We start from the raw sequence: 228,433 nt of genomic DNA, 5'->3' as shown, positions 1-228,433 counted from the left end.
CGTGAAGCACAACTTCCTCGTCAAGGATCCGAAGGATCTGGCAATGACGATGAAGAAGGCCTTCCACATCGCACGCACCGGCCGACCGGGCCCGGTGGTGGTGGACGTGCCGAAAGACGTCTCCTTCAAGAAGGTGGCCTACACCGGCTATCCCGAGAAGGTCGAGATGCGTTCGTACAACCCCGTGCGCAAGGGCCACGGCGGCCAGATCCGCAAGGCGCTGCAACTGCTGCTCAACGCCAAGCGCCCGTACATCTACACGGGCGGCGGCGTGTTGCTGGGCAACGCCACCAACGAACTGCGCACGCTGGTCGACATGCTCGGCTACCCGGTCACCAACACGCTGATGGGCCTGGGCGCCTATCCGGCGAGCGACCGCAAGTTCCTCGGCATGCTCGGCATGCACGGCACCATCGAAGCCAACAACGCGATGCAGAACTGCGACGTGCTGCTGGCCGTGGGTGCGCGCTTCGACGACCGCGTGATCGGCAACCCGAAGCACTTCGCGCAGAACGAACGCAAGATCATCCACATCGACATCGACCCGTCGAGCATCTCCAAGCGCGTGAAGGTCGACATTCCGATCGTCGGCGACGTGAAGGACGTGCTGACCGAGCTGATCTCGATGATCCGCGAAAGCAGCACCAGGCCGGATGCCGGCGCCCTGTCCGAATGGTGGAAGACCATCGAAGCCTGGCGCGCCAAGGACTGCCTCAAGTACGACCGCGGCAACAAGGACGTGATCAAGCCGCAGTTCGTGGTCGAGACCCTCTGGAACATGACCAAGGACGCAGATGCCTACATCACGTCCGATGTCGGCCAGCACCAGATGTGGGCCGCGCAGTACTACCGCTTCGACGAGCCGCGCCGCTGGATCAACTCGGGCGGGCTGGGCACCATGGGCGTGGGCATTCCATACGCCATGGGCATCAAGCTCGCGAAGCCCGATTCGGAAGTGTTCACGATCACGGGCGAAGGCTCGGTGCAGATGTGCATCCAGGAACTCTCCACCTGCCTGCAATACAACACGCCGATCAAGATCTGCTCGCTCAACAACCGCTACCTGGGCATGGTGCGCCAGTGGCAGGAGATCGAATACTCCGGCCGCTACAGCCACAGCTACATGGACGCGCTGCCCAATTTCGTGAAGCTGGCCGAGGCCTACGGCCACGTCGGCATGCTGATCGAACGCCCGCAGGACGTGGAGCCGGCACTGCGCGAGGCGCGCAAGCTCAAGGACCGCACCGTGTTCATGGACTTTCGCACCGACCCCACCGAGAACGTGTTCCCGATGGTCAAGGCGGGTGCCGGCATCACCGAAATGCTGTTGGGTTCCGAAGACCTCTAAACAGAAGATAAGCCGGCTCGCTGCGCGACCGGCCACTTGTTCAACCTAATTCAGACGAATCTATTGCCCGCCGAGCCCGCGCATTACCGTGCGCGGGGGAGGGCGGCGAAAAGAGGAGTCTTTCGCCTATGAAACACATCATTGCCGTGTTGCTCGAAAACGAGCCCGGCGCACTCTCCCGCGTGGTGGGCCTGTTCTCGGCCCGTGGCTACAACATCGAATCGCTCACGGTCGCGCCGACCGAAGACGCGAGCCTGTCGCGCATGACCATCGTCACGGCCGGCTCGGACGAAGTCATCGAGCAGATCACCAAGCACCTGAACCGCCTGATCGAAGTCGTGAAGGTGGTCGACCTGACCGAAGGCGCCTACACCGAGCGCGAGCTCATGATGGTGAAGGTGCGCGCGGTCGGCAAGGAGCGCGAAGAAATGATGCGCATGGCCGAGATCTTCCGCGGCCGCATCATCGACGTGACTGACAAGAGCTACACCATCGAGCTCACCGGCGACCACGGCAAGAACGACGCCTTCCTCGAAGCCATCGAGCGCAGCGCCATCCTCGAAACCGTGCGAACCGGCGCCAGCGGCATCGGCCGCGGCGAGCGGGTTCTCCGCGTCTGATTATTTTTAACACCCCCGAACGAATTACCGAAGGAGCTATGACATGAAGGTTTATTACGACAAGGACGCGGATCTGAGCCTGATCAAGGGCAAGACGGTCGCCATCATCGGCTACGGCTCGCAAGGCCATGCCCACGCACAGAACCTGAACGACAGCGGCGTCAAGGTCGTGGTGGGCCTGCGCAAGGGCGGGGCTTCGTGGCCCAAGGTCGAGAAGGCGGGCCTCAAGGTCGCCGAAGTGGCGGACGCCGTGAAGGCGGCCGACGTGGTCATGATCCTGCTGCCCGACGAGCAGATCGCCAACGTCTACAAGAATGACGTGGCCCCGAACATCAAGGAAGGCGCCTCGCTCGTCTTCGCGCACGGTTTCAACGTGCATTACGGCTTCGTGCAGCCGCGCGCCGACCTCGACGTCTGGATGGTCGCGCCGAAGGCCCCGGGCCACACGGTTCGCAGCACCTACACGCAAGGCGGCGGCGTGCCCCACCTCGTGGCCGTGCACCAGGACAAGACCGGCAAGGCGCGTGACCTCGCGCTGAGCTACGCCACCGCCAACGGCGGCGGCAAGGCCGGCATCATCGAGACCAACTTCCGCGAAGAGACCGAAACCGACCTGTTCGGCGAACAAGCGGTTCTGTGCGGCGGTACCGTCGAGTTGATCAAGGCCGGTTTCGAAACGCTGGTGGAAGCCGGCTACGCGCCCGAAATGGCGTACTTCGAATGCCTGCACGAGCTCAAGCTGATCGTCGACCTGATCTATGAAGGCGGCATCGCCAACATGAACTACTCGATCTCGAACAACGCCGAATACGGCGAGTACGTGACCGGCCCGCGCATCGTGACCGAAGAAACCAAGAAGGTCATGAAGCAGGTGCTGAAGGACATCCAGACCGGCGAATACGCCAAGAGCTTCGTGCTGGAAAACGCCGGTGGCGCGCCGACGCTGATCAGCCGCCGCCGTCTGAACGCCGAGCATCAGATCGAAGTCGTCGGCGAAAAGCTGCGCGCGATGATGCCGTGGATCAAGAAGAACAAGCTGGTCGACCAGACCCGTAACTGATCTTCTGGCTACCGAGTCGAGGCCACCCGTGCGGGTGGCCTTTTTCTTTCCGGGCGCGCAGGGCGCCTGAACTACACTGCCGACGATGCGAACACCACTCCGTTTTGCTATGAATTTGATAGCTGCCTGCGTTTATTCCGCGGGCGCTGGAGGCATATTTCATGCATGACGACATGCTGCCCGACGAAGTCGCGCCACGCAAGCGCCGCAAGGGCATCTACATCCTGCCCAACCTGTTCACGCTGGCAGCGCTGTTCGGCGGCTTCTATTCGGTCGTGATGGCGATGAACGCGCGCTTCGACCTGGCGGCGCTCGGCGTGTTCGCTGCGATGATCCTTGACAGCCTCGATGGCCGCGTCGCCCGCATGACCAACACGCAGAGCGCGTTCGGCGAGCAGATGGATTCGCTGTCGGACATGGTGTCGTTCGGCGCTGCGCCGGCACTGATCGCCTACGAGTGGTCGCTCAAAGGGCTTGGGCGCTGGGGCTGGATCGCGGCGTTCGTGTACTGCGCCTGCGCTGCGCTGCGGCTCGCGCGCTTCAACGTCAATACCGGGGTGGTCGACAAGCGCTGGTTCCAGGGGCTGCCGTCGCCTGCCGCGGCGGCACTGGTGGCGGGCTTCATCTGGCTCATGACGGAGTGGGGCAAGCGCGGCGGCGAAGTGCTGTACCTGTCGTGGAACCAGATCACCTGGATCACGTTTGCCTTCACGCTGTATGCGGGCCTGTCGATGGTGACCAACGCGCCGTTCTACAGCTTCAAGGACATCCAGATGAAAAAGAGCGTGCCGTTCGTCGTGATCGTGCTGATCGCGCTGGGCATTGCCGTGATCAACATCCATCCGCCGACCGTGCTGTTCGGCGTGTTCGTGGCCTATGGCCTCAGTGGCTATGTCGTCTACGCCTGGCGCAAGGCCAAGGGTCAGCAGGCGAGCGTGATCAGTGTGTCCACCGAAGAGCCCGACGAACGCGGGCTGCACAACTGAGCGATTTTTCGTCTACACTCTGCCTTCTCATGCAAAAGATTTCGCTGGCCCTACTACTCATCCCCTTCGGGCGGAGACGGTAGCGCACGCGCAAACCTTTTCACACGGCCCGTTCGCACCAGCAACGGGCCGTTTTGTTTGGGGTTGCTGGTTCACCTCCCAACCTCACCGAGAAATCACATGTTGAAGCAACCGCAAGCCAAGTACCGTGCCTTTGCACCCATCGGCCTCAAGGATCGCACCTGGCCCGACGCCGTGCTGACGAAGGCGCCGATCTGGCTGTCGACGGATCTGCGCGACGGTAATCAGGCACTGGTCGAGCCGATGGACATCGCACGCAAGATGCGCATGTTCGAGACGCTCGTGGCCATCGGTTTCAAGGAAATCGAAGTCGGCTTCCCTTCGGCCTCGCAGACCGAGTTCGACTTCGTGCGCAAGCTCATCGAGGAAGACCGCATCCCCGACGATGTGACGATCCAGGTGCTGACGCAGGCGCGCGACCACCTCATCACGCGCACGTTCGAGGCGCTGCAGGGCGCGCCGCGCGCGATCGTGCATCTGTACAACGCGGTTGCCCCGGTCATGCGCCGCGTGGTGCTCGGCATGGACGAAGACCAGATCGTCGAACTCGCCACCACGCACGCGGCGATGTTCAAGGACTGCGCCGCGCAGCAACCGGCCACGCAGTGGACGTTCCAGTATTCGCCCGAAATGTTCTCGGGCACCGACCTCGCGTTCTCGAAGCGTGTGGTGGATGCGGTGACCGCGGTCTGGGCGCCCACGCCGCAGCACAAGTGCATCGTCAACCTGCCGTCCACCGTCGAGCATTCGACGCCGAACATCTTCGCCGACATGATCGAGTGGATGCACCGCAATCTGGCGCGGCGCGACTCGATCGTGCTGTCGGTGCATCCGCACAACGATCGCGGCACCGGCACCGCCGCAGGTGAGTTCGCACTGATGGCCGGCGCGGATCGCATCGAGGGTTGCCTGTTCGGCAACGGCGAGCGCACCGGCAACCTCGACCTCGTCAACGTTGCGCTCAATCTGTACACGCAGGGCGTCTCGCCTGAACTCGATTTCTCGCACATCGACGACATCCGCGCCACGGTCGAGCATTGCAACCAGATTCCCGTGCATCCCCGCCATCCCTATGTGGGCGATCTGGTCTACACCTCGTTCTCGGGCTCGCATCAGGACGCGATCAAGAAGGCCTTCTCGGCGCGCAAGGACGGCGATATCTGGGACATGCCGTACTTGCCGATCGACCCCAAGGACGTGGGCCGCAGCTACGAGGCCGTGATTCGCGTCAACAGCCAGTCTGGCAAGGGTGGCATGGCCTACCTGCTCGAAAGCGAGTACGGGCTCGAGATGCCGCGCCGCCTGCAGATGGAGTTCATGCAGACCGTCCAGCGCGTGATGGACGTGGCCGGCAAGGAATTGAGCGCGGCCGACCTCTACGCCCTGTTCGAGCGCGAGTACGGATTGAAGGCCGTCCATGCCCTGCAGCACCGCATGCTCGAAGAGCAGGGGGAGGGCGCCAGCGCCTCGGTGCTCTTGCGCGGCGACCTGCCGTGGGACGGCGGGATTCGGCCGATCGAAGGGCGCGGCAACGGCCCGATCGATGCTTTCATCCATGCACTGACCGACGCGACCGGCCATACCGTGCGCGTGATCGACTACCACCAGCATGCGATCGGCGCGGGCGCCGACGCGCAGGCGGTGGCCTATCTCGAACTGCGGGTCGACGAGTCGCAGACGCTGTTCGGCGTCGGCATTGACGCCGACATCATTTCGGCTTCGCTCAAGGCCATCGTTTCGGGCCTGGAGCGCGCGCGGGGACAAGGCGCCCGCAGCGCACAATCGATGGCTGAGCCGGCCTGACGCGCAGACCGCAACGCCACAAAGACGGAGATCCACGATGACCGACCAACTGATCATTTTCGACACGACCCTGCGCGACGGCGAGCAATCGCCCGGCGCTTCGATGACCCGCGACGAGAAGCTGCGCATCGCCAAGCAACTGGAACGGCTCAAGGTCGATGTGATCGAGGCCGGTTTCCCGGCAAGCTCCAATGGCGACTTCGAAGCGGTGAAGGCGATCGCCAACGCGATCAAGGATTCGACCGTGTGCGGCCTCTCGCGCGCCAACGACCGCGACATTTCGCGCGCGGCCGAGGCGCTCAAGGGTGCTGCGCGTGGGCGCATCCACACCTTCATTGCAACCTCGCCGCTGCACATGGAGAAGAAGCTGCGCATGAGCCCGGACGAGGTGTTCGAACAGGCCAAGCTGGCGGTGCGCTTCGCGCGCAACCAGATCGGCGATGTCGAATTCAGCCCCGAAGACGGCTACCGCAGCGACATGGACTTTTTGTGCCGCGTGCTCGAGGCCGTGATCGCCGAGGGCGCCACCACCATCAACGTGCCCGACACCGTGGGTTATGCGATCCCCGAGCTCTATGGCACCTTCATCAAGACGCTGCGCGAACGCATTCCGAACAGCGACAAGGCGATCTGGTCGGTGCATTGCCACAACGACCTCGGCATGGCGGTGGCCAACTCGCTGGCCGGCGTGAAGATCGGCGGCGCGCGCCAGGTCGAGTGCACGATCAACGGCCTCGGCGAGCGCGCGGGCAACTGTTCGCTCGAAGAGATCGTGATGGCCGTGAAGACCCGCAAGGACTACTTCGGCCTGACGATGAACATCGATACCCAGCACATCCTTGCGGCCAGCCGCATGGTGAGCCAGACAACCGGCTTCGTGGTGCAGCCGAACAAGGCCGTGGTCGGTGCCAATGCCTTTGCGCATGCCTCGGGCATTCACCAGGATGGCGTGCTCAAGGCGCGCGACACCTACGAAATCATGCGGGCCGAAGACGTGGGCTGGAGCCACAACAAGATCGTGCTCGGCAAGCTCAGCGGCCGCAACGCCTTCAAGCAGCGCCTGCAGGATCTGGGTGTGAGCATGGAGAGCGAGACCGACGTCAACACGGCCTTCGCGCGGTTCAAGGAACTGGCCGACCGCAAGAGTGAGATTTTCGACGAAGACATCCTCGCGCTTGTCAGCGACGAAGACGGCTCCCACGTTGGTGAGCAGTTTGCATTTGTGTCCCTGTCCCAGCACAGCGAAACCGGCGAGCGCCCCCATGCGCGGGTGGTGTTCCTGGCGCACGGGACGGAAGTCACGGGCGAGTCCGATGGCAATGGTCCGGTTGATGCTTCACTCAAGGCGATCGAGTCGCACGTGAAAAGCGGGGCAGAAATGGTGCTTTATTCCGTGAATGCGATCAGCGGATCGACAGAAAGTCAAGGCGAAGTGACGGTACGGTTGCAAAATGCAGGACGAGTGGTCAACGGCGTCGGCGCCGACCCCGATATCGTGGTTGCGTCGGCCAAAGCATATCTGAGTGCTCTCAACAAGTTACAGAGCCAAGCTGAGAGAATCGCGGCCCAAGGCTAGGTTTTCATGCGTTCTTTTGTTTTAGATTGAAGAAGAGGACGCAAGTAACTGATATTGCGTGTTTTTTTGTATTTCGATAAACTACAGTTCTCATTCGTCGCCGCTGGAGAGTTTTTAATGCCCGAAGCCCGTCTTCATCGAGTTTCCCGCCAGCGGCTCCTACCCGCGTTTCGTCTGATCGCCGTCGCGCTGTGCGCCACGGCGTTTTTCTTGCCGGCAGCGCAAGCCGCCAAGAAGCAGGCACCGGCCGCCAAGAAATCCCAGGCCGCCGCACCCGTCAAGCAGAAAGCCGGCGCCGGCAAGAGCGCGGCAACCAGCAAGGCCGCGAGTGGCGCTGCCAGTGCCCGCATGGCCAAGGCAGACCGCGGCGACAAGGCCGACAGGTCGGTGCGCGGTGGCCGCAACGTGGTGGCCACGATCCGCACGCGCAACGGCAAGACGGTCGTTGCGGTGCAACGTCATTCGGTGGTGCGTGTGGTCGAAGCCGCTCCGCCGCGGTTGTCGTATGGCCAGATCGCCGGCCTGCACGGCGCCGACGACGCGCTGGATCTCAAGTCCAGCGTGGCCCTCGTGATCGACCAGGACACCCGCGAAGTGTTGTTCAGTAAGAACGACCACGCCGTGCTGCCGATCGCCTCCATCACCAAGCTCATGACCGGCCTGCTCGTCAGCGAAGCCCGTTTGCCGATGGACGAGCCCATCACCATCACCCAGGACGACGTCGACACCGAAAAGGGCAGCCGTTCGCGCCTGCGGGTCGGCACCACGCTGTCACGCGGCGAGCTGCTGCACCTGGCGCTGATGTCGAGCGAGAACCGCGCGGCCCATGCACTCGGCCGCACCTATCCGGGCGGGCTCGTCACCTTCGTGAGCATGATGAATGCCAAGGCCAAGCTGATCGGCATGAAGGACACCCGCTACGTCGAGCCGACCGGCTTGTCGAGCCTCAACCAGTCGAGTGCGCAGGATCTGGCGCTGCTGGTCAATGTCGCATCGAGCGACGCCACGGTGCGCCAGCTGTCGACCTCGCCTGACTACCAGGTCGAAGTCGGCAACCGCATGCTGCAGTTCAACACCACCAACCGGCTGGTGAAGAGCCCTGACTGGGAAATCGGCCTGCAAAAGACGGGCTACATCTCCGAGGCGGGCCAGTGCCTTGTGATGCAGACCAAGATCGCCGGGCGCAAGCTCATCATGGTGTTCCTCGATTCGGCCGGCAAGCTGAGCCGCATCGGCGATGCCGAGCGCGTGCGCCGCTGGGTCGAAGCAACCCAGGTGATGTCCCCGGCTGCAGCCCATCACCCGCAGAGCGTGACGGTCGGCGTTGCCGGCTGATATCGAAACAGTCTCTGGCGCGGGCTAGGCTACTAGCTAGGTCAGGGCGGCCAGGCCGTCAGGCTGGCGCGTTGGTGTGGTGGCCGAGCGCGCCTGAAATCTCGTTGGCCGTGGCCTGAAGCTTCGGCAGCCAGCCATCGTCCAGCCGGTCTGCTGGCGCCGAAATCGACAACCCTGCAATCAGCTTGCCCTGGTCGTCGTAAATGCCGGCGGCCATGCAGCGCACGCCCAGTTCCAGTTCTTCGTTGTCGCGTGCGATGCCGTACTGGCGCGCCTTGGACAACTCGCGCTCCAGTGCCGGCAACTGCGTGATACTGTTGCGCGTATGGCCGGCCAGCCCGGTGCGCGTGGCATAGCTGCGCACGCGCTGCGGGTCGTCGGCCGCGAGGAAAAGCTTGCCGGTGGAGGTGAGGTGCAGCGGTGCCCGCCCGCCGATGGCCCGTACCACCTGCATGCCGGAGCGCTCGCTGTAGGCGCGCTCGATGTAGACGATTTCGTCGCCTTGCCGCATGCTGAGGTTGACCGGCTGCTGCGTGAGCTTGTGCAGCTCGCGCATCGGCGTGAGCGCCGCGTCGCGCACGTTCAGCCGGCCCTTGACCAGATTGCCCAGTTCGAGCAGCCGCATGCCAAGCCGGTAGCTGCCGGCCTCGGGGCGGTCGACGAAACGGCCAACGGCCAGATCGTTCAGGATGCGGTGCGTGGTCGACGGGTGCAACCCCGTCTTCTCGCTGATTTCCTTGAGCGAAATCGCCTCCTCGCGCGAGGCCAGCACGTCGATCAGCGAAAACATGCGTTCGATCACCTGGATGACAGGCGTCGCAGGAACGTCGGATTGGGGTTTTCTCATGGACGGCAGGCGAGTTGAGCACCTGCCATTTTACGTTGTGAAATCGTTGTGCGCTTGCCAGCGCCCGTCGACGAGTACTTCATGCGGCGTGTAACGCGCCTTGTAGTTCATCTTGGCGCTGCCTTTGATCCAGTAGCCAAGGTAGACATGCGGCAGCCCCAGCGTGCGCGCCTGCGCGATCTGCCACAGCACGCCATAGTTGCCATAGCCGGCGCCTGCATCGGGTTCGTAGAACGTGTAGACGGCCGACAGCCCGTCGTTCAGCACATCCAGGATCGACACCATCTTGAGCGCACCCGGACTGCCGTCCGGCAGCGTCTCGCGAAACTCGACGAGGCGCGAATTGACCCGGCTTTGCAGCAGGAACTGCGTGTACTGGTCGATGCTGTCGTGATCCATCCCGCCGCCTGCGTGCCGGCCGTTCTGGTAGCGCAGATAGAGCTGGTAATGCTCGGGCACGAAGCACAGCTTGAGCACGCGCGCCTGCAGGTTGCCATGTTTGGCCATCGCCCGGCGCTGGCTTCGCGTCGGCACGAACTCGTCGACCCGCACCCGCAGCGGCACGCAGGCGTGGCAGCCGTCGCAGTAGGGGCGGTAGGTGAACATGCCGCTGCGCCGGAAGCCGGCCAGCACCAGGTCGGAGTACGCGTCGTTGTGAATCAGGTGGCTCGGCGTCGCGACCTGGGAGCGCGCCTGCCGATCCGGCAGGTAGCTGCACGGGTAGGGCGCCGTTGCATAGAACTGCAGCGTGTGGAGCGGGAGATCCTTGAGGTGCGTCACGTCGGTTCGGAGGTTCGCGCGGACAGGAGTTCGGCCCAGTATACGGGCGCGAATTGCCATGCGGGGCCGGGTTGTGCGCGGGCGCGTGTCACGTGCGCCACGAAGTCCGCGCGCCGCATTTCCTGCGCGCCGAGGCTGGCCAGATGGGCGGTGTTCTGCTGGCAGTCGATCATCGGCATCCCGTGGTGCCGGCAGAAGCTCACCAGCCCGGCCAGCGCGATCTTGGACGCGTCGGGCCGCCGCGTGAACATCGATTCGCCAAACACTGCGCGGCCGATCGAGACGCAGTACAAACCGCCCGCCATCTTGCCGTCGATCCAGGTCTCGACGCTGTGCGCATGGCCGGCTTGGTGCAGCGCGATGTAGGCATCGACCATTTCCGGCACGATCCAGGTGCCCGACTGGCCGGCGCGCGGTGCCGCGGCACAGGCCCGGATCACGGCTTCGAAGTCGTGGTCGAAGCGCAGCTCGCAGCCGGCGGCCTGGCGGAAATGCTCGAGCGTCTTGCGCAGCGAGCGGTGCAGCCGAAAGCGCGCCACGTCGAGCACCATGCGTGGGTCGGGGCTCCACCAGAGAATCGGCTGGTTGTCGCTGAACCAGGGAAAGATCGCGTTGCCATAGGCTTCCAGCAAGCGCTCGACGCTGAGTTCGCCGCCCGCCGCCAGCAGGCCGGGCACCGGCGCATCGGGCCCCCAGGCGGAGGCTGCGTCAGGAAGGGGTTCGCCAGCGGCGAGCCAGGGGATTTGCATGCTGCAGGTATACACGCGTTTGCGTCTGCACTGCTGCGCCCGGCATCGGCGGGCGGCCCTGTTCAGAACGATTCGAGCGGCAGCCCAACGTAGTTCTCGGCCAGCGAAGTGGAAGCGGCGCGCGAGTTCACAAGGTAGTCGAGCTCGGCTTCCTGAATCTTCTGGCCAAACTCGCCGTTGTCCGGAAAGCGGTGCATCAGCGAAGTGAACCACCACGAGAAGCGCTCGGCCTTCCACACCCGGCGCAGGCACAGCTCCGAATAGCGGTCGAGCGCCGACGCGCTGTGCTCGCGGTAGAAGATTTCGAGTGCCCGCGACAGGTAGCCGACGTCGGCCGTTGCCAGGTTGAGCCCCTTGGCACCGGTCGGCGGCACGATGTGGGCGGCGTCGCCGGCCAGCAGCAAGCTGCCGAAGCGCATCGGCTCGGCCACGAAGCTGCGCAGCGGCGCGATGCTTTTCTCGAGCGAAGGGCCGGTGACGAGATGCTCGCGCGCTTCGGGGTCGAGGCGGTTGCGCAATTCGTTCCAGAACGCGTCGTCACTCCAGTTCTCGACACGCTCTTCGGTTCCCACCTGGACGTAGTAGCGGCTGCGCGTTGCGCTGCGCATGCTGCACAGGGCAAAGCCACGCGGCGTGTTGGCATAAATGAGTTCGTGCGACAGCGGCGGCACATCGGCCAGCACGCCGAGCCAGCCGAACGGGTAGACCTTTTCATAGAGGTGCAGCGCATCGGCCGGCACGCTCGCGCGGCTGATGCCGTGGTAGCCGTCGCAGCCGGCGATGAAGTCGCAGGCGATCTCGTGGGTGGCGCCGTCCTTCTGGTAGCGCACGCGCGGGCTTGCCGTGTCGAAATCGTGCAGGCTGACCGGCGCGGCGTTGTAGATGGTCGTGAGGCCGGCCGCCGCGCGTGCGTCCATCAGGTCGTGCGTCACCTCGGTCTGGCCGTAGACGGTCACCTGCTTGCCGCCGGTGAGTCCGTTCAGGTCGATGCGATGGCGCGCGCCCTTGAACAGCAGCTCGATGCCGTCGTGCGGCAGCCCTTCGGCCCGGGCACGCTTGTCGACGCCGGCCTGCTTGAGCAGATCCATCGTTACCTGCTCGAGCACGCCGGCGCGGATGCGGCCCAGCACATAGTCGCCGCTCTGGCGTTCGACGACGATGTTTTCGATGCCTGCGCAGTGCAGCAACTGGCCGAGCAGCAGGCCGGAAGGGCCCCCGCCGACGATGACGACTTGTGTTCTCACGGATGTCTCCTGGTGAGCCACGAGCGTAGGCGGCCTGCCTGCAGCATGGAAGGTGCACAGTCGCGGCATTGTGCGATCATGGAAGCACTTGCGCGATGATCGCGCAGCATGTCTGCCTCAGCATTCCCATGACCATCGCCAAACCCGACTTCATCGAAGGCATCGCCAAAGGCATGGCCGTGCTCGAAAGCTTCGACACCGAGCGCCAGCGCCTCAATGCAACGCTGGCGGCGGAGCGCGCCGGCCTCACGCGCGCAGCCGCGCGCCGGCACCTGCTCACGCTCGCGCACCTGGGCTACCTGGAGACCGACGGCAGCTATTTCTGGATGGCGCCGAAGGTGCTGCGCTTCTCGGGCAGCTACCTCGCATCGTCGCGCCTGCCGCGTGCATTGCAGCCCACGCTGAACCGCCTGGCCGCACAGACGCAGGAGTCGTTCTCCGCCGTGGTGCTCGACGGCGAGGAGGTGGTGATCATTGCGCGCAGCGGAAGCTACGGCGCGCCCACGCGTGTGCTGGCCTACGGCCTACACCTCGGCGCGCGCCTGCCCGCGCACGCCACGTCGACCGGCCGCGTGCTGCTCGCCGCGCTGAGCGCGGCCGAACTCAATACATGGCTCAAGGGGCGCTTGTTGCCGCGACTCACGCCGCACACCCTCACGCAGGCGAAGGCCCTGCGCCAACGCATCGCGCAGGTTCGGGCCGACGACTACTGCATCGCCACCGAAGAACACGAGCTCGGCGTGCAGGCACTGGCTGTGCCGCTGCGCAACATGCAGGGCCGGACGGTGGCCGCACTCAACGTCGTGCTGTCAGGCGGGCCGCGGCCGGTGCAGCAACTGGAGCGCGATCTGCTGCCGCTGCTGTTCGAGGCCGCACGCGAAGTTCGCGCGTTGTTGTGAGGGCTGGAACGGGCGCCAAAAACCACGCTATAATTTGAGGCTTCACATATTCCTCGATAGCTCAGTTGGTAGAGCGCCGGACTGTTAATCCGTAGGTCCCTGGTTCGAGCCCAGGTCGAGGAGCCAGACATGGCCCACAAAGCCAAAAGAAAAGCCTGCTACTTCATCGGTAGCAGGCTTTTTCTTTTGGCATTCGCGACCAGCTCGTCCATGCGATTGCTGGGATGCGGTGGCAGCCTCTCGAGGACGTCCTGGAGGTAGCCGCATGGGTCTGGCCGTGCAACTTGTCAGAGTGCGCCAAGCTCATGACGAGGGCAGCGCGCCGGGAATCTCATGATTGCGTGGCGCGACACCGGAGGCGCTACCGATCAGAATTTCTTGAAGCATGACACCCCAGCAACAGCCTTCAGGACTTTGCAGCTCAGTAGTTTCGTCGACCCGCGCGAGTCGTTGTTGATCTGAACGGCAAACGATTCGCCAGTGCGAGGGCCATGAACGACATACATAGGCGCTTTGCATTCATCGTGTCTTTCAGCACCCGCTGTAGTTCTTCCGCCCGCTCGCGGTGATTGTGTATGTGCCTCCTCGAGGGCCGGTGTAACAAATCTGCCCACCATTGGAGCGCGGTGTTGGCTTTGTAGCCTGATATGCGGAGAGCGCTTGAGAGGTCGTCCGATCCATAGCCTGTTGAGGGGGCGTGCCTGCATGCCCTGCAGTGGGCTCACGCCGCGCGCCGGAGGCAGCCTTGAGGCATTCCAGGCGTCTGCTGGCTGGCTCCATCGCGTTGCATGCCTCAAGAAGCACTGCAGGAGTCTGGGCATGGCAGAGAACAGTGAGCACAAGGCAACTTGCCCCTCCAGCTACTCGCGCGAATGCCCGCCCCTGGAACCCGCCGGAACTTGTGTCGGTCGTCATGTACTTTCCTTCCAATGAGGCGCCCCGCCTGAAACGTGGCCCTGCCGATGCCCCTCCCGGTTGGTTCAGTTGCAGACGTATTGCCCGTTTCGGTTGGTGCCACAGCGTTGCTGAGGCGCCTGGTAGCTGGGTTGCCGGTATGGATCAACGGTGCCAACGTGGCCGGTGTACGGGTTGACGTTGCCCTGCGAGCTGTAGTTGTCCGTCTTTGTGTTGTTCGGATTGGTCGCATGGCTCGGCGCAACGTAGGTGCCGTTTTTGTTGACGTAGCCATTGCGATAGTGGTCTTGCGCGAATGTCGATGCACTCAGCAGTGCAAGTGCTATGAAAACGATCTTCTTCATGTTTTTCTCCTCGCCCATATCGGGCCGAGCCAGTTTCAGAGGGCGCCGCCCCGTCGAGCTAGGGGTATCCACCCGTCCGCTGCCAACTAGTGCCGGTTCAGCGTACTGAATGTGACTAAATGTCACCAGACCCTCTAAACTGAGCAGATGAAAGCCTTGCTGATCATCTTGTTGGCCCTGGTGGCGGGTGCCGCCCATGCCGGGACGATCTACCTATGCAAGGCCTACAACGGCTCGACTTTTTGGGCGAGCGCTCATTGCTCCAAGCACAACGCTTTGATCGATCGGATGGAAAGTGTTGCGGACGGCATCCCTTGGGATCAGCAGGTACAGCAGGCAGAGCGGGGCAGGGCAGCCCGAGCACAGGTCGCTCAAGCCCCAAACGTCGGAGAGGTTCAGCGTGTGCAACGTTGCGGGCAACTCAACGCGGAGCGTCATCAGATCGAGAGCCGCTACACCAACTGGCAGTGGCAGCCGCCAGAGGTGATCAATCCGGACCAGCAGCGGATGCGAGGTCTTCGGGCCGAGCTTTCACAGAATCGCTGCGCCTCTCAGTAGAGACTTCCACATGAAGCAGGTCATCATCATCGCGATAGTCGCCGTGTTGGCGTGGCAGGGCTACTCGCGCTATCAAGAGCGCGCTGCGAGCACCTCGAAGACTCCACGGAAGGCGTGGAGCCCCTCCGCGCAACCGAACACAGCTACAGCAGAGACATTCCGCTGCGACGGGCGCACGCACTGCTCACAGATGACATCCTGCGCAGAGGCGACTTACTTCTTAAAGAACTGCCCAGGAACGAAGATGGACGGCAACAACGACGGCGTTCCTTGTGAGCAGCAGTGGTGCCGTTAGGTACTGGCCCAGACGGGTGAGCAGAATGAGCGGTTAGCGCTGCGCCACACCACTTAACACCTATCTCAAAACTTGAGAAATATGAATCGCAAGAAGATCACAACAATCGCGGCGGGAATCTTTGTTTTCGTTGTTGGGCTTTGGCTTGCATGGCTGCTCTGGATTGCGAACCCCGTCGCAAGAATCGTGGCCTCCAAGAACGCCCCCGACACCGCAGGCACGGTATCGATTTCGAGTGAGGTGCTGGGCCAAGCTGGCGACATGTTCGGCGGCCTGAACACTCTCTTCGCCGGGTTGGCGTTTGCATTCGTCGCGCTAGCCGCTTATATCCAACGCCTCACCTTAGACTCCCAAAATGCGCAACTGAAGGCGGCGCGTGAACAACAAAAGCTTGCTGAGTTTGAGCCATTGTTCTTTCAGTTGTTGGCACTTTTTCGATCGCTTCATTCTGAAGCCAGGCTCGAATATGTTGGCGTCAGCAGCAAGTTCGGTTTGGATCACCCCAACTTCAGACTGTGTCTCGAAGAAATTGCGACGGTGGCGATAGATGGATCAGGCGTTAAGCCGGATGCCTCCAAACGCTTAACGGCCGATATGTATGGGAGTCGCGGAGCGCCAAAAGATGCGCTATGCCAACATTGCACGCGGCTTGTTGAGTGCAGACTTTCTGCTGCTGCTGCTGCTGCTGCTGCTGCTGCTGATGATCAACTGCGTCTCAAAGCCCGGGCTTGGATTTGCGCCATATGTTGAGTACTTCGGCCTCCTTAAACACGTTCGTGTGGGGACTGAGGACAACGTTGACGAGATGCTGGCCAAATTCTTTCAGCCGTTCGCCCGCATGGATCATCAGTCTAGGTTAGCGGCGTGGAATGGCAATCCACCTACGCTGCCCGCCTGACCATGGGTTGGTCATTGGTGCGTCACGCGCAAGAAGCGCAAAGGTTTGCACGGTCTATCGTCTTCGGCACCTCGGCTCCCTGATGAGACCAGGTGATACTTTTTACATGCGTGGACATGACGGCATGCTGCTGTTCGAACGTGACCGGCACCTCGACATGCGAGCCTCGCTCTTTCATGTCGAGCCGGGTGAAGCGGGGGCGTGGACTTGAACTTTCGAGGGCTCAAGTCCAAGGGCGAGGCCTACCAGCAGTCTTGGTGGTGCGTGTCGGTGACCAAGGTGGTTGTATCTGCTCCTGTGACAGACGTTGAGAACACGCGCCCTCCGTGATTTTGTTCACTACCGCTGGCCACATTGCGCCTTCGATCGGCCGAGTAAGTCGCGGCCACTTCGACAACGATCGAGGCACTATTCCCCTATTCGCGACACACCCGAAAAAGACTTCGTGGGGGGCGTATACATCTTGTGACAATGGGCCAAGTCGAAGTTCCTAGTCAGTCTCGTCTACCTTCGTCGGCAAAGCGACTCAGACCAAGCTGCGCCACAACAACAACAACGATTGGACAAACGATGCAGACGAATTTCGGTCTCAAGTTTCTGCGCTACGCAAAAAGCGTTGCGCTTGCCGGGCTCTTCTCTCTAAGTGCCTGCGGAGGAGGTGGGGGCGGTGGCATCCCCGCGGTCTTCCCCAGTCTGCCTGCTGCTCCGACCTTGCGCTCTGTGGAGGTCAGCCCGGCCAACTCGACTATCGCATCAGGCACTTCGGTTCAACTTGCGGCCACTGCGATCTATAGCGACAACACGCACGCCGATGTCACGTCGCATGTCACCTGGACTTCAGCCACTCCAACGGTGGCGACGGTAGACCAGGCCACTGCAGCAGCGCGCGGCGTCGCGCCAGGCACCGCCTTAATAAAGGCCAGTCTTGACGGCCAAAGTGGCAGCGCGAACGTGAAAGTGATCGCGGCCACAGTCGTCAGCATTTCGATCACGCCCGCCACATCCGACATCGTCGTAGGCACCACTGCAGCGTTCATCGCAACCGCGACGTTCACCGACAATTCCACGCAGAACATCACCAACGACATCGTCTGGACCTCCTCCAGTCCTGTGGTTGCAGCGCTAAGTGCATCCGGAATTGCGTCAGGCATTGCGCCCGGCAAAGTCACCGTGACGGCGACCTGTGCTGCGGTAAGTCTGTGTCCGGCGGCGCAAACCGCCACCGCGACGCTGAACGTGAGCGCAGCAACCCTGCTGTCGATCGCGCTGACCCCTGCGACTCCCAGCATCGCGCTTGGCACCACACAACAGTTTTCAGCCGTTGGCATGTACAACAACCAGACGACACAGGATCTCACGACGCAAGTGGGCTGGATGTCCGGCACCCCTTCGGTCGCAAGCGTCGATATCCTTGGCGTGGCGACTTCAGTTAGCGCAGGTTCGACGAATATCACTGCCAGCTTTGGCTCGGTGACATCCACTGCAGTTGCATTGAACGTCACCCCGGCGACGCTGGTTTCCATGGTTGTCACGCCGGCTACGGCCACAGTCTTGAGCGGTAGTACTCGGCAATTCACTGTCACCGGGACGTACACGGACGGGTCAACGCAAGACATCACCTTGACCGCGACTTGGGCGTCTGCCCAGCCCGCTGTGGCGACCATAAGCAATGCTTCGGGCACAAACGGCCTGGCCATGGGCGTTGCAGCAATCGGCAGCACGACAATCACCGCCAGTGTCGGAACCGTGAGCGCGGATGCGACGCTGCAGATTCAGCAGCAGGCGGTTTTCAGTGTTGCAGGCGCTACTACTTGGACGGTTCCTGCCGGAGTCACGTCCGTGCGTATCGAGGCAACCGGCGCTGGCGGTGGTGGTGGCACCTTCGCAGGGGGCAATGGAGGGCGGGTGACAACAACTCTCATCGTCAACAGCGGCGACCTGTTGAACCTGTTTGTTGGCGGCGGCGGTGCTGGCGGCACGTACACGGGCGGCGGCGGTGGGGCAACTAGTGTCAACGCAGGTGCAGTGAACCAGATCATCGCGGGTGCCGGCGGCGGATCTGGCTACGGCATCGGTGGGGACGGCACCGGTGGCGACGGCGGAGGCAATGGCACCGCCGCTGGCTCAAAGGGCGGTCACACATCTGGTGGACTTGGGGGAAATGGCGGTACAGGCGGAGCCGGAGGCACCACCAGGAGCGGAGCGCCCGGCACTGCAGGCGGCAATGGCAACGGCGGTGCCGGTGGCGCTGGTGGCCAACGCGATGTCGGCGGTATTGGATCAGGTACAGGCAATGGCGGCGCGGGCGGCACTTCCGCGGCGGGCGGCGGTGGCGGGGGTGGCTACGGGGGCGGCGGCGGCGGGGGCAGTGGCTCGTCCGATGACGGCGGTGGCGGCGGCGGCGGCAGCGTTGGTCCGACCGGTGCGGTGTATTCGGTGGCAGCCAACAAAGGCGCATCTCGGACCGCAGGGGGCGGCGGCTCGATCACGATCGACTATTGATCTGCTCCACCTGATGGGCACGCCTCGGACAGACACGAAACGCGGACAGAGTCGTTCCGAGGAGATCCTGGGGCGATTCGCGAGAGCAGTGCGAACGCCGTTGCCAGGACCTTTTGTCGGTTTTGTCAGTGCACCAGAGGCGTCCTTTTTGTTTTCCGTCCTGCTGGATGCTTCGCAGTGACTCGCTTCACCGCCGGCATGGAGCCACGGCGGACGAATGGAACACGGGCTTGCTCCAACATCCAGGCCTCGATCCGCTCGTGGTGCACGCGCAGCAGATCGAGCGGCCTTACCGTGCAGTGCTTCTCCGCCGTGGCTGATGGCTTGTGGCCCATGATCTGAGCCACCACGCCCGCAGGTGTCTCAAGCCCCACTCTGTGAGGCTCTTGAAAGACCTCCGCAGGCCATGAAGGGTCAGCCCGTCAGTCTTCGCCGAAGCGTTCGCTGTCTCCAGGCTTCCGGAAGGGTCTGCAAGATGCGCTTTCTTGCCTTCGATGTGCGATGCAAACACGTAGTCATTGACCCGGGGTAGGGTGCTCATCAGGTGCCACACGTAGGGCGTCAAAGGAAAGGTGCGCCCGCCTTCCACCTTGTCCCGGATCGTTATGCCGCACCAATTCAGATCGAGATCCGACCACTTGAGCGCAAGCAACTCGTCACGGCGCGACCCGATCAACAGGAGGCATTGCAGGTAGGCTGAAATCGTCGGGCTCGGTAACGCCTCGAGCCCAGGTCGCGGGCCAGACATGGCCCACAAGGCCAAAAGAAAAGCCTGCTACTTCATCTGTAGCAGGCTTTTTCATTTGGCCGCAGAGGCCTGGTGCAGCTACCAGGCGAGCGCCTTCAGTTCTTCTGCCGCCGCAGCGTGATCGCATCGATCGGCCGCTCCACGACAACCTCGTTTGACGGATCCAGGTTTTGCCAGCCGGTGTCGCCCAGCCGGTGGGCCTTGACGAAATCGAAGTCGTCGATGCCGTCGTCGTCCTGGATCTCGGCGGCAAGCCGGTGGAAGGCGCCCTCGCTCAATCCGAGCGCAGCGGCTTTGATGACGATGATTCCACCGGGGGGAACGTTCCAGAGCAGGTTATCGAGAGCTTTCATGATGTTGGCGAGTAGTAATGGGGTTGACTGGCTTGCATCGACAAAAAATGTCAGATGAACTACTTACCGCAATCTTTGTTCCAGGTTGTTGCCAGCCCGGATTTGTCAGTACTTGGGCGCTGAAACAACTCAGCCGCGGCGCTGCGGATCGGGATAGACCAGCGCGCCGAGCCCCTTGCGGTTGAACGGCTTCCAGGCGCCTTCGGGCTGCGCCAGTCGGTCGGCCACGGCGTAGAGCACCGAAGGGTTGGCGCCCAGGCCGATGTGGCTTGCAAAAACCTCGATGTTCTCGCTGGTCGGGCCCGGCTTCTCGACGCTGCCGCGCCAAGCCACGATGCCGTCTGTGCGGCTGAAGATCGAAGTGGTCGGCACGGGTGGGGTGGGGCGGATATGCCGCATGCGCGCAGAGTCGTTTGCGCTCTGGCCGCTCACGCCTTCATAGACGCGCCAGGCGTTGGTCGAGCGCGGGTTGCCGGCGAACGGGCTGCCGAGCGTGATCACGCTGCGCACGAGCTCGGGCCGCTTCGAGGCGAGCAGCCGTGCATAGGCGCCGCCGAGGCTCCAGCCGATCAGGCTGACCTTGCGGCCTTCTTTTGCATGCAGGGTTTCGAGCAGCTTGAACATGCCCGCCTCGACGCCCTCGCGCGGCCCGAAGTTGCGGCCCAACCCCCAGCCATGGGTGTCGTAGCCGCGTCCGCGCAGGTAGCGGCGCAGCAATTGCGTCGAGAGGTCGCTGGCCACCAGGCCGGGCAACACCACCACCGGGTGGCCGTCGCCGCGTGGCGCCAGCTTGAGCAGCGGCCAGAGTGAAAGGGTGGCGCCCAGTTCCCAGCCGGCGCGCAGTTCGGCAAGTTGCAGAAGGCGCGATGGGGCTTCGATCGGGGCGTGCGAGGCGGTGGTTGTCATGGAAAGCGTGTCTCTGTTATGGGTGAGGTGGTTGTGACAGCGAAAGAATCGGAGCGTTTGCAACGGCTACGGCTGCACGTACTTGGCGCGCAGGTAGTCAAGATAGGCCCGCGACGGCGGATCCACGTAGGGCGCGAGCAGTGTCAGCGTGTAGTACGCCGCGAGCCCCGTGTCGGTGCGACGCGATGCGGCGTCCTGCGCCACCAGCCGCTCGAACGAGAGCCAGCAAGTGGTGGTGAACACGATCTGCAGCGCCAGCATTTCGGCTTCGTCGGCGCTGGCCCTGATCACGCCCTGGGCCGCGAGGCTTTCGCACAAGGCGCGGGCGTTCAGGAGGTTGCGCGCCATCAGCGCGCGCGACTTGGCAGCAGTTTCGGGGTATTCGCTCTCGAGGTGGGCCATGTCGCGGTAGACAAAACGGTACTCGTTGACCGCTTCGAAGCCCAGGTGCAGGGCAACCCACAGGTCGTCGATCGCGCGGACGCTGCCGGCGGCTTCGCTGAGCGTCGAGAGTTTTTCCTCGAAACGCCGGAACAGCCACTCGACGATCAGTCGCTTGGCCTTGAAATGGTAGTGGAGGTTCCCGGTGCTGATGCCCATCTCTGCCGCAATGCGATGCGTCGATACCGATGGCAGCCCTTGCGCGTTGAACAGCGCGAGACTCGTTTGCAGGATCCGCTCACGGGTGTTGGAACTGGCCACAGGCAAAGGCGTGGAGGGCGGGTCGCAGGCGCTTCAGCGCTTGCGGCGGGTCGTCGGCGGGGCCGCAGCCTTGTCGCGTTCTTCGAGCAGCGTACGGACTTGTTCGCGCAGCGCGGCAAATTCTTCGGCAGAAGGGGTGCCGAGCCGTCCCAGCGCAGCGGCAATGCGCTGGTCGAAAACGTCTTCGAGCTTGCGAAAGCCGAGCGAATCGCCCAGTGAGTCGAGCGCGGTTTTCGGCGCGCCCGGCTTGGAGGGGATCGCGCTGCCGGGCGGAATGCCCAGCAGCGTTTCGACCACGCGGGTCTGGCGCTGCACCACACCGTCCCGCACCTCGCCAAGCGCTTTGAGCCCGGCGCGCAGAAGGGCCTCGCCCTTGTTGCCTTTCGGGGCAGCGACCGGTTCGGCTGCCGCCCCGGTGCGGCGCACAGCCGGAGCCTTGGCGGCCTTGGGCTTCACCGCCTTCTTGGCGGCTGCGGTTTTGGCGGGTGAGACGGCCATGCTGTCAGGCGATCAGGCCTTGCGGACGGCGCGACGGGCCGGCTTGGCCACCACGACGGCGGTTTCGGCGGCTTCTTCGCTCACGCTGCCGATGCGGGTTTCGACCGCCTTGGCACCCTGGGCGATCTTGTCGGCGAGTTGTGCGGCGAGCGTGGCGGCCGGCATGTTCAGGGTGCGGACGGTTTCGAGCGCGGTCGAGTCGAATGCGGTTTCAACGCGGGTGGCGGTGCTGGCGAGGGCCTGGATGCCGCTGGTGGCACGCGTGCTCACGCTGTCGATGGCGAGCGCGGCGCGGTCGGAACCAGCGTGCACGCCCTTCAGCAGGAAACCGGCCAGCACTTGCTGCGCATTGATCAGGTCCGACTTGACCTGTTCGTTCACCAGCGGGATCGAACGGTTTTGCAGGAAGCTGGCGTAGCGGGCGTTGGCGCCGCCGACCAGGCGTTCGACGCCGGTACGGTAGGCCTTGGTGAGATGCTTGCCGGCGCTGCTGTACTGGTCGACAACGTGGATGGCAACGGCGCTGAGGGTTTGGCTGGACATGGTGAATTTCCTGAAGAAGTGGTTGGGATGGCCGCAATGGTCGCCGCAAAGCACTGGTCGGAAAAAGCTAGATCTGTACGAAAGTTAGGCCAAGTGCCCCAGAAACCGGGGCAGGTGATCCAGGCCCGAATCGTACGGCCTGCGCGGGCGGCTTCCCTGTGCGGGCTTACCCGCTAGCCCAAGGTATCAATTCTTCGCACCATTCGACCCCATGTCCAGCCACAACCCGCTCCATCCCATTCCCCACCCCCCCAAGAAGCCCTTCGTCGGCAACCTGCTGTCGATCGGCTCCGACTCTCCCGTGCTCGACATGTGGAAGATCGCGCAGGAGCTGGGTGGCATCTACTGGCTCGACATGCCGGGCATGCCGGTGATCGTGGTGTCGTCGCCCGAACTGGTGGACGAACTCTGCGACGAAAAGCGCTTCGACAAGAGCACGCGCGGCGCGCTGCGCCGGCTGCGGGCGGCGTCGCACGGCCTGTTCACGTCGGACACCGACGAGCCCACCTGGTCCAAGCCGCACAACATCCTGCTGGCCAACTTCAGCCAGCGCGCGATGCAGGCCTATCACCCGATGATGCTGGACATCGCCGAGCAGCTGGTCACCAAATGGGAGCGCCTCAACTTCGACGACGAGGTGGACGTGACGCGCGACATGACGGCGCTCACGCTCGACACCATCGGCCTGTGCGGCTTTGGCTACCGCTTCAACTCGTTCTACCGCGAGGGCTTTCATCCCTTCGTCGATGCGATGGTGCGCACGCTCGAGACCGTGCAGGATCGCCGCGGCCTGCCGCTGGAAGAGCTCATGATGAAGAAGCAGCTGTCGCAGCAGCGCAAGGACATCCGCTTCATGCACCGGATGGTGGAAGACATCATCCGCGAACGGCGCCAGAGCGGTGCCGACATCGCGGCCAAGCCCGACCTGCTGAGCTACATGATCGCGGGCGTCGACAAGAAGAGCGGGGAAAAGCTCGACGACAAGATGATCCGCGACGAGTGCATCGAGTTCCTGATCGCGGGGCATGAAACCACCAGCGGCCTGCTGTCCTTTGCCACCTACTTTCTGATCAAGAACCCGCATGTGCTGGCCGAGGCGCGCGCCGAGGTCGACAGCGTGCTCGGCACCGATTTGTCGGCGCGGCCGACCTATGCGCAGGTCAACCGCCTGCAGTACATCCAGCAGGTGCTCAAGGAGGCGCTGCGCCTGTACCCGACCGCGCCGGCCATTGCCAAGCGCGCACTGGAAGATACGGTGATCGGCGGCCAGTACACGATCAAGAAGAAGAACATGATCATCATGCACGCGCTAGCGCTGCACCGTGACAAGCGTGTCTGGGGCGAGGACGCCAACGAATTCAACCCCGAGCATTTCAGCCGCGAGGCCGAGCGCGCCCTGCCGCCGAATGCCTTCAAGCCCTTCGGCAACGGCCAGCGCGCCTGCATCGGCCGGCAGTTCGCGATGCAGGAGGCGGTGCTCACGCTGGCCATGGTGCTGCAGCGCTTCGACCTGGTCGACCACGCCAACTACCAGCTCAAGGTCAAGGAGGCGCTGACGATCAAGCCCGAGGGCTTCAAGATCAGGGTCAAGCCGCGCGACGTCAGGCATCGCGCACCGGCCGCCGGCCAGGCCGGCGCGGCGGCAGCCACCGCGGCTGCGCAACCCGCTGCGGCGGTGGCCTCGGCGTCGAAGCACGGCACGCCGCTGCTGGTGCTGCACGGCTCCAATCTCGGCACCGCCGAAGACCTGGCGCGCCAGATTGCGGAAGAGGGCGAAACCCGCGGCTTTGCGGTCGAGCTGGCGTCGCTAGACGACTTCACGGCCAACCTGCCGGCCAATGGGGCGGTGGTGGTGGTCAGTGCGTCGTACAACGGCGTGGCGCCTGACAACGCGGCCGGCTTCTGGAGTTGGGTCAAGTCCACCGACGCCTCGATGGCCGGCGTCAAGTTCAGCGTGTTCGGCTGCGGCAACCGCGACTGGGCCTCGACCTACCAGGTGGTGCCACGCAGCATCGACGAACGGCTCGACGCGCTTGGCGGCCAGCGCGTGCATCCCCGCGGCGAGGGCGATGCGCGCGAAGACATGGACGGCGCCTTCCAGGGCTGGTCAACGGCCCTGTGGCCGGCGCTCGCAGGCGCGTTGAAGCTCAAGCTCGACGCCGATGGCCCGCGCACCGAGCCGCTGCTGGCATTCGACTTGGTGCCGCCGGCCGGCGTGCCTTCGCCCGCCGTGGCGCAGGGCTTCACCAAGCTGGAGGTGGCGGCCAACGAGGAACTGCAGAACGAGGTCGAAGGCCTGTCCGACACGCGCTCGACGCGCCATGTCGAGTTCCTGCTGCCCGAGGGCGTGAGCTACCGCGCCGGCGACCATCTGAGCGTGGCGCCGCGCAACAGCGCCGCGCTGGTCGAGCGCGTGATGCAGCGCTTCGGCTTCGCCAAGGATGCCTACATCAGCCTGCGCACCACGGCCGGCCGCAAGACCTTCCTGCCGCTCGACCAGCCGATCTCGGTGATCCGCCTGCTGGGCGAGTTCGTCGAGTTGCAGGACGTGGCGAGCCGCAAGCACATCGCCACGCTGGCCGAGCACACGCAATGCCCGTTCACCAAGCCCAAGCTGCTCGCGCTGACCGGCACCGACGAGGCCGCCTCGGCGCTCTACAAGGCCGAGGTGCTGCAGAAACGCAAGTCGGTGTTCGATCTGCTCGACGAGTTTCCGGCCGCGCAGCCGCCGTTCGAGGTGGTGCTCGAGATGCTGGCGCCACTGGCGCCGCGCTACTACTCGATCTCGTCCTCGCCCGAAGTCGACCCGCAGCGCTGCAGCCTCACCGTGGGTGTGGTGCAGGGCGCCGCGCGCTCGGGGCAGGGACACTATGAAGGTGTCTGCTCCAACCACGTGCTGCGGCTCAGGCCCGGGGAAACGGTGCATGCGCTGGTCAAGGAGCCCACGGTCAATTTCCGCCTGCCATCGGATGCCAAGCGTCCCGTGATCATGATCGGCCCGGGCACCGGCCTGGCGCCATTCCGCGGCTTCCTGCAGGAGCGCGCCGCTTTGCGCCAGCGCGGCACAGAGCTTGGAGATGCGATGCTGTTTTTCGGCTGCCGCCATCCAGCGCAGGACTTCATCTATGCCGACCAGCTCAAGGGCTGGGCCGACGGTGGCGTGGTCGACCTGCATGTGGCCTTCTCGCGCGACGGCGACCGCAAGACCTATGTGCAGGATCTCGTGCGCGAGCAGGGCGCGAAGGTCTGGAAGCTGATCGAAGGCGGCGCCGTGATCTACGTGTGCGGCGACGGCTCGCGCATGGAGCCCGATGTGCGGCGCACCCTCACCGAGATCGCTCGCACCATCGGCCGCGACGGCCAGTCCGACGAATGGATCGAGCGCATGACGAGCGAACAGCGCTACGTGACCGACGTCTGGACGGGCAGCTGAGCTTCTACTTCTTCGGTTCGGTCAGCGCCGCGTCGAGGTAGCTCGCCGACCGGCGCGTCCAGTCGGAGCGCAAGTGGCCGGAATCCTTGTAGATCGGCGTGCCGTCGGGCATGGCGCGAGTGCACTGGTCGTTCTTGTCGCACAAGGCCGGCACCGGATCGATGACGGTCGCGCCGGCCCGTTCGGCCAGTTCGCGCATGCGCTGATGCAGCGCCTTCTGTTCAGGTGGCCACGCCGCGGTGGGTGACATCCGGTCCACGCGCAGGTTGCCCAGACGGCTTCCCTTGATGAGGTATTCGGGGCCGAAATTGTCACCCACCGGATTGTCCAGAACGAGGTAGACCTTCTTGTGCGTTGCCAGATTCTTCATCGTGAATTCGAGCATCCGCAGCGCATAGTCGACGCCGTCGCCTCCGAAGAACCGGTGCTCGGTCTTGCCGTCGACGTAGTAGAAGCGGTCAGCCCCTTCGTTCGGAACGCCGGGTGAAACCGGCGCAGTGATGAAAATGCAGTTCCAGCAGGCGCCGAACACCACGGTATCGACTTCGTTGCTCAGCGCAAACTTCATGATCTCGTCGCGCCGCTTTGCGCACACGCTGTTCTGCCCGTCGATCACATTCGGTATGGGCGGGCAGGAACCCCACGTGGCGAAATAGATGTCCTGCAGCCGGTCGGGCGCTGTCTTGCTGAGTTCAAGCGCGCGCGGGCTGTATTGCTCGATGTGGCTGTCGCCGAACATCAGCACTTTGCGCCGGCCTTCTTCCCCGAGCCGATACACCAGCTCGCCGTAGACATTGCGGTAGTCCAGTCCTTCGGGATAGCTCCAGTCGCGCGCGGCGGCGGCCGTCTTGTCGAAATACGGGTCGCTGTGGCGGCCCTTCAGATGCCCGGTGAAAGCGAGCAGGCCCAGCAGCACGAAGGCCACCAGCGACGCCGCCAGCCCGACCATCACCGGCCGGCGCGTGGTCTGGCGCGTGTAGCGTTCCACGAAGCGCCAGGTCAACCAGGCCAGCACGATGGCCGCAACCATGGCCGCGGCCCGCACCGCGTCCGACGGGGTCTTGCCCTCGAAGATGCGCGCAAACGCGAGCAGCGGCCAGTGCCAGAGATACAGCGGGTAGCTGATCAGCCCGACCCACACCAGCGGCTTCGAGCCCAGCACATGCCGGTTGAGCCAGGCCTGCGGCCCGGCCGAGATGCAATAGAAGGTGCCGAGCACCGGCAGCAGCGCCCACCAGCCGGGAAAGGCCTTGCTGGAACGCAGCAGCACCAGCCCCAGCGCGAGCAGCACGAAGCCGGCGATGGCCTGGACGTTGCGGTGCTTCACCAGCATGTGCGGCTTGTGCAGCCGCATGTACGCCAGCATCCCGCCCGCCATCAGCTCCCAGAAGCGCGACAGCGGCGAGTAGAACGCTGCGGTGCGGTGGCTGTGAATGGTGCCGACGTTGAGCAGGAACGACGCCGCCACCACGCCGCCGACCACGGCCAGCACCCGCCACTTGCGCCTCCACGCAAGGCCCAGCAGCAGCGGCCAGAAAATGTAGAACTGCTCCTCGATGGCCAGCGACCAGAGGTGTAGCAGCGGCTTGGTTTCGGCCGCGTTGTCGAAGTAGCCGGCCTCGCCCCAGAACGCGAAGTTGGAGACGAAGCCCGCGCCCGCGGCCATGTGCTTGCCGAGTTGCTTCCATTCGTTCGGCAGCAGCGTGTACCAGCCGAACGCGAAGGTCGCGCCCATCACCAGCCAGAGGGCCGGAAAAATGCGCTTGATGCGGCGCGCATAGAACTCGCCGTAGCTGAAGCCTTTGCCCTCCAGGCTGGCGAAGATGATGGTGCTGATCAGGAAGCCGGAGATGACAAAGAAGATGTCGACGCCGATGAAGCCACCCTTGACCCATTGCGGAAAGGCGTGGAAGCCGAGTACCGACAGCACGGCAACGGCGCGGAGGCCGTCGATGTCCGGGCGGTACTTGGGGTGGATCAGGTGTTGTTGATCGGCGGCGGGCGCCATCGGAGTCGTCATCGTTCTGGTCGTCGCTTCCTGCGACTTGTGCTTGATGCCTTCGATTGTCCCCGCAAATCTGCGGGTATCCGGCGACGCTACTGCGGCCGGATGAGCGCCACGTCCAGCCAGTTGCCGAACCTGCGCATGTACCCGGCGCGCAGATGATCCGAATCCTTGTAGATCGGGGTGCCGTCGGGCAGCGTGCGGATGCACTGGTCGGCGCGGCACAGGTTGGGCAGCGGATCGATCACCGAGGCCCCCGCGCGTGTCGCCAGCGCCCGCAGCCGCTCGTTCAGCGCCACCTGCGCCGCCGGGAGCGGTGCCGTCGGCGACATGCGACCCACACTCATCTGGCCCATGCGGCTGCCGCTCAGCAGCTTTTCGGGCCCGAAGTCGGGGCCGACCGGGTTGTCGAGCAGCAGGTAGACCTTCTTCTGGACCGACAACAGCCGAAGCAGCGCTTCGAGCGATGCCAGGGATCGCTCGACGCCATCGCCGCCGCGAAACCTGTGCTTCACCTGTCCGTCCTGGTAGTAGTAGCCCTCGTCCTCGCGCAGCGCCGCGTTGGGCTGCGCCTGCGCGATGAAGTAGCAGTTCCAGCAGCCGCCGACCACCACCGCATCGATCTCGCTGCCGAGTGCGTACTGGATCATCGCGTTGCGGCGCGCGTCGCAGCGCACGTTGCGATCCTCGAAAACGCCGGGTATCGGCGGACAGCCGCCCCAGGTTGCGAAGTGCAGCGTGTTGAGCTGTTTCGGCACCGTGCGCCCGAGTTCGACCGCGCGCGGGCCGTACTGCTCGATGTGGCTGTCGCCGAACAGCAGCACCTGGCCACCGCCGGTGCCGATGCGCCAGGTTCTCTCGCCGCGCACCGTCTCGGAGGTGAGCCCGTCGGGATAGCCCCAGTCGCGCACCGCGGCGGCCACCTGGCTGATGTACGGGTCGCTGTGGCGTGCCGGCAGACGGGCCGTGGCCGCCAGCACGCCCAGCAGCGCTAGCACCACCATGGCGCCGGCCAGCAGCGGCACCACGCTGCGCCGCTCGCTGTGGCGCGCATGGCGCTCGACGAAGCGGTAGGTGAGCCAGGCCAGCAGCGTCGCGATCAGCAGCGCCAGCGCGCGGATGCGCCGGTTCGGTGTGCCGTCCTCGAGGATGCGCGCGTAGGTCAGCAGCGGCCAGTGCCACAGGTAGAGCGGGTAGCTGATCAGGCCGAACCACACCATCGGGCGCGAGCCGAGCACGTGCCGGTTCAGCCAGGCCTGCGGCCCGGCCGCGATGCACAGCACGGCGCCCACCGTCGGCAACAGCGCCCAGCCGCCGGGGAACGCGTGGTGGCTGCGCACCAGCAGCAAGCCGAGCAGGATCAGTCCGAGCCCGGCACCGGCCTGCAGATCGCGGTGGCGGCTGAATGCGTGCGCCTGGCGCAGCCGCAGCCAGGCCAGCCCGGCGCCGAGCAGCAACTCCCAGGCGCGCGAGGCCGGCGAGTAGAAGGCGGCGCTCGGATGGTTGTGCACGGTCGCCAGGTTGACGGCCAGCGACAGCAGTGCGACCACGCCGATCACCAGCGCGATACGCCAGCGCCGCCGCCATGCAAACCCGAGCAGCAACGGCCACACGATGTAGAACTGCTCCTCGATGGCCAGCGACCACAGGTGCAGCAGCGGCTTGGTTTCGGCCGCGCTGTCGAAGTAGCCGGCCTCGTTCCAGAACGCGAAGTTCGAGACGAAGCCCGCGCCGGCCGCCACATGCTTGCCAAGCTGCTGCCATTCGTGCGGCAGCAGGGCATACCAGCCGAACGCCAGCGTGGCCGCGATCACCAGCAGCAGGGCCGGGAAGATGCGCCGGATGCGGCGAGCATAGAACTCGCGGTAGCTGAAGCCTTCGCCGTGCAGGCTGGCGAAGATGATCGTGCTGATCAGGTAGCCCGAGATGACGAAGAAGATGTCGACGCCGATGAAGCCGCCGGGCACCCAGTTCGGAAAGCCGTGGAAGCCCAGCACCGAGAGCACGGCCACCGCGCGCAATCCATCGATGTCGCTGCGGTACTTGGGGTGGGCGAGGTGAGGGTGGGCGGCGGCGGGCGTCGTCATGCGGGCCCCGATTCTCCCTGCAAACACGGAACGCTCAGAGCGACGCGGTCAGCCCCACCCGCAAGGTGCGCGGCGCGCCCGGGAACAGGTAGACATGGCCGAACTGGTAGGGCGATTCCTTCCAGTAGCGCCGGTCGGTCAGGTTCTCGACGGCGACCGTCCAGGCGAGCCGGGTGCCGTTCCACTGCGTCTCGTAGCGCAGCGCGGCATCGAGGCGCGTCCACGACGGCAGGGTGATCGAGCCGTCGGCCAGCACATTGCGCCGGCCTTCGTGCGAGAGCTGGCCCTGCACCTCGAGGCCCGGCACCGCTGCGATGCGGTAAGCCGCCTGCGCGCGCAGCACCTGCTTGGGCACGTTGGTCGGGTGCTGGCCGTTGGTGGCGGGCTCGAGCTGGCTGCCTTCACGCTTGGCGTCGACGAATGTCACGCCGCCGGCCAGGCGCCAGGGCCCCTGGCGCCACTGGGCGCTGGCCTCCAGGCCGCGATGGCGCGCGCTGCCGTCGTAGGCGCCTTCGCACGGCTCGATACCGAGTCGGTTGCAGGCATCGAGATTGGTCATGGGGCGACGGATGTCGAAGTACGCCACCTGCCAGCTCAACGCTTCGCGGCCACCCTTGAGGCCGATCTCCCACTGGCGCGACGCCAGCGCGGGCAGCGCGACGCCGGCGTTGCTGTACTGGTCGCTCTTGTTCGGCACGATCTGCGACTCGACCCCCTTGCCCCAGCTCGCGTAGGCCATCAGGTCTGGCTCGATTGCGTAGCTCGCGGCCACCCATGGCGTGGTGATGCCGTCCTTGTAGCCGGTCGGGCGCGAGCCGTCGGTGCGGACGCTGTCGCGATCCAGCCGCGTGTGCCGCACGCCGAGCCAGGTGGTGAACCTGTCGTTCCAGCGGATCGCGTCCTGCACCGACAGTTCGGTGCTGCGTTCATCGCGGTTGGTGTTGAAGTCGGTGAGCGTCGGGTCGGCCGGCACCACGGCCGTGCCCCATACGTTGCCGGTGCCGACATAGTTGTAGGCCTGATCCTGGAAGCGGTTGCGCACGCGGCTTTCGGTGAGGCCGAAGCCGAGGTCGTGCCGCACGCTGCCGGTGTCGAGCCGGCCCTTCACGCCGAGGTTGCCGGCGGTGAGGCGGCGGCGCTCGTTCTCGCTGCGGAAGTCGTAGAAATCGAAGGTGCCGTCGGAGCAGTAGCGGTCGTAGTTGCCTTCGGCGCCGCAGCCGAAAGCGTAGGCCAGGCGGTCGTCGGTCTTCAGGCGTTGCTGGCCGAGTTGCGCGCTCCAGCGCCAGTCGGCATTGAGTGCCTGGGTGAAGCGCACGGTGCCGGTGAACGCGTTGAACACCGAGGGCTGCGACCAGGGCTGGTTGTTGAGGTTGATGCGCGGGTTCACCGGTGCCGGCAGCACGTTGCCGAGCAGGCTGTAGCCGTTCTGGCTCGGCTGGGTCTTGTGGCTGGTCTCGAACTCGGCCTCGAGCAGCGAGTCGCGCGTGATGCGCCAGTCGGCCGCAAGCGACAGCAGGTTGCGGTTGCCGTCGAGGTTGTGGGTCAGCGGCTTGAGGTTTTCCTGCACCGCGTTCAGGCGGTAGCCGAACTGGCGCTCGGCGCCGAAGCGCCCGCCCAGATCGATCGCGCCCAGCGTGCTGCCGCGGCTCGTGGTCTCCAGGCGGATCTGGCGCAAGTCCTGCTCGGTCGGGCGCTTGACGACGTAGTTGACGAGGCCGCCGGGTGCACTGGTGCCGGCCTGGATGCCGCTGGTGCCGCGCAGGATCTCGACGCGCTCCTTGTTGTCGAGCGGGATCGAGGTCTCGGCGCTGATCGGCAGTCCCTCGCGCCGGTAGTTGAAGCGGTTGTCCAGCACGAAGCCGCGCACCGTCAGGTAGTCCCAGTAGCCGGCCGAGTTGTAGGCGTCGGTGACCGAGGCATCGAACTGCACCAGGTCGGCCAGCCGCCGCGCGCCGCTGGCCTGGATCTGTTCGCTGGTGATCACGGTGGCCGACAGCGGCACCGTGCGCAGCGGCATGTCGCCAAAGCCGCTGACGTCGGCCTGCGGTGGCGCACTGCGTGCGTCAACGTTGATGGCCGGCAGGGTGGTGTCCTGCGCCTGCGCGGCGGCGCCGGCGAGCACAAGGAGTGCGGCAACGGCCAGGTTCGGCCGGAAGCGTGGGATGGTGTTGTGAAGCGTCACTGGGTTCTTTCTGAGGTTGCGCTTTTTTTCAGCGCGCCATGGCCTGCTGGAAGCGCGCGACCTCGGCTTCGGGAGAGGCGGCTGCCACCAGCGCGCGCACCACGGCCACCGAGCCGACGCCGCTACGCAGCACCTCGGGCAGCTTCTCCAGGTCGATGCCGCCGATGGCGACCAGCGGGTAGTCGCGCAGCAGGCGCGCATAGGCCTGAAGCCGCGCGGTTCCCTGCGGCGCCGTCGCCATGCGCTTGAGCGTGGTCGGAAACACTGCGCCCATCGCGATGTAGCTCGGGCTCAGTGCATCGGCGCGCAGCATTTCGGCGTAGCCGTGCGTACTGAGGCCGAGGCGCAGGCCCGCGCTGCGGATCGCGCCGAGGTCGGCCGCGTCGATGTCTTCCTGGCCGAGGTGCACGCCATAGGCACCGGCATCGATCGCGGCTTGCCAGTGGTCGTTGATGAACAGCAGCGCGGGTGTACCGGCCACCGCCCGGGCGGCGGCGCGCACCTCGCGCGTGACCGCCGCTGCGTCGTCGGACTTGAAACGCAGCTGCAATGTCTGCACGCCCGCGCGCGCCATGCGGCCGACCCAGGTGGCGTCGGGCAGCACGGCATAGAGGCCGAGCGCCTGGGGGCAGGGCGCAAACGCACCCTCGCGCGGCCACGGGCGCAGGCCGAAGTCGGCCGGATCATCGGGCCAGGCGGTGGCGTCGAAGCCGAGCCGCTGGCTGCGCGCTGCCCAGGCCTGGGCAAGGCATTCGGCATCGATTCCGATGAAGCCGAGGCGCAGGCAGGCGGCCTTGGCGGCGCGGTAGACCGCATCGTCGCGCGTGTAGGCCGTGTCGGTCGGCGCATCTACGGATGCAACGCCGAAGCGCGCGGTGTGTGCATCGAAGATGGCTTGTTCGGAAACTGAGGTCATGACTGGTGCCAGAAAGGTGTGCCGAGCACGGGCGTGCTCGGTTGGGCCGATTCCTGCGCGGCCATCGCGCCTGCGCGGTGCGCTGCGCGGCCGGCCTGCACGGCATCGGCAAAGGCACCGGCCATGGCCACCGGGTCTTGCGCGAGCGCCACGGCGGTGTTGAGCAGCACGCCGTCGTAGCCCCACTCCATCACCTGGCAGGCGTGCGAGGGACGGCCCAGGCCGGCGTCGACCAGCATCGGCACGTCGAGCCGTTCGCGCAGCAACTGCAGCGCGTAGGGGTTGACCGGGCCACGCCCGGTGCCGATCGGGGCGGCCCAGGGCATCACCGCCTGGCAACCGACGTCGACCAGCCGCTGGCAGAGCACCAGGTCTTCGGTGCAATACGGCAGCACCTGGAAGCCGTCGCGGATCAGTTGTGCGGCGGCGTCGACCAGGTTCAGCGTGTCGGGCTGCAGCGTGTAGTCGTCGCCGATCAGTTCGAGCTTGATCCAGGGCGTGTCGAACAGCTCGCGCGCCATCTGCGCGGTGGCGATCACCTCCTGCACGCTGTGGCAGCCGGCGGTGTTGGGCAGCACCGGCACGTCGAGGCGGCGCAGCAGTTCCCAGAAGCCGTTGTCGCCGGCGCCGGTGCCGCCGGTCGCGGTCTGGCGCCGCAGCGAGGCGGTGAGCATGGCGGGGCGGGCACGCACGACTGCGGCTTCGAGCAGATCGGGCGAGGGGTAGCGCGCGGTGCCGAGCAGCAGCCGGCTCGTGAAGCTCTGGCCATAGAGCACCAGCGGATCGTCGTTGTTGGTCATGTCTGTCTCTTTCTGGTTCAGCCGCCGGTGACGGGGCGGATCACTTCGACGAGGTCGCCGGGTTGCAGCGCATGGGCCGCATAGGCGGAGCGCGGCACGAAGCTGCGGTTGACCGCGGCCGCGTAGGGCGGCACGGGTGCGAGGGCGGCGATGGCATCGGCCAGCGTTGCGCCCCCGGGCAGCTCGTACGGGGTGTCGTTGATGAGGATGTTCATGGTCGTTCGTGCGCCAGTCGGGCCATCGCGTCGTCCAGCAGTGCCGGCGCGATCAGGAAGCCGTGCCGGTACAGGCCGTTGACCTGCAGCACGCGCGGCTGCAGCCAGCGGATCGCCGGCAGGTTGTCGGGCAGCGTGGGCCGGCATTGCGTGGCGATCTCGAGGATGCGCGCCTCGGCGAATCCGCTGTGCACCGAATAGGCCGCGCTCAGCAGCTCCAGCGTCGAGCGCACGCTCGCGGGCGACATGTCGTCCGACTCGATCTCGGTCGCGCCGATCACGAACACGCCGTCGGGCTTGGGCGCGATGTAGAGCGGATAGCGCGGATGCACCAGCCGGGTCGGCCGCTGGAGCGTCACCTCGGGTGCATGCACCCGGATCACCTCGCCGCGCACGCCGCGCAACGCCGCCCACTGCGGCCTGGCGCCGAGCCCGCGGCAGTCGATCACGCGCTCTGACGCGCCTGGCGCAAAGTCTGCGGGTGCGCGCGGGCTGTGCCAGTGCAACTGCACGTTCGGCAGCGCCTGCAGCGTCGCCAGCAGCGCGGCGAGCAGCGCGCGGTTGTCGAGCTGCCCTTCACCGGGCAGCCACAGGCCCTGGGCGAAACGCCCGCTGAGCGCGGGCTCCAGCGCCGCGATGCCGGCCGCGTCGATCCTTTGCATCGCAGGCAGTTCCGGCACTTGCTGCGCGCTGCGCGCCAGCACGCCGGCAAAGCGCGCGGCCTCGGGTGCGTCCTGCCGGTGCCAGAGCACCAGCGTGCCCTCGCGCTGGAAGAACACCGGTGCAGCCAGCGTGGCCAGCAACTCGGGCCAGCGCGTGAGGCCGTACTGGCCCATGCGCACCACCGATGCTGGCGCCACGGCCGATTCGGCCAGCGGAGCCAGCATCGCCGCCGCCACGCGCGCGGCCGCGCCATCGGCCTCCGGCCCGGCGGCGTCGTACAGCGCCACCCGGCAGCCACGCTGCGCCAGCGCGAGTGCCATCAGCCGGCCCATGAGGCCGGCACCGAGCACCGTTGCATCGTCGAAGGGCAGGGGCGCGTGCATCGTCGTCATGCGCGTGGTCGATAATTTTGCGGATGACCAACGCTTCCCTGCGCTACGCGCGCGTGCTTTCCATCGCCGGCTCCGACAGCGGCGGCGGCGCCGGCATCCAGGCCGACCTCAAGACCTTCGCGGCGCTCGGCTGCTACGGCATGACGGCCATCACGGCGCTGACTGCGCAGAACACGCTGGGCGTGAACGGCATCCACGCGGTGCCGCCGGAATTCCTCAAGGCGCAGATCCAGGCCGTGGTGGAAGACATCGGTGTCGACTCGGTCAAGCTCGGCATGCTGCACGCGCCCGAGGTGGTTGAGGTGGTGGCCTGGGCGATTGACCGCTACAAGTTGCCCAACGTGGTGCTCGACCCGGTGATGGTCGCCACCAGCGGCGACCGGCTGATCCAGAGCGACACGGTGCAGCGCCTGGTGGGCGAACTGTTTCCCCGCGCGCTGGTGATCACGCCGAACCTCGACGAGGCGGCGCTGCTGATCGGCCGCTCGATCGACGGTGTCGACGGGCTCGACCGCGCGGCCAGCGACCTGCTCGCGCTCGGCGCGCGCGCGGTGCTGCTCAAGGGCGGGCACCTGAAGGGCGAGGAAGTGGTCGATGTGCTGGCCGAGGCCGGCCTTGCGCCGCAGCGCTTTGCCTCGGCCCGCATCGCGAGCCGCAACCTGCACGGCACCGGCTGCACGCTGTCGTCGGCCATTGCCGCCTGCCTGGCGCTCGGCCACACACTGGCCGATGCGGTGCCGCTGGCGCGCGCCTATGTGCTCGGCGCGATGACGGCGGGTGCCGGCGTGCAGGTCGGTGCAGGCCATGGCCCGCTCAACCACGGTTTTGCGCCAGTGCCGACGCACCGGCTGCCGGCGACGGCCGGCTGAACCAGGCCACCACGAACGTTGCAGCCAGCGTCGGCAGCGCCGAGCCGAACTGCGGCGCCCACTTGGCGCAGGCGTGGTAGAGCGCGATGCCGGCGATCCAGATCAGCGCAGCGCCCAGGTCGACCCGGCGCGCGGCCGTGCCCGCCGGCGCCGCACCGGTTCCGAGGCGCCCCAGGATCACGCCGTAGAGCGGCACGAACACCGAGCTCAGCAGCAGCAGGAACGGCTCCAGCGCATGCATCGGCAGCACCAGTGCGAACGCGATGCACAGCACCGCCAGCAGCAGGCCCCAGCGCTTCACGCTCCAGCGCGGCAGCAGGCTGTGCGTGGAGACCGAGCCCGAGTAGACATCGCCGTAGGCGTTGTCGAGTTCGTCGATGAGGATCAGGCCCAGCGCCAGCAGACCGCCTTGCGCGAGCAGCAGTGCCGTGACCAGGCTTGCGCCCGGCGCCGCGGCGCTCACCACCATCACGCCCAGCGCGTAGCACCAGATGTTGGCCAGTGCATAGCCGACCCAGGTGCCGCTGAACGCGCTGCCGAGGCCACCGCCGGCATTGCGCCGGCCGTGCCGGGCGTAGTCCGCCACCAGCGGCAGCCACGACACCGGCATCGCGATCACCAGATCGAGTGCGCTGAACATGCCCATGCTGCCGTCGCCCGGGCGCGACCAGAACGCCTCGAAGCCCTTCGCATGCAACTGCGTGCCGAACTGCCAGGTGAGCCACAGCAGCGACAGCACCACCAGCGGCAGCCCGAAGCGGCTCACGAAGCGCCGCACCAGCTTGACCATCGAGCCGGCCAGCAACGCGAGCAGCACGGCGCCCCAGAGCAGGGTGGTGAGCGCGGTACCGAGCGGGCCACCCAACTCGACGCCGAAGGCCTGCTGGCCGATGGCCTGCGTGCCCTCGCGCATGATCACCAGCTCGAAGGTCGTCCAGCCGATCAGCTGCACGATGTTGAGCAGCACCGGCAGCCGGGCGAACGCACTGCCGTAGGTGGCATGCATCAGGCCCGCGCTCGCAAGGCCGCTCTCGCAGCCGAGCCGGGCCGTCCAGGCCAGCAGGCCGGCGCCGATGCAGGAGCCGAGCACGATCGCGATGACCGCGTCGCGCGTGCCCACGGCAGGCACCAGATAGGCGCCGATCTGCATCACGAGCAGGCCGACGCCGAGGCTGAACCACAACGACGCGTGGTCGTGCCAGCGGAACGCGCGTGCCGCGTCGGGCAGGGCCGTCAGCGCCTCGTTGGGCGACGATGAAAAGTCAGAAGGCTGTGCCATCCATTTGCTCCAGTGCAAAGTGATTGGCAGGTTGCGGCCCGATGGCGACAGGTGTGCACGCGAGAAACGTGAAAGCCACCGAACCAGCTTCCCTGCGCGAGGATTACCTCAATCAGGTTCAAAGGGACTCTCTCAGCCGACTGTCCTGGCGGACGGGCGGCACCCCTAGCGAATGGCTATTTTAGGCTCGATGAGGCTGGCCCCGGACGTTCCATCCCTTCGCATCGTGATCGCATGGAAAGGGCAGGTCACGGCGCAATCGCTGCAGCCCGTGCACCGGTCCGCGTCGTGCAGCGCAGCAGACTTCTTCCATTGCACCGATTCGAGGCTGAGCAGGTGGAGGTCGCAAGCGGCGACGCACCAGCCGCAGCCCGTGCAGCGCGCCACGTCGACGCGGGGCAGCCAACCGGGTCGCTCCGGGCGTGCTGGCTGGTGCAGCAGTCCGGCGGCGTCTTCGGTGGGCTTGCTGGTCATGGGCCGAGCGTAGCGTATGCGACTGAAGGGAAGGACATGTCGCGACCGTCCACAAACCCCGCATATATGTGCGTCATCGCACAGACTGTTCGTCCCCGAACCGCAGACCATGGTGCAGTACGCCTTCGAAGCAAAAGCGGGCGGCATTCATTGGATGAACAGGCGAAAGCCGTCGGGCCCCGGACTATGCACAACTTTCTCACCAACAACCGGGAGGAGTTGATTTTGCGATGCAAGTCGAAGGTCGCACAGAGACCCCGGCGCGCTGCAACTGAACAACAGCTGGCGAACGGCATACCGCTGTTCCTCGGCCAGCTGATAAGAACCCTCGCGGCGGAAGAAGCCGACAAACCGGCGGAGGGCATCAGAATTTCGGGGCCAGCCGGCGGGGATCTGCCGGCCTTGTCGGAAATGGGGGTGAGTGCCACTGCCCATGGCAAGGAACTGCTGAAGCTGGGCTACACGGTGGATCAGGTCGTTCACGACTACGGCGACCTGTGCCAGGCGATCACGGACCTGGCCTTCGAACGCGACGCACCCTTTGCTGTGGCGGAGTTCCGGACGCTGAATCGGTGCCTGGACAACGCCATTGCGGACGCTGTCACCGAGTTCAGCTTCCAGCGGGATACACAAATCGCCCGTCAGCAGAGCCACGACGCGAACGAGCGTTTCGGATTCCTGGTCCACGAGCTGCGCAATTCCCTGGGTACGGCAACGCTTGCGATCCATGCCCTCGAGCTCGGCGGCATGACAGTGGGCGGCGCCACCGGGGCTGTGCTGAAGCGCAGCCTGTCCGCGATGGGCAACTTGATCAGTCGGGCAGTGGCCGAGGTGCGCAGCGGCTTGCCGGAACAGCGACAGACATTTTCCGTCAATTCGTTCATTCACGAGGCTGAAACCGCGGCCCAGCTCGTTGCGAGCGCAGCAGGTTGCGTCTTCGAGGTGCCGCCTGTCGATGCGCTCCTGGCCATCCGTGGAAATCGCGAAATGCTGCTGGCCGCGTTGGCAAACCTGCTGCAGAACGCGTTCAAGTTCACGCATCCCGACACCGAGGTCGTCTTGAAGGCCTATCTGCTTGACGAGCACGTACTGATCGACGTCGAGGACCATTGCGGAGGGCTGCCGCCCGGCAGCGCCGCCAGGATGTTCTCGCCCTTCAACCAGCGCAGCCATGACAAGTCCGGTCTCGGCCTGGGTCTTTCCATCGCCCGCCAGAGCATCGAGGCCGACTTCGGCACCCTGGCTGTTCGGGATGTGCCGGGCACGGGTTGCGTTTTCACGATTCGCCTGCCGCGCCACGCGCTCCCTTGACGGTTGTCAAACCGGTCACGCGGCGTCGGGCAAGGCCCCGCTTTCCGGCATCGCGGCGGCGCCGGCTGCCGGTGGCGCACGCCGCGTGCTTGCCCTCAGCGTTCTCATCAACATTCCCGTCAAGGCGGTGACGTATTCCGTCGAGCCCAAGGCGCCGCGCGCAACAGCCTCCTGGTCATGCTCGGGACGCTGATCCGCAGAAAAGATGACGAACGGGATCGGGTTGCCGGCCTTGCGCAAGGCGTCCAGCAAGGTGTAGCCGGCACGGCGGTCGGGTGGTCGGCCCATGTCCGAGATGACCAGCTCATAGCCTTTGCCACCGAGCATTTCCAGCGCTTGCTCCGTCGATACCGCTGTCTCGATCTGGATGCCGCGACGCTCCAGATCCTTGCGCTCCCTCTCATTGTTCTGGGGCTGGTCGTCGACCCAAAGAACCAGCGGACGCCGCGGCGGCTGGCGAAGCCTCAGCCGCACCGCATCGACAACGGTGCGCCCCAATGCTTCGATGAGCATGCAATAGGCCTGCGGGCCGACCGCCCAGGAATGCTGCGGTTGCCCGTCGGGCGAGTGGCTGGAAAGCTCCCCGATCTGCATCGCATCATCTTGCAAGGCCAGCGTGCTCTGAACCAGTTCGAGGTGAGACTTCGGGACGGTGTAGCGCATGGCGATCAGGGTTCCGGTCTGCAGGCCCTCGGCCCGCTCGAAGAGCCGGGTGCTGAGATCTTTCCAGAATGTCACGAAGCGCTCGAGATAGCTGGCGTAGTCGCTGCAGCGGGCAAATTCACAAAGACCCTGACTGCCGAAATACTCGTAGAAGCTGCTGCAGTAGCGCGTGACCCGATGGTCAGTCGAGACGCGCTGCAGCCGGGGCAGCAGATCGGCCGCCAGTTCCAGGGCCTCGGCGGAGGGCGGGCTTTCGGCGTCGCGCCATCCGGGATCGGTCTCCATTTGCTGCCAGATCCCCCTGTGCAGGTCGATGTAGCGCTCGAGGCGTGAACCGCCGATCGCTTCCAGCAAACCCGGGTCTCCTGCCTCGATCCGGTCGAAGATGGTCAGAAGCCACGCGCTTTCCCGTGCAAGACCGCGTGATGACCGTTTGGGCGACTCGATCTCCGCCTGCCAGCTGTCCATGTGTTTTTTGAACATCTCGGCATCGGCCTCGGGCGAGCCACCGAGAACCGGGTCTTCGCCGGTGATCAATACCTCGCTGACGGGCCCCGCAAAAACCCATTCGGTCATGAACATCAGGTGATTCAGCATGGCGCGTGGTTCGCCTGTCTCGACACCCAGAAATGCACCCAGAGCCTGCCGGTCGAGTGATTGCGTGGCCGTCGCCAGTTGCCGCACGTGAAAAGCCAGCGCCATGGACTGCAGCACCGACAAGGCGGCCTCCAGCCACAGGCCCTCCGGCTCGGCGGAGATGTCCGGGCCCGGTTCGGGCACCTTTGTCGCGAGCCCGGCTGGATCAATGCGCAGCAGCTGGACTTCGTCGCCGTAGCCGACGCACAGTTCCTCGAACGCGTCATCGAGCGGCATCGAAGAGAAAGCAAGGGAAACCCAGCTGTCGGAGTTCGGCGGGCCCGCGCGCCATGCCGCGACCTGGCTGAGCGACGGTGGCAGATCGGCTGAACAACGCCAAAGCCGGACGTCGCCGTCCACCATGCCGCAGGCCAGGTAGCTTCCGTCTCTCGACCATGCGAGCGATTCCACGACATGCGGCAGGTCATGCAGCCCTTCGGTGCGGGCACTGACGTCGACGAGCATCAGCTGCGTGTCGCGACCGAATGCCAGCACTTTGCCGTCCGGGCGCCATGCCAGCGATGGATTCCCCGATTCGAGCGGGTGCGAAGTTGTGTACGCATCCTCGAGCAGGCGCGCATCCTGAATGCTGGCTGGCCCGTCCAGCCACGCCAGCGCGAAGTGGACTCCGGTGGGATCCCATGCGAATGCCGGACTTCCGCTGCCTTCGAAGGACGCCGGGTCGTCGGGCCGGCCGGGGGTTTCAGTCCAGCACACCCTGCCGTTGCCCGTGACTGCAATCGCGTCGCCGGCAGCGTTCACGTGCAGGGTTTCAGCGCGCACTCCCAGGTCCGACGGCACCACGCCGTGTGGCGTCGGACTTCCCTCGACGACGAGTTGCCGGGTTTCGGCATTCAATGCCAGAAATCGCGGGTTGGGGTTGGCAGAGGTCGACGGCAACCACGCCATGCCTGCGGTGGCGCCGTCGAAGGGCATCTCGGGAAGCCATCGCGAGGCGTTCTGCCGGATTGCGAGCACCAGCCTGGCTGCGACGAATGGCGCGTTGCCTCGAACGCTGCGAACCGTTTCTTGGGGAAGCGTCCTGAGCGACCAATCATCCACACCATCTGGCTCCGAGCCGGTATGGGTCGCTTCGAACATGAAAACCGGTGTGGCCTGATCGTCGTCGAGCTCGCGTCGAAGCGTGCGCAACCACGACGAGCTGCGAAAACTCTCGTCGCCGAGCAGACAGACGATCGACGAAGTGTGGCGGATGAGACGGGCGACCGAACGGATCTCCGCGGCGGAGCTGCGTTCGCCGGGGAGCGGGCGGACGCAGCTGTGGAAGCGCGCCTCCCACTCGCCGCTGAAGTGACTTGCCAGCAGCGCGCGGGTGCTGCTGATGACCCGCTCCTGCAGCAGCTCATCGACCCCCCAGCCCTTGATGAACAGGATGTCGGCACTGCGCGCCAGCGTCACGCGCTCGCGCGCAGGCCGTTCCGACAGCGAGGCGGTTCGCGCCACCGAAAAGAAGGTCACGCCCGACAGGCTGCGCACCGCCAGCCGAACGCCGTCCGGCGCGTAGGAGACGGCCATGACGAACTCTTCCATGGCCAGTCTTGCGCGGATCGTGACCCCCGGCGCGACCCCTTCTTCTGCGATGCGTCGGCGGCCTTCGTCGCCCGGGTCGGGGGAAAAGAGCCAGTCCAGGCGCCTGCTGATTTCGGCGAACGGTTGGGCCCAATCGGGCAACGGCGTGTCCCCTTCGGCATCACCCACCAGTGCGGAGAAGCTGACGGCCATCCCCACCCGTTCGGAGATATAGGCAGTCACCGCGGCCCTGACACGTTCCACGTCGCCCCTGAGCAGGGATCGCTGGAGCAGTTCCCTGACGCCATCCGGAAACTCGAAATGGACGTCGTCGCGTGCGGCAGACCCGGCGACGTTGCTCCGGTTCAGCAGGCCGCTGAGCAGCAGCAAAGGCAGATCCTCACTCGGGGCATGCGGCAACATGATGCGCTGGATCAGCCGGACGACCGGCAAGGTCAATGGCGCGGCCGCGGAGAGATAGACCGCTGCCTGCAGCACGCGGGGCCCTGCCATGCTGCGCAGGCGTGACACCAGTTGCTCCGGCGTGGCGTTGCGGGATTGCAGGGTGGGGTCCGATGGCTGCCCTTCGTCAACAGCCGCAACCCAGACCATTCCCGCGGGGCTGCGGGCATCTGCGCGACCCGAGAGCATGCGTGCCCAGCGCGCGACCGGCTGCGGTCGCAGCCCGATCGTCGGCACCAGCACGCCAGGCGGCTCGTCTGCCATCCAGGCTGGCTGCACGCTGCGCAGATCCTTGTTGACCGCGCCCATCGATGGCGATGACACGAGCCAGTCCGCGCTCCCCAGCGCCGTGTTGCCCCACAGCCGCTCCGGAAGCAGTTGAACGAGTGCGACCGATGCGTCCGCACCCAGCGCTGCGAATGTGCTGGCCATCGTGCCATCGCGCCACGCCGCGGACGTGCCGTCGCTCACCAGCAGCGCCAGCGGCTTGTCGCCTTCGAGCAGTCGCTTCGGAGGGGCTGCCCGCACGGATCGCCCCCGCGCAACCAGCCCTTCGGGCGAAGCAGACAGTTCGAAACGACGGAACGAACGCAAACCGATGCGGCGCGACAGAAGAACCGCCAGTTCGTCAACCACGCTGCTCCACAACGGCAGCGTCGGCGTTTGTTCGACCAGGAACAGGACATCGAAAACCGGCTCGCGCCGCGGCACGTAGCAAGGCACGAGGGCGCCCGTTTCCGCAAAACGTTCGACAGTAAGGTCCTCATCGAGCCGGCTCGATCGCCGGGACGGGAGTCGCCGGCCGAGCGGGCGCAGGGCGCGGGCCAGGCCCAACGCGTCACGCAGGGCCGGGACGCCCGCCACCCGGACGGCGCTTGCACGCCCGCTGCCGCTGCCTCCGCCGGCAGCGTAGAGGCCGCCGGATGGCTGAGTGGGGGTTCGGCCGGGCAAGACGACCTCCTCCAAGTCGCCCGGAGGGGGAGGCGGTGGCTCGCCAGACACCAACCCATCCGGCGCGAACCGGGCCATCGCTGGAGCCTTCAGTTCCGGTTGCAGTGTGGCGCGGTCGGGGATGGAATCCGGGTCGACTGGTGTCAGATGCTGAACCAGCCAAAGCGCGTCCATCAGGTGGTCGACGTCATCGGCCAGGGACGCCGCCCGCAGAGCCTTGATGACCTCGCGCATGACTGGATCCCCACAGGGCTTTAGGCCAGCGAGCGGGTGATGGAACGCATCAGGGCGTTCTTCTCTTCTTCAGGCACGCCGTGTTTCCCGACGATGAGGAAGATGGCGTTCAGCAGTTGGTCGGTCGCAAGCGATTCCTTCTGGGCGCGTTCCACGAACTCGCGGATGCGATCCTTCACCGCAGCAAGGGTAGGGGGTGCGAAGAACTCCGACATGTGCGCTTCCACGATGCTGGTGAGACGTTCTTCGCTGCCGCATGGATCCGGCATGTCGAGCCGCAGGCACCGGCGCAGGAACGCCTGCGGAAACTCCCGCTCGCCGTTGCTGGTGAAGACCATGAACGGAAACTGCTTGGTGCGCACGATGCCGCCGACAACCGGATAGGTATCGCCCGGGTGCCCTCGGTGAGTGCGCACCTCGACGACCTCCGAGCCGGACTCGGCGCTAAGGCGCGCCAGTTCCGGAATCTCGAACTCGCCTTCCTCCAGAATGTTCAGGAGGTCGTTCGGAAGGTCGAGATCGGCCTTGTCGAGCTCGTCGACCAGAAGGGCGCGGGGCCGGTCGGTTGGCAGCAGCGCAGTGCCCAGAGGGCCGAGCCGGAGGAAGTTCGTGATCGGAAGATCCCGGTTCGCAGCAGCAGCGGCTGCCGGGGTCGCGGGAGCCACCTTGTCGCGCCGCTGCTGCTCCTGCAGCCGGCCGACCGCATCGTAGACGTAGAGGGCATCGCGCAGCACGCTGCGCGAAGTCACGGCCCAGCGAAGCGGCTCTCCCAGATTCAGTTCATAGGCGACTGCATCGATCAGGGACGACTTTCCGCTCCCGGGCTTCCCCGTCACCAGCAGCGGCCGGCGCAGGTAGAGCGCCGCGTTCACGATTTCCAGGATCTCGGGCGTCGACTGGAACGTTCTGCCGCGCTGCTGCATCGAGGGGGGCAGGCTGCGCGCCAGCGGTATGTCGCGCTCGCGCACTGGCTCGTTCACCCGGAAGGGCCGCCATGCGGGTGGTGCAGGGAGCTTGTCGATGCGATGGTGTGGCTTGCGAGTGCCAAGGAAGATTTTCCAGTCGTCTACCTTCGTCATGGTGCAGCCCCCTTCGCGCCGAGTTGTTGCGCATACGGATCGTGTGATGGGTCATCCCACAGAATGGAAAGGCCTGCGGAAGGATGTTTCGCGCCCTGCGTCCGCTTCAATGTGAAGACTTTTTCCAGGGCCGCGTCGTCGGCGCAATTTGCCATGTCTGCCTCCCATGTTTGCCTGTCGATTTCTGTCCAGGGGGCGCGGGGCCAGCACGCGAACGGAACTGCGCCACCCATGAGGCTTTGGCGTGCACTCTCGGTCAGGGTTCCGTCCACCACCGCCATGGCCAATCCGACGCAGGATCCCGTGGGGTTGTTCTCGAAGTTCAACGCCAGATCACCGCGGTGAAGATGCTCAGGCTCCATCCACACCAACCGAAGGCCGTGAACGCTGAAGCGCTGCTTCAGAAATTCGGCGGCGCGTTTCCATGCATCGAGGGCTGGCAGAAACTTCCGGCCCTGGCGGCTCTGCGCCCGCTGCAAGGCACGCATCCGATCCGCAATCCGCCTGACGACCGCGTAGCGCTGCCCGACCGGAACGCGGCTCATGCCATCGTCGAAAAGCTGCGTTTCGACATCCTCGTCGATCCGTGCCAGCGGCAGGGCGAACTCGAGAATGAAGAACGGCCGCGCGATCCCGGCGCTGTTGGCGTGCGAGATCGCGAGCCCGATCAGCGAGCCCAGCGCCTCGGCCCGGGTCGCTTCGGTTTGCGCATCTGGCTCTTCGTCGTCGTCCACCAGGAAGATCGGCACGGAGCTCTTGCCGATGAACAACCATCCCTGCAGCGTCGAGGCGCCTTCGCCCGCGGCTGGGGCGCACTCGTCGACCAGCAGGAAGCAGATGCTCGAGCGTGGCGCTGCGAGTTCGTTGCGGCGCCGATCGAGTTCGCTCTGGATGATGTCTGCGCCAAGGCTTCGGCCGAGCCATGTGACCACTCCCGCGCGGATCGGTTCGGACTTCGTTCGTGCAGCGACTTCCAACGCGAAACGCTCGAGCGCGTCGGGTTGCCCGGGCAGGTGCGCCGTCTCGCCCAACAGTTCAATCATTTCAGCCAGCCCGTTCCGCAGCGCCCACTCGTGCGTCTCGGCAAGGGTGCTGACCTGCAACGCCGCAGAAAAACACGCCCGAAGCGTCGTGATGTCGACTTGAAGCTTGTTGATTTCCCGCGCAAGTTGCGTCGTCCGTGTTCTGGTCAGCACGATGCCATCGTCGTCGGTCAGGTCGTCCGGTGAGCCGATGGCAAAGCTCACTGGCATCTGCTCGTCGCCGAAGAAGGATTTCCGGGTCGCACTGAACGCTGCCTGGAAGTTCGGCCAGGGCTTTTGGGCTGCCGCGCCGGTCAACTGGTCGAGCAGGCGGTTCATGCACTTGGACCCGGCTGTCTCGGTCGCGCCGGGTTTCGCGGCCTCCGTGTACGCGGTCTCGCCGGGCGATGCAGCCATCAGCGCCAATTGCAGGATGTTCACGTCCGGATTGTTCCTGCGGCCAAAGTTGGTCGACGGCCCCAATGACTGCCCGCCGAACTGGCTGCCTGAGTACGTAGCGCAGGCGTCGACCACCAGAATCTGCTGGCGGAAGCCGGCGAAGTCACGCTCCTTGAGCAGTTGCATCAGGGAAGTGACGTCGCAGTGGATCGGCACGCGGGCTGCGGAATCCTCATAGAACAGCAGGCGGGAGCGCCGCTCGGCGCGTTGGTCGATCAGTCCGTGGCCGGACCAGGCGACCAGCAGCAGCCCATCGCCGTCCTTTGGAACAAACTTGGGCAGCTCTTTCGCGAAGAAGTCCCTGATGGCCACCTCCGTCGCGGCAGCGCGGATTGCCTTGGGGTGGTGCGCGTCCCAGTCGGCGAGCAGATTTTCGCTGCCGGACTTGGCAGAGACGAACAAGCGGATGCGGGACGGGTCCACGCCACATTTGACGGCCCACTCGAAGACCCGGATGGCGTCCGCGACCGGCCCCAGAAGCGGGTCCGACGGCAGGATGCCGCTCTTCTCCACCGCAACGATGACGGCGAACGCGCGCTTGGGATCGCTGACCGGGGTCATGCCATGAAGGCCTTGATCTCGCGCCAGAGTTTCTGGTCGGACCAGTAGGAGCTGTGCGACTGCGGAAACGGCTGACGGCTGCTGAGCTCGACGTCGCGGATGCGCTTGGGAAAGATGCCCGAGCCGACATAGCTGAGCATGTCGTTGAGGTCGTAGAAGTTGAGCCAGGGTGGAAAGCTGTCGGGAAGCTTGGCGCCTTGGCGCAGCGTTGCCAATGCATCCATCTCGTAGAGAAAGGGCGCCTGCGATCCGGCCGTGATCAGTCCGGCGACGCGCGTCTCGCTGCCTTCGGCCAGCAGTTCGAACGAGGCAATTCCGCCCAGGCTGTGAGCCAGGATGTAGACCGGCGGCGCCAGGTGCGTCAGCCGGGCCGCAATGAAGTCGCGCAGCCGCTTTCCGCGGACCTGGTACAGCAGGACGTCAGCCGCTGCCGGAAAGGTCGCATCGGTGAGAACCGTACGCTTGCGGCGTGCGATCGGCGTTGCAACCCATGATGCAAGCCCGAGGAACATGTCGCCCAGTGCGTCCGAGATCGCCTTGGGCGCGCCGCCGAGCTCGATCACGACTTCGGCATACAGCTCGTCGCGCAGTTCGCCCGAGATGACGGGAAGTTCCGAGTTGGTTGCTGCATGCATCCATGCCGCCACGAAGGCGCGGCCGACCGCAGGGCGCCAGACGGCCGGGGCGGACATGGCGCGTGCCGCCAGCGCGTCCTCGAAGACCGGGGCGTCGAGCAGCCGCACCGCCCTGTCGATCTGGACGGCCGGGTCATGTTTTGTGCGAGCAAGCTCTTGCTGGACGCGATCCGACAATTGAAGGTTGCGCAGTTGCTTGAGAACCCCTTTCGGCGACGGTGCAGCAGCGGCAGCGGCTTCCCCGGTCTGGTCGGCTTCTTCGGCCGATCGCAGCGCAGCCATGGAGCGCAGCTCATAGAGCGGATCCCGATAGAGCAGCCCCCAGCGCACATCTTCGCGCTCGCGCACCTCTCGTTCGCCCGCGCCGGGGTCGGGCAGGTTCGCGTCGTAGGTGGGGACGGACAACCCGTCATTTGCAAGGGTGGCGCCCAGGCTGTCACCCCAGAGGCATGGCGCGAGCGTGACGCCGGGCAGGTGCTTTTTGACCTGTTCCGCCATCGCCTGGAAGCAGAGATCGTAGGTATCGCCCCGGACGCCCGTCCCGTGCACGAAAAGCAAAGTTGCCATGGCGAACTCCCCGTTCCGTCGACCTGATCGCTGCCCCCTGCTTCGGGCGTGAATGTTAGCTCGCGCCCCTTGCCTTGGCGATTGCGCTGCCTCCCCCTTTTGGGGGAGCCGCGAGCCGGCGATTGACATACAGCCGTTCGGAGGATGGACGCTCGCGCCGCACGCGCCTACTGTGGCAGTCCCCACGAAAGGAGCTTCCCATGACATTGGAAGAAGTTGCCTCAGGTACCCAAGCGATGCCCATTCCAGCCATTGGTGCAGACGTGGCGCTGACGTTGCAGCTCCAGAACCGGCTCAGTGAGTTCGGTCTTCTGGATCCCCCTGCGGATGGGAGCTTCGGCCCGGTTTCAGCATGGGCGCTCGGGGCTTTCCTCGAGCGCACGACGGGCGTCAGCGCGGGAACGTCGTTCGGGGCAAGAGAGGCCCGGGCAATCCTGGAACCGCCACAGCCTTCGCCGTACCCATTGAAGCCCGGCGATGACTTTGCGGGCCGGGTGGTACGCGCGGCGACGGCGCGCGGCGACTGGGTCTGCCGCCATCCGGGCTGCATCAACATCGTGTACGTCGATGGAACCGATGCCGATGGCACGCCCAACGCCAACATGCACAACAAGTTCGAGGATGTCCGGCTGGCGATCCGCGTTCGCGCGGACGGCATCCCGAGTGTCGAGGCAGCCTGGGAGGCCACGACAGAACCGGGAACGTTCTATGTGCGAACCAAGAAGCTCCACGCCGAAGGCGCCGCGCACATCGTCGCGGGCCAGTACAAGTCATGGTCGATCGGCATCCACAAGGCCGGCAGCCCGAGCGCGCACGAGGCACTGGTGCAGACGCTGCCCATCAAGATCACGCGCGACGGCAATGAGGATTTTGATCCGGTCGGCGACAAGACCTTTACGGGCATGTTCGGCATCAACCAACACTGGGGCTTCGATTTCAGCCGCGAGGACGTGCGCACCGCCAGCGCGGGCTGCCTGGTAGGACGCACGCGAAACGGGCACCGCCAGTTCATGGCGCTGTGCAAGTCGGACCCGCGCTACCTGGTCAATCACAGCTACCGGTTCATGACCTCGGTGTTGCCCGCGGAATCCATGCGATGACATGCGGGGCGCCTGGGCCGCTGCGGGATTCCACCAAGGTTTGCCACCCGCCGGTGCGGCGCATACTGGTGGCAGAGCCGCTCGCCGGCCCCTCCGGGGTTCCGGGCGACTGTCAGGAGACACGCATTGCAGCGAACCGACATTGCCAACCCGGCCTATTTCCACAAGGTCGTCGATTGCCAGTACGCCTGCCCGGCGCACACGCCCGTCCCTGAATACATCCGCATGATCGCGCAGCGCCGCTACAGCGACGCCTACATGATCAACTGGGTCTCCAACGTCTTTCCAGGCATTCTCGGGCGCACCTGCGACCGGCCGTGCGAGCCGGCCTGCCGGCGCGGGCGGGTGGAGGAAAGCAACGCCCAGCATCCTGAACCCGTGGCGATCTGCCGGCTCAAGCGCGTGGCGGCCGACATGAAGGACGACGTGCGCGCACGCATGCCGAAGCTCGCGCCGAAGAACGGCAAGCGTGTGGCCTGCGTCGGCGCGGGGCCGGCCTCGCTCACCGTCGCGCGCGACCTGGCGCCGCTGGGCTACGAAGTGACGGTGTTCGACGGCGAAGCCAAGGCCGGCGGTTTCATCCGCACGCAGATACCGCGCTTTCGCCTGCCGGAATCGGTGATCGACGAGGAGACCGGCTACATCCTGGATCTGGGCGTCGAATTCCGCAGCGGCGAGCGCATCGGCTCGATGAAGGCGTTGATGGCCGAGGGGTGGGACGCGATCTTCGTCGGCTGCGGCGCGCCGCGCGGACGTGACCTCGATGCGCCCGGCCGCAAGGAAGCGGCGGCCCACATCCACATCGGCATCGACTGGCTCAATTCCGTTTCCTTCGGCCACGTCAGCAGCATCGGCCAGCGCGTGATCGTGCTGGGCGGCGGCAACACGGCAATGGACTGCTGCCGATCGGCCCGCCGTCTGGGCGGCACTGACGTGAAGGTGATCGTGCGCAGCGGCTTCGAGGAAATGAAGGCCTCGCCCTGGGAGAAGGAGGACGCCCAGCACGAAGGCATTCCGATCATCAACTTCCACGTGCCCAAGGCCTTCGTCCACGAGCAGGGCAAGCTGCTGGGCATGCGCTTCGAGATCGTCCGGGCCGAGTACGACGAGCACGGCCGCCGCACGCTGGTGTCCACGGGCGAGCCGGACGCGTACTTCGAATGCGACGACGTGTTGGTCGCGGTGGGACAGGAAAACGCCTTCCCCTGGATCGAGCGCGACTGCGGCCTCGGCTTCGACAAGGGGGGGCTGCCGACGCTCGACAAGAACACCTTCCAGTCGACGGTGCCCAACGTGTTCTTCGGCGGCGATGCGGCCTTCGGCCCCAAGAACATCATCACGGCCGTGGCCCATGGTCATGAGGCTGCGGTCTCCATCGACAAGCTGCTGCGTGCCGAGCCGGTCTACGTTCGCCCGGCGCCCATGACCAACCTGGTGTCGCAGAAGATGGGCATCCACGAGTGGAGCTACGACAACGACACCTCGAACGACCTGCGCTACAAGGTGCCCTGGGCCAAGGCCGAGACGGCGCTGGCCAGCATCCGCGTCGAGGTGGAACTGGGCTTCGACGCCGCAACCGCCTTCAAGGAGGCCGAGCGTTGCCTGAACTGCGACGTGCAGACCGTGTTCGTCGAGGCCGCCTGCATCGAATGCGATGCCTGCGTGGACATCTGCCCGATGGACTGCATCAGCTTCACCGCCAACGGCGAAGAGGCTGAATTACGCAGTCGCCTCAAGGCGCCGGCGCTGAATCTGGCGCAGGACCTGTATGTGTCCGGCGGGCTCAAGACGGGCCGGGTGATGGTCAAGGACGAAGACGTCTGCCTGCACTGCGGCCTGTGCGCCGAGCGCTGCCCCACGGGCGCCTGGGACATGCAGAAATTCCTGCTGAAGATGACGCCGGCGGGGCAGGGGGTGGCGCAATGAGCGCCGCGCCGGGCCGCCCCAAGCAAGCTCGCTCCCGCTTGGCGGGAAGGCGCGTAGCGCCAAGGGTGCACCAATGAGCGCGGTGCGGCCGCCCGAAGGCGCGAAGGCTCTCTCGGCGGGCAACGAAACACACGAAATGGCGAGCATGGGCGCCATCCCGCAGATCGAGGCGGTGAACGATTTCGTCATCAAGTTCGCCAACGTCAACGGCTCGGGTTCGGCCTCGGCCAACGAGCTGTTCGCCAAGGCCATCCTGCGCATGGGCGTGCCGGTGAGTCCGCGGAACATCTTCCCGAGCAACATCCAGGGCCTGCCCACCTGGTACGAGGTGCGCGTGACTGAGGCGGGCCACCTCGGCCGGCGCGGCGGCACCGACATGATGGTGGCAATGAACCCGCAGACCTGGGATGCCGACCTGGCCGAACTGGTGCCGGGCGGCTATCTCTTCTACGACAGCACGCGGCCGTTGCCGCCCTCGAAATTCCGCACCGACATCCGCGTGATCGGCATGCCGCTGACGGAGATCTGCAACGCCGTCTACCACGACCCGCGCCAGCGCCAGCTGTTCAAGAACATCGTCTACGTGGGTGCCCTGGCCATCCTGCTTGGCATCGAGCCGAAGGTGGTCGAGCAGCTGTTCGGTGAGCAGTACAAGGGCAAGGAGAAGCTGCTGGCCTCCAACGTGCAGGCACTGCACCTGGGCTGTGACTTCGCGCGGGAGAACCTGCGCGAACCCCTGGGGCTCCGGGTGCGGCGCGCCGATCGGGTGGGCAACCGGATCTTCGTGGATGGCAACAGCGCCGCTGCGCTGGGCTGTGTGTATGGCGGCGCGACGGTCGCGGCCTGGTATCCGATCACGCCGTCGTCCTCGGTGGCCGAGGCCTTCCAGAAATACTGCACCAAACTGCGCGTGGACCCGGCCACCGGCCAGCATCGCTTTGCCATCGTGCAGGCAGAAGACGAGCTTGCGTCGATCGGCGTGGTGGTCGGCGCCGGATGGAATGGCGCGCGGGCCTTCACGGCCACCTCGGGGCCAGGCATTTCGCTGATGGCCGAGTTCATCGGCCTGGCCTACTTTGCCGAGATCCCGGTCACCCTGATCAACGTGCAGCGCGGTGGCCCGTCCACCGGCATGCCGACGCGCACCCAGCAGGCCGACATCCTGTGCTGCGCCTATGCCTCGCACGGCGACACCAAGCATGTGCTGCTGTTTCCCGAGGATCCACACGAGTGCTTCGAGCACGCGGTGGCGGCGCTGGACCTGGCCGACCGGCTGCAGACGCCGGTGTTCCTGATGACGGACCTGGACATCGGCATGAACCAGCGCCTGTGCGAGCCCTTTGCCTGGGATGACAGCAAGGCCTACGACCGCGGCAAGGTCATGAGCGCCGAAGAACTCGAGGCGGGCCGCGACTTCGGCCGCTACAAGGATGTGGACGGCGACGGCATTCCCTGGCGCACGCTGCCGGGCACGCATCCGACCAAGGGCAGCTACTTCACGCGCGGCACCACGCGCGACGCCTACGCCCGGTACTCGGAGCGCGGACCGGACTACATCTACAACATGGAGCGCCTGCTGAAGAAGTTCGCGACCGCAGCCACCCTGGTGCCGCAGCCCGTGCTGCGCCCGGCTGCCGGGAAGACCGACCTGGGCGTGATCTATTTCGGTTCGACCAGCCCGTCCATGCACGAGGCGCTGGAAACGCTGGAAGAACGCGGCGTCCACCTGGACGCGCTGAGGCTGCGCGCCTTTCCCTTTCCCGAGAGCGTGGTGCAGTTCCTGGCGCAGCACACGCAGGTGTTCGTGGTCGAGCAGAACCGCGACGCCCAGATGCGCAGCCTGCTGGTCAACGAGCTGGACGCCGATCCGGCCCGGCTGGTCCGGGTGCTGCATTTCGATGGCACGCCCATCACGGCGCGCTTCATCGTCGAGGCCATCAGCGCGCATCTGCAGACGCAAGTGGCCGGCGTACCCGCCACGAAGGAGCGTGCATGACCTACCTCGCCAAGCCCCGGCTGCGCCATCCGACGCTGGCCACCAACAAGGTCGGCTACACGCGGCGCGACTACGAGGGCAAGATCTCCACGCTGTGCGCCGGCTGCGGCCACGATTCGATCTCCGCCGCCATCATCGAGGCCTGCTGGGAGCTGGACATCGAACCGCATCGCGTGGCCAAGCTCTCGGGCATCGGCTGCAGTTCCAAGACGCCGGATTATTTTCTGGGGGCGTCGCACGGCTTCAACACGGTGCACGGCCGCATGCCCAGCGTGCTGACCGGCGCCAACCTGGCCAACCGCGACCTGCTGTACCTCGGCATTTCGGGCGACGGGGATTCGGCTTCCATCGGCCTGGGCCAGTTCGCCCACGCCATGCGGCGCGGCGTGCGGATGGCGTACATCGTGGAAAACAACGGGGTCTACGGCCTGACCAAGGGCCAGTTCTCGGCCACGGCCGACCAGGGCTCCAAAAGCAAGAAGGGCGTCGTCAACACCGACAGCCCGGTCGATCTGGTCGCCATGGCGCTGCAGTTGGGCGCCAGCTACGTGGGGCGGGGGTTTTCGGGTAACAAGGCGCAACTTGTGCCGCTGATCAAGGGCGCCATCAGCCACGGTGGGGCCGCCTTCATCGACGTCATCAGCCCCTGCGTCGCGTTCAACAACCACCCCGGCAGCACCAAGAGCTACGACTACGTCCGCGAGCACAACGAGGCGGTGAGCCGCATCGACTTCATCGGCGGGCGCGACGAAATCACCATCGACATGGGGCCGGGCGAGGTGATGGACGTGCGCCAGCATGACGGCACATTGCTGCGGCTGCGCAGCCTGCACCCCGACTACAACCCCGGCGACCGCTTCGCCGCCATGGCCTACATGCAGCGGCACCACGAGATGGGGGAGGTGGTGACCGGGCTGCTCTACGTCGATCCGCTGGCCACCGACCTGCACACGGCGCTCAACACCACCGACCGGCCGCTCAACGCGTTGGGGCCGGCCGAGCTGTGCCCCGGCGCCCGGGCGCTGGAACGACTCAACGACGCCTTGCGCTGAGCGCAGGCCCGCGGCACCATTGGCACCACTTTCCGGAGGCGCACCATGGCCGAGCGCACCGTTTTTCAATCCATCTCCCGCAAGCACGTGATCAGCCTGGGCCCGCAGGCCAGCGTGCGGGATGCCGCCTGCGTGATGACGCGCGCCAATTGCGGCAGCGTGCTCGTCATGGAGTTGCCCGACACCCTGCTGGGCATCCTGACCGAGCGCGATTTGATGACCCGGGTGCTGGCCCGGGGACTCGACCCTGATCGCACGGCGGTGCGCGAGGTCATGACGCCCAACCCGATCTGCGTGCCGCCCGAGACGCTGGTATCCGACGCGGTGGTGCTCATGCTGGAGCGCGGTTTCCGCCATCTGCCGCTTGTGGCGGGGGCCAAGATCCTCGGCGTGTTCTCGGTGCGCGATGCGCTGCCGCGCGAAATCGGCACGGCTCTGAGCCAGACCGAATTCAACGAGCAGGTGAACGACGTCCTGGGCTGAGGTTTCAGCCCACGCCGAGCAGCGTGTGCAGCCGCGTGCTGGTGGTCGTGTACTGCAAGGGGATCGCCTTGCCCGGGAACACGATGGCCGTGGCGGCCCAGGCGGCCAGCGTGGCTTCGTGGAAGCCGCAGACGATGAGCTTGCGCTTGCCCGGATAGGTGTTGATGTCGCCCACCGCGAACACGCCGCGTTCGCGAGTTTCGAACTTCTCGGTGTCGACCGGCACCTGCTTGCGCTCGAGTTCGAGGCCCCAGTCGGCGATCGGCCCGAGCCGGGGCGAGATGCCGAGGCAGGCGACCAGCGCATCGACGGGTAGTTCAAGGGTCTGCGCGTCGGGCGTGGACACCTGCAGGCGGGTGCCATCGAAGGCGGCCGGCTGGCCCACGACGAAGCGCATGCGGCCTTCGGCCACCGCGGCGCGCATGCGTGCCACCACCGCCTCGTCGGCCTGGAAGCCGTCGCGCCGGTGCAGCAGGGTGACCTGCTTCGCGATGGCGGAGATCGACAGCGCCGTTTCCAGCGCGATGTCGTCGCCGCCGTTCACCACCACCGTCTGGCCTGCGAAGCCGTCGAGCGATTCGGGGTGATGGAACAGGCGCGTGCCCTCGAAGCGCGCGATGCCGTCGAGGGCGATGTGCTTCGGCACGAACGCGCCAACCCCTGCGGCGATGAAGACGGTCTTGGCCAGGAAGGTCTTGCCGCCGGAGGTCGTGAGCCGCAGACGGTCGTCCGGCTCGCGCGCCAGCGTGGCGACCTGCTCGCCGAAATGGAACTGGGGCTTGAAGGGCGCGATCTGCGTCAGCAGCGCCTCGGCCAGGCCGCGGCCGCTGGTGTGCGGCGTGCCGGGAATGTCGTAGATGGGCTTGTCGCCATAGAGCTTCACGCACTGGCCGCCTGCCGCGGGCAGGGCGTCGACGATGTGGCAGGAGATTTCGAGCAGGCCGAGCTGGAAGGCCTGGAACAGCCCGACCGGGCCGGCACCGACGATCAGCGCGTCGGTTTCAATCGGTGCGGGGGTTGCGCTCAGCGCACCAACTCCCCGATCTTGTCAGTCTTGTCTTTCCAGTCGTCGGCATCGGGCAGCGCTGGCTTGCGCTTGGTGATGCTCTTCCAGCCGTCAGCCAGCGCCAGCTCGGCGTTGAGCTTGATGAAGGCCAGCTGGTCCGCCGGCAGGTCTTCCTCGGCATAGATCGCGTTGACCGGGCATTCGGGGATGCAGACTGCGCAGTCGATGCACTCGTCCGGGTCGATCACCAGCATGTTGGGGCCTTCGCGGAAGCAGTCCACAGGGCACACGTCGACGCAATCGGTGTATTTGCAGCGGATGCAGGATTCGGAGACGACGTGGGTCATGGTCTTGGCAGCAGGCGGAAGGTGATCGGGGAAACCCGTAATTTTAGGCGTTTGCGGCGGCGGCCTGTACCAGCACGGCTGCCGCGGTCTTATGCGAGGCCGTGTCGACCAGAACCAGCGAGCCCAATGCGCGCGATTGCGCGAACGGCAGGACGGCCAGCGGCTGCTGCAGTGCCAGCACCACGTCGCCGATGGAATTGGCCTCGAGTTGCGATGTCGGCTCGGATTCGAGCGTCGTGATGTTCACGCGATCGATGATGCGCGCTACCTTGGCCTTGACCCAGCGATGACCCTGCAGCGCCCAGTAGACACGGCCGGCGACGAGCGGCTCGTCGTCGAGCCAGGCAATGGTGGCGGTGATCTCGCGCACCGGCTCGAAGGCCTCGGGCTCCAGCAACCAGTCGCCGCGCGACACGTCGAGTTCGCGGTCGAGCACGATGCCGGCGCTGTGGCCCGCGTGCACGGTCTGCGGCTGGCGAACATGGTTCAGCACCTGCGCCACCGTGGCCGTCTGCTTGCTCGGCAGCACCGTCACGCGCTGGCCGGGCGCCACATGGCCGCTGGCAACGCGGCCCCAGAACACGCGGCGGCCCTGCGAGGTATCGGCCGAGGCCGAGAACTTCTCGATCCACTGCACCGGAAAAGCGAAAGGCACGGCTTCGTCCTGCGCCGTGACGGGCAGGGCTTCGAGCAGTTCGAGCAGGCTGGGGCCCGCGTAGCCGGCCCAGTCGGCCTGCGCGGTGCAGCGCGAGGCGACGTTCCAGCCCTTGAGCGCCGAGATCGGCACGATGGCCGCCACCTGCACGCCGGCCGCTTCGGCAAAGGCTTCGAGCGCCGTCGAGATGCGCTCGAAGGCCACTTCGGCATCGTCCATCGCGTCGAGCTTGTTGACCGCGAACACGATCGACTGCACGCGCAGCAGGTTGCACAGCAGGGTGTGGCGACGGGTTTGCGGCAACAGGTCCTGCTTGACGACTTCGCCGTCAGCCACTTCGCCGGCCCAGGGCAGCTTGGTCGCGTCGACCAGCACCACCGCCGCGTCGGCGGCCGAGGCGGCGGTCACCATGTTGCGGGTGTACTGCTCGTGGCCCGGGGCGTCGCCGATGATGAACTTGCGCTTGGCGGTCGAGAAGTAGCGGTACGCCACGTCGATCGTGATGCCTTGCTCGCGCTCGGCCGAGAGGCCGTCGGTGAGCAGCGCCAGGTCGGTTTCGCCGCCGCGCTGCACGCCGGCCAGCTGGTCCTGCAGCACGGTCTTGCTGTCGACCAGCAGGCGGCCGATCAGCGTGCTCTTGCCGTCGTCGACGCTGCCGCAGGTGATGAAGCGCAGGGCGGTGCCAGTGTCGGCTGCGATGGCGGGTGAGAGAGTGGTGGCAGTCATCAGAAGTACCCGTCTTTCTTGCGCTTCTCCATCGAAGCCTCGGAAGTCATGTCGTCCATGCGTGTGGCGCCGCGTTCGCTCACGTCGACCTTCAGCGTTTCGACCACCACGTCACCGGCATCGGCGGCCAGGCTTTCGACCGGGCAGGTGGTCGTGATGTCGCCCACGGTGCGAAAACGCACGTCGCGCACCTGCACCGTTTCGCCGTCGCGCGGCGGTGTCAGTTCGGTCACCGGCACCAGCAGGCCACGGCGTTCGACCACTTCGCGCTTGTGCGTGTAGTAGATCGACGGCAGGCCGACATGCTCGCGCTCGATGTACTGCCACACGTCGAGCTCCGTCCAGTTGGAGATCGGGAACACGCGGAAGTGTTCGCCGGGTGCCAGGCGCGTGTTGAACAGCGTCCAGAGTTCGGGGCGCTGGTCCTTCGGTTGCCACTGGCCGAACGAATCGCGGTGCGAAAAGATGCGCTCCTTGGCGCGCGCTTTTTCTTCATCACGGCGGGCGCCGCCGATCAGTGCGTCGAAGCGGAATTCTTCAATGGCCTCGAGCAGCGTGACCGACTGGTGTGCGTTGCGCGATTCGCCCGGATGGGCCAGCCGCACGGTGCCGCGGGCCATCGAATCCTCGACGCTGCGCACGATCAGCTCGGCGCCGAGTTCCTGCGCGCGCTGGTCGCGATAGGCCGTCACTTCAGGGAAGTTGTGGCCGGTGTCGATCATCAGCAGCGGGTAGGGGATGCGGCCGCTGCCGAAAGCCTTCTCCGCGCACTTCAGGAGCACCAGCGAATCCTTGCCGCCGGAGAACAGCAGCGTGGGGCGCTCGAATGCGGCGGCCACTTCGCGCAGGATGAAGATCGTTTCTTCCTCGAGCGCATCGAGATGGGTGTTGGAAAGGCGCGCAGGGGAATGCATCGGTTGCAGCAGTTCGGTGTCGGTACGGGCGTTCATCGGATGGGTGGAGGTCGGGTGCGGCGTTGGCCGTCAGTGCGCGAGATGCAATCCGCACTCGCGGTTGTCTTCGCCTTTTGTCGGGTCCACGTAGTCGAAGTTGTTCGGAAGGCCGTGCGCCTCGCAGTACTCGTACAACTCCTTGGACGACCAGTGCAGCAGCGGCGCGACCTTGACCAAGCCATCCGGGTTGAGGCTGACCGGGTCCATCTGGGCGCGCACGGCCGTGTCGGTAGCCCGCAGCGCCGTGAACCAGACCTTCGGGGCCGTCTCGCGCAGCGCGCGGGCAAAGGGCTCCAGCTTCACTTCTTCCGTGAAAGCGGCATGGCGTGGATCGTCGAGCCCGGGCGTCGAACCCTCCACCGCTTCGCGATGCGCACGCGAGCGCCGCGGCAGATAGATGTGCAGATTCAGACCCAGCAACTTCGTCACCTCGTCGGCAAAGCGGTAGGTGGCCTCGGTGTTGTAGCCGTTGTCCATCCAGACCACGGGCACGTCAGGCTTCGCGCGCGTGACCATGTGCAGGATCACGGCTTCGAAAGGGCGGAAGTTGGTGGTGACGATCGCGGGCTGGCCCAGGCCAATGGCCCAGTCCACGAGGCCCTGCGGATTGCGGCCAAGTTCGGCGTTGGCGTGTGCGAGGTCGATACTCATGTGGCGAAGAATTCGGTAAACAAACGATCTTTTGGATCGCGCTTTATGCGGACAGGCGCAGCGCGGCTAGGCGTTGCTGGCCGCGAAGTGCGGCGCAGTTTCGACGGCGTCGCCCTGGTAGAAACGCGGAAAGCGGTCGAACTGGCGTTGCGCATCGGAGGCGTCCACGCCTTCCTTCAGCACGGCGCTCGAAAAACCGGTGCGTTCCATCTGCACCAGCTGGTCGATCAGCACGTCGCCGGTGGCGCGGATGTCGCCCTTGAAGCCGAGGCGGCGGCGCAGCAGGAAGGCCTGGCTGTAGGCGCGGCCGTCGGTGAACTTCGGAAAGTTCAGGTCGATGCGCTCGATGTCGGCCAGGCAGACTTCGATCGCCTGCGGATCGGCGTCGTTGGCGAGCTGCAGCACCTTCGGGTCGCCGTCGTCGATGTGGTCTTCGGCCGCCACCAGCTTGAGTGTCTTGTTCATTCGGAAACCTCCGCGCTACGCGCTGCGTTATTCGCCTTGGGAGCGGCGCGGCGGCTCATGCCGTGGCCTCCACCTTGATGCGCGCACCGTTGGCCGAGGCCTTGAACGGGTCGTGGCCGACACGGCGCAGCGTGTCGATGAAGGTCTCGCCGGCATTGCGGGTGTCGCGGTAGGTGCCGAGCACGGCCTCGATCACATCCGGCACTTCGGCCGCCGAGAACGAGGGACCGACCGCCTTGCCGGCCTGCGGCGTGCCGCTGAGCGCGGAGCCGTCGGAGCCGCCGAGCGAGACCTGATACCACTCCTTGCCGTCCTTGTCGACGCCGAGGATGCCGATATGGCCGCTGTGGTGGTGGCCGCAGGAGTTGATGCAGCCGCTGATGTGCAGGTCGATCTCGCCGAGGTCGTCGAGCTCGTCCAGATCCTGGTAGCGCTCGGTGATGGCCTCGGCGATCGGGATCGAGCGCGCATTGGCCAGCGAGCAGAAGTCGCCGCCGGGGCAGGCGATCATGTCGGTCAGCAGGTGCACGTTGGCGCTGGCGAAGCCGGCCTCGCGCGCCGCATACCAGAGCGCATGCAGGTCTTCGGCATGCACCCAGGGCAGCACCACGTTCTGGTCGTGTGTCACGCGAGCTTCGCCGGCCGAGAAGCGGTCGGCCAGCTGCGCGATGGTGTCGAGCTGGTTGGCATCGGCGTCGCCCGGTGCCTGGTGCAGGCGCTTGAACGACAGCGTCACGGCGCGCAGGGCCGGGTTCTTGTGCGGCGCCACGTTGCGCGCCAGCCAGCGCGCGAAGCGCACGTCGTCGGCCGCGTACTTGCGCAGGTCGGCATCGGTCTGCTCGGCGCTTTGCAGCACGCGGGTGGCGAGCTGCGGCGGCACGAAGGAGGCGGCCACGCGGTCGTATTCGGCCTGCGTGATGGTGTGCGGCGCGCCGTCGTGCTCGAGGATCTGCTTGTACTCGGCCTCGACATCGTCGATGTAGCGCTGGCCTTCGGCCTTCACCAGGATCTTGATGCGCGCCTTGTAGATGTTGTCGCGCCGGCCGTAGCGGTTGTAGACCCGGATTACCGCTTCGAGGTAATTCATGATCTGCTGCCAGGGCAGGAACTCGCGCAGCACGGTGCCGATGATCGGCGTGCGGCCCATGCCGCCGCCGACCTGCACGCGAAAGCCGATGTCCCCCGCCTCGTTCTTCACCACGTGCAGACCCACGTCGTGCCAGCCGGTGGCGGCACGGTCCTCTGTGGCGCCGGTGATCGCGATCTTGAACTTGCGCGGCAGGAACGCGAACTCGGGGTGCAGCGTGCTCCATTGCCGCATGATCTCGGCAAAGGGGCGTGGGTCGGCGATCTCGTCGACCGCGATGCCGGCACGCTCGTCGCTCGTGATGTTGCGGATGCAGTTGCCGCTGGTCTGGATGCCGTGCATGTCGACCGAGGCCAGCAGGTCCATCACGTCGGCCGACTTGGCCAGCGGAATCCAGTTGTACTGGACGTTCTGGCGCGTCGAGAAGTGCGCATAGTGCGTCGGCAGCTTCTGCGTGCCGAGCTTGCCCTGGGTCTTGAGGGCGTTTCTGTAGACCTCGGCTTCGGGCTCGTCGTACTCGCGGGCGATCTTCGCCAGCACGCGGATCTGCTTGCTCGACAACTCGCCATACGGCACTGCGACGCGCAGCATCGGCGCATAGCGCTGCACATACCAGCCGTTTTGCAGCCGCAGCGGACGGAACTCGTCTTCGTGCAGCTTGCCGGATTGCCAGCGTTCGAGTTGGTCCCGGAATTGCGCCGCGCGCTGGTGCACGAACTGGCGGTCGAAATCTGTGTATTGGTACATCGTGATAAAGGTTCTGGGGGCGGCGCGTCCGTAGCCAGCCAGGGAGCCGAACTGTAAAAGCGCGCCTTATGGAAGCAAACTATTTTTTGGTTCGCGCCTTATGCGGATAAGCTTATTCACCAGCATCCATGCGGGTTGCGGGGCGGTTGGATGCATATTCTGGATAAGGGGAGAACCCTTGCATCGTGTGCGGATCAGGTGGCCAGCGCCTTGTCGACGATCGCCTGGGCCTCGGTCACGATGCGCTGCAGGTGGTCTTCGCCCTTGAAGCTTTCCACGTAGATCTTGTAGATGCTCTCGGTGCCGGAAGGCCGAGCCGCGAACCAGCCGTTGGCGGCCACCACCTTGATGCCGCCGATCGCTGCGCCGTTGGCCGGCGCGTTCGTCAGCACCTGCTCGATCTTCTCGCCGGCCAGTTCGGTGCTGGTCACCTGCTGCGGCGTGAGCTTCGACAGCCTGGCCTTCTGTTCCGGCGTGGCCGGCGCCTCGACGCGGTCGTAGGCCGGGTTGCCGAAAGCCTGGGTCAACTCCTTGTACAGCTCGCCCGGGTCGCGGTCCATCACCGCGGTGATCTCGGCCGACAGCAGCGCCGGCGCCAGCCCGTCCTTGTCGGTGGTCCACACGGTGCCGTCGCGCCGCAGGAACGACGCCCCCGCGCTTTCCTCGCCGACGAAGCCGAGGCTGCCGTCCATGAGGCCGTTGACGAACCACTTGAAACCGACCGGCACTTCCTGCAGCGGGCGCCCGAGCCGCGCCGCCACCCGGTCGATCATCGAGCTGCTCACCAGCGTCTTGCCGATCGCGGCCTGTGCGCTCCAGTTCGGCCGATGGCGGAACAGGTAGTCGATCATCACGGCGAGATAGTGGTTGGGCTGCATCAGCCCGCCGCTGCGGGTGACGATGCCGTGCCGGTCGTGGTCGGTGTCGCAGCCGAAGGCCACGTCGAAGCGATCCTTCAGGCCGATCAGGTTGCGCATCGCATGGCCCGACGAGGGGTCCATGCGGATGCGGCCGTCCCAGTCGAGCGGCATGAACTGGAAGGTGGCGTCGACCTCTTCGTTGACGACGGTGAGGTTCAGCTTGTACTGCTCGGCGATGCGGGCCCAGTAGTGCACGCCGGCACCGCCGAGCGGATCGGCGCCCATGCGCACGCCGGCCGCGCGGATCGCGTCCATGTCGACCATGCTGGCGAGGTCGGCCACGTAGTGCGTGAGGTAGTCGTGCCGATGCGTGGTGGGAGCGCGCAGCGCCTGCGAATACGGCATGCGCTTCACGCCCTGCAGGCCGGCCTTGATGAGCTCGTTGGCGCGGTTCTCGATCCACTTGGTGACATCGGTGTCGGCCGGCCCGCCGTTCGGCGGGTTGTACTTGAAGCCACCGTCTTCGGGCGGGTTGTGCGAGGGTGTGATCACGATGCCGTCGGCCAGCCCCGCGGTGCGCCCCCGGTTGTAGACCAGGATCGCATGCGAGATGGCGGGCGTGGGCGTGTACTCGTCGCCCGCGGCCAGCATCAGCTCGACGCCGTTGGCGGCCAGCACCTCGATCGCGCTCGCCGCCGCCGGCTCCGACAGCGCGTGCGTGTCGATGCCGAGGAACAGCGGCCCGTCGATGCCCTGCTGCGCGCGGTACTGCGCGATCGCCTGCGAGATCGCCAGCACATGCCATTCGTTGAAGGCGGCGTTGAATGCCGAGCCGCGGTGGCCCGAAGTGCCGAAGGCCACGCGCTGCGCAGCGGCCTCGGGATCCGGCACCTGCGCGTAGTAGGCGGTGACGAGGCGAGGCAGGTTTGCCCGCATCGATGCGGGTGCGGGCTGGCCGGCGAGGGGGCTGTCTGCCATGGTGGGGTCTCCCTGGGTGGAATGGTTCAGGCTGCGGCCCGCAGCGACGCCAGGTCGTGGCGGGCCAGATCGCCGATGGCCTCGATTGTCACGTCGGCCGGCGGCAACGACTGGACGACCTGCGCATCGAATGCGTAGTGGCCCTGGCGCACGAACACGGTGGTGAGTCGGCTGCCGAGCACCGCCTTCATGGCGGTCAGGATGCGCAGCTTGTCGTCGACCATCACATAGTGCTGCGCGGGGTGGCAGCGCTGCAGGTCGTCGAGCATCAGTTCTTTGTGGATATAGATCAGCACGCGGCCCTCGACCACGTGCCAGAGACCCGAGCGCTGCACCTTGCGCGGCTGGAACACCACGTCGCCATCGGACAGGATCACGGTCGGGCCCGATTGCCGCGCATGCGCGAGCGCCTGCAGCGCGCCGGGGTACACACGGTCGGCGAACGGGTAGTCGATCAGGAAGGCCGACATCAGCAGCAGCCGCGGGTCGTTCAACGCATCGAGCCGGTAACGCTGCAGCGCGCCGAGGTAGTCGACATAGCCGAGCTCGACGCGCAGCTCCTCGAGGATCGCCCAGTAGCGGTCGGCGGCGGCCGGCCCGAACGCGCTGGCCAGGTGTGCCGCGAGGTCGGCGCGCACGCCGTCGTTGTCGAGCAGCGTGTTGTCGACATCGAACAGGAAGACGGTCTCGGGGATGGCTGCCATGGCCAGAGGTTAACGGGGCTCCGTTGGAAGCCCGCCAGCATAGGCGCCTGCCGTGAACCTTGCTGGCGGATCAGTCCGCCGGCCACCAGCTGCGCGCGGTGACGCTCAGCACGCGTGCGGCTTGCAGCGCGATCGATTCACTCGCGGCATCGCGCGGCGAGAGCTGGAAAGGGCGGACACCGCTGTTCGCCACGCTTTGGCGAAGGGGAAAGGGAATCACCAGCGAGCGCGCCGGCACCGGGGTGGAAAGCTGCATGACAGGCGCCTCGTGTTCTTTTTGGAAGGCAGCCAATGGTACCTGTATATCCATACAGTTATCGGCAAAATTTCTGCGGGCTTCCATGACGCCAAAGTAGCGAGCAAGTGGCGTGCCCGCCATCGCGCTTTGGGCGTATTCAGGACGAAATGCGTCGCACCTGCACCGTCGCGACCATGCCCTCGTAGGCCTCGGCATCCCCGAACCAACTGCCGGAGATCGGCGCCGCCTGCGACGGGTCGCGCGCCACGCCGACGCGGATCAACTGACTGCCGCCCATGATGTTGTTGGTCGGGTCATAGGCCACCCAGCCGGCGCCTGGCAGGTAGGCGTGCAGCCAGGCGTGGGTAGAGCCGGCGCCGACCGTCGCCGCACCTGCGTCCTTGACATCCTTCGCGGCCTTCGGCCGGGCCGTGGTGTCGAGCGCGGCGTCATACAGGTAGCCGGAGACGAAGCGCGTTGCGACGCCGAGGCGCCGCGCCGCTTCCATCATCAGCAATGCGTAGTCGCGGCAGCTGCCGCTGCCGAGGTTCAGCGTTTCGAGCGGGCTCTGCGTGCCTTCCTCGTCGCGCGCCTGGTACTTCAGGCTCTTGCCGATGTGCGCATTCATGCGCGCAAGCACCTCCCGGGTGCTGTTGGGCTCGTCGCTGTACAGAAACTGGTGCGCCCAGCGGATCAGCGTGCCGTCCGGGTCGGGGTGGTGCGGACGCAGATAGTGTTCGAGGTCGAGCCGATCCTGGATCGAATAGGCAAACGGCAAAAATTCGGCGGCGGGGTCGATCTCGAGCAGCAGGTCTTCCGACGGCGGCACCTGTTCGATGGTGAAGGAGCACACCACCTTGAGCTCGGTCGCCTTGCCCATCGGCTGCACCAGTGCGACCGAGTTGGAATGCGGATCCTGGATCAGCCGCACGTTCGCGGTCGGGCTCACCTGCAGGTCGGTTGCCAGCACGCGCAGGTCGTGGCTGTCGCGCGGGCGAAACATGACGCGGTGCAGCCCGAAGCTCACGGGCCGCTTGTAGCGGTAGACGGTGGTGTGTTTGATGTCGTAGCGGATGGCCATGGCGGATTCTCCCCGTTCCCTGCGTCAGAGACGGCGCGTGTCGAGCGACCTGGCGAGCGCAGCCGGCAGCGGCAGCGGTTCGCCATGCCAGTGCGCCGCCAGCAATTCGGCGCAGAGCGCAGCAAACGTCAGGCCGCGCGAGCCGAGCGCGGTGCAGACCCAGAGGCCGGGCTGATTCGGCGCCGGCCCCACCAGCGGCCGGCGGTCGCCGGAGGCGCATCGGACGCCGACCCATGGCGCGGCGGCATCGAACGCGGCGGCCAGCAGTGCGGCCGCGTCCGGATGCAGGCGCGCGAGTCGTTCGCGGTTGGCGGCGGTATCGGCGGCTCGCGGCGTGGTGTCGATGCTGTCGCGGTCGAAGGTGGCGCCGCTGAGCCATAGCGCGCCGTCGCTATCAGGCACTTGCGCGACGAGGTGGCCGTCGCCGTTGACGGGCGCCTGCGGCAACGCGGAATTCGATGCCACACGGCCCCATTCGACCTGCCCGCGGACAGGCTGCAGCGGCAGCGACGCAGCAAAGCGGCCGCTTTCGAAGCCGGCAGCAACCACGACGCGATCCGCATCGCCCAGCAGTGTGTCGTCGGCCCCGAACAGCTGCCAGCCTGCACCGGAAGGCACGATCCGGGCGACCTCGCAGCCCGCCTGCAGCCGGATACCTGGTTGCGCCAGCCACGCGTCGACCAGTGCGCGCGGTCGCACCCAGCCCGCACGCCGGTGCCATATCGCTGCGGTGTCGGCAGGCAATTGCGCCGACGCAAGCTGTCCGGCATCGGCTGGCCATGACAGGTTCGGCCCTTCCGAAGTCCAGGCTGGCGGCAGACGCAGGTCGCCATCGGGCCGGCGTTCGATCACACCGCTCGCGCGCCAGTCGCGGCCTTCGGCCAGCAACACCGCGAGTTGCTGCCAGGTCGCGCGGATGCCGGCGCGCGTCAGGCGCGAGAGCAGGGCGTCGTCCGGCGAAACATGCGGGGCCAGCACGCCGACCGGCAGGCCGGAAGCCCCTGCGGCCGGCCGGTCGGCGCGATCGAACACATCGACCTGCCAGCCGCGCCGCGCCAGGCTCGCCGCCACGGCCGCACCGGCCAGGCCGGCACCGATCACCGCGCAGCGCCCCGGCGCGATGCGTTCAGCTGCCGGAGCGCGGCGCCGCGGCGTCCACGCGGGGTCGAACACGCCGCGCAGGCAATCGCGCTTGGGCGGCAGGCCGGGCGCCTTGCGCACCTGGAAGCCGCATTGCGTCAAGGCATCGCGCACGGCCCGCGCGATGGTCCAGGTAGCAATGCCGGTACCGCGCCGCGCAAAGCGCGAGACGCTCTTGAGCGTGTCCGGCGACCACATCACAGGGTTGCGATCGGGGCTGAAGCCGTCCAGAAAAATGCTGTCCGCCTCGAAGCGCTGGGCGCGCAGCATGGCCTGCACGTCGCCCACGCACAGCGTCAGCAGCACGCGGCCATCGTCGAAGCAGAAGCGGTGAAAGCCGGGTAGCAGCTCGAGCCATTGCTCCGCCAGCAGCTCGGCCAGCTCGCGCAGCTCCGGGTAAGCCGCCGCGGCGCGCAGCAGGTCGTCAAGCGCGACCGGATGCGCCTCGATCGAAACAAAGTGCAGCATCCATGGCCGCGCCGGATCGGCCCGCCAGGCCTGCCAGGTTGTCAGAAAATTGAGGCCAAAACCGAATCCGGTTTCGAGAATCAGCCATTGCGGCTGTCCGGCCCACGCCTCGCGCAGGTTGCACCCGCCCAGGAACACGTGCCGCGACTGCGCCAGCGCGCCGGTTTCGGTGTGGTAGATGTCGCCGAAGCGGGCACTGCGCGGCACGCCATCGGCGCGCCAATCCACTGGCTCAACCATGGGATGGACCTGCTTCGTGAAACACCGCGGAACCGGCTTTGCCGGGCCGCCGGTGTTGCCCCCGGCGAGGGGGTTGGCGAAGCGACACGAAGTGCGCGAAGACTGGGGGTGAGCCTAGTTGGTTGGGGGAACGTAGCCCTGGGCCACGTCGGCGCCGTCGCCGAAGAAATGCTTTTCCATCTGGCGCTTGAGGTATTCGCGGGCGCGCTGGTCGGCCAGGTTCAGGCGGTTCTCGTTCACCAGCATGGTCTGCTGCTTGAGCCAGGCGGCCCAGGCTTCCTTGCTCACGTTCTCCCACAAGCGCTTGCCGAGCTCGCCGGGATAGGGGGGGAAATCGAGGCCTTCGGCTTCTTTGCCGAGCTTCACGCACTGAACCATTCGCGTCATCTGGGGTTGCCTTTAGTTAGTTTGGCTATTTAGAACTTAGAAAACGGTAGTTCCAGTTATTGAGAGGGGCTTCCAGAATCCACAGCTTCTTACTGCAGATTGCTTTTCGAAAGACCCCCATGAGCCTTCGCCGCGACTTTATCAAGCTTTCCCTCGGTGCCACCCTGGGTGCCGGCATGGCCCTGACAGCACTGCCGTCGTTCGCACAGACCATCAACCTGCTGAACGTGTCGTACGACCCGACGCGGGAGCTTTACGTCGACTACAACAAGGCCTTCGCGGCCTACTGGAAGGGCAAGACCGGCCAGGACGTGGTGATCCGGCAGTCGCATGGCGGCTCGGGCAAGCAGGCCCGCTCGATCATCGACGGCCTCGATGCCGACGTGGCCACGCTGGCGCTGGCCGGCGACGTCGATGCACTGCACAACAACGGCAATTGGATCCCGGCCGATTGGCAGAAGCGCCTGCCGCTCGGCGCGGCGCCGTACACATCAACCATCGTGCTGGTGGTGCGTGCCGGCAACCCGAAGGGCATCAAGGACTGGGACGACCTGGCCAAGCCCGGCGTAAGCGTGATCACACCCAACCCCAAGACCTCGGGCGGTGCGCGCTGGAACTACCTCGCAGCCTGGGAGTACGCCAAGCGCAAGTACGGCGGCGACGACAAGGCGCGCGACTTCGTGCGCAAGGTCTACGGCAATGTGCCCGTGCTCGACACCGGCGCCCGCGGCTCGACCATCACCTTCGCGCAGCGCGCCCAGGGTGACGTGCTGATCGCCTGGGAAAACGAGGCCTATCTGCTCGAGAAGGAGTTCGGCAACAAGGTCGACTTCGTGTACCCGAGCCTGAGCATCCTGGCCCAGCCGCCCGTGACGGTGGTCGACAAGAACGTCGACAAGAAGGGCACCCGTGCCGTGGCCGAGGAATATCTCAAGTACCTCTACAGCGAAGAGGCGCAGGACATCATCGGCAAGCATTTCTACCGCCCGACCTCCGCCAAGGCGCAGGCCAAGTACGCCAAGCAGTTGCCCAAGCTGCCGCTGTTCACAATCGACGAAGCCTTCGGCGGCTGGGCCAAGGCCGACAAGGCGCACTTCGCCGACGGCGGCTCGTTCGACCAGATCTACACGGCGAAGCTGAAGTAAGCCGTGACCGTTCTCCTTATTTCCGGCAGCCCGTCGGCGCCGTCCCGCTCGACCGCGCTGCTCGAGGCGGTGGGCGAGCGGCTCGCACGCCGCGGCGCCCGCGTCGAACGCGTGGCCGTGCGCGAATTGCCGGCACAGCCCCTACTGCTGGCCGAGTGGGCCCATCCGGCCATCGCGCAGGCCATCGAGAAGGTGGCGCAGGCGCGCGTGGTGGTGGTGGCCACGCCGGTCTACAAGGCCGCCTACAGCGGTGTGGTGAAGGTTTTCCTGGATCTGCTCTCGCAAGGCGCGCTCAAGGGCAAGACGGTGCTGCCGCTGGCCACCGGTGGCAGCCCGCACCACATGCTGGCGCTGGATTACGCCTTGCGGCCGGTGCTGCAGGCGCTGTCGGCGCGGCACATCCTGCCGGGCGTGTATGCCACCGACGCGCAGATCAGCCTGACGCCCGACGGCGCCTACCGTGTGCATGACGATCTTTCGCTCCGGCTCGACGAGGCCGCCGAAACGCTCGCGGCCGAGGGGCTGAAGCTGCCGGCCACGCACGGCTTCGAACCGGTGCATTTCTCGCGCGTGCGATGTAGCGTCTGAGCGCCGGCAGCCTGCCCGCCACCGCCGCTCGCCGAGCGGCATAGATCCCCCATTCCTGTTCGTTCCGCTTTTCGCCGCCACTGTGCGGTGCGGGACAACGCACGCCTGAAAGACCTTGCCATGACCCGTATCCAGATTTCACGCCGACGCCTGATCCAGGGCGCCGCCGGTGCCATTGCCTTGCCTTCGCTGGGCGTCCTGGCGCAAACGCCGCGCACCTTGCGCGTTGGCAACCAGAAGGGCGCGTTGAGCGTGCTCAAGGGCCGCGGCACGCTCGAGAAGCGCCTCGCGCCGCTCGGCGTGTCGGTCACCTGGACGGAGTTCAACGCCGGCCCCGTTCAGCTCGAAGCACTGAACGTCGGCTCCATCGACTTCGGCGATGTGGGCGAGGCGCCACCGATCTTCGCCCAGGCCGCCGGCGCGCCACTGGCCTATGTGGCCGCGACCGTGCCGCGCCCGGCTGCCGAGGCGGTGCTGGTGCCGAAAGACTCCGCGATCCGGAGCGTGGCCGATCTCAAGGGCAAGAAGATCGCGCTCAACAAGGGTTCCAACGTTCATTACTTCATCGTCAAGCTGGCCGAGAAAGCCGGGCTGCGCTACAGCGACCTGAGCGTGGTGTTCCTCGCACCGGCCGATGCGCGTGCCGCATTCGAGAAGGGCTCCATCGACGCCTGGGTGATCTGGGATCCGTTCCTCGCCGCCGCCGAACTCGCGCTCGGCGCGCGCGTGCTGGCCGACGGCCGTGGCGTGGTCGGCAACCGCGGCTACTACTTCTCGTCGCTGCCCTATGTGGCGAAGAACGCCGACGTGCTCAAGCTCGTGGTCGAAGAGATCGACAAGCTCGACCAGTGGGCCGTGGCGAACAAGAGCGCCTATGCCGGTGAACTCGCCACGCTGTGGGGCTTGCCCAAGCCGGTGGCCGACCTGTCGGTGAGCCGCGCGGCCTACGGTACCGGGCCGATCACCAAGGCGATCCTCGGCGAGCAGCAGCGGATTGCCGACACCTTTTTCGAGCTCAAGCTCATCCCGAAAAAGATCAACCTGCTCGAAGCAGCAGGCGCGGGGGTGGCGTGAAGCGCAGGAACCTTCTTCAACTGCTCGCGGTGACGGCGGGCGCGTGGAATGTCGGTGGCCCGATTGCACTGGCGCAGCCGGTGGCTGCCAAGCCGGCTCTGCCCTTGCAGCAGCTTCGCATCGGCTACCAGAAGGCCGCTGCCAACCTCGTGATCGTCAAGCAGTCGGGCTGGCTCGAAAAGCGCTATCCGGCCGCGAAGATCGCCTGGATCGAGTTCCCGGCAGGCCCGCAATTGCTGGAGGCACTGGCCGTGGGCAGCCTGGAGTTCGGCCTCACGGGCGACTCGCCGCCGGTCTTCGCACAGGCGGCCGGCAAGGATCTGGTCTACGTCGGCGCAGAGCCCTCCAAACCCGACAGCTCGGCCATCCTGGTGCCCAAGGACTCGCCGCTGCGCACGCTGGCCGACCTGCGCGGCAAGAAGGTCGCGCTGCAGAAGGGCTCCAGCGCCCACTACCTGCTGGTGCGCGCGGTCGAGAAGGGTGGGCTGAAGTGGAGCGACATCCAGCCGATCTACCTGACGCCGGCCGACGCACGCGCTGCCTTCGAGCGCAAGAGCGTGGACGCCTGGGCGATCTGGGATCCGTTCTATGCCGCGATCGAGCTGGCCATCCAGCCGCGCGTGCTCAGCAACGGGCGCGGCCTTTCGGGCAACAACTCGTTCTACCTGGCCTCGCGCGCGTTCGCCGATTCGCATGGCGGAGTGATCACCGCGCTGTTCGAGGAACTTACGCGCGCCGACCGGCTGGTGCAGCAGGACCGCGCCGGCGCGATCAAGCTCATCGCCGATTTCAGCGGACTGGATGCCGGCGTCGTAAGCCTTTTTCTGCAACGCCGTCCGCCGTCGCCGGTCGGCCCGATCCGGGACACGACGGTGCGTGACCAGCAACGCGTGGCCGATGCCTTTCACCAGCTCGGGCTCATTCCCAAGCCTGTCGACGTAGCGCAAGCGGTCTGGCGACCGGCCCAACCCTGAGGAGTCTCTTCGATGAATGTTTTCTGGTTTCTTCCCACGCATGGCGACAGCCGTTACCTGGGCACCGCCGAGGGCGCACGGCAAGTGGATCTGGCCTACCTGCAGCAGATTGCGGGCGCCGCCGACCGGCTCGGCTACGAGGGCGTGCTGATCCCGACGGGGCGCTCCTGCGAAGACCCGTGGGTCATCGCGTCGAGCCTGATCGGTGCGACGACCCGGCTCAAGTTCCTGGTGGCGGTGCGGCCGGGCCTGCACCAGCCGAGCCTGGCCGCGCGCATGGCGGCGACCTTCGACCGGCTCTCGGGCGGGCGCCTGCTGGTGAACCTCGTGACTGGTGGCGACCAGGCCGAGCTCGAAGGCGACGGCGTGTTCCTCGACCATGCGTCGCGCTACGAACAGTCGGCCGAGTTCATCCGCATCTGGCGCGAGATCATCTCGCGCAGCCATGATGGCCAGGCCTTCGACTACGACGGCAAGCACCTGAGCGTGAAGGGCGCCAAGCTGCTGTTTCCGCCGGTGCAGACGCCGTATCCGCCGGTGTACTTCGGCGGCTCTTCGGAAGCGGCGCACGAACTGGCAGCCGAACAGGTCGATACCTATCTCACCTGGGGCGAGCCGTCGGCCGAGGTGGCGAAGAAGGTTGCGGATGTGCGGGCGCGCGCGGCGCGCAAGGGGCGCACCGTCCAGTTCGGCATCCGCCTGCACGTGATCGTTCGCGAAACGGAAGACGCTGCGTGGCAGGCAGCCGAAGACCTGATCAGCCGTGTCAACGACGACACCGTGATCCGCGCCCAGGCCGCGTTCGCACGCATGGATTCCGAAGGGCAGCGTCGCATGGCTGCGCTGCATGCGGGTGGCACGAAGCGCACGCGTGCCGACCTGGAAATTGCACCCAACCTCTGGGCCGGTGTCGGCCTGGTGCGCGGCGGCGCGGGCACGGCGCTGGTCGGCGACCCGAAGACCGTGGCGGCGCGCATCGAGGAATACGCGGCGCTCGGCCTCGACAACTTCATTCTCTCGGGCTACCCGCACCTTGAAGAGGCCTACCGCTTTGCGGAGCTGGTGTTCCCGCTGCTGTCCCTCGGCGCGCGCAAGCAACTCGCCGGCGGCTCGCTGAGTGGCCCATTCGGCGAAGTCGTCGCCAACCTCGACGCGCCCTCGCGCCTTCATTCGCAAAGCTAAAGATGTCGCACACCCCCAGTCTTCGCGCACTTCGTGTCGCTGCGCCAACCCCCTTGCAGGGGGCAACACCTGCGGCCCGGCAGAGCCGGTTCCGCGGTGTTTCTGGTCTTTTGGGCTCCTTCGTGCCATGGCTCGTACCGGTCACGTTGATCGTTGCCTGGCAGATCGCCTCGTCGCTTGGCTGGCTTTCGACACGGGTGCTGCCGGCGCCGGTGGATGTGGTCAAGGCCGCCTGGACCCTCACCGTGTCGGGCGAGCTGTGGACGCATGTGAAGGTGAGCGCGGGCAGGGCGCTGGCCGGCCTCGCCATCGGCGGCGGGCTGGGCCTGGCGCTCGGGCTGCTCACCGGCTCGGTCAGGTTCTTCGAAACACTGCTCGACTCGACCATCCAGATGGTGCGCAACATCCCGGCGCTGGCGCTGATTCCGCTGGTGATCCTGTGGTTCGGCATCGACGAGACGGCCAAGCTGTTCCTCATCAGCGTGTCGGTGTTCTTCCCGATCTACCTCAACACCTTTCACGGCATCCGCAACGTCGATCCGCAGCTCATCGAGATGGGTCGCACCTACGGCCTCAGCCGCTGGCAGCTCTACAAGGAAGTGATCCTGCCGGGCGCGCTGTCGTCGATCCTGGTCGGCCTGCGCTTCTCGCTCGGCCTCATGTGGGTGATCCTGATCGTGGCGGAAACCATTTCGGCCCAGGCCGGCATCGGCTACCTCACGATGAACGCCCGCGAGTTCCTGCAGACCGACATCGTGCTCGTGGGCATCCTGCTCTACGCGCTGCTCGGCAAGCTGGCCGACCTGTTCGCACGCGGACTGGAGCGCTGGTGGCTGCGCTGGCACCCCGGCTACCAGAAGCGCACAGCCTGAACGAAGGAACACCCATGACCGAACCCACATCCATCATCGGCGGCGTCAAGCTCGAAGCGCGCGGTTTGCACAAGTACTACGGCGAGCGCGAGGTGCTGCGCAACACGCAGCTCACCATCGAGCCGGGCCAGTTCATCGCGATCGTCGGGCGCAGCGGCTGCGGCAAGAGCACCTTGCTGCGGCTGATCGCGGGCCTCGAAGAGGCTTCCGACGGCGCGCTCTACATCGACGGCCGGCCGATCGACGGCCTGCACGACGACACGCGGATCATGTTCCAGGAGGCACGCCTGCTGCCCTGGCGCCGCGTGCGCGACAACGTCACGCTCGGACTGCCGGCCGCGGCGCGCCATCGTGGCAGCGAGGTGCTGGCCCAGGTCGGCCTGGCCGACCGCGAGAACGAGTGGCCGGCGCGCCTCTCGGGCGGGCAGCGCCAGCGCGTGTCGCTGGCCCGCGCGCTGGTGCACCACCCGCGGCTGCTGCTGCTCGACGAGCCGCTGGGTGCGCTCGACGCGCTCACGCGCATCGAGATGCACCGGCTGATCGAAGACCTGTGGCAACGCCACCGCTTCACCGCGCTGCTGGTAACGCACGACGTGCAGGAAGCCGTGGCGCTGGCCGACCGCGTGATCCTGATCGAGGACGGCCGCATCGCGCTCGACGAAAACATCGCACTGGCACGGCCGCGCTCGCAGGGCGACCCGGCGTTCGCAGCGATCGAAAAACGCATCCTCGACCGGGTGCTGCAGAAGCCCGAGCCGCAAGACGCGGAGCCCGCCAACGACACGCGCTGGACAGACGGCCCTGCACACGTCCTGCGCTGGGCGCTGTAGGAGCTCGCGCCCAGTCTTCGCGCACTTCGTGTCGCTGCGCCAACCCCCTACCGGGGGCGATACCGGCGGCCCGGCTGAGCCGGTTCCGCGGTATCCCTGGCAATGCGGGACCCATCCCTTTTTCACTGATCCTTTTCTTTTTCTTTTTTACTCAGGAGTTCACCATGTCCATTCAAGCCATCAACGTCCGCAACCAGTTCAAGGGCAAGGTCAAGGAAATCATCCGCGGCGACGTCGTGTCCGAAGTCGATGTCGAAACCGCCTGGGGCATCGTCACCTCGGTCATCACCACGCGCTCGGTCGACGAGCTGCAACTCAAGCCCGGCTCCGACGTGGTCGCACTGGTGAAGTCGACCGAAGTCTCGATCGCCAAGCTCTGAGTTGCAGCCAACGGTTGCGGCGCCGCACGGCGCGCGGCGCCTGCTGCGTTATTCGGCCGTGATGTTGGCCTTCTTCACGATGCGCGCATAGCGCTCGACCTCCGTGCGCAGGAACTGCGCCGAGGCCTCCGGCGTCATCGGACTGATGATGTTGCCCTGCTTGCCCATCGCCTCCACGGCTTCGGGCATCGCAAACGCAGCGACCACGGCCGCATGCAGGCGCTTGACCTCGGCAGCCGGCAGCTTGGCGGGGCCGATCACCGCGAACCAGCCGGCCACGTCGAACTCCGGGAAGCCCTGCTCGGCGATCGTCGGCAAGTCGGGCAAGGCCGGCACGCGGGCCTTGCCCATCACGCCGATCGCGCGCAGCGCGCCGCTCTTGAGATGGCCCTGTGCTGCAGGCAGGGCTACCACGCCCATTTCGACCTGGCCGCCAATGATGTCGGCCACCATCGGGCCGGTGCCCTTGTACGGAATGTGCCGCACGTTGACGCCCGCAGCGTCCATGAACATGGCACCGGCCAGGTGGATGATGGTGCCGTTGCCGGACGATGCGTAGTTGTAGGTGTCGGGCTTGGCCTTCAGCATCGCCTGCAGTTCCTTCGCGTTCTTTGCGGGCACCTTGGCCGGGTTCACCACCAGCAACAGCGGCGTGGCGCCGACCACCGAAATTGGCGTGATGTCGGCGATGGCATCGAACGGCATCTTGGCGAACACGCTCGGATTGACCGCGTGGTTGTTCGACACGACACCAACGGTCAGGCCGTCCGCGGGCGCCTTGACCAGCGCGCTGGTGCCCGTGATGCCACCGGCACCTGGCAGGTTCTCGATCACCACGGGCTGGCCGCCCAGTGCCTTGGTCAGCGAGGGCGCCACGGCACGCATGATGGTGTCGACGCCGGATCCGGCACTGATCGGCAGGATCACGCGCAGCGGCTTGTCGGATGCGCGGGCCGCGCTGGCGCCGAGTGCGCCCAGCACGAAGGAGGTGGCGAGGAACGCGGTCATGCCGCGGCGCTGGATGCTGTGGGTGGCGAGTTTCATTTTTTGTCTCCTGGGCTTTTCGGGATGGATACGGGGTCAGGCGGCGACCGGCCGGGCCAGTCCGGCCAGCACCTCGTCGGTGTGCTGGCCGACGCGGGGCAATGGCTGCCGCACGCCCGGGCGGCGGCCGCCCATCAGGAGCGGCAGCAGCACGACGTCGGTGGTGCCGCCGTCGTCGGTCTCCATCGGCACGAGGCCGCCGCTGGCCCGGAGATGCGGATCGTCGAGCAGCTGGTCGGGCCGCATGATCGGGGCGTAGGGGATGCCCGCCGCCTCGAGCTTGGGCGAAAGCTCGTCGACGCGATGGTGCGCAAGGATCTCGCCCAGGCGCTGCAGCAGGGCCGGCCGAACCGCGACGCGCTTCGCGTTGTCGGCCAGCGAAGGATCGGCGGCGAGGTCGGGCGCTTCGATCACGCGGCACAGGGTCAGAAACTGCTTGTCGCTGACTGCGCCGATGAAGAGCTGTTCGCCATCGGCGAGCGTGAACACGTCGTACACGCTCCAGGCCGACACGCGCGAGGGCATCGGTGGCGCCGGCTCGCCGGTCATGGCGCATTGCTGCATGTGCTGCGACGAGAGGAACACGCAGTTCTCGAACAGCGCGCTCTGCACCTCCTGCCCGCGGCCCGTGAGTTCGCGTTCGCGCAGCGCGGCCAGCACGCCGATGGCGCCGAACATGCCACCCATGATGTCGTTGACCGAGGTGCCCGCGCGCAGCGGGCGCCCGACGGGGCCGGTCATGTACGACAGCCCGCCCATCATCTGCACCACCTCGTCGAGCGCGAGCCGCTTTTCGTAGGGGCCGGGCAGGAAGCCCTTGTGCGTGACGTAGATCAGGCGCGGGAATTTCTTCGACAGCGTTTCGTGGTCGAGCCCGAAGCTCGCCATCAGGCCCGGACGGAAGTTCTCCAGCACCACATCGCACTGGCCTGCCAATTCGGTTGCGGTGGCGCGGCCTTCTTCGGTCGCAATGTCGATCACCACGCTCTTCTTGTTGCGGTTGAAAGAGCGGAAGAAGCCGATGCCCAGCCCGGGCAGCTTGCGCGTCTTGTCGCCGCCGGGCGGCTCGACCTTGATGACCTCGGCGCCGAGATCGGCCAGGATCATGCCGCAGGTCGGACCCATGACCATGTGGGTGAATTCGAGGACGCGCACGCCTGCCAGCGGCAGGGGGGCTTCGCGGTGGGCGCCGGCGAGGGGAGGTGTGTTTGACATGAAGGCTTTCAGGCGGTGAGCGCAGCGGATGAAGAGACGGGAAAGGTCTTGGGCAGGCCGGCCTGCCAGAGCGCGCCGTGCAGCGTCTCGCCCTTGAGCCATTCCGCGACGCGCGCACGCAGCGCCAGCAGTTGCGCGATGTCGATGCCAGTCGCGATGCCCATGCTGCCGAGCATGTAGGCCAGGTCTTCGGTCGAGACGTTGCCGCTCGCGCCGGGTGCGTGCGGGCAGCCGCCGATGCCGGCCAGGCAGGCGTCGAAGCGGGCCACGCCGACTTCGAGCGCGGCGTACACGTTGGCCAGGCCAAGGCCGCGGGTGTCGTGGAAGTGGCCGCACCAGAAACGGTCGCCAGCGATCTGCAGGGCTTCTTCGAACAGCTCGCGCACCATGGCCGGATCGGCATAGCCGACGGTGTCGGCCAGGCTCACGCGGTCGGCGCCGGCGTCGAGCAGGGCCTGCATCAGGCGCAGCACTTCGCGCTTGTCCACATCGCCTTGCAGCGTGCAGCCGAAGGCGGTGCCGACGCCGCCTTCGATCAGCGTCTTGCTGCCGGCGGCATCGCGCGCGGCGCGAATCTTCGCGACCTCTGCCACCACGTCGTCGGGGGTCTTGCGCAGGTTGGCCAGGCTGTGCGCATGGCTGGCCGAGAGCGGCACGATCATCAGGTCGGCCTGGGCGGCGAGGGCGCTTTCGGCGCCGCGCAGGTTGGGCACCAGCACGGAGACGAAGAGGCCGGGCAGCGTCTTCGCAAAGGCCACGAGTTCGGCCGTGTCGGCCAGTTGCGGCAGCAGCCGTGCCGGCACGAAAGAGCCGACCTCGATCTCGCGCTGGCCGGCGGCATGGGCCGCGCGGATCCACTCGCGCTTGTGTTCGGTGGGGAGGATCGTTGCAATGCTTTGCAGGCCGTCGCGCAATCCGACTTCGCGGATCACGGCGGCACCGGGCAGGCGGTGGCTGGCGGGGTTCATGGTCTTGTCTCCTGGAAGCTGCACTTTAGAGATTCCCAATTCGATGTAAAAGCGGTAATCTGGAATGCCTGACGTTCCAATCCGGAACGTTAAAATCCGTGGATCCATGCGCGACCTCGACCTCACCTCCCTGCGCCTGTTCGTTAGCGTCTGCGAAAGCCGCAACATCGCCCGCGCCGGCGAACAGCACCACATCGTGGCCTCGGCCATCAGCAAGCGCCTCGCGCAGCTCGAAGCCGTGGTCGGCAACACGCTGCTGGAGCGGCGTCGGCGCGGCGTGGTGCCCACGGCGGCCGGCGAAATCCTGCTGGAGCACGCGCGTGCCATGCTGGCCGGCGCGGATCGCGTGGCGCGCGACATGGCGGCTTACGGCAAGGGCATCAAGGGGCAGGTGAGGGTGCTGGCCTCGGTGTCGTCCATCGCCGAGTTCCTGCCCGACGACATCGCAGACTTCCTGCAGGTGCCTGCGCACCGCGACATCCGCATCGACATCGAAGAGGCGGTGAGCCGCGACCTGGTGCGCGGCATCCGCGAGGGCATTGCGCCGCTCGGCATCTGCTGGGATGCGGCCGACCTGGAAGGCCTGCAGACGCGCAGCTACCGGCGCGACCAGCTCGCCATCATTGCCCACCCATCGCACCCGATTGCCCGCCTGAAACGTTGTTCGTTCGAGCAGACGCTGCCGTTCGACCATGTGGGGTTGCCGGCACCCACGGCGGTGCACACGATGCTGGCGCGTGCGGCCGCCATCATCGGCAGCCCGGTCAATTACCGGGCGGTGGTCAGCACCTTCGACGCATCGATCCGCTGCGTGCGCGCCAGGCTGGGCATCGCGGTGGTGCCGCGCGAGGTGGCGGAGCCGGTGGCCGCGAGCTTCGGCGTGAAGGTGCTGCCGCTCACCGACAAATGGGCACAGCGGCGCTTTGCGATCTGCTTCCACGACGAGAAGAAGCTGTCGCCCGCCGCGCGGATGCTGGTGGCGCACCTGGAGGCTGTGGCGGCCGGCACGCGCTAGGCAACGGATGGCGTGATCAGTCGGGGACGCGGATGACGATGCGGCCCGTGGTGCGCCGGTTCTCGACGTGCTCGTGGGCCTGGGCGGTCTGCTCGAGCGGATAGACCTTGTCGATCGTGAAGCCAGGCCAGCCGGACGAGAACAGCGCCTCCACCTCGCTCGCGGCCGCGAACTTGGCCTCAATGGGGAAATCGTCGCTGCCCAGGAAAAAGACGCGCACGTTCTGGAAGACCAGTGGCCAGAACGGGATGCTCGGCGTCGGCTGCCCGGTGGCATAGGCGGCAATCGAACCACCGACAGCGAGCACCTCGGCGTCGATCTCGACATTGGCGTCGAAGGCCACCTCGACCACGTGATCCACGCCGGCCGGTGCCAGCTTGCGCAGGGCCTGAACGATGGTCTCGCCGCCGAGGCCGGCGACGCACAGTACCTCGTGGGCTCCGGCACTGCGGGCCTTCACCACGTCGTCGGGCGAGCGAACCACCGCGATGACCTGCGCGCCGGCCAGGCGCGCCCAGCCGATCGCGCACAAGCCGACCGTGCCTGCTCCCCCCTGCACGAGCACCGTGCGGCCTGCAACGGAGCCGAACGCATGCACGGCCCGATGCGCCGTGATGACGGGAATGCCAAGGCACGCCCCTTGGTCGAAGGACACACCTTCGGGCAGCGCCACGGCCTGCGCCGCGGGAACCACGGCGTATTGGGCAGCGGTGCCGAAGGGGCGGTAGCTCTGCGCGCCGAAGCACCACACGCGTTCCCCGATACGCGACGCGGGAACGCCCGTGCCCACGCGATCGATGACGCCGGCGCCGTCGCTATGGGGGATGACGCGCGGGAACGGCATGCCGACGCCGAAGGCGTCCTGGCGCTTCTTCACGTCGCCGGGGTTGATGCCCGATGCATGGAGGCGGATGCGAACCTCACCCACCGCAGGCTCGGGGTCGGGCATGGTGCCGAGCACCATGACGTCGCGCGCCGACCCTTGTCTTTCGTACCAGATTGCTTGCATGGCGGGCTCGGCGTCAAGGATGCGGCAGGCCGCCGATTTGCTGCATCAACCCCAACAGGTCGGGCTGGCCGACCTCGGAGACGATCTTGCCTCGCGAGAGGCGGTAGATGTTCAACGCCTGCACGGCGATCTTCTTCCCCGTGGGCGGCACGCCGAAGAACGGGCCACGATGGGTGCCTCGCATCGTGTAGCGCGCCGCGATGATGTCGCCTTCGATCACCGTTTCCTCCAGCGTCCACTGGATGTCCGGGAATCCGCTGCGCATCATCCCGATGATCTCCAGGTAGCCGGCAGGCCCGTGCACCGGTTGAGCGCGACCCGGCACGTGGAAGACGGCATCGGGGGAGACCAGCTCGGTGGACATCCCGGGATCGGCCGTGTTGATGAAGTCGACGAACCGTTTCATGAACTGCCGGTTCGCGTCGGAGGTCGCTCGTCGTTGGGCTTGCATGGGTATCGCTTCGGTGGTGTTGTTGGTCGGCAGAAAATCGATCTTCGAGTTTCGGGCGTCGCCACCACCCGTGGGCGATCAAATTCAGTAGGCCGATGGTGAATATCGGACAATCTCCGAATGCGGAAACAGGCGAAGGCGGTTCAGATCGAGCGCGTCGGGTACCGGCCGAACACGCGCCAGGCCCTCGACCTCGAGGTCTTCACGATGTCCGATCTGCGGCAACGTGTGAGCGCGGCCCATCTTCGGCGCCACCACCGTTACGACTTCCACATGTTTGTCTGCGTCAGTCGAGGCAGCTGCCGCGCCATAGTGGATTTCGGCCAGATCGAATGCCGGACCGGTTCGGTGCTTATGGTGCGGCCGGCGCAGGTGCACCGCTTTGACATCGAGAGCCGCTGGGACGGGTGGATCCTGCTCTTTCGTCCCGAGCTGCTGCAGGTCGGCCAGGAGGATGGTGCGCATTCCGCCGTCGACCTCGTCGAGGCCCTCCCTGCGCACTTGGCTCTGCAGAGGCAGGCAAGGCGCTGCGTGGGCGAGGCGCTGGCGCGCATGCAGGCGGACTGTCGCCTCGATGCCGAGCGGCCGCTGCTGCAGAGGTTGCTGCAGAGCGAGCTGGTCGCACTCGTGACGCGCCTGCACGTCGTCCATCAAGGGCAGCAGCGCCCGGCTGGCGGATCTCAGCCCGTGCCGGAACGTTTCCGTAGATTCAGGCGGCTGGTGGAGACGCACTTTCAGGAGTGGCACCATGTCTCGCGCTATGCGCAGGCGATGGCGTGCTCGGAGCGCACGCTCTCACGCGCCTGCGGCGATGCGGCCGGCGTGGCGCCCAAGGCCTTCATCGCCCTTCGCATCGCGTTGGAAGCCAAGCGGCTGCTCGTGCACACGGAACTGCCTGTCGCCGCCGTTGGCGCGCGGGTGGGCTTTGACCAGGCGACCAACTTCGTCAAGTTCTTCCGCGGTGCCGAGGGGTGCACGCCCGGCGAATTCCGCAGGCGACAGGCGGGGGTCTTGCAGGATTGAGTCGGCGGCGCTGCGAACGATTGCAGCAGGCCATCGAGGGCGCCGTATTGATCGCATAAGGCCCGCCATGGCAAGGCCGCTCGAACAGTGCGATGCTTCGCGCATCCGAACTGAGACGAGAGGCAAGGTATGGCGGGTTTCCAGGTTGACGAGATCGTTACCTCGCTGCAGCAGGTGCGGCGCGAGTGGCGCGAGGGGCAGCAGCGGGCCCAGGAGGGCGGTGAACGCGAATTGCCGTCGCGCGACGTCATGGCCGAGGTGGTGGAGTCGCTCACCGGCGCGCTGTTTCCGATGCGGCTCGGGCCGACCGATCTGCGCCAGGAAAGCGAAGACTTCTATGTCGCCCACACGCTCGATGCGGCGCTGCACCACCTGTTTGCGCAGGCCACGCTCGAACTGCGGCACGAGCGGCGCCGCACGGCGGCCGAGCTGGCCGAACTGAGCGCCGACGCGCAGCAGCGCGTGCGAGCCTTCGCCGAGGCGTTGCCGGGCATTCGCCGACTGCTCGACACCGACGTGATGGCCGCGTTCCATGGCGACCCGGCTGCGCGCAGCGTCGACGAGGTGCTGCTGTGCTATCCCGGTGTGCTGGCGATGATCCACCACCGCATGGCACACCAGCTCTACAAGCTGGGCCTCACGTTGCTGGCGCGCATCGTGGCCGAGCGCGCGCACGCACAGACCGGCATCGACATCCATCCGGGCGCACAGATCGGCGCCGGCTTCTTCATCGACCACGGCACGGGCGTGGTGATCGGCGAGACGGCCGTCATCGGCGAGCGCGTGCGGCTCTACCAGGCCGTGACGCTCGGCGCCAAGCGCTTTCCGATCGACAGCGACGGCCATCCCAAGAAGGGGCTGCCGCGGCATCCGGTGCTGGAAGACGAGGTGGTGATCTACGCAGGCGCGACCATCCTCGGGCGCGTGACCATCGGGAAGGGCGCGACCATCGGCGGCAACGTGTGGGTCACGCAGGACGTGCCGGCCGGCTGCAGCGTCACGCAGGCGCTGTCGCGCGAGCTTGCGCGCGACATGGCGGCCCCGGCGAAGTAGCCGCCGGAGACATACTCTGGCCCTGCCGTTGTCGTTGTTGTTTTGAAAGATTGCGCATGAATACCCCCTTCAATCCAGCCACCGTGCTGGCCGTGGACCCCGCCACCGACCACGCCCGCGGCCCGGCCGCAGCCCGTGTCACGCTGGTCGAGTACGGCGACTTCGAGTGCCCGTCGTGTCGGCAGGCGCATTCGGCGCTGAAGATCCTGTTGGCGCACTACGGCGAGCAGGTGCGCTTCGTGTTCCGGCACTTCCCGCTGCGCGAAGTGCATCCGCATGCAGAGCTGGCGGCCGAGGCGGCCGAAGCAGCCGCCGCGCAGCACAGGTTCTGGCCGTTCTACGAGCTGCTGTTCGCCCATCAATTGCAGCTCGACGAGAAACACGTGCTTCGCTACGCCGAAGAGGCCGGCCTCGACATGGCGCGCTTCACCAACGAAATGCGCGACCACGTCTATCTGCAGCGCGTGCAGGAGCAGCTCGAAAGTGGGCGCCGCCTCGGCGTGCGCGGCACGCCGGCCTTCTATGTCAACGGCGACTTCTGCGACGTGTCGTTCGGCGTGAACCACCTGCACACCGTGATCGACAAGGCGCTGGGCCAATGAGCGAGGCACCCCCCACACAAGACTGCGACGTGCTGGTGATCGGCGGCGGTCCGGCCGGCTCCACCATCGCCGCCCTGCTGGCCCAGCAGGGGCGCGACGTGGTGCTGGTCGAGAAGGCGCACCACCCGCGTTTTCATATCGGCGAATCTCTGCTGCCGGCCAACGTGGAACTGTTCGAGCGCCTCGGCGTGCGCGACCAGGTCGATCGCATCGGCATGCCCAAGTTCGGCATCGAATTCGTTTCGCCCGAGCACGAACACACCAGCGCGGTGGAGTTTGCCGACGCCTGGAACAAGACCATGCCCTCGGCCTGGCAGGTGCGCCGCTCCGAGCTCGACGAGATGTTGTTTCGCAACGCGGCCACGCGCGGGGCACGCACGCTCGAGGGTTGCCGCGTGCGCGATGTGGCTTTCGACGCCGAGGGCGCCACGGTTCAGGCCGAACTGGACGACGGCGCACGCCGAAGCTGGCGCACGCGCTTCGTGGTCGACGCGACCGGCCGCGACACGCTGCTGGCCAACAAGCTGCGCAGCAAGCACAAGAACCCCGACCACAACAGCACCGCGCTGTTCGGCCATTTCACGAACGCCGAACGGCTCAAGGGCAAGCTCGAAGGCAACATCAGCATCTGCTGGTTCGCGCATGGCTGGTTCTGGTTCATTCCGCTGGCCGACGGCACCACCAGTGTCGGTGCGGTGTGCTGGCCCTACTACCTGAAGACGCGCGACAAGCCGATGAAGGAGTTCTTTGCCGACACCATCGCGCTGTGCCCCGAACTGGCGCGCCGGCTCGAAAAGGCCACGCTGGTCGACGACGCGGTGCATGCCACCGGCAACTTTGCCTACAGCAGCGACCACGCGAGCGGCGACCGCTACCTGATGCTGGGCGACGCGTTCACCTTCATCGACCCGATGTTCTCGTCGGGCGTATACCTCGCCATGCACAGCGCCTTCGATGGCGCCGACGTGGTGGCCACCCGGCTCGACCGGCCGGCCGAAGCCGACAAGGCACGCGCGGCCTTCGAGGCCATGATGCGCAAGGGGCCGCGCGAGTATTCGTGGTTCATCTACCGCGTGACCAACCCGACCATCCGCGACATGTTCATGTACCCGATCAACCCGCTGCGCGTGAAAGAGGCGCTGATGTCGCTGCTGGCCGGCGACATCTTCGGCGGCACGCCGTACTGGGGCCGGTTGCGGGTGTTCAAGATGCTGTACTACGGCATTTCCATCGCCAACCTGCGCCGCACCATCGCCGGCTGGAAACAGCACCGCGCCAACATCCGCGACATCGGCAAGCTGCAGGACGAAACCATTCAGCCCACCCCCTGACCCCACCGCAACGGAGATCCCATGAGCACCACCTACAGAATCGGCGTCGTGATCGGCAGTATCCGCAAGGACTCGTTCAACCGAAAGCTCGCGCTCGCGCTGGCAGCGCTGGCGCCCGAGGGTTTCATCTTCGAGCACCTGCGCATCGACGATCTCCCGCTCTACAACCAGGACGACGACGGCAACCAGGCGGCCCCGGTCAAGCGGCTGAAGACCGAGATCGCGGCCTGCCAGGGCCTGCTGTTCGTCACGCCCGAATACAACCGCTCGATGCCCGGTGTGCTGAAGAACGCGATCGACCATGCTTCGCGTCCCTACGGCCAGAGCGCCTGGGCCGGCAAGCCGGCCGGCGTGATCGGTATCTCGGTCGGCGCCATCGGCACCGCGCTGGCGCAGCAGCACCTGCGCAACGTGCTGGCCTACCTGGACGTGCCGACGCTGGGCCAGCCCGAAGCCTTCGTTCAGGTCAAGGACGACCTGTTCGACGACAAGGGCCACATCGGCAACGCGGGCACGAAGAAGTTCCTGCAAGGCTGGGTCGACAAGTACGTGGCCTGGATCAAGACGCACAACGCTTGACTCGCCAGCTGTCCGGTGGTGGCCTGCTGCGTGCGCTAGCGCACAGAAGGTAAGCCGGGTTTTGCGCACACTGCGGATTCCAACCAGCCTGGATGGAGTCGATGATGAGCATGGATGCGCAAGTGCCGACGGCCAACGTTGCGAAGAGCAGCGACTGGTTTTGCCTGGATTCGACTTTTCGCCCCCGAGCCGAGGAGATCGAGGACGACGAGGAGCAGGCGCAATACCACCTCGCCCGGTTGAGCATCGACGACCTGAGCGTGCTGGCTCTGGCCTGGCGCATCAGGGCGCAGCGGGGCGACAAGACCACGGTCGCCATCGCCACGGCCCTGACCCTGGTCGCACGCAGGCGCCGTGCCGCTGCAGTCGCCCGGCTCCGTATTCTGGCCGCGTATCGCGCATGGCCGCCGTTGCGCAAGCTGGCCGAATGGGCGTTCGCGCCGCGATAGGGCTTCAGAGATAGTCCTCGTCCACGACCAGCGACAGCACCGACCAGCGCAGCCGTTGCGCCCAGTTCGAATCGGGCTCCCGGTTCAGGGTCCATTGGCGGCCGTCGCGCGCATACGTCCACTGCAACGGGCCGCCGCCGGGTGCGCGGTCGACGCTGAAACTGTTCGGCATGCGCTCCCTGCGGATCAGGTCGGCCAGTTCGCCCGCCAGCGCCGGACTATCGACCACCAGGCCGAGTTCGGTGTTGCAGTGCGCCGAGCGGCGATCCATGTTCATCGAGCCGACATAGAACCAGCGCCGGTCCACCACCGCCAGCTTGGCGTGAAGGCGGCCGAGCGAGCCGTGCCCCGAACCGGTTTCCGCTGAACGCGATTCGCTCGCCGGCATCAGCTCGTAGAGCGAGACGCCCAGGTTCAGCAGCGCCGAACGGTGACGCATGTAGCCGTGATGAACCAGTGGCTCGTCGGTCGTCGCCAGCGAGTTCGTCATCACCGAGACCTGGGCGCCGCCCGAACTTGCGTGGCGGAACGCATCGATCATGCGGGCCATCGGCACGAAGTAGGGCGACACGACCAGCACCTCGGAGCGTGCCGTCCGGAGCAGCTCGAGGTTCGCGTTCATCACTGCGCCCTCGGAGCGCCCCGCGGCCGCCTCAGGCCATTCAGCGGGGTCGGCAACCACGCGGACGCCGGCCGGTTGCAGTTCAACATGTCCCTGCGCGAGCTGGCTGCCGATGCCGCTGCGGCCCAGGGAATCGCGCGCACCTTCGGGCAGCACAAAGCGGGCCAGGCCGCTCATGAGCGCGCCGAAGCGCGCGCGCGCGACAGCGGGGTCGGCGCGCGCACCGGCGATGGATTCGACCGGGTAGGCGTTCGGCCCGTTCCAGAAGGCATCGAAGGCGGCGGACAGTTCCCGAACTGCAGCGCCCGCGACCAGCACGTCCATGTCGATGAAGTGGGATGGCTCGCTGCGGCCGAAGTACGCGTCGGCGATGTTGCGTCCGCCGCAGATCGCGAAGCTGTTGTCTGCGACGAAGAGCTTGTTGTGCATGCGCCGGTTCACCCGCTCCAGCTGGTGCAGCGAAAGCAGCACCCGGGCGAATGGGCCGCCGGTGCGAACCGGCAATGGATTGAACAGGCGCAGCTCCACATTGCGGTGTGCGGCCAGGCCGTCCAGCAGTCCGTCGTCGCCACCGGCGTAGAGGTCATCGACCAGCAGGCGCACGCGCACGCCGCGCGCCGCTGCGTCGTGCAGCTCGCGCAGGAACTGCCGGCCCGACAGATCGTTGGCGATCACGTAGTACTGCGCGTCGATGGAGATCTCGGCGCTGCGCGCCAGTGCGATCCGGGCATCGAAGGCCTGGTCGCCGGCCGGCAGCAGGCGCAGGGCGGACGACTGCCCGGCCGCCAGCGAGGCGGTGGCGACGCGCGCGAGCGTGCTCTGCTCGACATCGGTTCGGGCCTGCGATGCCGTGCGCAGCACGTCATGCGGCAGCACCGCGCATCCGGCCAGCAACGAGGCCAGCAGCGCGGCAAGCGCCAGGATCGCGCCGCAGCACTGGCGCGCGGCGCGGCGGCATGCCATGCAAAAGGGGGAGAGAGGCTTGGTCGTCATGGCGCTGTCCTTGCATCGAATGGCCTGCGTGAGCCGATGCCAGCAAGTCTTCCGCGTTGCCCGCGGCGCAACCATTGCGCGCCACGGCTAGGCGGCGCCGGGCAGCGCAGCGGCCGGTCGGACTAGGCCTTCGGCGTAGGTCTGCGCCATCGCTTGTTCAACGGCTTTGCGCTAACCTGCCGTCGAAGGCAAGGGGGTTCGCGCTGCGATGTCTGGAGGACCCTATGAAGGTTCTGCTGGTCGATGACCATGAGATCGTCTGGAACGGCACCCGCCTCCTGCTGGAGCGGATGGCCGCCGAGATCGAGCCCGGTCGGCCCTTCGTGTTCGACGCCGTGCGCGACGTCGAGGCCGCGTGCAAGCTCGCGGCAACCGACCTCGATCTGGTTCTGCTCGACTACCACCTGCCGCAGCTCTCGGGCGTTGCCGCACTGCGCGCGATCAAGGCGCAGTACGAGGCCACGCCGGTGTGCATGCAATCGGCCGAAAGCTCCCCGCAGCGCGTGCGCGAAGTGATCGAGGCCGGCGCCGCCGGCTTCGTCCCCAAGTCGTACCGCCTCGAGGACATGGAGGCCGCGCTGCGCGTGGTGCTGCGCCATCGCGTCTACCTGCCGGCGGAGTTCGTGCTGGCCGACGACGTGACGCGGGCCCGCGACCAGGATGAGCTGCCGCGCGAAGACCTCGCCCGCTTCCTGCGGGTCGAGCTTTCGCCACGCCAGCGCGAGGTGCTGGCGCTGGCGATCCGCGGGACGCCGGTCAAGCTGATCGCAAGGCAGCTGTCGATCGCGGAAGGCACGGTCAAGGTGCACCTGTCGATGGTCTATCGCGCGCTGGGCGCGCGCAACCGCACCGATGCCCTGTGCCGCGTGTTCGACGCGCAGGCCGCCTGGGCGCTCGAGCCGGCATGAACGCCCCGGCCGCACCGCTGGCAGAGGCGTCCGCCGAGCTGGACGAGCGTCGCCTCCAGGTGGTGGCGGAGCAGGCCGTGGGCTTGCGCTGGCAGATCCTGCTGACCGCGACCGTCGTCGCCGCCATTGCCTGGCAGGCCGTGCCCGCGCCGTTGGTGGCCGGCTGGTTCGTGGCGGTGATCGCGAGCCGGGAGTGGCGCGCCGCTGCGCTGGCGCGCATGGCGCGAGACCGTGCACAGCCGATCGCCCGGCGCCTGCGCGCCACCGTGCGCTGGAACGTGCTGATCGGTGCCTGCAACGGGTCGGCGGCATTCTTCATGGCCTGGCTCGATCCGACGCTCGACGCCGTGCTCACCATGATTCTGGTTTCCTGGGGCGCGGGTGCCGTCTCCACCAGCGCGACCGTGTTGCCCGCTTTCCTCGCCTATGCGGGCCTGCTCTTCGTGCCCACCGCTGCGATGTGGATGCTGGCCGGCAGCTGGCTCGGCTGGGGCGTCGGGGCGCTGGTGCTGATGTTCTTCGGCGTGCAGATCCGGTTCGCGAAGCGCAACCTGCAGACCTTCGACGAGTCGTTCGGCATCCGGCTCGAGAACCAGGCGCTGGCCACCACGCTGGAGTTCGAACGGGCCCAACTGGCCATCGCGCGCGATGCCGCGGTGCAGGCCAACAACGACAAGAGCCGCTTCCTGGCCACCGCCAGCCACGACCTGCGGCAGCCGCTGCAAGCGATGGCGCTCAACGTCGGTGCGCTGCGCCATGTGCCCATGGCGCCGGACGCGCAGGCGATCGTCGAGGTCGTGGACATCAGCCTGGAGCAACTGCGCAGCATGCTCGACGCGCTGCTCGATGTGTCCAAGCTCGACGCCGGCGTGGTCGTGCCCCAGCCGAAACGGGTGCGGCTCGATCGGCTCGTTGCCGCCGTGACGGGCGGCTTCGGCGCCACCGCGGCGGCACGCCGGATCGAGGTGCAGACGGCATGCCCGGTGGGCCTGGCCGTGTACACCGACCCCGACCTGTTGCGGCGGATGCTTGCCAACCTGGTCGACAACGCGATCAAGTTCACGCCCGAAGGCGGCAAGGTCGAGGTGCGGGTCGACGAGCGCGATGCCGAGGTCGGTGTCACGGTGCGCGACAGCGGTCCGGGCATCGCGCCCGAACACCACCGGCTCGTGTTCGAAGACCTGGTTCAGTTGCAGGGCCGCAGCGCTGTGCCGGCGGCGGGGCACGGGCTGGGCCTCGGCATCGTGCGCCGCATGGCGGAACTGCTGAAAGTGTCGGTCGCGCTCGAATCAAGCCCGGGCATGGGCGCCAGCTTTCGCCTCGGCTTGCCGCGCGCCTCGGGCGCCGACGCGGAGGGCGAAGACGCGCGCCTGCCGTGGAACCTGGCCGGACGTTGCGTGCTGGTGCTCGAAGACGACCCGATGGTGCGCGGCGCCTACCTCAATGCGCTCGGCGCGATGGGGTGCCGCGTACTGTCGGCCGCCACGATCGCGGAGGCGCTGCGCCACCTCGGCGAAAGCAGGCCCGATGTCGCGGTGGTCGACCACCGGCTGGGCGAAGGGCACTCGGGCTTCGAGGCGGTCGAGTCGCTGCGCGGCGCGCAGTCCGGGCTGCCGGTGGTCATCGTCACGGCCGACACCGATCAGGCCCTGATCGAGACGGCCCGGCAGCAGGCGCTGCCGCTGTTGCGCAAGCCCGTCGACGACAACGCCCTGGGCCGTGCGCTCGTTGCGGAGATCGATCGGGGCCTGAGGGTGGCTGGCCACCCGGTCGGGAGCTGCACATGAAGAACGGCAACGGCCGCGCCGATGGCGGGCATCGGTGGATTTCGGAGGCGGCCGAAGTGCTCGTCCAGGAAGTCGAGGTGGCACCGCCCGGTGCGCTGCATTGCGAGGTGCTGGTGATCGGAAGCGGTTACGGCGGCGCGGTCGCGGCGGCGCGGCTGGCGGGTGCACGGCCTTGCAGCTCCCCGGCCGACGAAACCCCGAAGCCACCGGTCCGGGTCTATGTGCTGGAGCGCGGCAATGAATACCTGCCGGGCGAGTTTCCGGCCACCTTCGGCGAACTGCCGGGGCACGTGCGCTTCAGTCGCGGGGACGGACAACCGGCGCGCGGCAATGCGTCGGGATTGTTCGACATCCGGCTTGGCGGCAAGGTCAACGCACTGCTCGGCAGCGGGCTGGGCGGCGGCTCGCTGATCAATGCAGCGGTGATGGAGCGTGCGACCCAGGACGCATTCGCCGGGTCGGCATGGCCCGCCGGCATCGACCGGCAGTCGCTCGCGCCGCACTATGCCCGGGCCGAAGCCATGCTGGGCATCGAGCAGATTCCCGACAGCGTTTCCAAACTGGATTCGCTGCTCGCGGCTGGCCGGCAGATGCGCGCCAGAACCCGGCGCAAGGCATGGGTGGCCATTGCCTTCAAGGAGCACACGCGTACTTCCGCCAACGTGGCGATGCATCCCTGCCTGCAATGCGGCGACTGCGTGAGCGGCTGCAACCACCGGGCCAAGAAGTCGCTCGACACCAACTACCTGGCGCTGGCCCGGGCCCGCGGTGCGCGCCTGTTCTGTGGCGCCACCGTGCACCGGATCCTGCCGCTGCCCGAGGAGGACGGCTACGCGGTCGAGTTTTTCTTCACCGACCGGCGCAAGGCGCGCACCGACAACGCCAGACCCTACGTGCTGCGCGCGCAGCGGGTGATCCTGGCTGCGGGGACGCTGGGCTCCACCGAGATCCTGCTGCGCTCGAAGAGGCAGGGCGGCTTGCCCGTCGCCGACAAGGCACTCGGTGCCGGTTTCTCGACCAACGGCGACATGATCGCCGTGGCCTGCGACCAGAAGCAGGAGGCACTGTCTAGCGCGCTGGAGGGCGATGCGCCCGCGGAACGCCATATCGGGCCGACCATCACCGGCCTGTTGCGGACGGCCCCGAAAAAAGGGGAGCGTCCGCTGGTCATCGAAGAGTTCGCGATCCCGGCGCCGTTGCGGCGCCTGCTCGCCGAAGTGGTGGCAACGACCGACGCCCTGCAGGGCCTGGCGCGCATGGATCTCGACCTCCACGCGCCGGACGAGCAGAAGCCCGACCCGCTCGGCGTGGACGACGAGGTTCTGCGCCGCACGCCGGTCTACGGAATGATGGGTGACGACGGGGCCGGTGGCGCGATCCGCTTCACCGGGGACGACATGCCGTTGGCCGATGCGCAGGTTCGCATCGAGTGGGACGAAGTCGCGGAGCACCCGGTGTTCCAGGCGCAGATGACTGCCCTGCACGCCGCGCACGACGCCTTTCACGGGCTGGGTGGACGCGTGCTGCCGAATCCGTTGTGGAGCCCGCTGCCGCCGTTCCAGGTGCTGGGCGATCCGCCGCCGGCGCTGGGCGCGGTGACGACGGTTCACCCGCTGGGTGGCTGCCGCATGTCGGATCACCGAGAAACCGGCGTGGTGGATGGCTGGGGCCGTGTCTACAGCAGCGCGGGCGCCACGCAGGTGCCGCTGTGCGGGCTGGCCGTGCTCGATGGCTCGATCGTGCCCGTTTCGCTCGGCATCAACCCTTCGCTGACGATCGCGGCGCTGGCCGAACGCGCGATCCCGATGCTGGCCGAAGACTGGGATCTGGAACTGCTCGAGGCGACGCAGCCGGCCGCGTCGGAGCGCCCCTTGCGGCGCGACCTGACCCGTCCGCGCGCGCCGGCAAAGACGGTCGTCTCGATGCAGGAGCGTATGACGGGACGCGTCCGCATCGCCGGCAGCGACTTCGATCTCTCTGCCGAGGTGCTCTTCGAACCGGCCGAGATCCAGTCGCTTCGCACCCTGCCGAGGGCACTGAAGCAGACCGCGGTCGTGCGCCTCGGCCGGGGTGACGATGCTCCCGAGGCGCATTGCGAAGGCGTGGCCTCGATCCTGGTGCGCGAGAAGTCCGATGGCGTCGTGCGCATCCTGCGCACGCATCAACTCGCGCGCAGCAAGCTGGGCAAGCTGATCGGTACCGGCGACCTTTCGAGCGAGAGTACAAGCGACCTGCTCGCGCTGTGCTCGCATCTGGGCGCGGTCCGCCTGATCCAGTACGACTGGACGGTGCTGGCGGCCCCGAGCGGCGCGCCGCTCCGCCCGGGCGATCGCCTGCGCCTGACCAAGCGCATCGAATTTGTCGAAGGCGGCAACCCATGGCGGCAGTTGAGCGAGGGCGAGCTCGAGCTGATGCGACCCGCCGGCCCGGAGCAGCTCGGCCGGCTGGTGCTCGATCCCTCCTATTTCGTCGAGAAGCTGCAACCGCTGCTGCGCATCGAGCAGCAGGAGGATCAACCGAACCAGCTCGGTGACCTGATCGAACTCGCGCTGTGGGTGCTGCGCGTCGTGCTGCAGATCCACTTGCTCGACTTCCTGCCGCCGCCCGACCAGAACAAGCGCGTTGAACAGCGGCTGCCGGGAGCGGTCGGCGCGGTTGAGCCGGTCCGGTTCCCGGTCGAGCCGGCAGCGGCCGCAGCCGCAGCCGCAGTTGCGGACGCCCGTCCGCCGGTGCAGCGGCTGTTGTCGCGCTACCGGCCGCCGCTGCGGCGCACCGGCACCCGGCCCATGCTGCTGATCCACGGCTACGGCGCGAGCGGTTCGACCTTCGCGCACGAGAGCATTCCGGGCAACCTGGTGGCGGCGCTGCTCGATGCGGGGCGCGACGTGTGGGTGCTCGACCTGCGAACCAGCATCGGATTCACCGGCCCGCGGCGCTACTGGTCGTTCGACGAGGTCGCGATGGCCGACATTCCCGATGCCATCGAGACTCTGCGCCGGGCCTATGCGGATTCCGGCGACGGCAAGGTCGACGTGGTGGCCCATTGCATCGGGGCGGCCATGTTCAGCGTGGCCGTGCTGCGTTCGCCGGATCTGCACGAACGCATCGGTGCGGTCGTGCTCTCGCAGGTCGGGCCGCTGGTTCGCGCGACGGGTTTCAACCGCTTCCGCGGTTTCGTCGCCAGCTACCTGCAGCAGTACATCGGCGTCGAGCAGTTCGACACGCGGCCGGCCGGACTCAGCCCGTCGATGAGTTTCCTCGTCGACGGGTTGCTCGCGACCTTTCCCTATCCCGACGGCGACGGCGAGGCCGGACGCCTCAAGAGCGTGCCCGGCTTCGCCGTCGTGCGGCACCGCGCCGATGCCATCTTCGGCCAGACCATGCGGTTGCGGAACGTCGGCGACGCAACGCTGCAGGCGCTCGACGCAATCTATGGCTTCGTGATGGTGCGGGGTCTGGCGCAGGTGGCCCACTACGCGCGCGAGCAGGTTCTGACCGATGCCGGTGGGCAGAACCAGGCCGTCGCCTTCGAGCGCCTCGCCGAACGCTTCGGTTTTCCGTTGCTGCTGCTTCATGGGCGGCAGAACGCCGTGTTCGACTGGCGCGGTTCGTACGACAGCTTCTGGCTGCTCAAGCGCGTGTTCGGCAAGGACGGCGGCCTGCCCCAGAAGCCGCCCGAGCCGCCCGAGGGCGATCTCGCGCTGGGGCAGGGCACACCGCGCCGGTTGCTGGTGCTCGGCGAGTACGGTCACCAGGACACGCTGATCGGCGAGAAGGCCTGCGAAGACGTGTTCCCGCGCATCGTCGGCTTCCTGGACGACTTCCGCACGTTGCCGGGATCCGGCAGCCCGAACCCGCCCGACTGGGTTGCGCGCTTGCCCGCGACCGGCCCCTGGCTCGGCCATGTGGCCCGGCACGCCGACCAGCCGGGCAAGCTGCACTGCCGGCTGGCGCTGCGTCCGCCACCGGCCCATGCCACCGCCCGCTGCGTGGTGTTCGTGCCGGCACGGCGCGAAGGGGAGCGGTGGAACTTCGATACCGCGTCGATGGTGGCGATGGAGGCCACGCGCGAGACGCTGCTGCACGAAGCACTGCATGTCGAGCTGTTCGACGCGCGCCTGGGCGACTACCAGGGCTTTGCCGTGCTCACCGCGCACGACGACCTGCCGGTGGACCGCACCGCGGTCGACATCCTGGGTGCCAGGCTGGCCGGCACGCTGTTCGCGCAGCCGGATCGCGCGCCGATCGACGAGATCCGCGAGCAGGTCGAGCGCAGGCTCGCCAGCGCGAGCGTGCAGCAGCTTGCGTCTGCGGTGATCCGCCTCGATGCCGCATGGACCGGTGCGGCACAGCCGGCCGAAAGCCCCGCGCAGGCATCGCTGTGCTTCGCGCTGGCGAGTTGCCAGTACGTGCCCGGGCTGGTCGACCGGCTGCCCGCGCAGGCCTCCATGGCACGGCTGGCCAGGCGGCTGGAGGCTTCGTCCGCGACGGCCAAGCCGCAACTGCTCCTGCTCGTGGGGGATCAGGTGTACGTGGATCAGTCCGCGGGACTGTTCGTGCCTGCGGGCGGCGACGACGTCGGCCAGGCGTATGCACTGAACTTCGGGTTGCAGGCGCTGCGCGAGGTGGCGGCGTCGATGCCTTGCTACCCGCTGCTCGACGACCACGAGGTGATGGACGATTGGGAGCCGGGGGACGACCCGTACGGCGAGCCGGGAACCGCCGCCGCGCTTGGCGCCTATGCCGCGCAGCAGCACAAGCTGGTGCACGGTGCGAGGCCGGACTCGACCGACCAGCGCCCGTTCGACTACCGGATCGCGCCCGCCGGTTTTCCGTTCTCCATGCTCGACACGCGCAGCCTGCGCGAGCGCCGCGCGCTGCGCAACACCGGCAGCGCAAAGCCGCTGCATCGGGCGGCCATCCGCACTCCCTCCAGCATGGACGACCTCCGGACGTGGCTGGAGGCATCACCTGCAGACTTGCCCAAGTTCGTGGTCTCGCCAGTGGCGCTGTTCCCGCTGCCGCGGGCGGCAGCATTCGGCGACCCCGCCGAGCGGCTCGGGCTGGACGACTGGAGCGGCTACCCCGCGTCGCAGCAGGCCCTGCTGGAGCTGCTGCGCGACAGCAGCGCGCGCAACGTCGTGATCCTTTCGGGCGACCGGCACATGTCGAGCGTTTCGAGCCTGTGGCTCGAAGGCGCGTCCGGTCCGGTGGAGGTGATCTCGATCGTGTCTTCCGGCCTGTATGCACCCTGGCCCTTCGTCAATGCGCGGCCCGACGAGTTCTGGCTCGACGGGCTGCTCGAGGTGCGCTTCCCGACCGCCACGCTGCGGGCCACGATGGTGACGGCAGCAGTCGGCGCGCGGGATGGCTATGCGGTTGTGCTGGTCGACCGTGACCGCGGCGCGCACTGGCAGATCAGCGTCACGCTCGACCTCGAGGGCGGCACGACCCGCTGCACGCGCAGTCTCGACCCGGCCGGCGATCGAAGCTGGAAGGTCGAAGGGCCTGCCCGCTTTGCGCGCGCGCCATCGGCGCGGCCGTGACGCGCCACCCTCGCGGGCGCAAGGCGCTGCCGGCCGTCGTCTAGCGTCAAGCTGCCCGCGCGGCTTCCTCGCGCGAACGTCGCGCCTCGTAGGTCTGGAGGTGCGCATACGCGATCCGCAGCACCGACCGGTCCGGCTGCTGACCCTGCGCGCCCCGGCTCAGCAGGTCGCCGAGGATGTGGTCGGCTTCGGTCGGCGCGCCGCGCTCGATGTCCTTGAACATCGAGGCCGTGAGGGGCGAGGCCGGCGCGCTCACCATCGCGCGGCCGCGCTCGAGCGACGCTGCGCTCGGCGCAAAGCCGTTGTGCGCGGCGATGGCAGCACATTCGTCCAGCAGCGCCAGCGCCAGGTCCTTGCCGCCCGCGCTCACGATGTCGCCGACGCACGAGCGCATCAGGGTCGTGATGCCTGCGAGCGAGGCGATGAACATCCATTTTTCCCACATCGCCTGCAAAATGCTGTCGCTCGCGGTGCTGCTGAAATTGGCGGTCGCGAACGCCGCGGCGATCGCGTCGACACGGGCCGAGCGGCCGCCGTCGAGTTCGCCGAAGTTCAGCGCGTGCATGTCGTTCAGGTGCAGGACGGTGCCGGCGTCGTCGAGCACCGCCGAGATCAGGCAAAGCCCGCCCAGCACTTTCGCGCGGCCGAAACGTTCGGCCAGCGCGTCGAGGTGCTGCATGCCGTTGAGCAGGGGGATGATCACGGTGTCAGGCCCGACCGCGGCGGCGAAGGAGTCCATGGTCTGCGCGAGGTCGTAGGCCTTGCAGCCGACGATGACGACATCGAAAGGGGCCTCGATGTCGTCGGACAGCACATGGGGTGGCGCGGGGATGTGGGCATTGCCCGCGGGGCTCTTGATGACGAGCCCGCTTGCGGCCAGTTGGGCGGCGCGGCGGGGGCGCAGCAGAAAGCACACGTCCTGCCCGGCCTGCAGCAAGCGGCCGCCGAAGTAACCACCGAGCGCGCCCGCGCCCACGACCAGAAATCTCATCTTCACTGCTCCTGCGGGCGTTGCGCTGCCCGTTCAGTGCCGTTGTAGTCGATCGGCGCGAACGGCGCAGAAACACCAACGCAAAAGCCCGCATGCGCGGGCTTTTGCGGGAGCGGGCGGGCGACGCTCAGGCGGCGAGGGCGGCCACGTCCTGGTTGGCGGCCTTGTCGACTGCCCCACCGATGTCGCCGCGCGCAGCGGCCAGCGCCGCGGCCTTGGGCGCGTCGCCCATGGCCAAGCCTTCGGCGCGAACGAAGCGCACGTCGGTGATGCCGAAGAAGCCGAAGACCACCTGGAGGTAGCTCTCCTGGTGTTCCATCGCACGGCCGCCTTCGCTGGTCGAGTAGGCGCCGCCGCGGGTCGACACCACGATCACGGTCTTGCCGCCGGCCAGGCCGACCGGGCCCTTGTCGGTGTACTTGAAGGTGCGGCCGATCTGGGCCAGGCGGTCGATCCAGGCCTTGAGCTGGCTTGGCACGCTGAAGTTGTAGAGCGGGGCGCCGACCACGATCACGTCGGCCGCGAGGAACTGGGTCACCAGCTTTTCCGACACGCTGTTTTCAAGGCGCTGCGCTTCGGTCGGCTCGGCTTGCACCCCGACCTTGATGGCGAGCGCATCGGCGCTGAAATGGTTGGGGGTGTCGACCGCGAGGTCGAGATAGTCGACCGTGGTGTCGGGATGGCTCTTGCGCCATTCGGCGACCACTTCGGCCGTCAGCAGGCGGGAAACCGAGTTGGTGCCCAGGACACTGGAATCGACGTGCAGCAGTTTCATGATCTTTCGCTCTCTTTCGATGAAGGTGCCGGCAAAGGCGTCGGCTTGGGGTCAATTCTATTTTTGTGGCGATTGATCGATAAGTAGGCAAAAATAGGCCATGTCGTTCCACTGATAGGACAATAAGCCGTGCAAGATCTCAACGACATGGTTCTTTTTGCCGAAGTCGCCGAGCACGGCGGCTTTGCCGCGGCAGGCCGCGCACTCGGCGTGCCGAAATCGCGCCTCTCGCGCCGCGTGGCCGATCTGGAGGTCCGGCTGGGGGTGCAGCTGCTGCAGCGCAGCACCCGCAGTCTCTCGCTGACGCCGGCCGGCACCATCTATTTGCGCCATTGCGCCGCCATGCGCGACGCCGCGCAGGCAGCGGCCGAGGCGGTGGCCCAGATCCAGACGGAGCCGCGCGGCACCGTGCGCATCAGCTGCCCGGTAACGCTGGCGCACAGCAGCGTGGGGCCGCTGTTGCCGACCTTCCTGAAGCGTTTTCCGCTGGTGCGCATCGATATGTGGGTGCTGAACCGGCCGGTCGATCCGATCGAGGAGGGCGTCGACATCGCGCTGCGGGTGCGGGCCGTCATCGAGGACAGCGCCACGTTGGCAGCACGGCGCTTCGGCGAAAGCCGCACCCTGCTGGTTGCAAGCCCCGAGTTGCTGCGGCGCCACCCGGCGCCCCGGACGGTGGACGATCTGACCCAGCTCGACACGCTCGCGATGGGCAGCAGCGACGGCACGACCAGCTGGCAGCTGTTCGGCCCCGATGGCGCCGCGCACCGGCACGACCATGCGCCGCGCTACGTGGCAGACGACCTGCTGAGCCTGCGCTTCGCCGTGCTGCAAGGCATCGGCGCCTCGATACTGCCCGACTACATGTGCCGCAACGACCTGAAGGCGGGCCGTCTGGTGGAAGTGCTGCCCGGCTGGCGGCCGGCCGCGTCCATCACGCACGCGATGTACCCCCCGCGCCGCGCGCTGGTGCCCGCGGTGCGCCAATTGATCGAGTTTCTGGCCGAAAACCTCAATGCCGACGAGCCGCATGACTTCGTCATCTGAAGCCTGCTTATTCGATAAACACCATATTCAAACAATTAGATATTCGTTTGAGTTCCAAGCGCTTGTTCTGACAATGGCCAGCCGTACTGTTATCAGGATCGACCATGGCCACCCTCCGACTCGGCGACACCGCCCCGAATTTCACGCAAGACTCCAGCGACGGCCCGATTGACTTCTACCAGTGGGCCGGTGACTCGTGGGTGGTGCTGTTCTCGCACCCGGCTGATTTCACGCCGGTGTGCACCACCGAACTGGGCAAGACGGCCGCGCTCTCGACCGAGTTCGCCAAGCGCGGCGTGAAGCCGATCGCCGTGAGCGTCGACCCGGTGGACAAGCACCGCGAGTGGATCAGCGACATCAACGAGACGCAGAACACCACGGTCAACTTTCCGATCCTGGCCGACGCCGACCGCACGGTGGCGAACCTCTACGACATGATTCACCCGAACGCATCGGCCACCGCCACGGTGCGCAGCGTTTTCATCATCGATTCGAAGCACGTGATCCGCACCACGCTGACCTACCCGGCCAGCACCGGCCGCAATTTCGACGAGATCCTGCGCGTGATCGATTCGCTGCAGCTCACCGACAGCCACAAGGTCGCGACGCCGGCCAACTGGAAGGACGGCGACGAGGTCGTCATCATTCCCTCGCTGCAGGATCCGGCCGAACTCGCACAGCGCTTCCCCAAGGGCTTCAATGCCGTGCGGCCGTACCTGCGCTTGACGCCGCAGCCGAACAAGTGAGCAGCAGGCTGGTCATCGTTCCGGGCTGGCGCGACTCGGGCCCGGGCCATTGGCAGAGTCTCTGGGCCGAGCAGTTGGCAGGTGCCGAGCGGGTGGTGCAGGACGACTGGGTCACGCCATCGCGCGAGGCCTGGGTCGGCAACCTCGAGAAGCTCATTCTTTCGCGACCGGAGCCGGTGGTGATTGCGGCGCACAGCCTGGGCTGTATCGCGACCGCACACCTGGGCCACGCGGCCGTGGCGCGCATCGCCGGTGCCCTGCTGGTGGCGCCGGCAGATCCCGAGCGGCGTGCGGTGCTGTCGGATTTCGCGCCGGTGCCGTTCGCGAAGCTGCCGTACCGCAGCGTCGTGGTGGCGAGCAGCAACGACCCCTTTTGCCCGGTGCGGCTGGCAGGCGCCTATGCCCGTGCCTGGGGCAGCGAATTCGTCCGCATGCAGAATGCGGGCCACATCAACATCGACTCCGGACACGGCGACTGGCCCTTGGGCCTGGCGCTGCTGCAGTCGCTGACCGACACGCCGGCGCAGCGGCCGGCACGTCGGGATTCCATCGAACCTTTGGCCACCCTATGACTTCCAGAACAAAGATCCTTCTCGCCGGCCTTGCCTTGTTCGCCGGCTCCGCCGCCTTCGCGCAGAGCAGCACGCTGCTGAACGTGTCGTACGACGTGGCACGCGAGTTCTACAAGGACTACAACACCGCGTTCGTCGCGCACTACAAGAAGACCACGGGCAAGGACGTCAAGATCGACCAGTCGCACGCGGGCTCCAGCGCCCAGGCGCGCGCCGTCGCCGACGGCCTCGATGCCGACGTGGTGACGATGAACACCACCACCGACGTGGAGTTCCTGGCCGAGAAGGGCGTGGTCGCCAAGGACTGGGCCAAGCGCTTCCCCGACAACGCGGCGCCGACCACCTCGACCATGCTGATGCTGGTGCGCAACGGCAACCCGAAGGGCATCAAGGATTGGGACGACCTGATCAAGCCCGGTGTGCAGGTGGTGATCGTCAACCCCAAGACCGGCGGCAACGGCCGCTACGCCTACTTGGCCGCCTGGGGCTACGTGAAGAAGAAGGGCGGCACCGACGCGCAGGCGGCCGAGTTCGTCGGCAAGCTGTTCAAGAACGTGCCGATCCTGGCGCGCGGCGGGCGCGACGCGACCACCGCATTCCTGCAACGCAACATCGGCGACGCGCTGATCACCTTCGAATCGGAAGTCGTGTCGATCGACCGTGAGTTCGGCGCCGGCAAGGTCGATGCGGTCTACCCGTCGATCAGCGTGCTGGCCGAGAACCCGGTGGCCGTGGTCGAACGCACCACCGCCAAGAAAGGCACCGGCGAGCTGGCCAAGGCCTATCTCGACTGGCTCTATTCCGAAGAGGCGCAGGAACTCGCCGCCAAGCATGCGCTGCGCCCGCGCTCGCAGGCCGTGCTCAAGAAGTACGCCGCCACCTTCAAGCCGGTGCAGCTGTTCACCGTGGCGGAACTGTTCGGCAGCCTCAGCGAAGCGCAAAAGATCCACTTCAACGACGGTGGCCAGTTCGACAAACTCTATACGCCCGGCGCCAAGTAAAAAATCATGAGTGGAGTCGTCTCTTCGGCGCTGCCGTCCGTGGCAGCGCCGCTTTCGCATGGCGGCGCCGCGCGGGCGTCGCGCCGCGTTCTGCCCGGTTTCAATCTGACCCTGGGCTACACGGTGCTGTACCTGAGCCTGATCGTGCTGATCCCGCTGTCGGCGCTGGTGTTCAAGACCTTCACGCTCACCTGGGAGCAGTTCTGGACGGCCGTGAGCGCGCCCCGCGTGGTGCACTCCTACAAGCTGACCTTCGGCGCCTCGCTGATCGCGGCGCTGGTGAACCTGGTGTTCGGCCTGCTCGTGGCCTGGGTGCTGGTGCGCTACAAGTTCCCGGGCAAGCGCATCGTCGACGCGCTGGTCGACCTGCCGTTCGCGTTGCCGACCGCGGTTGCCGGCATCTCGCTGACTGCGCTACTGGCCGGCAACGGCTGGATCGGGCAGTATCTCGAGCCGCACGGCATCAAGCTCGCCTTCACGCCGGCCGGCATCGTGATCGCGCTGATCTTCATCGGCCTGCCGTTCGTGGTGCGCACGGTGCAGCCGGTGCTCGAAGACACCGAGAAGGAGCTGGAAGAGGCCGCCACCTCGCTCGGCGCCACGCGGCTGCAGACCTTCACCAAGGTGATCTTCCCGTCGATCGCGCCGGCGCTGCTGACTGGCTTTGCGATGGCCTTCGCGCGTGCCATCGGTGAATACGGCTCTGTGATCTTCATCGCCGGCAACATGCCGATGGTGTCCGAGATCACGCCGCTGATCATCATCGGCAAGCTCGAGCAGTACGACTACGCGGGCGCCACGGCGGTCGCGCTGGTGATGCTGTTCTTCTCGTTCGTGCTGCTGCTCGTGATCAACGGATTGCAGGCCTGGCAGCGCCGACGTTCGGGAGGTGTGTGATGAGTGCGCCTTCCAAAGTCATTCGCCGTGCCACTTCCGGCACCACCGAATCCGCCTGGGTGCGCTGGACGCTGATCACCGTCGCGCTGCTGTTCATGCTGCTGTTCCTGGTGCTCCCGCTCGCGGCCGTGGCGGCCGAAGCCCTGCGCAAGGGCCTGGGTGCCTACATCGAGGCGCTGCAGGAGCCCGATGCCTGGAGCGCGATCGAACTCACGCTGATCACGGCCGCCATCGCGGTGCCGCTGAACCTGGTGTTCGGCGTGGCCGCCGCCTGGGCGATTGCCAAGTACGAGTTCCGCGGCAAGGCCTTCCTGACCACGCTGGTCGACCTGCCGTTCGCGGTGTCGCCGGTGGTGGCGGGCCTGATCTATGTGCTGGTCTTCGGCGCGCAGGGCTGGCTCGGGCCCTGGCTCTCGGAGCACAACATCAAGATCATCTTCGCGGTGCCCGGCATCGTGCTGGCCACCGTGTTCGTGACCTTCCCGTTCATCGCGCGCGAACTGATCCCGCTGATGCAGGCCCAGGGCAGCGACGAGGAGCAGGCCGCGATCGTGCTCGGCGCGACCGGCTGGCAAACCTTCTGGCGCGTGACGCTGCCCAACATCAAGTGGGGCCTGCTGTATGGCGTGATCCTTTGCAATGCGCGCGCCATGGGCGAGTTCGGTGCGGTGTCGGTGGTGTCGGGCCACATCCGCGGCCAGACCAACACCATTCCGCTGCATGTGGAAGTGCTCTACAACGAGTACCAGTCGGTGGCGGCCTTCGCCTGTGCGTCGCTGCTGGCGATCCTGGCGCTGGTCACGCTGGTAATCAAGTCGGTGATCGAGTGGCGCCACGAGCGCGAAATGAAGGCGATTGCCGAATTGCCGCCCGAACGGCCCCCGGCGGCCTGAAAGAGAGAACAAGATGAGCATCGAAATCCGCAACGTCAGCAAACGCTTCGGCGACTTCCGCGCGCTGAACAACGTCAACCTCGACATCGCCTCGGGCGAACTGGTCGCACTGCTCGGCCCCTCGGGCTGCGGCAAGACCACGCTGCTGCGCATCATCGCGGGGCTGGAGACGGCCGACGCCGGCAACATCCTGTTCTCGGGCGAAGACACCACCGACGTGCATGTGCGTGAGCGCCAGGTCGGCTTCGTGTTCCAGCACTACGCGCTGTTCCGCCACATGACGGTGTTCGAGAACGTGGCCTTCGGCCTGCGCGTCAAGCCGCGTCGGGAGCGTCCGGGCGAGGCGCAGATCAAGAAGAAGGTGCTGGACCTGCTGAAGCTGGTGCAGCTCGACTGGCTGGCCGATCGCTACCCCTCGCAACTCTCGGGCGGGCAGCGCCAGCGCATCGCTCTGGCGCGCGCGCTCGCGGTCGAGCCCAAGGTGCTGCTGCTCGACGAGCCCTTCGGCGCGCTGGATGCGAAGGTGCGCAAGGAACTGCGCCGCTGGCTGCGCCGCCTGCACGACGAGCTGCACGTCACCTCGATCTTCGTCACGCACGACCAGGAAGAAGCGCTCGAGGTGGCCGATCGCGTGGTCGTCATCAACAAGGGCCAGATCGAGCAGGTCGGCTCGCCGCAGGAGGTGTGGGATCACCCGGCGAGCCCGTTCGTCTATGGCTTCCTGGGCGACGTGAACCTGTTCCACGGCCGCGCGCACGAGGGCGAGGTGCAGGTCGAGGGCATCCGCCTGCATGCGCCCGAGCACAACCTGGTGCAGGACAGCAAGGCGCTGGCCTATGTGCGGCCGCACGATCTCGCGATCACGCGCCATGTACCCGGCGTCACCAGCGGCATCGTGGCAACGCTCACGCGCGCCATCGTGGTCGGCCCGATCGCGCGGCTGGAACTTGAGCCGGTCGAATCGAATCCAGATAATCCGGGCTCCGGAACCATCATCGAAGCGCAACTCCCTGCGCAACAGTTCCGGGATCTGGGTTTGAACGAGGGCGACACCGTTGTCGCCACGCCGCGCAAAGCCAGAGTGTTCGTTGAAGACTGGGTTTCTCCTTGATCGATTGGTACTTTGGCGCTCCGCGCCGTGCGTTCGCGCTGATCTGCGTCGCCTGCCTGGCGATGCTCGCCTTCGGCATGTACCTGCAGCATGTGGTCGGGCTCGAGCCCTGCCCGATGTGCGTGGTGCAGCGCTATGCGCTTGTTCTGGTCGCGCTCTTCACCGGACTGGCGGGCGCTACCGGCAAAAGAGGCTGGCAGGTCCCGGCCGCACTGCTGGCACTGGTGGCGGCCGCGGGCGGTGCCTTCACTGCCGCGCGCCAGAGCTGGCTGCAGTGGAATCCGCCCGAGTTCGTGAGTTGCGGGCGCGACATCTACGGAATGATCGAAACCTTCCCGCTGCAGCGCGCGCTGCCGATGATCTTCAAGGGCAGTGGCGACTGCTCCAAGATCGACTGGACCTTTCTGGGCCTGTCGATCGCCAACTGGTCGTTCATCTCGTTTGTGGTGTTCGGCCTGCTGCTGATCGGCTTGCTGTTCAGCCGCCGCAGCGACGCGCCCAGGTCACTGAGCGCCGCCACGGGCGCCTGAGCGCCGCTCAAACGGCGTTGAGGCCGGCCGCGGCCGGCGCGCTGCCCTCTGTCAGCGGCGGATGGGTCACGATCGATTTCAACTCGGGCCGGGGCATGCTCAGCGCCTGCAGATCCGGCCGGGGTCGCGCCAGCGCAGCCGTCGAGGCAAAGGCCTGTTCCAGGCTCTGGGCGGCAGCGAGCAGGGCCGCATCGCCGCGCAGCCGGCCCACCATCTGCAGCCCGAACGGCATGCCGTGCTCGTCGACGCCGCACGGCAGCGACAGCGCGGGGTTGGTGGCGAGCGTCACCACGTAGGTCAGGCCGAGCCAGTGGTAGTAGTTGCGCATCGCTTGGTCGTCGATGCGCTCGGCATAGAGTTCCGTCCACGGAAAAGGCGTCACCGGCGTGGTCGGCGCAATGATCAGGTCGAACTGCTCGAACGCGCGTGCGAACTGCCGCGCTACGCGGGTCTGCTCCAGATGGGCCCATGCGCGGTCGGCCAGCGTGATGGCGGCGGCCATCTCGACATTGGCCCGCACGTTCGGGCCCAGCGTTTCGGGTGCATCGCGATAGGTGTCGGCAAACGCGGCAACGAAGCTCTCGGCACGCAGCGTGTCGAACGCGCGGTCGGCGTCGCCGAGTTCGAGCGCCACCGGCTCGCAGCGCGCCACCAGCGGACGGATCGCTTCCACGCGCTGGCGGAACACCCGCCGGATCTCCGGGTCGACGATGCACAGGCCGAAGTCTTCGGTGTAGCCGACGCGCAGGGTCGACAGGTCGACCGGCTCGAGCGGCCAGATCGAGGCGCCGTCCACCGGGTAGGAGAGCGGATCGCGCGCATCGAAGCCGACACTCGACGCCAGTTGCAGCGCGACGTCGGCCACGCCGCGCCCCATCGGGCCGAGCACCGAGATGACGGACCAGCCGAGAGGCCTTGCATCGTTGGCCACCAGGCCGGGCGAGGGCCGCAGGCCCACCACGCCGCACAGGGCGGCCGGGATGCGCAGCGACCCGCCGGTATCGGAGCCGGTGCACATGGGCAGCATGTCGACCGCCAGTGCCGCCGCCGAGCCGCCCGAAGAACCGCCCGCGTTGCGGGTCGGGTCGAAGGGGTTGCCGGTGGCGCCCCACACCGGGTTGCGGGTGTTGGCGCCCGCGCCCATGTCGGGCACGTTGGTCTTGGCGGTGACGATGGCGCCCGCGGCCCGGAGCCTGGCCACCAGTGCGTTGTCGGCCGCCGGCACGTTGCCACGCAGCCGCACGTTGCCGTAGGTGGTGAGCAGGCCGGCAGTGTCCTGCAGGTCTTTCACGCCCAGCGGCAGGCCGTGCAGCGGGCCGAGCGGCGCACCGCGCATGATCTGCTGCTCGGCCGCACGCGCGCTGTCGAGCGCACGCCCGAAATCGGTGGCGCAGACGGCATTGACGGCCGGATTCAGCGCCTCGATGCGCCCGATGCAGGCCTGCATCAGTTCGACCGGCGACAGCTGGCGGCTGCCGATCAGCCGGCGCAGCTCGACCGCGGAGAGTTCGGGCAGGGCGCTGTCCACGGCTACTCTGCCTTGATCTGCGATTGCTCGGCGATCTTGCGCATGCGTGCCGTATCGGCCGTGACCATGCCGGCCCAGTCGGGAATTGCCTGGTAGCCGGGCTCGAAACCGGCGTTCTTCATCCGGTCCTGCGTGTCGGCCGTTGCCATCGTCGTGGCCAGCGCTTTCTCGAGGCGCGCCTTGACGTCGGCTGGCAGTCCGCGCGGCGCGACCAGCGCGATCCAGGCATTGAGCTCGTAGCCCGGGTAGCCGCTCTCGGCCACGGTGGGAACGTCGGGCATCAGGGCCGAGCGCTTGGCTGTGGTGACGGCCAGCACCTTGACCTTGCCGTTCTTGCGCTGTGGCCCGGCCGCCACCACGGTGTCGAAGGACACCGGGATCTGGCCGCCGATCAGGTCGGTCATCAGCGGCGCGCTACCCTTGTAGGGGATGTGCGTCATCGACAGACCGGTGCTGGCATTGAACATCGCGCCAGCGAAGTTCGAGCTGGTGCCGTTGCCGAAGCTGCCGTAGACGTATTTGTCGGGGCTGGCCTTGGCGGCCGCCACCAGTTCCTTCACGCCGTTGGCCGCGACCGAGGGGTTCACCAGCACCGCCAGTGCGACCGAGCCGACCATGCCGATCGCATCGAACCCCTTGGCCGGGTCGTACGACAGCTTGGATTGCAGTGCAGGGTTCAGCGTGAAGGTGGAGTTGGAACTGATGAGCAGCGTGTAGCCATCGGGCTTGGCATTGGCGACGGCGGCCGCGCCAATGGCGGTGCCGGCGCCGGGCTTGTTCTCGACCACCACCGGCTGCCCGAGTTGCTCTTCGAGCTTCTTTGCAAGGATGCGGGCCAGCACATCGGCCGCGCCGCCGGCCGAGAAGGGCGCCACCAGAACCAGCGGTCGTTCCGGGTAACCGGCTGCGGACGCGAGCCCGGCGATGAAGACGAGGCTGCCGGCGAACAGCGTGCGGCGCAATGCCTTGAAGGGAATGTGTTGCATGGTGAGCTTGCTTGATAAAAAGGGTTGAAGAATTTCAGCCGACCGTCGGCAACAGGCCGCGGCGCGCGGCGACGACTGCTTCCAGTGCCGCCACGAATTCATCGGCCTGTGCGTCGCCGAACGGCAGCGACAGGGCAACCAGACCGCGCCGCGCCAGAAAGACGCCACGCTCCAGCAGATCGAAGAACAGCAGCGCCTTGACGCGATCGTCGGCGCCGGCCAGGTCGGCCGCATTGCGCAACGGACGCGCGGTGGCGTGCAGCTGCATCACCGAGCCCAGGCCAGTGAACTGCAGATTCACCGCGTGTTGTGCGAACACCGCATTGAGCCCCTCGCGCAATTGTTCGCCGCGCTGGTTCAGCGCATCGAGTGCGGCCGGTGTCAACACCTGCGTCAGGCCGGCCAGGCCTGCCGCCATCGTCAGCGTGTTGTTGTTGAACGTACCGGCGTGGGCCAGCGCATCCGGCCGGCGCGGATCGAAGCGCGACATCACATCGGCGCGCCCGCCGAAGGCGCCGAACGAGAGCCCGCCGCCGAAGTACTTGCCAAGCGTGGTGAGATCGGGCGCCAGATCCAGTTGCGCCTGACGGCCGCCGCTCGACAGCCGCGAGGTCATCACCTCGTCGAGGATCAGCAGGGCGCCGCATTCGTCGGCCAGCGCACGCAACCCGTGCAGAAACGCCGGCTGCCCCGGGATGCAGCCGCCCGCGCCCAGCATGGGCTCGACCAGGATCGCTGCCAGATCCGCGCTGTGTGTGCGCACCAGCGCCTGTGCGGCTTCGAGGTCGTTGTAGCGTGCGACGAGGAAGGCGTGCGGCACGTTCACCGGCGAGCCGCCACCGCCGAAGGACAGTACGCCGCCGTGGTAGGCGCCGTCGAACACCAGCACCTTGCGCCGCCCGGTGTGCACCGCTGCTGCGGCCAGCGCCATCAGGTTGGCCTCGGTTCCGGAGTTGGTGAAGCGCAGCAGGGCCATGCCGGGAAAGCGGCGCTGGATCTCGTGCGCGAGCAGGCCCTCGCGCGGTGTGTGCGAAGACAGGCTCAACCCGTCGTGCAAGGCGCTGACGATGGCCTGCTGGATCACCGGATTCGAGTGGCCGTAGATGCCCGCCGTGAATTCGCCCAACGTATCCAGGTAGCGATGGCCATCGACATCCCACAGGTGGCAGCCTTCGCCGCGCGCCATCGCCAGCGGAAAGGGCGTATGGAACAGCACGCTGCGGGTGTTGCCCGCGGGCAGCACGTCGGCCGCTTCGGCCAGCGCCTTTTCGCTGGCGGGATTGCGGGCACCATAGCGCGCGGTGGCTTCCGCCAGGGCGTCGTCGAGGACTGACGAGCGGGAGGCGGTGGTGTTGTTCATGGCTGGCAATTCCGGTTCAACGCAGGCGCGCCGGCGACAGCGCTGAAGGCTCGACGCCGTGTCGAACCAGTTCTTCCGGCAGGGGCACGTCGCGCAACAACGCATCGGCCAACGCGCTGGCGGCGGCCGCACTCTGAATGCCATAGCCGCCCTGTGCCGCGAGCCAGAAAAAACCGGGACAGGCGCCATCCTCGCCGATCACCATTTCGCCATCGCGCACGAAAGAGCGCAAGCCTGCCCAGGTGCTGGTCGGGCGGCGGATGCTCAAGGTGGAGACGCTTTCGATCTGGTGGATGCCCATCGCGATGTCGATCTCCTCGGGCACCACGTCGTGCGGCACCGTGGGGTCGGCGTTGCCGGGCGAGCCCAGCAATTGGCCGGCATCGGGCTTGAAGTAGTAGCTCTCGTCGACACCGACCACGGCCGGCCAGCCGGAGGCATCTGTGCCGTCGGGCGCCTTGAAGGTGAAGGCACTGCGCCGGTGCGGCACCAGGCCGATCGGCGCCGCGCCGAAAAGAGCGGCCACTTCGTCGGCCCAGGCGCCTGCCGCATTGACGACGCTGCGTGCTCGAACCGTCTCGCCATCGGGCAGCTGCAAGTCCCAGTGCGTGCCGGATCGCATGGCGGCCCGCGGTTGCACGCCGGTGCGCAGTTCACCACCGAGCTGGCGAAAGCCGCGCAGAAAGCCCTGGTGCAGGGCATGCACGTCGATGTCTTGTGCGCCCGGCTCGAACAGCGCGGCGTGGACCATCTCGGGCCGCAGGCAACTGACCCGGGCCAGCGTCGCGTCGGCATCGAACAGTTCCAGGTCCGGGCAGGCGGGGGCCAGTTCGCTGCGCGTTGACTGCAGCTGGGCCTCCTGGCCGTGGGTGGCTAGGTAGAGCACGCCACGCGGCGTCAGCAGGGGTTCGGACGTGAAGCCGGCCGGCGGCTGCTCGTAGAACGCGCGGCTGGCCCGCGTGAGGGCACGCACCGCCGGCGGGCCGTAGCTTTCCATGAACATCGCCGCAGAGCGTCCGGTCGAGTGGTAGCCGGGTTGTGATTCGCGCTCCAGCAGCAGCACGCTGCGGTGCCCGGCCAGGCGGAATGCAGCCGACGCGCCGGCGATGCCGGCTCCAAGGATGATGATGTCAAATTCTCTCATACGAGAATTCTCTCATGCGAGAATCGTGCCAATCATGGGGAAAGCGATGCCTGTCAAGCCCTCCGGAAAGCGCAGTGCGGCGCCGCCGGATCGTGCGCGCATGGGTGAGCGCTTGCGCGAGATCCGCAAGGGCCGGCGCCTGACGCTGAAGGCGCTGTCCGAGCGGTCGGGTGTCGCCCTGTCGACGCTGTCAAAGATTGAACTGGGCCAGATCTCGGTGAGCTACGAGAAGTTCGCAGCAGTGGCGCGGGCGCTCGAGGTGGACATTGCCCAACTGTTCGACCCGCGCGCCCAGGCAGCGCCGGTCGACGGGGGGAAGAGGCCCGTGGTGGTGCGCTCGACGCTGGACGCCGCACCGGGCTATGACAGCCAGAACTACGACTACCGCATGCTCGCGACCGACTTTCCGGGCAAGCGCATGACGCCGCTGCACGGCACCATCGTGGCGCGTGCCCTGAGCCAGTTTCCGGACTTCATCCGCCATGCCGGCCAGGAATTCGTGATGGTCCTGTCGGGCAGCGTGCGCATCCACTTCGAGACGGGCGAAGCGATCGAACTCAAGCGCCAGGAGTCGGCGTACTTCGACAGCGGCGTCGGGCACATCTACCTGTCGACGGGCAAGGCCGACGCGCAGGTGGTGGTCGTGATGGCCGAGCGCTAGGCCTTACAACGGCAGCGTGTCGAATGCCGCGTAAGCGGTTGCCAGCCAGGTCTTGACGCGCTGGCGCTCGAGCAGGCCGAGCGCGTTCGGGCCTTCCTTGTCGTGCACGGCCTTCCAGAAGCTGGTGTTCTGCGCATCGATCTTGCGCATGCTGGTGTCGTGCAGGCGCGGCATCGCGATCACCTGGGCGCCGTTGGCAGTGGCCTTGGCCAGCGACTGCGAGCCGAGCAGCATCGCAAAGTCGCTGCCGCGGCCGTAGTTCTGCACCACGATGTAGTTGGGCCGGTCGCCGAAGGTGTCGATCAGGCGGCCGAGCAGGTCGGTGGAGTCGCGGCCGTCGTCGAGCACGTGCCAGAAGTTGACCGCGATGCCGAGTTCCTTGAACACGTCGAACAGGTCCGATTCCTTGATCCAGCGCGACAGCGGGGCCAGCGTTTGCGCGGCAAGGTCGACGATCACGCTCTGGTGCGGGTTGGTCTCGAAACCGTTCACGATGGTGTCGAGGCCCTCGAAGCTGTCCACCACCACGGGCGAGGCGAAGCCTTCGTAGAAGCGCGTGAAGGAGCTGTGCGACCGGTCGGTGTCGTAGCCCGTGAAGGGACGGCTGCGATCGATGAAGTATTGCGCCAGCACCCGTGCCGTGACCGACTTGCCGACACCGCCTTTTTCGCCGCCGATGAAATTGATGGAACTCATGAGATGCCCGGAAAGAGTGGAGGGGGAGAGGTCGCGGGGCATTTTAGGTGCCGCGCCGTGCCCGTTGCCCTGGTTCGTCAGGGCTTGACCATTGCAAAGAACGGGCCGAGGCTGCCCAAAAACAGGTTCTGGCTGAAATCGAGCGCGGCGCGCCGGTACTTCTCGTCGGCCTGGGCCGCCATCAGGTCGAGCCGGGCCACCACCTTCGACAGCTCGCGGTCGGTCACCAGGTTGCGTCCGCGATCGCTGATCTCGGTGGCCAGCAGCAGCGGCTGGCCGTCCGGGCCGGTCTTCGAGCTGATCAACCACAGCGAGATCTCGACGTTGCGCGCGGCGCGGTAGCTGTTCTCGGCATTCACGCCGTCGATCATGGTCTGGTCCCAGGTGTTGCCGTTGGCCTCCTTGAGCATGCTGGCCCAGCCGACCACGAGTGCTGCAACCCGGTCGCCCTGGAAGGTCTGCGGTCCGGTGTCGAAGGCCATGCGGATCGCGTCGATGCCGACCGCGCCGCGCAGTTCCGGCAGCGGCGTGCCCTGCATCACGGCGTCCCAGGTGCGCTGGATCGCATCTTCGGGGCTCTTGGCCCATTTGCGCCATTCGCGCGGGTTGCGGCGGTAGAGCGACAGCTGGACGCGCCGGATCGACTGCAGGTTGTCGCGCAGCGCGAGGTTGGCGATGCGGTTGGCACCGGACTGCAGCCATTCGTTGTTGGCATACGGCTGGGCCCGCTCGGTCGAATTGATGACGCTGCTGCAACCGGCCACCCCGAGCAGCCAGGCCGCCGTGCCGCACAGCATGGCGTGACGGCTGCGGGAGGGGAAAAGGGGCAAATGGCGCATGGGCCGCACGTTATCATCGTCGCCTCGGGTGGCAGCCGCCAGGTTGTGCATTTTTCCTTACAAATCAACACCTTGGCATCCAGCCGAGGGGGCCGACAAGTCGTGCGTCTCAACTCCATCAAGCTCTCCGGCTTCAAATCGTTCGCCGAACCCACCAACTTCCTGCTGCCGGGCCAGCTGGTCGGCGTGGTCGGGCCGAACGGTTGCGGCAAGTCGAACATCATGGATGCCGTGCGTTGGGTGCTCGGCGAATCGCGCGCTTCCGAACTGCGCGGCGAGTCGATGCAGGACGTGATCTTCAACGGCACCACCACGCGCAAGCAGGCCAGCCGCTCCAGCGTCGAACTGGTGTTCGACAACGCCGACCACCGCGCCGGCGGCCAGTGGAGCCAGTTCACCGAAATCGCGGTCAAGCGGGTGCTCACGCGCGACGGCACCTCGAGCTACTACATCAACAACCAGCCGGTGCGCCGGCGCGATGTGCAGGACGTGTTTCTCGGCACCGGCCTCGGGCCGCGCGCCTACGCCATCATCGGCCAGGGCACGATCAGCCGGATCATCGAATCCAAGCCCGAAGAGCTGCGCCTGTTCCTCGAAGAGGCGGCCGGTGTCTCCAAGTACAAGGAACGCCGCCGCGAGACCGAGAGCCGCCTTGGCGACACGCGCGAAAACCTCACGCGCGTCGAAGACATCCTGCGCGAACTCAACAGCAACCTCGAGCGCCTCGAGAAGCAGGCCGAGGTGGCCGCGCGCTACAACCAGCTGCAGGGCGATGCCACGAAGAAGCAGCACCAGCTCTGGTTCCTCAAGCGCAGCGAGAGCGAGAACGACCAGTCGAAGATCAAGGCTGACGCAGAGAAGGCGATCAACGACCTCGAAAGCAGGACGGCCGACCTGCGCCACATCGAGTCCGAGCTTGAAACCGTGCGCCAGGCGCACTACGCGGCCGGCGACCAGGTGAACCAGGCCCAGGGCAAGCTCTACGAAGCCAGCGCCGAAGTGGGTCGGCTCGAAGGCGAAATCCGCTTCGTGGTCGAAGGGCGCCAGCGTGTCGAACAGCGCCTGGTTCAGTTGCGCGAGCAGGTCGCACAGTGGGGCACGCGCCGCGAAGACGCCGAGGCCGAAATCGAAACGCTCGCCGGGCAGGGCGTGGACGCCGAAGAACAGGCCGTGCTGCTGGCCGCGCAGCTCGAAGAACACGACGCGCGCATGCCCGAACTCGAAGAGGCGCAGCAACGCGCGCAGGACGAGGCCAACGCGCAGCGCACCGGCGTCGTCCAGGTGCAGCAGCAGATCCAGGTGCTGGCGGCGGACCAGCGCAACATCGACGAGCAATCGCGCCAGCTGCAGCAGCGCAGCGAACGGCTGCGCACCGATCAGCGTGCGCTCGACGCCCCCGACGAAGCGCGCCTGGTCGCGCTGCAGGAGCAACTGGCCGCTGGCCAGGAAGCCGCCAGCGAAGCCGAGGCACGGCTGCACGAGCTGCAGGAATCGGTGCCGCAACTCGACGACGACCGCCGCGCGCGGCAACAGGCTGTCAACACCGAGGGCGCGCGCCATGCCGAGCTGTCGGCCAGGCTCGAGGCGCTCAGGGCGCTGCAGGAAAAGGTCAAGACCGACGGGAAGCTGGCGCCCTGGCTGGCCAAGCACGGGCTCGACGGCCTACAGGGACTGTGGAGCCGCATCCACATCGAGCAGGGCTGGGAGAACGCGCTCGAATCGGCGCTGCGCGAACGCATGGGCGCGCTCGAAGTCAGCAGGCTCGACATGGTGCGGGCTTTCGGCGCCGATGCGCCTCCGGCCAAGCTGGCGTTCTACACGCCGCCGAGTGCCGGCCCGGTGCAAGGCGCGTCCGCCTTGCCGCGTCTTTCGGATCTGCTGCGGTTGAGCGACGCCGGCTTGCAGGCCCTGCTGGTCGACTGGCTGCATGGCTGCTACACCGCCACCAGCTTCGAGGAGGCGCTGGCGCAGCGCGGCAAGCTGCAGCCAGGCGAAGTGATCTACGTGCAGAGCGGCCACGCGGTCGCGGCGCACAGCGTGGGCTTCTACGCGCAGGATTCCGAGCAGGCCGGCCTGCTGGCGCGCCAGCAGGAGATGGAAAACCTGGAACGCCAGTTGCGCGCGCAGGCCCTCATCAGCGACGAGGCGCGCACGGCGCTCATGCGCGCCGAAGCGGCATATGGCGATGCGGCCTCGCGGCTCGTCGGCGCGCGGCGCGAAGCGGCTGAAACCCAGTCGCGTGCGCATGAGCTGCAGGTCGAAACGCTGCGCCTCACCCAGCTCGCCGAACAGACCCGCGCCCGCAGCGAACAATTGGCCACCGACCTCGGCGAGGTCGATGCGCAACTCGAGGAGCTGCAGGAACGCCGCATTGCCGCCGAAGCGCGCTTCGAAGAACTCGACATGCAGCTGGCCGACAGCCAGGAGCGGCACGCCCAACTCGACGAACGCGTGATCGAGGCCGGCCGGCTGCTCACGGCCAGCCGCGAGCAGCACCGCAGCCTGGAACGGCAGGCGCAAGAGGCCACCTTTGCCCAGCGCACCCTTGAAGCACGCCGCGGCGAGCTGAGCCGCGCAATCGAAACCGCGGCGCAGCAATCGGTGGCCTTGGCCGACGAAGAAGAGCGTGCCCAGGGCGAGCTCACCCGGCTGTCCGATGCCGCCGCGAAGGCCGGCCTGCAGGACGCGCTGGCGCTCAAGCTCGAGCGCGAAACCACGCTCGGCGCCACGCGCAGCCAGTACGACGACCTCACCATCAAGCTGCGCGCCAGCGACGAACGGCGCCTGCAGCTTGAACGCGAACTCGAGCCGCTGCGCCAGCGCATCACCGAGTTCCAGCTCAAGGAACAGGCCGCGCGCCTCGGCTTCGAGCAGTACGCTCAGCTGCTGGCCGATGCGAAGGCCGATCTCGAGGCGCTGGCGCTGTCGATCGAAACCGACAAGGTGCGCCTGACCGGCCTGCAGAGCGAGATCGACCGCTTGAACCGCGAAGTGGCATCGCTCGGCGCGGTCAATCTGGCCGCGCTCGACGAGCTTGCCATCGCCAGTGAGCGCAAGACCTTCCTCGACGCCCAGTCCGCCGACCTGAACGAAGCGATCGGCACGCTGGAAGACGCGATCCGCAAGATCGACGGCGAAACGCGCGACTTGCTCGGCGGCACCTTCAAGATCGTCAACGAACACTTCAGCCGCATGTTCCCCGAGCTGTTCGGCGGTGGCACCGCCAAGCTCATGATGACCGGCGACGAAATTCTGGATTCCGGCGTGCAGGTGATGGCACAGCCGCCCGGCAAGAAGAACCAGACCATCCACCTGCTGTCGGGTGGCGAGAAGGCCCTGACCGCCATCGCGCTGGTGTTCGCGATCTTCCAGCTGAACCCGGCCCCTTTCTGCCTGCTGGACGAAGTCGACGCGCCGCTGGACGACGCCAACACCGAGCGCTATGCCAAACTCGTGACCGCCATGAGCCGCGAAACCCAGTTCCTCTTCATCAGCCACAACAAGATCGCGATGGAGATGGCCGAGCAGCTCATCGGCGTGACGATGCAGGAGCAGGGCGTTTCGCGCATCGTGGCGGTGGACATGGAGGCAGCGAAGTCGCTGGTCGAGGCGGCATGAGCGCCGCGCAGGGCCGCCCCACGCAAGCTCGCACCGCAGCGCGCAGCGCGGAGGTCTTCCAATGAGCAGCTTGACCGTTGCGCTGGCGATTCTGGGTGGGCTCGTCCTTGCGACGGTCGTCGGCTACAACGCCTGGATGTCGCGCCGCAACGCGCCGCGCCAGCCCGATGCCACGCAGCCCGCGCCGCTCGAAGCGTCGCCGCCGCCGGACGGCTCGGAACCGGTGCTGCACATCGACCCGCACTCGGTGCCCGGCAACGAGCGGCATGAGCCGTTGTTCGATCCCGACCTGCCGGCGCCTGCGGCGCTGGCGCCGCCCGTCGGCGACCGCAGGGGCGGCCTCGACCCGCTGATCGACGTGATCGCACCCGTTTCGCTCGACGGCCTGGCTTCGGGCGATGCGGCGCTGGCGGCCATGCCTGCGACCCGCCGCGCCGGCAGCAAACCGGTGGCGATCGAAGGCCTCAACGAATACACGGCCGAATGGGAGCAGCCCGCACCCGGCCAGCGCTATGGCGCGTTCCAGGTGGGCGTTCAGCTCGCCAACCGCACCGGCGCGCTCAACGAGATCGAATACTCCGAGTTCGTCGTCAAGGCACAGGCCTTTGCCGACGCGGTCAACGGCGCCCCCGAATTTCCCGAGATGCTCGACGAGGTGGCGCGCGCGCGCGAGCTCGACCAGTTCGCCAGCTCGCACGACGCCCAGCTCGGCTTCGTGCTGCGCGCGCTGCATGCCGCCTGGAGCCCGGGCTATGTGCAGCAGAACGCGGCCCGGCATGGGTTCGTGGCCGGCATGATCCCCGGCCGCATGGTGCTGCCGACCGGCGAGCCCGGCATGCCGCCGATCCTGGGCCTGTCGTTCGATACGCAGGCCGCACTGGCCGACGACCCGGCCCAGTCGGCCATCCGCGAACTCACGCTGAGCCTCGACGTGCCGCAGGTCGAGCGCGGCGAGCGCCCGTTCGAGCGCATGCGCGAGGTGGCTGCAGCGCTCGCGCGCGAGATGGACGGCGTGGTGACCGACAGCGACGGCAAGTTGCTGCGCGACGAAACCATGGACGTGATCGGCGCCGACCTCGAGCAGCTCTACGACACGCTCGATTCACGCGACCTGGCGGCGGGTTCGCCGCTGGCGCGCAGGTTGTTCAGCTAACCGCTTTCCGGAGACACAAGATGACGAAGCCGGAGGACGCGGCACGCGAAGCCGCCGCATTGGGCGAGCAGTTGCGCCGCCACGCGCACCTGTATTACGTGCTCGACACGCCCGAGCTGCCCGACGCCGAGTACGACAAGCTGTTCCAGCGTCTGCAGGCGCTGGAAGCAGAACATCCCGAGTTGCGAACGCCCGATTCGCCGACCCTGCGCGTCGGCGGCAAGGTGCTCGACGGCTTCGTCAAGGTTCGGCACCGGGTGCCGATGCTGTCGATCCGCACCGAAACCGACATCACGGCCAGCGGTGCCAGCGCTTTCGATGCGCGCGTGCGGCGCGAACTGGGGCTGGCCGAGGACGCGCCTGCGATCGACTACGTGTGCGAACTCAAGTTCGACGGCCTCGCGATGAGCCTGCGCTACGAGGACGGCGTGCTGGTGCAGGCCGCAACGCGTGGCGACGGCGAGATCGGCGAGGAGGTGACGCAGAACATCCGCACCCTGCAGCAGATCCCGTTGCGGCTCAATGGCAAGGCGCCGCCGGTGGTCGAGGTGCGCGGCGAGGTGTACATGCGGCGCGACCAGTTCGAGGCGCTGAACGAACGCCAGCGCGAGAAGATCGCGGCAGGCCAGAAGAACGAGAAGGTGTTCGTCAACCCGCGCAATGCGGCAGCCGGCGCGGTGCGCCAGCTCGACCCGGCGATCGCAGCGGCGCGGCCGCTGAGCTTCTTTGCCTACGGCCTGGGCGAGGTCACGCCGCCCGAGCAGGGCGGGCCCGACTGCGCGACGCAGTTCGACTGGCTGCAACAGTTTTCCGCGTGGGGATTTCCGGTCGCGGCGCAGACGGCGCGGGCCAGCGGCGCCGCCGAGCTGATTGCCTTCCACGAGGCGATGGGCCGCCAGCGCGATGCGCTGCCCTACGACATCGACGGCGTGGTCTACAAGGTCGACAGCATCGCGCTGCAACGCCAGCTCGGATTCGTCTCGCGCGAGCCGCGCTGGGCCGTGGCGCACAAGTACCCGGCGCAGGAGCAACTGACCGAGGTGCTGGGCATCGAGGTGCAGGTCGGCCGCACCGGCAAGCTCACGCCGGTGGCCAAGCTGGCGCCGGTGTTCGTGGGCGGCGTGACCGTCACCAATGCCACGCTGCACAACGAAGACGAAGCGCGGCGCAAGGACGTCCGCATCGGCGACACGGTGATCGTGCGGCGTGCCGGCGACGTGATTCCCGAAGTGGTTGGCGTGGCGCCCGCGAGCCTGGCCAAGGCCGACGATCAGCGCGGCCCGCAGTTCACCATGCCGCGCAAGTGCCCGGTCTGCGGTTCCGATGCGGTGCGCGAAGAGGGCGAGGCCGACTACCGCTGTACCGGCGGCCTGTTCTGCGGCGCACAGCGCAAGGAGGCGATCCTGCACTTCGCGGCGCGCCGCGCGGTGGAGGTCGAAGGCCTGGGCGACAAGCTGGTCGAGCAGCTGGTCGACGCCAATCTGATCCGCACCTTGCCCGACCTCTACAAGCTGGGCTTCACGACCCTGGTCGGGCTGGATCGCATGGCCGAGAAGTCGGCGCAGAACATCGTGGCGGCGCTCGAAAAGTCCAAGAAGACGACCTTGCCGCGCTTCCTGTTCGGCCTCGGCATCCGGCACGTGGGCGAAAGCACGGCGAAGGATCTGGCCAAGCACTTCGGCAAGCTCGACGCGATCATGGACGCGACCGAGGAACAACTGCTGGAGGTCAATGATGTCGGCCCGGTGGTGGCGCAGAGCCTGCGCACATTCTTCGACCAGCCGCACAACCGCGAGGTGGTCGAACAATTGCGCGCCTGCGGCCTGCACTGGGAAGAGGGCGAGCCGGCCTTGCGCGCGCCCAAGCCGCTCGCGGGTAAGACTTTCGTCATTACCGGCACTCTTCCTACGCTCGGCCGTGACGAAGCGAAGGACAAACTGGAATCGGCCGGTGCCAAGGTGGCCGGCTCTGTGAGCAAGAAGACGAACTATGTCGTGGCGGGCGCCGAGGCCGGCAGCAAGCTCGACAAGGCGCGGGAGCTGGGGGTCGAGGTGATCGACGAGGCACAGATGCTGGCACTCCTTGCCGCCGCGGACTGACGCTTACCGCAGGTTACGCGGCTTCACACAAGCGCAGTCAACAAGGCTTGCCGCGGGCCGTTTAACAGGGTGAAACAGGAGTCTTTGCCATGAACACACTTCGCTCGCTCGGCCTTTTGGCCGCTGTTGGTGCCGCAACGGTGCTCACCGGATGCGTGGCTCCCGGCCCGTATTACGGCGACGTTGGTTATTCGCAGCCTTATTACGCCGAACCCGCGCCGGTGGTGGTCGGCCCGCCAGTCGTGCTGGGCATCGGCGTCGAGTCCGGACCGCACTATTACCGTGGCCGGCCCGGCTACTACGGCCCGGGTTATGGCCCGCGACCGGGCTACTACGGGCCACGGGGCGGCTATGCCCCCCGTCCGGGGTACGTGCCGCGCCCTGGTTTCGTCCCGGGTCCCGGGGCCGGGCGACAGGGCCCGGCCGTGCAGCCGCCGCGTTTCGGAGGCCGGCCCAACCTGGGCGACGGTTCCCGCCAGCAAAGGCCTGACGGACCCTGAGCCGGTTTGGTGAAGGCGCTCGCGATAATGGCAGCATGACCATTCGCGAGATCCTGAAGATGGGCGACCCGCGGTTGCTGCGCATTGCGCAGCCGGTCGCCGCCTTCGACACCGACGAACTGCACATGCTGGTGCGCGACATGTTCGAGACCATGCATTCGGTGAACGGCGCAGGCCTTGCCGCACCGCAGATCGGCGTCGACCAGCAACTGGTGATCTTCGGCACCAACACCGTCAATCCACGCTACCCCGACGCGCCGATCGTGCCGCGCACCGTGCTGCTCAACCCTGTCATCACGCCGCTGGGCGATGAAGAGGAAGAGGGCTGGGAGGGGTGTCTGTCCGTGCCCGGACTGCGCGGCGTGGTGCCGCGCTTTGCGAAGATCCGCTACACCGGCTTCGACCCCTACGGCGACCCGATCGACCGCACCGTGGACGGCTTTCATGCTCGTGTGGTGCAGCACGAGGTCGATCATCTGCTCGGCAAGCTGTACCCGATGCGGGTGCGCGATTTCTCGCGCTTCGGCTTCACCGAGGTTCTGTTCCCGGGCCTTGACGCGAGCGCTGACGACTGAACGTCAGTTGTGTCAGTTGTACTTGCCCGAGGTTCCGCCAACGCTGAACCGTCCGGCACCGAGAAAAGCGACTGCCAGCGCAGCGAACAGGAACATGCCCTGCAGCTCGAGCGCCCAGCCACCGTTCTTGTCGAGCATGGTCAGCTGCTTCATGTGAACCAGCCCGACCGCGAACAGCATATTGATCACCATGACCCACGCTGCGGGCCGCGTGTAGATGCCGACGATGATCAACACCGGTGCAATGATTTCGCCGATGTAGACCAGGTAGGCCAGCGCGGCAGGCAGGCCGTGCGCCACCAGCTGGCTGGACACGAAGCCGACGCCCGAGCTCAGCTTGGCCACGCCGTGCAACAGGATCAGGATACCCAGCGCGAGGCGCAGGACGAGTTTGCCGGTGTCATCGGAACGGATCATGAGCTGAACCTTTTTCTGTGAGTTGAAAGAGGCGCGATTGTCCACGAGTCGGCGCATATTTTCCCGATAGGCCGGCAGCGCATGAGTCTTTCGCTGCCTCGGCGAGGCAACGGTGGCGGCGCGGGCGCAGGGCTCAGGGCTCAGGGCGCCAGCGCTTCCAGCAGTTCCGTCTCGATCGCCAGTTGTGCGCGCTGCCCCTGCAACTCCGGCCCGCTGATCAGGAACGTGTCTTCCACCCGTTCGCCCAGCGTCGTCACCTTGGCGAGCTGCAGGCTCAGGTTGTGCCGCGCCAGCACGCGCGCCACCGAATAGAGCAGGCCCGCGCGGTCGCTGGCCGAGATGTTGAGCAGCCAGCGCTGCGCCTTCTCATCCGGTAGCAGGCTGATGCGCGGCTTGATCGGGAAACTGCGCACCCGGCGCGACACCCGGCCCTTGCTCGGCGCGGGCAGGGCACCGGCTTCGTCGAGCGTCTTGCTCAGGCCCGATTCGACCATGCTGATCAGATCGCGGTAGTGCTCGGGAATGAAGGTGGTGATGACCTGGAAGGTGTCGAGCGCATAGCCGTTGGTCGTGGTGTGGACCTTGGCATCCAGGATGCTGAACGAGGCCTGGTCGAAGTAGCCGCAGATGCGCGCGAACAGCTCGGCCTGGTCGGGCGTGTAGACCACCACCTGCAGGCCTTCGCCGACCGGCGACAGCCGCGCCCGCACCAAGGCGGCCGCCTTCGGGTCGATCGGCACGCCCGGCAGCGGCACGCGGCGCGACAGCTGCTTGGCATGCCAGGCGATCTCGCCGGCATCGTGGCGCATGAAATAGCCGACATCGAGCGTATCCCACAGCGCCTTGTGTGCGTCGGTCGGTTGCGCGTGAAGCGCCAGCTGCACCAGCGCGTCGCGCTTGCGGGCCTCGATCTCGGCGCTGGCGTCGGGCATGCTGCCGCCGAGCGTGCGGAGCGTGGCCTTGTAGAGGTCTTCGAGCAGCTTGCCTTTCCACGCATTCCACACGCGCGGGGAGGTGCCGCGGATGTCGGCGATGGTCAGCAGGTACAGCGCGGTCAGATAGCGCTCGCTGCCGACGCGCTTGGCAAACGCGCCGATCACTTCGGGGTCGCTCAGGTCCTGCTTCTGGGCCACGGTGCTCATGGTCAGGTGCTCGGCCACCAGGAATTCGATCAGCCGGGTGTCTTCGCGCTCGATCTCGTGCTGGCGGCAGAAGCGGCGCACGTCGAGCGCGCCCAGGCGCGAATGGTCACCGCCCCGGCCCTTGGCGATGTCGTGGAACAGCGCCGCCACGTACAGGATCCAGGGCTTGTTCCAGCCGGCCGCCAGCTGCGAGCAGAACGGGTATTCGTGCGCGTGCTCGGCGATGAAGAAGCGCCGCACGTTGCGCAGCACCATCAGGATGTGCTGGTCCACCGTATACACGTGGAACAGGTCGTGCTGCATCTGCCCCACGATGCTGCGGAACACGCGCAGGTAGCGGCCCAGCACCGAGGTCTCGTTCATGAGCCGGAATGCATGCGTGATGCCGCGCGGCTCCAGCAGCATGCGCATGAAGGTGACGTGGTTCACCCGGTCGTTGCGGAACTTGCTGTCCATCACGTGGCGTGCGTTGTAGAGCGCGCGCAGCGTGCGGGCCGACAGCCCCTTCACGCCGATGGTCTTCTGGTAGAGCAGAAAGGTCTCGAGGATCGCGTGCGGGTCGCGCAGGTACAGGTCGTCGCTCTGCACCTCGATCAAGCCGGCCTTCTCGAAGAAGCGGTCGTTGATGCGCACCGGCTCCTCGCCCAGCGGCTGCAGCCGCTCGGAAATGTTGAGCAGCAGGATGTGGCTGAGCTGGCTCACTGCCTTGGCGGCCCAGTAGTAGCGCCGCATCAGCGCCTCGCTGGCCTTGCGCTGCGATTCGCCCTCGTAGCCGAAGGTGGCGGCCACCGCATTCTGGAGGTCGAACACCAGGCGGTCTTCGCGGCGGTGGGCAATGACGTGCAGCCGCGCGCGGATCAGGCTCAGCAGCGCTTCATTGCGCTTGATCTGCTGTACCTCGAACGCGGTGGCCAGGCCATTCTTCGCCAGATCGTCCCAGCGCTGGCCGAAGCCGGCCGCCTTGGTCATCCACAGGATGGCCTGGAGGTCGCGCAGGCCGCCCGGCGACTCCTTGCAGTTGGGCTCGAGCGCATAGGGCGTGTTCTCGAACTTCTGGTGCCGGTGCCGCATTTCCTGCGACTTCGCGGCAAAGAACGCCTGTGGGTCGATCCCGGCCAGGAATCGCTTGCGGAACGCGGCGTAAAGCTTCTTGTCGCCGGTGACCAGGCGCGCCTCGAGCAGCGACGTTTGCACCGTTACATCCTTGGCGCCTTCGGCCAGGCACTCGTCGACCGTGCGCACGCTGGAGCCGATCTCGAGCCCCGCGTCCCAGCAATGGCCGATGAAGGCCTCGATGCGCTCCGGCGCCACTTCACCGGGGTGCGGCTCGGGCAGCAACAGCAGCACGTCGACATCGGAGTACGGAAACAGCTCGCCGCGGCCGAACCCGCCGACCGCCACCAGCGCGAACTCGTTGCCGAAGCCGGCGTCGTTCCACAGGGCGCACAGGGTTTCGTCGGCCAGCGCAGCGAGCTGGCGCAGCACCGCGTGCACGCTGCGCGTGGGCGCGCGCGCGAAGCGAAGGGTGTCGAACAGCGCCATCTTGTGCGCGCGATAGGCGTCGCGCAGCATCGGAACGTCGACCGTGGCGGCTTCGATCACGACGATGGGTCGCCGGTCAAGTTCGGGTCGCGGTGACGAAAGAGGGCAGGGGCGGGCTGCCGGCCGACAGCGTCAGCACCTCGTAGCCGGTCTCGGTGACAAGCACCGAGTGCTCCCATTGGGCCGACAGCGAGTGGTCGCGCGTGACGATGGTCCAGCCGTCGTACTGGCCGCCCTTGGCGTCTTCCTTGATCTCGCGCTTGCCCGCGTTGATCATCGGCTCGATCGTGAAGATCATGCCGGGCCTGAGCTCTTCCATCGTGCCCGGGCGGCCGTAGTGCAGCACCTGCGGCTCTTCGTGGAAATGGCGGCCGACGCCATGCCCGCAGAACTCGCGCACCACCGAGTAGCCATTGCCTTCCGCGAATTTCTGGATCGCATGGCCGACGTCGCCCAGGTGCGCGCCGGGGCGCACCTGCAGAATGCCGTGCCACATCGCCTCGTAGGTGACGCTGCACAGGCGTTTGGCCGCGATCGAGGCGTCGCCGACGATGTACATGCGGCTGTTGTCGCCGAACCAGCCGTCCTTGATGACGGTGACGTCCACGTTCAGGATGTCGCCCTTCTTGAGCGGCTTGTCGTTCGGGATGCCGTGGCACACCACGTGGTTGACCGAGGTGCAGAGCGACTTGGGGTAGGGGGTGCTGCTGGCGCCCATGTAGCCGACCGTGGCCGAGGTGGTGCCCTGCTTGACCATGTACTCGGCGGCCCAGCGGTCGATGTCGTTGGTGGTGACGCCGGGCTTGATCAGCGGCGTCAGGTAGTCCAGCACCTCGGAGGTCAGCCGGCCCACCAGACGCATCGCGGCGATGCCTTCGGCGTCGTTGTAGGTAATGCTCATAGCCCCGAATTATCCCATTGCGCCCGTTTAAAATCGCGGGCTGATGCGGATGGCCCCAGTCAGCGGCCAGTCGCCCCGTTTCCCTTTCAGTCCCATTCCAAACGCGGCCTTCGAGGCCATCCCGACCCGTGACGCAGCCAGTGACTCCGCCCCATCCCCTTGTCGTGACACGTTTCGAGGGCGGCGACGCACTCAGCGATTTCCGGGCGCGCCAGCTGCTGCCGCGGCTGCAGGCGGTCGACGCGCGCATTGACGGCGTTTCGGCGCGTTTCGTGCACCTGGTGGCGACCGACGCCGCGCCCGACGCGGCCCGGCAGGCCCAGCTGCAGGCGCTGCTGAGCTACGGCGAGCCTTTCACCGCGCCGCATGCCGGCGCCTCGCTCGTGGTCGCACCGCGGCTCGGCACCGTCTCGCCCTGGGCCTCCAAGGCCACCGACATCGCCCACAACTGCGGTTTCGCGGTGCGGCGCATCGAGCGCGTCACCGAATTCCAGCTGTCGCTGAAGAAGCCGTTGCTCGGCAAGCCGCCGGCGCTCGACGCGGACGCGCTGGTCGGCGTGGCCGCGCTGCTGCACGACCGCATGACCGAATCGGTGCTGCCGACGCTCGATAGCGCCGCCTCGCTGTTCGCCGAGCTGCCGGCCCAGCCGATGGCCCATGTCGACGTGCTGGCCGGCGGCCGTGGCGCACTGGTGACGGCCAACACCCAGTTCGGGCTGGCGCTGGCCGAGGACGAGATCGACTACCTGGTGGCCGCGTTCACGCGGCTCGGCCGCAATCCGAGCGACGTCGAACTCATGATGTTCGCGCAGGCCAACAGCGAGCATTGCCGCCACAAGATCTTCAACGCCGACTTCGTGGTCGACGGCGTGGCGCAGCCGCAGAGCCTGTTCGGGATGATCCGCCACACCGAGAAGCAGAATCCGCAGCACACGGTGGTGGCCTATGCCGACAACGCGTCGATCATGGAGGGCACGCAGATCGAGCGCTTCGTGGCGCGCGGCGAGGGCGGCTACGCCAAGGAAGAGGCGCTCAGCCATGTGCTCATGAAGGTGGAGACGCACAACCACCCGACCGCGATCTCGCCGTTCCCCGGTGCCTCGACCGGCGCCGGCGGCGAAATCCGCGACGAGGGCGCCACCGGCCGCGGCTCGAAGCCCAAGGCCGGGCTGACCGGCTTCACCGTGTCGAAGCTCTGGCCGGACGAAGGCCACTACGGCAAGCCGGCGCACATCGCGAGCCCGCTGCAGATCATGACCGAAGGTCCGCTCGGCGGCGCCGCGTTCAACAACGAGTTCGGCCGTCCGAACCTGCTGGGCTACTTCCGCGAGTACGAGCAGGCGATCGCCAGCGACGTCGACACCGTGCAGCGCGGCTATCACAAGCCGATCATGATCGCCGGCGGCCTTGGCAGCATCGATGCGACGCAGACCAAGAAGATCCTGTTCCCGGCCGGCTCGCTGCTGATCCAACTCGGCGGCCCCGGCATGCGCATCGGCATGGGCGGCAGCGCCGCCAGCTCGATGGCGACCGGCGCCAACGCGGCCGAACTCGACTTCGATTCGGTGCAGCGCGGCAACCCCGAGATCGAGCGCCGTGCGCAGGAGGTCATCAACCACTGCTGGCAGCAGGGGGCGGCGAACCCGATCCTCGCTATCCACGACGTGGGCGCGGGCGGCCTGTCCAACGCATTCCCCGAGCTGACCAACGACGCCGGCCGCGGCGCACGCTTCGACCTGCGCGCGGTGCCGCTCGAAGAGTCGGGCATGGCGCCGAAGGAAATCTGGTGCAACGAGAGCCAGGAGCGCTACGTGCTCGCGATCGCGCCCGAGTCGCTCGACCAGTTCACCGCGTTCTGCGAGCGTGAGCGCTGCCCGTTTTCGGTGGTCGGCGTGGCGACCGAAGCGCGCCAGCTCGAAGTGGCCGATGTCGGTGCAGAGACGCCGGTCGACATGCCGATGGACGTGCTGCTGGGCAAGCCGCCGAAGATGCTGCGCGACGTGCAGACGGTGGCGCGCCGCTTCAAGCCGCTCGACCTGACCGGTGTGGAGTTGCAGAAGGCCGCGATCGACGTGCTCTCGCACCCGACGGTGGCGTCCAAGCGCTTCCTCATCACCATCGGCGACCGCACCGTGGGCGGCCAGAGCCACCGCGACCAGATGGTCGGCCCGTGGCAGGTGCCGGTGGCCGACTGCGCCGTCACGCTGGCCGACTACAAGGGCTTTGCCGGCGAGGCCATGAGCATGGGCGAGCGCACGCCGCTGGCCGCGCTCGACGCGCCGGCTTCGGGCCGTATGGCGGTGGGCGAGGCCATCACCAATCTGCTGTCGGCGCCGATCGAACTCTCGCGCGTCAAGCTGTCGGCCAACTGGATGGCGGCCTGTGGCGAACCGGGCGAAGACGCGGCGTTGTACGAGACGGTGAAGGCCGTTGGCCTCGAGCTCTGCCCAGCGCTCGGCGTGTCGATCCCGGTCGGCAAGGATTCGCTGTCGATGCGCACGCAGTGGTCGGACGGTGCGGACAAGAAAAAGGTCACCTCGCCGGTGAGCCTGATCGTGACTGCCTTTGCCACCCTGGCCGATGTGCGCGGCACGCTCACGCCGCAGCTCGACGCACAGGAGCCCGACACCACGCTGGTGTTGGTGGACCTCGGCCGCGGCCAGCACCGCATGGCCGGCAGCATCCTCGCGCAGACGCTCGGGCAGAGCGGCGACACGGTGCCCGACCTCGACGACCCCGTGCAGCTGGTGAAGCTGGTGCAGGCCGTCAACGCACTGCGCGCCGACGGCAAGATCCTCGCGATGCACGACCGCAGCGACGGCGGCCTGTTCGCCGCGGCGTGCGAAATGGCCTTTGCCGGCCATGTCGGCGTGGCACTCAACGTCGACATGCTGGTCACCGAAGGCGACGGCATCTCGGACAGCCGCATGGAAACCGGCGATGCCAAGAACTGGGCGCAGCAGGTCAGCGCGCGGCGCGAAGAACTCACGCTCAAGGCCCTGTTCAACGAGGAGCTCGGCATGCTGCTGCAGGTGCGCACGGCCGAGCGCAACGACGTGATGCAGGTGCTGCGCGCCCATGGCCTGAGCGCCCACAGCCACTTCGTCGGCAAGACCCGGCCGGCGGCGTCGGCCATGGAGGCCGGCAAGGGCAAGGTCGAAGTCTGGCGCGACGCCAAATCGGTGTTCAGCGCGAGCCTGCATGACCTGCACCAGGTCTGGGATTCGGTCAGCTGGAAGATCGCCCGCGAGCGCGACAACCCGGCCTGCGCCGACGCCGAACACGCGGCGGCCGGCCTGCTAGGCGACCCCGGCGCGCACGTCGTGCTGGCACCAGGCGCTGTCGAAACCGTGGCCGCGCCCTACCTCAACGCGGCACGGCCCAAGGTCGCGATCCTGCGCGAGCAGGGCGTCAATTCGCACGTGGAGATGGCCTATGCGTTCACCGAGGCCGGCTTCGAAGCCTTCGATGTGCACATGACCGATCTGCAGACGGGCAGGGCGGATCTGGCCAACTTCCAGGGGCTGGTGGCCTGCGGCGGCTTCAGCTACGGCGACACGCTCGGCGCCGGCATCGGCTGGGCCCGCAGCATCACCTTCAACCCCAGGCTGTCGGCGCAGTTCCAGGCCTTCTTCGGCCGCGGTGACACCTTCGGGCTCGGTGTGTGCAACGGCTGCCAGATGTTTGCCGAACTGGCCGACATCATTCCCGGCGCCGAAGCCTGGCCGCGCTTCACGACCAACCAGAGCGAGCGCTTCGAGGCGCGGCTGTCGATGGTCGAGGTGCTCGAATCGCCGAGCATCTTCTTCGGCGGCCTGGCCGGCAGTCGCCTGCCGATCGCGGTCTCGCATGGCGAGGGCTATGCCAACTTCAAGCACCGCGGCGACGCGACCCGGGCCATCGCCGCGATGCGCTTTGTCGACAACCACGGCCAGCCGACCGAGCAATACCCGTTCAACCCGAATGGCAGCGCCGGCGGGCTGAGCTCGGTGACCACCGCCGATGGCCGCTTCACCGCCGTGATGCCGCACCCCGAGCGCGTGTTCCGCAACATCCAGATGAGCTGGACGTCGGGCGCCAAGAGCGATTTCAGCCCGTGGATGCAGATCTGGCGCAACGCCCGGCGTTGGATCGGCTGATGCTGAATCGTCGTCATCTCCTCGGCGCAACGATGATTGCACCTCTGCCGCTCGCCGGCGCATTCGCCGCCGAGCCGTTCCGGTCGCTCAAGAAGTCGCCGCGGCTGCCGGTGCTGTTCGTCGGGCACGGCAGCCCGATGAACGCGATCGGCGACAACGCCTACCGCCGCAGCTGGCAGGCGCTGGGCGCAGAGTTCGGTGCCAAGTACCCGGCGCCGCAACTGATCCTCTGCGTGTCGGCGCACTGGCTCACGCGCGATGGCTGGTACCTCACGGGCATGGCCAAGCCCAGGACGATCCACGACTTTGGCGGCTTCCCGCAGGCGCTGTTCGACCAGCAATACCCGGCGCCGGGCGCGCCGCAAACCGCGACGGACATTGCGAAAACGCTGCGGCAGCCGTTCAGCGGCGCGCCCGTCGGCCTCGACGCGTCCGAATGGGGATTCGACCATGGCACCTGGTCGGTGCTGAAGCCGATGTTCCCCAAGGCCGATATCCCGGTGCTGCAGCTCAGCATGGACTACAGCCGCTCGCCGGCCGAGCACTACCAGCTGGGCCAGCAACTCAGGATGCTGCGCGAGCGCGGTGTGCTGGTCGTCGGCAGCGGCAATATCGTCCACAACCTGCGCGCCTCGCGGCGCGAGGCGGCACCGAACCAGGCTTACGACTGGGCGATCGAGTTCGACCGCGTGGTCGGCGCGCAGATCGAAAAAGGCCAGCTCGCCGCGTTGCCCGACTTCAAGTCGCTCGGCTCGATGGCTGCGCAGGCGCATCCCACGCACGAGCACTACCTGCCGCTGCTCTATGCGGCCGCCGCCGTGCAGGCGGGCGAGGCGCCGCGGTTTTTCAACGCCGACTTCCAGTCGGCCTCGATCTCGATGCGCTCGGTGCTCTGGAGCTGAACGCGGCGCGGGGCCGGGCGACCGACCGGGCTGCAGCGCCTTCGCAGAGCGGCTTTTTCTACCAGAGGCGCCACCACGGGCGGCGCTTTCCCGTGGCATAGCTGGATGAAGCAGGCTCGCACTCGGGCACGCCTGTTCGGCGCCGAAGTTCTCCCTCGAGGCGCTGCGTCACGGTGCGCGCATGCCTGTCCCCATGAATCGCTCTTCGGCGCCAGGCGTGTGCTGAAGCGGCCAATTGCTCGTCGGTCAGATCTTCCATGTCCATCGGACAATTCTGGCGAGAGGCACCCGTTTCCGCCTCCGCCGTTTGGGGGAGGCCGCATCAGACGACAGTCGCTACCAAGGAAAGGTCGCGGGCAGCCTGCAGCATCAATTCGCGTGCGCGGTCGAGCGACGGCGCTGGATGGCGATCGATGCGTCGGATGTAGGGTGTGGTCAGCACGGCGAGCGCGTAGCCATGGGGCCCGAGGATCGGGCAGGAAATATCTATCACTCCAAAATACTGCAGGCTTTCACGCTGGCGGTAGCCCGCAGTCCGAATCGTTTCCAGCATGGTTTCCAGCTCGCTCGGCGGTATCTGCACTTCGCCGTCCAGGGCCACATGCTCAGCCACCATCCGGCGCCGTCGCTCGTCTGCTTCGCATGCCAGCAGAACCTGGCCGGAACCCGTATCCAGCAGATTGACTCGCGTGCCCGGCCGCACCATCAAGCTGCTGGCAGAAGGACTGCTGACCTGGGCAATGATCTGCACGTTGCCACGGTCATACACACCCAAGTGGCATGACTGCTCGGCGTCCTTGACGAAGCGGTCCATGATCGGAAGCGCATGCGCCACCAGCCGGCTGGTTGGCGGATACCGATGCGCCAGGTCAAACATCTTGAGGCTCAGGCTGTAGCGGTCTCCGGCCAGCGATCGCACCACGTACTGCCGTGCGACCAGCCGCTCCAGCATCCGGTAGATCTCGCTGGGGCCGCGGTCCAGCGCCTTGACGATCTCGCCACGCGTCAAGCCGTCGGGCTGATCGGCCAGTAGTTCGAGGATGTCGAGGCCTTTGTCCAGGGCAGGGGCTCGATAGCGATCACCATCGTCTGCGGGTGCTGGCGGCGCGGTGTCGGAGCGAGGCAATTTGGGCATCGGGATTCAGAAAAAAGTGGGCGAGCTTTCCCCTGCGGAAAGCACTAAGGGAAAGCCACTATGAAAGTCACGCCCGGCAAACTGGTTTGTATATGAATAATCAGTGCATTGGTGAATTATGAGGCGAATTGCTGCAACAGTGACCATGATCCGGCGCATCGACTCGCATCAGCACTTCTGGCGGCCCGCACGGGGCGACTACGCGTGGCTGCGCGCCGATGTGCCTGCCCTCGCGCCGCTGGTGCGCGACTTCCTCCCCGAGCACCTCGCACCCACACTGCAAAACCACGGCGTCGGGCGGACGGTGCTGGTGCAGGCTGCGGAGTCGGAAGCCGAAACCGATTTCATGCTCGAGCTGGCCAGCGCGCACGACGTGATTGCCGGCGTGGTCGGCTGGGTCGACCTGGGCACCCGCGATGCCGTGGCCTCGCTCGAACGCATGGCCCGGCACCCCAAGTTCAAGGGTGTGCGGCCGATGCTGCAAGACCTTCCCGATGACGACTGGATCGCGCGCATGCCGCATCCCGATGCCGTTCAGGCACTCGTGCGCCTGGGCCTGCGCTTCGATGCGCTGGTAAAGCCGCGGCATCTGGCACCGCTGATGCGCTTCCTGAAAGACTGGCCGCAGCTGCCCGTGGTGATCGACCACGCCGCCAAGCCGCCCGTGGGCGCGCATGACAGCGAGGCCTTCGCAGCATGGCGCCGGGAGATGGCCGAGCTCGCCGCGCTGCCGCAGGTGTGCTGCAAGTTCTCCGGACTCTGGGGCGAGGCACCGCCGTCGACGCATCGGGATGTCGAGGCGGCGGTGCGTGCCGTGCGCCCCGTGTGGGATCAACTGCTCGAAAGCTTCGGCCCCGCGCGCCTGATGTGGGGCAGCGACTGGCCCGTGCTCACGCTGGCTGGCGACTACGCGGACTGGATCGCGGTGAGCGAGGCCTTCATCGGCAGCCTGTCTGCCGGCGAGCGGACGCAAGTCTGGCGCGGCACCGCCCAACGCTTCTACGGCCTCTCGACGGACTGAACGCGCGCCATGCAGCAACCCATCGTCACCATCCGCGACCTCTGCAAGTCATTCGCCGGCGTGCGTGCGCTCGACAAGGCCCAGTTCGACCTGTTGCCCGGCGAAGTCCACGCGCTGATGGGCGAGAACGGCGCGGGCAAGTCGACCTTGATGAAGGTGCTCGCAGGCGTCTACCGCAAGGACTCCGGCGAGGTGATGTTCGACGGCCAGCCCGTCGATATCGCAAGCCCGCGCGCGGCGCAGGCGCTGGGCATCGGGATCGTCCATCAGGAGCTGAACCTGATGAACCACCTGAGCGCCGCGCAGAACATCTTCATTGGCCGCGAGCCGCGCGGGCGCTTGGGCGTTTTCATCGACGAGGACGCGATGCACGCCCAGGCGCAGCGCATCTTCGAGCGCATGCACCTTCGACTCGACCCGAACACGCCCGTGGGCGAGCTCACGGTGGCCAAGCAGCAGATGGTGGAGATCGCCAAGGCGCTCTCGTTCGATTCGCGCGTGCTCATCATGGACGAGCCCACCGCCGCGCTCAACAACGAAGAGGTGGCCGACCTGTTCCGCATCATCGGCCAGCTCAGGTCGCAGGGCGTGGCCATCGTCTACATCTCGCACAAGATGGATGAGTTGAAGCGCATTGCCGACCGCGTGACGGTGATGCGCGACGGCCAGTACATCGCCACCGTGCCGATGGCCGACACGCCGATGGACACCTTGATTGCCATGATGGTGGGGCGCCAGCTCACCGAGGTGGAGAACGATTTTCCGGACACCTCGGGCAACGAGATCGTGCTCGAGGCCAAGGGCATCAACCGCGGCTCGATGGTGCGCGATGCGAGCTTCGTGTTGCGCCGCGGCGAGATCCTGGGCTTTGCGGGGCTCATGGGTGCGGGCCGCACCGAGCTTGCGCGTGCGGTGTTCGGCGCCGACGCCATCGATTCGGGCGAGGTTCGCGTGCGCGGCAAGAAGGTGTCGATCAAGTCGCCCGAGGACGCGGTGTCGCACGGCATCGGCTACCTCTCCGAAGACCGCAAGCACTTCGGCCTGGCCACCGGCATGGACGTGGAAACCAACATCGCGCTGCCGAGCATGAAGAAGTTTTTGTCGATGGGCGTCTTCGTCGACCAGGCCGCCATCGAGGCGGCCGGCGAGCGCTACGTGAAGCAGCTCAACATCAAGACGCCCTCGGTGCGCCAGCAGGTGCGGCTGCTCTCGGGCGGCAACCAGCAGAAGATCGTCATCGCCAAGTGGCTGCTGCGCGACTGCAGCGTGCTCTTCTTCGACGAGCCCACGCGCGGTATCGACGTCGGGGCCAAGGCCGAGATCTACCGCCTGCTGAATGCGCTGGCAGAGCAGGGCAAGGCCATCGTGATCATCTCTTCGGAGCTGCCCGAGATATTGCGCATGAGCCACCGTGTGCTCGTGATGTGCGAAGGCCGCATCACCGGTGAACTGGCGGGGCGCGAGGCCTCGCAGGAAAAGATCATGCAGCTCGCCACCCGGCGTGAAACCACCGCTGCTACTGCCGCCGCCACATGACGACTGGAGACACCCCTTTGACAACCCCCGCCGCCACTACCACTGTCACGCCCGGCTTCTCGCTGAAGGCGCGGCTCTTTCGACCCGCCACCCGACAGAAGCTGCTCGCATTCGCCAGCCTGATCGCACTGATGGTGTTCTTCAGCTTCGCTTCACCGCAGTTCCTGCAGGCCGACAACCTGGTGAGCATCCTGCAGTCGACCGCGGTGAACGGCGTGCTGGCCATTGCCTGCACCTTCGTCATCATCACCGCGGGTATCGACCTCTCGGTAGGCACGCTGATGACCTTCTGCGCGGTCATGGCGGGTGTGGTGCTCACCTACATGGGCATGCCGCTCGCGCTGGGCATCGCGGCTGCGATCTTCTTCGGCGCGCTGGCCGGCTTTGTCTCGGGCGTGCTGATCGCCAAGCTCAAGATCCCGCCCTTCATCGCAACGCTTGGCATGATGATGCTGCTCAAGGGCCTGTCGCTCGTGATCTCGGGCACCAAGCCGATCTACTTCAACGACACGCCGGACTTCCCGGCGATCTCGCAGGATTCGCTGATCGGCTACTTCATTCCCTCAGTGCCGATTCCGAATGCGGTGCTGATCCTGTTCCTGGTGGCGATTGCCGCGAGCATCGTGCTCAACAAGACCATCCTCGGCCGCTACACCTTCGCGCTCGGCAGCAACGAGGAGGCGGTGCGCCTCTCGGGCGTGAACACCGATTTCTGGAAGGTCGTGGTCTACACGGTGAGCGGCGGCATCTGCGGCATCGCGGGCCTCTTGATCGCCTCGCGCCTGAACTCCGCGCAGCCGGCGCTCGGGCAGGGCTACGAGCTCGACGCGATCGCGGCGGTGGTCATCGGCGGCACCTCGCTCAGCGGGGGTACGGGCACCATCGTCGGCACGATCATCGGCGCCTTCATCATGAGCGTGCTGACCAACGGCCTGCGCATCCTCTCGGTCGCGCAGGAGTGGCAGACGGTGGTCACGGGCGTGATCATCATCCTCGCCGTGTACGCGGACATCCTGCGCCGCCGCAGCGGCAGCAAGCACTGATCAGATTTCTACAACCACAGGAGACATTGCATGATTCACAGAAGAGCAGTCACATACACGCTGGTCGCGTCCGTCATCGGCCTGTCGGGGTTTGCGCAGGCACAGCAAACGCAGGAGATCTACATACCGCTCGTGTCCAAGGGCTTCCAGCACCAGTTCTGGCAGGCCGTGAAGTCGGGCGCCGAGCAGGCCGCGAAAGACCTGAAGGTGAAAGTCACCTTCGAAGGCCCCGAGACGGAGGCGATGGTCGACAAGCAGATCGACATGCTCTCCGCCGCGCTCGCGAAGAAGCCGCAGGCCATCGGCTTCGCCGCGCTGGACAGCCAGGCCGCCATTCCGCTCCTGAAGAAGGCGAAGGCCGCGAAGATTCCCGTGGTGGCTTTCGACTCGGGTGTGGACAGCGACATTCCCGTGACCACCACCACGACCAACAACAAGGCCGCCGCCGCGCTCGCCGCCGACAAGATGGCCGAGATGATCGGCAAGTCGGGCGAAGTCGCGCTGGTGGTACACGACCAGACCAGCCGTACCGGTGTGGATCGGCGTGATGGCTTCGTCAACCGCATCAAGTCGACCTACCCGAACATCAAGATCGTGAGCGTGCAGTACGGGGGTGGCGACCAGTTGAAGTCCACCGAGATCACCAAGTCGATCCTGCAGGCCTACCCTAACCTGAAAGGCATCTTCGGCGCCAATGAAGGCTCCGCCATCGGCGTGGTCAACGGCGTGAAGGAGATGAAGCGCAACGGCAAGGTCGTGATCATCGGCTACGACTCCGGCAAGCAGCAGAAGAACGCGATCATCGACGGCAGCATGGCCGGTGCCATCACGCAGAACCCGGTGGGCATGGGCTACAAGACCGTGGAAATGGCGGTGAAGGCGATCAAGGGCGAGAAGCTGCCCAAGATAGTCGATACCGGGTTCTTCTGGTACGACAAGACGAACATTGCCGATCCGCAGATCGCTGCTGTGCTGTATGACTGACCCCCAGGCTGCGCGCACTTCGTGTCGCTTCGCCCACCCCCTTTCAGGGGGCAACACCAGCGGCCCGGCACAGCCGGTTCCGCGGTGTTTCACGAAGGGGCCAATTCTTCGTCAATCGCTCTGGCCATGACCCTTGTTCGTTCCATGCGCGTAGTGGACGTGCGCTTTCCCACTTCGCAGCAGCTCGACGGTTCTGATGCGATGAACCCCGACCCGGATTACTCCGCGGCGTATGTGGTGCTGGAAACCGACCAGCCGGGGCTCGAAGGCCATGGCCTGACCTTCACCATCGGCCGTGGCAACGAGATTTGCTGCGCGGCCATCGAGGCGATGCGCCATCTGGTCGTGGGGCTGGACCTGAAGTGGGTGGCGCAGGACATGGGGCGCTTCTGGCGGCACATCACCTCCGACAGCCAGCTGCGCTGGATCGGCCCCGACAAGGGCGCCATCCACCTTGCGACCGGTGCCGTGGTCAATGCGATGTGGGATCTGTGGGCCAAGTCCGAAGGCAAGCCGGTGTGGCAGCTGGTGGCGGACATGAGCCCCGAGGAACTGGTGCGCTGCATCGACTTTCGCTACATCACCGACTGCATCACGCCCGAAGAGGCGCTCGGGCTGCTGCGCAATGCAGCCGTCGGCAAGGCCGAGCGCATCGCCACGCTGCAGGCCGAGGGCTACCCCTGCTACACCACCTCGGCCGGCTGGCTCGGCTACTCCGACAAGAAGCTGCGGCGCCTGGTGCAAGAGGCAGTCGATGCGGGCTTCAATCACATCAAGCTCAAGGTCGGCCGCGACCTGCAGGACGACATCCGCCGCCTGAGGGTGGCGCGCGAGGTGCTCGGTCCCGATCGCCACCTGATGATCGACGCCAATCAGGTCTGGGAGGTCGACCAGGCGATCGACTGGGTGCGGCAGCTGGCATTCGCCAAGCCCTGGTTCATTGAAGAGCCCACCAGCCCCGACGACGTGGAGGGCCATCGCAAGATCCGCGAAGGCATCGCGCCGATGGTGAAGGTGGCCACGGGCGAGATGTGCCAGAACCGCATCATGTTCAAGCAGTTCATCATGCGCGGCGCCATCGACGTGGTGCAGATCGATGCGTGCCGGCTCGGCGGCGTCAACGAGATACTGGCGGTGATGCTGATGGCCGCGAAATACAAGCTGCCCGTGTGCCCGCACGCCGGTGGCGTGGGCCTGTGCGAATACGTGCAGCACCTGTCGATGATCGACTACCTCTGCATCGCCGGAACGCGCGAGGGCAGGGTGGTCGAGTATGTGGATCACCTGCACGAGCACTTCGTCGAGCCCTGCGTGATTCGCGATGCGGCCTACATGCCTCCGAAGGCGCCGGGCTTCTCGATCACCATGAAGCCCGAGTCGCTCGAGCGCTATCGTTTTCGACGTTAAAAGAAAAGGCATCGCACGACATGGATCTGCATCTGAAAGACAAGGTGGTGCTGGTCACCGGTGGTGGCAGCGGCATCGGCGCGGCCATTTCGCTCACGCTCGCGCGCGAGGGCGCGGTGCCGGTGATCTGCGGCAAGAACCCGCTCGATGCGTCGTTCGAGGCGGAACTGCGCGCATTGCAGCCGCGCGCGCGATTCCTTCAGTTCGAGTTGATGGAAGAAGCGGCATGCGCCAAAGCCATCGAGAGCACTGTTGCGGAGCTGGGTCGCATCGACGGTCTCGTCAACAACGCGGGCGTGAACGACAGCGTGGGGCTGGAGGCGGGGCGCGAGGACTTCGTCCGTTCGCTCGAACGCAACCTCGTCCACTGCTACGTGATGGCGCACTACTGCCTGCCTCACTTGAAGGCCAGCCGCGGCGCGATCGTGAACATCTCGTCGAAGACCGCGGTCACGGGGCAGGGCAATACCAGCGGCTATACCGCAGCCAAAGGCGGACAGCTTTCACTGACGCGCGAATGGGCCGCTGCGCTCGCGCCGGACGGCGTGCGCGTCAATGCCGTCATACCGGCCGAAGTCATGACGCCGCTGTACCAGCGCTGGATATCGGCATTCGACGAGCCCGACCAGAAGCTGGCCGCCATCACCGACAAGATCCCGCTCGGTCGCCGCATGACCACACCGCAGGAGATTGCGAGCACGGTTGTGTTTCTGCTGTCCGAGCAGGCCTCTCACACCACGGGGCAGTGGGTGTTCGTGGATGGGGGGTACACGCACCTGGACCGGGCGTTGACCTGATCCTTCACCTTGTCTGATCTACCGGAACGAACGAGCCATGCGCTATTGCCTAGCCCTCGACCTGAAAGACGACCCCGTGCTGATCGCGCAGTACGAGGCGCACCACCGCAGCATCTGGCCTGAGGTGCGCACGCATCTGCATGCACATGGCGTGACGGGCATGGAGATCTACAGGCTGGGCACGCGGATGGTGATGCTGATGGAGACGGACGACGTGTCGTACGACGCCGAGGCAATGGAACTTGCCGCGCGGAGCAATCCGAAGATTCGGGAGTGGGAAGAATTGATGTGGAAATTCCAGGCGCCGACGCCCTGGACGCCAGCGGGGCAGAAGTGGGTGGGGATGGATCGGATATTCGAGTTGTAGGTGCTCGCAGCGTCGGCCTATCGATAGCCCGCGAGCTCGTGCTTGGCGATCGCGTTGCGGTGCACCTCGTCCGGCCCGTCGGCCATGCGCAGGTGGCGCGCGTAGGCCCAGAAGTTCACCAGCAGCGTGTCCTGGCTCAGGCCCATGGCGCCGAAGGCCTGCATCGCGTCGTCGATCACCTGGATGCAGTTGTTGGGCGCGATCACCTTGATCATCGCGATCTCCTTGGCTGCCACCTTGTTGCCCACCGTGTCCATGCGCCAGGCCGCATGCAGCACCATCCAGCGGGTCTGGTCGATCAGCATCCGGCTCTTCGCGATGCGTTCGCGCCATACGCCCTGTTCGGCCAGCGGCTTGCCGAAGGCCACGCGCGACACGACGCGCTGGCACATCATCTCCAGCGCCGACTCAGCCATGCCGATCATGCGCATGCAATGGTGGATGCGGCCCGGGCCGAGGCGGCCCTGCGCGATCTCGAAGCCGCGGCCCTCGCCCAGCAGGATGTTGTCGACCGGCACGTGCACGTTCTCGAACAGCACCTCCGGATGACCGAAGGGCGCGTCATAGTGATTGACCAGCGCCATGTCGCGCAGCACCTTGATGCCAGGGGTGTCGGCGGGCACGATGATCATCGACTGCTGGCGGTGGCGATCGGCGTTGTCGGGGTCGGTCTTGCCCATCAGGATGAACAGCTTGCAGCGCTCGTTCATTGCGCCCGTGATGTACCACTTGCGCCCGTTGATGACGTATTCATCGCCCTCGCGCCGGATGCTGCAGGCGATGTTGGTGGCATCCGAAGATGCCACCGCGGGTTCGGTCATCGCGAAGGCGGAGCGGATCTGGCCATCGAGCAGCGGCTGTAGCCAGCGCGCCTTCTGCTCAGGCGAGCCGTAGCGCTCGATCACCTCGGTGTTGCCGGTGTCCGGCGCGCTGCAGTTGAACGCCTCGGCGCTCCAGTAGCGCCGGCCCATGATCTCGCACAGCGGCGCGTATTCCAGGTTCGTCAGCCCGGCACCGTGCGCGGTCTCGGGCAGGAACAGGTTCCAGAGGCCGGCGGCCCGGGCCTTCTCCTTGAGTTCCTCCAGCAGCGGCAGGCCGGTGTAGAAGCCGCTGCTCTTCTGCGCGTTCAGGTAGGACTGATGCGCTTCCTCGGCCTGGCGCTGCTCGTTCGGGTAGATGTGCGCGTCCATGAAGGCAAGCAGGCGGGTGCGCAGATCCTGGACCTTGGGTGTGTAGGCGAATTCCATGCGCCCATGGTGCCCGGATCGGGCCCGCCAGGCTGTCTCCTGCATGACGGAGCGCGGGTCCTGGAATCATCGATAGGCAGCCCAAAGATGCACATCGAGACGCGGAAGAACCTCGACGGAGAGACCGCTTCCTGGCGGGCGTGGCGGCCCTGCCGTGCCGAGGCCATGAAGTATATTCATGGCCATCACCGAAGGCATGGATGGCAACCGATAGAGCAGCAAGGACGAGGGCGAGCGGCAGCGGCGCGATCGAGGATCGCCCGACTCAGTTGATCGAGATTGCGTCCCGCCTGTTTGCCACGCATGGCTACTCCGGCACCTCGCTGCGTGACATCGCGCAGGAAGCGAACATCACCAAGGCCGCGCTCTACTACCACTTCCCGAACAAGGAAGCGCTCTATGAGCAGATCGTCGTCGGCAACCTGCAGTCGCTGATCGATCGTGTCAGTGACGAGGTAGCGCAGGCCGACAGCGCGACTGAAAAGGTGCGTGCCTTCATGCTCACCGCGGCGGATGTCTTTGCCGAAGGGCCCGACGCCTGGATCGCCGGATCGAATGTCTTCTGGTCCAGCACGGGGCCGCAGATCCGTGAAGCTGCTGTCGGCCGCCGCGACAGGTTCGAGAAGTTGCTGCGCGATTGCATCGCCAAAGGCGTGGCCTCGGGCGAGTTTCGCGACCTTGACCCAGCGACCGCGGGGCGCTTGCTGCTGTCGACGCTCAATCAGATGACGCGATGGATCAAGCGTGACGGACGGCTGACCCCGAGGCAGGTGATCGAGCAGTATCTCGACATCATCCTGATCGGGATGAAACCGTCAGGAGCTGCCAAAAGCGTGAAGGCTACGGCGCGCCGGGCGGCGACGAAATCCTGACGCCATGGCCCCTGGCATGCGGGTTGCCGCATGGCGCTGCGCGCTCAGACTGCGCCCTCAGATTGCGTGCTCGGCGCCGTCTTGGCTCCCTGGCTGCCCCATTGCCGCCAACAGCGCATGGATCGGATCGTTGCCCCGCACCCCACCGATCGGTTGCCGCGGACCGAAGCGCTCTGCCTCGCTTCCCTCGGGCGTTCCCAGATGGCGCACCCAGTCGTACACCACGGTGCGCTCGGCGATGCGCCACTCCTGTGCGCGTTTCTCGAAGCGATCGACGTAGCGGCCGGCCAGGAAGACCTCGCGCACCGTGCCCTGCGCATCGCGGTCGCGTTGCAGCGCCATGAAGTAGGTTTCCACTGCCGCCTGCGTGCCGCGCAGGGTGATCGACAGATTGGCGACGTTATGCACCGAGCGCTCGCCCTGGGTGCTCAGTTTCTCCAGGGCCCAATCGATGAAGCCCGTGGCGCTGCCCTGGTAGGGGCCATGGCGGTCGATTGCGTCTGGCCAATAGGCACTGCGCAGGGCCGCCTCGTCCTGGCGGTCGATGCCGCGGCAATAGCGGAACATGCACTCGCGGATGGCTTCGCGATCCATCAATTCGCCCACGCTTCGGGTCATCTCGATGCTGTCCATAGGGTTTCTCCTGATCAATAAAGCGATGTCAACTTACTAGCCGGCCGGTAGAATTTTCCGGGAACGCAGCACGGAAGACAAGCATGGCACTACGTATGGAAGGCAAGGTCGCCCTCGTGACCGGTGGCGCACAAGGCATCGGGCGCGCCATCTGCGATCGCTTCGCGGCCGAAGGCGCGGTTGTCGCCGTGCTCGACATCAAGGCCGAAAATGCAGAGCGCGCTGCGCAGGCGATCCGCGACAACGGCGGCCAGGCCGTGGCCTGCGTTGGCAACGTGGCAGAGCGTGCCACTTTCGAATCGGCGGCAGCCACCCTCGAGCGCCTGTACGGCCGACTCGACGTGCTGGTCAACAACGCCATCTGGGTGCGCTATGGTCCCATCGACGCGATCTCGCCCGAGACGCTCGATCGCATGGTCGGCACCGGTTTCAATTCCGTGGTCTGGGGCACGCAGGTCGCCGCGACCCTGATGGCGAAGAACGGCGGCGGCTCCATCATCAACATCGCCTCGGCTGCCGGCTTCCTCGGCATGCCAAACGGACTGATCTACTGCGGCGTCAAGGCCGGCGTATTGGGCCTGACGCGCGCCGCCGCGGTCGAGCTCGGGCCGAAGAAGATTCGCGTCAACGCCATCGCGCCCGGCACCATCATGACCGAGGGTGTGAGCATCAACGTCGACGAAGCGGGCATGGCGAAGCGCATCGCCCGCACGCCGGTCGGGCGCCTGGGGCAGGTTGAAGACATTGCGAATGCCGCCGTGTTCCTGGCGGGCGACGACAGCGGCTTCATGACCGGCGAATCGATGCTGATCGACGGCGGTGTAACGCACGCATTCCTCTGATCACGCGCTGCCCCATGCATTCGCTCCACCCTCTCTTCTTCCCGTCGTCGGTGGCGATCATCGGCGCGTCCTCCGATCCCGAGCGCATCGGCGGGCGGCCACTTCGCTTCCTGGTCGAGGCGGGCTTCGCCGGCGCGATGTATCCCATCAACCGCAGCGGTGCGACCGAGATCCAGGGCCTGCCCGCATTCGCCAGCCTGGCCGACGTGCCCGGCACGGTGGACCATGCCATCGTTGCGGTGCCCGTGCCCGGCGTCGAGGCCGCACTGCAGGACTGCGCACGCAAGGGCGTGAAGGTGGTGCAGGTCTTCACCGCTGGCTTCGCAGAGGCAGATGCGGCGGGTGCCGAGCTCCAGGCTCGCCTGGTGCGCATCTGCCGTGAAGCGGGGATGCGCATGGTCGGCCCGAATGCACTCGGGCTGCTCAATCCGTCGGCCAGGTTCTACGCCACCTTCTCCACCGCCCTCAACGGCCTGCGGCCCAAGCCGGGCGTGATCGGCATGGCAACGCAGAGCGGTGCCTTCGGCTCGGCCGCGTACGGAATGGCGACCTTGCGCGGCATCGGACTGAGCCGAGTGATCGCGACCGGAAACGAGGCCGATGTCGACGTGGCGGAATGCATCGACTACCTGGTCGACGACGCCGACACGCGCGTGATCTGCGCCGCGCTGGAAGCCTGCAAGGACGGAGCGCGGTTGCGCGCCGCACTTCGCAAGGCCGCCGCAGCCGGCAAGCCGGTGGTCGTCATGAAGATCGGCCGCACCGAGATCGGCGCCGCCGCTGCCGCGACGCACACCGGCTCGCTGGCCGGCAATGACGCGATCTACGACGCCGTATTCGCCGAATGCGGCGCGCACCGCGCGGCATCGATCGAAGAGATGCTCGACATCGCGCACCTGTGCGCCGTCACCGGCCAGCTGCCGGCGAACGAAAACATCGGCATCCTGACCGGCTCGGGCGGTATCGGCATCCTGATGGCGGATGACGCGTCCGACCTCGGCATGGCGCTTCCACCGCTCATTCCCGCGTCGGCCGCAGCGCTGCGGGAACTGCTGCCCTTCGCGGTGCCAGCTAACCCCTATGACACCACCGCCCAGGTGACTTCGGTGCCTGACGGCGTGGCCCAGGCGCTCGACTCGATGCTGCTGCCAGGCTCGCCGTTCGGCACCTTGTTCGCCTACCTGGCGCATGTCGGCCTGTCGCCGTCGCGCTTCGAGTCGACCGAGCGCCGGATGATGGAAATGCGGGCGGCGCATCCGGACCAACCGCTCGTGCTGGTGATGCTTTCCGAACAAGGCGTGACCGAGCGGCTCGAGGCCGCAGGCGTGGCTGTGTTCGCCGATCCGTCGCGCGCGGTGCGCGCGGTGGCCGGTGCGGCCCGCATGGCCAGACTGCGCCGCGGGATGCGCAGCGACGTCCCATTCGCCAGCGGCTCGCAGCCCCTGCCACCGGCCGCGACGGAAGCCGATGCCAAGGCGCTGCTCGGCGCGGCCGGCATCCCGGTGCTGCCTGAACAGACCTGCACCAGCGCCGAATCGGCCGCGCGCGCCGCGGACGGCATGGGCTACCCGGTTGTCGCGAAGATCGTTTCCGCCGACATCCCGCACAAGACCGAGGTCGGCGGCGTGCTCGTGAACCTGCCGGATGCCAGCGCGGTTTCTGCCGCCTACGACACGCTGATGTCCCGTGCGGCCGAGCGCGCGCCGCAGGCCCGCATCGACGGGGTGCTGATCGCACCGATGGTGCGAGGCGGCGTGGAAACCATCATCGGCATCCACATGGATCCGGTGTTCGGCCCGATGGTCATGTTCGGCCTGGGCGGCACCGCGGTGGAGCTGTTCAAGGACGTGGCCTTTGCCTCCGCGCCGCTCAACCCCGCGCAGGCCATGTCGCTGATCGACGCGGTGCGTTCGTCGGCCTTGCTCAAGGGCTGGCGCGGCGGGCCGGCCTACGACACGCAGGCCTTGGCCGATGCGCTCGGCCGCCTGTCGGAATTCGCGGTGCGCCATGCCGACCATCTGGCCGGCATCGACATCAACCCCTTCGTCGTCAACCCTCGGGGCGCCGTCTGCCTGGATGCCCTGATCTCCATGCGCCACGCCCCCGTCAACACCAGCCCGAGAGAACACACATGATGGACCTCAAGACACTCCTTCTGACGATCGAGGACGGCATCGCCGTCGTCACGCTGAATCGCCCGCCGGTCAATGCACAGAATGCCGAGATGCGCGCGGAGATCACGGAGCTGTTCGACACGCTCAGCGACATGGACGAGGTCGCGGCCATTGTGCTGACCGGCACGGGCAAGCTGTTCTCGGCCGGCGCCGACATCCGCGAGCGGCCCAACCTGGCTGGCACGCCAGGCGCCTATGGCCGGCACAACCGGCTCGTGCGCGAGTCGTACTACGCGGTGGTCGAATGCTCCAAGCCGGTGATCGCGGCCATCAACGGCGCCGCGCTCGGCGCCGGCTTCGGCCTGGTGATGGGATCGGACATCTGGGTCGCCTCCGAGGACGCCTATGTCGCCATGCCCGAGATCAATGTCGGCCTGGCCGGCGGCGTGACCTTCCTGCAGAAGTTCTTCAGCCAGTCGCGCGCACGCCGCATGTTCTACACCGGCATGCAGGTGTCGGCGCAGGAGCTGTACCGACTCGGGCTGGTCGAAGCCTGCGTGCCGGCCGCCGAGCTGATGCCCTATGCGATGGGTATCGCGCGAGAGATTGCGTCCAAGAGCCCGATCGCAGTGCGCCTGGCCAAGGAAGCCGCGCGCATGACGCTGACGATGCCGCCGCGCGACGCCTACCGCTACGAGCAGAGCAACACAGTGGCGCTGTCGAAGACCGAGGACACCAAGGAAGCCCAGCGCGCGTTCTTCGAAAAGCGCAAGCCGGTGTTCACGGGGCGCTGAGCCAGGCATCCCACGGTTGCCCACCCGCATCGCCTTGTTGCCATGTCCCAACGCCGGCTACCTTCTTCGCCACCCGCTCGCGCGGCGGCACCTGGTGCGTCGGACACGCGCGAGAACCAGCTGCTGGCCATCGCGCGCCGCATGTTCGCGCGCGATGGCTACGAGCGCACCTCGCTGCGGGACATCGCGGAAGCTGCGCACATCACCAAGGCGGCGCTGTACTACTACTTCCCGAACAAGGAGGCGTTGTACGAGCGGACGGTACTGGAATCGATGCAGTCACTGGTGGACGATGTCTCCGCCGCCGTGGCCGCCGAGGAGTCGCCGACGGCACGCATCAGCGCCTTCATGCAGTCCTCGGCCGGCGTGCTCGACCTGGCGCGCGACCGGTGGATCGCCGGCTCCCGGGCCTTTCGCGAAGCCGGCGGGGGAGGGCAGCACCTGGCCGCGATCGCGTTGCGCGACCAGTACGAGAACCTGTTGCGGCAGTGCATCGCCGAAGGCGTTGCCAGCGGCGAAATACGCGCGGTCGATCCCGCCATCGCGGGCCGCTTTCTGCTCTCCGGCCTGAACCAGATGACGCACTGGCACCGGCCCGATGGCCGCCTGGGCGTCACCGAGGTGATGCAGCAGTTCCTGGACATGGCGCTGCACGGCCTGCTCGTCGAGGCTTGAGTCATGAAGACCGTGCGCTCCACATTCTTGAGCCTGCTCACTGACCGGCCGGCCGGTCATGTGCCGCGCATTGCCGCGACGGCGCGGCGGGCTGTTGCTGTCGCTGCGCTGGCCGCTTCGGCCGCGCTGTCGGCCACGGCACAGACCACGCCCAACGTCCCGGGCACCCCATTTCCCGGCGGGCCGACGACCTTGATCGTGCCGTACGCGGCCGGTGGTCTCACCGACAACCTGGCCCGTGCCCTGGGTCAGCGCCTGGCGGAGCGCTGGGGCCAGCCGGTGGTGGTGGACAACCGCGCGGGCGGCGGCACGGTCATCGGCACGGCGACTGCGGCCCGTGCAACGCCGGACGGCCGGACCCTTCTGGTAACCAGCTTCGGCTTCACGGCCAACCAGTTCATGGTGCCCAACCTGCCCTACAGGCAGAGCGCATTGGAGCCGCTCGCGATGATCGCCGTCGCGCCCGCGATCCTGTTCGTGCATCCCTCGGTGCCGGCCGACGACGTGCCGTCGCTGGTGAGATACATGAGGACTTCGGGCAAGCCGTTCAGCTTCGCTTCGTCGGGCAACGGCTCGAGCCCGCACATCGGTGCCGAACTGTTCGCCTCGCGGATCGGCGTCAGCATCGTGCATGTGCCCTACCGCGGCAACGGGCCCGGCCTGAACGACCTCGTCGGCGGCCAGGTGCAGGGCATGTTCGACTCGAAGGCGGCGCTGTCCTTCGTCAAGGCCGGCAAGCTCAAGGCGCTCGGCATCAGCTCGCTGAAGCCGTCGGCGCTGGCACCCGATCTCAAGCCGATCGCGCAATCGGGCGTGCCCGAACTGGCCACCTTCACGACCGCGAGCTGGTTCGGCGTGCTGGTGCCCGAGGCCACGCCGAAGCCGATTCAGAACCGGCTCTACGCAGACATCCGCGCCGTGCTGGACATGCCGGACATGCGCGAGGCCATCGACCGCGCCGGCGTCGAGCCGCTGCCCCTGACCCAGCCCGAATTCGCCGCCTACCTGAAGTCCGAGGCAGAACGGTGGGGCCCGTTGATCAGAGAAAAGAACATCAAGGCGGATTGAGACGATGCAAGCACACGCACCCCTGGCGCCCGCTGAGCTGAAGGTCGAGGATCGCCTCGTCGGCCGGCGCATCATCGTCACCGGTGCGGCGTCTGGAGTCGGCCGCTCGGTGGCCGAGCTGTTCCTGCGCGCCGGCGCCCGCGTTGCGGCGCTGGACCGGCACCGGCCCGAGGACCTTCCGGGCAAGGTGCTTTGCCTCGAAGCCGACGTGACCGATCCCGACGCAGTGGAACGCGCGGTAGCCGCAGCCGCCAGTGCCTTCGGCGGCCTCGATGGCCTCGTCAACGCGGCCGGCATTGCCAACACGGGCGCCTACGCAGCCTCGAAGGCCGGCGTGATCTCGCTCACCCGATCGCTCGCGATGCGCGAGCAGGTCGGCCCGCGCTATGCGCTCGGCCGCATTGGCGAGCCCCTCGAGATCGCACTGGCTGCGCTCTACCTGAGCAGCGCTGAATCCTCTTTCGTCACCGGCATCGTGCTGGCGGTCGATGGCGGTCGCAGCTACCACTGACCTGGATCGGACAAAGGACATCCCATGAACGGCCTCATGCAACAGCATTCCCTGCTGCTGTCCGGACTCATCGACCATGCCGCCGCGTACCACGGCGACCGCGAGATCGTCAGCCACATGGTGGACGGCAGCATGCACCGCAGCAACTGGCGCGAGGTGCAACAGCGGGCCAAGCGGCTGGCCAATGCCCTGACGCGCCTGGGTGTCAGCGCGGGCGACCGGGTCGCCACGCTGGCCTGGAACACGCACCGACACCTGGAGCTGTACTTCGGCGTGTCCGGCATGCAGGCCATCCTGCACACGGTCAACCCACGGCTTTTTCCGGAGCAGATCGCCTACATCGTCAACCACGCCGAGGACGGCTATGTCTTCTTCGACATCAGCTTCGCCGCGACGCTGGCCGAGCTGGTGCCGCAGCTGGGCCAGGTGAAGGGCTTCGTCGCGCTTTGCGAGCGTTCGCAAATGCCGGAAGTGAACCTGCCCAATCTGCTCTGCTACGAAGAATTGCTGGCCGACGCTTCGCCCGATTTCGACTGGCCGGTGTTCGACGAGAACACGGCTTCGTCGCTCTGCTACACCTCGGGCACCACCGGCAACCCGAAGGGCGTGCTGTACAGCCACCGCTCCACCGTGCTGCATTCCTTCACCGCCTGTGCGGCCGACGGCCTGGCCATTTCGGCGCGCGACAGCGTGCTGCTGGTGGTGCCGCTCTTTCACGTCAATGCCTGGGGCGTGCCCTATGCGGGCGCGATGTGCGGCGCCAAGCTGGTGCTGCCCGGCCCGCATCTGTCGGGCGAGAACATCTATCGCCTGCTGCGCGAGGAGCGCTGCAATTTCTCGCTGGGCGTGCCCACGGTGTGGCTGGGGCTGTTCGACTACATCGAGCGCAACCGCGCCTCGCTCGACCTGTCGGAGATCGCGCTCAAACGGCTGATCGTTGGCGGCTCGGCGGCGCCGCGCGCCATGATCCAGAAGTTCGACGAGCTCTTCGGCGCTTACGTGATCCATGCCTGGGGCATGTCCGAGACCAGTCCGCTCGCGACCATCGGCACGCTGCTGGACAAACACCGCGACCTGGCGCTGCCCCAGCGCTACGACGTTCAGGCCAAGCAGGGTCGCGCGATCTACGGCGTGGAGATCGAGATCTTCGGCGAGGACGGCCAGCCGCTGCCGCACGACGGCAAGGCCTTCGGCGACCTGAAGGCGCGCGGGCCCTGGGTCGCTTCGGGCTACTACCGCGCGGACACCGACGCGACCGATGGCCAGGGCTGGTTCCCGACCGGCGACGTGGCCACGCTCGACGGTGACGGCTTCGTGCAGATCACCGATCGTTCCAAGGACGTCATCAAATCCGGCGGCGAATGGATCTCGTCGATCGACCTCGAGAACGCTGCCGTCGCCCACCCCGACGTGCACGAAGCCGCCGTGATCGGCGTGGCGCACGAACGTTGGCAAGAGCGGCCGCTGCTCCTGATCGTGCCCAAGCCCGACACGCGGCCCACCCGCGAGGACATCCTGGCCTACATGGAGGGCAAGGTCGCCAAGTGGTGGATGCCCGACGACGTGGTCTTCGTGGACGCGCTCCCGCACACCGCCACCGGCAAGCTCCAGAAGCTCAAGCTGCGGGAGCAGTTCCGGTCCTATCGGCTGCCGACGGACATGACCCCGAGCGGCCCCGCCGAATGAGGCGCGATCTCCCGCCCAGCACCCAAAGTTGCCAACCCATGACCCATCTTGACGAAACCCAGACGATGCTGCGCGACAGCGTGCAGGCATTCCTTGAAGGACATCCGGCCCCCGCACGCGTGCGCCGCCTGCGCGAGCAGGCCATCCCGGTCGACCGAAGCATCTGGAACGACATGGCCGAAGCGGGCTGGAGCGGCGTGCTGGTGCCCGAATCGCTCGGCGGGCACGGCCTGGGTGCCACCGAGGCAATGCTGATCGCCAGCGAATTGGGGCGCGGCCTGGCGCCGGAACCCTATGTGGCCTGCGGCCTGATGGTGGTACAGGCGCTCGTTCCGATCGCCACGGAGTCGGCGCCTGCCCGTGCGCTGCTCGAGCAGGTGCTCGCCGGCCGGACGCTGGGCGCGCTGGCCTGGCAGGAAGAGGCCGGCAGGCTGTCCATCGATGACGTCCGGATGCGGGCCGTTCGCAAGGGGGAGGGCTGGCAACTGGAAGGGGCGGTCAAGCGCTTCGTGCCGCTGGCCGACGCCGCCGACGGCTTTCTCGTCTATGCGCTGGAGGAGGGCGATCCGGCATTGTTCTGGATCACGCAGCCTGCCGCGATTCACACGACCCGCACCGTCGATGGACTGAACTTCGGCGAAGTGGACGTCGAGGGCGTCGCGCTCCCGGCCGGTGCCCGGTTGGCGCGCGGGCCGGCCGTGCGCGACGCTGTTGCGCAGGCCATCGAGCTGGCCCGCCTGGCCAGCGCCTTCGAACTCGTGGGCGTGGCCGAGCGCGCGCTGGAGGCCACCGTGGCCTACACCTCGCAGCGCGTGCAATTCGGCAAGCCCATCGCCTCGTTCCAGGCGCTGCAGCACCGGATGGTCGACATGTGGATGCATTGCCAGCTGGCGCGCGCCTCGGCCGAGAACGCACTGCTGGACTGGACGCGGCCGGCCGACGAGTCCACGCGCATCCAGTCGGTGCGCGCGGCGCGCGCACGCGCCGGCAGCACGGCGCTGCTGGTCGCCAAGAGTGCCATCCATCTGCACGGCGGCATGGGCATCGCCGACGAAACGGACATCGGCCTGTGCATGAAGCGTGCGCTGGCGCTGTCAGCCTGGCTCGGCAATCCGCTTTGGCAGCGCGCCCGGTTCCTGGACGAACTGATGAAGGGCGGCCGCGTGCGTCAGTCCGACAATTCGCCCCGGGTGGTGGCCGACGACGTGGACGTGGCCGAGCTGCCGGACGAGGAGTTTCGTCGCGTGCTGGCGACCTGGATCGCCGCCAACTATCCGCCCGAAAAGCGCTTCATGAAAAAGCGCGCCTTCTACGCCGACATCTCCGACTGGTACCAGGCGCTGTCGAAGAAGGGCTGGCTCGCACCTTCCTGGCCCAAGACAGCCGGCGGCATGGGCCTGTCTGCGATCAAGCAGGTGATCTATGCAGAGGAGATTGCACGCCACGGCTGCGCGCGCATCCCCGATCACGGCCTGGCCATCGGCAAGCTCCTGCTCATGCACGGCACGCCGGAGCAGATCGACTACCACCTGCCGCGCGTGCTGAATGGCGAGATCATGTGGTGCCAGGGCTATTCCGAGCCCAATGCGGGCTCCGACCTGGCCAGCCTGCGCACGCGAGCCGATCGCGAGGGCGACTTCCTCATCGTCAATGGACAGAAGACCTGGACCACGCTGGGACCGGGCGCAGACTGGATGTTCGCGCTGGTGCGCACCAGCAAGGTCGAGGGCGCCAAGCAGCGCGGCATCACGTTCCTGCTGATCGACCTCAAGACGCCGGGCGTGAAGGTCCGTCCCATCGTCAACCTCAAGGGCGAGGGCGAGTTCAGCGAAGTCTTCTTCGACAACGTCCGCGTGCCGGTCTCGAATGTCGTGGGTCGCATCGACGAGGGTTGGAGCGTGGCCAATTCCTTCCTTCGCGAAGAGCGCATCTTCTTCGGCACGCCTCGCCAATGCGAATACGCGCTGGCCCAGCTCGATCGGCTCGCCGAGGGCACCAATGCACTCGCGATGGGCGACTTTCGCGACCGCTACGCACAGCTCGTGCTCGATGTGCGCGATCTCAAGTCTGCTTTCGAACTCTTCATGGGTCGGCTGCGCGGCGGCGAAGAGCTCGGGCAGGAAGTGTCCTATCTCAAGGTCTGGGGCACCGAGACCTACCAGCGGATCACGGACGAACTCGTGCAGCTCGCGGGCGACCACGGCGGCCAGATCGACGACGTGGTGATCGGCGGAATTGCGGCCGACGTGATGAACCAATACCTCGACTCGCGCATGCCCGCCATCTTCGGCGGATCGAACGAGATCCAGCGCAACATTCTCGCCAAGCAGATCCTGGCGCTGCCTTCGGGCCGCGCCTGATACCCCCCGTCAACAACAGCACAGGAGACACAGCTATGAAGAACTTTCGGCACTCCCTCGCGGCCTTGCGTGCCGTGCTCGCCACGGCCAGCCTGGCCACGGTCGCCGGCCTGGCCCAGGCCCAGATCTCGGACGACATGGTGCGCATCGGCCTGATGGCTGACCTGAGCGGCCCCTACTCGGGCAACGGCGGACCCGGCTCCGTGCTCGCTGCCAGGATGGCCATCGAAGACTTCGGCGGCAAGGTCAACGGCAAGCCGGTCGAACTGCTGACGCTGGACGATCAGAACAAGCCCGACGTCGGCTTGAATGGCGCGCGCAAGTGGCTGGAGACGGACAAGGTGGATGCGATCGTCGGCGGTTCGGCCTCGTCGATTGCGCTGGGCGTGCAGACCCTGATGAAGGAAAAGCAGAAGCCCTACCTGATTGCCGGCACCGTCACCTCCGACCTCACCGGCAAGGCCTGCTCGCCGATGGCCTTCCAGTTCCTGGTCGACACCTATTCGCTTCCCAAGGCCGGCGTGAAGACGCTGGTCGACAAGGGCATCAAGACCTTTTTCTTCGTGACGGTGGACTACGCCTTCGGCGCAGCGCTGCAGACCGAGGCCACGCGCTTCATCGAGCAGGCAGGCGGCAAGGTGGTGGGTTCGGTCAAGCATCCGCTGGGCACCACCGACTTCTCGTCGTACCTGCTGCAGGCGCAGTCGAGCGGCGCCAAGGCGATCGTGATCCTGAACGCGGGGCTGGATCTGTCCAACTCGCTCAAGCAGGCGGCCGAGTTCCGCATCACCAAAGGCGGCCAGAGCGTGAGCGTGTTCGGCATGACGATCAACAGCGTCGGCGCGATGGGGCTGGAAACCGCGCAAGGCCTGAGCATCACGGTGCCCTTCTACTGGGATCGTGATGAAGCCTCGCGCGCCTGGAGCAAGCGCTTCATGGACCGCAACAACGGTGTGGTGCCGACCTACATCATGGCAGGCGTCTACAGCGCAGTGACGCACTACCTCAAGAGCGTGCAGGCAGCCGGCACAGATGCCGGGCCGGCGGTGGTGGCGAAGATGAAGGCCACGCCGGTGAACGACTTCATGTCCAAGGACGTGAAGATCCGCGAGGACGGCCAGGTGATGCGCCCGGTCTATCCGGTCGAAGTGAAGACCCCCGCGCAATCCAAGGGCAAGAACGACTTCTACACGGTCGGCGCCGCGATTCCCGGCGAGCAGATCTTCCGTCCGCTGTCCGAGGGCGGCTGCGATTTCGTCAAGAAGTAGGCACGACCGGGACAGGGCGCGACATGAGCGTACGACACGAAATCATCGGCGACACGCGCGACCGGCTGGGCGAATGTCCGGTGTGGGACGTGCGCGACCAGTCGCTGTACTGGGTCGATTCCAAGGCGAAGCTGGTGCGACGCATGTCGGAAGGCCGGTACAGCGAATGGCGCACGCCGAGCGACGTGGGCTCGATCGCGCTGACGCGCAGCGGCCGGCTGGTGCTGGCGCTGGAGGACGGCTTTCACCTGATGGACCTGTCGACAGGCGCGATACGGCGGCTGGCCGAGGTGCGGCACAAGGGTCCGGCCATGCGCATGAACGACGGCCGCACCGACCGCCAGGGCCGCTTCGTCGCCGGCTCGATGGTCATGGGCCGGCACGATCCCGATGGCGGCTACTACCGGTTGGAAGCCGACGGCAGCGCGACGCCGCTTTTCGACGGCATCGCGCTGGCCAACACCACCTGCTTCAGCCCGGACGGGAGCCAGCTCTATCACGCAGACAGCCTGAGCGGCAACGTCAGCGTGGTCGACTACGACCCGGCGACCGGTGCGATCGGGCCGCGCCGCACGCTCTTTTGCACACAGCCCTACGGCTCCGCGCCCGATGGTGCGACCGTGGATGCCGAAGGCTGCCTGTGGATCGCGCTGGTGCAGTGCGGCAAGCTCGGCCGCTTCCAGCCCGACGGCAAGCTGCTCACGCTGCTCGACGTGCCGACACCGTTCCCGACCTGCCCCTGCTTCGGCGGGCCGAACCTGGACGTGCTGTACCTGACCAGCATCCGCAACACAGGCAACCTGCTGCGCAGCGACCATCCGGATGCGGGCGCGCTGTTCGCCTTCCACGGGTTGGGCGTGCGCGGGCTGCCCGAGGTGCTCTTCGACGACGGGAGTCTCCTGTGACCACACAAGCGCGCACCAGCGACTACATCCTGCGCACCGAAGGGCTCAGCAAGCAGTTCCTCGGCTTCCATGCCGTGAAGAACGTGTCGCTGAACATCCGGCGCCACAGCATCCATGCCTTGATCGGCCCGAACGGCGCCGGCAAGACCACCTGCTTCAACCTGCTGACCACTTTCATTCCGGCCAGTGCCGGGCGCATCTACTACAACGAGCAGGACATCACGAAGAGCGACCCGGCCAGCGTCGCGATCGGCGGCATGGTGCGTTCCTTCCAGATCTCGGCGGTGTTCGGCCAGATGAGCGTGCTGGACAACGTGCGCGTGGCGCTGCAGCGCAAGGCTGGCGGCACCTTTGCCTTCTGGCGCAGCATCCGGGTGCTGGAGCGCCACACCGGGCGCGCGCGCGAACTGCTGGCCGCGGTCAACCTCGAGCCCTACGCAGATCATGCCGCCGCCGACCTGTCGTACGGGCGCAAGCGCGCGCTCGAACTGGCGACCACGCTGGCGCTGGAGCCCGAACTCATCCTGCTCGACGAGCCGATCGCCGGCCTGGGCCACGAGGACATCGGGCCGGTGACGCGCCTGATCGCGCAGGTCGCCCGGGATCGCACGGTACTGATGGTGGAACACAACATGAAGGTGGTGGCCGAACTGTGCGACCGCATCACCGTGCTGCAGGCCGGCGAGGTGCTGGCCGAAGGCAGCTACGACGAAGTCTCGAACGACGCGCGCGTGCGCGAAGCCTATGTGGGAGGCGCCCATGCCTGAGCAAGACGTGCCCTGCCTGGAGGTGCGCGGCCTCACCGGCTTCTACGGCGAGACGCAGGCGCTGCACGGCATCGATTTCGTGGTGCAGCCGGGCGAAGCAGTCTGCCTGCTCGGGCGCAACGGTGCCGGCAAGACCACCACGCTGCGTGCGGTGATGGGCCTCCTGATCAAGCGCCATGGCTACATGGCCATCAACGGCAGACCGACCGAAGGCATGGCTCCCGAGGACATCGCGCGCCTGGGCGTGGCCTATTGCCCCGAGGAGCGCGGCATCTTCGCGAGCCTGGACGTGGAGGAGAACCTGCTGCTGCCACCGGTGCTGATGCCCGGCGGCATGACGATCGACGAGATCTACACGCTCTTTCCGAACCTGAAGCTGCGTCGCAAGAGCCCCGGCACCCGGCTCTCGGGCGGCGAGCAGCAGATGCTGGCGATCGCCCGCATCCTGCGCACCGGCGCCAAGCTGCTGCTGCTGGACGAACCCACCGAAGGCCTGGCACCGGTGATCATCGAGAAGATCGGCGAGGCCATCGGCATCCTGCGCCAGCGCGGCTTCACCATCCTGATGGTGGAGCAGAACTTCCGCTTCGCCTCGGGCGTCGGCGACCGCTTCTACGTGATCGAGGAGGGTCGGGTCGCCGAGCATTTCGACCGGCAGGCACTGGCCACCGACCGTACGCGGATCGAGGCGCTGCTCGGCGTCTGACGCGGCACGACCAAAGAAGAACCCAAAGAGACAACCTATGCCGGACACCTTGTTTGGATTCCCACTCGCCGCCGTCGCGGGCCAGGTGCTGGTGGGCATGATCAACGGCTCGCTCTATTCGTTGATGAGCCTGGGCCTGGCGATCATCTTCGGGCTGTTGCGCGTGGTGAACTTCGCGCACGGCGCGCAGTACATGCTCGGCGCCTTCGTGGCCTGGGGCCTCCTGGAGTACATGGGCCTGAACTACTGGTGGGCCCTGGTGCTGGCGCCGCTGGTGGTCGGCCTGAGTGGCATCGCGCTGGAGCGCACCCTGCTGCGCCGGCTCTATCACATCGACCACGTCTACGCACTGCTCCTGACCTTCGGCTTCGCGCTGATCCTCGAAGGCGTGTTTCGCTACAAGTTCGGCGCCACCGGCCAGCCGTATCCGAATCCGATCGCAGGCGGGCTGGAAACGCCGATGGCGTTCTTCCCTTGGTATCGGCTGTGGGTCATCGCCGCGTCCATGGGCATGTGCATCCTGACCTGGTTCGTCATCGAGCGCACCAAGCTCGGCTCCTACCTGCGCGCCGCCACCGAGAACCCGAATCTGGTGCGGACATTCGGCGTGAGGGTGCCGCGCATGCTGATGCTGACCTACGGCCTGGGCGTGGCACTGGCGGGCTTCAGCGGCGTGATGGCCGCGCCGATCTACCAGGTGAATCCGCTCATGGGGTCCCAGTTGATCATCGTGGTGTTCGCGGTGGTCGTGATCGGAGGCATGGGTTCGATCGTGGGCGCGATCGTGGCTGGCTTCGGGCTGGGCGTGATCGAGGGCATCACCAAGCTGGTATATCCGGACGGCGCCGGCATGGTGGTGTTCGTCGTGATGCTGATCGTGCTTGCGGTGCGTCCGCAGGGACTCTTCGGCAGCTTGCGTTGAAACCGGTCGAAGGAGACAACGTGACCGCAACCCCCCCGTTCCTCAAGCGCTACCAGATGGCCATTCTGGTCGCCGGCGCGCTCGTGCTGCTGCTGGCGCCCTTCGTGGCTTACCCGATCTTCCTGATGAAGCTGATGTGCTTCGCGCTGCTCGCGGCCTCGCTGAACCTGATGATCGGCTACGTCGGGCTGCTGTCTTTCGGGCATGCGATGTTCTTCGGCTCGGCCGGCTACGCAACGGCGCATGCGGTCAAGGTGTGGGGCTTCGACCCCGCGCTGGGCGTGCTCTTCGGCGCGGCCGTGGCGGCGGCGATCGGCGCCACCACCGGTGTGCTGGCGATCCGTCGTGCGGGCATCGCCTTTTCAATGATCACGCTGGCCTGCGCGCAGCTGGTCTACTTCATCGCGCTGCGTTCGCCTTTCACGGGCGGCGAGGATGGCATTCAGAACGTACCGCGGGGAAAGCTCCTCGGCCTCCTGAGCCTGCAGGACAACCTCACCCTCTACTACGTGGTCATGGTGACGGTGGTGGCCGCCTTCTGGCTGATCTGGCGCGTGGTGCATTCGCCTTTCGGCCAGGTGCTGACCGCAATCCGCGACAACGAGCCGCGCGCCATCTCGCTCGGCTACCGGGTCAATCGCTACAAGCTGCTGGCCTTCACGCTCTCGGCCGCGCTGGCCGGACTGGCCGGCGGCATGAAGAGCATCGTGTTCCAGATCGCCACGCTCACCGACGTGAGCTGGGTCACTTCGGGCGAAGCCTTGCTGATGGGCATCGTCGGGGGCCTGCAGACCATGCTCGGCCCGGTGGTGGGCGCGATCGTGGTCGTGACCATGGCCAATCAGCTGTCCGCATTCGCGGAGGCGGTGCTGATCGTGCAGGGCGCCGTCTTCGTGGTGGTGGTCATGCTGTTTCGCCGCGGCATCGTCGGCGAGATCAATGCCTTCCTGGCCCGAAAGTAGTCCATGCCTGAACATTCCGACGCCATCTCGTTGCAAGGCCGGCTCGCTCTCGTGACCGGGGCCGGCGGCGGCATCGGGCGCGCCATTGCGCTGCGGTATGCACGCGCCGGTGCTCGCGTCGTGCTGACCGATCTGCGCATCGAGGATTGCGAGGCGGCCGTGCGCGAGATCACCGAGTCGGGTGGCAGCGCCTGGGCCTTCGCGCTGGACATCACCGATGTGCCGGCCTGCGCCGCGCTGGCCGAACGGATCGGCCGCGAGATCGGCGTGTTGGACGTGCTGGTCAACAACGCCGGCGTTCTCCTGCGCGAAGGCATCGACACGCCCGATGCGCATCGCAAGATCCGCCACGTGTTCGATGTCAACGTGCTGGGCGGCTTCAACGTGCTGCATGCCTTCCTGCCGGCGCTGCGCCAGACGCGTGGCTGCGTCATCAACATCGCCTCGGGCGCGGCCTTCATCGCGCAGGCCGGCTGCATCGGTTACTCGGGCTCCAAGGGCGCGGTGAAGATGCTGACGCAATCGATGGCCGTCGACCTCGCGCCGGACGGCATCCGCGTCAACGCGATCGCACCCGGCGTCATCGAAACGGCCATGACCGATGCCACCCGCGCCGATCCCGTGCGGCTGCAGGGTTTCCTGCGTCGCACGCCCCTGGGCCGCGTGGGCCAGCCCGAAGAAGTCGCCGAGCCGGCGCTGTTCCTGGCTTCGCGGATGGCCAGCTACATCACCGGCGTTACCTTGCCGGTGGATGGCGGGGTGCTGGCTGCATGACGCGACCTCGTGCCTGAACCAAAGCTGCGCTGGTGCAGAACTCATTTGTTGATCAGAAACTACATGGAGATGCGTATGAACGCCGACACATCAAAGAACGCCAACACCCCTCTGGCCTCGACCGGACCCGGCACCCGACGCGTCGACGTCCTGGTGGTCGGCGGCGGTTTCGGGGGCATGTACGCCGTCTACCGCTTTCGCGAGATGGGCCTCAGCCTGCAGGCCTTCGAGGCTGGTGGCGACGTGGGTGGTGTCTGGTACTGGAACCGCTACCCGGGCGCACGGGTCGACTTGCCCAGCATCGACTACAGCTATTCCTTCTCTCCGGAGATCGAACAGGAATGGACGTGGTCCGAGCAGTTCGCCGCCCAGCCCGAACTGCTGCGCTACATCGACTTCGTCGCCAGGAAGCTCAGCCTGCGCCCGCACTTCCAGTTCAACACGCGTGTCAACCAGGCCCGTTGGGACGAGGCGCGCGCCCTGTGGGTACTCAGGACGGACCGCGGCGAGACCTGGGAGGCCCCGTATTGCGTGATGGCCACCGGTCCGCTGTCGATCCCGAAGGAGCCGGACATCCCTGGCGTCAAGCGCTTCAAGGGACGTCTGCTCCATGCCGCCAAGTGGCCGCACGAACCTGTCAGCTACAAGGGCCAGCGGGTGGGCGTCATCGGAACCGGCTCGACCGGCATCCAGATCGTGCAGGAGGTCGGGCCGCAGGCCGGCCAGCTCTTCGTCTTTCAGCGCACGCCAAGCTTCACCATGCCGATGCGGAATGTCGAACTCGACGCGGAGTACATGTCGGAGGTCAAGCGGAACTACGCGGGCATCCGCGAGGCTGCACGCAACAGCGCCGTTGGAGGCACGCGACCGCAATCGACCCGGGCTTTCTTCAGCGTGACCCGCGCCCAGCGCCAGGCCCTGCTCGAAGACGCGTGGAAGCAAGGTGGTCTGGCCATGCTTGGCACCTTCTCGGATCTGATGCTCAACGAAGAAGCGAACGAGCAGGTGGCTGAATTCGTGCGCAACCGAATCCCCGAAATCGTGAAGGATCCGGTGACCGCCGAGAAGCTCAAGCCCAAGGGCTATCCGATCTTCGCGCGCCGGCCCTGCCTGGATTCCAGCTACTACGAAACCTACAACTTCCCGAACGTGCACCTGGTGGATTGCCTCACCGACCCGATCGTCGAGATCACCGAGAAGGGCGTGCGCACCGAATCGGGCGAGGTCGAACTCGACATGCTGATCCTTGCCACCGGCTATGACGGACTGACCGGCGCCTTGATGGCCTTCGACGTGGTCGGGCGCAACGGCCGCAAGGTCAACGACAAGTGGAAGGACGGCGCGCGTTCGTACCTGGGGCTGATGATGGAAGGCTTTCCGAACCTCTTCATGACCACCGGCCCCAACGGACCGGCGGCGCTCGCCAACATCATTCGCATCAGCGAGCACGATGTGGACTGGATCGCCGGGGCCATCACCCACATGCAAAAGAACGGGCTCACCACCATCGAGCCGACCGTGAAGGCAGAAGAGGACTGGATGGGCGTCGTGCGCAACCTGGCCAAGCGCTCGCTGATCAACAAGGCCAAGACCTGGTGGGTGGGCGCGAATGTGAAGGACAAGCCGCAGGGGCTCACGCTCTTCACCGGCGGCTTCCATGCCTACCGCCAGTACACGACGGCAGCCGTGCAGGACGGGTATGCAAGCTTCAGCTTCGGGCCTTCGAAAGCCGAGGCGGAGCGCGAACCGCGGTTCGCGGCGGCGGATCCGGTGGCGGGCGTCTAGCGCCAGTAAGGAAAACCATCCCATGAAGGCTGCGCATCCCATCACCGTTGCTTCAAACGCTGGTGTCCTCGACGAACTCGATTTCGGCGATCGGCGTGACTTCGATGACGCCCGGCGCGGCTTCATCGACACCGTGCCGGATGCCCACATCGAAGCCGACACCGGCGGCACATCCTGGAGCATGAAGCCATACGGCTTTCTGGCCGGGACGAGCCCCGATACCGTGAATCCGAGCCTGTGGCGCATGGCGCAGCTCAACGCGATCCACGGTCTCTTCCGGGTGAGCGATCGGGTCTATCAAGTACGAGGGTTCTCGCTCGCAAACGTCACCTTCGTGGAGGGAGAAACCGGCGTGATCGTGGTCGATCCGCTCCAGTTCACGGAACATGCGCGCGCGGCACTGGCGTTGTATCGCAAGCACCGCGGCGATCGCCCGGTGGTCGCCGTGATTTACACGCACAGTCACCGGGATCACTACGGCGGCGTGCGCGGCGTGATCGGGCCCGAGGACGTCAAGAACGGGGTCGAGGTGATCGCACCCTTCGGCTTCACCGAGGAGTCGTTCTCCGAATCGATCCTCGCGGGCGTGCCGATGCGTCGACGCGCGTTGTTCCAGTTTGGCTGGTCGCTCGAGCCCGGTGCGATGGCCCACGTCGACAGCGGTCTGGGCAAGGCGGTGGGTCGTGGTGGCGACGGTTTCATCGCACCTACGACGCTCATCACCCAGCCAGTGGAGCGCCGCACGGTCGACGGAGTCGAGATCGTTTTCCACCTCACGCCGGGGACCGAGGCTCCGGCAGACATGAACATGCTGTATCCCGGCCTGCGCGTGCTCAACCTGGCCGAGAACGCCTGTCACACCATGCACAACCTGTGCCCTTTGCGTGGGGCCAAGACGCGCGACGCACTGGCATGGGCGCACTACCTGAACCAGGCGCTGGATCGCTTCGTACCACAGGTCGATGCGCTGATCGTCCAGCATCACTGGCCGGTGTGGGGGCAGGACCGGATCCACGACTACGTGGCAGGCCAGCGCGACATGTACCGCTATCTGCACGACCAGACGCTTCGCCTGATGAGCCATGGCCGCACGCCGAAAGAAATTGCGGCGGAGTTGATGATGCCGAGCAAACTTTCCCGCCAGTGGTTTGCGCGCGGATACTACGGCGCCGTGGCGCACAACGTGAACGCCGTGTACGCGCATTACCTCGGCCCCTACGACGGCAACCCGGCGCACCTGAATCCCCTGCCGCCTGTGCAGGCGGGGACAAAGTACGTCGAGTACATGGGCGGGCCCGACGCCGTCGTTCAACGCGCCCTGGCGGACTATGAGGCTGGCAACTTCCGGTGGGTTGTGGAGGCTCTGAACCACGTGGTGTTCGCGGCTCCGGGCCATCGCGCTGCACGCGAACTCGCTGCCGATGCAATGGAACAGTTGGGCTACCAGGCGGAATCAGCCACCTGGCGCAACGCTTACCTGCTGGCGGCACGCGAGCTGCGCAGCACTTCGCAGGCTTCTGTGCCGCGCGGCGTGGGGATCAGTCCCGATGTGGTTTCGATATTGCCTTTTGGCAGTTTCCTCGAATATCTCGGCATCCGAGTCAACGGCCCCAAGGCGCAGGAAATCGAAGCCCGCTTCGATTGGCGCCTCTCGGATGCAAAGGGCAGCGACTGCCATCGCCTCGTCATCTCGAACGGCGCTCTCAACCATCTGCCGGGAACCCATGGCGAACGTGCAGACGCGGTGATCGACATGGAGCGCAGCGTGCTCTCCACGCTTTCGGCAGGGCGATCCGCCTTGCTGGCGGGGCTCGACGCCGGCGATCTGCGAATCACCGGTGATGCGGCGCTCTTCCGGCAATTCCTGGAGGCGCTCGACGAGTTCGATCCAATGTTCAACGTCGTCGAGCCCTAGATGACAGCCTTGCTTCGCGTCGGCCATCGCCTGTCACCACGTCACAACACAAGGAGATGACATGATCTATTCCAAGTTTTTGTTCGGCACCCTCATCGCTGCATCGATGGCTTTCGGTTCGGCCGTCGCGCAGCCGATCACGAAGATCGTCGTGCCGTTCGCCGCGGGCGGCGGAACCGACGTCTATGTGCGCATGCTCGCGCAGGAGATGACCAACCGCGGAACGCGCGTAATTGTCGAGAACAGGCCCGGCGGGAGCGCGGTCGTGGCCGCCGACTACGTGGCCAAGGCAAAGCCTGACGGTCAGACGCTTGTCGTTTCATTCCTGGGCATGCTTGGAACCAACGTCCTCCTTTTCGACAAGCTGCCGTACGACCCCAAAAAGGATTTCACGTCGGTGTCGCAGATTGCGTACCAGCCGACCATCATGGTCGGCCGCTCGGAGCTGCCGTATCGCAACCTCAAAGAGATGGTGGAGTACGCCAAGGCCAACCCCGGGAAGATCAATCGCGGATCTCCGGGTGCCGCGATCCTGAGCAATCTCGCCCCGATCACGTTCGAGAGGTCGCTTGGCATCAGCACCAATCACATTCCGTTCAATGGCGATGCGCAGGCGATCCAGGCGATGCTCAGCGATTCGATTGATATCTACGGGACGTCGATCACGAGTTCCTTGCCACACATCAAGAGCGGCAAGTTCCGGGTCCTTGGCGTCATGGGCGGCGAGCGCCTGCCGCAGGCGCCGGATGCGCCCACGTTCAAGGAGCAGGGCTACAACTTCGAGGCGCCGCTGCGCTACTACCTATCGGCAACGGGCGGTTCACCCAAGGAGGTGGTCGACAAGCTGAACCGCGCCATCAACGAAGTCCTGGCGGACCATGCCTTCATCGAGCGCGCTCGTGCCATCGGCATGGAGCCAAGGGGAGGGTCGCCCCAGGAAATGGACACGCTCCTGAGCGCAGAAATCGAGCGCTGGAACCCGGTCGTGAAAAGCCTCAACCTGCCCAAGTCCGACAAGCAATAGGCGAGGGATCTCTCGTTTCAGGATCCGGAGGCGCCGCAGGCAATGGCGCAGCTGGAAGGGCCGGCGGCACTGTCAGGCGAGACCTGCCTCGGAACTTCGTTGAGCGGGGTGCGTACCAGTTTCTCCAGATCAAAAGGGCGCAGACAGGCAGCTGCTTCCTCGACGGGGCAATGAAGCCAGTCGTCGATCCACCCGTCACGCAGGAACACGACCCGGCGTTCGTTTCGCTGTTCTTCGGACGGCAGCGTGAGCAGCGCGAAACTCTCGATGCATTCGCCTTGCGGGGAACGCCATCCGTTCCACAGCGCGGCAAGCGCGAGCGGCTGGCCGTCTGCCCGGGTGACCTGTACGAAGCGATGATCCTGCTCGCCTCGACGGAACAGCGCATCGGCGAGAACAACGCAGCGATGACCGCGCTTCCAGGGCTGATAGAAATCGCGCTCACCAGCGGCGCTCTCGCCTCGCGCCTCGAACGTGTCGGGGTATTCCCGTTCCTTGGCGAACAGCGGAATGAGGCCCCAACGTCCACTCGCCGCTTCATACCGCGCTGTGCCCGCCGGACTGGCGCGATCAGCTCGCGGTCGGCGGACAAACAAGCCCTGGTCGCCGGGCCGGACGAGGGCAGCATGCCCATCCCCGGAGACCTGGAAACGCTGTTGAAAATGCCGCGCGTCGCGCGCCGGGGCATAAAAAACTGTCATGGAAGCTCCCTCAACTCTTGCGCGGCCACGCCCGCACATTGACTGAGCGGCATTTTGTGCTTCGCCTGCCTTGGAGCGGGTCGCGCCACCGCAGGGCGGGCCAGATTTTGGCGCGGATCGTGACGAATGGCCGCACGAGTGCAGCGAACCGGGAGCGCCTTTTTGAGCGGAGCCGTCCGCGATCAGGGGATGAGTGGCGATCGGGGCAGGTACTCGACCGCACGCTCTTCCAGGCCCACAAGCCAGAAACGCGCGTCCGTGGCATCGCCGTGATATGCGGCAGGCAGCCACGCGCCTGATCTGCCGTACGCTGCCTGCAACTCGTCAAGCGGTGGGCACGACGTCGCGCCGGCGCGCTCGTCGAGCGCTCGCGTCAGCACTGACCGCCAGGTGGTGGGCAACTGGATGGTGGGCAGATAGGTCGCCGCCATCCTTGCTGCCGTGCGCGGCAGGCGTTCAGCATCGGCACGAAGCACGCGCAGCACCGCGAACTCGTGTGGGGTGGGGGATTTGGGCGAACTCATGGCGAGGTTCGGCAAGGTTGATAGGTGTCGATGTTAGGCGTGGCTGGAGGTGCATGCCGATTCGTGGCCTTCGCGGCCGCCAACCCCCAGGTTGACGCTCGCCGGACGCAGTAGGGTAATTCGCCGACTTCGCTCCCTGACGCCGGCCTACGGGGCGGCCGCTTCGCTCGGCTTGCAATTCCGCCACCCTTCGACACGAAGAAGCGCGCGCAGTGCGGCTTCCATGTTGGGTAAGGAGCGAGACATGCACGAAGCCAACAACGCACACCTGCCCGAACCCGACGCGGATTCAGAACGACGATCCCCCATCGAACTCGAGTCCTCCCGCCGCTCCTTCATACGCGGTGCGATCCTCTATGCGATGTTCGTGGGCACGGGCGTCAGCGTGTCCGGCTGTGGAGGCGGCGGCGGGGGCGGTGGTTTCGGCGGCGGTGGCAGCGGCGGTGGCGGCGGAGGGGGAGGAGGAGGGGGGACGCCCGGCGGAACGACGAGCCCGTTTGTGCACGGGGTGGCAAGCGGTGATCCGCTGTCCGACCGCGTCATCCTGTGGACCAGGGTCACCATGGCGAGTCCCGGCACGCTGAACCTGCGCTGGGAAGTCGCAAGCGATGCGAACTTCGGCGCGATCGTGGCGAGCGGCACCGCCAGTACGGGCCCGGACCAGGACTACACCGTCAAGGTGGACGCCACCGGCCTGCAGCCCGCCAGCGCGTACTACTACCGCTTCTATGTCGGAGCGGAGCCGTCGCCGACTGGCCGCACGAAGACGTTGCCCGTGGGCAATGTGTCGCTGCTGCGGCTGGGGGTCGTTTCCTGTTCGAACTTCCCGGCCGGCTATTTCAACGTGTGCGCGGAACTGGCCAAGCGAACGGATGTCGATCTGGTGCTGCACCTGGGCGATTACATCTACGAGTATGGGCCGCTGGGCTTTGCGTCGCAGTTCGCCATTGCGATCGACCGCGAATCGCAGCCGCCGAAGGAGCTGTTGACGCTCGACGATTACCGGCGGCGCCATGCGCAGTACCGCACCGACCCGGACCTGGTCGCGTTGCACGCGAAGATGCCGGTGATCGCGGTGTGGGATGACCATGACGTGGCTAACAACGCATGGTCGGGTGGCGCTGCGAACCACGATCCGGCCACGGAAGGCACTTTCGCCGCCCGACGTGCCGCCGCCATCCAGGCGTATCGGGAATGGCTTCCCATCCGGATGCCCGATGCCGCCAATCCGCTGAAGATCTACCGATCCTTCGACTTTGGCACGCTTGCCTCGCTGCACATGCTGGACACCCGGCTGGTCGGGCGCGACCAGCAGGTCACGCTGGGTGAATACCTCGACGGCGCAGCCACCAGCGCGTCGCGCCAGCTCCTGGGCGCCGAGCAATCGGATTGGCTGTCGGCGCGGATGGCCGCCTCCGGTGCCACTTGGCAGGTGCTTGGGCAGCAGGTCCTGATGGCGCGCATGGAGATACCGCTGAGCGTCGCGAGCGCGTTCACTGCGGAGACCATTGGCGAATTCCTGCTGGCGCAATCCACTCCGGAGCAATTGCGCAGCGACAGCCAGCGTGCGCTGCTGGCCCAGCGCCGCGTGCCCTACAACCTCGATGCATGGGATGGTTATCCCGCCGCGCGCGAGACCGTTCTAGCCAGCGCCCGGTCGATGGGCAAGAACCTCGTCTCACTGGCTGGCGATACGCACAACGCATGGGCCAGCAACCTGACGGATGCCACCGGCCAGCGCGTCGGAGTCGAGTTCGCGTGCGCCTCGATCAGCTCTCCCGGGCTCGAAATCCTGCTGCCACTGATCTCCGGGCCGGCCCTGACGGAGGCATTTCCCAAGATGGTGACGGACCTGCGCTATGCGGAAACCAGCAAGCGTGGTTACCTGGTGTTGACGCTCACGCCGGCCGAGGCGCGCGCCGACTGGACGGAGGTCAGCACCGTGTTCAGCCGCTCCTACACCGCGCGCGTCGCGAGGAGCCTGCATGCCTTGCCGGGTGCGGCCAATCTCGACGTCGTGCCTGTGTGAGCGCCACCGCACGACCCTATCAAGCTCAGTGACCAAACAACAACTCAAGACCGCCTTCTGGACCTTCCTGTTGACCGTCGCGGCCATGCTCGTGGCGCTCAACTTCACCAGCGGCGAAAAGAAGCTCGACGAGCAGATCCAGCGCGAGTACGCGCTGCACGATGCCCAGTATCAGCGCGCCCTCGGGGTGCTGCTGGGCCCGCCGATCCTGCCGGGCAATCGATTCGAGGCTCTGCACAATGGCGACCAGATTTTTCCGCCCATGCTGGCGGCCATCCGCAGTGCAAAACAGAGCATCACCTTCGAAACCTATATCTATTGGTCGGGCGAGATCGGCAAGTCGTTCGCCGATGCGCTGTCCGAGCGCGCCGGCGCCGGCGTCAAGGTGCATGTCCTGCTCGATTGGGTGGGCAGCTCGAAGATCGAGCAGGCGTTTCTCACGGAGATGGAATCGGCCGGCGTCGAGATCCGCAAGTTCCACAAGCCGAGTTGGTACGACATCACACGCCTGAACAACCGCACCCATCGCAAGCTGCTCGTGGTCGACGGCCGCATCGGCTTCACCGGCGGCGTCGGCATCGCGCCCGAATGGACCGGCCACGCGGAGGATCCGCAGCACTGGCGCGATTCGCACTTCCGGGTCGAGGGACCTGCTGTGGCGCAGATGCAGGCCGTTTTCATGGACAACTGGGTCAAGGCATCGGGCGACGTGCTGCACGGGGAGCGCTACTTTCCGGCCCTGGCTGAAGCGGGCCAAGGACGCGCCCAGGTGTTCAGCAGCTCGCCTTCAGGCGGCAGCGAGAGCATGCGCCTGATGTACCTGCTGTCCATCGCCGCGGCCACCAGGAGCATCGACTTGTCGAGTGCCTACTTCGTGCCCGACGACCTGACCGTCGACACGCTCGTCGGCGCGATGCGCCGCGGGGTACGTGTTCGCATCATCACACCGGGCCCGATCATGGACTCGAAGACGGTGCGGGCGGCCTCACGCGCCAGCTGGGGGCCGCTGCTCGCAGCCGGGGCCCAGATGAGCGAATACCAACCGACGATGTTCCATTGCAAGGTGTTCACGGTCGACGGACTGCTGGTCTCAGTGGGCTCCACGAATTTCGACAACCGGTCTTTCAGGCTGAACGACGAGGCGAACCTGAACATCTACGACGCGGATTTCGCCGCGGCGCAGACGGCGCAGTTCGAAGTCGACCTAGCGCAGTCCAAACGCGTCACTCTGGAGGACTGGCAGAACCGCCCCCTGCGCGAAAAAGCCATGGAGCGGCTGGCCTCGCTGCTAGCCATGCAACTCTGAGTGCGCGGAGCAGCAGACGGCTCGCTCTCGTGGCCTTCGCCGGGCCATTGATCCACGTCTGCAGGTCGTCTGAGAACCATGCGAAAGCTCTTGGTCCTATTCGAACCTGCGGTGGGAATGTGCCTTGGGCGGTGCGGCGATATACCTGTCGTTCGGCTAAGAGCGCAGAGCCGAACCACATCACGAGCCGGTAGAACGCCGGCGCAGCAGGCTTTTCAGACGGAGAGCCTCTGGTCTGGCGTCTATCGAGCTTTATGAGTTTTTCTCACATTAGAAATATTAATATATCAATTCCCATCACAGGCTTGCCGGTCTAAATTGACGCTACCCCGCGCCAATACTCGAGGCGGCCCGAACGACCGACGACTGAAAGTTCATGAGCAGTTTCAATTCCTCGACCGTAGTCGATCTCCGAAGCGACACCGTCACCTTGCCAACCGAGTCCATGTATGCGCGGATGCGTGTTGCGTCACTCGGCGATGACGGCTTGGATGGCGATCCCACGGCCAGGGAGCTGGAGCAGTACACGACCAAGCTGCTTGACAAACCTGCAGGGCTGTATGCGCCGAGCGCGACCATGGCCAATCTATTGGCCATCCTTGCGCAAGTGGATCGGCAAGAAGTCGTGTTGGCCGGCGCTGGCTCACACATCTACACCGCGGAGCGCGGAGCGGCCACGTTCACTGGCGCGTTCTATCAACCAATCCCGGACCCCGAAGGCGCGCTGGACCTGCAGGCGCTGACATCCGCATTGGCATCGACGAAAGGCAATCTTCAAGCGCGTCTGGTCTGCATCGAAACCTCGCACAACAATGAAGGCGGTGCCGTAGCTTCGTTGGACCACATGCGCAAGGTGTTCGAGGTGTCCCGAGCCTCCGGCGTGCGGGTGCATCTGGACGGTGCGCGCCTTTTCAATGCCGCGTTGGCCCTCGGTGAGTCCACAGCCAGCATCTGCAAGCAGGCTGACACCGTCTCGGTCTGCCTATCGAAAGGCCTGAGCGCCCCGATGGGCGCGGTGCTGGTGGGGCCCGAATCCGTCATCCAACGGGCCCGGTGGCTGCGAAAGCTCGTCGGTGGGGCGCAGCGTCAAGTCGGAATTTGCGCGGCGGCCGGCCTCGAAGCCTTGAGGTCACAGGTCGCGCGCCTCGCTGAAGACCACGCCACTGCGCAATTGCTGGCAGACGGCCTGAGCGCCATCCCGAAACTCCAGGTAAAGCGGCCCCAAACCAACATCGTGCAAGTCAACGTGGCGGCAACCGGCATGACAGCCAAGCAATGGGAGGCGCATCTTCGCGAGCGGAGCGTGCTGGTTCGGCCCTGGGGACCCCATCTGATGCGATGCGTGACGCACCGCCATATCGACAAAGCCTCCGTGGAGCAGGCCATCGCCGAGTTCAGGTCAGTGGTTGAAGCCACCGCTCCCGCTCCGACCATCTGAGTTCCACACCTTCCATCACCACTCACCGGTAGCCAATGTCATGAACAAGGAAATCAAGTTTACAAAACAGTCGCCTAGCTTCTACGCCGGTGATGCCCTTCACGCCATCAAGCAAGAAAAGCTTCAAAAGGCGCTGGAGCAATCCGGCTTCGATGCATTCCTTTTCTGCAAGGCCGAGGCGGTGCGATGGGCCACGGACTTTTATGTCAAAGGTTTCCGCCCCTTCCTCGAACCCGAATACGTCGCCTTGGTGGTGAAGGGCAAGCCACCGGTGGTGGGCTACATCTCTGGCAGCGACGATTTGCGGATCAAGTTCAAGTCCGACATCCAGGACGCCCGCCGCTTGCCCCACGTGTCGAAGTGGCACGAAGTCATCGAGAAAATGCTGTCCGACTATGGCGTCAGCCGCGGCCGGATCGCGACGGACATCATGCCGCACATGGTGTACAGGAATCTCACCAAAGCCTGTCCAGATCTCGAGATCGGGGACGTCACGCCCATGTGGTTGCAACTCACGGCCGTCAAGCACCCGATCGAAGTGGATCTCATCCGCGCCTCGTTGCGCGTCGCGGATCTCGGCGCCTTGGCCGCGATCGAAGCCATCCGGCCGGGTGTGACCGAACAATCGGTTTCCGCCGCTGCCGTCACTGCAATGCGGCGCGCAGGTTCGGAGTTCGAGCCGTTCATTCCTTTGATTGCTTCCGGCCCGAATGCTTCGATGTTCGAACGCATCGCCACGGAAAAGGTCATCCAGGACGGTGAGATGGTCATTCTCGACCTCGGGGCGGTCGTGAAGGGCTACACCGCCGACCTCGGCCGGACAGTGATTTGCGGCGGAAAGCCCACCGACACGCAGCGTGAGATCTACCAGGCGACTTACCTTGCTCTGCAAGAGGCGAAGAAGATGATCCGCCCCGGCGTCACCGGCAAGGCCATCGATGCACGCGCCCGGGAAGTCATCGCCGACAGCGGCTGGGGCGACTACGTGTACACCGGCAATACGGGGCACCAGCTTGGCTACGGACTGCACGGCGAGCCGCTCGTCGATCGTCGTGTGGACTTCGTGGTCGAGGAGAACATGGTCATGTGCCTGGAGCCCCGTATCGTCCTGCCTGACCAGCCGGAAGTTGGCGGCGCGCACCTTGAAGACGTGGTCGTCGTCACATCGGACGGCTTCGAACAACTGAACACGACGCCCTACGACATGCGTCTGCTTGCTTGATTCTGATCAGTCACACCGGAAAACACCTATGACTCATCTCTCGACCAACCGTCGCCACCTTACCTTTGCATTGGGTGCCGCAGTCGTGACTGCAGCCATTCCTCGAATTGGCCTCGCCCAGAGCGACAAGCCGCTGCAAATCATCGTCGGCTACCCGCCGGGTGGTAGCACGGATACCTTTGCGCGCCTGCTCTCCGCGCCGCTTCAGGGCGCCCTGGGCCGCAGCGTCCTCGTTCGCAACCAGCCGGGAGCAGGTGGCCAGATCGCAGCCACGGCGCTGCTGCGCGAAGGAGCAGATGGGTCCGCCATCCTCGCCATCAACCAGCCTGACCTCAATCTCGCTATAGCCCGCGGGAATGCCGGGTTCAAGGCGAGCGATTTTCGGGTCGTCATGGCCGACTTGCACGAGCCTCGGGTGTTCCTGGTCAAAAACGATTCGGGGATCCCGAACTTCCTCAAGTTTGTCGAGCAGGCAAGAAGCAAACCCGGGAAGCTCTCCATCTCTGTGGCAGGCGGGACTGCCCAGGAGGTGATGGCGAAGTGGCTGGTCGACAAGCTCAAAATCGATGTTCTCGTCGTCAACTACAAGGGCGGCTCTGAATCGATCAACGCGCTGCTCGCCGGCGATGTCACGGCCAATCTCGGCGACGACTTCGTGCGCTCAAGTATGCGCTCCAGGACCACCGCACTTTTCATCGGCTCGGACAAGAAGAGCCCCCGTTGGCCGGAGGCTGAGACCTTGCAGAGCCAGCTGAAGACGCTAGGTGTCTCAATGCCATCGCCTGAGTTTCTGGGTCGCTATGGCGTCTACGTTGTCTCCGCGGGCTTCGCGCAGAAGAACCCCAAGGGATACCAGGAACTGCAGCAGGCGATCCTGAAGGCTCGCACGGGACAAGTCTTCACCGACTACATCAAGGCCAACAATCTTGCCGACCTGTCGCTTGGTCTGCCCGGCGAGCAGTTCGAACCCGTGTTCGCAGCCGAGATGCCAGAGATCGAGCGCATATCCAAGTAAACGGCTAGGTCTGACATCATGATCGAGATCAAGAACGTCTCCAAGTGGTACGGCCCCGTGCAAGTGCTGCAGAACTGCTCGACCACGGTGCAAAAAGGGGAGGTTGTCGTGGTGTGCGGACCCTCCGGATCCGGCAAGTCAACGTTGATCAAAACCGTCAACGGACTGGAGACGATCCAAGGCGGCACCATCTTGGTAGAAGGTCTCGACGTTCACTCGCCGAAGACGAAATTGCCCGCCCTGCGCGCCAAGGTAGGCATGGTGTTCCAGCACTTTGAACTCTTTCCTCACCTATCCGTGACTGAGAACCTGGTCATCGCGCAGGTCAAGGTTTTGGGGCGCAGCGCCGTGGATGCTGAGCAACGAGGTCTGCGTATGCTGGAACGCGTCGGGCTCATGCAGCACAGGCACAAGCATCCTGGACAGCTTTCGGGCGGCCAGCAGCAGCGCGTGGCGATCGCCCGGGCACTGAGCATGGACCCTGTCGTGATGCTGTTCGACGAGCCTACGTCGGCGCTTGATCCGGAGATGGTGGGTGAGGTGTTGGATGTCATGGTGCGCTTGGCCAAAGAAGGCATGACGATGATGGTTGTCACGCACGAGATGGGCTTCGCTCGCAAGGTCGCAGATCGCGTGATATTCATGGATGTAGGCGGGCGAATCCTCGCAGACTGTGCGAAGGACGAGTTTTTCAGCCCCTCGTCGGCGCGGCACCCCCGTACGAAGGACTTCTTGGACCGCATCCTTACGCATTAGGCTTGGCGTTTCGCGTCCCGTATGTTCTTCCATGACCGGCCGTCGAGCGGTCTACGCTTCCGCGTCCCAGTAAAGGCGTGCTGGGTTCGATACAAGGATTCGATCAAGACAGGCCTGGTCATCAACCCACGAAAAAAGCTTTTCCAAAAAAATAGCCGTGCTCGGAGGACTCCTCAACGACGTATGGGGCCAATCGCTTCCCCAGACAACCTGATTGGGCGCTACTGCAATCCAGTGCCTGGCGACTTCGTCAACGTCTTCATAAGTGCTCTGCCTGCCTTTGCCGGAATCCAGATAAGGAGCCGAAAGCTTCACCCAGGCTCGGTTCTCACGCATCAACCTTTCGATGATTGCAGCGGCAGGGTGATCAAGGCCTACGGAAACAGGCAGCCTCCCCAAATGATCGAAGACGACTGACACTGGAAGCCGCTCAAGCAGGCCCTCATGCGCCACGATCTGGTCTGCGGTCCAGTGGAGTTGCAGATGCCAACCGAACACCTTTATCCGGGCGGCCAGCGGTTCAACCATGTCAAATGAGGTTGGTGCATGCTCTGGCGTATAAAGGGTGAAACGGATGCCGCGAATACCCTGCTCGTGGAGCAGAGCAAGCGTCGAATCACTGACGTCCGGGCGCAGTACCGCCACACCGCGCGCACGGTGGAGCCCCATTTGCGCAATGGCATCTACCGTGACGGCGTTGTCCGTATCGTAATTTCTGGGCGTTACCACGACGGCGCGGTCGATTTGCAATGCCCGTTGGACCTCCGCGTAAGCCGATGCCGTGCAAGGAACCGCGCTCATGTCGTCAGCAGGAAGGACTTCACGGAAACGAGGATCAAATATGTGGAGATGGGAATCGCAGGCGTTGGGAGGTATAAAAAGCTGGGGCGCCATGAGTTGCATCAAGGTTGAGTGGATCGGCTTCTCAGAAGCTGACTTTGCGCTGCAGATACTTGACGCCACCCGATGCAGTGACACAGATGACGAGATAGACGGCCGCGGCGAAAATATACAGTTCCACCACGCGGCCGTCCCGCGCGCCAAGTTCAGATGCAGCGCCAAAAAAATCCGTGAGCGAAAGAACGTATACCAGTGACGTATCCTGAAACAGCACAACGATTTGCGACAGGATCGCCGGGGACATGTTCCTCAGCGCTTGCGGCAGTACGACCAAAATCATTGCCTGCCGGTAATTCATACCGAGGGCGAAAGCAGCTTGGATCTGAGTCTTTTTCACCGAACCTATGCCTGCTCGCATGATCTCGCAGAAAAAGGCACTTTCGAATAACACGAAGGTGACCATCGCCGATGTGTAGCCGCCTACCTGAACCGGCTGCGCCGATCTCGATACCCATCCCAAGAGATAGGGCGCTAGAAAGTAGATCCAGAAAATCACGAGCAGCAGGGGGATCGAGCGCATCGCATTGACATACAGCGCCGCCATGTTCGAGAAAACTCGAATCTGCGCCACGCGTGCAACAGCCAAGCAGGTCCCGAATAGCATCCCCATCAGCGTAGCAACGATTGTCAGTTCGAGTGAAAACCGCATCCCGGTCAGGAATAGATATTTCAACTCGCTGCGGGAAGCCAGACTCTGCAAGATTTCCATATTCAATCCGGTAGCCAACGGTTTGACGTAATCATGTTTTCGGCGTCAATGATGAAGCCGGTCCAGGCGGCGCACGCTCTGCACCACCGTCACATTCAGCACGAGATAGATCAAGGTGGCCGCCGAGAATGCTTCAAAAACATGGAAACTGAATTCCTGCATTGACCGCGCTGCGCCAGTCAGCTCGAGGAGCCCAATCGTCATCGCGACCGATGATGACTTGACCGTCGACATCATCTGAGAGGTCAATGGCGGAACGACCAATCTGAACGCCTGCGGCAGGATGACGTATCGATATACCTGGGCAAAACTGAAGCCCATGGCAACAGCGGCGTTCTTCTGGCCTCGCGCAACGGACTGCACCCCGGACCTGACGATCTCGGTGACGTGCGCGCCTTGGTACAAGCTCAGGCACGCAAGCGCAGGCAGAAACTGCGCCCATGGCGCCGGAAGCCCTTTGACGGCGTTGCCCAGCTGTGAGGGAATGACTTCCGGCATCACGAAGTACCACAAGAACATCTGCACAAGCAGTGGAATGCCCCTGAAGAACTCCACGTATATGCCGGACAGGAGGCGCAGTGCTTTGTTGGGAACGGTTCGTCCAATACCAAAAAGCAATCCCAATCCGAGGGCGAAAATCCACGCGCAGAGGGCCAGGGCGAGGGTCCATCCTGTCCCGATCAGGATGGACTCAAGGAAAGTATGAACGCCATCGAGAGAGCGCTGCCCAAAAATCGACCAACTCCAGTCGTAGTTCATCGCTGGTTACCCTGCATGGTTCATATCGTTCACCCGTCCAGCTTGCGTCAACGATCATTCGTACGCTTTGGGGTCTGGTGTGTCGGTCGGGTTGGAAAGAGCTTTTTTGAGTTCAGCACTCATGGGATATTTGAGGTTGATGCCGTGAGGGGGAATCGGCGAATTGAAGTACTTGTCATAGATCTTCGCGACGTCTCCGCTGCGAATCAATGCAACTACCGCGGCATCGACCACTTTCTTGAACCGCGGGTCGTCTTTCGGCATGACTATTCCGTACGGTGCCACCATGAGCGCTTTTGTTCCGATCAGGTAGTCTTGGGGCGCCCCCGACGTGGCAACCAGGGCATAGGCCATTCCATCGTCAGCTACCGTCGCGGCTGCGCGCGATGTCTTTACTGACAGGAACGATTCGGGCGCGTCCTTGACGGCAACGATCGACATCCCCAGTTTTTGCTCGCTGTTGATTCTCTGTATGACAGCCAAGTTCAGCCCGCCCGACAGGCTTGTCACGGTCTTGCCTCTGAATGCCTGCACATCGTTCATGTCGAGGTTGCTGTCCTTCTTTCCCAACAGCACGATTTTTGCGACAAAGGTGGTTGGCGCGAAGTCGACAAACTGATGCCGTTCGGCCGTATTTGTGGTGTTGCCGCATTCCAGATCTATCGTGCCATTCGCCAGCAACTGAAGGCGGGTGGCCGATGTCACGGGAACATAGCGAATATCTACCTTCTGAATACCGAGAGCAGTCTTGATGTAGTCAGCGACGCGTTGACAGATTTCGATGGAATAGCCGACCATTTTCTGGTCGCCGTCCATGAAAGCGAACGGCACCGAACTGGTCGGCGACCCGATGGCGAGGGTTTGTTCGGACTTGACCTTGTCAAGCCGACTGGTGGTCTGCGCGTACGCAGAAGTGGTGGCGACAAACGATGTGGCGGCGGCGCAGGCAACTGCGGCAAATGCAAGCAGACTTTTGCTTTTCATGAATCTCTTCCCAGATTAGTCAACCACAGAATCCGAACAAGCTCGACCTCGACGGGGGTATTGCGGCACCAGGTGCCGTCGGACGTAATCTAGGCGGACTCGCTTACGATGAGAATTGATATATTCAAACTTTTGCTTTGAGTTAGTCTCATGAATCTGTCCGCCTTGCAGACACTTCGCGCCATCATGGTCCACGGAAATTTCACGGCCGCTGGCGCCGCCATGGGCTGCACACCAAGCGCTGTCAGCCTTCAGGTGAAACAGCTGGAACAGTACTTCGGGCAACCGCTTTTCGATCGGAGCACCAGGGTCGTCAGGCCCACGCCTTTCGCCGTCGAAGTTGCGTCCGCGGCTTCAGAGTTCACGGATCGTCTTCAGGCACTTCGGTCGAGACCCTCATTGCGGATCGAGGGAAAGTTCCGTCTCGGAGTGATTACAAGCATGCAAAGCGATTTGCTGCCCGACGCACTTCGGATCCTGCGCGATCGCCATCGTGCGCTGGAGGTCCGCATCCCTCCCATGAATGACACAGATGAGTTGCTCGCCGAGCTTCGGGCCGGACGAATTGATGCGGCGTTGGTTGTCCGACCGGATAGCGGTGGGTCGACCCGATTCGTCTGGCATGAGGTGAACCGCCAGCCGTACGTCATGCTGGCGCCGCCGGACTCTGCCGATGCTGACCCCAGAAGCCTGTTGAAGACCCGCGACTGGATTGCCTATGACACCGGCTTGCCTGGCGGCAGGGTCGCCGCTCGCCATGCCCGGCTGTTGGTGCCAAACGTGACGAGCAGCATGGAATTGCGCTCTGTGGACGCCATCGTGTCGATGGTCGGCACGGGCTGGGGAGTGGCCATCGTGCCTTGCCCTCGCATTCGCCTTCTGTCGGCGTACGGCGTCAAGGTCATCAGCTTGGGCCGCAAGGCGCCGTTTCGCCGGATCTCATTGGTTTGGCGTCGCGCTGATGATGGCGATCGCAAAATTGCTGCGGTGGTTGAGGCCTTCGACGAGCTCAAGATTGGAGCAGCATAAAGTGGCGCGGAACAGCGCAGAGCAGAGAAGCTTGCTTGGCGGACGGACTGGCTAAACGATCGGCGCGACCGAAGAAGCGCGCTCAAGCAGTACAAGCAAGGCATTGTTCTGGTGCCGAAGGGACTGGCAGAACTCAAAACAGCGATTGCCGATGACGCCGTGGTGAGCCGCGAGCTCATCAAAGCCATCAGGTTTTGAGGATTCGCTCTTGATTGGGCGGGGCCATCTCGCCGGATCCAATGCCGACCAGGTCCTCAAGGTAAAGTGGATGCTTGAGGACCGTCGAGATCGTCACGCCGTTCGAAGCCCGCGCGATGCTAGGGCTAAAAGGTCCAGACCGTGCGCGGTTCTGACATCTCAAGGTCAGCAGCGTGCTGTCGCGGAAGTTGCTATCCCTTGCCATGCGACGCCGCATTGCTGGCGCCCGGGAGCCGCCCGATCTGAAAGACATTGTCTGGCGATACCTGGACATAGTCATTCAGTCCGCCGGACCGCATGATCGGATAGGCCTCGGCTGTCTGATAGACGCCGTCCTTCAGGAGTGTCTTGTCGATGTACACGGCCACCACCTCGCCCAACACGAGCCAGCCACTGACCTTCTCGCCCGCGGTGTTCCGGAACTGCACGATGTCGATCACCTTGCATTCCATGGCCGCGCGGCTTTCGCCCACCCGCGGCACGTTGACCTTGCGACCGGCCACAGCCGTGAGGCCGGCGAACGGAAACTCGTCCTCGCCGTGCGCAAGCGGTGCCGAGGTCTGGTTCATCTGGTCACCCAGTTCGCGGGTGACCAGGTTCCATGTGAACTCACGCGTTTCCGATGCGTTTTGAACGCTGTCTTTCCACGCGATCGAAGAAAATCCGATGATCGGCGGGTCGTAGTTGAACGCGTTGAAGAAACTGTAAGGCGCGAGGTTGACCCGCCCTTGCGCGTCGCGCGACGAGATCCAGCCGATGGGCCGCGGGGCGACCAGCGCATTGAGCGGGTTGTGGCTCAGCCCGTGGCCCTGGGCGGGCTCATAGTAGTGAAAGTCTCGAACGGTCATGGTATGGGCGCCGCGCGGGCGTGTTACTGCGCCACCAGATTGAGGGTCTTGGCGATGTTGATGAACTTTTCGTTCTCTGAACGAAGGAAGCTTGCCGCCTGCTGCGGCGTCATCGAGTCCAGCTTGCGCAAGCCTTGCGCGGTCGCGAGCGCGAGGAATTCCGGACTGTCGTTCCACTCGTGGAAGGCCTTGGTCAGGCGCGCGACGACGGCATCGGGTGTGCGCGCGGGCGCGAACAGGCCGGTCCAGATGCCGAACTCGAAGTTCTTGAATCGAGCGTGCTCGCTCAGGGTCGCGAGGTCCGGCAGGAGCGCATGCCGCTTGCCGCTGGCGATGGCGATGGCCTTGATCCGTCCTGTCTGAATCATTCCCAGGATCGGCCCTGCAAGAGGAACAAACGCGAGGTCCACCTCGCCGCCGCCCACGGCCGTAGCAATGGGAGCGATGCCCTTGTACGGCACCTCCAGCAACTTGACGCCGACCCGCCCCTGCAATTCAGCAGCCGCAAGATGAGCGAGCGTGCCCTGGCCCCAATGGGCAATGGAGAGCTCCTTCGCGGCAGGCTTTTGCATCTGCTCGATGAGCGCGCTTAGGTTGTTGAAAGGGCGATCGGGATGACTGACGAGGACCATGTCCGCGCTCCCGAACGAACCGATGAGCTTGAAGTTGTCGGACGTGTACTTGGCCGAGGCGACCGTGAGCGGCGCCACCACCAAATCCGGACCGGCAGTGGCGAGCAGCGTGTAGCCATCGGGCGCCGCGTTCAACACGTTCATCGCTGCAATGGAGCCGTTCGCCCCGGGCATGTTTTCGATCACGAGAGCCTGCCCAAGGGCGCGCTGCAGCACGGGTGCGGATGGGCGCACCGAAGCGTCGACCCCGAAGCCGGCCGGGTAAGCAATCTTGACCAGGATGGATTTGTTCGGATAGGGCTGCGCGGTGGCGGCAGCGCCGCAAAGCGCGAGCACGACAACCGCGGCATCAAAGAGTCTGCGTGTCAATGTTTTCATGTTTTGTCTCCGTGCACCGGTCGGAACCAGGCCAATTGTTGTGAAGAGAAGCGTTACTCGTTGATGAGATCGCGCGCTGAGTCAGCGCATATGCCGACCAGCTCAGCCCACGGCGACACTCTGCGGCCGCAGCTCCTTTCGCAGGATCTTGCCCACGGCTGACTTCGGCAAAGCCTCAACGAAGGTGATGTGCCGTGGCACCTTGTAAGGCGCAAGGAGCTTGCGGCAGTGCGCCTCGATCTGTTCAGCCAGCAGGCCGGGTGAGCGGCGCACCACGAAGACATGGGGTGCTTCGCCCGAACGTTCGTCCGGCACGCCGATACACGCGCACTCGAGCACGTCCGGGTGCATGGCGACCACACCCTCGATCTCGTTGGGATAGACGTTGAAGCCGGACACCAGGATCATGTCCTTCTTCCGGTCCACGATGTACATGAGTCCTTGCGCATCCATCGTGACGACATCGCCGGTCTTGAACCAGCCGTCGGCGGTGAATGCCTTGCGGGTCTCCTCTTCCCGATTCCAATAGCCCGCGAACACCTGGGGCCCCTTGATAAGCAACTCACCGGGCGTGTCGAGCGGGACTGGTTGGCCGGCGTCGTCAACGATCAGCACGTCGGTCGAGGGCACGGGCGCGCCAATGGTGCCATTGCGACCCGGGGCGTTGAAGCTGACACTGGGCGAAGTTTCGGTGAGTCCATATGCTTCGGTGATCGGCGGGCCGCCTGCGTCCACCCACTTCTTGGCGACAGCGGCCTGGATCGATGCCCCCGCACCCACGGCCAGTCGGCAGCGTGAAAAGTCGACTTTCGAGAGTTCGGGCAAGGCCACCATGGCGTTGAACAACGTGTTCACGCCGATCAGCATGTCGAAAGGTGCCCGCTGCAACTCTTCGCACAGCGCCTTCGTGTCGCGCGGATTGACGACAAGGCGGTTGTGGGCGCCACTGGCCAGGGCCGCCAAGGCCATGCCCAGCGGGTAGATGTGGTACAGCGGCAGGGGCGTGATCAGTTCGAGGTTTTCCAGGTCCACCGTGAGCCGCAGCCAAGACTGCATCTGCAGCACGCTCGCGAGTTCACTGCGGTGCGTCAGGCACGCGCCTTTCGAAACCCCGGTGGTGCCGCCGGTGTACTGCAGGAAAGCAAGGTCCGAAGGCTCGACTTGCGCGGCGGTGAAATCGGATGGCGGCAAGGCCGAGATCGCATCGCGCAACGGTACGATCCGGGCCTGGTGGCACCCGGCCTGCGCCATCCGTTCGCCGGCAGGAGCGAACAGCGCCTGCCTCACGCCTTGCATCGGCACTGTCAGGACATGCCGCACCTGCGTCTGGTCCAACACCTCGGTTACGAGCGGAATGAACGGCTCTCCGGCGAGCAGCGCGGCGGCGCCGGAGTCGCCAAGCTGGTATTGCAGCTCGCGCGCCGTGTAGAGCGGATTCATGGTCACTCCCACCATGCCGGCACGCAGGATCGCCGCAAGCGCTACTGGATAGAGCAGGTTGTTGTGCAACAGAAGTGCGACTCGATCGCCGGGCTGGAGACCGGCCTCCTGCAAGGAGCGCGCGAGCAGCGCCGACGCGCGCTCCACCTCCGCGAAGGTCAGTGATTCGCCTGCGCAGCTGATGGCTGTGCGGCTGGCGTACCGCGCAAAGGCGCGCTCGAGCAAAGTCACAAGCGTTTCGCCTTCATCGAGGTCCAGATCTCGAGAAAGGCCGGCCGGGTAGGCTAGATGCCAAAGTCGTTGTTCCATGGTGTGTCCTGTAGACGCCGACGCTCAGGCCACCAGCGCTTCGCGCACGAAGTCCATCCGGTCCTGGCCGAAGAACATCTGGTCGCCGACAAAGATCGTTGGTGCGCCGAACACGCCGCGCTTCACGGCTTCCTCCGTGGTGGCCTTCAGCGCGGCCTTGGTCTCAGGGTCCTGCGTCAGGCGCTCGATCTCGGCCGGGTCGAACCCGCCCGCTTTCAGGATGTCTGCTGTGAGCTGCGGCTCGTTCAGGTTGAGCGCGTCAATCCAGAGCGCCTTGAAAACGCAGCCGAGCAGTTGCTGCAGCTGCTCGGGGCGGCGCAGCTGAATACCGGTGACCGCGCGCATGAGAAACAGTGTGATGACGGGAAAGTGCGGATTCCCCTGGAACGGCACGCCATAGCGGCGTGCATGGCGCTCATAGTCCATTTGCGTATAGCGCCCCTTGACGGGGATGGTGGCCGGAGAGGCGTTACCGGTGGCTTGGTAGACGCCGCCCAGCAGCATAGGCCGGTAGACGAGGTCGGCGCCATGGCTGGCGCACAAGTTCGGTAACTGCGTCCATGCGAGATACGACGACGGGCTGCCTACATCGAAGAAAAAATCAACTGACTTGCGCATCAAGAGCTCCTTTACATTAACGATCGTTTGGTTAACGAAAACTAAGTGATCGCCGCGGTCTCGTCAACGGGGTTTTACTGGGTTTTTATTCGATTGACAAACGATCGTTTACTGACTAACGTCTAATAACGTAACGACCGTTTCTTAAAGGAGAACGCATGAACCCATCTACCACCCCCCGCGGCGTGGCGCTCGTCATTGGTGCCGGTGACGCCACTGGCAGCGCCATTGGCGCGCGCTTTGCCCGCGAGGGCTACGTGGCGTGCCTCACGCGCCGATCGGCGGACAAGCTGGAACCGGCCGTGGAGCGAATCCGCGCCGCTGGCGGCGAAGCCTTCGGCTACGGCAGCGATGCGCGCAAGGAGGAGGACGTGGTCGCGCTGATCGACCAAGTCGAAAAGGAGCGCGGCCCGATTGAGGTGATGGTGTTCAACATCGGTGCCAACGTGCCCAGCAGCATCCTGGAAGAAACAGGACGCAAGTACATGAAGATTTGGGAGATGGCCACATTCAGCGGCTTCCTCAACGCGCGGGAGGTCGCCCGCAGGATGGTAGCGCGCGGCCGCGGCACGATCCTTTTCACCGGCGCGACGGCGGGCATCCGCGGCTCGGCCAACTTCGCTGCTTTCGCCGGCGCCAAGCATGCTCTGCGAGCGCTAGCGCAGAGCATGGCCCGCGAACTCGGGCCCAAGGGCATCCACGTTGCACACATTGTGGTGGACGGTGCGATCGACACGGATTTCATCCGCACGCAGTTCCCCGAACGCTACGCACTGAAGGAACGGGACGGCATTCTGAACCCCGAGCATATCGCGGAGAACTACTGGTACCTGCACACGCAGCCGCGTGATGCCTGGACTTTCGAGATGGACCTGCGCCCCTACATGGAAACCTGGTGAAAGACGACACATGAAAACACGCATTACTGAACTCTTCGGCATCCGCCACCCCATCATCCAGGGCGGTATGCACTACGTCGGCTTCGCTGAACTGGCCGCGGCAGTGTCCAACGCCGGCGGCCTGGGGCTGATTACCGGCCTGACCCAGAAAACGCCAGAGTTGCTGGCGAAGGAGATCCGCCGCTGCCGCGAAATGACGGACCAGCCGTTCGGGGTGAACCTTACGTTCCTGCCCACATTGGCCTCGCCGCCGTACCCCGAATACATCGCTGCGATCGTCGAGGGCGGGGTGCGCATCGTCGAGACAGCAGGACGCAGTCCTGAGGCCTACATGCCCGCGTTCAAGAAGTTCGGCATCAAGGTCATCCACAAGTGCACCTCCGTTCGGCACGCGCTGAAGGCCGAAGCGATTGGATGCGACGCCGTGAGCGTCGACGGCTTCGAATGTGGCGGCCATCCGGGCGAGGATGACATGCCGAACATGATCCTGCTGCCTAGGGCCGCAGAGGAGCTGAAGATCCCATTCGTAGCCTCTGGCGGGATGGCGGACGCGCGCAGCCTGGTGGCGGCACTCGCTTTGGGCGCGGAAGGCATGAACATGGGGACCCGGTTCGTGGCCACCCAGGAAGCGCCGGTGCATCAGAACGTGAAGGACGCGATTGTCGCGGCAACCGAGCTGGACACCAGGCTCGTCATGCGCGGCCTGCGCAACACGGAGCGCGTCCTGACGAACTCGTCGGTCGAGGAATTGATCCAGATCGAAAAGGAGAAGGGCGCCAATCTCAAGTTCGACGACATCATGGAGCAGGTCGCTGGCGTCTACCCGCGCGTAATGGTGGAAGGCAAGATGGATGCCGGCGCCTGGAGCTGTGGCATGGTGGTGGGTCTGATCAACGACATCCCGACCGTGCAGGAGCTGATCGACCGCATCATGGGCGAAGCGGAGCAATTGATCACGGCGCGGCTTGCCGGATTCCTGGAGCCTGTTGCGGCTTAGGGAACGTCTTATATGGGCGCCTCACGAGCATCGCTGGCAGCCGCATCTTCGCGTCGCACATGGCATCGAGCAACGCCTTGAGCAGCCCCCGCAGCTCGTTGGTCTTTCGACCGAGTGGCGGGCCGGGCCGGAGTTCGTTCAGCGTACGAATGAACTTCTATGGACGCTGAGGCCATTCCCGTTCGGAGTTCTAGATTTCGCGGCCAGGTTCAGGAACTCGCTTCAAGTCGTTCGCTGAAGGTCAGAAGCATTTCAGCGCAGGTCCTTGCGATCAGCGCGGCCTCAGGGGCGCGTTGGACAAGAATCTGCGCCATCGCGCCGTCGTAAAGCAGGTTGAGTTGTGCGGCAGTCTTCGCCACATCGGGCCAATCTGGCGGAAGTAGCGCAGCGAAGAGTTCGAGTACCGCTTTCTTGTGAGTACGCGCGATCTGGCGAACTTGATCGGATGATTCGTTCTCGGCCACGGCCAGCATGAAGGCACAGCCGCGGAAATCTGGCGTTTCCGCCTTCTCGTGCAGCAGATCAAAAAGCGCCAGGATACGTGCGTGCCTCCTGGGCTTCACTTTCTCCAGGCCTGACTGCAGTGCGGCCATGACCTTGTCATGGCGCCGCTGGAGACATGCAGCGACCAGCGCGTCCTTGCCTGAGAAGTAGCGGTACATCGTCGCCTTCGCGATTCCCGCCTCGACGATGATCCGGTCCACGCCAACCGAGCGGGTCCCTTCCCTGTAGAAAAGGGCTCCGGCGGTGTCGATGATGTGGTCGAGGATGGTTGTCGCTGTGGTGGTTTTCATGAGGCCGGGACCGGGGATGCAGTGTGCTCAAAAATCATAGGCCTGCCGCCAGAAGCCGACGGGTGTAGGCATGCGCAGGCTGGTCGATGATCTGATGCACATCGCCAGCCTCCAGCACTTCGCCGCGATACATGACGGCGACGCGGTCCGCGATGTACGAGACCACCGACAGGTCATGCGTGATGAACAGTAGTGCGAGTCCGCGTTCTCGCTGAAGGTCAACCAGCAGATTCAGGATTTGTGCCTGCACAGACACATCCAGTGCCGAGACCGCCTCGTCGCAAATTAGCAATTGCGGCTCACCGGCCAGCGCGCGGGCGATGCCCACGCGCTGGCGCTGCCCGCCCGACAGCTCATGCGGGCGTCGCGGCAGCACCGTGGGCGACAGGCCGACGGCATCGAGCAGCGCCGTCGTGGCGGCGGAGGCAGGGGTGCCGCGCACCGAATTCGAGTCACGCGCAAGTAGCTCGAGCGGCTCGCGCAGGATGCGTTCGACAGTAAAGCGCGGATTGAAGGCAGCACCGTTGTCCTGGAAGACCATGCCGACACGCCGCCGCTGCGTGAGCGAACGGTCCGATGCGGTCAGGGCCACGGGCTCGCCCTCCAAGGAGAGCGTTCCTTGATGCACCGCCACCATGCCCATCAATGCCCGCGCGAGCGTTGATTTGCCCGACCCGGACTCCCCCACGACCGCGAGCACTTCGCCTGCCTTAACTTGCAGCGAGACGCCCCGCACAGCGTTTACCCGGCCGTGGCGACCGTCGAATGTGACATGGAGGTCTCGCGCCGACAGGAGGGCGGGTGCGTCGCGCCCGGTGGCATGCGGCGCTGTCATGCCAATGCCTTCATTGCCAGATCCAGCCCCAGTCGGCCTTCGTTCACTGCATGGCACCACACCACGCCTCGAGCCACGCGTAACGATTCGGGGCTAGCGGCTTCGCAGCGGGGGGTGGCGAACTCGCAGCGACCAGCAAATGCGCAACCCAACCCGATCTGGTCGGCCGACGGCACGCGACCTTCGATCTCGGCGAGTCGCGGACGTGGTGCCCCCTTCGGTCGGCGATGCGGTCTGGCTACCATGAGGGCGCGCGTGTAGGGATGCAATGAGCCGTCAAAGAGCGAATCCGCAGATCGGTCCTCGACGGCCCTGCCGGCATACATCACCATGACCCGGTCGGCCCATCGTGCCACCAGGTTCAGATCGTGGGTAATGATGACGAGCGCCATGCCACTGTCGCGCTGCAGACTCTGCAGCAGTTGCAGAATCTCGGCCTGCACGGTGGCGTCAAGTGCGGTCGTGGGCTCGTCGGCAATCAGTATGTCGGGCCGGTTGGCAATGGCGATTGCGATCAGTGCGCGCTGGCGCATACCCCCAGAGAGCTGGTGCGGGTACGCCGAAAAGGACTGGGCAGGATCCGGTAGTTTTACGCGCTTCAGCAGCGCCAACGCCTCTTCCCGGGCTTGCTGGGCACTGAGCTGCTGATGAGCGTTGAGCGCCTCGACGATCTGCTCGCCGACACGGAGCACCGGGTTGAGTGCCGCCATCGGGTCCTGGAACACGAATGCGATTCGACGCCCGCGCCGCGCGCGCCAGCCGTTGTCGTCCAGCGCGGTGACGTCTTCTCCCAGGAGTTCGACCGCGCCGCTGGTGACCTTCACGCCGTCGGGCAGCAGACCCGCCAGCGCCAGCGCGGTGAGCGTTTTGCCGCAGCCCGATTCACCCACGATTGCCAGCGTCTCGCCGCGAGCGACCTGGACGTCCAGTCCGCGCACGGCCGCCACAGGACCGCGATCCGAGGGCACAGAGATCACCAGATCGCGGGTGCGCAGCACCTTGAAAGCCGCGCTCATGCCGCACCGCCGCGTCGCAGGTGCTGCGCCAGCCCATCGCCAATGAGGCTCAGCGACATCACGACGAACACGATCGCTGCTCCGGGGATGAGGGTCATGTAGGGTGCGTCGAGCAGCGCCTCACGCGAGGCACCGATCATTCCGCCCCAGCTGATGCGGTTGCTGTCGCTCATGCCCAGGAATGCGAGGCCCGCCTCGGTCAGCACCGCGAGGGCCGTGAGGATCGACGCGGCCACAATCACCGGAGGAAAGGCGTTGGGAAGGATGTGGGTGAGGATCACCCGCACATGGCTTCCGCCCATCACGCTGCAAAGCTTGACGTAGTCGCGCTCGCGCAATGCCAGCGTTTCCGCGCGCACCAGCCGCGCCACCATGGTCCAGCTTGTGACGCCGATGGCCAGGACGATGTTCTCCAGCTTTGAGCCCATGATGGATACCAGGATGATGGCAAAGAGGAAATGTGGAATCACCTGGAAGAGCTCGGTGATGCGCATGAGCAAGTGATCCACCCAGCGGCCGAAGTAACCGGCCGCCAATCCGACCGACGTGCCCAGCACGGTCGCGATCAAGGTGGCCGACAAGCCCACCAGCAGAGAGACGCGCGCGCCGTGCATCACGCCCGCAGCGATGTCGCGCCCCATGATGTCGGTGCCCAGTGGAAACTGGGAGTCGGTTCCCGGCCGGACGAAGGGGGAGCCTGCCAGGTCGAACGGATCGCCGGGGTACAGCCATCCCGCGGAGATTGCGACCAGCACCTGGATGACGAGCAGCACCGTGCCGGTCTGCAGGGAGATGGGCCAGGCGCGAAATGACCGCCAGAGGCGGCTGCTCGCGCCGCGAGGCACTGCGACTCTTGCGGCCATCACGGCCTCTTGGGTACCTTCGCGCCTTTCGGCAGGCGATGGCTTCGTCAACGTGGAAATGGTGGTGCCGGTGTGGGTTTTCATTTCAGGGTCACCCTTGGGTCCAGGACGGCATAGAGCAGGTCGACCGCCAGATTGACCAACACGACCAGTGTGCCGCTGCACAGGATCAAGCCGGCCAGGAGGTTGTAGTCGCGCTGCTGCATCGCCTCGAAGGCAAGCCGACCCAGCCCGGGCCAGGCAAACACTGTCTCCACCAGGATGGCTCCGCTGAGTAGCGCGCCGGTCTGCATGCCGACGACGGTCACCAGCGGCAGCAGCGCATTGCGCAGCACGTGGCGCACCGTGATGCGCCGTGCCGTCAGCCCCTTGGAACGCGCGGTGCGCACGAAGTCCTGTCCGTATACCTCGAGCATGGCGGCTCGCGTGAAGCGCGCATAGATGGCGGCGTGCAAGGCGCCGAGCGTGATCGCAGGCAGCACCAGGTGGCGGGCCACGCTCAGCGCGCGCTGCCAGTCACCCGCGAGGCCATGGGATTCCATGAAGCCGCCGACGGGCAGCCAGGGCAGCGCCACCGCAAACATCAGCATCAGGCCGATGCCCAGCAGGAAGCCAGGCGTCGCGTAGACCAGCAGTGCGGCAATGCCGATGAAGCGATCGAGGGGCCGCCCACGCCGTGCGGCGGCCAGGGTGCCCGCCGCGACGCCCACCACCACTGCCACGACCAGCCCGGCCACGGCAAGCAGCAGCGTCGGGCCCAGTCGCGCGCCGATCAGCGCCGTCACCGTCGCGTTGTTGCGGAAGGAAAATCCGAGGTTTCCCGACAGCACGTTGCGCGCGTAGAGCAGAAATTGCATGTGGATCGGTTGATCAAGCCCGAAGCTCTGGCGCAGGCTCGCCAGGTACTCGGGCGAACCGCCGCCGGCCTCGCCCGCCAGCACCTGGACCATGTCGCCCGGGGCCAGTTGCAGCAGGACGAACGCCGTCAGCAAGATGAGGAACAGCGTCGGCACCATCTGGACGATGCGCCCGAGGACGTAGCCACGCCCGCGCGCGCGAGCGCCAGCCGCGGACACCGTCGATCCGGGCTCGACCACTGCCGTCAGGGGGCGGGCGCCAGCCATACGTTCTTCAGTGACTCATAGGACCCGTCCGACCCCGTGCTCAGGCCCCGCACGCGCGCTGACGCAATGGTGTACATCCGGTTCTCGAGCAGGGTGAAGTTGGGGATGTCGGTCTGGGCCTGGCGCTGCACCTTCTTGTAGAGTTCGATGCGGCGATCTTCGGTTGGTGCCTCATGGGCCGCCTCGATCAGGCCGTCCATTGCCGGGCTGCTGTAGCCCGAGCCGTTGGACCATGGCACGTCCTTCAGGATCGTCTTCGACCAGTAGAGCCGGTCGGTGCCGATCTGCGGGTCGCCGAAACCGGCGCGGTGTGTGACGATGAGGTCGAAGTCGTTCTGGCTGTAGACCCGCCGCATGAATTGGGGCAGGTCCTGCCCACGGATCGTCACGTCGATGCCCACGCGGCGCAGCGATTGCTTGACGAACTCGCCATAGCGCAGGAAGGTCTCGCCGAAAGGCAACCAGTCGAGGGTGACGGCAAAGCGCACGCCGTCTCCCTTGCGGGGAAGGCCGGCCTGGTCCAGCAGGCGATCGGCCTGTTTCACGTCGAAGGGATAGATGGGCAGATCAGACGTGAAGAAGCGTGTCTGCGTCGACAGCACCGGCGACGTGCCCGGCTTGGCAAACCCACGTGCCGTGACCTTCGACATGGCCTGGAGGTCGATCGCATGCGCCACTGCGCGCCGCACACGCACGTCGTTGAATGGCGGCTTGCGCACGTTGAACTCCAGCACGTTGCTCGACGCGAGCCATTCGTAGCCGCGGAACTCGACCTGCAGGTTCTTGTTCTTCTGCGCGCGTTCGAGGTCGTTGATCGATATGGGGCTGAGCACGCCATACTGAACGGCGCCGGTCTCGAAGGCCGCATAGCGCGCGGTGGCGTCAGGAATAGTGCGATAGACCACTTGGTCGAGATAGGGCTTTCCAGCGTCCCAATAGTCGGGGTTTCGCTCCAGGACGATGCGATCACCACGCACCCACTCCTTGAAACGGAACGGCCCCGTGCCCACCGGCTTGGCGTTCCAGGGATTGCGCACGATGTCCGTACCTTCATAGAGGTGCTTAGGAAGGATCTGCGACTCTGCACTGTTGAGTGCGCTCAGGATCACGCCCGACGGGTTGCGCAGCTTGAGCACCACCGTCAAGGGATCGGGTGTCTCGATCGATTCGACCGCGGCGAAGGTGGAGCGCGCGCGCGGATGCACCTTGAGCCAAACTTGCTCGAAGGTGAACTTGACATCGGCAGAGGTGAAGGGCTTGCCGTCGTGCCACCTGACGTTGGGGCGCAGCTTGAAACGCATTTCCTTGCCGTCCTTGCTCACATCCCAACTGGTCGCGAGTTCGGGCTCGAGCTTGAAGTTCTCCCCGAAACGCACGAGGCCGTCGAAGATCTTGGTGGAAATGGCGGCGACAGCGCCCTGCTGGTTGAAGGCTGCCGTCAAGACGGCGGGTTCACCGGGGTTGGAAACCACGACCAGCGTGCCGCCGCGGACGGGCGATTGTGCGGAAGCGGCGAGCGGGCCAGCAAACAGCGCCGCTGCCGCGAGGGAGAACAAGAGTCGACGCAGGGCGCAGGCAGGAAGGAGAAAGGGCATGGGATGACTTGGTTGAAAGTGCAGGGCGTTCGGCGGCTCGGTTCAGACGCCGAGCGCAGCCTTGCCGGCATTGAGCAGAACGGTGTCGGATTGCGGCGCGTGCACGCGGCCGCACAGCGCATCGCGGTAGTGCCGCTCCAACGGATTTGCCCGGTCCAGTCCGTGATTGCCGGTGATCGACAGCGCCAGTTCCAGCGCACGCACGGCATTGCCCGTCGCAAGCTGCTTGACCTGCTGGGCATGCAGCGGATCCGGCGTCTGTGCGGCGTCGGCGCGGCGTGCAGCATCGTCGATCAAGGTGCGGTTCACCAGTAGCAGCGACTCGATCTCACCGACGACGCCCTGCAAGCGCGGCACCGTCGCGAGCGACGCGCCCAGATTGGAGGGTTTGCGCTCGTGCAGGAAGCGCAGCAACCAATCGCGACCGGCGCGGGCGATGCCGTCGTAGAGTGCGGCGATCAACACACCGTTCCAGACCTCCACCACGGCGCGCCGTGCCTTCGCTGCCGGTGAACCCGGTGGATGGAAGCCGAGCGCATTCGCCGCCGGCACGACGACATCGTCGAGGCGGATGTCGTGACTTGCGGTCGCGCGCAGGCCAGCGTGGTTCCAGCGGGGTTCCACCGTCAGGCCGGCGGCGTCGCCGGGAACCAGCACAGTTCCCACCAACGGCGCATCGTCAGGACCGGTGCGCGCGAAAACGAGCCACCAGCGCACAATGGGACTGCCCGTCGCATAGGCCTTGCGGCCGCTGACACGCCAGCTGCCGTCAGCCTGCTGGGTCGCGATGGTGCCCGGCAAGCCACCGCGGATCGCGGAGCCAAGGTCGGGCTCGGCCTGCAACGCGTTGAGCACGCCGCGGCCTTCAACGGCGGCGCGCGCGATGGTGTCGTAGCCCTCGGGAGGATTGCGCCCCAGCGTGTGATGCATCAGGTAGCTCATGGCCAGCAGGAGGCCTGTCGATGCCTCGCCCCCGCCGACGGCGCTAACAACCCGCGCGGCGTCGGCCAACCCACCGCCGAGACCACCATGGGTGACCGGCACTGTCAGCGCGAGCAGGTTCAATGCCCCCAGGCGTTCGAAGTTCGCATGTGGAAAGCTGGCGCGCTCGTCGTGTTCAGCGGCAGTCGCCGCGAACTCGTCGCGCAGGCTCGCAAGAAGCTCGTCGCTGATTCGCGCGAGCGGCAGGGATTCGGAATGGCCCATGGCGTGGTTTGCTTTCGGAAAATGACCGGCGCGATTCGAACTGCGACTAGGCGACGACAGCCGCCGCCCGCTGTTCGTTCAGGGTTGGGTAATCGATGTAGCCCCGGGGGCCACCGCTGTAGTAGGTGGATGGATCGGCCTCAGTGAGCGGCGCGTTCTGTCGGAACCGCTCGGGCAGGTCGGGGTTGGAGATGTAGAGCCGCCCGAAGGCCACGGCATCAGCCAGCCCTTGCGTGATCACCTGCTCGGCTGACTCGCGCGTGTAACCACCGTTGAGGATCAGCGTGCCCTTGAAGAGCCGTCGAAGGATCGGGGCCAGGAAGGGATCTCCCGGAACCGGGCCCGGACCGGTACTGGCCGACGACGGCTTCCTTGCAAGTCTCAGGTACAGCGGGACGAAGGGTTCGTCGTCATGCGTGGTTCCCTCGAGCATGTGCAAATAGGCAATGCCACGCCGGTCGAGTTCTTTCGCGACGTATGAGAAGGTGCGTACGGGATCTGAATCTCCGATTCGGTCGGAGCGAAAGTGAGGAGAGATGCGCACGCCGACACGCGCTGCACCAAGCTCATCAATCGCAGCGTCAACCACCTGAAGGAGGAAGCGCGCGCGGTTCTCCACTGAACCACCATAGACATCGGTGCGCTTGTTGGTCTCGTCGCGCAGAAACTGATCGATGAGGAAGCCATTGGCTGCCAGGATCTCCACACCGTCGAAACCTGCTTGTCCGGCACGACGAACTGCCGCCCGAAAGTCATCGACGATCGCGGGGATCTCGTGGGTTTCCAGCGCGCGCGGCACGGGAAATGGCTCGAGTTGCCCCGCCGTCAGAATGCCCCCGATCGCTTCGATGGCAGAGGGCGCCACAGGCAGCTCTCCCGCCGGTAGCGTCGAGAGCAGTGCCTTGCGGCCCACATGGTAGAGCTGCTGAAAGATCGTCCCACCTGCAGCATGTACGGCCGCCGCGACACGCGTCCACGCTTGGTTCTGCACGTCCGTGTGGTGCGCCGCTGCGTTCGCGCGCGTCGTGCTCTGGTGCGAAATGTGGCATCCCTCCGTCACGATCAGTCCTGCTGTGGCTCGTTGTGCGTAGTAAATGTCTACCAGTTCGGTCGGGGCGCGATTTGCATCGGACCGTGCTCGCACCAGCGGTGCCATGACGACACGGTTGGGCAGTACGCGAGAGCCAAATTGGAGGGGCTCGAGAAGCTTCATGAGTTTGGGGGCACTTCGCCGATCTGGTTGCTGATGCGTCGAAGATAAGACAGACCTGTCTGTCTCGTTAGAAGGAAAATGTTCTTTGATATGCGGATTTGGATGTCGGCGCAGGATTCAGGAGGTTCAATCTCCTGCGTCTCCGCTGCGAAGACCTGCTCGTGCTGCTCGCCGGGCTCACCAAGCGACAGGTCAGCAAGACGGTGCATCTTGCCGGGCCTTGCGGCGACCGCATTCCTCGCCACTCGCCCCGAGGCGCCAGTACGCTGCATCGCGCGACGCATCCGACGACTGACTAAGCTATTGGATGCCGGCGCGGTTTGAGTTGACGCATGGCAAGACTGTCACCGTCGTCTCGACACGCTTCAGGACCCCAGGCGGGCGTCGCGCCTGAGCGACTGAGGCGGCTTGCCGAAGCCCCGCATGAACGCCTCGCGAAGATGGCGTCGATCGCGAAAGCCCGTTTCGCGAGCAACCACCTCCAGCGGGTGGCGGCTGCGCTCGATCATCAAGCGGGCCGCCTCCACGCGCAGACGCTCTACCGCCTTGGCCGGCGACTGGCCGGTCTCGGCCGTGAACACACGGCTGAACTGGCGCGGGCTGAGATTCGCGGCCTCAGCGAGTTCTTCCACACTCAGCGACTGCGCCAGGTGGTGGCGTGCGTACTCCAGCGCCCGCGCGATGCGGTCCGAGCGCGGCGCGAGACTAAGGATCTCCGAATGCTGCGACTGGCCGCCCGAACGGCGCTGATGCATGACCAGCCTGTGCGCCACCGATCGCGCCACGTCGTCGCCCAGGTCCTTCTCGACGAGGCCGAGCGCCAGATCGAGTTCCGCCGTCATGCCAGCCGAGGTCCAGATCGGGTCATCGGCAATGAAGATGCGGTCCGGCTCGACCTGGACATCGGGATACCGCTGTTGCAGTGCGTCCGCATAGGCCCAGTGCGTCGTGGCGCGTCGCCCTGCCAGCAAGCCGGCCTCGGCCAGTACGAAGGCTCCGGTGCACAGCCCCACGGTCCGACGCGCCCGAGCGCTGCACTTTCGCAGCGCATGCAGCAGTTCGGCTGGCGAGGGGCTGGCCAATGGGTCGATCACGCCCACCACCATCCAGGTGTCCGCGGTGCTGCGTGCGGTGAAGGGCCTCGTCTGCAGGGACATGCCCAGCGAAGCCTTCACGCCGCCGCCGGGCATCGAGTGGCAAGTCACCTCGTAGAAGGGCTCGCCCGCCACGAGGTTGGCGAACTCGAAGACCGCCTGCGTGGCCAGCGCCATCACCTGAAAGCCGGCCGGCAGGACGTAGCCGATCTTGTGCATTTTCGATCTCCGGAGCAGATGGCATAAAACGTGACTATATGCGTCATTTACGCCATCCGCCAGCTGGCGCAACATGCGCTCCATCCCAACCCCAAAACGGAACACCACCATGACACAGACGAAGCCGGGCACCGCCCTCATCACCGGAGCCTCCTCCGGCATCGGGGCGCTCTACGCCGACCGTCTGGCGCGGCGCGGCTACGACCTCATCCTCGTTGCCCGCAGCCGCGAGCGTTTGAATCCGCTGGCTGCGGACATCAGCAGCCGCCACGGCCGCGCGGTGGAGGTTTTCCCCGCCGACCTGAACAACCCGGCGGCGCTGCGCAGCGTGGAAAACAAGCTCAAGCAGGATGCCAGCATCACCCTGCTGGTCAACAACGCAGGCATCGGCACGCACACGTCGCTGCTGGAGAGCGACGTGGACCAGATGGCGCGCATGATCGACCTCAACGTGACGGCGCTGACCCGGCTGAGCTACGCGGCGGTGCCCGGCTTCGTTGCACGCGGCAACGGTGCGTTGATCAACATCGCCTCGATCGCGGCCGTCTCGCCGGAAACCTTGAATGGCGTGTATGGCGGCAGCAAGGCTTTCGTGTTGGCTTTCAGCCAATCGCTGCAGCACGAACTGGCCGGCAAGGGCGTGCGGGTGCAAGCCGTGCTGCCGGGGGCGACGGCCACCGAGTTCTGGGCACGCGGCGGCCTTCCCGTGGAGCACCTGCCGGCGCAGATCGTGATGCGTGCCGAAGACCTGGTGGATGCCGCCTTGCAGGGCTTCGAGCGCGGCGAGTCGGTAACGCTTCCTGCGCTGCATGACGGCGCCCTCTGGGATGCCTACGAAAGCGCGCGCAAGGCGATGGCGCCCCACCTGTCGAGCAACGAAGTGGCGTCGCGCTACCAGCCCTTGCGCTGAGTGGCCGCATCGCATCCACGCCCCCCAAAAATTCAAGGAACCCACCGTGCCGCTGACCAGCAATGATTCACTTTCCGCAATCAAGATTCCCGGGACCGAGGAACACTTTCTCGATCCGCTCGGATCAAACGAAGGAAGCCCCGGGCGTTTGCGCTATCTCTCGGGCGGAAAGGGGCCAGCGTTAGTCCTGCTGCACACCGTGCGCACCCAGGCCGAGCACTTTCGCCACCTCATCCCGCTGGTCCAGGAGCGGTACACGGTGTATGCCCTCGATCTCCCTGGAATGGGGTACTCGGAGATCGTGCCGGGCGCTTCCTACGAGGAGCCGGCCATGCGCGAGGCGGTCAAGAGCCTCATCACCCGACTCGACTTGCGCGACGTGACGCTGCTCGGCGAATCGATGGGCGCCACGCTCGCCCTCACCACCGCAGCCGATCTGCCCGAGAGAGTGCGGCGTGTCGTGGCGATCAATGCCTATGACTACGCGGACGGCATCAAGCGGTCCAGCCTGCTGGCCCGGTTCGTCGTGACCGGCGCGCTTGCGCCGGTTGTCGGCGAGACCATCGCGAGCGTCCAACCCAAGCCGATCGTGCGTGCCGTGCTGCGTGGAGGTCTCGGCGACACGGCCGCCCTGCGCGATGACTACCTCGATGAACTGTTGGAGGTCGGACGTCGGCCCGGCTATCCCGTCGTCGCCCGCGCGGTGTACGCCAACCTGCCCAGCCTCATCGCGGCACGCGCCCGCTACCCCGAGGTCCGGGCACCCGTTCATCTCATCTACGGCGAGACGGATTGGTCAAAACCGTCGGACCGGCGAGCCAACAAGCAGCTCCTCCCCGCAGCCGAGTTTGTCCAGGTGCCTGGCGCCGGTCACTTCATCGTCCTCGAGCGGCCGGACGTGGCTGCCAAGGTGTTGAACGACGCTCTGCGAATCGCGAGCGTGCCGAAAGCCGCGGCCTGATGCCGCTCGACGCGGATCCCCTCTGACCTTCGATCAACCCGCAACAACCTGAGGTACTCTCATGCCCAACCCTGACATCGTTCTCTGCGCCCCGGTCCGAACCCCCATCGGCAGCTATGGCGGCTCGCTCAAGGAAACGCCCGCGTCCGCACTGGGCGCCGCGGTGATTCGGGAGACCCTTCACCGCTCAGGTCTGGCCGCGGAAGCCGTCGACACCGTTGTGATGGGACACGTGATCCAGGCCGGCACTCGGATGAATCCGGCACGACAAGCCGCCATCGGCGGCGGACTGCCGGTGCAGGTGCCCGCCCTGACGGTGAATCGGGTGTGCGGATCGGGTGCACAAGCGATCGCAACGGCGGCGCTCGAGATCGCGGCGGGCTATGCCGCGGCTGCGGTGGCCGGCGGCACGGAGAACATGGACCAGGCCCCCTATCTGGTGCCCGGCGCGCGCTGGGGACAGCGCATGGGGGACGCTCAGATGCTGGACAGCATGCTGCGAGACGGCCTCCATGATGCCTTCAGCGGTCAACACTCAGGCTGGCATACCGAAGATCTCGTCGCTCGGTACGGCATTACGCGCGAGGACCAGGATCGCTGGGCCGTGCGTTCACAGCAACGGTTCAGTGAGGCCCAGGCTGCCGGCAAGTTCGCGGAAGAGATCGTCGCCATCGAACTCTCCGGCCGCAAGGGACCGGTGAGCTTCTCCAGGGACGAAGCCAATCGGCCCGACACCACGGTCGAATCACTGGCCAAGCTCAAGCCGGCGTTTCGAAAGGACGGGACGATCACTGCCGGCAACGCGCCAGGGCTCAACAGCGGCGCAGCGGCGATGGTCGTTGCGGAGCGCAGTTTTGCCGAGAAGCAAGGGCTGCGGCCGTGGGCGCGCCTGGTCTCGCACGGCGTCGCGGCGGTTGAGCCGGGCATGTTCGGTATCGGGCCGGTGCCGGCGGTCAAACTGGCCCTGGAACGCGCCGGCTGGAAGCACACGGACATCCAGCGCATCGAGATCAACGAGGCATTCGCCGCGATCACGCTGGCCTGCCTGCGTGAGCTGGACCTGCCGGAAGACATCGTCAACGTCGAGGGTGGCGCCATCGCCCACGGCCACGCCATCGGCGCAACGGGCGCCGTGCTGACCACGCGCTTGCTGCATTCGATGCGACGCGACGGCTTGAGGCGGGGCATCGTGACCTTGTGCATCGGCGGCGGGCAGGGCATCGCGCTGGCGCTCGAAACGCTCTGATGGAAAGGATGGCAATGGGCCTGTACTACCTGGACTCGCACGCTGTCTATCGTGCGTCACCGATCCAAGAAGATCGACCTCGTAGCAGAAGGCTTCACATGGCACTGCACAGGCTGAGCGACGCTTTGGAATTCGCAAGGTGTCTGGCTTGGCCGATCGAACCTGTGATGAGTACCTGACGATAGGCCGTCAAAGTGGCGGCGCCGAATGGGTGCGAAATCAGCACCTTGCGATGCCGTGACCGAAGACGGCCGATCTTCCCAGCCGCGGTCCCTGAGAACTGTTGTTAGCCGATTCCCGCAAGACTTGTCTGGCAAATGAGCAAATGCTTGCTATGCCTTAGGGTCTCCATGCAATCATCTTTTCATTTACCCCAGGAAATCCCTGCGGCATCACGAGGCGCTTGCCTTGTCTCGGGCCTGGGCTCCGGCGACGGAGAGCAGGAAGCGACCCTCGCGCTGCTGCACGTGCTAAGGCGAGAGGGGCTGCGGGTTGCGGCAATGACGCCGGTCATTTCTGACGCGCGACGAGTTGGGGGCAGATGGATCAGCCCGCTTCTTAGCGAACTTTGCCAGGCAAGTTCGTTTCTTGATCTACCCGTTCAGGCACTCTGTCCGTATCTGCTGCGAAACGGCATTTATCACGAGAGTGCAGGGGGAGGAGACGGTCGTGTGCAGATCCGGCCGATCGCAGAGACATTCGCCGCGCTCTCCATGTGGTCCGATGCTGTTGTCGTCAAGGGGATGGATGGGTTGTCTAAAAGACTCGGTGCACGGCTATCGACGTGCGACGTTGCCAGCCGCTTGGCTTTGCCGTTGGTGATATGCCTGCGTCACGGGCCGTCCATCCAATCCCGCTTGTCCCAAGCATTGAAACAGGCGAGGCGCCGAGACATCGCGGTCGTCGGATGGATCGCGACGGGATGCGATCCGAGCGTGGTGACCGTTCTGGAGGAACTCTCTCAGGGGGCGGGCCTACATTGCCTCGGCGCGATCACCAAGGTACCCAGGTCAGAGCTCGAGCTCATATACGGTTTGAATCTGGATGTCATCTACCGGCGTCTGCGGCTCCGATCCACGACGACAAACCGTCTCGCCTGTCACTAGCAGGATGCAGAAATTTCGTCTGCACAAATTTGCGCTGGCCTGGGAACAAAAATGTCTGGACGATTGGACGTGCTCACTGACAGAAGGGGTCCTTCAGGAAGTTAGGATCACGGACGGCCTTTTCTTGCCTGTATTGCGATGCGGCGTGGAACGAGGATCCCGATGTCCAGCAGCATCTGCGCCATGCCCTTGCCCAGGGGATCCATACGCATGGAAGAGGGGCCGCCACCATCCAGTGCATCGTGGACGAGAAGGTTCATCGAAGCAGTTCCGGGCAGATAGAAGCGACTGACCTTGCCTGCAGGAAGATGCTTGAAGTAGCCCTCGACGACTTCGGGTTGCAGCCTTGCCCAGAGCAATGGCAGCCATTCCGCACGTCGAGCAATCAGCCCAATGTTGGAGATGTTTCCCTTGTCGCCGCTACGGCCGTAGGCCAATTCGATGAGACGGACCTCCTCTTGTGGCTCGTTGGCATCGCTCCAGCTTTCGGGAGACGGGGGCGGCGACCATTGTGGATCTCTTGTAGTGGCCGCGATATCGACAGCATGCCGCGAGCCATCGAGAACGAAGGTCGGTTGCACTGCTGCCGTATTCAGGAGGAACGAAAACGGCTTGATCAGCGGAGACACCGAAGGGCGCCCCCCGCCGGGACTGGTGGTTCCCGGAGCCCAAGATGTGCCCGAAGGCGCAATCTCGCGCGCGAACATCGCCAGAGCAGCCTTCTGCGGGTGGTTGGCCACCACGCGCATCGTGACTTCACGCACCTGGCGGGTACGCGAATGCGGCCCGTACAGAGTTTCGGAGCCAATGACTTCAATGTACGTCGAGGTGAAGGGGGGCTGATTGCTCTGACGCAGGATTTCGCTGGTTCGCTCGATGATGGCTTCGGCTGTGCGGCGAGCCTTCTTCTCAGCATCGATGCCGATGATCACCATGCTCCCAGCGCAGCGAAAGCCATCCAGTTGAGTGGCCGATACCTTGTATTGCGATGTCGGTGCGCGGCCCTTGGCAGCGCTCACGCGCACGCGATTCTCTCCCATCTGTTCGATCGTCACGTCTCGGAAATCGCAACTCACGTCAGGCAGCAGGTAGGCTCCGGGATCGCCGATCTCATAGAGCATCTGTTCTGCCACATTGGCGCGGATCACTTTTCCGCCCGTGCCTTCAGGCTTCGTAACGATGAAGCTGCCATCGGCATGACACTCCACGATGGGGTAACCGATGTGTGCCCAGTCGGGAATGTCTTCCCAATCGGTGTGCAGGCCACCCGTAGCCTGACATCCGCATTCGATGATGTGGCCTGCCAGGCTTCCCGAAGCCAGCAGGTCGTAGTCGTCGATCTGCCACCCGAACTCATGCATCAGCGGCCCGAGCGTGACAGCGCTGTCCACACAACGGCCGGTGATCACCACCTCCGCACCGGCTGCCAGTGCGGCGGCGATCGGAGCTGCGCCGAGATAAGCGCTGGCACTGAGTACCTTGTCGGGGAGAACCTCGCTGGTGAACATGTCACGCGCGCCGCGTTGGCGCAGTTCTGGCATCAGGGCGCTCACGTCGTCGCCTTCGACCACAGCGATGCGCAGCATGATTCCCTGCGCATCTGCCAGTGCCTTGAGGGCGGCGGCGCAACCGTGTGGATTAATGCCGCCCGCATTGCTCACAACCTTGATGCCCTGCTGTTTGACCTCTGCCAGGACGGACTTCATCGCGATGTCCACAAAGTCCGTCGCGTAGCCCATTTCAGGGTTCTTGGCGCGGGCTGATGCCAAGATGGCCATCGTCGTCTCTGCCAAATAGTCGAAGACCAGATAGTCAAGTAGTCCGCTCTTCACCAGCTGCGGCGCGGCGACCATGCTGTCGCCCCAGAAGCCGGATGCGCCGCCGATGCGGACGGTGCGGGCCGTTGTGTTTGGAGTGTCTGTCATTGGGTGTCCTCTGCTCGGCCCAGCTTAGCGAAGCGGTCGCCGCGGCGCTTGCGCCGACTCGCTGCGCGCAGCAGCGCCTCCACGCAAGACAGGCAGGGCAGGGCGCGCCAAGATGCTCCGACCGGCCCTGTTCCGCTCCCGGAAGAAACGCCCCATGCCCCTGTCCCCTCCGCGCGCCGAGCGCAAGCTGGCGCACACCCGCACCCTCACGATCCGCGGCCACGAGCGCAGCGACGGGCTGTTCGACATCGAGGGCCACCTGGTCGACGTGCGCCCCAAGGCCGTTCAGTTCGCGGGCGGCGGCCGGGGCGCGGGCGAGCCGATCCACGTGATGTGGCTGCGCCTGACCGTCGATGCGCAGGCGCTGATCGTCGACGCGGAGGCCGTCACCGATGCCGGTCCCTTCGACGAGGTCTGCGGCACCATCGCGCCCGCCTACCGCGGCCTGATCGGTCTGCGCGTGGGCGCGGGCTTCCGTGGCCACGTGCGGCGCCTGCTCACCGGCGTGCGCGGCTGCACCCACATGAGCGAGATGCTCTCGACCATGGCCACGGCCGTGATCCAGACGCTCGAGGGCAGCCGGCCGCAGCCCCAGGACCAGCGGCCCTTCCAGCTCGACGGCTGCCATGCGCTGGCCAGCGACGGACCGACGGTCGCGCGCTACTACCCGCGCTGGCACCGGCGCGGCGAGCCGCCTGCCGACTAGGCTTCGCTGCGCAGGTGAGCCTTGAGGATCTTGCCCGCCGGCGTAAGCGGCAGCTCGCTGCGCAGCACCACCTGGCGCGGCATCTTGTAGTCGGCGATACGGCCCGAGCAATGCGCGAGCACCTCGGCCGCCGTGAGGCCGCTGCCTTCGCGGGCCACCACGAAGTAGCGGCCGATCTCGCCCAGCACCGGGTCGGGCACGCCGATCCCGGCCACCATCACCACCGCAGGATGGGTCGCGATCAGCGCCTCGACCTCGGCCGGGTACACGTTGAAGCCGCCCTGGATGTACATGTCCTTCATGCGGCCCTTGAGCGTGATGAGCCCGCGCGCATCGACGCAGCCCAGGTCGCCGGTGCGCAGCCAGCCGCCCTCGAACGCGCCCTGGCCCGCGGCCGCGCCGACGTAGTCGCGCACCACGCCCAGGCCGCGGAACTGCAGCTCGCCGATCTCGCCCGCGGGCAGTGCCGTGCCCTCGGGCCCCTGCACGCGGACCTGTGCGCCGTCGAGCACCGTGCCGATGCTCTGCATCAGGTCCTGGTCGCTGCATTGCCAGGGCGTCATCACGAGCGCGCCCGAGGCTTCGGACAGGCCGTAGAGGTTCATGATCTTCGCCGCCGGCATGCGCTGCTGCAGCTGGCCGAGCAGCGTGGCATCGACGTTGGAGCCGCCGGTGATCACGAGCCGTACCGAGCCCAGGTCGACGTCCGGCGACTCCGGGTGCATCAGCAGCAGCGTCATCATCGTCGGCACGCCGACCAGGATCGCCGGCGGATGGCGGCGGATCATGTCGAGCACGGTCTTGGCCTTGAACACCGGAACCAGCTCGCAGCTGCCGCCCGCGAGCAGTTGCGAGAGGATGCCGCAGGTGATGCCGCCGACGTGGTTGAAGGGGTTGGCCAGCTGCATCAGGTCGCCTGGCCGCGGGCGCGTGTGGCGGTACTGGCCGTGCGCCGACGCGAGCAGGCTGGCATGCGTGAGCGCGCAGCCCTTGGGCCGGCCGGTGGTGCCCGAGGTGTAGATCACCATCGCCAGGTCGGTGGCCCGCACCGCGGGCGTGGCCTGGCCGAGCGCCGCGTCGTCGATAGGCGAGGCCGCCATCGCGGCGAACACGTCGCCATCGAGCGTGACCACCTCGCGCAGCGCGGGCAGGGTCGGCGCCAGCCGCTCGAGCATCGCCTGGAAGTCGAAGCCGTCGATCTCGCGCCTGGCGAACACAGCCTTTGACTGGCTGTCGGCCAGCATGAAAGCGATCTCGGCCTCGCGGTAGCGCGGGCTCAGCGCGACCACCGCCACGCCGATGCGCGTGGCCGCGAAGAAGAGCTGCAGCCACTCGACCTGGTTGTGCGACAGCAGCGCGATGCGGTCGCCGCGTACCAGGCCGCGGCGCAGCAGCGCGCCCGCCAGCCGCCGGCTCGCGGCCTCCATGTCGGCGAAGCCGAAGCAACGTTCGCCGTCGAGGTAGGCGACGACGTCGGGATGCTGCGTCGCCGCGGCGTGGAGCGCGGCGTGCAGCAGCGTGGGTGGCGAGTCGGCAGGGTGGGCGGGGTGGGTGGCTTCGGTCATGGTGGGGACGCGGTGTAACGGGTGCCTGCAGCCTAAGAAAAGCGCACCCTCCCTGGCTTGCGTGCAGTCGCTGTCCGCAGCCAGTTCGCGCAAGACCGTCCGCGGGCCCGCGGCTAGCCTCGTGGCAGAACCAGGAGACACCGCATGGAATTCTTCGAAGCGCCGCCGCTTCCCTTCTATTTCACGCCCGAGCACGAGCAGTTCCGCGCCGGCGTGCGCGACTTTATCGCGCGCGAGATCACGCCGCACGTCAACGAATGGGACGAGGCCGAGACCTTCCCGCGTTCGCTCTACGGCCGCGCGGCCGAGCTGGGCGTGCAGAGCCTGGGCTATCCCGAAGAATACGGCGGCACGCCGGCCGACATCTTCTACCAGCTGGTGGTCGCCGAGGAGTTCGCGCGTTGCGGCGGCGGCGGCGTGCAGGCCTCGCTCAACTCGCACAGCATCGCGCTGCCGCCGATCCTCAAGGCCGGCAGTGACGAGATCAAGCGCCGCGTGATCCCGCCGGTTCTGGCCGGCGAGAAGATCGCCGCGCTGGCCGTGACCGAGCCTTCGGGCGGCTCCGACGTGGCCAACCTGCGCACGACCGCGGTGCGCGACGGCGACCACTACGTGGTCAACGGCGAGAAGACCTTCATCACCTCGGGCATGCGTGCCGACTTCATCACCACCGCCGTTCGCACCGACCCCGCGATCAAGGGCGCGGGCGGCATTTCAGTGCTGCTGATAGACGGCGACACGCCGGGCCTTACGCGCACCGCGCTGCAGAAGATGGGCTGGTGGAGCTCCGACACCGCGCACCTGCGCTTCGACAACTGCCGCGTGCCGGTGGCCAACCTCGTGGGCGAGGAGAACAAGGGCTTCAAGACCTTCATGAACAACTTCAACAGCGAGCGGCTCTTCATGTCGGCGCTGGCCTGCGGCTATGCCGAGGTCTGCCTGCAGGAAGCGCTCGACTGGACGCGCCAGCGCACGCTCGCGGGCAGCACACTGTCGCAGCGGCAGGTGGTGCGCCACAAGCTGATGGACATGACGCTGCGCATCGACGCCGCGCGCGCATTGCTCTACGACCTGGCCTACCGCATCGAGCACGGGCTCGCGCGGCCCGAGCACCTGGTGGCCCGCGTCTGCCTGGCCAAGGTGCAGGCCACGCAGGCCATGCAGTTCTGCGCCGACCAGGCGGTGCAACTGCTGGGCGGCATGGGCTTCATGCGCGGCACGCGCAGCGAGCGCATCTACCGCGAGGTCAAGGTGATGATGATCGGTGGCGGCTCGGAAGAGGTCATGAAGGACCTGGCCGCGCGGCAGCTCGGCGTTTGAGCACGACACAACGAAGACAGGAAAAGACCCCCGATGGAACAGACGATAGACGACCTGCGTGCCGAATACGCGCAACTGGCCGACCTGGCCCGAACGTTCACGCCCACTCAGTGGGCCGAGCGCAGCGCCTTCTACGGCTGGACGCCCTGGGATGAAATCGCACACCTCTGCTTCTTCGACCAGACCGCGCTGCTCTCGGCCACCGACGCCGACGCTTTTGCGCACGACACCGCCGCGCTGATGGCCGAGCTGGCCACGGGCCGCGAAATCAGCGCCATCGCGCGCGCCAAGTACGCGCCGCTCGACGGCGCGGCGCTGCTCGCGCACTGGGAGCCGATCTCCGCGCGGCTGACCGAGGCGCTGGCCGTGCTCGACCCCAAGGCCCGGCTGCCCTGGTACGGCCCGTCGATGAGCGCGCGCTCCTTCGCGACCGCGCGCCTCATGGAGACCTGGGCCCACGGCCAGGACGTGTGGGATGTCGCGCGCCGCCGCCGGCCCGCGAGCCACCGGCTGCGCCACATCGCGCACATCGGCGTGACCACCTTCGGCTGGAGCTTCGTCAACCGCAAGCGGCCCGTGCCCGTGGTGGTGCCCTACGTGGACCTGCAGGCGCCGCAGGGCGGCGAGCGCTGGACCTGGGGCGACCCGGCCTCGCCGGAGCGGATCACGGGTCCGGCGCTCGACTTCTGCCTACTGGTCACGCAGCGCCGCAACCTGGCCGACACCGCGCTGGCGTTCACCGACGGGTCGGCGCGCGAATGGCTGTCGATCGCGCAGTGCTTCGCGGGCGAGCCCGCCGACGCCCCCGGGCCCGGCGTGCGCCAGGTGGCGTACATCGATTGACCGGCGAGCCGATCACGCTGGCGCTGCAGCCGCGGATCGAGGCCGCACTCGATGCACTGCGCCACGGCACCGGCGCGCAGTGCCTGTCGGACCATGCGTTCTCCAACCTCTACCTGTTCCGCGAGGCGCACGGCTACCGCTTCCTGCCCGGCGACTGGCCCGGCGTGGCGGGCCACACCTACGACGGCACGCGACACTTCTTGCCGCTGTTCGACGTGGCTGCCGCACCCCCGGCGGTGCTGGCCGGGCTGATCGAGGCGCACGGCTGCCTCTACCCGGTGGCGAGCGCGCAGGCCGAGGCGCTGCCGGCGGACCGCTTCGCCGCCGCCTCCTCGCCCGACGACGCGGACTACCTCTACGACGCCGCCACGCTGCGCGACTACCCTGGCCGTGCGCTGGCCAAGAAGCGCAACCTGGTGCGGCAGTTCCTCGCGCAGCATGCGCCGTATGCCGTGCCCTTCGATGCGGCGCAGGCCGAGGCCGCACGCGCGGTGCTGCGCGGCTGGATGCTGCACAAGGGCAAGGCCGAGGGCGAGGCCGACGAGCGCGCCTGCCTTGAGGCCATCGGCCATGCGCAGCGCTTCGGCTTCGAGGGCTTCGTGCACTGCGTGGGCGCGCTGCCCGTGGCCTTCCTGCTGGTGCAGGCGCTGCAGCCCGGCGTGTTCGCGGTGCGCTTCGCCAAGGGGCTGGATAGCCACGTGGGCGTCTACCCCTACATGTTCCAGCACTTCTGCCGGGCGTTCGAGCAGCCCGTGCACTGGCTCAACTTCGAACAGGACATGGGGCTCGCGGGCTTCCGGCGCAGCAAGCGCTCGTACCGGCCGAGCGCGCTGCTGCCGAAGTGGCGGGTGGCATTGCGCGACTGAGGCCGCGCCTTCTCGGAACTCGCAGCGTGCTTCCCTCGCGGCACCGCCATCGGCTGGGCGCGCCCGCAGCCTTCGCTCCTGCCCACCCGAGGGTCGTTCGCGGCACACGCAGATTTGGCCGCAGCCAGTTCGCGCAAGACCGGCCCCGGACCTTTGCCTAAGCTGACCTCCATACAACAGTCCGCAAACGCCACCCGGCACCTGCAGCACCACAGCAATGGCAATCATCGAATCGAACGTTTTCCCTGGCAGCGAGGCCTTCGAGGCCAACCGCACCGGCATGCTGGCACTGATCGACCGCGTCCGCGGCTACGAGAAGCGCAGCATCGCCACGTCGGGCAAGTCCCGCGAGCGCTTCGAGAAGCGCGGGCAGCTGCTGCCGCGCGAGCGGCTGTCGCTGCTGCTCGACCCGGGCACACCCTTCCTCGAGATCAGCTCGCTGGCCGGGCTCGGGCTGGACAACCCCGACCTCGAGAAGAGTGTGCCCGGCGGCGGCGTGATCGGCGGCATCGGCTGGGTCTCGGGCGTGCGCGTGATGGTCAACGCCTCCGACTCGGGCATCGATGCCGGCGCGCTGCAGCCCATGGGCATCCCCAAGCAGCTGCGCATGCAGGAGCTGGCACTGGAGAACAAGCTGCCCTACGTGCAGCTGGTCGAGAGCGCGGGCGCGAACCTCATGACCTACAAGGTCGAGGAGTTCATCACCGGCGGCAACCTGTTCCGCAACATCGCGCGCATCTCGGCTGCGGGCCTGCCCGTGGTCACGGTCACGCACGGCTCGTCCACCGCGGGCGGTGCCTACCAGACGGGCCTGTCCGACTACATCATCATGGTGAGGGGCCGCTCGCGGGCCTTCCTCGCGGGGCCGCCGCTGCTCAAGGCCGCGACCGGCGAGATCGCGACCGAGGAGGAGCTGGGCGGCGCGGTGATGCACACCTCGATCTCGGGCTTGGGCGACTACCTGGCCGAGGACGACCGCGATGCGATCCGGCTGGCGCGCGAGATCCTGGCCAACATCGACTGGCAGCGCGGCATGCCCGCCGAGACGGCGCGCAGCTTCAAGCCGCCGCGCTACGACGCGGAAGAGCTGCTGGGCGTTATGCCCATGGACCACAAGCGCCCGGTCGACATGAAGCAGGTCATCGCGCGCATCGCCGACGACTCCGAGTTCCTCGAGTTCGGCGCGAACTACGGTGGCGCGACCGTGGTCGGCCACATCAAGATCGAAGGCATGCCCCTGGGCGTGATCACCAACAACGGCCCGATCGACCCGGCCGGCGCGACCAAGGCCACGCACTTCATCCAGGCCTGCTGCCAGTCGAAAACGCCGATCCTCTACCTCAACAACACGACCGGCTTCATGGTCGGCAAGGACTACGAGGAGGCCGGCATCATCAAGCACGGCTCCAAGATGATCCAGGCCGTGACCAACGCCACCGTGCCGCAGATCACCATCTACTGCGGCGCCTCCTTCGGCGCCGGCAACTACGGCATGTGCGGCCGCGGGTTCCATCCGCGCTTCTGTTTCTCCTGGCCCAACGCCAAGACCGCGGTGATGGGCGGCGAGCAGGCCGCGCAGACCATGGTCAACGTGGCCGAGGCCGCGATGAAGCGCAAAGGCGGCGAGGTCGACCGCGAAAAACTCGCCGAGATGGAGCGCCGCATCATCGACCGCTTCGACAGCCAGATGAGCGTCTTCACCACCAGCGCCCACATGCTCGACGACGGCGTGATCGACCCGCGCGACACGCGTGCGGTGCTGAGCAAGGTGCTGTCGATCTGCCGCGACGCCGAGCAGCGCGCGCCGCAGAAGATGCAGTTCTCGGTGGCGCGCCCCTGAGCCGAAGAAAAAGAAGCGAGACACACGAGCCATGCAACTCACACCCGAACACGACACGCTGCGCGACACGCTCAAGCGCTTCATCGACAAGGAGGTCAACCCCTACGTCGACGAATGGGAGCGCGCCGAGGTCTTCCCGGCCCACCAGGTGTTCAAGCGCCTGGGCGAACTCGGCATGCTGGGCCTGACGAAGCCGGTCGAGGACGGCGGCGCCGGCCTCGACTACTCTTACGGCGCGGTGATGGCCGAGACGCTCGCGCACATGAACTGCGGCGGCGTGCCGATGGCCATCGGCGTGCAGACCGACATGGCGACACCCGCGCTCTCGCACCGGGGCAGCGCCGAGTTGCGGGCGGAATTCCTCGCGCCCGCGATCGCCGGCGACTACGTGGCCTGCCTGGGCGTGTCGGAAGTCGGCAGCGGCTCCGACGTGGCCTCGATCAAGACCACCGCGCGCAAGGACGGCGGCGACTATGTGATCAACGGCGGCAAGATGTGGACCACCAACGGTACGCAGGCCGACTTCTGCTGCGTGCTGGCCAACACCTCCGAAGGCGCTTCGCACCGCAACAAGTCGCTGATCGTGGTGCCCATGAAGACCCGAGGCGTCGAAGTCGCGCGCAAACTGCGCAAGATGGGCATGCACTCGTCGGACACCGCGCAGATCCACTTCGACGACGTGCGCGTGCCGCAGCGATACCGCATCGGCGAGGAGGGCATGGGCTTCATCTACCAGATGGAGCAGTTCCAGGTCGAACGCCTCTGGGGCGCGCTCAACAACGCCGGCATGGCGCAGCGCGCCATCGACACCACCATCGGCTACACGCGCGAGCGCCGCGCCTTCGGCCGCTCGATCCTGGACAACCAGTGGGTGCACTACCGGCTGGCCGAGCTGCAGACCGAGGTGGCCGCCTTGCACGCCCTCTGCTGGCAGGGCGTGGAGGAGGTGGTGGCCGGGCAGGACGCCACGCGCACCGCGACCATGGCCAAGCTCAAGGCCGGTCGCGTGATCCGCGAAGTGGCCGACGGCTGCCTGCAGTTCTGGGGCGGCATGGGCTTCGTCGACGAGAGCCCCATTTCGCGCATCTTCCGCGACGGCCGGCTCACCTCGATCGGCGGCGGCGCCGACGAAGTGATGCTCCAGATCCTCAGCAAGTACATGGGCACCTTCCCGTCCGCTCACTGAAAAAACCATCGACGTACGCTCCATGACCGCCTCGACCTCCACGCTCACGCCCTTCCGCAAGATTCTGATCGCCAACCGCGGCGAGATCGCCTTGCGCATCATCCGCAGCGCGCGTGCGCTCGGTTACCGCACGGTCGCCGTGTACTCCACGGCCGATGCCGGCGCGCGCCATGTGCGCGAGGCCGACCAGGCCGTGTGCATCGGCGAACCGCTGCCCGCGCAGTCCTACCTGCGCATCCCCGCGATCATCGAGGCCGCGAAGCTCAGCGGCGCCGACGCGGTGCACCCGGGCTACGGCTTCCTGGCCGAGAACGAGGACTTCGCGCAGGCCTGCCAGGACGCGGGCCTGGTGTTCATCGGCCCCTCGGCCGAAGCCATCGTGTCGATGGGCAACAAGGCCGGCGCCAAGACGCTGATGCAGGCGGCCGGCGTGCCCTGCATCCCCGGCTACCAGGGCGACGACCAGGGCGAGGAACGGCTCGCGGCCGAGGCCGTGCGAATCGGCTTTCCGGTGATGATCAAGGCCACGGCCGGTGGCGGCGGGCGCGGCATGCGGCTGGTGCCCTCGGCCAAGGAGTTCCCCGAGCTGCTGCGCAGCGCGCGCTCCGAGGCGCAGAGCGCCTTCGGCGACCCCGAGGTGATCCTCGAGCGCGCCATCGTCGAGCCGCGCCACATCGAGATCCAGGTCTTCGCCGACCGCCACGGCAACGCGATCCACCTGGGCGAGCGCGACTGCTCGGTGCAGCGCCGCCACCAGAAGCTGATCGAGGAAGCGCCCTCGCCGGCCGTCGACGCCGAGCTGCGCGCGCGCATGGGCGCCACCGCGGTGGCCGCGGTCAGGGCCATCCGCTACGAAGGCGCGGGCACGCTCGAGTTCCTGCTCGACGCCGAAGGCAACTACTACTTCATGGAAATGAACACCCGGCTTCAGGTCGAGCATCCGGTGACCGAGGCCATCACCGGCCTCGACCTGGTCGCGCTGCAACTGCGCGTGGCCGGCGGCGAGCCGTTGCCGATCACGCAGGAGCAGGTCAAGTTCAACGGCCATGCGATCGAGGTGCGGCTGTGCGCAGAAGACGCCGACAAGGGCTTCATGCCCCAGAGCGGCACCATGGCGCTGTGGGCCATGCCTGCGCAGCTGCGCGTCGAGCATGCGCTGCGTTCGGGCGGCGAGATCCCGCCTTACTACGACTCGATGATCGCCAAGGTCATCAGCCACGGCGACACGCGCGAGGCCGCGCGGCGCCAGTTGATGGCCGGCCTCGAGGATGCGGTGGCGCTGGGCGTGACCACCAACCAGGCCTTCCTGCACCGCTGCCTGAGCCATGCGGTCTTCGCGGCCGGCGGCGCCACCACCGCCTTCATCGCGCAGAACCAGGACGCGCTGCTCGCGCCCGACACCGAGGCCCGTGCGCGCGCCGCCGCCATCGCGGCCGTGCTGCTCTACGAGACCACCGGTGCGCGCCGCGCGCCCGCGATCGGCCGGCGCATGACGCACAGCCTGCCGATCTCGCTGCGCTTCGAGGTCGAAGGCAGCGCGCTGAGCGCGAGCATCGTGCTGCGGCAGCAGCGCCATTTCGAGGTGTCGATCGGCGACGCGGCGCACGTCATCGAGCTGGCCGAGATCGGCGAGCACGCCGCGCGCTTCGTCTGCGACGGCCTTTATGAAAGCGCGGCCTTCCACCGCGACGGCGCCACGCTGCTGCTGCACTTCCGCGGCATCCCGGTGCGCATCGAGGACAAGACCCGCGCCGCGACCACGCGCCAGGGCGAGGCCGGCGGCGACGGCAAGGTGCGCGCCTCGATGAACGGCCGCGTGGTCGCGGTGATGGCCGCGGTCGGCGACATGGTCGAGGCGGGCCAGCCGGTCGTCACGCTCGAGGCCATGAAGATGGAGCACATCCACGCCGCGCCGGTGGCCGGCAAGGTGATTGCGCTTCACGTGAAGACCGGCGACCAGGTCGCGGCCAGCCGCGTGGTGGTCGAGATCGAGGTGGCCGCCAAGGACGCGGTCGCGGCCTAGGCCCACACAGGGCGCGCGGCCAGCGCCCGGCGAACAAGGAGCGAGACAAGATGAGCGAGACGAACGAGCCCGCGGTGCGGGTGGACAAGCGCGGCCACGCGATGTGGGTCACGATCAACCGGCCCGACAAGCGCAACGCGATCAACAAGGAAGTGGTTGCCGGCATCCGCGACGGCTGGCGCCGCGCCCATGCCGACCCCGAGGTGCGCGTGATCGTGCTCACCGCCGCGGGCGAGAAGGCTTTCTGCGCGGGCGGCGACCTGCAGCCGGGCGCGGGATTCGCGTTCGACCTCTCGCAGCCCAACATCGACTACGCCGACATGCTGCGCGACGTGCAGAACGCCACCTTGCCGAGCATCGCGCGCATCAACGGCGTCTGCATGGCCGGTGGCGTGGGCCTGCTGTGCATGACCGACATGGCGGTCGCGGCCGACCATGTGCAGTTCGGCCTGCCCGAGGTCAAGATCGGCCTGTTCCCGATGCAGGTGCTGAGCCTGCTGCAGGACATCGTGCCGCGCCGCACGCTGCGCGAGTGGTGTCTCACGGGCGAGCCCTTCGGCGCGGCCGAGGCCCTGGAGGCGGGGCTGCTCAACTATGCGGTGCCCGCCGACGAGCTCGACGCGAAAACGCAGTGGCTGGTCGACCGCCTCGCCGGCAAGTCGCCCACGGCGCTGCGCCGCGGCAAGTACGCGATGCGCGCGATGGCCGCGATGTCCTTCGACGAAGGCATCGCCTACACCGAGAGCCAGATCGCGCTGCTCGCGATGACCGAAGACGCGCGCGAGGGCCTGGCCTCGTTCAACGAGAAGCGCAAGCCGGTGTGGACCGGACGCTGAACCGCATCCGTCGCGCGAGCCAATCGAGCAGCAGCGCGTTTACCACCTCGGGTTGCTCTTGCTGCGTCCAGTGGCCGCAGTCGGCCAGCGTGTGGCGTTCGAGGTCGGGCACGATGCGCTCCATGCCGCGCGTGGTCGCGGGCGGCAGGAAGAAGTCGCGGTCCGCGCTGACCATCAGCGCCGGCACGCCGACATGGTCGACGGTGGCGGCGGTGTCGAGCCAGTTGCGGTGCAGGTTGCGATACCAGTTCAGCGCGCCCTCGAAGCCGGTGCGCGCGTACGCCTGCGTGAACACGCGCAGCGTGTCGTCGTCCAGCAGCGGCGCACCCATTACCGCGGGCTCGCCGGTGAACATCGTGGCGGGCAGCGCCTGCACGCGCGCGGGCAGTTGCGCGAACTGCGCGAGCGTGAGCGCAGGGCGCCGCATCAGGCCGCGGAAGGTGGCCTCGACGTCTCGGCCCAGCAGCGCCTCGCCCACACCCGCCGGCTGGAACGCGACCATGTAGTGCGCGGGCCCGCGCGCCTGCAGCATGGTCTGCACCAGGTCGACCTCGGTGCGGCGCGTGTAGGGCGTGTTCAGCGAGACGACGCCCTGCACGCGCGCAGCATGGTCGCGCGCCAGCGTCCAGGCGAGCGCGCCGCCGAAGTCGTGGCCCACGACCACCGCGCGCGCGATGCCGAGCGCATCGAGCAGCCCGACCACGTCGAACGCGAGGTTCTGCATGCGGTAGGCCTCGAGCGGGCCCTGGGGGCCGGTGTCGCCGTAGCCGCGCAGGTCGGGTGCGACCACGCCGTAGCCTGCGGCGGCCAGCGCGCGGACCTGGTGGCGCCACGAATGGGCGAGTTCGGGAAAGCCGTGCAGCAGCACGACCGTGGGACGCGCTGCATCAGCCGGCGGCACCACGCTGGCGGCCATCGCGAGGCCGGGGGTGGCGATCCGGCGCCAGCCGGGCAGGGTGGGGGAATCGATGGCGAGCATGTCCTCGTCCTGATGCAGTTCACAGCGAGGCCGCGAGGCGCACGCCTTCGTCGATGGCGCGCGTGGCGTCGAGTTCGGCCGCGAAGCGCGCGCCACCGATCGCGGTCACGGGCACGCCGGCCGCTTCGAGCGCGGGAGCCAGCGCGTTGTCCGGGTCCTGGCCTGCGCAGAGCACGACGGTGTCGACCACCAGCACGCGCGGCTCGCCGCGCACCCGCAGGTGCAGGGCCAGCGCATCGCCCTGGGCCTCGATGCGTTCGTAGGCCACGCCCGCCCATTGGTGCACCCCGCGCCGGCCGAGCAGCGCGCGGCGGATCCATCCGGTGGTTTTGCCCAGACGCTTGCCCGGCGTCTCGTCCTTGCGCTGCAGCAGCCACACATGGCGTGGCGACTGCGGCGGCGCGGGCGGCACCAGGCCGCCGCGCGCGGCCACGCTGAAGTCGATGCCCCAGGTCGCGGCGAAGTGTGCGCCCTCGTCGGCCGCGCCCAGGGCCTCGTGCGTGAGCAACTCGGCTACGTCGAAGCCGATGCCGCCCGCGCCGATGATCGCAACGCGCGCGCCGGGCTCGCAGCGGCCCTCGATCACCTCGGCATAGCCGACCACGCCCGGAAGGTCGACGCCCGGCAGTTCGGGCGTGCGCGCCCGCACGCCAGTGGCCAGGATCACGTGGTCGAAGCCGCCGGCCGCCAGCGTGGCCGGTTCGGCCCGGGCGCCGAGCACCTGGCGCACGCCCGCTCGCTCTAGCCGCGTCGCGTAGTGGCGCAGCGTCTCGGCGTATTCCTCCTTGCCCGGGATGCGCTGCGCCAGGTTGAACTGGCCGCCGACGCGCGGCGCCGCGTCGAACAGCGTGACATCGTGGCCGCGCTCGGCCGCGGTGGTGGCCGCGGCCAGGCCGCCCGGGCCCGCGCCGACCACCGCGATGCGCCGGCGCTGGGCCGCGGGCTCGATCACAAGCTCGGTCTCGCGGCAGGCGCGCGGGTTGACCATGCAGCCGGTCAGCTGGCCCGACAAGGCCGCGTCGAGGCAGCCCTGGTTGCAGGCGATACAGGTGTTGATCTCGTCGGCGCGGCCGGCGCTGGCCTTGTTCACGAAGTCGGCGTCGGCGAGCAGCGGGCGGGCCATGGACACCAGGTCGGCGTCGCCGCGCGCGAGGATCGACTCGGCCAGCGCGGGGTCGTTGATGCGGTTGCTCGCCACCACCGGCACGCGCAGCTCGCGCTTGAGCCGGGCCGTGAGCGCGACGAAGGCCGCGCGCGGCACCAGCGTGGCGATGGTGGGCACGCGCGCCTCGTGCCAGCCCACGTAGGGGTTGAGGATCGAGGCGCCCGCGTCCTGCACGGCACGCGCGAGCTGCACCACCTCGTCCCAGGTGCAGCCGCCCTCGACCAGGTCGAGCATCGACAGCCGGTAGATCAGCAGGAAGCGCGGCCCGGTCGCGGCGCGCACGCGACGCACCGCCTCAACTGCGAAGCGCATGCGGTTCTCGGCGCTGCCGCCCCAGGCGTCCTCGCGCTGGTTGGCGCGCGGTGCCGCGAACTGGTTGATCAGGTAGCCCTCGGCACCCATCACCTCGACGCCGTCGTAGCCCGAGCCCTGCGCCAGCACAGCGGCGCGCGCGTAGTCATCGAGGGTGCGCTGGATGTCGGCCTCACTCATCTCGCGCGGCGTGACGGCCGACAGCGGCGATTTGCGCGCAGACGGTGCCACGCCCTGGTCGTGGTGCGCGTAGCGGCCCGCGTGCAGCAATTGCATGGCGACCAGCGCGCCGTGCGCATGCACGGCGTCGGTGATCTCGCGGTGCGGTGCGGCGTCGGCCGCGCTGGCCAGCGTGCGCATGCCGGCCCACATGTTGCCCTCGGCGTTGGGCGACAGACCGCCCGTGACGATCAGCGCCGCGCCGCCGCGCGCCCGCTCGGCGTAGAAGGCCGCCATGCGCGCGATGCCGTCAGGCTTTTCCTCGAGCCCGGTGTGCATCGAGCCCATGAGCACGCGGCAGCGCAGCAGCGTCTGGGTGCCGTCGGCATGCGGGATGGCCAGCGGCGAGAGGAGGGTGGGATAGGTGTTCATCGTCCGGCGATTCTGGGACGGCTGTGTTGGCGGGTCTTGTGCCGACCCGCTGCGCGCGCCGTCCCGCGCGACCTGGGACTTTCCCGAGGAAACGGCCAGCCCAGCGACTCGGCACAAGACCGTGGAGATGCGCGCGGGAAGACTGCGCGGGTGGCCGGTCGCTTCCGATCGCCGAAGTCCCAGGAGTTTGCGAGATGAAGACGAGACGTACAGGCCTCGCAGCCGCATGGCTGGCCGCCGCCCTGCCATTGGCCGCCGGCGCCCAGGCCATGCAGGGCGTGAGCAAGACCGAGGTGGTGGTCGGCACCATCCAGGACCTGTCGGGCCTTAGCCAGGAGCTGCCTTGGAATTCATCCAGTTGCTGATATCCGGTGCCGCCCTAGGCTGCATCTACGCGCTGATCGCGCTGGGCTTCGTGCTGATCTACAAGGCGACCGAGACCGTCAACTTCGCGCAGGGCGAGCTGATGATGCTCGGCGCCTGCACCGGCTACCTGCTGATGCTGTGGTTCAAGCTGCCCTTCCTGTGGGCCGCGCTGGTCAGTGTCGCGGGCATGGCGGGCTTCGGCGTGCTGCTCGAGCGCGCGGTGATCCGGCCCATCCTGGGCCAACCGCAGTTCACCGTGGTGATGCTGACCATCGGGCTGGGCTACATCACGCGCGGGCTGGTCACGATGCTGCCGGGTATCGGTACCGACACCCACGTGCTCGACGTGCCCTACCGCGGTGAGGTCTGGAAGCTTGGCACGCTGGTGCTGAGCGCGGAGCAGGGCGCGGTGATCGGCATCACGCTTGCGCTGTGCCTGGGGCTGTTCCTGATGTTCAAGTACACCAAGCTCGGCGTGGCGATGCAGGCCGCATCGCAGAACCAGCTCGCGGCCTACTACATGGGCATCCCGGTGCGCCGGCTCAACGGCATGGTGTGGGGACTGTCGGCGGCTGTGGCCACGGTGGCCGGGTTGCTGCTCGCGCCCATCACCTTCGTGCATGTGAACATGGGCTTTATCGGCCTCAAGGCCTTCCCGGCCGCGGTGGTCGGCGGCTTCGGCAGCCTGCCGGGCGCGGTGGTGGGCGGGCTGATCATCGGCATCGTCGAGGCGCTCGCGGGCTTCTACCTGCCCGAGGGTTTCAAGGACGTGGCGGCCTATGTGGTGGTGCTGCTGATGCTCATCGTCAAGCCCAGCGGACTGTTCGGTGAAAAGCAGCGAAAGAAAGTATGAGATTCATCTTCAGAACCAGCTACCGCCAAGACTACCGCCTCGCGCAGCACAACGGCCATCTGTTCTGGTACGGGCTGCTGCTTATGGCACTGGTGGCCGCGCCCTGGGTCGTCGGCCCGTACTGGACCTCGCAGCTCACCTTCGTGCTGATCTACGCGATCGCGGGGCTGGGCCTGATGGTGCTCGCGGGCTACACCGGCCTGGTGTCGATCGGGCATGCGGCCTTCCTGGGGGTGGGCGCGTACACGCAGGCGGTGCTCACGGGGCAGGGCTGGTCGTTCCCGGTGGCGCTGGCCGCATCGGCCGGGCTGTCGGCCGCGGTGGGCGTGGTGGTCGGGCTGCCCGCGCTGCGCGTCAAGGGCATTTACCTCGCGGTGGCGACGCTGGCCTTCGGCTTCATCGTCGAGGAAGTGATGGCGCGCTGGGAGCACGTCACGGGCGGCAACGCGGGCTTGTCGGTGAAGGCGCCCGCGATGTTCGGCTGGACGGCGAGCAGCGCGCCGGCCTTCTATCTGGTGGTGCTGGGGGTATGCCTGCTCGTGACGCTGGCGGTGCTGAACCTGCTGCGCAGCTCGACCGGCCGGGCCTTCATCGCGATCCGCGACTCAGAGATCTCGGCGCAGAGCATGGGCATCCACCTGGCGCGCTACAAGACCACGTCCTTCGCGCTCTCGGCGGCCATCGTGGGTGTGGCGGGTGCGCTGTACGCGCACAAGCTGCGCTTCATCTCGCCCGAGCAGTTTGGCATCTCGCAGTCGATCGACCTGCTGCTGCTGGTGGTCGTGGGCGGGCTGGGCTCGGTGCACGGCGCCTTCTTCGGCGCCATCTTCCTGATCACCATGCCGCAGTTCATCGCGCTGTTCAAGGACTGGCTGCCGCCCGCCATCGGCCAGGCCGCGGGACTGCAGGCCGTGGTGTTCGGCATCGTGCTCATGGGCTTCGTGCTGTTCGAGCCCACCGGCCTGTACGGCCGCTGGGTCAAGCTGCGGACCTACCTGGAGCTGTTCCCGACCTACCGCCGCGGCATGTTCAGGCGCCAGAAAACCTTCCAGAAATCGGAGCGCGTCCGATGAGCGACATGCTTCTTTCCGCCAGGGACCTGAGCGTGCGCTTCGGCGGCGTGCTGGCCGTCAACAAGGTCAGCTTCGACGTGCACAAGGGCGAGGTCTTCACCTTGATCGGGCCCAACGGCGCGGGCAAGACCACGGTGTTCAACCTGATCAGCCGGATCTACATGCCGACCACCGGCACGCTGGCCTTCGACGGCCACCCCATCGACCGCACGCCCGCGCACGGCATCGCCGCGCTAGGCATCGCGCGCACCTTCCAGAACATCGAGCTGTTCGAACACGCGACCGTGCTGCAGAACCTGTTGATCGGCTTCCACACGCACCGGCGCTCGGGCTTCTGGAGCGACCTGCTGTTCGCGCCGGCCGCGCGGCGCAACGAGATCGCCGCGCGCCGCAAGGCCGAAGAGGTGATCGAGCTGCTGCGCCTGATGCGCTACCGCGACCAGCGCGTGGCCGGGCTGCCATACGGCGTGCGCAAGGTGGTCGAGCTCGCGCGCGCGCTGTGCAGCGCGCCCAAGCTGCTGCTGCTCGACGAGCCTTCGTCGGGCCTGAACGCCGAGGAGACCGAGGACATGGCGTGGTGGATCCAGGACATCCAGCGCGAGCTGGGCATTACGGTGCTGATGGTCGAGCACGACATGTCGCTGGTGTCGCGCGTGTCCGACCGCGTGCTCGCGATGAACCAGGGCGAAGTGCTGGCGCTCGGCACGCCGGCCGAGGTGCAGGCGCACCCCGGCGTGATCGAGGCCTACCTCGGCACCATCGACGATGTATCGAGCCTGCGAAGGGAGACCGCATGAGCGCGCAGATCGCCGCCGACCCCGCGGCCGCCGACGTGGTGCTCAAGCTGTCGAACCTCGAGAGTTCGTACGGCCCGGTCAAGGCCATCCGCGGCGTGAGCCTGCGCGTTCGCCGCGGCGAGATCGCCACGGTGCTGGGCTCCAACGGCGCGGGCAAGAGCACCATCCTCAAGACCATCTCGGGCGTGCTCGACCCGGCCAAGGGCAGCGTCGAGTTCAAGGGCGCCGACATCACGGGGCAGGATCCGGCCGCGATCGTGCGCGCCGGCCTGAGCCACGTGCCCGAGGGACGCGAGATCTTCCCGCTGCTGTCGGTGCGCGACAACCTGATGATGGGCGCCTTCACACGCAAGGATCGCGACGGCGTGGCGCGCGACATCGAGGCGGTCTACGGCTACTTCTCGATCCTGCGCGAGCGCGCCGCGCAGGACGCGGGCCTGCTCTCGGGCGGCCAGCAGCAGATGCTCGCGATCTCGCGTGCGCTCATGGCCGAGCCCGAGCTGATCCTGCTCGACGAACCCAGCCTGGGCCTGAGCCCGCGGCTGACCAAGGAGATCTTCGAGATCATCGTGCGCATCAACCGCGAGCGTGGCACCACCATCCTGCTGGTGGAGCAGAACGCCAACATGGCGCTCAACGCAGCGGACTTCGGCTACGTGTTGGAGAACGGCCGCATCGTGATGGAAGACCGCTGCAGCGTGCTGCGCGAGAAGGACGACATCAAGGAGTTCTACCTCGGCGCCAAGGACGACGGCGTGCGCGGCGAGCGGCGCTGGAAGAAGAAGAAGACCTGGCGCTGAACGCGGCCACCCCCCGACCCCAGGAAACACGACATGGCGACAACCCCTTCCTTCGCGCCCGTTCCGGCGGACATCGACACCGTGCCGCGCCTGTTCCGCCATGCGGTGGCCACGCGCGGCGACGCGGTGATGCTCCGGCAGAAGGAGCTCGGCATCTGGCATGCCTACACCTATGCCGAGGTCGGCCTGATCGTCGACGAACTTGCCCGCGGCCTGGCCGCGCTGGGGCTGCGGCCCGGCGACGTGATGTCGGTGCTGTCGAACACCTGCCGCGAATGGCTGTGGATAGACCTCGCGGGCCTCACGGCGGGTGTGGTGGTCAATGGCATCTACCCGACCGATGCGGCCACGCAGATCGAGTACCTGTGCCAGGACTCGGGCTCGACGTTGCTGGTGGTGGAAAACGAGGAGCAGCTCGACAAGTTCCTCGAGGTGCAAGAGGGGCTGCCCGCGGTGCGCCACGTGATCGTGTTCGACATGGAGGGGCTGGCGCGGCTCGACGATGCACGCGTGCTCTCGCTCGACGCGCTACGCGACCTGGGCCGCACGCACCGGGCTGCGCAGCCCGCGCTGCTCGACGAGCGCATCGCGAGTCGCGGCCCGGCCGATCTCGCGGTACTGGTCTACACCTCGGGCACCACCGGCCGGCCCAAGGGCGCGATGATTTCGCACGCCAACGTGATGGCCGCGAGCCGAACGCTGCAGGCCTTCCTGCCGCGCACCTCGCTGCGCGAACGCGCGGCCTTCCTGCCGCTGTGCCACGTGTCGGAGCGCATCTTCGGCGAGTACTACGCACTGCTGGCGGGGCAGACGCTGAACTTCGTCGAAGACCCCGAGACCATCTTCGACAACATCCGCGAGATCCAGCCCGACGTGTTCATGGCCGTGCCGCGCATCTGGGAGAAGCTCTATTCGAGCGTGTCGACCGCGATGCGCGAGGCCACGCGGCTCGAGCAGTGGGCCTATCGGCGCGCGCTGGCGGTGGGCGAACGCGTGGCGGGGCACCGCGAGCGGCGCGAGGCAGTGCCGGCGCTGCTGCGCGCGCGCCACTGGCTGGCGCGCAAGCTGGTGCTGGACAACCTGCGCAGCCTCATGGGCCTGGGCCGCGTCGAGTTGGCCATCACCGGGGCCGCACCGATCTCGGCCGACCTGATCCGCTGGTACATGGCGCTGGGCATCGAACTCAACGAGCTCTGGGGCATGACCGAGGTGACCGGCGCCGCCACCTGCAACCCGCAGGGCCGCAGTCGCGCGGGCAGTATCGGCGTGCCGCTGCCGGGCTCGGAGGTCCGGCTGTCGCCGCAGGGCGAGCTGCAGGTGCGCGGCGGCCAAGTCTTCATGGGTTACCTCAACCTGCCCGAGAAGACGGCCGAGGCCTTCGAGGACGGCTGGCTGCGTACCGGCGACGTGGGCCGCATGGACGACGACGGTTACTTCTACATCACCGACCGGATGAAGGACATCATCATCACGGCGGGCGGCAAGAACATTACGCCCTCGGAGTGGGAGAACCAGCTCAAGTTCAGCCCCTACGTGACCGACGCGGTGGTCATCGGCGACAAGCGCGCCTACCTGACCTGCCTGGTGATGATCGACCAGGAAAACGTCGAGCAGTGGGCACAGGAGCGTTCGGTTGCTTTCTCCGACTACCGCTCGCTCACTCGCAGCCACGAGGTCGTAAGCCTTGTTGCCGAGGAGATCGAGAAGGTCAACCGGCACTTCGCGCGGGTCGAGCAGATCAAGCAGTTCCGTCTGCTCGAGAACCGTTTGAGCGCCGAGGACGAGGAACTCACGCCGACCATGAAGCTCAAGCGCTCGCTGGTCAACCGCAAGTACGCCGTGCTGATCGATTCGATGTACGAGGAGCGCGCGGCCTGAACGGCGTACACCACGCGCCGGGCGTTCACTCGAGTTGCCCGTGCAGGCGCCGCATGCCGCGCAGCCAGCGTTCGGGGTCTTCCACCTTGCGACAGCGCTGCGTTCGGACGACGGCGTGCGTGAGGATCAGAAAGCGCTGCGCCGGCCCACCACGCAGATCAAGCTGCTGGTGCGGCCCAGGTCAATCTCGAGCCGATCAGCGAGTTGACGCAAGAGACGTGAAAACCCCATTGCTAGCCTTCCCCGATGACTTCGCAGCGCCTTTTCCATGACTGAAATCGTCTCTCTCGAGCGGCACGGCGATATCGCGGTGCTGACCATCTCGAACCCGCCGGTGAACGCGTTGTCGCCCGCCGTGATCGCCGGCCTGGACGCGGCGGTGAAGGCCTTCGAGGCCGATCGCGCGTACCGTGCGCTGCTGCTGCACAGCAGCGGCCGCACCTTCGTGGCGGGCGGCGACATCCGTTCCTTCGACGACCCCGATTTCTCGGCTGCGCTATTCAACGGCACGCTCGCGCGCATCGAGGCGCTCGACCGCCCGGTAGTAGCGGCGCTGCACGGCACCGTGCTCGGCGGCGGGCTCGAGCTAGCGCTGGCCTGCCACTGGCGCGTGGCGCTGCCGTCCACGAAGCTGGGCCTGCCCGAAGTCAAGCTCGGCATCCTGCCGGGCTCGCTGGGCACGCAGCGGCTGCCGCGCCTCACGGGCGTGAAGCTCGCACTCGACCTGATCGCCTCGGGCCGCAGCATCGGCGCCGAAGCCGCGCGCGCCGCGGGCATCGTCGACGAAGTGCACGAGGGCACGGCGCTCGAGGTCGGCCTGGCCTTCGTGCAGCAGCTGCTGGCCAAGGGCGCCGGCGCGCGCCGCACCAGCGAGCGCGCGGTGCCCGACGAAGGCCTGCCCGCGGACTTCTTCGCGCAGGCGCTGCACGAGGCCGAGACGCGCAAGCGCTTCTACCCCTCGGCACGCAACATCGTGCGGGCGGTGCAGGCCGCGGCCACGCTGCCCTTCGCCGAAGGCGAGGCGGCCGAGGCGCGGCTGTTCGAGGAACTGCGCGTCTCGCGCGAGTCGCAGGCCATGCGCCACCTGTTCTTCGCCGAGCGCCAGGCCGCGAAGATCCCGGGCCTGGCGCGCGAGGTGGCGCTGCGCCCGGTGCGCAGCATCGGCATCCTGGGCGCGGGCACCATGGGCGGCGGCATCGCGATGAACTTCGCCAGCGCCGGCATCCCGACGGTGCTGGTCGAGGCCACGCAGGCCGCGCTGGACCGCGGCATGGGCCTGATCCGGGCCAACTACGAGGCCAGCGCGGCCAAGGGCCGGCTCACCGATGCACAGGTCGCGCAGCGCATGGCACTGCTGCGCGGCACGCTCGACGATGCGGCGCTGGGCGCCTGCGACCTGGTGATCGAGGCGGTGTTCGAGAACATGGAACTCAAGAAGCAGGTCTGCGCGCGGCTCGGCCAGGTCTGCCGCCCCGGCGCGATCATCGCGACCAACACCTCGACGCTCGACGTCGACGTGCTGGCCGCGGCCACGGGACGCCAAGCCGACGTGGTCGGCATGCACTTCTTCAGCCCGGCCAACGTGATGCGCCTGCTCGAGGTGGTGCGCGGCGAGCACACCGCGCCCGAGGTGCTGGCCACGGTGATGCAGCTGGCGCGCACCATCGGCAAGGTGGCGGTGGTGTCGGGCGTGTGCTACGGCTTCATTGGCAACCGCATGGCCGAGGTCTACATGCGCGAGGCCGAGTTCCTGATGATGGAAGGCGCGAGCCCGTCGCAGATCGACGGCGCGGTCGAGGCGCTGGGCATGGCGATGGGCCCGTGCCGCATGCTCGACATGGCCGGCATCGACGTGGGCGCCAAGACCGTCATCGAATACGGCAAGGCCGGCGGCCTGCCGCCCGACGACAGCTACCGCGCGATGGTGCGCCGGATGTTCGAACTGGGCCGCTTCGGCCAGAAGACCGGCGCCGGCTACTACCGCTACGACGGCCGCAAGCCCGTGGATGACCCCGAGACCGCGCGCATCGCGGCCGAGATGGCCAAGGCCCACGGCATCGCGCGGCGCATGGACATCGGCGCCGAGGAAATCGTCGAACGGCTGCTTTATCCGCTGGTCAACGAGGGCGCGAAGATCCTGGAGGAGGGCATCGCCTACCGGCCCGGCGACATCGACATCGTCTGGACCGCGGGCTACGGCTTTCCCGACCACCAGGGCGGCCCGCTCTGGATGGCCGACCGCATCGGCCTGGCTGCCATCGTCGACCGGCTCGCGCACCAAGGCCGCACGCGCGGCAATGCCTTCGGCTACTGGACCGTGTCGCCGCTGCTGGCTTCGCTGGCGCGCGATGGCCTGCGCCTGTCCGACTGGGGCGCCTGAGCGGCCCGCTGCCTTCGTACCCACCCGACATCACAGAAAGAATCCCATGAAAGAAGCCGTCATCGTTTCCACCGCACGCACCGGCATCGGCCGTGCCTACAAGGGCGCGCTGAACCACACCAGGTCGCCGTCGATGCTGGCCCACGCCATCTCGCACGCGGTGCAGCGCGCCAAGGTCGACGGCGCCGAGATCGAGGACGCGGTCATCGGCTGCGTGCTGACCGGCGGCACGGCCGGCATGAACCTCGCGCGCAAGGCGGTGCTCGCGGCCGGGCTGCCCGTCACGGTATCGGGCCAGACCATGGACCGCCAGTGCGCCTCGGGTCTGATGGCCATCGCCACCGCGGCCAAGCAGGTGATGGTCGATGGCATGGACATCGTGATCGCGGGCGGCCACGACAACATCTCCGCGGTGCAGGAGGCCTACATGGCCTGGGTCGCGAAGGAGAAGGACCCGCGCTTGATCGCGCGCGCCCCCAACGCCTACATGCCGATGCTGCAGACGGCCGAGGTCGTCGCGAAGAAGTACGGCATCTCGCGCGAGTCGCAGGACCACTACTCGCTCGCTTCGCAGCAGCGCACGGCGGCGGCGCAGGCTGCCGGCCGCTTCGATGCCGAGATCGTGCCTTTCACCACCACCATGGCGGTGGTGGACAAGGCGACCAAGGAAGTGTCGTACCGCGAAGTCACGCTCGACCGCGACGAGGGCAACCGTCCCGAGACGACGCTCGAGGGGCTGATGTCGCTCAAGCCCGTGATCGAGGGCGGCGCGGTGACCGCGGGCAACGCGAGCCAGCTGTCCGACGGTGCCTCGGCCTGCGTGGTGATGGAGCGCGGCCTGGCCGAGCGCCGCGGCCTGGCGCCGCTGGGCAGCTACCGCGGCATGTCGGTCGCGGGCTGCGCGCCAGAGGAGATGGGCATCGGGCCGGTCTACGCGATCCCCAAGCTGCTCAAGCAGCACGGGCTCGCGGTCGACGACATCGGCCTGTGGGAGCTCAACGAGGCCTTCGCCTGCCAGGTGCTGTACTGCCGCGACCGGCTGGGCATCGATCCCGAGAAATACAACGTGAACGGCGGCGGCATCTCGATCGGCCATCCCTACGGCATGACCGGCGCACGCGTGGTCGGCCATGCGCTGATCGAAGGCAAGCGCCGCGGCGTGAAGTACGTGGTGGCCACGATGTGCGTGGGCGGCGGCATGGGCGCGGCGGCGCTGTTCGAGGTGGCCTGAGCCATCGGGACCCAGAAGAAAAAAGAGACGGAGACAGAACATGCAGCAGGACCAGACCCTGATCGACAGCCTGAAACGGCAACTGGCCGAGCGCCCCCACGCGATCGCCTACCGCAACGGCGAGCGGCGCCTGAGCTACCGCGACGTCGAGGCCCACACCAACCGCATCGCCAACGCGCTGGCCGCGGCAGGCGTGCAGCGCGACACGCGCGTCGCGCTGCTGACCAAGCAGCACATCGAATGCATCCTCGTCACGCTGGCCGCGTGCAAGTTGGGCGCGGTGTGCATGCCGGTCAACTGGCGGCTGTCGGCGCGCGAGATCGAATACATCGTCAACAACGGCGAGGCGCCGTTCCTCATGGCCGATGCAGAGTTCCTGCCGGCGGTGGAGAAGGCCGACATGCCGGGCGTGAAGACGCTGGTGTGCACCGGCGCGGCCACGGGCGGCGTGCTCTCGCTGGCCGACTGGTACGCAGGCGCATCCGATGCGTTCACGCCGGTGGCGGCCGGCACGCACGATGCCGCGCTGCAGCTGTACTCCTCGGGCACGACCGGCCTGCCCAAGGGCATCGTGCTCTCGCATGCGGGGCTGCTCTCGACCTCGCGCGTGGTGTCCAAGGAGTGGAAGTTCGACCACCGCCACGTGCTGGGCAACCCGCTGCCGGTGTTCCACGTCGCGGGCATGACGATGCTGCTGCTCACGCTCTACACGGGCGGCCAGACCTCGGCCTACGCGGAGTTCGATCCCAAGGCCTACCTGCGGGCCTTCGCGCAGCACGGCATCACGCACACCTTCGTGGTGCCCGCGATGATCCTTTTCATGCTGCAGGTGCCCGATGCGAAGTCGCACGACTTCGGCACGCTGCAGCTCATGGCCTATGGCGGATCGCCGGTGAGCGAGACGGTGCTGCAGCAGGCCTTCCAGGTCTTCGGCTGCGACTTCCTGCAGGTTTACGGCCTGACGGAGGTTTCGGGGCCCGCGACCTTCCTGTTTCCCGCGGACCACCGCGCGGGGAACGCCGAACTGCTGCGCTCGGCGGGCCGGCCCATCGGCGGCGGGCGGCTGCGCATCGTCGACCCGACCGGCCTGCAGGACCTGCCCGACGGCGAGGTCGGCGAGATCTGGATCGAGTCCGACCGCAACCTGAAAGAGTACTGGCGCAACCCGCAGGCCACGGCCGCGGCCTACCCCGAGGGCCGCAACGCCAACGGCAGCTGGTTCCGTTCGGGCGACGCCGGCTACCTCAAGGACGGCTACCTCTACATTAACGACCGCATCAAGGACATGATCCTTTCGGGCGGCGAGAACATCTACCCGGCCGAGGTCGAGAACGTGCTGATGCAGCACCCCGCCGTGGCCGACGGCGCGGTCATCGGCGTGCCCGATGCGACCTGGGGCGAGGCGGTCAAGGCCTGCGTGGTGCTGCGGCCCGGCGCCACCGCCGATGCGCGCGACATCATCGATTTCATGCGCGCCAACCTCGCGCACTACAAGTGCCCCAAGAGCGTCGACATCGTCGAGGCGCTACCGCGCAACCCCAGCGGCAAGGTACTGAAGCGCGTGCTGCGCGAGCCCTACTGGAAGGGGCAGGAGCGCGCCGTGGGCTAGGCACTGGGGCGCCGCGGCCTTCGCGCAGAAGCGGCCCGCGCAGTGGCAAGGCCGCTGAGCGCTCAGTTCAGCCTGAAGTCCGACATGCGCGGCAGCGTGCGCTCGCCCGACTTCTGCAGGTGCCGGCGCATGCGCTTTTCGGCCTTGTCCTGGTCGCCCTCGAGGATCGCCTCGGTGATGGCGCGGTACTCGGCCACCATCGAGCGCAGGTCGGCCGTCGTGAGCGAGTGGTAGAACTGCGCGCGGAACAGGTGGGCGCGCGCCTGCGGCAGCACGCGGTCGAGCTCGCTGCTGTTGGCGATCTCGAACATCACCTTGTAGTAGTTGGCGCGCTCGTCGAGTATGCGGTCGAGCGCCTCGGGGCTCTCGGCGTGGATCAGCTTCTGCGCCGCGGCCTCGAAGCGACGCGCGTTCTGGCCGACGCCGATGTTGGCCGCAGCCAGCCGGGCCGCAAGGCCTGATAGCACTTCCAGCACGCCCAGTAGGCTGGCCGCGTCCTCGCGCGAGAGCGAGCGGATCACCGCGCCGCGGTGCGGCGTGAGGTCGACCACGCCGCTCGAGGCGAGGATGCGCAGCGCCTCGCGCACCGTGCTGCGGCTCACGCCCAGGTCGCGCGTGAGGTCGGCCTCGATCAGCCGCTGGCCGACCGTGAAGCGGCGCATCAGGATGCCCTTGCTGATGGCGTCGGCCACGCGGTCGGGGGTGCTGCGCGGATGCGCGGTCTTCTCCTCGGCCGCCTTCTCCCTGGCGGCCTCGGGCCGGAAGGCGGATGCTTTCTCTGTGTTGTTCATGCGGCTCGCGCGGTGCGGATGAGGAACGGCCGGAACGCCGAAGGACGCCTCGATTTTAGGAGCAGCCGACCCGATGCCTCAAAGGGAAAGCACGGTGACCAAGCATTGATTGTCGGGCAATAAGTCCAGACAATCCAGGGTCAACAGGCGTCGTTCGGCCACTGCCGTTGCATCGAAGGAGACACCCCGCTTCGTAAGCCACAAGACGTCATGGACCTGCCACCGCTGGCACGGCGGCCGCAGCTTCGACGCCGATCTCTGCGTGGCCTACCAGAAGCAGGTGAACGCGGCACCTGTGCCGGCCGAGAAGCGCGAGCAGCTGCTCGCGCTGCATGCGGCCGGGCATTTCGGCATCGACGACGTGATCGATCCGCGCGGCACGCGCTCGGTGATCGCCGCCACCTCCGCGCGCTGCCTGCCGCGCAAGGCCAGCCGCGGCCGCCCCGACAAGCGGCACGGCATCTCGCCGATCTGACATGGTGTTTCTCCGGGGGAGGGCGGCGCAGGCCGCAGCGTCTGGACACAAGACGCTCCTCCGGACCCCGCCTACGCTGCGGGCATGTCGCCGAAGTCGCGATCCGAAAGGTCTCCCCGATGTCTTCCGCCGTGCTGCTGGACCGTCGCGACGGTATCGCCGTCATCACGCTGAACCGCCCCGAGCGCGCCAACGTGCTCGACCTGGAACTTGCCGCCGCGCTGATCGCGGCCGTCGAGGCGGTGGCCGAGGACGCCACCGTGCGCGCGCTGCTGCTGCGCGCCGAGGGCCGGCATTTCTGCGGCGGCGGCGACATCGACGACTTCGTGCGCTCGCGCGACGACATCGGCACGCTGCTCGACTCGCACATCCCGCCGCTGCACCGCGCGATCGAACGCCTCTCGGGGCTGCCGATCCCGGTGGTGAGCTCGCTCAACGGGCCCATCGGCGGCGGCGGCATCGGCCTTGCGCTGTGCGCCGACATCGTGCTGGCGGCGGAATCGATGAAGCTGCGCGGCGGCTACTCGGCCATCGGCCTTACGCCCGACGTGGGCGCCTCGTGGTTCCTCGCACGCCGCGTGGGCGTGGCGCGCGCCAAGGAGATCTTCCTGACCAACGAGCCGCTGTCGGCGCAGCGCTGCCTCGACTGGGGCATCGTCTCGGCGGTCTGGCCCGATGCAGAGTTGGGTGCCCGCGCTGCCGAACTGATCGCGTCGTTGGCCCGCGGCGCCACGGGCGCGCTCGGGCGCACCAAGCGGCTGGTCGACACTGCGCCGCTGCATTCGCTGGCCGAGCACCTGGACCACGAACACTGCGCCATGGTCGCATCGGGCCGCACGGCCGATGCGGTCGAGGGCGTCACCGCATTTGCCGAGAAGCGGGCGCCGGTCTTCGGTCGCAAGCCTTCCTGAGCCGATCACCACCCAAAGAAGGAGACATCGATGTTGCGTAGAAACCTGATCACCACGGCCCTGCTGCTCGGAGCAGCCGGCCACGCCCTTGCCCAAGGCAGGGGAGTGAGCGACAGCGAGATCGTGCTGGGCACGATCACCGACCTGTCGGGCCCAATCGCCAACTACGGCAAGGAGTCCCGCAACGGCATGAACATGGCCGTCGAGGAGATCAACGCCAAGGGCGGCATCCAGGGCCGCAAGATCCGGCTGGTGGTCGAGGACCATGGCTACGAGCCCAAGCGCGCGGTGCTGGCCGCGCAGAAGCTGATCACACAGGAGAATGTGTTCGCGATCCTCGGGCATCTGGGCACCGCGACCAACATGGCGGCGCTGCCCTTTCTGATCGAGAACAAGGTCTTCAACTTCATGCCGCAGGGCGCCTCGAAGGACCTGTACGAACCGCCGAGCCCGTACAAGGTCGCGCTTGCGCCGTCGTACTTCTCGATGTCGGCCTCGACGCTCGACTTCATGATGAAGAAGAAGCCGTACAAGCGCGTCGGCGTGATCTACCAGGACGACGACTACGGCCGCGAAGCCTTCGAGGGCGTCGAGGCCTACCTCAAGGCCAAGGGCATGGCGGTGGCCGAGAAGACCACCTACAAGCGCGGCGCCACCGATTTCTCGTCGCAGATGGCGCGGCTCAAGTCGGCCAACTGCGACCTGGTCTTCAACGCCTCGACCCTGCGCGAATTCATCGGATCGGTGGGCGAGGCGCGCAAGATCGGCTTCAGCCCCGACTTCCTGGGCACGGCGGCCAACTACTCGCAGCAGGTGCCCACCCTGGGCGGCGCGACCATGGAAGGCGTGTACGGCGCGACCTTCATTCCCTTGCCCTATGCTGACGATGCCAACCCGGCGGTGCGCGAATGGTCCGCGGCCTACAAGAAACGCTTCGGCGACGACCCGGGCCTGTACTCAATGTATGCCTACTACGCGATGACGACCTTCGCCAAGGTGGCGGACAAGGCCGGCAAGAAGCTCACAGCCGAGAGCTTCAACGCCGCGATGGAAGCCACCAAGCTTGGCCCCGACGCGCTGGGCAACCCGGGCTTCAACGTCTCGAAGGACAACCGGCTGAGCAACCAGAAGGTGCGCATGACCCAGATCGTCAACGGCAAGTGGGTGCTGGCGAGCGAGTACCTCGAACCGGTCGGCATATCGAAGTGAAAGCCCTGGACCTGGCGCCGCGGCGGCGCATCGGCCGCGTGGCGCTCGGGGACGTGCTGCACCGCGCGACACGCCGCTTCGGCGCGTGCGCCGCGTTGGTCAAAGGCGGGCACCGCACCAGTTTCCGCACGCTCGACGAGGATGCCAACCGCAAGTCGCCGCTGTGCCTGCGCGGCACCAAGGAAATGATTTCCTACGTACGCGATCGGCCGGTGGCCGATGGCCTCAACTACATCGCCACCTGGAACGCCGCGATGCTGTATTCCGAGGACCTGGACGAGGCCCGGCGCGCCGCGCGCCCACCTTCCGCGACTGAAACCGGTGCCAGGGGCGGGCCCGCTCTTGCACTGTCGCGCAGGCGATCGTCGGCGTAACCCTCTGGTAGATTGTCAGACAATAATGCCATACCATTCTTCGCACGAGAGGTCGTGAATGTTGAATGAAGCGGCTGTGATTCCATCCCCCGACACCCCCAGGGCCATCGACCTGCAGGCGCTGTCGACGTGGCTGCAGGCCCACATCCCGGGCTTTCGCGGCACTGCGACGCTGCAGCGCTTCAAGGGCGGCCAGTCGAACCCGACCTACCTGCTGACGGACGCGGCCGCCACGCGCTACGTGCTGCGCAAGAAGCCGGACGGCGAACTGCTGCCCTCGGCCCACGCGATCGACCGCGAGTACCGCGTGATCGCCGCGCTGGGCGGCAGCGAGGTGCCGGTGGCGCGCGCGCTGGGCTACTGCGCCGACGCCTCGGTGATCGGCACGCCCTTCTACGTGATGGCCTTCGTCGAGGGCCGCGTGCTCTGGGACCCGGCCCTGCCCGGTTGCGGGCGCGCCGAGCGCGGCGTGATCTACGACGACATGAACCGCGTGGTGGCCGCGCTGCACGGCGTGGACCCGGCCGCGGTCGGGTTGGCAGACTACGGTCGCAGCCGCGGTTTCGTCGCGCGCCAGATCGGCCGCTGGACCGCGCAGTACCAGGCCTCGGTCACCGAGCCGATCCCGGCGATGGAGCGGCTCATCGAATGGCTGCCCGCGCACGTGCCGCCCAGCGACGAGACCTGCATCTTCCATGGCGACCTGCGCATCGACAACATGATCTTCCACCCGAGCGAGCCGCGCGTACTGGCTGTGCTCGACTGGGAACTGTCGACGCTGGGCCATCCGCTAGCGGACTTCGCTTACCACGCGCTGCCCTGGCGGCTGACGGCCGCGCAGTTCCGCGGCATGGCCGGCGTCGACCATGCCGCGCTGGGCATTCCCGACGAGCGCAGCTACCTCGACGCCTACTGCCGACGCACCGGCCGCGCGCCGGTCGATCCCGCGCACTGGGAGTTCTACCTGGCCTACAGCATGTTCCGGCTGGCCGCGATCCTGCAGGGCATCCTGAAGCGCGCGCTGGACGGCACGGCCTCGAGCGCCGAGGCGCGCGAGACGGGCGCCAAGGCGCGGCCCATCGCTGAGGCCGCCTGGCGCCAGGTCGAAGCCCATTTCCCATGCGGCGAGCGCTAGCGGCGCACCTCCTTCTTTCCGCGCACCGCGCCATCGGCAATACGCCACCCAGAAAGGTTCATGTGTTCGAGTTCTCGCCCAAGGTTCAGGATCTGCAGAAGCGCCTCGTCGCGTTCATGGAAGAACATATCTATCCCAACGAGGAGCGCTACTACCGCGAGGCCGAGACGCTGGGCCCCTGGAAGGTCGCGCCTGTGCTCGACGAGCTCAAGCCAAAGGCGCGCTCGGCCGGCCTGTGGAACCTGTTCCTGCCCGAGTCGGCGCACGGGGCGGGCCTGACCAACTTCGAGTACGCGCCGCTGTGCGAGATCATGGGCCGCTCGCACCTCGCGCCCGAGGTCTTCAACTGCTCGGCGCCCGACACCGGCAACATGGAAGTGCTGGCGCGCTACGGCACGCCCGAGCACCAGGAGCGCTGGCTCAAGCCCTTGCTGGCGGGTGAAATCCGCTCCTGCTTCGCGATGACCGAACCGGGCGTGGCCTCGAGCGACGCGACCAACATCGAGTCGAGCATCGTGCGCGACGGCGACCACTACATTGTCAACGGGCACAAGTGGTACACCACGAACGCCACCGACCCGCGCTGCAAGATCGGCATCTTCATGGGCAAGTCCGACCCGGACAACGCCGACCGCCACAAGCAGCAGTCGATGATCCTTGTGCCCATGGACACGCCCGGCGTGAAGGTGGTGCGGCCCATTGCGGTGTTCGGCTTCTACGGCGTGCCGGACCGCGCCTCGGAGGTGCTGTTCGAGAACGTGCGCGTGCCGGCCTCGAACATGCTGCTGGGAGAGGGCCGGGGCTTCGAGATCGCGCAGGGCCGGCTCGGCCCGGGGCGCATCCACCACTGCATGCGGCTGGTCGGCCTGGCCGAGCGCATGCTCGAGCGCATGTGCAAGCGCAGCCTGTCGCGCGTGGCCTTCGGCAAAACCATCGCGCAGCAGGGCGTGACGCTCGAGCGCATCGCGCACTCGCGCATCCTGATCGAGCAGTCGCGCCTGCTCACGCTCAACGCCGCGCACCGCATGGACACCGTGGGCAACAAGGTCGCCAAGGCCGACATCGCGATGATCAAGGTGGCGGCGCCGCAGATGGCCTGCCAGGTGATCGACTGGGTGATCCAGGCGCACGGCGGCGGCGGCACCAACAACGATCTGGGCATCGCCTCGGCCTACGCGACGGCGCGCCTGCTGCGCTTGGCCGACGGCCCGGACGAGGTGCATTGCGCGCAGCTTGGCAAACTGGAGCTCGCCAAGTACCGTTGACCACTTGACGCAAGCCTTGACGCGGGGCGGCCGATATAAACAGGAGACAACACCATGCAGATTCAGATCGATCCGAGCCAATTGCAGCCCTCGCGGGGCACCTCTCCAGCGCTCTCTGAGCGCGTGATGTGGCTGAACGCCGATCGCGTGCTCTATGTCGGTCTGCTGGGCGTGCCGTCGGTGCGCACCTTCGGCGCCTTCAGCATCTACGTGTCGCTGCGCAGCCCGCACCGCATCTGCGTGGACGGCGGCGAGTGGGAGGAGACGCTGCTGTCGGTCGTGCCGCCCTACGTGGGCCACCGCATCGAGTCCGAGGACCGGATGATCTGCAACATCCTGATCGAGTCGGAGACCGTGCGCCTGCGCGACCTGCCCGAGCACATCCGAACCGGCCGCGGCGCGGTGCACGACGCCGAGGCGCTCGCGACCATGCGCGATGCGCTGGACAGGTTCAAGCGCTGCGCCACGCGCCAGTACGCGCGCACCGAGGAATTCGACGAGAACTTCTTCGGCGGCGCGCTGCCGGCCCGCGCGATCGACAAGCGCGTGGACGCGGTGGTCGACAAGATCAAGTGCGACCCTAACAGCCACACCTCGGCCGAGGAGTGCGCGGTGGCCTGCCACCTGTCGGTGTCGCGCTTCCTGCACCTGTTCAAGGTCGAGGTGGGCTCGCCGTTCCGCAGCTTCCGCACCTGGCAGCGCGCGCGCAGCGTCCTCTACTACGTGACGCAGAACGCCAACCTCACGAACATCGCGCTGGACGTCGGCTATCCCGACGCGACGCACTTCAGCCATTCGATCCGCCAGATCTACGGCCTCACGCCCAAGTCGATCTTCGCGGGTTGCCGCCGGTTGGCGCTGTACGGCAGCGGCGCGGCCGCATCGCCGCGCTCGGGCTTCAACTGACGGCGGCACGCCCCTTTCCTTCACCGACACAGAGCACCCATGCAGCTTGGCATTGATTTCACGGACCGTCACGTCGTCGTCTTCGGCGGCACCACGGGCATCAACTTCGGCATCGCGGAGGCCTTCGCGCGCCAGGGCGCGCGCGTGACCGTGGCCAGCCGCAAGCGCGAGAACGTGGATGCGGCCGTGGATTCGCTGGGCCGCCACGGCGGCGCCGTGCATGGGGTGGTGGCGGACGTGCGCGACTTCGACGCGGTGGGCAGGGCCTTCGCCGAGTCGGTGGCCAGGTTCGGCCCGATCGACGTGTTGATCTCGGGCGCCGCGGGCAACTTCCTGTGCGAGGCCAAGGACATGTCGTCCAACGGCTTCAAGGTGGTGGTGGACATCGACCTGGTCGGCACCTTCCACGTGCTGCGTCAGGCGCATGCGCACCTGCGCAAGCCGGGCGGGGCGGTGATCAACATCACCGCGCCACAGTCCTTCGTGCCGATGCGCTACCAGGCGCATGCGAGCGCGGCCA

General features: G+C 66.5%; 200 protein-coding genes, 1 tRNA gene, 1 pseudogene and 1 riboswitch (2 of these 203 running past the window's edge). Of the genes and pseudogenes, 119 read left to right on the top strand and 83 right to left on the bottom strand.

The window, feature by feature from the left end:
• From QTI05_RS20660 to QTI05_RS20630, 7 genes are all read left to right on the top strand, one after another.
• A protein-coding gene (locus tag QTI05_RS20660; RefSeq protein WP_286544785.1) for an acetolactate synthase 3 catalytic subunit crosses the window boundary here: on the top strand, positions 1-1,348 show its 3' portion. Its footprint begins 437 nt before the window's first position; only the last 1,348 of its 1,785 coding nucleotides appear in the window; its start codon lies off the left edge, out of view; the stop codon is at positions 1,346-1,348.
• Positions 1,349-1,476: 128 nt separating this feature from the next.
• A complete protein-coding gene (gene ilvN, locus QTI05_RS20655; RefSeq protein WP_286544783.1) occupies positions 1,477-1,968 on the top strand; it encodes an acetolactate synthase small subunit in 492 nt (163 codons plus the stop codon).
• A gap of 43 nt (positions 1,969-2,011) precedes the next feature.
• On the top strand, positions 2,012-3,028 hold the full coding sequence (ilvC, locus tag QTI05_RS20650; protein WP_286544782.1) for a ketol-acid reductoisomerase: 1,017 nt from the start codon (positions 2,012-2,014) through the stop codon (positions 3,026-3,028).
• 161 nt (positions 3,029-3,189) lie between these two features.
• The gene (pssA, locus tag QTI05_RS20645) at positions 3,190-4,014 is read left to right on the top strand and encodes a CDP-diacylglycerol--serine O-phosphatidyltransferase (protein WP_286544780.1); all 825 of its coding nucleotides are present in this window, start codon (positions 3,190-3,192) and stop codon (positions 4,012-4,014) included.
• A 180-nt stretch (positions 4,015-4,194) separates the two neighbouring features.
• A complete protein-coding gene (gene leuA / locus QTI05_RS20640; protein ID WP_286620643.1) occupies positions 4,195-5,898 on the top strand; it encodes a 2-isopropylmalate synthase in 1,704 nt (567 codons plus the stop codon).
• 37 nt (positions 5,899-5,935) lie between these two features.
• Positions 5,936-7,474 (top strand): 2-isopropylmalate synthase, encoded by a 1,539-nt coding sequence (locus tag QTI05_RS20635; protein WP_286544769.1) that lies wholly within the window; start codon positions 5,936-5,938, stop codon positions 7,472-7,474.
• 117 nt (positions 7,475-7,591) lie between these two features.
• On the top strand, positions 7,592-8,809 hold the full coding sequence (locus QTI05_RS20630) for a serine hydrolase (RefSeq protein WP_286544766.1): 1,218 nt from the start codon (positions 7,592-7,594) through the stop codon (positions 8,807-8,809).
• Between the two features lie 58 nt (positions 8,810-8,867).
• Here QTI05_RS20630 and QTI05_RS20625 read toward each other — a convergent pair whose 3' ends face one another.
• The 4 genes from QTI05_RS20625 to pobA all read right to left on the bottom strand — a co-directional run bounded on the left by QTI05_RS20625 (position 8,868) and on the right by pobA (position 12,429).
• The gene (locus tag QTI05_RS20625; RefSeq protein ID WP_286544763.1) at positions 8,868-9,656 is read right to left on the bottom strand and encodes an IclR family transcriptional regulator; all 789 of its coding nucleotides are present in this window, start codon (positions 9,654-9,656) and stop codon (positions 8,868-8,870) included.
• 30 nt (positions 9,657-9,686) lie between these two features.
• On the bottom strand, positions 9,687-10,436 hold the full coding sequence (locus QTI05_RS20620; protein WP_286544761.1) for an arginyltransferase: 750 nt from the start codon (positions 10,434-10,436) through the stop codon (positions 9,687-9,689).
• Positions 10,433-11,185, bottom strand: a complete 753-nt coding sequence (aat, locus tag QTI05_RS20615; RefSeq protein WP_286620642.1) for a leucyl/phenylalanyl-tRNA--protein transferase — start codon at positions 11,183-11,185, stop codon at positions 10,433-10,435. The genes QTI05_RS20620 and aat overlap by 4 nt, the downstream gene beginning before the upstream one ends.
• A 62-nt stretch (positions 11,186-11,247) precedes the next feature.
• Positions 11,248-12,429 (bottom strand): 4-hydroxybenzoate 3-monooxygenase, encoded by a 1,182-nt coding sequence (pobA, locus tag QTI05_RS20610; RefSeq protein ID WP_286620641.1) that lies wholly within the window; start codon positions 12,427-12,429, stop codon positions 11,248-11,250.
• A 128-nt stretch (positions 12,430-12,557) separates the two neighbouring features.
• On the opposite strand from pobA, the gene QTI05_RS20605 reads away from it, so the two are divergent.
• Both QTI05_RS20605 and QTI05_RS20600 read left to right on the top strand, forming a co-directional pair.
• On the top strand, positions 12,558-13,328 hold the full coding sequence (locus tag QTI05_RS20605) for an IclR family transcriptional regulator domain-containing protein (RefSeq protein ID WP_286620640.1): 771 nt from the start codon (positions 12,558-12,560) through the stop codon (positions 13,326-13,328).
• 50 nt (positions 13,329-13,378) lie between these two features.
• A tRNA-Asn gene (locus QTI05_RS20600) sits at positions 13,379-13,454 on the top strand.
• A gap of 32 nt (positions 13,455-13,486) precedes the next feature.
• Here the strand turns inward: QTI05_RS20600 and QTI05_RS27880 are convergent.
• Positions 13,487-13,591, bottom strand: a pseudogene (locus tag QTI05_RS27880) (hypothetical protein); the annotation flags it as partial.
• A gap of 717 nt (positions 13,592-14,308) precedes the next feature.
• On the bottom strand, positions 14,309-14,587 hold the full coding sequence (locus QTI05_RS20595; protein WP_286620639.1) for a hypothetical protein: 279 nt from the start codon (positions 14,585-14,587) through the stop codon (positions 14,309-14,311).
• Between the two features lie 147 nt (positions 14,588-14,734).
• Between QTI05_RS20595 and QTI05_RS20590 the strand changes: the two genes are divergently transcribed.
• From QTI05_RS20590 to QTI05_RS20575, 5 genes are all read left to right on the top strand, one after another.
• On the top strand, positions 14,735-15,145 hold the full coding sequence (locus QTI05_RS20590; RefSeq protein WP_286544746.1) for a hypothetical protein: 411 nt from the start codon (positions 14,735-14,737) through the stop codon (positions 15,143-15,145).
• A gap of 10 nt (positions 15,146-15,155) precedes the next feature.
• Positions 15,156-15,440 (top strand): excalibur calcium-binding domain-containing protein, encoded by a 285-nt coding sequence (locus tag QTI05_RS20585; RefSeq protein WP_286544745.1) that lies wholly within the window; start codon positions 15,156-15,158, stop codon positions 15,438-15,440.
• Positions 15,441-15,521: 81 nt separating this feature from the next.
• Positions 15,522-16,190: a hypothetical protein gene (locus QTI05_RS20580; protein ID WP_286620638.1), complete on the top strand. Its 669-nt coding sequence runs from the start codon at positions 15,522-15,524 to the stop codon at positions 16,188-16,190.
• Complete coding sequence (locus QTI05_RS27875) at positions 16,090-16,338, top strand: hypothetical protein (RefSeq protein WP_353505966.1); 249 nt, start codon at positions 16,090-16,092, stop codon at positions 16,336-16,338. The genes QTI05_RS20580 and QTI05_RS27875 overlap by 101 nt, the downstream gene beginning before the upstream one ends.
• Before the next feature lie 570 nt (positions 16,339-16,908).
• Positions 16,909-18,840, top strand: a complete 1,932-nt coding sequence (locus tag QTI05_RS20575) for an Ig-like domain-containing protein (RefSeq protein WP_286620636.1) — start codon at positions 16,909-16,911, stop codon at positions 18,838-18,840.
• 289 nt (positions 18,841-19,129) lie between these two features.
• On the opposite strand, the gene QTI05_RS20570 is transcribed toward QTI05_RS20575, so the two are convergent.
• The 6 genes from QTI05_RS20570 to QTI05_RS20545 all read right to left on the bottom strand — a co-directional run bounded on the left by QTI05_RS20570 (position 19,130) and on the right by QTI05_RS20545 (position 22,590).
• Positions 19,130-19,588, bottom strand: a complete 459-nt coding sequence (locus QTI05_RS20570) for a tyrosine-type recombinase/integrase (RefSeq protein ID WP_286620634.1) — start codon at positions 19,586-19,588, stop codon at positions 19,130-19,132.
• 95 nt (positions 19,589-19,683) lie between these two features.
• Positions 19,684-19,941 (bottom strand): hypothetical protein, encoded by a 258-nt coding sequence (locus QTI05_RS20565; RefSeq protein ID WP_286620632.1) that lies wholly within the window; start codon positions 19,939-19,941, stop codon positions 19,684-19,686.
• 129 nt (positions 19,942-20,070) lie between these two features.
• Positions 20,071-20,847, bottom strand: a complete 777-nt coding sequence (locus tag QTI05_RS20560) for an esterase/lipase family protein (protein WP_286620630.1) — start codon at positions 20,845-20,847, stop codon at positions 20,071-20,073.
• A 66-nt stretch (positions 20,848-20,913) separates the two neighbouring features.
• Positions 20,914-21,549, bottom strand: a complete 636-nt coding sequence (locus tag QTI05_RS20555) for a TetR/AcrR family transcriptional regulator (RefSeq protein ID WP_286544736.1) — start codon at positions 21,547-21,549, stop codon at positions 20,914-20,916.
• Between the two features lie 33 nt (positions 21,550-21,582).
• Positions 21,583-22,047: a phasin family protein gene (locus QTI05_RS20550; protein WP_286620629.1), complete on the bottom strand. Its 465-nt coding sequence runs from the start codon at positions 22,045-22,047 to the stop codon at positions 21,583-21,585.
• A 12-nt stretch (positions 22,048-22,059) separates the two neighbouring features.
• On the bottom strand, positions 22,060-22,590 hold the full coding sequence (locus tag QTI05_RS20545) for a hypothetical protein (protein ID WP_286620627.1): 531 nt from the start codon (positions 22,588-22,590) through the stop codon (positions 22,060-22,062).
• Positions 22,591-22,801: 211 nt separating this feature from the next.
• Here QTI05_RS20545 and QTI05_RS20540 point away from each other — a divergent pair, with 211 nt between their 5' ends.
• Positions 22,802-26,023, top strand: coding sequence for a bifunctional cytochrome P450/NADPH--P450 reductase (locus tag QTI05_RS20540; RefSeq protein ID WP_286620625.1), 3,222 nt, complete (start codon positions 22,802-22,804; stop codon positions 26,021-26,023).
• Between the two features lie 4 nt (positions 26,024-26,027).
• Here the strand turns inward: QTI05_RS20540 and QTI05_RS20535 are convergent, their stop codons facing one another.
• From QTI05_RS20535 to QTI05_RS20505, 7 genes are all read right to left on the bottom strand, one after another.
• Positions 26,028-28,031: an acyltransferase family protein gene (locus QTI05_RS20535; RefSeq protein WP_286620623.1), complete on the bottom strand. Its 2,004-nt coding sequence runs from the start codon at positions 28,029-28,031 to the stop codon at positions 26,028-26,030.
• Positions 28,032-28,120: 89 nt separating this feature from the next.
• A complete protein-coding gene (locus QTI05_RS20530; protein WP_286620621.1) occupies positions 28,121-30,115 on the bottom strand; it encodes an acyltransferase family protein in 1,995 nt (664 codons plus the stop codon).
• A gap of 34 nt (positions 30,116-30,149) precedes the next feature.
• The gene (locus QTI05_RS20525; RefSeq protein WP_286620619.1) at positions 30,150-32,297 is read right to left on the bottom strand and encodes a TonB-dependent siderophore receptor; all 2,148 of its coding nucleotides are present in this window, start codon (positions 32,295-32,297) and stop codon (positions 30,150-30,152) included.
• A 28-nt stretch (positions 32,298-32,325) separates the two neighbouring features.
• On the bottom strand, positions 32,326-33,213 hold the full coding sequence (gene thiE / locus QTI05_RS20520) for a thiamine phosphate synthase (protein WP_286620617.1): 888 nt from the start codon (positions 33,211-33,213) through the stop codon (positions 32,326-32,328).
• Positions 33,210-34,013, bottom strand: coding sequence for a thiazole synthase (locus tag QTI05_RS20515; protein ID WP_286620615.1), 804 nt, complete (start codon positions 34,011-34,013; stop codon positions 33,210-33,212). The genes thiE and QTI05_RS20515 overlap by 4 nt, the downstream gene beginning before the upstream one ends.
• 17 nt (positions 34,014-34,030) lie before the next feature.
• Positions 34,031-34,228 (bottom strand): sulfur carrier protein ThiS, encoded by a 198-nt coding sequence (gene thiS / locus QTI05_RS20510; protein ID WP_286620614.1) that lies wholly within the window; start codon positions 34,226-34,228, stop codon positions 34,031-34,033.
• On the bottom strand, positions 34,225-35,274 hold the full coding sequence (locus tag QTI05_RS20505) for an FAD-dependent oxidoreductase (protein WP_444812948.1): 1,050 nt from the start codon (positions 35,272-35,274) through the stop codon (positions 34,225-34,227). The genes thiS and QTI05_RS20505 overlap by 4 nt, the downstream gene beginning before the upstream one ends.
• A 32-nt stretch (positions 35,275-35,306) precedes the next feature.
• On the opposite strand from QTI05_RS20505, the gene thiD reads away from it, so the two are divergent.
• A complete protein-coding gene (gene thiD / locus QTI05_RS20500) occupies positions 35,307-36,152 on the top strand; it encodes a bifunctional hydroxymethylpyrimidine kinase/phosphomethylpyrimidine kinase (protein WP_286620610.1) in 846 nt (281 codons plus the stop codon).
• Here the strand turns inward: thiD and QTI05_RS20495 are convergent.
• Complete coding sequence (locus tag QTI05_RS20495) at positions 36,097-37,431, bottom strand: purine-cytosine permease family protein (protein ID WP_286620608.1); 1,335 nt, start codon at positions 37,429-37,431, stop codon at positions 36,097-36,099. The two genes, thiD and QTI05_RS20495, sit on opposite strands and share 56 nt — an antisense overlap.
• 72 nt (positions 37,432-37,503) lie before the next feature.
• A riboswitch (TPP riboswitch) is annotated at positions 37,504-37,608 on the bottom strand.
• Complete coding sequence (locus QTI05_RS20490) at positions 37,597-37,905, bottom strand: ATP-binding protein (RefSeq protein ID WP_444812944.1); 309 nt, start codon at positions 37,903-37,905, stop codon at positions 37,597-37,599. It overlaps the preceding riboswitch by 12 nt.
• Before the next feature lie 186 nt (positions 37,906-38,091).
• Here QTI05_RS20490 and QTI05_RS20485 point away from each other — a divergent pair, with 186 nt between their 5' ends.
• A complete protein-coding gene (locus QTI05_RS20485) occupies positions 38,092-39,216 on the top strand; it encodes a sensor histidine kinase (RefSeq protein ID WP_286620606.1) in 1,125 nt (374 codons plus the stop codon).
• A 15-nt stretch (positions 39,217-39,231) separates the two neighbouring features.
• Here QTI05_RS20485 and QTI05_RS20480 read toward each other — a convergent pair whose 3' ends face one another.
• The 4 genes from QTI05_RS20480 to QTI05_RS20465 all read right to left on the bottom strand — a co-directional run bounded on the left by QTI05_RS20480 (position 39,232) and on the right by QTI05_RS20465 (position 48,015).
• On the bottom strand, positions 39,232-43,692 hold the full coding sequence (locus QTI05_RS20480; RefSeq protein WP_286620604.1) for an SAV_2336 N-terminal domain-related protein: 4,461 nt from the start codon (positions 43,690-43,692) through the stop codon (positions 39,232-39,234).
• 20 nt (positions 43,693-43,712) lie between these two features.
• Positions 43,713-44,660, bottom strand: coding sequence for an AAA family ATPase (locus QTI05_RS20475; protein ID WP_286620603.1), 948 nt, complete (start codon positions 44,658-44,660; stop codon positions 43,713-43,715).
• A 107-nt stretch (positions 44,661-44,767) separates the two neighbouring features.
• Entirely contained in the window at positions 44,768-46,813 is a 2,046-nt protein-coding gene (locus QTI05_RS20470; RefSeq protein WP_286620601.1) for a VMAP-C domain-containing protein, read from the bottom strand.
• Positions 46,810-48,015: a lipase family protein gene (locus QTI05_RS20465; RefSeq protein ID WP_286620599.1), complete on the bottom strand. Its 1,206-nt coding sequence runs from the start codon at positions 48,013-48,015 to the stop codon at positions 46,810-46,812. The genes QTI05_RS20470 and QTI05_RS20465 overlap by 4 nt, the downstream gene beginning before the upstream one ends.
• A gap of 200 nt (positions 48,016-48,215) precedes the next feature.
• On the opposite strand from QTI05_RS20465, the gene QTI05_RS20460 reads away from it, so the two are divergent.
• The 5 genes from QTI05_RS20460 (at position 48,216) to QTI05_RS20440 (ending at position 54,572) form a co-directional block, all read left to right on the top strand.
• Entirely contained in the window at positions 48,216-49,115 is a 900-nt protein-coding gene (locus QTI05_RS20460) for a peptidoglycan-binding domain-containing protein (protein ID WP_286620597.1), read from the top strand.
• Between the two features lie 126 nt (positions 49,116-49,241).
• Positions 49,242-51,041, top strand: a complete 1,800-nt coding sequence (locus tag QTI05_RS20455; RefSeq protein WP_286620594.1) for an FAD-dependent oxidoreductase — start codon at positions 49,242-49,244, stop codon at positions 51,039-51,041.
• A 145-nt stretch (positions 51,042-51,186) separates the two neighbouring features.
• Positions 51,187-53,037: a 2-oxoacid:acceptor oxidoreductase subunit alpha gene (locus tag QTI05_RS20450; protein WP_286621126.1), complete on the top strand. Its 1,851-nt coding sequence runs from the start codon at positions 51,187-51,189 to the stop codon at positions 53,035-53,037.
• Positions 53,034-54,089, top strand: coding sequence for a 2-oxoacid:ferredoxin oxidoreductase subunit beta (locus tag QTI05_RS20445; protein WP_286544696.1), 1,056 nt, complete (start codon positions 53,034-53,036; stop codon positions 54,087-54,089). The genes QTI05_RS20450 and QTI05_RS20445 overlap by 4 nt, the downstream gene beginning before the upstream one ends.
• A 45-nt stretch (positions 54,090-54,134) precedes the next feature.
• Positions 54,135-54,572 carry a CBS domain-containing protein gene (locus QTI05_RS20440; RefSeq protein ID WP_286544694.1) on the top strand — a complete coding sequence of 146 codons (438 nt, stop codon included), beginning with the start codon at positions 54,135-54,137 and terminating at the stop codon, positions 54,570-54,572.
• A 4-nt stretch (positions 54,573-54,576) separates the two neighbouring features.
• Here QTI05_RS20440 and QTI05_RS20435 read toward each other — a convergent pair whose 3' ends face one another.
• The 13 genes from QTI05_RS20435 to QTI05_RS20375 form a co-directional block, all read right to left on the bottom strand.
• Complete coding sequence (locus QTI05_RS20435) at positions 54,577-55,599, bottom strand: NAD(P)/FAD-dependent oxidoreductase (protein ID WP_286621124.1); 1,023 nt, start codon at positions 55,597-55,599, stop codon at positions 54,577-54,579.
• Entirely contained in the window at positions 55,596-55,925 is a 330-nt protein-coding gene (gene fdxA, locus QTI05_RS20430) for a ferredoxin FdxA (protein ID WP_286544693.1), read from the bottom strand. The genes QTI05_RS20435 and fdxA overlap by 4 nt, the downstream gene beginning before the upstream one ends.
• 43 nt (positions 55,926-55,968) lie before the next feature.
• A complete protein-coding gene (locus QTI05_RS20425; protein WP_286620592.1) occupies positions 55,969-57,306 on the bottom strand; it encodes a sulfate adenylyltransferase subunit 1 in 1,338 nt (445 codons plus the stop codon).
• Positions 57,306-58,256 (bottom strand): sulfate adenylyltransferase subunit CysD, encoded by a 951-nt coding sequence (gene cysD / locus QTI05_RS20420; RefSeq protein WP_286544691.1) that lies wholly within the window; start codon positions 58,254-58,256, stop codon positions 57,306-57,308. Before cysD ends, QTI05_RS20425 begins: the two co-directional genes overlap by 1 nt.
• 33 nt (positions 58,257-58,289) lie before the next feature.
• Positions 58,290-58,910 carry a phosphoadenosine phosphosulfate reductase domain-containing protein gene (locus QTI05_RS20415; protein WP_286620591.1) on the bottom strand — a complete coding sequence of 207 codons (621 nt, stop codon included), beginning with the start codon at positions 58,908-58,910 and terminating at the stop codon, positions 58,290-58,292.
• A 66-nt stretch (positions 58,911-58,976) separates the two neighbouring features.
• Entirely contained in the window at positions 58,977-59,375 is a 399-nt protein-coding gene (locus QTI05_RS20410) for a DUF934 domain-containing protein (RefSeq protein WP_286544688.1), read from the bottom strand.
• Between the two features lie 55 nt (positions 59,376-59,430).
• Positions 59,431-61,209: a nitrite/sulfite reductase gene (locus tag QTI05_RS20405; protein WP_286620589.1), complete on the bottom strand. Its 1,779-nt coding sequence runs from the start codon at positions 61,207-61,209 to the stop codon at positions 59,431-59,433.
• Positions 61,210-61,403: 194 nt separating this feature from the next.
• Positions 61,404-63,047: a phosphoglucomutase (alpha-D-glucose-1,6-bisphosphate-dependent) gene (gene pgm, locus QTI05_RS20400; protein ID WP_286620588.1), complete on the bottom strand. Its 1,644-nt coding sequence runs from the start codon at positions 63,045-63,047 to the stop codon at positions 61,404-61,406.
• Between the two features lie 26 nt (positions 63,048-63,073).
• A complete protein-coding gene (locus QTI05_RS20395) occupies positions 63,074-63,751 on the bottom strand; it encodes an HAD family hydrolase (RefSeq protein ID WP_286620586.1) in 678 nt (225 codons plus the stop codon).
• 70 nt (positions 63,752-63,821) lie between these two features.
• Complete coding sequence (locus QTI05_RS20390; protein ID WP_286657846.1) at positions 63,822-64,130, bottom strand: hypothetical protein; 309 nt, start codon at positions 64,128-64,130, stop codon at positions 63,822-63,824.
• A 16-nt stretch (positions 64,131-64,146) separates the two neighbouring features.
• Entirely contained in the window at positions 64,147-65,070 is a 924-nt protein-coding gene (locus tag QTI05_RS20385) for a transglutaminase family protein (RefSeq protein WP_286620584.1), read from the bottom strand.
• Between the two features lie 24 nt (positions 65,071-65,094).
• Positions 65,095-66,918 carry a bifunctional tRNA (5-methylaminomethyl-2-thiouridine)(34)-methyltransferase MnmC2/FAD-dependent 5-carboxymethylaminomethyl-2-thiouridine(34) oxidoreductase MnmC1 gene (gene mnmC, locus QTI05_RS20380; RefSeq protein WP_286620583.1) on the bottom strand — a complete coding sequence of 608 codons (1,824 nt, stop codon included), beginning with the start codon at positions 66,916-66,918 and terminating at the stop codon, positions 65,095-65,097.
• 114 nt (positions 66,919-67,032) lie between these two features.
• On the bottom strand, positions 67,033-67,305 hold the full coding sequence (locus QTI05_RS20375) for an oxidative damage protection protein (RefSeq protein WP_286544674.1): 273 nt from the start codon (positions 67,303-67,305) through the stop codon (positions 67,033-67,035).
• A 119-nt stretch (positions 67,306-67,424) separates the two neighbouring features.
• Between QTI05_RS20375 and QTI05_RS20370 the strand changes: the two genes are divergently transcribed.
• The 8 genes from QTI05_RS20370 to QTI05_RS20335 all read left to right on the top strand — a co-directional run bounded on the left by QTI05_RS20370 (position 67,425) and on the right by QTI05_RS20335 (position 74,350).
• Positions 67,425-68,450: a sulfate ABC transporter substrate-binding protein gene (locus tag QTI05_RS20370; RefSeq protein ID WP_286544672.1), complete on the top strand. Its 1,026-nt coding sequence runs from the start codon at positions 67,425-67,427 to the stop codon at positions 68,448-68,450.
• Between the two features lie 3 nt (positions 68,451-68,453).
• The gene (gene ssuE, locus QTI05_RS20365; protein WP_286620581.1) at positions 68,454-69,038 is read left to right on the top strand and encodes an NADPH-dependent FMN reductase; all 585 of its coding nucleotides are present in this window, start codon (positions 68,454-68,456) and stop codon (positions 69,036-69,038) included.
• A gap of 120 nt (positions 69,039-69,158) precedes the next feature.
• Positions 69,159-70,112, top strand: coding sequence for a sulfonate ABC transporter substrate-binding protein (locus QTI05_RS20360; protein ID WP_286544668.1), 954 nt, complete (start codon positions 69,159-69,161; stop codon positions 70,110-70,112).
• The gene (locus QTI05_RS20355) at positions 70,109-71,086 is read left to right on the top strand and encodes an aliphatic sulfonate ABC transporter substrate-binding protein (RefSeq protein WP_286544666.1); all 978 of its coding nucleotides are present in this window, start codon (positions 70,109-70,111) and stop codon (positions 71,084-71,086) included. Before QTI05_RS20360 ends, QTI05_RS20355 begins: the two co-directional genes overlap by 4 nt.
• A 12-nt stretch (positions 71,087-71,098) precedes the next feature.
• Positions 71,099-72,268, top strand: coding sequence for an FMNH2-dependent alkanesulfonate monooxygenase (ssuD, locus tag QTI05_RS20350; RefSeq protein ID WP_286620579.1), 1,170 nt, complete (start codon positions 71,099-71,101; stop codon positions 72,266-72,268).
• A 53-nt stretch (positions 72,269-72,321) separates the two neighbouring features.
• Entirely contained in the window at positions 72,322-73,140 is an 819-nt protein-coding gene (gene ssuC / locus QTI05_RS20345) for an aliphatic sulfonate ABC transporter permease SsuC (RefSeq protein WP_444812943.1), read from the top strand.
• 14 nt (positions 73,141-73,154) lie between these two features.
• A complete protein-coding gene (locus QTI05_RS20340) occupies positions 73,155-73,970 on the top strand; it encodes an ATP-binding cassette domain-containing protein (RefSeq protein WP_286620574.1) in 816 nt (271 codons plus the stop codon).
• A 164-nt stretch (positions 73,971-74,134) separates the two neighbouring features.
• The gene (locus QTI05_RS20335) at positions 74,135-74,350 is read left to right on the top strand and encodes a TOBE domain-containing protein (RefSeq protein ID WP_286544657.1); all 216 of its coding nucleotides are present in this window, start codon (positions 74,135-74,137) and stop codon (positions 74,348-74,350) included.
• A 48-nt stretch (positions 74,351-74,398) separates the two neighbouring features.
• On the opposite strand, the gene QTI05_RS20330 is transcribed toward QTI05_RS20335, so the two are convergent.
• Genes QTI05_RS20330 through QTI05_RS20320 form a run of 3 tightly spaced genes read right to left on the bottom strand, consistent with a single transcriptional unit; the run spans position 74,399 to position 77,577 of the window.
• A complete protein-coding gene (locus tag QTI05_RS20330) occupies positions 74,399-75,394 on the bottom strand; it encodes a tripartite tricarboxylate transporter substrate binding protein (RefSeq protein WP_444812942.1) in 996 nt (331 codons plus the stop codon).
• A gap of 36 nt (positions 75,395-75,430) precedes the next feature.
• Positions 75,431-76,609: a CaiB/BaiF CoA transferase family protein gene (locus QTI05_RS20325; protein ID WP_286620573.1), complete on the bottom strand. Its 1,179-nt coding sequence runs from the start codon at positions 76,607-76,609 to the stop codon at positions 75,431-75,433.
• 8 nt (positions 76,610-76,617) lie between these two features.
• Positions 76,618-77,577 carry a hydroxymethylglutaryl-CoA lyase gene (locus tag QTI05_RS20320; protein WP_286620572.1) on the bottom strand — a complete coding sequence of 320 codons (960 nt, stop codon included), beginning with the start codon at positions 77,575-77,577 and terminating at the stop codon, positions 76,618-76,620.
• A 106-nt stretch (positions 77,578-77,683) separates the two neighbouring features.
• Between QTI05_RS20320 and QTI05_RS20315 the strand changes: the two genes are divergently transcribed.
• Entirely contained in the window at positions 77,684-78,592 is a 909-nt protein-coding gene (locus tag QTI05_RS20315) for a LysR family transcriptional regulator (RefSeq protein ID WP_286620571.1), read from the top strand.
• Between the two features lie 16 nt (positions 78,593-78,608).
• On the opposite strand, the gene QTI05_RS20310 is transcribed toward QTI05_RS20315, so the two are convergent.
• Entirely contained in the window at positions 78,609-79,601 is a 993-nt protein-coding gene (locus QTI05_RS20310; RefSeq protein ID WP_286620569.1) for an NADPH:quinone reductase, read from the bottom strand.
• 13 nt (positions 79,602-79,614) lie between these two features.
• Positions 79,615-80,052 carry an ester cyclase gene (locus QTI05_RS20305; RefSeq protein ID WP_286620567.1) on the bottom strand — a complete coding sequence of 146 codons (438 nt, stop codon included), beginning with the start codon at positions 80,050-80,052 and terminating at the stop codon, positions 79,615-79,617.
• Positions 80,053-80,172: 120 nt separating this feature from the next.
• Between QTI05_RS20305 and QTI05_RS20300 the strand changes: the two genes are divergently transcribed.
• From QTI05_RS20300 to QTI05_RS20275, 6 genes are all read left to right on the top strand, one after another.
• Entirely contained in the window at positions 80,173-81,075 is a 903-nt protein-coding gene (locus tag QTI05_RS20300; protein WP_286620566.1) for an AraC family transcriptional regulator, read from the top strand.
• A gap of 129 nt (positions 81,076-81,204) precedes the next feature.
• The gene (epsC, locus tag QTI05_RS20295) at positions 81,205-82,128 is read left to right on the top strand and encodes a serine O-acetyltransferase EpsC (RefSeq protein WP_286620565.1); all 924 of its coding nucleotides are present in this window, start codon (positions 81,205-81,207) and stop codon (positions 82,126-82,128) included.
• 56 nt (positions 82,129-82,184) lie between these two features.
• Positions 82,185-82,730 carry a DsbA family protein gene (locus tag QTI05_RS20290; RefSeq protein WP_286620564.1) on the top strand — a complete coding sequence of 182 codons (546 nt, stop codon included), beginning with the start codon at positions 82,185-82,187 and terminating at the stop codon, positions 82,728-82,730.
• Entirely contained in the window at positions 82,727-84,061 is a 1,335-nt protein-coding gene (locus QTI05_RS20285; RefSeq protein ID WP_286544629.1) for an NAD(P)/FAD-dependent oxidoreductase, read from the top strand. Before QTI05_RS20290 ends, QTI05_RS20285 begins: the two co-directional genes overlap by 4 nt.
• Before the next feature lie 21 nt (positions 84,062-84,082).
• Positions 84,083-84,640 (top strand): NADPH-dependent FMN reductase, encoded by a 558-nt coding sequence (locus QTI05_RS20280; RefSeq protein WP_286620562.1) that lies wholly within the window; start codon positions 84,083-84,085, stop codon positions 84,638-84,640.
• 101 nt (positions 84,641-84,741) lie between these two features.
• Positions 84,742-85,089, top strand: coding sequence for a hypothetical protein (locus tag QTI05_RS20275; protein WP_286657845.1), 348 nt, complete (start codon positions 84,742-84,744; stop codon positions 85,087-85,089).
• Positions 85,090-85,093: 4 nt separating this feature from the next.
• Here the strand turns inward: QTI05_RS20275 and QTI05_RS20270 are convergent, their stop codons facing one another.
• On the bottom strand, positions 85,094-86,704 hold the full coding sequence (locus QTI05_RS20270) for a phospholipase D-like domain-containing protein (protein WP_286620558.1): 1,611 nt from the start codon (positions 86,702-86,704) through the stop codon (positions 85,094-85,096).
• 224 nt (positions 86,705-86,928) lie between these two features.
• On the opposite strand from QTI05_RS20270, the gene QTI05_RS20265 reads away from it, so the two are divergent.
• From QTI05_RS20265 to QTI05_RS20255, 3 genes are read left to right on the top strand one after another with little or no spacing between them, the layout of a single operon-like run.
• Positions 86,929-87,612 carry a response regulator gene (locus QTI05_RS20265; RefSeq protein WP_286620555.1) on the top strand — a complete coding sequence of 228 codons (684 nt, stop codon included), beginning with the start codon at positions 86,929-86,931 and terminating at the stop codon, positions 87,610-87,612.
• A complete protein-coding gene (locus QTI05_RS20260) occupies positions 87,609-89,399 on the top strand; it encodes a hybrid sensor histidine kinase/response regulator (RefSeq protein WP_286620554.1) in 1,791 nt (596 codons plus the stop codon). Before QTI05_RS20265 ends, QTI05_RS20260 begins: the two co-directional genes overlap by 4 nt.
• On the top strand, positions 89,396-94,945 hold the full coding sequence (locus QTI05_RS20255; protein WP_286620552.1) for an alpha/beta fold hydrolase: 5,550 nt from the start codon (positions 89,396-89,398) through the stop codon (positions 94,943-94,945). The genes QTI05_RS20260 and QTI05_RS20255 overlap by 4 nt, the downstream gene beginning before the upstream one ends.
• Before the next feature lie 46 nt (positions 94,946-94,991).
• Here QTI05_RS20255 and panE read toward each other — a convergent pair whose 3' ends face one another.
• Both panE and QTI05_RS20245 read right to left on the bottom strand, forming a co-directional pair.
• Positions 94,992-95,936 carry a 2-dehydropantoate 2-reductase gene (gene panE, locus QTI05_RS20250; protein ID WP_286544615.1) on the bottom strand — a complete coding sequence of 315 codons (945 nt, stop codon included), beginning with the start codon at positions 95,934-95,936 and terminating at the stop codon, positions 94,992-94,994.
• Positions 95,937-96,063: 127 nt separating this feature from the next.
• Positions 96,064-96,711: an FMN-dependent NADH-azoreductase gene (locus QTI05_RS20245; protein WP_286544613.1), complete on the bottom strand. Its 648-nt coding sequence runs from the start codon at positions 96,709-96,711 to the stop codon at positions 96,064-96,066.
• Positions 96,712-96,840: 129 nt separating this feature from the next.
• On the opposite strand from QTI05_RS20245, the gene QTI05_RS20240 reads away from it, so the two are divergent.
• The 8 genes from QTI05_RS20240 (at position 96,841) to QTI05_RS20205 (ending at position 103,508) form a co-directional block, all read left to right on the top strand.
• Positions 96,841-97,758, top strand: coding sequence for a LysR family transcriptional regulator (locus QTI05_RS20240; protein ID WP_286544611.1), 918 nt, complete (start codon positions 96,841-96,843; stop codon positions 97,756-97,758).
• A gap of 104 nt (positions 97,759-97,862) precedes the next feature.
• Positions 97,863-98,504: a peroxiredoxin gene (locus QTI05_RS20235; protein WP_286620551.1), complete on the top strand. Its 642-nt coding sequence runs from the start codon at positions 97,863-97,865 to the stop codon at positions 98,502-98,504.
• Entirely contained in the window at positions 98,501-99,076 is a 576-nt protein-coding gene (locus tag QTI05_RS20230; RefSeq protein WP_286544607.1) for an RBBP9/YdeN family alpha/beta hydrolase, read from the top strand. Before QTI05_RS20235 ends, QTI05_RS20230 begins: the two co-directional genes overlap by 4 nt.
• Complete coding sequence (locus tag QTI05_RS20225) at positions 99,073-100,077, top strand: sulfate ABC transporter substrate-binding protein (protein ID WP_286544606.1); 1,005 nt, start codon at positions 99,073-99,075, stop codon at positions 100,075-100,077. The genes QTI05_RS20230 and QTI05_RS20225 overlap by 4 nt, the downstream gene beginning before the upstream one ends.
• Before the next feature lie 6 nt (positions 100,078-100,083).
• Entirely contained in the window at positions 100,084-100,974 is an 891-nt protein-coding gene (gene cysT / locus QTI05_RS20220; protein ID WP_286544604.1) for a sulfate ABC transporter permease subunit CysT, read from the top strand.
• Positions 100,974-101,867 (top strand): sulfate ABC transporter permease subunit CysW, encoded by an 894-nt coding sequence (cysW, locus tag QTI05_RS20215; RefSeq protein ID WP_286620549.1) that lies wholly within the window; start codon positions 100,974-100,976, stop codon positions 101,865-101,867. The genes cysT and cysW overlap by 1 nt, the downstream gene beginning before the upstream one ends.
• A gap of 13 nt (positions 101,868-101,880) precedes the next feature.
• Positions 101,881-102,978: a sulfate/molybdate ABC transporter ATP-binding protein gene (locus QTI05_RS20210; RefSeq protein WP_286544599.1), complete on the top strand. Its 1,098-nt coding sequence runs from the start codon at positions 101,881-101,883 to the stop codon at positions 102,976-102,978.
• Positions 102,975-103,508 (top strand): disulfide bond formation protein B, encoded by a 534-nt coding sequence (locus QTI05_RS20205; RefSeq protein WP_286620548.1) that lies wholly within the window; start codon positions 102,975-102,977, stop codon positions 103,506-103,508. The genes QTI05_RS20210 and QTI05_RS20205 overlap by 4 nt, the downstream gene beginning before the upstream one ends.
• Before the next feature lie 7 nt (positions 103,509-103,515).
• Here the strand turns inward: QTI05_RS20205 and QTI05_RS20200 are convergent, their stop codons facing one another.
• The 4 genes from QTI05_RS20200 to QTI05_RS20185 are packed head-to-tail and all read right to left on the bottom strand — an operon-like array spanning position 103,516 to position 108,526.
• Positions 103,516-105,036 (bottom strand): amidase, encoded by a 1,521-nt coding sequence (locus tag QTI05_RS20200; RefSeq protein ID WP_286620547.1) that lies wholly within the window; start codon positions 105,034-105,036, stop codon positions 103,516-103,518.
• A 2-nt stretch (positions 105,037-105,038) separates the two neighbouring features.
• The gene (locus tag QTI05_RS20195; RefSeq protein ID WP_286620545.1) at positions 105,039-106,022 is read right to left on the bottom strand and encodes a Bug family tripartite tricarboxylate transporter substrate binding protein; all 984 of its coding nucleotides are present in this window, start codon (positions 106,020-106,022) and stop codon (positions 105,039-105,041) included.
• 34 nt (positions 106,023-106,056) lie between these two features.
• Positions 106,057-107,382 carry an aspartate aminotransferase family protein gene (locus QTI05_RS20190; RefSeq protein WP_286620544.1) on the bottom strand — a complete coding sequence of 442 codons (1,326 nt, stop codon included), beginning with the start codon at positions 107,380-107,382 and terminating at the stop codon, positions 106,057-106,059.
• A gap of 16 nt (positions 107,383-107,398) precedes the next feature.
• Positions 107,399-108,526 carry an NAD(P)/FAD-dependent oxidoreductase gene (locus QTI05_RS20185; RefSeq protein WP_286620542.1) on the bottom strand — a complete coding sequence of 376 codons (1,128 nt, stop codon included), beginning with the start codon at positions 108,524-108,526 and terminating at the stop codon, positions 107,399-107,401.
• 46 nt (positions 108,527-108,572) lie between these two features.
• Between QTI05_RS20185 and QTI05_RS20180 the strand changes: the two genes are divergently transcribed.
• A complete protein-coding gene (locus QTI05_RS20180; RefSeq protein WP_286620541.1) occupies positions 108,573-109,187 on the top strand; it encodes a helix-turn-helix domain-containing protein in 615 nt (204 codons plus the stop codon).
• Positions 109,188-109,190: 3 nt separating this feature from the next.
• On the opposite strand, the gene QTI05_RS20175 is transcribed toward QTI05_RS20180, so the two are convergent.
• Positions 109,191-109,883, bottom strand: coding sequence for a P-loop NTPase family protein (locus QTI05_RS20175; protein ID WP_286544584.1), 693 nt, complete (start codon positions 109,881-109,883; stop codon positions 109,191-109,193).
• A gap of 77 nt (positions 109,884-109,960) precedes the next feature.
• Positions 109,961-110,722, bottom strand: a complete 762-nt coding sequence (locus QTI05_RS20170; RefSeq protein WP_286620540.1) for a hypothetical protein — start codon at positions 110,720-110,722, stop codon at positions 109,961-109,963.
• 102 nt (positions 110,723-110,824) lie between these two features.
• Between QTI05_RS20170 and smc the strand changes: the two genes are divergently transcribed.
• From smc to def, 4 genes are all read left to right on the top strand, one after another.
• Positions 110,825-114,340: a chromosome segregation protein SMC gene (gene smc / locus QTI05_RS20165; RefSeq protein ID WP_286621120.1), complete on the top strand. Its 3,516-nt coding sequence runs from the start codon at positions 110,825-110,827 to the stop codon at positions 114,338-114,340.
• 61 nt (positions 114,341-114,401) lie between these two features.
• Complete coding sequence (locus QTI05_RS20160) at positions 114,402-115,493, top strand: cell division protein ZipA C-terminal FtsZ-binding domain-containing protein (RefSeq protein WP_286620539.1); 1,092 nt, start codon at positions 114,402-114,404, stop codon at positions 115,491-115,493.
• 20 nt (positions 115,494-115,513) lie between these two features.
• Positions 115,514-117,592, top strand: a complete 2,079-nt coding sequence (gene ligA / locus QTI05_RS20155; protein WP_286620538.1) for an NAD-dependent DNA ligase LigA — start codon at positions 115,514-115,516, stop codon at positions 117,590-117,592.
• Positions 117,593-118,127: 535 nt separating this feature from the next.
• The gene (gene def / locus QTI05_RS20150; RefSeq protein WP_286544572.1) at positions 118,128-118,667 is read left to right on the top strand and encodes a peptide deformylase; all 540 of its coding nucleotides are present in this window, start codon (positions 118,128-118,130) and stop codon (positions 118,665-118,667) included.
• Between the two features lie 12 nt (positions 118,668-118,679).
• On the opposite strand, the gene QTI05_RS20145 is transcribed toward def, so the two are convergent.
• The 3 genes from QTI05_RS20145 to map all read right to left on the bottom strand — a co-directional run bounded on the left by QTI05_RS20145 (position 118,680) and on the right by map (position 122,669).
• Positions 118,680-119,084 carry a DoxX family protein gene (locus QTI05_RS20145; protein WP_286544570.1) on the bottom strand — a complete coding sequence of 135 codons (405 nt, stop codon included), beginning with the start codon at positions 119,082-119,084 and terminating at the stop codon, positions 118,680-118,682.
• A 140-nt stretch (positions 119,085-119,224) separates the two neighbouring features.
• Positions 119,225-121,828 carry a [protein-PII] uridylyltransferase gene (locus tag QTI05_RS20140; RefSeq protein ID WP_286620536.1) on the bottom strand — a complete coding sequence of 868 codons (2,604 nt, stop codon included), beginning with the start codon at positions 121,826-121,828 and terminating at the stop codon, positions 119,225-119,227.
• A 16-nt stretch (positions 121,829-121,844) separates the two neighbouring features.
• A complete protein-coding gene (gene map, locus QTI05_RS20135; RefSeq protein ID WP_286544565.1) occupies positions 121,845-122,669 on the bottom strand; it encodes a type I methionyl aminopeptidase in 825 nt (274 codons plus the stop codon).
• A 164-nt stretch (positions 122,670-122,833) separates the two neighbouring features.
• Here map and purL point away from each other — a divergent pair, with 164 nt between their 5' ends.
• Positions 122,834-126,808: a phosphoribosylformylglycinamidine synthase gene (gene purL, locus QTI05_RS20130; protein WP_286620534.1), complete on the top strand. Its 3,975-nt coding sequence runs from the start codon at positions 122,834-122,836 to the stop codon at positions 126,806-126,808.
• A 32-nt stretch (positions 126,809-126,840) separates the two neighbouring features.
• Positions 126,841-127,710 carry a 4,5-DOPA-extradiol-dioxygenase gene (ygiD, locus tag QTI05_RS20125; protein WP_286544559.1) on the top strand — a complete coding sequence of 290 codons (870 nt, stop codon included), beginning with the start codon at positions 126,841-126,843 and terminating at the stop codon, positions 127,708-127,710.
• A gap of 322 nt (positions 127,711-128,032) precedes the next feature.
• Here the strand turns inward: ygiD and QTI05_RS20120 are convergent, their stop codons facing one another.
• Positions 128,033-128,845: an IclR family transcriptional regulator gene (locus QTI05_RS20120; RefSeq protein WP_286620533.1), complete on the bottom strand. Its 813-nt coding sequence runs from the start codon at positions 128,843-128,845 to the stop codon at positions 128,033-128,035.
• A 145-nt stretch (positions 128,846-128,990) separates the two neighbouring features.
• Here QTI05_RS20120 and QTI05_RS20115 point away from each other — a divergent pair, with 145 nt between their 5' ends.
• From QTI05_RS20115 to QTI05_RS20085, 7 genes are all read left to right on the top strand, one after another.
• Positions 128,991-129,866 (top strand): amidohydrolase family protein, encoded by an 876-nt coding sequence (locus QTI05_RS20115; RefSeq protein WP_286620532.1) that lies wholly within the window; start codon positions 128,991-128,993, stop codon positions 129,864-129,866.
• A gap of 9 nt (positions 129,867-129,875) precedes the next feature.
• On the top strand, positions 129,876-131,402 hold the full coding sequence (locus QTI05_RS20110) for a sugar ABC transporter ATP-binding protein (RefSeq protein ID WP_286620530.1): 1,527 nt from the start codon (positions 129,876-129,878) through the stop codon (positions 131,400-131,402).
• The gene (locus QTI05_RS20105; protein WP_444812941.1) at positions 131,399-132,445 is read left to right on the top strand and encodes an ABC transporter permease; all 1,047 of its coding nucleotides are present in this window, start codon (positions 131,399-131,401) and stop codon (positions 132,443-132,445) included. The genes QTI05_RS20110 and QTI05_RS20105 overlap by 4 nt, the downstream gene beginning before the upstream one ends.
• A 30-nt stretch (positions 132,446-132,475) precedes the next feature.
• Entirely contained in the window at positions 132,476-133,429 is a 954-nt protein-coding gene (locus QTI05_RS20100; protein ID WP_286620526.1) for an ABC transporter substrate-binding protein, read from the top strand.
• Positions 133,430-133,555: 126 nt separating this feature from the next.
• Entirely contained in the window at positions 133,556-134,836 is a 1,281-nt protein-coding gene (locus QTI05_RS20095) for an L-fuconate dehydratase (protein ID WP_286544544.1), read from the top strand.
• A 20-nt stretch (positions 134,837-134,856) separates the two neighbouring features.
• Positions 134,857-135,633, top strand: coding sequence for an SDR family oxidoreductase (locus tag QTI05_RS20090; protein ID WP_286544542.1), 777 nt, complete (start codon positions 134,857-134,859; stop codon positions 135,631-135,633).
• A 37-nt stretch (positions 135,634-135,670) separates the two neighbouring features.
• Positions 135,671-136,000 carry an L-rhamnose mutarotase gene (locus QTI05_RS20085; protein ID WP_286620524.1) on the top strand — a complete coding sequence of 110 codons (330 nt, stop codon included), beginning with the start codon at positions 135,671-135,673 and terminating at the stop codon, positions 135,998-136,000.
• A gap of 17 nt (positions 136,001-136,017) precedes the next feature.
• On the opposite strand, the gene QTI05_RS20080 is transcribed toward QTI05_RS20085, so the two are convergent.
• Positions 136,018-137,247, bottom strand: coding sequence for an acyl-CoA dehydrogenase family protein (locus QTI05_RS20080; RefSeq protein ID WP_286620522.1), 1,230 nt, complete (start codon positions 137,245-137,247; stop codon positions 136,018-136,020).
• A 200-nt stretch (positions 137,248-137,447) separates the two neighbouring features.
• Between QTI05_RS20080 and QTI05_RS20075 the strand changes: the two genes are divergently transcribed.
• Positions 137,448-138,119, top strand: a complete 672-nt coding sequence (locus QTI05_RS20075) for a TetR/AcrR family transcriptional regulator (protein WP_286544532.1) — start codon at positions 137,448-137,450, stop codon at positions 138,117-138,119.
• Between the two features lie 57 nt (positions 138,120-138,176).
• Here the strand turns inward: QTI05_RS20075 and QTI05_RS20070 are convergent, their stop codons facing one another.
• Positions 138,177-138,752, bottom strand: a complete 576-nt coding sequence (locus QTI05_RS20070) for a nuclear transport factor 2 family protein (protein WP_286544530.1) — start codon at positions 138,750-138,752, stop codon at positions 138,177-138,179.
• Positions 138,753-138,835: 83 nt separating this feature from the next.
• Between QTI05_RS20070 and QTI05_RS20065 the strand changes: the two genes are divergently transcribed.
• The 18 genes from QTI05_RS20065 to QTI05_RS19980 all read left to right on the top strand — a co-directional run bounded on the left by QTI05_RS20065 (position 138,836) and on the right by QTI05_RS19980 (position 159,830).
• A complete protein-coding gene (locus QTI05_RS20065; protein WP_286544526.1) occupies positions 138,836-139,594 on the top strand; it encodes an SDR family NAD(P)-dependent oxidoreductase in 759 nt (252 codons plus the stop codon).
• 14 nt (positions 139,595-139,608) lie between these two features.
• Positions 139,609-141,729 carry an acetate--CoA ligase family protein gene (locus QTI05_RS20060; RefSeq protein WP_286620520.1) on the top strand — a complete coding sequence of 707 codons (2,121 nt, stop codon included), beginning with the start codon at positions 139,609-139,611 and terminating at the stop codon, positions 141,727-141,729.
• On the top strand, positions 141,729-142,502 hold the full coding sequence (locus tag QTI05_RS20055; RefSeq protein ID WP_286545432.1) for an enoyl-CoA hydratase/isomerase family protein: 774 nt from the start codon (positions 141,729-141,731) through the stop codon (positions 142,500-142,502). The genes QTI05_RS20060 and QTI05_RS20055 overlap by 1 nt, the downstream gene beginning before the upstream one ends.
• 42 nt (positions 142,503-142,544) lie before the next feature.
• On the top strand, positions 142,545-143,177 hold the full coding sequence (locus tag QTI05_RS20050; protein WP_286544521.1) for a TetR/AcrR family transcriptional regulator: 633 nt from the start codon (positions 142,545-142,547) through the stop codon (positions 143,175-143,177).
• A 12-nt stretch (positions 143,178-143,189) separates the two neighbouring features.
• Positions 143,190-144,245: a tripartite tricarboxylate transporter substrate binding protein gene (locus QTI05_RS20045; RefSeq protein ID WP_286657844.1), complete on the top strand. Its 1,056-nt coding sequence runs from the start codon at positions 143,190-143,192 to the stop codon at positions 144,243-144,245.
• Between the two features lie 4 nt (positions 144,246-144,249).
• Complete coding sequence (locus QTI05_RS20040; RefSeq protein ID WP_286620518.1) at positions 144,250-144,756, top strand: SDR family NAD(P)-dependent oxidoreductase; 507 nt, start codon at positions 144,250-144,252, stop codon at positions 144,754-144,756.
• A gap of 24 nt (positions 144,757-144,780) precedes the next feature.
• Positions 144,781-146,442 (top strand): 3-(methylthio)propionyl-CoA ligase, encoded by a 1,662-nt coding sequence (locus QTI05_RS20035; protein WP_286620517.1) that lies wholly within the window; start codon positions 144,781-144,783, stop codon positions 146,440-146,442.
• A gap of 38 nt (positions 146,443-146,480) precedes the next feature.
• A complete protein-coding gene (locus QTI05_RS20030; protein ID WP_286620515.1) occupies positions 146,481-148,802 on the top strand; it encodes an acyl-CoA dehydrogenase family protein in 2,322 nt (773 codons plus the stop codon).
• Positions 148,803-148,837: 35 nt separating this feature from the next.
• Positions 148,838-150,070, top strand: a complete 1,233-nt coding sequence (locus tag QTI05_RS20025) for an ABC transporter substrate-binding protein (RefSeq protein WP_286620513.1) — start codon at positions 148,838-148,840, stop codon at positions 150,068-150,070.
• A gap of 23 nt (positions 150,071-150,093) precedes the next feature.
• On the top strand, positions 150,094-150,975 hold the full coding sequence (locus QTI05_RS20020; protein ID WP_286620512.1) for an SMP-30/gluconolactonase/LRE family protein: 882 nt from the start codon (positions 150,094-150,096) through the stop codon (positions 150,973-150,975).
• Complete coding sequence (locus QTI05_RS20015) at positions 150,972-151,742, top strand: ABC transporter ATP-binding protein (RefSeq protein WP_286544504.1); 771 nt, start codon at positions 150,972-150,974, stop codon at positions 151,740-151,742. Before QTI05_RS20020 ends, QTI05_RS20015 begins: the two co-directional genes overlap by 4 nt.
• Positions 151,735-152,448, top strand: coding sequence for an ABC transporter ATP-binding protein (locus QTI05_RS20010; protein ID WP_286544501.1), 714 nt, complete (start codon positions 151,735-151,737; stop codon positions 152,446-152,448). The genes QTI05_RS20015 and QTI05_RS20010 overlap by 8 nt, the downstream gene beginning before the upstream one ends.
• Positions 152,449-152,485: 37 nt before the next feature.
• Positions 152,486-153,370 carry a branched-chain amino acid ABC transporter permease gene (locus QTI05_RS20005; protein WP_286544499.1) on the top strand — a complete coding sequence of 295 codons (885 nt, stop codon included), beginning with the start codon at positions 152,486-152,488 and terminating at the stop codon, positions 153,368-153,370.
• 56 nt (positions 153,371-153,426) lie between these two features.
• Entirely contained in the window at positions 153,427-154,332 is a 906-nt protein-coding gene (locus tag QTI05_RS20000; RefSeq protein WP_286545431.1) for a branched-chain amino acid ABC transporter permease, read from the top strand.
• A gap of 3 nt (positions 154,333-154,335) precedes the next feature.
• A complete protein-coding gene (locus QTI05_RS19995; RefSeq protein WP_286620510.1) occupies positions 154,336-155,106 on the top strand; it encodes an SDR family NAD(P)-dependent oxidoreductase in 771 nt (256 codons plus the stop codon).
• A gap of 75 nt (positions 155,107-155,181) precedes the next feature.
• Entirely contained in the window at positions 155,182-156,891 is a 1,710-nt protein-coding gene (locus QTI05_RS19990) for a flavin-containing monooxygenase (RefSeq protein WP_286620508.1), read from the top strand.
• A gap of 22 nt (positions 156,892-156,913) precedes the next feature.
• The gene (locus tag QTI05_RS19985; protein WP_286620506.1) at positions 156,914-158,806 is read left to right on the top strand and encodes an alkyl/aryl-sulfatase; all 1,893 of its coding nucleotides are present in this window, start codon (positions 156,914-156,916) and stop codon (positions 158,804-158,806) included.
• 61 nt (positions 158,807-158,867) lie between these two features.
• Positions 158,868-159,830 carry a Bug family tripartite tricarboxylate transporter substrate binding protein gene (locus QTI05_RS19980; RefSeq protein ID WP_286620504.1) on the top strand — a complete coding sequence of 321 codons (963 nt, stop codon included), beginning with the start codon at positions 158,868-158,870 and terminating at the stop codon, positions 159,828-159,830.
• Between the two features lie 17 nt (positions 159,831-159,847).
• Here the strand turns inward: QTI05_RS19980 and QTI05_RS19975 are convergent, their stop codons facing one another.
• Positions 159,848-160,570 (bottom strand): SOS response-associated peptidase family protein, encoded by a 723-nt coding sequence (locus QTI05_RS19975; protein WP_286544487.1) that lies wholly within the window; start codon positions 160,568-160,570, stop codon positions 159,848-159,850.
• A gap of 143 nt (positions 160,571-160,713) precedes the next feature.
• On the bottom strand, positions 160,714-161,055 hold the full coding sequence (locus QTI05_RS19970; RefSeq protein WP_286657843.1) for a hypothetical protein: 342 nt from the start codon (positions 161,053-161,055) through the stop codon (positions 160,714-160,716).
• Positions 161,056-161,299: 244 nt separating this feature from the next.
• Between QTI05_RS19970 and QTI05_RS19965 the strand changes: the two genes are divergently transcribed.
• Both QTI05_RS19965 and QTI05_RS19960 read left to right on the top strand, forming a co-directional pair.
• Positions 161,300-163,084 (top strand): alkaline phosphatase D family protein, encoded by a 1,785-nt coding sequence (locus tag QTI05_RS19965; protein WP_286620501.1) that lies wholly within the window; start codon positions 161,300-161,302, stop codon positions 163,082-163,084.
• 85 nt (positions 163,085-163,169) lie between these two features.
• Positions 163,170-164,390, top strand: coding sequence for a phospholipase D-like domain-containing protein (locus tag QTI05_RS19960; protein WP_286545430.1), 1,221 nt, complete (start codon positions 163,170-163,172; stop codon positions 164,388-164,390).
• Here QTI05_RS19960 and QTI05_RS19955 read toward each other — a convergent pair.
• The gene (locus QTI05_RS19955; RefSeq protein ID WP_286620500.1) at positions 164,308-164,571 is read right to left on the bottom strand and encodes a helix-turn-helix transcriptional regulator; all 264 of its coding nucleotides are present in this window, start codon (positions 164,569-164,571) and stop codon (positions 164,308-164,310) included. The two genes, QTI05_RS19960 and QTI05_RS19955, sit on opposite strands and share 83 nt — an antisense overlap.
• A 195-nt stretch (positions 164,572-164,766) precedes the next feature.
• Between QTI05_RS19955 and QTI05_RS19950 the strand changes: the two genes are divergently transcribed.
• The 4 genes from QTI05_RS19950 to QTI05_RS19935 are packed head-to-tail and all read left to right on the top strand — an operon-like array spanning position 164,767 to position 168,821.
• Positions 164,767-165,828, top strand: coding sequence for a threonine aldolase family protein (locus tag QTI05_RS19950; RefSeq protein ID WP_286620498.1), 1,062 nt, complete (start codon positions 164,767-164,769; stop codon positions 165,826-165,828).
• Between the two features lie 40 nt (positions 165,829-165,868).
• Positions 165,869-167,050, top strand: a complete 1,182-nt coding sequence (locus QTI05_RS19945; protein WP_286620496.1) for a M24 family metallopeptidase — start codon at positions 165,869-165,871, stop codon at positions 167,048-167,050.
• A gap of 28 nt (positions 167,051-167,078) precedes the next feature.
• Positions 167,079-168,065: a Bug family tripartite tricarboxylate transporter substrate binding protein gene (locus tag QTI05_RS19940; protein ID WP_286544471.1), complete on the top strand. Its 987-nt coding sequence runs from the start codon at positions 167,079-167,081 to the stop codon at positions 168,063-168,065.
• 18 nt (positions 168,066-168,083) lie between these two features.
• Positions 168,084-168,821, top strand: coding sequence for an amino acid ABC transporter ATP-binding protein (locus QTI05_RS19935; protein WP_286620494.1), 738 nt, complete (start codon positions 168,084-168,086; stop codon positions 168,819-168,821).
• 51 nt (positions 168,822-168,872) lie between these two features.
• Here the strand turns inward: QTI05_RS19935 and QTI05_RS19930 are convergent, their stop codons facing one another.
• Genes QTI05_RS19930 through QTI05_RS19915 form a run of 4 tightly spaced genes read right to left on the bottom strand, consistent with a single transcriptional unit; the run spans position 168,873 to position 172,173 of the window.
• Entirely contained in the window at positions 168,873-169,715 is an 843-nt protein-coding gene (locus QTI05_RS19930) for an amidohydrolase family protein (protein ID WP_286621118.1), read from the bottom strand.
• Between the two features lie 31 nt (positions 169,716-169,746).
• Complete coding sequence (locus tag QTI05_RS19925) at positions 169,747-170,430, bottom strand: amino acid ABC transporter permease (RefSeq protein WP_286620493.1); 684 nt, start codon at positions 170,428-170,430, stop codon at positions 169,747-169,749.
• A gap of 45 nt (positions 170,431-170,475) precedes the next feature.
• Positions 170,476-171,189 carry an amino acid ABC transporter permease gene (locus tag QTI05_RS19920; protein WP_286620491.1) on the bottom strand — a complete coding sequence of 238 codons (714 nt, stop codon included), beginning with the start codon at positions 171,187-171,189 and terminating at the stop codon, positions 170,476-170,478.
• Positions 171,190-171,243: 54 nt separating this feature from the next.
• Complete coding sequence (locus tag QTI05_RS19915; RefSeq protein WP_286544461.1) at positions 171,244-172,173, bottom strand: amino acid ABC transporter substrate-binding protein; 930 nt, start codon at positions 172,171-172,173, stop codon at positions 171,244-171,246.
• 150 nt (positions 172,174-172,323) lie between these two features.
• On the opposite strand from QTI05_RS19915, the gene QTI05_RS19910 reads away from it, so the two are divergent.
• The gene (locus QTI05_RS19910) at positions 172,324-173,202 is read left to right on the top strand and encodes a LysR family transcriptional regulator (RefSeq protein ID WP_286544458.1); all 879 of its coding nucleotides are present in this window, start codon (positions 172,324-172,326) and stop codon (positions 173,200-173,202) included.
• 389 nt (positions 173,203-173,591) lie between these two features.
• On the opposite strand, the gene QTI05_RS19905 is transcribed toward QTI05_RS19910, so the two are convergent.
• The 4 genes from QTI05_RS19905 to QTI05_RS19890 all read right to left on the bottom strand — a co-directional run bounded on the left by QTI05_RS19905 (position 173,592) and on the right by QTI05_RS19890 (position 177,625).
• The gene (locus tag QTI05_RS19905; RefSeq protein ID WP_286620490.1) at positions 173,592-174,248 is read right to left on the bottom strand and encodes a flavin reductase family protein; all 657 of its coding nucleotides are present in this window, start codon (positions 174,246-174,248) and stop codon (positions 173,592-173,594) included.
• Between the two features lie 23 nt (positions 174,249-174,271).
• Positions 174,272-175,258, bottom strand: a complete 987-nt coding sequence (locus QTI05_RS19900; RefSeq protein ID WP_286544453.1) for a Bug family tripartite tricarboxylate transporter substrate binding protein — start codon at positions 175,256-175,258, stop codon at positions 174,272-174,274.
• 102 nt (positions 175,259-175,360) lie between these two features.
• Complete coding sequence (locus QTI05_RS19895; protein ID WP_286620488.1) at positions 175,361-177,007, bottom strand: AMP-binding protein; 1,647 nt, start codon at positions 177,005-177,007, stop codon at positions 175,361-175,363.
• A 24-nt stretch (positions 177,008-177,031) separates the two neighbouring features.
• Positions 177,032-177,625, bottom strand: a complete 594-nt coding sequence (locus QTI05_RS19890; RefSeq protein WP_286545427.1) for a 2-hydroxychromene-2-carboxylate isomerase — start codon at positions 177,623-177,625, stop codon at positions 177,032-177,034.
• A 158-nt stretch (positions 177,626-177,783) separates the two neighbouring features.
• Here QTI05_RS19890 and QTI05_RS19885 point away from each other — a divergent pair, with 158 nt between their 5' ends.
• Both QTI05_RS19885 and QTI05_RS19880 read left to right on the top strand, forming a co-directional pair.
• A complete protein-coding gene (locus tag QTI05_RS19885; protein ID WP_286620486.1) occupies positions 177,784-178,524 on the top strand; it encodes an SDR family oxidoreductase in 741 nt (246 codons plus the stop codon).
• A 10-nt stretch (positions 178,525-178,534) separates the two neighbouring features.
• Positions 178,535-179,521, top strand: a complete 987-nt coding sequence (locus tag QTI05_RS19880) for an NAD(P)H-dependent flavin oxidoreductase (RefSeq protein ID WP_286544450.1) — start codon at positions 178,535-178,537, stop codon at positions 179,519-179,521.
• A 209-nt stretch (positions 179,522-179,730) separates the two neighbouring features.
• On the opposite strand, the gene QTI05_RS19875 is transcribed toward QTI05_RS19880, so the two are convergent.
• The 9 genes from QTI05_RS19875 to QTI05_RS19835 form a co-directional block, all read right to left on the bottom strand.
• Complete coding sequence (locus QTI05_RS19875) at positions 179,731-180,315, bottom strand: TetR/AcrR family transcriptional regulator (RefSeq protein WP_286620485.1); 585 nt, start codon at positions 180,313-180,315, stop codon at positions 179,731-179,733.
• Positions 180,316-180,349: 34 nt separating this feature from the next.
• Positions 180,350-181,150 carry an ABC transporter ATP-binding protein gene (locus QTI05_RS19870; protein ID WP_286544444.1) on the bottom strand — a complete coding sequence of 267 codons (801 nt, stop codon included), beginning with the start codon at positions 181,148-181,150 and terminating at the stop codon, positions 180,350-180,352.
• Positions 181,147-182,166, bottom strand: a complete 1,020-nt coding sequence (locus QTI05_RS19865) for an ABC transporter ATP-binding protein (RefSeq protein WP_286620483.1) — start codon at positions 182,164-182,166, stop codon at positions 181,147-181,149. Before QTI05_RS19865 ends, QTI05_RS19870 begins: the two co-directional genes overlap by 4 nt.
• The gene (locus QTI05_RS19860) at positions 182,163-183,113 is read right to left on the bottom strand and encodes an ABC transporter permease (protein ID WP_286620482.1); all 951 of its coding nucleotides are present in this window, start codon (positions 183,111-183,113) and stop codon (positions 182,163-182,165) included. Before QTI05_RS19860 ends, QTI05_RS19865 begins: the two co-directional genes overlap by 4 nt.
• Positions 183,110-184,153 (bottom strand): ABC transporter permease, encoded by a 1,044-nt coding sequence (locus QTI05_RS19855; RefSeq protein WP_286620481.1) that lies wholly within the window; start codon positions 184,151-184,153, stop codon positions 183,110-183,112. Before QTI05_RS19855 ends, QTI05_RS19860 begins: the two co-directional genes overlap by 4 nt.
• Positions 184,132-185,748: an ABC transporter substrate-binding protein gene (locus QTI05_RS19850; RefSeq protein WP_286620479.1), complete on the bottom strand. Its 1,617-nt coding sequence runs from the start codon at positions 185,746-185,748 to the stop codon at positions 184,132-184,134. The genes QTI05_RS19855 and QTI05_RS19850 overlap by 22 nt, the downstream gene beginning before the upstream one ends.
• A 42-nt stretch (positions 185,749-185,790) precedes the next feature.
• Entirely contained in the window at positions 185,791-186,954 is a 1,164-nt protein-coding gene (locus QTI05_RS19845; RefSeq protein WP_286620477.1) for an acyl-CoA dehydrogenase family protein, read from the bottom strand.
• 46 nt (positions 186,955-187,000) lie between these two features.
• Positions 187,001-188,167 (bottom strand): alkene reductase, encoded by a 1,167-nt coding sequence (locus QTI05_RS19840; RefSeq protein WP_286620476.1) that lies wholly within the window; start codon positions 188,165-188,167, stop codon positions 187,001-187,003.
• A gap of 365 nt (positions 188,168-188,532) precedes the next feature.
• The gene (locus tag QTI05_RS19835) at positions 188,533-189,480 is read right to left on the bottom strand and encodes a GlxA family transcriptional regulator (protein ID WP_286620474.1); all 948 of its coding nucleotides are present in this window, start codon (positions 189,478-189,480) and stop codon (positions 188,533-188,535) included.
• 109 nt (positions 189,481-189,589) lie between these two features.
• On the opposite strand from QTI05_RS19835, the gene QTI05_RS19830 reads away from it, so the two are divergent.
• From QTI05_RS19830 to bioD, 4 genes are all read left to right on the top strand, one after another.
• On the top strand, positions 189,590-190,390 hold the full coding sequence (locus QTI05_RS19830) for an SDR family NAD(P)-dependent oxidoreductase (RefSeq protein ID WP_286620473.1): 801 nt from the start codon (positions 189,590-189,592) through the stop codon (positions 190,388-190,390).
• A 46-nt stretch (positions 190,391-190,436) separates the two neighbouring features.
• Positions 190,437-191,351 (top strand): alpha/beta fold hydrolase, encoded by a 915-nt coding sequence (locus QTI05_RS19825; protein WP_286620471.1) that lies wholly within the window; start codon positions 190,437-190,439, stop codon positions 191,349-191,351.
• A 61-nt stretch (positions 191,352-191,412) separates the two neighbouring features.
• Positions 191,413-192,597: an acetyl-CoA C-acetyltransferase gene (locus QTI05_RS19820; RefSeq protein WP_286620469.1), complete on the top strand. Its 1,185-nt coding sequence runs from the start codon at positions 191,413-191,415 to the stop codon at positions 192,595-192,597.
• 317 nt (positions 192,598-192,914) lie between these two features.
• The gene (gene bioD / locus QTI05_RS27870) at positions 192,915-193,703 is read left to right on the top strand and encodes an ATP-dependent dethiobiotin synthetase BioD (protein WP_353505962.1); all 789 of its coding nucleotides are present in this window, start codon (positions 192,915-192,917) and stop codon (positions 193,701-193,703) included.
• Positions 193,704-193,810: 107 nt separating this feature from the next.
• Here bioD and QTI05_RS19815 read toward each other — a convergent pair whose 3' ends face one another.
• Positions 193,811-195,628, bottom strand: a complete 1,818-nt coding sequence (locus QTI05_RS19815; protein WP_286620468.1) for an acyclic terpene utilization AtuA family protein — start codon at positions 195,626-195,628, stop codon at positions 193,811-193,813.
• Between the two features lie 154 nt (positions 195,629-195,782).
• On the opposite strand from QTI05_RS19815, the gene QTI05_RS19810 reads away from it, so the two are divergent.
• Positions 195,783-196,334: a DUF2889 domain-containing protein gene (locus QTI05_RS19810; protein WP_286620467.1), complete on the top strand. Its 552-nt coding sequence runs from the start codon at positions 195,783-195,785 to the stop codon at positions 196,332-196,334.
• Here the strand turns inward: QTI05_RS19810 and QTI05_RS19805 are convergent.
• Entirely contained in the window at positions 196,331-197,899 is a 1,569-nt protein-coding gene (locus tag QTI05_RS19805) for a class I adenylate-forming enzyme family protein (protein ID WP_286620465.1), read from the bottom strand. The two genes, QTI05_RS19810 and QTI05_RS19805, sit on opposite strands and share 4 nt — an antisense overlap.
• Before the next feature lie 144 nt (positions 197,900-198,043).
• Here QTI05_RS19805 and QTI05_RS19800 point away from each other — a divergent pair, with 144 nt between their 5' ends.
• The 7 genes from QTI05_RS19800 (at position 198,044) to QTI05_RS19770 (ending at position 206,813) form a co-directional block, all read left to right on the top strand.
• Positions 198,044-199,219, top strand: a complete 1,176-nt coding sequence (locus tag QTI05_RS19800; RefSeq protein ID WP_286620463.1) for an acyl-CoA dehydrogenase family protein — start codon at positions 198,044-198,046, stop codon at positions 199,217-199,219.
• A gap of 33 nt (positions 199,220-199,252) precedes the next feature.
• Positions 199,253-200,062, top strand: coding sequence for a TIGR03084 family metal-binding protein (locus QTI05_RS19795; RefSeq protein WP_286620462.1), 810 nt, complete (start codon positions 199,253-199,255; stop codon positions 200,060-200,062).
• Complete coding sequence (locus QTI05_RS19790; RefSeq protein ID WP_286620460.1) at positions 200,059-200,928, top strand: phosphatidylglycerol lysyltransferase domain-containing protein; 870 nt, start codon at positions 200,059-200,061, stop codon at positions 200,926-200,928. The genes QTI05_RS19795 and QTI05_RS19790 overlap by 4 nt, the downstream gene beginning before the upstream one ends.
• Before the next feature lie 217 nt (positions 200,929-201,145).
• The gene (locus QTI05_RS19785; RefSeq protein WP_286620458.1) at positions 201,146-202,768 is read left to right on the top strand and encodes an acyl-CoA carboxylase subunit beta; all 1,623 of its coding nucleotides are present in this window, start codon (positions 201,146-201,148) and stop codon (positions 202,766-202,768) included.
• A 31-nt stretch (positions 202,769-202,799) separates the two neighbouring features.
• Positions 202,800-203,954 carry an acyl-CoA dehydrogenase family protein gene (locus QTI05_RS19780; RefSeq protein ID WP_286620456.1) on the top strand — a complete coding sequence of 385 codons (1,155 nt, stop codon included), beginning with the start codon at positions 202,800-202,802 and terminating at the stop codon, positions 203,952-203,954.
• Between the two features lie 22 nt (positions 203,955-203,976).
• A complete protein-coding gene (locus tag QTI05_RS19775; RefSeq protein WP_286620454.1) occupies positions 203,977-205,977 on the top strand; it encodes an acetyl-CoA carboxylase biotin carboxylase subunit in 2,001 nt (666 codons plus the stop codon).
• Between the two features lie 50 nt (positions 205,978-206,027).
• Positions 206,028-206,813, top strand: a complete 786-nt coding sequence (locus QTI05_RS19770) for an enoyl-CoA hydratase/isomerase family protein (RefSeq protein WP_286620452.1) — start codon at positions 206,028-206,030, stop codon at positions 206,811-206,813.
• Here QTI05_RS19770 and QTI05_RS19765 read toward each other — a convergent pair.
• Together QTI05_RS19765 and QTI05_RS19760 are read right to left on the bottom strand one after the other, a co-directional pair.
• Positions 206,776-207,792, bottom strand: coding sequence for an alpha/beta fold hydrolase (locus QTI05_RS19765; protein ID WP_286620450.1), 1,017 nt, complete (start codon positions 207,790-207,792; stop codon positions 206,776-206,778). The two genes, QTI05_RS19770 and QTI05_RS19765, sit on opposite strands and share 38 nt — an antisense overlap.
• 19 nt (positions 207,793-207,811) lie before the next feature.
• A complete protein-coding gene (locus QTI05_RS19760) occupies positions 207,812-209,860 on the bottom strand; it encodes an NADPH-dependent 2,4-dienoyl-CoA reductase (RefSeq protein WP_286620449.1) in 2,049 nt (682 codons plus the stop codon).
• Between the two features lie 194 nt (positions 209,861-210,054).
• Here QTI05_RS19760 and QTI05_RS19755 point away from each other — a divergent pair, with 194 nt between their 5' ends.
• The 9 genes from QTI05_RS19755 to QTI05_RS19715 all read left to right on the top strand — a co-directional run bounded on the left by QTI05_RS19755 (position 210,055) and on the right by QTI05_RS19715 (position 220,847).
• Positions 210,055-210,225 carry a hypothetical protein gene (locus tag QTI05_RS19755; protein WP_286620447.1) on the top strand — a complete coding sequence of 57 codons (171 nt, stop codon included), beginning with the start codon at positions 210,055-210,057 and terminating at the stop codon, positions 210,223-210,225.
• The gene (locus tag QTI05_RS19750; RefSeq protein ID WP_286620445.1) at positions 210,204-211,079 is read left to right on the top strand and encodes a branched-chain amino acid ABC transporter permease; all 876 of its coding nucleotides are present in this window, start codon (positions 210,204-210,206) and stop codon (positions 211,077-211,079) included. Before QTI05_RS19755 ends, QTI05_RS19750 begins: the two co-directional genes overlap by 22 nt.
• A complete protein-coding gene (locus QTI05_RS19745) occupies positions 211,076-212,152 on the top strand; it encodes a branched-chain amino acid ABC transporter permease (protein ID WP_286620443.1) in 1,077 nt (358 codons plus the stop codon). The genes QTI05_RS19750 and QTI05_RS19745 overlap by 4 nt, the downstream gene beginning before the upstream one ends.
• A complete protein-coding gene (locus tag QTI05_RS19740; protein WP_286620442.1) occupies positions 212,149-212,949 on the top strand; it encodes an ABC transporter ATP-binding protein in 801 nt (266 codons plus the stop codon). Before QTI05_RS19745 ends, QTI05_RS19740 begins: the two co-directional genes overlap by 4 nt.
• Positions 212,946-213,749: an ABC transporter ATP-binding protein gene (locus QTI05_RS19735; protein WP_286620440.1), complete on the top strand. Its 804-nt coding sequence runs from the start codon at positions 212,946-212,948 to the stop codon at positions 213,747-213,749. The genes QTI05_RS19740 and QTI05_RS19735 overlap by 4 nt, the downstream gene beginning before the upstream one ends.
• 33 nt (positions 213,750-213,782) lie before the next feature.
• Positions 213,783-215,627 (top strand): AMP-dependent synthetase/ligase, encoded by a 1,845-nt coding sequence (locus QTI05_RS19730; RefSeq protein ID WP_286620438.1) that lies wholly within the window; start codon positions 213,783-213,785, stop codon positions 215,625-215,627.
• A 268-nt stretch (positions 215,628-215,895) separates the two neighbouring features.
• Positions 215,896-218,007, top strand: coding sequence for a 3-hydroxyacyl-CoA dehydrogenase NAD-binding domain-containing protein (locus QTI05_RS19725; RefSeq protein ID WP_286620437.1), 2,112 nt, complete (start codon positions 215,896-215,898; stop codon positions 218,005-218,007).
• Positions 218,008-218,053: 46 nt separating this feature from the next.
• Positions 218,054-219,238 (top strand): acetyl-CoA C-acyltransferase, encoded by a 1,185-nt coding sequence (locus QTI05_RS19720; protein ID WP_286620436.1) that lies wholly within the window; start codon positions 218,054-218,056, stop codon positions 219,236-219,238.
• 40 nt (positions 219,239-219,278) lie between these two features.
• The gene (locus tag QTI05_RS19715) at positions 219,279-220,847 is read left to right on the top strand and encodes a long-chain-fatty-acid--CoA ligase (RefSeq protein WP_286620434.1); all 1,569 of its coding nucleotides are present in this window, start codon (positions 219,279-219,281) and stop codon (positions 220,845-220,847) included.
• 62 nt (positions 220,848-220,909) lie between these two features.
• Here the strand turns inward: QTI05_RS19715 and QTI05_RS19710 are convergent, their stop codons facing one another.
• On the bottom strand, positions 220,910-221,638 hold the full coding sequence (locus QTI05_RS19710; protein ID WP_286620432.1) for a GntR family transcriptional regulator: 729 nt from the start codon (positions 221,636-221,638) through the stop codon (positions 220,910-220,912).
• A 262-nt stretch (positions 221,639-221,900) separates the two neighbouring features.
• Here QTI05_RS19710 and QTI05_RS19705 point away from each other — a divergent pair, with 262 nt between their 5' ends.
• The 8 genes from QTI05_RS19705 to QTI05_RS19670 all read left to right on the top strand — a co-directional run.
• Complete coding sequence (locus QTI05_RS19705) at positions 221,901-222,113, top strand: hypothetical protein (protein WP_286620431.1); 213 nt, start codon at positions 221,901-221,903, stop codon at positions 222,111-222,113.
• 119 nt (positions 222,114-222,232) lie between these two features.
• Positions 222,233-223,024, top strand: coding sequence for an enoyl-CoA hydratase-related protein (locus QTI05_RS19700; protein WP_286620429.1), 792 nt, complete (start codon positions 222,233-222,235; stop codon positions 223,022-223,024).
• Positions 223,025-223,054: 30 nt separating this feature from the next.
• Positions 223,055-224,233: an ABC transporter substrate-binding protein gene (locus QTI05_RS19695; RefSeq protein WP_286620427.1), complete on the top strand. Its 1,179-nt coding sequence runs from the start codon at positions 223,055-223,057 to the stop codon at positions 224,231-224,233.
• Positions 224,230-224,607 carry a hypothetical protein gene (locus QTI05_RS19690; protein WP_286620424.1) on the top strand — a complete coding sequence of 126 codons (378 nt, stop codon included), beginning with the start codon at positions 224,230-224,232 and terminating at the stop codon, positions 224,605-224,607. Before QTI05_RS19695 ends, QTI05_RS19690 begins: the two co-directional genes overlap by 4 nt.
• A gap of 76 nt (positions 224,608-224,683) precedes the next feature.
• Positions 224,684-225,742, top strand: a complete 1,059-nt coding sequence (locus QTI05_RS19685) for a phosphotransferase (protein WP_286657842.1) — start codon at positions 224,684-224,686, stop codon at positions 225,740-225,742.
• A gap of 116 nt (positions 225,743-225,858) precedes the next feature.
• A complete protein-coding gene (locus QTI05_RS19680) occupies positions 225,859-227,007 on the top strand; it encodes an acyl-CoA dehydrogenase family protein (RefSeq protein ID WP_444812947.1) in 1,149 nt (382 codons plus the stop codon).
• Between the two features lie 54 nt (positions 227,008-227,061).
• Complete coding sequence (locus tag QTI05_RS19675; RefSeq protein WP_286620420.1) at positions 227,062-227,913, top strand: helix-turn-helix transcriptional regulator; 852 nt, start codon at positions 227,062-227,064, stop codon at positions 227,911-227,913.
• A gap of 39 nt (positions 227,914-227,952) precedes the next feature.
• On the top strand, positions 227,953-228,433 hold the 5' portion of the coding sequence (locus tag QTI05_RS19670) for an SDR family oxidoreductase (RefSeq protein ID WP_286620419.1). 341 nt of this gene lie beyond the right edge of the window; only the first 481 of its 822 coding nucleotides appear in the window; it begins with the start codon at positions 227,953-227,955; its stop codon lies off the right edge, out of view.

The organism is Variovorax fucosicus, assembly GCF_030316825.1.
Lineage (GTDB): Bacteria > Pseudomonadota > Gammaproteobacteria > Burkholderiales > Burkholderiaceae_C > Variovorax > Variovorax fucosicus.
The sequence above is the reverse complement of the archived record's forward strand: the minus strand, read 5'-3'. Positions and strand labels throughout refer to the sequence as shown.

What these genes read in the sequence shown, in the direction of transcription:
- QTI05_RS20185 (WP_286620542.1), bottom strand. Translation starts at nt 108,526, where the DNA reads ATGAGAGAATTTGACATCATCATCCTTGGAGCCGGCATCGCCGGCGCG.
- ilvC (WP_286544782.1), top strand. Translation starts at nt 2,012, where the DNA reads ATGAAGGTTTATTACGACAAGGACGCGGATCTGAGCCTGATCAAGGGC.
- QTI05_RS20010 (WP_286544501.1), top strand. Translation starts at nt 151,735, where the DNA reads ATGCCTGAGCAAGACGTGCCCTGCCTGGAGGTGCGCGGCCTCACCGGC.
- QTI05_RS20315 (WP_286620571.1), top strand. Translation starts at nt 77,684, where the DNA reads ATGCGCGACCTCGACCTCACCTCCCTGCGCCTGTTCGTTAGCGTCTGC.
- thiS (WP_286620614.1), bottom strand. Translation starts at nt 34,228, where the DNA reads ATGAACATCCTCATCAACGACACCCCGTACGAGCTGCCCGGGGGCGCA.
- QTI05_RS20255 (WP_286620552.1), top strand. Translation starts at nt 89,396, where the DNA reads ATGAAGAACGGCAACGGCCGCGCCGATGGCGGGCATCGGTGGATTTCG.
- ilvN (WP_286544783.1), top strand. Translation starts at nt 1,477, where the DNA reads ATGAAACACATCATTGCCGTGTTGCTCGAAAACGAGCCCGGCGCACTC.
- QTI05_RS19695 (WP_286620427.1), top strand. Translation starts at nt 223,055, where the DNA reads ATGTTGCGTAGAAACCTGATCACCACGGCCCTGCTGCTCGGAGCAGCC.
- QTI05_RS20145 (WP_286544570.1), bottom strand. Translation starts at nt 119,084, where the DNA reads ATGATCCGTTCCGATGACACCGGCAAACTCGTCCTGCGCCTCGCGCTG.
- QTI05_RS19935 (WP_286620494.1), top strand. Translation starts at nt 168,084, where the DNA reads ATGATCGAGATCAAGAACGTCTCCAAGTGGTACGGCCCCGTGCAAGTG.
- QTI05_RS19845 (WP_286620477.1), bottom strand. Translation starts at nt 186,954, where the DNA reads ATGGGCCATTCCGAATCCCTGCCGCTCGCGCGAATCAGCGACGAGCTT.
- QTI05_RS20540 (WP_286620625.1), top strand. Translation starts at nt 22,802, where the DNA reads ATGTCCAGCCACAACCCGCTCCATCCCATTCCCCACCCCCCCAAGAAG.
- QTI05_RS19760 (WP_286620449.1), bottom strand. Translation starts at nt 209,860, where the DNA reads ATGAACACCTATCCCACCCTCCTCTCGCCGCTGGCCATCCCGCATGCC.
- QTI05_RS19870 (WP_286544444.1), bottom strand. Translation starts at nt 181,150, where the DNA reads ATGACAGCGCCGCATGCCACCGGGCGCGACGCACCCGCCCTCCTGTCG.
- QTI05_RS20320 (WP_286620572.1), bottom strand. Translation starts at nt 77,577, where the DNA reads ATGAACCCCGCCAGCCACCGCCTGCCCGGTGCCGCCGTGATCCGCGAA.
- QTI05_RS20235 (WP_286620551.1), top strand. Translation starts at nt 97,863, where the DNA reads ATGGCCACCCTCCGACTCGGCGACACCGCCCCGAATTTCACGCAAGAC.
- QTI05_RS20120 (WP_286620533.1), bottom strand. Translation starts at nt 128,845, where the DNA reads ATGCCCAAATTGCCTCGCTCCGACACCGCGCCGCCAGCACCCGCAGAC.
- QTI05_RS19955 (WP_286620500.1), bottom strand. Translation starts at nt 164,571, where the DNA reads ATGTGGTTCGGCTCTGCGCTCTTAGCCGAACGACAGGTATATCGCCGC.
- QTI05_RS20260 (WP_286620554.1), top strand. Translation starts at nt 87,609, where the DNA reads ATGAACGCCCCGGCCGCACCGCTGGCAGAGGCGTCCGCCGAGCTGGAC.
- QTI05_RS19950 (WP_286620498.1), top strand. Translation starts at nt 164,767, where the DNA reads ATGAGCAGTTTCAATTCCTCGACCGTAGTCGATCTCCGAAGCGACACC.
- QTI05_RS20565 (WP_286620632.1), bottom strand. Translation starts at nt 19,941, where the DNA reads ATGAAAGCTCTCGATAACCTGCTCTGGAACGTTCCCCCCGGTGGAATC.
- QTI05_RS19910 (WP_286544458.1), top strand. Translation starts at nt 172,324, where the DNA reads ATGAATCTGTCCGCCTTGCAGACACTTCGCGCCATCATGGTCCACGGA.
- QTI05_RS20270 (WP_286620558.1), bottom strand. Translation starts at nt 86,704, where the DNA reads ATGACGACCAAGCCTCTCTCCCCCTTTTGCATGGCATGCCGCCGCGCC.
- QTI05_RS20280 (WP_286620562.1), top strand. Translation starts at nt 84,083, where the DNA reads ATGAGCACCACCTACAGAATCGGCGTCGTGATCGGCAGTATCCGCAAG.
- ligA (WP_286620538.1), top strand. Translation starts at nt 115,514, where the DNA reads ATGACGAAGCCGGAGGACGCGGCACGCGAAGCCGCCGCATTGGGCGAG.
- QTI05_RS20065 (WP_286544526.1), top strand. Translation starts at nt 138,836, where the DNA reads ATGGCACTACGTATGGAAGGCAAGGTCGCCCTCGTGACCGGTGGCGCA.
- aat (WP_286620642.1), bottom strand. Translation starts at nt 11,185, where the DNA reads ATGCAAATCCCCTGGCTCGCCGCTGGCGAACCCCTTCCTGACGCAGCC.
- QTI05_RS20025 (WP_286620513.1), top strand. Translation starts at nt 148,838, where the DNA reads ATGAAGAACTTTCGGCACTCCCTCGCGGCCTTGCGTGCCGTGCTCGCC.
- QTI05_RS20460 (WP_286620597.1), top strand. Translation starts at nt 48,216, where the DNA reads ATGACATTGGAAGAAGTTGCCTCAGGTACCCAAGCGATGCCCATTCCA.
- pssA (WP_286544780.1), top strand. Translation starts at nt 3,190, where the DNA reads ATGCATGACGACATGCTGCCCGACGAAGTCGCGCCACGCAAGCGCCGC.
- QTI05_RS19885 (WP_286620486.1), top strand. Translation starts at nt 177,784, where the DNA reads ATGAACCCATCTACCACCCCCCGCGGCGTGGCGCTCGTCATTGGTGCC.
- QTI05_RS19890 (WP_286545427.1), bottom strand. Translation starts at nt 177,625, where the DNA reads ATGCGCAAGTCAGTTGATTTTTTCTTCGATGTAGGCAGCCCGTCGTCG.
- cysT (WP_286544604.1), top strand. Translation starts at nt 100,084, where the DNA reads ATGAGTGGAGTCGTCTCTTCGGCGCTGCCGTCCGTGGCAGCGCCGCTT.
- QTI05_RS19925 (WP_286620493.1), bottom strand. Translation starts at nt 170,430, where the DNA reads ATGGAAATCTTGCAGAGTCTGGCTTCCCGCAGCGAGTTGAAATATCTA.
- QTI05_RS20035 (WP_286620517.1), top strand. Translation starts at nt 144,781, where the DNA reads ATGAACGGCCTCATGCAACAGCATTCCCTGCTGCTGTCCGGACTCATC.
- QTI05_RS19900 (WP_286544453.1), bottom strand. Translation starts at nt 175,258, where the DNA reads ATGAAAACATTGACACGCAGACTCTTTGATGCCGCGGTTGTCGTGCTC.
- QTI05_RS19875 (WP_286620485.1), bottom strand. Translation starts at nt 180,315, where the DNA reads ATGAAAACCACCACAGCGACAACCATCCTCGACCACATCATCGACACC.
- QTI05_RS19915 (WP_286544461.1), bottom strand. Translation starts at nt 172,173, where the DNA reads ATGAAAAGCAAAAGTCTGCTTGCATTTGCCGCAGTTGCCTGCGCCGCC.
- QTI05_RS19785 (WP_286620458.1), top strand. Translation starts at nt 201,146, where the DNA reads ATGGCAATCATCGAATCGAACGTTTTCCCTGGCAGCGAGGCCTTCGAG.
- QTI05_RS20325 (WP_286620573.1), bottom strand. Translation starts at nt 76,609, where the DNA reads ATGTCAAACACACCTCCCCTCGCCGGCGCCCACCGCGAAGCCCCCCTG.
- QTI05_RS20095 (WP_286544544.1), top strand. Translation starts at nt 133,556, where the DNA reads ATGACCCTTGTTCGTTCCATGCGCGTAGTGGACGTGCGCTTTCCCACT.
- QTI05_RS19780 (WP_286620456.1), top strand. Translation starts at nt 202,800, where the DNA reads ATGCAACTCACACCCGAACACGACACGCTGCGCGACACGCTCAAGCGC.
- QTI05_RS20330 (WP_444812942.1), bottom strand. Translation starts at nt 75,394, where the DNA reads ATGAAACTCGCCACCCACAGCATCCAGCGCCGCGGCATGACCGCGTTC.
- cysD (WP_286544691.1), bottom strand. Translation starts at nt 58,256, where the DNA reads ATGAACGCCCGTACCGACACCGAACTGCTGCAACCGATGCATTCCCCT.
- QTI05_RS20030 (WP_286620515.1), top strand. Translation starts at nt 146,481, where the DNA reads ATGACCCATCTTGACGAAACCCAGACGATGCTGCGCGACAGCGTGCAG.
- QTI05_RS19990 (WP_286620508.1), top strand. Translation starts at nt 155,182, where the DNA reads ATGAACGCCGACACATCAAAGAACGCCAACACCCCTCTGGCCTCGACC.
- QTI05_RS20285 (WP_286544629.1), top strand. Translation starts at nt 82,727, where the DNA reads ATGAGCGAGGCACCCCCCACACAAGACTGCGACGTGCTGGTGATCGGC.
- QTI05_RS19860 (WP_286620482.1), bottom strand. Translation starts at nt 183,113, where the DNA reads ATGAAAACCCACACCGGCACCACCATTTCCACGTTGACGAAGCCATCG.
- QTI05_RS20465 (WP_286620599.1), bottom strand. Translation starts at nt 48,015, where the DNA reads ATGGCAACTTTGCTTTTCGTGCACGGGACGGGCGTCCGGGGCGATACC.
- QTI05_RS20515 (WP_286620615.1), bottom strand. Translation starts at nt 34,013, where the DNA reads ATGACCAACAACGACGATCCGCTGGTGCTCTATGGCCAGAGCTTCACG.
- QTI05_RS20530 (WP_286620621.1), bottom strand. Translation starts at nt 30,115, where the DNA reads ATGACGACGCCCGCCGCCGCCCACCCTCACCTCGCCCACCCCAAGTAC.
- QTI05_RS19965 (WP_286620501.1), top strand. Translation starts at nt 161,300, where the DNA reads ATGCACGAAGCCAACAACGCACACCTGCCCGAACCCGACGCGGATTCA.
- QTI05_RS20050 (WP_286544521.1), top strand. Translation starts at nt 142,545, where the DNA reads ATGTCCCAACGCCGGCTACCTTCTTCGCCACCCGCTCGCGCGGCGGCA.
- QTI05_RS19755 (WP_286620447.1), top strand. Translation starts at nt 210,055, where the DNA reads ATGAAGACGAGACGTACAGGCCTCGCAGCCGCATGGCTGGCCGCCGCC.
- QTI05_RS19995 (WP_286620510.1), top strand. Translation starts at nt 154,336, where the DNA reads ATGCCTGAACATTCCGACGCCATCTCGTTGCAAGGCCGGCTCGCTCTC.
- QTI05_RS20370 (WP_286544672.1), top strand. Translation starts at nt 67,425, where the DNA reads ATGAGCCTTCGCCGCGACTTTATCAAGCTTTCCCTCGGTGCCACCCTG.
- QTI05_RS20590 (WP_286544746.1), top strand. Translation starts at nt 14,735, where the DNA reads ATGAAAGCCTTGCTGATCATCTTGTTGGCCCTGGTGGCGGGTGCCGCC.
- QTI05_RS19730 (WP_286620438.1), top strand. Translation starts at nt 213,783, where the DNA reads ATGGCGACAACCCCTTCCTTCGCGCCCGTTCCGGCGGACATCGACACC.
- QTI05_RS20485 (WP_286620606.1), top strand. Translation starts at nt 38,092, where the DNA reads ATGCACAACTTTCTCACCAACAACCGGGAGGAGTTGATTTTGCGATGC.
- QTI05_RS20490 (WP_444812944.1), bottom strand. Translation starts at nt 37,905, where the DNA reads ATGACCAGCAAGCCCACCGAAGACGCCGCCGGACTGCTGCACCAGCCA.
- QTI05_RS20070 (WP_286544530.1), bottom strand. Translation starts at nt 138,752, where the DNA reads ATGGACAGCATCGAGATGACCCGAAGCGTGGGCGAATTGATGGATCGC.
- epsC (WP_286620565.1), top strand. Translation starts at nt 81,205, where the DNA reads ATGGCGGGTTTCCAGGTTGACGAGATCGTTACCTCGCTGCAGCAGGTG.
- QTI05_RS20100 (WP_286620526.1), top strand. Translation starts at nt 132,476, where the DNA reads ATGATTCACAGAAGAGCAGTCACATACACGCTGGTCGCGTCCGTCATC.
- QTI05_RS19905 (WP_286620490.1), bottom strand. Translation starts at nt 174,248, where the DNA reads ATGACCGTTCGAGACTTTCACTACTATGAGCCCGCCCAGGGCCACGGG.
- QTI05_RS20060 (WP_286620520.1), top strand. Translation starts at nt 139,609, where the DNA reads ATGCATTCGCTCCACCCTCTCTTCTTCCCGTCGTCGGTGGCGATCATC.
- QTI05_RS19940 (WP_286544471.1), top strand. Translation starts at nt 167,079, where the DNA reads ATGACTCATCTCTCGACCAACCGTCGCCACCTTACCTTTGCATTGGGT.
- pgm (WP_286620588.1), bottom strand. Translation starts at nt 63,047, where the DNA reads ATGGCAGACAGCCCCCTCGCCGGCCAGCCCGCACCCGCATCGATGCGG.
- QTI05_RS20625 (WP_286544763.1), bottom strand. Translation starts at nt 9,656, where the DNA reads ATGAGAAAACCCCAATCCGACGTTCCTGCGACGCCTGTCATCCAGGTG.
- QTI05_RS20570 (WP_286620634.1), bottom strand. Translation starts at nt 19,588, where the DNA reads ATGTCTGGCCCGCGACCTGGGCTCGAGGCGTTACCGAGCCCGACGATT.
- QTI05_RS19745 (WP_286620443.1), top strand. Translation starts at nt 211,076, where the DNA reads ATGAGATTCATCTTCAGAACCAGCTACCGCCAAGACTACCGCCTCGCG.
- QTI05_RS19830 (WP_286620473.1), top strand. Translation starts at nt 189,590, where the DNA reads ATGACACAGACGAAGCCGGGCACCGCCCTCATCACCGGAGCCTCCTCC.
- QTI05_RS19720 (WP_286620436.1), top strand. Translation starts at nt 218,054, where the DNA reads ATGAAAGAAGCCGTCATCGTTTCCACCGCACGCACCGGCATCGGCCGT.
- QTI05_RS20450 (WP_286621126.1), top strand. Translation starts at nt 51,187, where the DNA reads ATGGGCGCCATCCCGCAGATCGAGGCGGTGAACGATTTCGTCATCAAG.
- QTI05_RS20080 (WP_286620522.1), bottom strand. Translation starts at nt 137,247, where the DNA reads ATGGAATTCGCCTACACACCCAAGGTCCAGGATCTGCGCACCCGCCTG.
- QTI05_RS19735 (WP_286620440.1), top strand. Translation starts at nt 212,946, where the DNA reads ATGAGCGCGCAGATCGCCGCCGACCCCGCGGCCGCCGACGTGGTGCTC.
- QTI05_RS19765 (WP_286620450.1), bottom strand. Translation starts at nt 207,792, where the DNA reads ATGCTCGCCATCGATTCCCCCACCCTGCCCGGCTGGCGCCGGATCGCC.
- panE (WP_286544615.1), bottom strand. Translation starts at nt 95,936, where the DNA reads ATGAGATTTCTGGTCGTGGGCGCGGGCGCGCTCGGTGGTTACTTCGGC.
- QTI05_RS20585 (WP_286544745.1), top strand. Translation starts at nt 15,156, where the DNA reads ATGAAGCAGGTCATCATCATCGCGATAGTCGCCGTGTTGGCGTGGCAG.
- QTI05_RS20245 (WP_286544613.1), bottom strand. Translation starts at nt 96,711, where the DNA reads ATGAAACTGCTGCACGTCGATTCCAGTGTCCTGGGCACCAACTCGGTT.
- QTI05_RS20425 (WP_286620592.1), bottom strand. Translation starts at nt 57,306, where the DNA reads ATGACTGCCACCACTCTCTCACCCGCCATCGCAGCCGACACTGGCACC.
- QTI05_RS19700 (WP_286620429.1), top strand. Translation starts at nt 222,233, where the DNA reads ATGTCTTCCGCCGTGCTGCTGGACCGTCGCGACGGTATCGCCGTCATC.
- ssuD (WP_286620579.1), top strand. Translation starts at nt 71,099, where the DNA reads ATGAATGTTTTCTGGTTTCTTCCCACGCATGGCGACAGCCGTTACCTG.
- QTI05_RS20550 (WP_286620629.1), bottom strand. Translation starts at nt 22,047, where the DNA reads ATGGCCGTCTCACCCGCCAAAACCGCAGCCGCCAAGAAGGCGGTGAAG.
- QTI05_RS20055 (WP_286545432.1), top strand. Translation starts at nt 141,729, where the DNA reads ATGGACCTCAAGACACTCCTTCTGACGATCGAGGACGGCATCGCCGTC.
- QTI05_RS20405 (WP_286620589.1), bottom strand. Translation starts at nt 61,209, where the DNA reads ATGTACCAATACACAGATTTCGACCGCCAGTTCGTGCACCAGCGCGCG.
- QTI05_RS19805 (WP_286620465.1), bottom strand. Translation starts at nt 197,899, where the DNA reads ATGACCGAAGCCACCCACCCCGCCCACCCTGCCGACTCGCCACCCACG.
- cysW (WP_286620549.1), top strand. Translation starts at nt 100,974, where the DNA reads ATGAGTGCGCCTTCCAAAGTCATTCGCCGTGCCACTTCCGGCACCACC.
- ygiD (WP_286544559.1), top strand. Translation starts at nt 126,841, where the DNA reads ATGATTGCACCTCTGCCGCTCGCCGGCGCATTCGCCGCCGAGCCGTTC.
- QTI05_RS19970 (WP_286657843.1), bottom strand. Translation starts at nt 161,055, where the DNA reads ATGAGTTCGCCCAAATCCCCCACCCCACACGAGTTCGCGGTGCTGCGC.
- QTI05_RS20290 (WP_286620564.1), top strand. Translation starts at nt 82,185, where the DNA reads ATGAATACCCCCTTCAATCCAGCCACCGTGCTGGCCGTGGACCCCGCC.
- QTI05_RS20445 (WP_286544696.1), top strand. Translation starts at nt 53,034, where the DNA reads ATGACCTACCTCGCCAAGCCCCGGCTGCGCCATCCGACGCTGGCCACC.
- QTI05_RS19855 (WP_286620481.1), bottom strand. Translation starts at nt 184,153, where the DNA reads ATGGCTGGCGCCCGCCCCCTGACGGCAGTGGTCGAGCCCGGATCGACG.
- QTI05_RS19725 (WP_286620437.1), top strand. Translation starts at nt 215,896, where the DNA reads ATGACTGAAATCGTCTCTCTCGAGCGGCACGGCGATATCGCGGTGCTG.
- QTI05_RS20360 (WP_286544668.1), top strand. Translation starts at nt 69,159, where the DNA reads ATGACCCGTATCCAGATTTCACGCCGACGCCTGATCCAGGGCGCCGCC.
- QTI05_RS20390 (WP_286657846.1), bottom strand. Translation starts at nt 64,130, where the DNA reads ATGGCGGGCACGCCACTTGCTCGCTACTTTGGCGTCATGGAAGCCCGC.
- QTI05_RS20170 (WP_286620540.1), bottom strand. Translation starts at nt 110,722, where the DNA reads ATGCGCCATTTGCCCCTTTTCCCCTCCCGCAGCCGTCACGCCATGCTG.
- QTI05_RS19800 (WP_286620463.1), top strand. Translation starts at nt 198,044, where the DNA reads ATGGAATTCTTCGAAGCGCCGCCGCTTCCCTTCTATTTCACGCCCGAG.
- QTI05_RS20470 (WP_286620601.1), bottom strand. Translation starts at nt 46,813, where the DNA reads ATGACCCCGGTCAGCGATCCCAAGCGCGCGTTCGCCGTCATCGTTGCG.
- QTI05_RS20225 (WP_286544606.1), top strand. Translation starts at nt 99,073, where the DNA reads ATGACTTCCAGAACAAAGATCCTTCTCGCCGGCCTTGCCTTGTTCGCC.
- QTI05_RS19880 (WP_286544450.1), top strand. Translation starts at nt 178,535, where the DNA reads ATGAAAACACGCATTACTGAACTCTTCGGCATCCGCCACCCCATCATC.
- leuA (WP_286620643.1), top strand. Translation starts at nt 4,195, where the DNA reads ATGTTGAAGCAACCGCAAGCCAAGTACCGTGCCTTTGCACCCATCGGC.
- mnmC (WP_286620583.1), bottom strand. Translation starts at nt 66,918, where the DNA reads ATGGTTGAGCCAGTGGATTGGCGCGCCGATGGCGTGCCGCGCAGTGCC.
- QTI05_RS19840 (WP_286620476.1), bottom strand. Translation starts at nt 188,167, where the DNA reads ATGAAGCTTCTCGAGCCCCTCCAATTTGGCTCTCGCGTACTGCCCAAC.
- thiE (WP_286620617.1), bottom strand. Translation starts at nt 33,213, where the DNA reads ATGACCTCAGTTTCCGAACAAGCCATCTTCGATGCACACACCGCGCGC.
- QTI05_RS20305 (WP_286620567.1), bottom strand. Translation starts at nt 80,052, where the DNA reads ATGCAAGCCCAACGACGAGCGACCTCCGACGCGAACCGGCAGTTCATG.
- QTI05_RS20595 (WP_286620639.1), bottom strand. Translation starts at nt 14,587, where the DNA reads ATGAAGAAGATCGTTTTCATAGCACTTGCACTGCTGAGTGCATCGACA.
- QTI05_RS20535 (WP_286620623.1), bottom strand. Translation starts at nt 28,031, where the DNA reads ATGGCGCCCGCCGCCGATCAACAACACCTGATCCACCCCAAGTACCGC.
- QTI05_RS20545 (WP_286620627.1), bottom strand. Translation starts at nt 22,590, where the DNA reads ATGTCCAGCCAAACCCTCAGCGCCGTTGCCATCCACGTTGTCGACCAG.
- QTI05_RS20105 (WP_444812941.1), top strand. Translation starts at nt 131,399, where the DNA reads ATGACGACTGGAGACACCCCTTTGACAACCCCCGCCGCCACTACCACT.
- QTI05_RS20310 (WP_286620569.1), bottom strand. Translation starts at nt 79,601, where the DNA reads ATGCAAGCAATCTGGTACGAAAGACAAGGGTCGGCGCGCGACGTCATG.
- QTI05_RS19820 (WP_286620469.1), top strand. Translation starts at nt 191,413, where the DNA reads ATGCCCAACCCTGACATCGTTCTCTGCGCCCCGGTCCGAACCCCCATC.
- QTI05_RS20115 (WP_286620532.1), top strand. Translation starts at nt 128,991, where the DNA reads ATGATCCGGCGCATCGACTCGCATCAGCACTTCTGGCGGCCCGCACGG.
- QTI05_RS20395 (WP_286620586.1), bottom strand. Translation starts at nt 63,751, where the DNA reads ATGGCAGCCATCCCCGAGACCGTCTTCCTGTTCGATGTCGACAACACG.
- QTI05_RS20630 (WP_286544766.1), top strand. Translation starts at nt 7,592, where the DNA reads ATGCCCGAAGCCCGTCTTCATCGAGTTTCCCGCCAGCGGCTCCTACCC.
- QTI05_RS19740 (WP_286620442.1), top strand. Translation starts at nt 212,149, where the DNA reads ATGAGCGACATGCTTCTTTCCGCCAGGGACCTGAGCGTGCGCTTCGGC.
- def (WP_286544572.1), top strand. Translation starts at nt 118,128, where the DNA reads ATGACCATTCGCGAGATCCTGAAGATGGGCGACCCGCGGTTGCTGCGC.
- fdxA (WP_286544693.1), bottom strand. Translation starts at nt 55,925, where the DNA reads ATGACCCACGTCGTCTCCGAATCCTGCATCCGCTGCAAATACACCGAT.
- QTI05_RS20020 (WP_286620512.1), top strand. Translation starts at nt 150,094, where the DNA reads ATGAGCGTACGACACGAAATCATCGGCGACACGCGCGACCGGCTGGGC.
- QTI05_RS20085 (WP_286620524.1), top strand. Translation starts at nt 135,671, where the DNA reads ATGCGCTATTGCCTAGCCCTCGACCTGAAAGACGACCCCGTGCTGATC.
- QTI05_RS20210 (WP_286544599.1), top strand. Translation starts at nt 101,881, where the DNA reads ATGAGCATCGAAATCCGCAACGTCAGCAAACGCTTCGGCGACTTCCGC.
- QTI05_RS20265 (WP_286620555.1), top strand. Translation starts at nt 86,929, where the DNA reads ATGAAGGTTCTGCTGGTCGATGACCATGAGATCGTCTGGAACGGCACC.
- QTI05_RS20340 (WP_286620574.1), top strand. Translation starts at nt 73,155, where the DNA reads ATGACCGAACCCACATCCATCATCGGCGGCGTCAAGCTCGAAGCGCGC.
- QTI05_RS19680 (WP_444812947.1), top strand. Translation starts at nt 225,859, where the DNA reads ATGGAAGAACATATCTATCCCAACGAGGAGCGCTACTACCGCGAGGCC.
- QTI05_RS20175 (WP_286544584.1), bottom strand. Translation starts at nt 109,883, where the DNA reads ATGAGTTCCATCAATTTCATCGGCGGCGAAAAAGGCGGTGTCGGCAAG.
- QTI05_RS19930 (WP_286621118.1), bottom strand. Translation starts at nt 169,715, where the DNA reads ATGGCGCCCCAGCTTTTTATACCTCCCAACGCCTGCGATTCCCATCTC.
- QTI05_RS19710 (WP_286620432.1), bottom strand. Translation starts at nt 221,638, where the DNA reads ATGAACAACACAGAGAAAGCATCCGCCTTCCGGCCCGAGGCCGCCAGG.
- QTI05_RS19715 (WP_286620434.1), top strand. Translation starts at nt 219,279, where the DNA reads ATGCAGCAGGACCAGACCCTGATCGACAGCCTGAAACGGCAACTGGCC.
- QTI05_RS19795 (WP_286620462.1), top strand. Translation starts at nt 199,253, where the DNA reads ATGGAACAGACGATAGACGACCTGCGTGCCGAATACGCGCAACTGGCC.
- QTI05_RS19850 (WP_286620479.1), bottom strand. Translation starts at nt 185,748, where the DNA reads ATGCCCTTTCTCCTTCCTGCCTGCGCCCTGCGTCGACTCTTGTTCTCC.
- QTI05_RS20160 (WP_286620539.1), top strand. Translation starts at nt 114,402, where the DNA reads ATGAGCAGCTTGACCGTTGCGCTGGCGATTCTGGGTGGGCTCGTCCTT.
- QTI05_RS19985 (WP_286620506.1), top strand. Translation starts at nt 156,914, where the DNA reads ATGAAGGCTGCGCATCCCATCACCGTTGCTTCAAACGCTGGTGTCCTC.
- QTI05_RS20275 (WP_286657845.1), top strand. Translation starts at nt 84,742, where the DNA reads ATGATGAGCATGGATGCGCAAGTGCCGACGGCCAACGTTGCGAAGAGC.
- QTI05_RS19895 (WP_286620488.1), bottom strand. Translation starts at nt 177,007, where the DNA reads ATGGAACAACGACTTTGGCATCTAGCCTACCCGGCCGGCCTTTCTCGA.
- QTI05_RS19675 (WP_286620420.1), top strand. Translation starts at nt 227,062, where the DNA reads ATGCAGATTCAGATCGATCCGAGCCAATTGCAGCCCTCGCGGGGCACC.
- QTI05_RS19980 (WP_286620504.1), top strand. Translation starts at nt 158,868, where the DNA reads ATGATCTATTCCAAGTTTTTGTTCGGCACCCTCATCGCTGCATCGATG.
- QTI05_RS20195 (WP_286620545.1), bottom strand. Translation starts at nt 106,022, where the DNA reads ATGCAACACATTCCCTTCAAGGCATTGCGCCGCACGCTGTTCGCCGGC.
- QTI05_RS20040 (WP_286620518.1), top strand. Translation starts at nt 144,250, where the DNA reads ATGCAAGCACACGCACCCCTGGCGCCCGCTGAGCTGAAGGTCGAGGAT.
- thiD (WP_286620610.1), top strand. Translation starts at nt 35,307, where the DNA reads ATGACCAACGCTTCCCTGCGCTACGCGCGCGTGCTTTCCATCGCCGGC.
- QTI05_RS19865 (WP_286620483.1), bottom strand. Translation starts at nt 182,166, where the DNA reads ATGAGCGCGGCTTTCAAGGTGCTGCGCACCCGCGATCTGGTGATCTCT.
- QTI05_RS20505 (WP_444812948.1), bottom strand. Translation starts at nt 35,274, where the DNA reads ATGCACGCGCCCCTGCCCTTCGACGATGCAACGGTGCTCGGTGCCGGC.
- QTI05_RS20415 (WP_286620591.1), bottom strand. Translation starts at nt 58,910, where the DNA reads ATGAGTATCGACCTCGCACACGCCAACGCCGAACTTGGCCGCAATCCG.
- QTI05_RS19975 (WP_286544487.1), bottom strand. Translation starts at nt 160,570, where the DNA reads ATGTGCGGGCGTGGCCGCGCAAGAGTTGAGGGAGCTTCCATGACAGTT.
- map (WP_286544565.1), bottom strand. Translation starts at nt 122,669, where the DNA reads ATGAGCATTACCTACAACGACGCCGAAGGCATCGCCGCGATGCGTCTG.
- QTI05_RS20605 (WP_286620640.1), top strand. Translation starts at nt 12,558, where the DNA reads ATGACCATCGCCAAACCCGACTTCATCGAAGGCATCGCCAAAGGCATG.
- QTI05_RS20410 (WP_286544688.1), bottom strand. Translation starts at nt 59,375, where the DNA reads ATGAACAAGACACTCAAGCTGGTGGCGGCCGAAGACCACATCGACGAC.
- QTI05_RS20560 (WP_286620630.1), bottom strand. Translation starts at nt 20,847, where the DNA reads ATGACAACCACCGCCTCGCACGCCCCGATCGAAGCCCCATCGCGCCTT.
- QTI05_RS20385 (WP_286620584.1), bottom strand. Translation starts at nt 65,070, where the DNA reads ATGGCCATCCGCTACGACATCAAACACACCACCGTCTACCGCTACAAG.
- QTI05_RS19815 (WP_286620468.1), bottom strand. Translation starts at nt 195,628, where the DNA reads ATGACAGACACTCCAAACACAACGGCCCGCACCGTCCGCATCGGCGGC.
- QTI05_RS20190 (WP_286620544.1), bottom strand. Translation starts at nt 107,382, where the DNA reads ATGAACAACACCACCGCCTCCCGCTCGTCAGTCCTCGACGACGCCCTG.
- QTI05_RS20375 (WP_286544674.1), bottom strand. Translation starts at nt 67,305, where the DNA reads ATGACGCGAATGGTTCAGTGCGTGAAGCTCGGCAAAGAAGCCGAAGGC.
- QTI05_RS20090 (WP_286544542.1), top strand. Translation starts at nt 134,857, where the DNA reads ATGGATCTGCATCTGAAAGACAAGGTGGTGCTGGTCACCGGTGGTGGC.
- QTI05_RS20335 (WP_286544657.1), top strand. Translation starts at nt 74,135, where the DNA reads ATGTCCATTCAAGCCATCAACGTCCGCAACCAGTTCAAGGGCAAGGTC.
- QTI05_RS20635 (WP_286544769.1), top strand. Translation starts at nt 5,936, where the DNA reads ATGACCGACCAACTGATCATTTTCGACACGACCCTGCGCGACGGCGAG.
- QTI05_RS19960 (WP_286545430.1), top strand. Translation starts at nt 163,170, where the DNA reads ATGCTCGTGGCGCTCAACTTCACCAGCGGCGAAAAGAAGCTCGACGAG.
- QTI05_RS20110 (WP_286620530.1), top strand. Translation starts at nt 129,876, where the DNA reads ATGCAGCAACCCATCGTCACCATCCGCGACCTCTGCAAGTCATTCGCC.
- QTI05_RS20440 (WP_286544694.1), top strand. Translation starts at nt 54,135, where the DNA reads ATGGCCGAGCGCACCGTTTTTCAATCCATCTCCCGCAAGCACGTGATC.
- QTI05_RS20480 (WP_286620604.1), bottom strand. Translation starts at nt 43,692, where the DNA reads ATGCGCGAGGTCATCAAGGCTCTGCGGGCGGCGTCCCTGGCCGATGAC.
- QTI05_RS20575 (WP_286620636.1), top strand. Translation starts at nt 16,909, where the DNA reads ATGCAGACGAATTTCGGTCTCAAGTTTCTGCGCTACGCAAAAAGCGTT.
- QTI05_RS20005 (WP_286544499.1), top strand. Translation starts at nt 152,486, where the DNA reads ATGCCGGACACCTTGTTTGGATTCCCACTCGCCGCCGTCGCGGGCCAG.
- QTI05_RS20580 (WP_286620638.1), top strand. Translation starts at nt 15,522, where the DNA reads ATGAATCGCAAGAAGATCACAACAATCGCGGCGGGAATCTTTGTTTTC.
- QTI05_RS20075 (WP_286544532.1), top strand. Translation starts at nt 137,448, where the DNA reads ATGGCAACCGATAGAGCAGCAAGGACGAGGGCGAGCGGCAGCGGCGCG.
- QTI05_RS20300 (WP_286620566.1), top strand. Translation starts at nt 80,173, where the DNA reads ATGCGGAAACAGGCGAAGGCGGTTCAGATCGAGCGCGTCGGGTACCGG.
- QTI05_RS19810 (WP_286620467.1), top strand. Translation starts at nt 195,783, where the DNA reads ATGCCCCTGTCCCCTCCGCGCGCCGAGCGCAAGCTGGCGCACACCCGC.
- QTI05_RS20180 (WP_286620541.1), top strand. Translation starts at nt 108,573, where the DNA reads ATGCCTGTCAAGCCCTCCGGAAAGCGCAGTGCGGCGCCGCCGGATCGT.
- QTI05_RS19920 (WP_286620491.1), bottom strand. Translation starts at nt 171,189, where the DNA reads ATGAACTACGACTGGAGTTGGTCGATTTTTGGGCAGCGCTCTCTCGAT.
- QTI05_RS19775 (WP_286620454.1), top strand. Translation starts at nt 203,977, where the DNA reads ATGACCGCCTCGACCTCCACGCTCACGCCCTTCCGCAAGATTCTGATC.
- QTI05_RS19770 (WP_286620452.1), top strand. Translation starts at nt 206,028, where the DNA reads ATGAGCGAGACGAACGAGCCCGCGGTGCGGGTGGACAAGCGCGGCCAC.
- QTI05_RS19945 (WP_286620496.1), top strand. Translation starts at nt 165,869, where the DNA reads ATGAACAAGGAAATCAAGTTTACAAAACAGTCGCCTAGCTTCTACGCC.
- QTI05_RS19835 (WP_286620474.1), bottom strand. Translation starts at nt 189,480, where the DNA reads ATGCACAAGATCGGCTACGTCCTGCCGGCCGGCTTTCAGGTGATGGCG.
- QTI05_RS20000 (WP_286545431.1), top strand. Translation starts at nt 153,427, where the DNA reads ATGGCCATTCTGGTCGCCGGCGCGCTCGTGCTGCTGCTGGCGCCCTTC.
- bioD (WP_353505962.1), top strand. Translation starts at nt 192,915, where the DNA reads ATGAGCAAATGCTTGCTATGCCTTAGGGTCTCCATGCAATCATCTTTT.
- QTI05_RS20495 (WP_286620608.1), bottom strand. Translation starts at nt 37,431, where the DNA reads ATGGCACAGCCTTCTGACTTTTCATCGTCGCCCAACGAGGCGCTGACG.